The following is a 225,212-nucleotide window of genomic DNA, read 5'->3' as shown; positions in this document are numbered from 1 at the left end:
GCGGCAGCGCGCCGCAACAGCTGATGGTACGCCCGGGCATCGCCGTACCGGCGGTGGCCGAAGGCCATGGCTACAACCTGTCGTTCGACTTGCCCCTGCGCGAGGCGCGCGACGCGTTCGAGCGCATGTATTTCGAACACCACCTGGGGCGCGAAGGCGGCAGCATGACCCGCGTGGCGGAAAAAACGGGCCTCGAACGCACCCATTTGTACCGCAAGCTGAAACAGCTGGGCGTCGAACCGGGCAAGCTGGCCAAGAAAAGCCTGTGACGGCAGCCGTGCGGCGTCCGACGCCGCTGACCCTGGTCAGCGGTGGACGCGCCGCCGGGCGCGAGGCGGCCATCGCGCAAGCCTTGCCGCCGGACCAGCCGGCCGCCGTGATCCTTGAAGGATTGGCTGACGGTAACGGCATCCTGGCCGACCTGGCCGAGCAAGTTTCTCCATCCCCATCATTTCCATTGCAACTGTTGCGCATCGCGCCCGGTTGCCTGTGCTGCAGCGGCAATCTCGTATTGCGTGTAACATTGAATCGTCTGCTGCGCCATCCACCCGCGCGCTTGTTCATCAGCCTGGCCGACGCCTCGCACATCGAACAATTGCGCACCTGGCTCAATGCCAGTCCCTACGATGCCCTGCTGGCGCTGCAAGCAGACATGGTGGTTTCCTGACGATTTCCTGATCGACTTACCGCAAGCGCAGTTTGCATCTCGTTACAACTCTGTAGCCCGCAGGGTGGCATGGCCGCTTGAAATGGCGCCGTGTAACCCCACCTCTGTTCTGACACCGCAGGAGCTTCTCCTGCTTGAGCGAAGGATGCAAAATGAACCTGATCTATAACAGCGAACAATATAGCGTCGTGGAATTCGGCGTCGATGGCAACCTGGAAGCCTTGCGCTTTGGCGGCTATGAAATCGTCGACAAGGGGGGCAAGCGGGAAACGTTTATCGCCGGCATCCTTGCGCAAAACTTCCGCCGCGACGTGACGGAGCTGATCGCCAGCGAACCCAGCATGGAAGAGATCGATGAATTTTTGGGCAGCTATGATTCCCTCATGAGCCAGCCCGTGCTGTTGCATTAGGGTGATGGCTATCGCCGCCATACCAATCCGCCAGGCGGCGTGGTATGGTGGCCGTGTTATCCCGCTGCAAACAGACCATGTGCCAACTTCTTGGAATGAATTGCAATGTCCCTACGGACATTGTCTTTAGTTTTACCGGCTTCGCCATGCGTGGCGGCCATACCGATACCCACCATGATGGCTGGGGCATCGCCTTTTTCGAGGGTGCCGGCGTGCGCCATTTCGTCGACCACCAGGCGGCCATCGCCTCGCCCGTGGCCGAACTGATCAAACGCTACCCCATCAAGTCGCGCAATGTCATCGCGCATATCCGCAAGGCCACGCAAGGCCAGGTGGCGCTGGAAAACTGCCACCCCTTCGTGCGCGAACTGTGGGGCCGCTACTGGGTCTTTGCCCACAATGGCGATTTGAAGGATTTCCACCCCGTGCTGACGGGCAGTTACCGCCCCGTCGGCTGCACGGACAGCGAGCTGGCTTTCTGCTATCTGCTGCAGGAGTTGCATGCGCGCTTTGGCGATGCCCCGCCGGCGTTGCCGCAACTGCATGCCGCCCTGGCGGAGTTGTTGCCTGGCATCGCCGCCCACGGCACCTTCAACATGATGCTGTCGAGCGGCGAGGCGCTGTTTGCCCATTGCTCGACCAGCTTGCACTATCTGGTGCGACAACATCCGTTTCCAACTGCTAAACTCTCCGATGAAGACCTGAGCGTGGACTTTTCCCAGGTGACGACCCCCCAGGACAGAGTGGCCGTGATCGTTACCCAGCCGCTGACGACGAATGAGCAATGGACGGCGTTTGCGCCGGGCGAATTGAAATTATTTGTCGACGGGATGGTGCAAGAAACCCCTGCGCCCTAATTTGTTGACGACAATAAACTGGATTGCTGCCAAAATACCCACAGCGCGGGCGGAATTCAGCTAAAGTATTGTCAATAGTGAACCTTGATGCGGGCGCGGCGCGGCCGGTGTCACTCGACGTGATTGATGAAGAGTTAATGATCGATATTTCCAGCAACGACATCACCCCGAAACCCTTGCGCGTGCGCGAGTTCTATCTGGGGCGACAACCTATCCTTGACCGCAATCAAGCCTTGTTTGGCTATGAGTTGCTTTTCCGCAACGCTCCGGTCGGTCCCGCCAACATCACCAGCGACCTGTCCGCCACGGCATCCGTCATCGCCCACGCTTCCCAGCTGGGCATGGAAAAGGTCATCGGCGACGCGCTCGGTTTCGTCAACGTCGATGCCGACGTGATCATGAGCGACATCTTCGTGTTTCTGCCGCGTGAAAAAGTCGTGCTGGAAATCGTCGAATCGATGCCCGTCACGCCGGAAGTGCGCGCGCGCATCAGCGAACTGGTGGGCCATGGCTTCACCTTCGCGCTGGAAAACGTCGTATCCGATACGTCGCAAGTGCAGGAACTGCTGCCACTGGTGCAGTACGTCAAGATGGACATGAGCACGGTCGATCCGAAAGTGCTGGCAGCGCTGGCGCCCCGTTTCAAGCAGGAAAACAAGAAACTGGTGGCGGAGAAGGTCGAGACGCGCGAAGAATTCAAGTCGGGCCTGGATCTGGGCTTCGATTACTTCCAGGGCTATTACTTTGCCAAGCCGGCCATCATGACGGGCAAGAAGCTGTCGCCGTCGCAACTGGCCGTCATGGAACTGATGACCTTGGTCACGTCGGACGCCGACAACATGGATATCGAGCGCGCCATCAAGCGCGACGTGTCGCTGGCCCTGAACCTGCTGCGCCTGGTCAATACGCCGGCCGTGGGTGCGCGCCAGCGCATCGATTCGCTGAGCCAGGCCGTGACCGTGCTGGGCCGCCGCCAATTGCAGCGCTGGCTGCAAATCATGCTGTACGCGGAACCAAGCAAGCGCGGCCATAGCATGACGCCGCTGCTGATGCTGGCCACCACGCGTGGCCGCCTGCTGGAATTGCTGGCGCATAAACTGCGCCCGAACCACGCCCATTCGGCCGATATCGCCTTTACGGTCGGCATCATGTCCCTGATGGATACCCTGTTCGGCGTGCCGATGTCGGAAATCCTCAGCCAGATCGAAGTGATCGACGAAGTGGCCGAAGCGCTGCTGTCGCGCGAAGGCTTCTACGGCGACCTGCTGCGCCTGGCCGAATGCATCGAGCGCATCGAAGACATGGAAGGCGAGATCGTGCCAACCTTGCGCGACCTGGCCATGTCGCCGGACGACTTGGTGGAGCTGGAAATGGCCGCCTACGAATGGAGCGATAACGTAGTCCGCTACGCGCTGTAGGTCGGATTAGCGCGGCCGCCAGGCCACGCGTCATCCGACGACATTGTTGACGCTGATCGTAGTGATGTCGGATTACGGCCTGCGGCCTAATCCGACCTACCCGATTTATCTAAAAGAGCCCTGCACGGCGTCGCCGTGACAGGGCTTTTTTACGCCGCTACGCGGCAGCACCGGGCCAGTGCTTGTGCAGCTCGGGGTCGGTGCGCAATTCCCACAGTGCCAGCACGACGACGGCAATACCGACGAGCAACTCGTTCCACATGACGACGCGCTGATCGGCCAGCCGCAGCACCCATGGCGAGGCCGCCACCCAGACGCCCACCAGCAGGTTGACGACGACGGCCCAGAAATAGGTCTTGTACAGGTCGAAGGCGGCCAGCAAGGCGATCACCAGGCCCGAGACAAAGGCGTTGATCATCTGCGGTGAACCCTGGGGATAGGAAAAGGCCCAGGGCGAAACGACCAGCCACAGGCCCAGCAACAGGATCACCTGATCCTGCCAGCGTTTCAGTTTGAAGTTGGTTGCCATATTACCTCCTTGCCAATTGAGAACGGGCCGGAGCGGGCATGCAGCATGCCGGCCGGCATACTGCGTTAGTGCGCTGCGGCGCGCGAAAAGTTCCGCGCGCCTTCTCAGCGCTTATGACAGGTTTGGCGCCAGCCAGCGTTCCACGTCCTCGATATTGGCGCCACGGCGCTTGGCCATGTCTTCCACCTGGTCCATGCCGATCTTGCCGACGACGAAGTATTTCGACTCCGGGTGGGCAAAATAGAAGCCGGAGACGGCCGCGCCGGGGAACATGGCATACGATTCCGTCAGCTGCATGCCGATTTCCTCTGCCTGCATGACCTCGAACATCTCCTTCTTGACTGTGTGCTCGGGGCAAGCGGGGTAGCCGGGCGCGGGGCGGATGCCGACATACTTCTCCGCGATCATGTCGTCGTTGCCCAGGTGTTCATCCGGCACATAGCCCCACAAATCCTTGCGCACGCGCTCGTGCAGGTATTCGGCAAATGCCTCGGCCAGGCGGTCGGCCAGCGATTTGAGCATGATGGACGAGTAATCGTCATGCGCATCCTCGAAGCGTTTCTCGTACTTTTCAATGCCCAGGCCGGACGTGACGGCGAACATGCCGATGTAATCCTTGACGCCCGATGCCTTCGGCGCAATGAAGTCGGCCAGGCACTGGTTCGGACGCTGCACGCCGTCGACCACGGGTTTGACGCCCTGCTGGCGCATGCCATAGTAGGTGAACGCCACGGTACTGCGCGTATCGTCCGTGTACACCTCGATATCGTCGTCATTGACGCTGTTGGCCGGCAGCAAGGACACGACGCCATTGGCCGTCAGCCAGCGCCCGTCGATGAGTTTTTTCAGCAAGGCCTGGCCTTCCGCGTACACCTTGGTGGCCGCGTCGCCCACCACTTCATCCGTCAAAATGGCGGGGAAGGGACCGGCCAGGTCCCAGGTCTGGAAGAACGGGCCCCAGTCGATATAGTTGGCCAGGGTGGCCAAGTCGACATTTTTAAACAGGCGGCGGCCGATGAACTTCGGTTTCACAGGCGTACAGGCGCCGTCGAAAGGCACGACCATGCGGTTGGCGCGCGCTTGCGCCAGCGGCAGAATGGGCAGGGCCTTCTTGTTGGCGTGCTGCTCGCGGATGCGCGCGTAATCGATTTCGATGTCTTCCACGTACTTGTCGCGCTGCTCCGGCGTCAACAGCGACTGCGCCACGGACACGGAACGCGAGGCGTCCGGCACGTAGATCACGGGCCCTTCATAGTTGTGGGCGATTTTCACGGCCGTGTGGGCGCGGCTGGTGGTGGCACCGCCGATCAGCAGGGGAATCTTGAGCATGCGGAAATGTTCGTCGCGCTGCATTTCCTTGGCGACATACGCCATTTCCTCCAGCGACGGCGTGATCAGGCCAGAGAGACCAATGATGTCGGCGTTTTCCACCTTGGCGCGGGCGAGGATTTCCGAGCACGGCACCATCACGCCCATATTGACCACTTCGAAGTTATTGCATTGCAGAACGACGGTGACGATATTCTTGCCGATGTCATGCACGTCGCCTTTCACGGTCGCCATGATGATCTTGCCTTTCGGCTTGGCGACGATGCCCGTGCGCTTTTCTTCCAGCAGCTTTTCTTCCTCGATGAACGGAATCAGGTGGGCCACCGCCTGTTTCATCACGCGCGCCGATTTCACCACTTGCGGCAGGAACATTTTGCCTTGGCCAAACAGGTCGCCGACCACGTCCATGCCCGCCATCAAGGGGCCCTCGATCACGTGGATCGGGCGCCCGCCATTGTGCAGCAGCTCCTGGCGCGCTTCTTCCGTGTCTTCCACGATGAACTGCGTGATGCCGTGCACCAGCGCATGCGACAGGCGCGCCTGCACCGTGCCTTCGCGCCAGGCCAGGGTTTGCGCCTCGGCCTTGCCGCCCGCCTTCAGGGTGCCGGCAAATTCGATCATGCGCTCGGTCGAGTCTTCGCGGCGGTTCAGCACCACGTCTTCCACGCGCTCGCGCAATTCCGGGTCCAGGTTGTCGTACACGCCCACCATGCCGGCGTTGACGATGCCCATGGTCATGCCGGCCTTGATGGCGTGGTACAGGAAGACGGTATGGATGGCTTCGCGGGCTGGATCGTTGCCGCGGAAACTGAAGGACACGTTCGACACGCCGCCCGAGATCTTCGCGTATGGCAAGTTTTCCTTGATCCAGCGCGTGGCGTTGATGAAGTCGACGGCGTAGTTGTTGTGCTCTTCGATGCCGGTGGCGACGGCAAAGATGTTCGGATCGAAAATGATGTCTTCCGGCGGGAAGTCCAGCGCATCGATCAGCAGGTGATACGCGCGCGCGCAAATCTCGATCTTGCGCTCGAAGGTATCGGCTTGCCCTTTTTCATCGAAGGCCATGACGATCACGGCGGCGCCGTAGCGGCGGCACAGTTTTGCCTGGCGCAGGAATTCCTCTTCGCCTTCCTTCATGGAAATCGAGTTGACGATGGCCTTGCCCTGCACGCATTTCAGGCCCGCCTCGATGACCGACCATTTCGACGAGTCGACCATGATGGGCACGCGCGAAATATCGGGTTCCGAGGCGATCAGGTTCAAAAAGCGCGTCATGGCGGCGAGCGAATCGAGCATCGCTTCATCCATGTTGATGTCGATCACTTGCGCGCCGTTCTCCACTTGCTGGCGCGCCACGGACAGGGCTTCGTCGTATTGCTCGTTGAGAATCATGCGCGCGAACGCTTTCGAACCCGTGACGTTGGTGCGCTCGCCCACGTTGACGAACAGCGATTCGTCATTGACGACGAACGGTTCCAGGCCCGCCAGGCGCAAGTCGTGCGATGGCGCCGGCACGCTGCGCGGCGTGTTTTTCGACAGCAATTGGCCGATGGCGGCGATGTGCTCGGGCGTGGTGCCGCAGCAGCCGCCCGCCATGTTCAAAAAGCCCGCGTCGGCGAATTCGCGCAGCAGGGCGGACGTGTCGGCTGGCAACTCGTCAAAGCCCGTGTCGCTCATGGGGTTGGGCAAGCCCGCGTTCGGGTAGATACACACGAAGGTGTCGGCGATCTTGGCCAGCTCTTCCGCGTACGGACGCATCAGGGCGGCGCCCAGCGCACAGTTCAGGCCGATGGTCAGCGGTTTTGCGTGGCGCACGGAATTCCAGAAGGCGGGCACGGTCTGGCCCGACAAGATGCGTCCCGAGGCATCCGTGACGGTGCCGGAAATCATCAAGGGCAGGCGCACGACGCCAGGATTCTGCTCGTAGAACAGGTCGATGGCGAACAGGGCCGCCTTGCAGTTCAAGGTATCGAAAATGGTTTCCACCAGCAGCACGTCGGCGCCGCCTTCCACCAGGCCCTGCGTCTGCTGCAGGTAGGCGGCTACCAACTGGTCGAAGGTAACGTTGCGCGCGGCCGGGTCGTTCACGTCCGGCGAGATCGACGCCGTCTTCGGCGTGGGGCCCAGGGCGCCGGCGACGAAGCGCGGCTTGTCCGGGGTGGAATACTTGTCGCAGGCGGCGCGCGCCAGCTTGGCCGCCTGCACGTTCATTTCATAGGCCAGGTGGGCCATGTGGTAATCGTCTTGCGCGATGGTCGTGGCGCCAAAGGTATTCGTTTCGATCAGGTCGGCGCCGGCCGCCAGGTAGCGCTCGTGGATTTCCTGGATGATGTGCGGCTGCGTCAGGGTCAGCAGCTCGTTATTGCCCTTGACGAACAATTCGCGCGCGCCACTGTCTGCCGGCGCGGCGAAATCGATGAAACGGCCGGCGGGGCCGCCGCGGTAGGCTTCTTCGTCGAGCTTGTATTGCTGGATGATCGTGCCCATCGCGCCGTCGAGGATCATGATCCGCTGCGCCAGAATGGCGCGCAAGGTGGCTTCGGTCGGGGACATGGCGGGGATCACGGTATCGTTCATTTCATGCTTTCAATAGGCAAACGGGCGGCGGCGCGGCGACAGGACAGGCAAGAGGCGGATGCGGGCCAGCAGGATCAGCTGACGGAGAGTGCCGGCCGGGTAGGGCAGGCAGAAGGTGGCAATCGCCTGATTTCACCGGGTCTAAAATTATACGGCATCAGGCTGCTTTGGTTTTAAGCAAAAGCGGCCGTTCGCCCCACGGCTGGCCTTCTTGCAACACATCGCCTCTTGCCACGCCTGCTGTTGAAAATTACATTCCTGAAAATCTTACTCAAAACGTTAATTCTTCCGCCAAAGTTGACAGAAAAATACCGCCCTCTAGGCTGTGGAAAAATTTCCACATTATTTGTGCCGCCTCAGCATATTTTTAATGAATTGAATGGCAATAGCTGCAAAGGAAATTAATTTTGATTTAAGCCAATACAGAGTGAGGGAAATAATGCTCAGAATAAATTTTGCCAAGCAGATATTTTAACTATTATCAAAACCAATTGAATCAAAAGCATTAATAGTTGTCTTTGGGAATCGAATTAACCCATAATATTGGTTCTTAGAAATTAAATTCTCACCAAAAGTCACCAATATGTCACATTTATCTCGTGTCCTCCCCGGCATCGCGCTGCACAAACATGGTTGCCAGCCATGAAAAACCATCTGCTCGTAGCATTGTTTGTCGTGCTGGGCCTGTCCGCCTGCGGTGGCGGTGGTGGCGGTGGTGGCGACACGGTGGTGGCGACCACCTCGGGTACGCCCGTCCTGATTCCTGCCGTGACGGCCGTCTCGGCGGCGAATGTTGCCGTGGGCGGCAGCCTGGTGGTCACGGGCACGAATCTGAGTCGCGTGACGGCCTTCCAGGTGGGCGGCGTGACCGTTGCCACCAGTGCCGCCAGCGAGACCAGCGTGACCCTGGCCATGCCTGGCGTGCCCGTCACGGGTGCCTTGAGCCTGGTCAGCGCCAGCGGTACGGCGGCCACCAGCTATAACGTCAATGTGTACCTGCCGTTGAGCGTGGGCAGCGTCGCGCCGGCGACGGGCGGTGTCGGTTCCAGCGTGACGATCACGGGCGGCGGCATGGGCGCCGTGACGGCGGTACAGTTTGGCAATGGCGCGGCAGCAACGCCGCAAAGCCAGACGGCCAGCAGCGTGACAGTGGTGGTGCCTGCGGGCGCAGCGACAGGCGCGCTGACGGTGCGCGGTCCCTACAACGATGTGATCAGCAGCGACGCGTACACGGTCCTGGCCAGCGTGGCAGTGACGTCGATCACGTCGGCCGTCAACGGCGCGACCTTGTCGGTGACGGTGCAGGGCAGCAATCTCGACCAGGTCAGCTCAGCTTCGGTGGGCAATACGCCGGCCGTCATCGTCAGCGCCAGCGCCAGCCAGCTGCTGCTGTCCGCGCCAGCCTCGGCAACGGGCAATGTGATGCTGTCGGCCGCTTCGCGCATCGCCGTGAATGCGGGCACGGTGTCGGCCTTTACTTTGGGCAGCATTGATTTCGCGCAAGTACTGAATTTGAACGCCAGCAATACGGCCTTGCGCCTGACGCGCGGCAAGCCAGCCGCCGTGCGCGTGTCCGTGCTGGCCACGCAGGCGGGCCAGGCCAGCCCGGCCGTGACCTTGAATGCGACCGCCGCCAATGGCAGCAACCTGGGCAGCATCGCGATGACGGGGCCGGCGCTCTTGCCGACGACGAAGAACGATGACAGTTTCAATGGCAATTTCAGTGCCGTCCTGCCCTCCGGCTGGATCTTGCCCGGCGTGCGCGTGCGCGTGACGGCCGTCGGCAATGACGGCGTGCAAGTGAGCCAGGAAGCGGCACCCATGGTGGCCAGCCTGGCCAGGATCCGTTTGGTACTCGTCCCCTTGAGCACCGACGATGGCGTGGCGCAACTGCCGGACGCCGAGGTGGTCCGCGCTGCGCTGTTGCGCGTGTATCCGTATGCGACGGAAAATATCAGCATCACCACGCGCGCCGCGCTGAGCATGCCAGGCAGCAGCACGGCCGACAGCTGGTGGAGCGATACCCTGGGCAAGCTGGAAAACAAGCGCGCGCTGGAAGACAGCGGCGCCTATTACTATGGTTTCGTGCCGAGAATGTCCTCCACCCGCGCCGCCGGCCTGGCCTACATCAACCAGCGCAGCAGCGGCAGCGACTTCACGTCGGCCATCGGCCTGGATGCCCGCTTCAACAGCATCGCATCGGTCGATCCATTCGGCAATCAATGGCCTGAATGGCTGACCACGCTCGTGCACGAGCTGGGCCACAACCACTCGCTGCAGCACGTTGCCTGCGGCGGCCCGGCCGGCGCCGCTGCCGACTACCCGTATGCGGATGGCAATCTGGGCCCGCAACCCCTGTATAACAGCAACTATGCGGGCAGCATCGGCCAGCTGAGCAAGGCAGTCTATGGCAGCACGCCGATGAAAGACGTGATGAGCTATTGCAGCGGCGCCTGGTTCTCCGACTACAGCTATGCGCGGGTGCAGCAATTCCTGGAAAAACGCAGCACGCAGGTGACGGGCAGCAATGTGCTGGCCGCCAGCATGTCCGTGGCCGAGAACGGCTACCTGACCATTTCCGGCCGCATCACGCCAGCCGGCGTGGCCTTGCGCCCAGCCGTTGCCTCGTCGGCGCGCATCGGCGCCGCTGCCAGCGGCAGTGGCCATGCTTATACCTTGCGCGTGTTGACGGCGTCCGGACAGACTATCGACTTGCCCTTCGATGGCGTCTCCGTGGCCGACCATGGCGGCAACGCCATGAGCCACTTCCGCGTCAGCTTCGCCAATCCGGGCGAAATCAGCGATGTGCAAGTGCTGGCAAATGGCAAGGCTTTGGCCAAGCTGGAACGCCCGGCGCGCCGCAGCAAGGCTGCCGCCAACGATGCCACGTTTGATGCGACGCAAAGCGGCGGCCAACTGGCGCTGGTTTGGAATGCCGAGGCGGAACCGTATGCCGCTGTCATGTACGTGGCTGCCGATGGCCGCAAGACGGTGGTTGCCAGTGACTTGACGGGTGGCAAAGCCAATGTCGACGTGAGCGCCGTGCCGGCCGGTGGCCGTTTCGAAGTCAGCCTGTCGTCGTCCGTGGGCGCACGCCTGATGAAGGTGCAGCGCCGCTAAGCGCTGTGGCTGGATACAAAAAAGGCTTGCTGCGGCAAGCCTTTTTTTATGGCCATCGGCATGATGGCGCGGTGCAACCCGGTGAAGTCAGGCGAAGCGTTTGCCTTCGAGGGGGAAGCCCTTGATGAATTCGGCCGCGGGCAGGCGCTTGCCGCCCGGTTTTTGCAGTTCCGTCAGGCGCAGCGAGCCATTGCCGCAGGCCACGACGATGCCGTGCTGGGCGTCGGCTGCCAGCACCTGGCCGGGCGCTTCCTTGCTATCCGCTTCAAGCACGTCGGCGGCCCAGATCTTGATGGTGGTGCCATCGACCTGGCCGCAGGCGCCGGGAAACGGATTGAAGGCGCGGATCTTCAGGCCCAGTTCCAGTGCCGGCAGGCTGAAATCGAGCGCCGCTTCTTCCTTGGCGATCTTTGCCGCGTAGGTGACGCCCGCTTCCGGCTGCGGCACGGCTTCCAGCGGCTGCTGCTGCATCTTGCGCAGGGTTTCGACGATCATCTTGCCGCCCAGGGTGGCCAGCTTGTCGTGCAGGGTGGCGGTGGAATCGCCCGCTTCGATGGGCGTGCGCTCGATGGCCAGCATCGGGCCCGTATCGAGGCCTTCTTCCATCTGCATGATGGTCACGCCCGTTTCATCGTCGCCGGCTTCGATGGCGCGGTGGATGGGCGCCGCGCCGCGCCAGCGCGGCAGCAAGGAACCGTGGATATTGATGCAGGGTTTGATGTCGAGCGTGCTGCGCGGCAAGATCAAGCCGTAGGCCGCCACCACCATCACGTCGTAGTCGGTGGCCAGCAGGCGCGCGTGGGCTGCCTTGGCTTCGGCGGCGCGCTGCGGGTCCTTGCTGTCCATGCGCAGCGACAAGGGCTGCAGCACCTCGATGCCATGCTGCTGCGCATATTGCTTGACAGCCGAGGCGTGCAATTGCATGCCGCGTCCGGCAGGGCGGTCGGGCTGGGTCAGCACCAGCGGAATCTCGAATCCCGCTTCGTGCAAGTCTTTCAGGGCCGTGGCGGCAAATTCAGGCGTGCCTGCGAAGATCACTTTCATATGGTTCCTTGACGTGAGGTGTACAGGCCCGCGCAAAAATGCGCCAGGCTGGCGTGGTGTGACGACTTCTGTTGCGGCTTAGTCTATCAGCAGTGGCTTAGAAGCGGCGGTTCTGAGCGCGCAGGCTCGCTTCGCGCTCGAGACCACGGATTTCCTTGATCATCTTGGTCTTGATGCGGTTGCGCTTGAGCGGCGACAGGTATTCGACGAATACCTTGCCCAGCAAGTGATCCATCTCATGCTGGATGCAGACGGCCAGCAAGCCATCGGCTTCCAGTTCGAACTGCTTGCCGTGGCGGTCCAGGGCGCGCACCTTGATGCGGGCCGGGCGCTCGACGCCATCGTAGACGCCAGGCACGGACAGGCAGCCTTCATCGTAGACCTGCTTTTCTTCGCTGGCCCAGGTGATTTCCGGGTTGATGAACACTTGCAGCTGGTTTTTCTCTTCGGTGATGTCGATCACCATCATCTGGATATGCTCGTCCACTTGCGACGCGGCCAGGCCGACGCCCGGGGCGTCGTACATGGTTTCGGCCATGTCGTCGATCAGGGTTTGCAGGCGCGCGTCAAATTCGGTGACGGGCTTGGCGATCGTGTGCAGGCGAGGATCGGGGTAACGCAGGATATTTAATATGGACATACAGATTCGACTGGTTAAGGTGGGCGCCGGTGCGCCGGATTATTCATGCCTGGGCCATGCGAACGATGGCAGGGCTATTTTATTTGAGTACGCTACGGTTGGGCGCGTATGGCACAACGGCGCTGCAGATGCGTTTGCCAGTGCGCTATTCGTCTGCTGCAAAGGGAAATTTTATCACAGACGCCCATGCTCCTGTGGATGACGGGCCGTTTTGCCCGGCCATCGCACGCATTGTTGCGCGCGTCGGTATCGCGTGCGCGCCATGGCGCCTAGCATGGGATGGCACAGTACACAGCGAGGTTGTCATGCATGCAATTGCCACGACGGCAGACGCGGCCACGGAACTGGCGGGCTGGCTGCGCCTGCAGCATCTGCCAGGCGTGGGGCCGGTGGCGGCGCGTGCCTTGCTGGTCAGCTTCGGCTTGCCGCCGGCCATCTTCAGCGCGTCATTCGAGGCCTTGCGCGAAGTGGTGCCGGCCAGCGTGGCGCGCGCCATCGTGCAGCCGCCCAGGCCGGTGGCCAACAGCCAGCTCGAGCTTACTCTGCAGTGGCTGCAAGGCCCCGGCAATGCCGTGCTGACCCTGGCCGATGCCGCGTATCCGCCCCTGCTGCTGGAAATCGCCGATCCGCCGCTCTTGTTATATGTACGGGGGCGGGTGGAACTGCTGTCGCGTCCCGGCGTGGCCATCATCGGCAGCCGCAATGCCAGCGCGCAAGGCATGCAGAATGCGGCCGCCTTTGCGCAAGCCCTCAGCACGGCAGGCCTGACCATCATTTCCGGGCTGGCGCTGGGCATCGATACGCACGCGCACGAGGGCGGCTTGCGCGGCGCGGGGGCAACCGTCGCCGTGATCGGCACGGGCGCCGATCTGGTGTATCCGCGACGTAACCTTGATCTGGCGCAAAGAATTGCCGAACAGGGTTGCATCGTCAGCGAGTATGCACTGGGGCTGCCCGCCATGCCCGGTAACTTTCCGCGCCGCAACCGCCTGATCAGCGGCCTGGCGCGCGGCGTGCTGGTGGTCGAGGCGGCTGCGCAATCGGGCTCCCTGATCACCGCGCGCCTGGCCGGCGAGCAGGGACGCGATGTGTATGCCTTGCCCGGTTCCATCCATGCCACCCTGGCCAAGGGTTGCCATGCGCTCATCAAGCAGGGCGCCAAGCTGGTCGAGTCAGCCGATGACGTGCTGCAAGAGCTGCAGTGGCTGGGCGGCATCCCCGGCGCGCCGGCCGTGGTGGAAGACGAACCGCCGCTGCTGGCCGCGCTGGGCCATGATCCCCTCGATGCCGATACCCTGGCCGCGCGCAGCGGTCTGGCCATGGGCGCGCTGATGGGCGAACTGCTGGCGCTGGAGCTGGCGGGCCGGGTGGAGCGCTTGCCAGGAGGACTGTTTCAACGCTGTAAATGACAGCTTGTCACTTGTGTGGCGGCCTTGCCGCACGGCGGCGCTTTGTCGGCGCGCACCCTTGTGTCGCAGCGAACTTAGCTGATAGAGTAGAGCCATGTTCGATATCCTGGTGTACCTCTACGAGACTTACTATCGCCCCGATGCCTGCCCCGAGCCGGCAGTCCTGGCGCGCAAACTGTCGGCCGTCGGTTTCGACGACGTGGAGATTTCCGAAGCGCTTGTCTGGCTGACGGATTTGAATGCCATGGCTGGCGTCGAGCAAACCCTGACGGCCACTTCCACGGGCACGCGCTTCTATGTACAGCAGGAAAGCGACGTGCTGGGCACGGCCGCCATCGGCTTCATCCAGTTCCTGGAAAGCGCCAAGGTACTCTCGCCGCTGCAGCGCGAAATCGTCATCGAACGGGCGCTGGCGCTCGACGAGGCACCCGTGTCGCTGGGCAAGCTGAAAGTCATCGTGCTGATGCTGCTGTGGAGCCAGGGCAAGGAACCGGATGCCCTGATGTTCGACGACTTGTTCGTCGACGATGAAGACCTCCCGCCGCGCTTATTGCACTAATATATAGCCGTATTCTTCGCTGTCTGCCCGACCCTGGCGCCGCTGCCGCGCCATCCCCTTTACCATGTGTTGCACCAGCGCGCCCGCCAGCCTGTTGTGTTTGCGCTTGCGCATTCTTGCTTGCAGATAACTTGCCGAATTCTTCAATAGGCGCTTATCATTGGCCGCTTGACAAGACCACAAGTCACACGGCCTTGCGCAGACAAAAGCGTCGGCGCCTGGCAATGCACTGTATGATGCGCATGCTGAAACTATCCTAGAGCATTTTTCGAGACTAAAAAATATGACAAAAACCCTCATCATCGCCGAGAAGCCTTCTGTCGCGAACGATATCGCGAAGACGCTTGGCGGCTTTACCAAGCACGATGAGTACTTTGAATCGGATGAATACGTCCTGTCGTCGGCGGTCGGCCACTTGCTGGAGATCGCCGTACCGGAAGAATTCGACGTGAAGCGCGGCAAATGGAGTTTCGCGCACTTGCCGATGATTCCACCGTATTTCGCGCTGAACCCGATCGCCAAGACGGAAGCGCGCCTCAAAGTATTAAACAAGCTGATCAAACGCAAAGACGTCACCACCCTCATCAACGCATGCGATGCGGGGCGCGAAGGCGAGCTGATTTTCCGCCTGATCGCGCAGAACGCGAAAGCCAAGCAACCGGTCAAGCGCCTGTGGCTGCAGTCGATGACGCCGGGCGCCATCCGCGACGGTTTTTCGCACCTGCGCAGCGACGAAGAAATGCTGCCGCTGGCCGATGCGGCCCGCTGCCGTTCGGAAGCCGATTGGTTGATCGGTATCAATGGCACGCGTGCCATGACGGCGTTTAATTCGAAAGAAGGCGGCTTTTACCTGACCACCGTGGGCCGCGTGCAGACGCCGACCCTTTCGATCGTGGTCGAACGCGAAGATAAAATTAAAAAATTCGTGCCGCGCGACTTCTGGGAAGTGCGCGCTGAATTCGTCTGCGCGGCCGGTATCTATGAAGGCCGCTGGCTCGACACGAAGTTCAAGAAGGACGAGAACGATCCCGAGAAGCGCGCCGAGCGCCTGTGGAGCAAGACGGCTGCCGATTCGATCGCCACCGCCTGCCGCGGCCGCCAAGGCATCGTCACGGAAGAGTCGAAGCCGACCACTTCGATGGCGCCGGGCCTGTTCGACCTGACCAGCCTGCAGCGCGAAGCGAACTCGCGTTTCGGCTTCTCCGCCAAGAACACCCTGGGCCTGGCCCAGGCGCTGTATGAAAAGCACAAGGTATTGACGTATCCGCGTACCGATTCGCGCCACCTGCCGGAAGACTACATGCCGACCGTGCTGCAGGCGCTGGAAACGGTCAAGGACAACAGCAACTACCACCAGTTCGCCAAGCAGATCATCGACAAGGGCTGGGTCAAGCCGAACAAGCGCATCTTCGACAATACCAAGATCTCGGATCACTTCGCGATCATCCCGACGACGATCGCGCCAAAGAACTTGTCCGAGCCGGAACAGAAGCTGTACGACCTGGTCACGCGCCGTTTCATGGCCGTGTTCTTCCCGCCTGCGGAATTCCAAGTCACCACGCGCTACACGGAAGTGTCCGGCCATCAGTTCAAGACTGAAGGCAAGGTCATGACCAATCCGGGCTGGCTGGCCATCTACGGCAAGGAAGCATCGACGGACGCGGACAAGGAAAGCAATGGCAACGGCAACCTGGTGCCGGTCGCCAAGGGCGAGAAAGTGCAGACGGAAAGCGTCAACGCCAACGGCCTGGTCACCAAGCCGCCTGCGCGCTTCACGGAGGCAACGTTGCTGTCGGCCATGGAAGGCGCCGGCAAGCTGATCGACGACGACGAGCTGCGCGATGCGATGGCCGGCAAGGGCCTCGGCACGCCAGCGACGCGCGCGGCCACCATCGAGGGCTTGCTGACGGAACGCTATCTGATCCGCGAAGGCCGCGAACTGATTCCGACGGCCAAGGCGTCGCAGCTGATGACCTTGCTCAAGGGCCTGGGCGTCAACGAATTGACGGCGCCGGAGCTGACGGGCGAGTGGGAATACAAGCTGTCGCAGATGGAAAAAGGCAAGATTTCGCGCGAAGAATTCATGCGCGAAATCGCGCAGATGACGCAAATCATCGTCAAGCGCGCCAAGGAATACGATAACGACACGATCCCCGGCGACTACGCGACCTTGGAAACGCCGTGCCCGAATTGCAGCGGCGTGGTAAAGGAAAACTACCGTCGTTTCGCCTGCACCAAGTGCGAATTCTCGATGAGCAAGACGCCGGGTTCGCGCCAGTTCGAAATCGCCGAAGTGGAGCAATTGCTGAAGGACCGCACCATCGGCCCGCTGCAAGGCTTCCGCTCGAAGATGGGCCGTCCGTTCGCCGCCATCCTGCGCATCGTGCGCGATGAAGAGATCAAGAATTTCAAGCTGGAATTCGATTTCGGCCAGAACGACGAGAGCGAAGATGGCGAAGGCGTCGATTTCACGGGCCAGACGCCTGTGGGACCGTGCCCCAAGTGCAATGCCGGCGTGTACGAAATGGGCCTGGCCTATGTGTGCGAACACAGCGTAGCCAAGCCGAAGACGTGCGATTTCCGCAGCGGCCGCATCATCTTGCAGCAGGAAATCTTGCCGGAACAAATGGCAAAACTGCTCAACGATGGCAAGACGGACTTGCTGCCGGGCTTTGTTTCGCAGCGTACCCGCCGTCCGTTCAAGGCCTTCCTCGTGCGCGGCAAGGATGGCAAGGTGAGCTTCGAGTTTGAAGAGCGCAAGGCCAAGCCGGGCGCGAAGACCAAGGCGGCAGCGACCGAGGCCGAAGGCGAAGAAGGCGCGGCGCCAGCGAAGAAGACGGCCGTCAAGAAAGCGGCAGCCGTCAAAAAGGCGCCGGCCAAGAAAGCCACGGCCGTGAAAAAGCCGGCCGCCAAGAAGGCGCCGGCGAAGAAGGCGGCAGCGGCGGAGTAATCCGGCGCCAGCCAAAAAAAAAGCCAGGGATGTCCCTGGCTTTTTTTACGTCCCGAGGATAGCTAAGAGCCTGTCCCAGTAGATGAATACATCCCCCGCTGGCGCGCCTCAGAAGCGGGGACTGCGTTGCTCGTCGTCGCGTGGCTCGCCACGCGTCCTCCTCACGCCTTGTCCGCGCTCCTGATGTGCTGCCAGCAGAAGACGCTCCCTACTGGGAGAGGCTCTTAGTCCAGATAGTCGGAATACTCGCGCTGCGCGTAATTCTGCAAATTCGCCCACGGCTGCGCCTTGCTGACGGTCGGCTGCAGCTTGACGTCGACCCGGCGATAGAAGGTATTTGCGCGGTCGCCGCTTTCGATGATCAGCGGAATCTGCTTTTGTTCATCCCACAGGATGCGCTGGAACACGCCATTTTTTTCCACTTCGCGCCAGCGCGCGCCCGTCACGTTCGATGCCTGTTTCGACAGCGGCATGGCGGCCACTAGTTTCGGGTCCAGCAGATAGAAACTGTTTTCCCAGGAGCCGTCGAAATTGACGTTTTCGTATTCCGCTTTCGGGATCGCCACCACCACCTTGTCATGCGCATCGATGTATTCCACGCGCACGGTGTTCTTTTCCAGCATCACGTGGCGCGGTATCAGCACGGGATTGAAGTGCTTGTGTTCATGCTGCGTGGCCTTCAGCGCCACTTTGGTGTTGTCTCCGTGCTTGTGGCCTGCATGCGCGTCCGTTGACGGCGCCAGCACGCGCTCGACCCACACGTGGCCGGGGCGGCGCAGCATCTTTTCTTCGTAACGGCTCTCGCGCGTCACGCCTTCCGGCGTCAGGACGCGGCTGTAATAGGTAATGCCCAGGTCCAGGTCGGCAGGAGCGGACGGCGTGGCAGGAGCGGCTTGCGCGCTGGCGGCAAAGCCGGCGGCGAGGAGGACGGCGATCAGGGACGATTTCATGGTGTTGCCTTTACGTGCAGAGGGGCGGAGGGCATACGCCATCCGCCCCGGTGGGGTTGCCGTGTTGATGTGGATCAGAAGCCGAAGGCGGCCTTCAGCAAGTCAAACACCTTGGTATTGTCCAGGGTGCCCTTGAAGGTCTTGGAGCCGGCGCCCGTGGCCAGCAGCTTGACGTCGCCGCCGCCGTGGGTTTCGCTGGCCAGGCGCACGCCTGTTTCCTGCAGGTAGTTGTCTTTCAGGGCCGTGGCGCTGTCGACATTGCTGCGCAGGGCAGGGCGGTTCGGGCCGTTGCCGAACACCAGGGTGGTGTAGGTATTGCCATCGGCATCCTTGCTCGGCTGGTTATCCTTGTAGCCGCGGTTGATGTCGAGGATATGGTTGCCGCGCTTGCCGTAACCGTTGAAGGCCAGGGTATGGTCATGGTCGGCCGTGACGACGATCAGGGTATTTTCCAGTTTCGGATCGGTTTCCCGGATCTTGCCGATGGCTGCCTTGATGGCGTCGTCGAAGGCGATGGTGTCCGTCAGCGCGCGCTTGGCGTTGATGCCGTGCAAGGCGTGGTCGATGCGGCCACCTTCGACCATCAGGAAGTAGCCGTTCGCATTTTTCGACAGCAAGTCGATGGCTTTCAGCGTCATTTCCGACAGGCTAGGCTGGGTCGCGCCTTCGCCCAGCGGTGGCGTTGCCGTGCGGTCCAGTTCATATTCCAGGTGGCTGCGGGTGCTGTACAGGCCGATGAATTTCTTGCCGCTCGGCGCTGCCGCCATTTCCGCTTTCGTCGCGGCCACGGTGTAGCCCTTGGCGGCAAATTCCGTCAACAGGTTGCGGCCATCGGCGCGGCCATACTTGTTGCTTGCCGACCAAGGCGTAAAGTGGTTGCGGCCGCCACCCATCAGCACGTCGACGCCATCGCCCAGGGCCGCGTTGTAGCCCGCGCCGCCTGGCGCCGTTTGCGCGGCGATCGCGTATTGCGCATTGCGGTTGCAGATGTGCGAGAAGGTCGTCGCCGGCGTGGCGTGCGTCAGTTCCGTGGTGGTGATGGCGCCCACGGCCTTGCCCTTGGCTTTTGCCAGTTCCAGGATGGTCGGCGCGCTCTTGCCGCCGGCCGGGCAATTGTCCACACCCAGATTGCCGTTGGCATCGCGGCTGGGTTCCTTGGCGATCGTGTCCTGCGCCATCGAGATGACTTCATTGTTCATCTTGACGCCGGTCATGTAGGCGGCCATCGATGGCGCGCTGTCCGTCGTTTGCGCATCGTTCGAGAACGTCTTGATGCGCGCCGTGCGTTCCAGCGTGTCCATCGTCAGGCTGCCATCTTCCTTGTACTGGTAGATGCGCGCCGCCGTCACGACGGACGGGCCCATGCCGTCGCCGAGGAAGAAGATGACGTTCTTGGCGTCGGCGGCGTAGGCGCTGGCAACGCTGGCGGCCACGAGCGTGGTCAGCAAGGAGAGTTTCAGGGCCGATTTCAGTACGGCGGGTGTCGATGCAAGTTTCATGTGCTTGTCCAATTCTTGTCTCTTGGGGATTACAGACCGCCGGCGGTCTTGACCAGGCCGAATACTTTGGTGTTGTCGATGGTGCCGAGGAAGGTTTCCGAACCCTTGCCGATGGCGCCCAGGAAGACGTCGGTGCCGCCGTGGGTTTCATTGCCCGCCGTGGTGCGGATCACCGCTTCCTGGTGGTAAGTATTGGCGCTGGTGACGGTTTCATCGAGGCTGGCCATGGCGGCGCGGCTCGACTGGGTGCGGTTTTCGCCATTGCCGAAGCCGATGATCGAATACGGTGCGCCGTCGAGGTCTTTCTCGACCGCGCCGGTCACGTAGTTCTTCACCACGCCCAGCACGCCAGGGTTGCCGGCAGCCGTCTTGCCCGTGCGCTTGGCGTAGCCGTTCAGCACCAGGGTGTGGTCATGGTCGGCCGTGACGACGATCAGGGTATTGGCCAGGGTCGGGTCGGTGAGCTTGGCTTTGTCGATGGCCGCCTTGATGGCGTTATCGAATGCGACGGTATCTTGCAGCGCTTTCTTGGCCGTGGTTTCGTGCAGCGCATGGTCGATGCGGCCGCCTTCGACCATCAGGAAATAACCCTTCTTGTTCTTGGCCAATACGTCCATGGCCTTGGTGGTCATTTCCGCCAGGCTAGGCTCTTTGGCTGCATCGCGGTCCAGATCGTAGCTCATGTGGCTGGACGTGAACACGCCGAACAGCCGCTCCGTCTTGGCCGCATCGACGGCCTTGAAGTCGGCGCCCGTGTTAGCGACCGTGTAGCTCTTCGCTTTCAGTTCGGCGAGCAGGTCGCGTCCGTCGGAACGCTTGCCGCCATCCTTGAACGGCTTGAAGAATTGCGCGCCGCCACCGAGGACCACGTCCAGGCCGGCAGTGCCCAGCGCGCTGTTGTAGCCCGTGCCGCCAGGCACCAGGGCCGCGGCGATATCGTTTTCCAGGTCGCGGTGGCAGATGTGCGAATAGGTCGCCGCCGGCGTGGCGTGCGTCACGCGCGCCGTGCTGACGACGCCGGCGGCAAAGCCCTTGGCCTTGGCCAGTTCCAGCAGGGTGGTAGCGGGCGTGCCGTTGCCGGTGCCGCATTTGTTGACCAGCTTGTTGCCGTTCGCATCCGTGCCCGGATCGATGGCGACCGTGTTGGCCGACATCGAGATGACTTCATTGTTCATCTTGACGCCCGTCATGTAGGCGGCCATCGATGGCGCGCTGTCCGTCACTTGCGCATCGTTCGAGAACGTCTTGACGAAGGCCGTTTCCGGCAGGGTGTCCATGGTCAGCGCACCCTCTTCGCCCACCGAATAGATGCGCGCGGCCGTCATGGTGGTCAGGCCCATGCCGTCGCCGAGGAAGAAGATGACGTTTTTCGGCGGTGCTTCAGCCACTACCTCTTCTTTTTTGGCGTCGCTGCCGCAGGCGGCCAGCATCAGGGTGATGGCGACGCTGCAGCCAGCGACGGAAATTTTTCTGCGTGTCATGTGGTTCATCCGGCTAGGTTTGAAAGAGCTAGCAAGATAACAATCCAATGTGACGCCCTCATGACGCTGTGACACATTTGGCCACGCCGGTGCGCGTCCGCCTGGCGTGTTGTTTTAGCGCACGTCCTCGGTGGAAAAGTACACCGTGCCGCGCAAGCGGGCCGTTGTTCCCAGCTGCGCGCGCAAGGCCGCTTGCAAGCTGGCGGCCGGGGTTTCCTGCACGCCCCGCTTGGCTGCCACGATGTCGCCATGCGGCGCCTGCGCAGGGCTGGTCCAGGCGACGATATGTTCGAAATCGGGGCGGCTGTCGATGCGCTTGACGAGGAAGCGCTGCGTGCCGTCGCCCACCTGCAGATAGCGTGCGCTGGCGTGCGCGGCGGGTGCCGGCGACAACTGGCGCATCAGCAGGACGCGCTCGACGATGATGGCGGCAGCGCCGTAGCCGGGTTCGGCTTTTCCAGCCTTCTCGAAGTGCCCGCGCACCACCGTCGCGCGGAACTGGCGCAGCGGCAGCGGCGCGGCGGGCAGCAAGCGCGCCAGCTCGAAATGTTCCGGTTCGAGGGTCCACAGCGCCGTACGGCCATCGAGCTGCTGGCGCAGCCGCGCATCGAGGGCGGCGTCGGCCAGCCGTAGTTGCAGCACCACCTGGTAATCGTGCGGCGCATGGAACATCGGCAGGTGCGAGGCATACAGCCCTTGCTTGCCGCCAAACAGCACCATGCCGTGCAGGCCCCAGGTCGGGGGCGCGGCGTGGGCGAGGCTGGACAGCATCAGGAGCAGGGCGGGAAGGAAGAAACGTAGCATGTGAGGACGTGATGAGTTTTAATACCAGGATGATAGGGGCGGTATCATGGACGGTACAGCAACCATTTTTCACCTTTTGTGTCCCATTTGGAAATCATCATGCACATGAGCCTTGCCGACCTGCGCGTGTTTTGCAGCGCCGCGCGCCAGCCGACCCTGGGCGCGGCGGCGCTGGAATTGCACCTGACGCCATCGGCCGTGTCGAAAGCCTTGCGCCGCCTGGAGGGGGACATGGGCGCACCCCTGTTTGACCGGAGCGGCAAGCAATTGCTGCTCAACGACAGCGGCCGTTTGCTGCTCGAGCGTGCGCGCACCTTGCTGGCGCTGGCCGAACAGGCGCGCCTGGACGTGATGGGCGAACGGGGCGCCATCGATGGCCGCATCGCCGGCCCTGCCTTGCTGCTGTGGCGCCACGCGGAGACCCTGGCGGCGGCGCTGGACGCCTATCCGCAGGCCAGCGTGCGTTTGCAACCGGCTTTCGAGGATGCGGCGCTGGCGGCCCTGGCGCGCGGCGATTGCCATGCGGCACTGGTGACGCAGGACGCCATCGCCCAGCGCGGCGCCGACTGGCCTGTCACCTGGCACAGCACGGCGCTGGGCAGCATGCGCATGCTGCTGGCGGCCGGGCGCGGCCATGTGCTGGCGCGCGGCGTGCCGGCAGCCTGCGCATCCGTGCGCTGCGCCATGCAGGACGTCTTGCCGCACGCGTTTGCCAGCCCTGCCCACTCCCTGCTGTGCGGCGAGGAGCGGGGCCGCCATGCCGATGGCTGGCGCGGGGTGGCAGGGCGCACCATCCGCTACTGGAGCGACGACGTGCAGCTGCTGCTGGGCTATGTGCAGTCCGGCCGGGCGCTGGCCTACCTGCCCGACTTCGCCGTGCGCGCGCACGATTTGCTGCAGGTCGAGTTGGCCGGCAGTGTCGATTGCAGCGAACAGGTGCTGCTCGTGTGGGATGGCGCGCTGGCGGGGCAATGGCTGCATGCGTTGGCGCGGCAGCTGTCTATTCATCCGAAATAAGCAACAAACTATTGCGCTTTAATGGGTTTTTCTGCCGGATTGAGCAACGTAAGATGCATGCATCCCAATCATTTTGTGAAGGCACAGCATGTTCTCCAAATCCATCAGCAGCGTTCTTGTTTCCACCCTGTTTGCCGCCGGCGCCGCGTCGGCCGCTGCCAGCGCTCCCTTGACCCTGGAAGTCTTCAATCCGGGCGAAGCGGCGATCTTCCCTGTCGCTTCCGTGCTGGTTGCGGGCAAGCATGACGCCGTGCTGATCGATGCGCAATTCTCGCGCGCCGAAGCGCAAAAGCTGGTGGAGAAGATACACGCCAGCGGCAAGAAACTGACGACCGTGTATATCAGCCACAGCGATCCCGATTTTTACTTTGGCCTCGACGTGATCAAGGCCGCTTTCCCGCAGGCGAAAATCGTTGCCACGCCGGAAACAGTCGCGGAAATCCGCCGCAAGGCCGACGCCAAGGTCGGCTACTGGGGGCCTATCCTGAAAGACAATGCGCCGAAAAGCATCGTCATTCCCGAAGCGTTGCAAGGCAAGCGCATCAGCCTGGAAGGCCAGTCGCTGGATATCGCCGGCCCGACGCCAGCGCGCACCTATGTGTGGATTCCATCGATCAAGGCCGTCGTCGGCGGCGTGGTACTGTTTGGCAACTTGCACGTGTGGACGGCCGATACGCAAAGCCTGCAATCGCGCCAGGACTGGCTCAAGACACTGGACGGCATCGCCGCCCTGAAACCCGTCACCGTCGTGCCCGGTCACTTCAAGGTGGGTTCGCCCCTGACGCCGGACAGCATCAGTTTTACGCGCGACTATCTGGTGACGTTTGAAGCGGAAACGGCCAAAGCCGCCAATTCGGCCGCCCTGATCGAAGCGATGAAAATGCGCTATCCGAAGTTGGGCCTCGATGGCGCCCTGGAAACCAGCGCCAAGGTGGCCAAGGGCGAAATGAAATGGTAAGCGGCAACAAGGAGCCAAGCATGCCCACACTGCACTACATTTTCGACCCCCTGTGCGGCTGGTGCTACGGTGCCGCGCCGCTGGTCGAGGCGGCGCGCGCCGTGCCCGGACTGACGCTGGCGTTTCACGGCGGCGGCATGATGACGGGCAGTAATCGCCGCCAGATCACGTCCGCCTGGCGCGGCTATGTGCTGCCGCATGACCGGCGCATCGAGCAATTGTCGGGCCAGCCCTTCGGCGACGCCTACGTCAACGGCTTGCTGAACGACACGACGGCCATGCTGGATTCCGAACCGCCGATCACGGCCATCCTGGCGGCCGAATCGCTGGCCGGCAAGGGCCTGGACATGCTGCAGCGCGTGCAACGCGCTCACTACGTGGACGGCTTGCGCATCGCCGACCTGCCCGTGCTGGTGACCTTGGCGCAAGAGCTGGGCATCGATGGGACGGCATTCCAGGCCGCGTATGCGCAACAGGCGGGCGCTGCCACGCAACGGCATATCGATGCCAGCCGCGCCTTGCTGGCGCAGATGGGCGGGCAGGGCTTTCCCACGTTCGTGCTCGACGATGGCAGCGGCACGCTGTCCGTGATCGATATCGGCGGCTTCCTGGGGCAGCCCGCGAAGTTGCAGGCGCAACTGGGTGGCGTGTGCGATGCGCAAGGGTGCGCATTGTAAATAGCTATCGATTCGATAAAATCAATTAACTTTTCCTTTGTTGTTGACCTCGTTACACTGCTTCCATTAGTCAACAACGAAGGAAAAGCAGCATGAGCCAACAGCCGCCATTCAGTACCGCCTCGGGCATCCCCGTCGCCGACAACCAGAATTCCATCAGCGCCGGTCCCCGTGGCCCGCTGCTGCTGCAAGACTTCCACCTGATCGAAAAACTCCAGCATTTCAACCGCGAGCGCATCCCCGAGCGCGTCGTCCACGCAAAAGGTTCGGGCGCCTACGGCACCTTTACCGTCACGCACGACATTTCGCGTTACACCAAGGCCAAGCTGTTCAGTGAAGTGGGCAAGCAGACGGCAACCTTTGCGCGCTTTTCCACCGTCGGAGGCGAACGCGGCAGTGCAGACACGGAACGCGACCCGCGCGGCTTCGCCGTGCGCTTCTATACGGAAGAGGGCAACTGGGATTTGGTTGGCAACAACACGCCCATGTTCTTCATCAAGGATCCGATCAAGTTCCCCGATTTCGTCCACACGCAAAAGCGCGATCCGCAAAGCAACCTGAAATCGGCCGAGATGATGTTCGATTTCTGGAGCCATGCGCCGGAAAGCCTGCACCAGGTCACCATGCTGTTCTCGGACCGCGGCACGCCGGACGGCTACCGCCACATGGATGGCTTCGGCAGCCACACGTATAGCCTGATCAATGCCGACGGCCAGCGCGTGTATGTGAAATGGCACTTCAAGACGCGCCAGGGCATCAGGAATCTGCCTGCCGCGGAAGCGGGCCGCCTGGCCGGCGCCGACCCCGATTACGCCCAGCGCGACCTGTTCGGCGCCATCGAACGCGGTGACTTCCCCCAGTGGGAAGTCAAGCTGCAGGTGGCCACGCAGGAGCAGCTCGATGCATGGGAGCAGCGCACGGGCTGGAACCCGTTCGACCTGACGAAAGTATGGCCGCATGCGGACTTCCCGCTGCTGCCGGTAGGCATCTTCGAGTTGAACCGCAACCCGGACAATTACCACGCGGAAGTCGAGCAGGCGGCCTTTTCGCCGGCCAACGCCGTGCCGGGCATGGGCTATTCGCCGGACAAGATGCTGCAAGGCCGGCTGTTCGCCTACCACGACGCCCAGCTGTACCGGGTCGGCACGAACCACCAGCATCTGCCCGTGAATGCGGCCCGCTGCCCCTTCCATAACCAGCAGCGCGACGGCGGCATGGCGATCCACAATGGCGGCGCGGCGCGCAACTATGCGAACGTGGCGGCGGCGGGCACGCAACCGCAAGGCCTGGGCCATGGCGAGGGGGCGCTGGCGCTCGATGGCGGCGCGGCGCGCTACGATGGCCGCGGCGTGGAAGACGACTTTACGCAGGCCGGCAATCTGTTCCGTTTGATGTCGGCACAGGCCAAGCAGAACCTGTTCGATAACCTGGCCGGTCCCTTGAGCCAGGTGCGGCCGGAAACCTTGCAGCGTCAGCTGGGGCACTTCGACCGGGCCGATGCCGCCTACGGCGCCGGCGTGCGCGCCGCCCTGCAGGCGCGTGGCGTGACCCTGTAAGCGTGTATTGCAGGCGGAACAAGCTGGTTCCGCCTGTTGTTGATCCAGCACAAATTAGAGATGAATACCAAATATTGCCGTATGGACATATTTGCCGCCCATGCGTAGACTTGTCGGTCTGATGATCGCGCCGTCTTCCTGGCGGCGCCCTGACTAGAAAGTCTTGCAATATGAATATGGCGAAGCTGTCGGTGCATGGGGATGACCCCACGCTCAAATCCATCCTTGAAGTCTTGCCCACCGATCCGGAACGGCAATGGCGCAAGGGCGAGGCGAAGGGCGCGGGCCGCGTGCATCTCGATTCCGGCTTCGAGGTGCTGATCGCGCAGGCATCCAAATCGCAAGTGTTGCCCTCGCGCATACGCAGCTACCTGGCCGAATGCCGCTCGCGCGGCGTCAGCTTCAGCATGCCGCGCGTCGTGGCCGAACTGCAACTGGAGTTGAATGGCGACGATACGCTCGATGCGCCGCTCGACCTCTCGCTGGCCGACATGCAGCACCTGACGGAAATGGGCATCAGCCTGAGCCTGGTAACGCGTTCCGCCGCAGCCTGATGAGCGCCTGACACTTAAAAAATGGCCACCTGTTCAGGGTGGCCATTTTTTGTCATGCTTCGGCGATGTCGACGGTGACCATATTGTCGTCCGGCTTGCGGTCGATCAGCTTGTTGTCGGGATCGATGCCCGCCTTGTCGGGGCGGCTGCCGACGATGACGGTATAGCTCGCTTCGCGCTTCGTCATGCGCAGGCGTTCGCGCAGCAGCGGATGGCCATTCGCGTCGTCGACGCCGATCTCGATCCAGTCGTGCAGGGGCGCGTCATGTTCCTCGCCCTGTTCGCCGGCCGTCAATTTGCTCGCCTGCACCTTGATGGTGACGGCGTACTTGCCGTCGCTGCGTTTCGTGGCCGTGGCCGACAGGGCGCGGTTGTCGAACAGCACGATTTTCTCGAACAGGTCGTCGATCAGGTAAGCCTGCTCGGGCGGCGCGACCTGGCGCAAGCCGGCAATCAGGGCTGTCACGCTCGCATACGGTGGGCCTTTCTGGCCATAGGTCTTGAGCAAGTCGCGCAGCACGCCGTTGACCTTGTCTTCGCCGATGATGTCTTGCAGCAAGTACATGGCCAGGCTACCCTTGTTGTAGTGGATATAGGCCTGGTTTTCATTCTCGGCCAGCGGCAATTCCTTCTTGCGCTCTTCGCTGCGCCCCATCAGGTATTGATTCAGGTCATAGCGCAGGAAGCGGCGCATCTTGGCCGGCCCCACGGTTTTCTTCATCACCATCAGGGCCGAATATTCGGCCAGGGTTTCGCTGAGCACGGTAGCGCCGCGCGTATTGCCGCCCACCAATTGATGCGCCCACCACTGATGCGCCACTTCATGCGCCGTGACGTAGAACGGATAATCGATGTCTTTCGGGTTCTTGTCATCCACCTTGGCGATGAAGCCCAGCCCTTCCGAGTACGGTATCGTGTTCGGGAACGATTGCGCAAACGTGGCGTAGCGGGGGAACTCGACGATGCGCAGGATCTTGTGCTGGTAAGGGCCGAAGTTTTTCGTGTAGTACTCGAGCGCTTCCTTGCTGCCGCGCACGAAGCGGTCCAGATTGTATTCATGGCCCGGGTGGTAATACACGTCGATGGCCACGTCTTGCCAGCGCTCGTGCCTGACGGCGTAGCGGGCTGACTGGAACGCGTAGAAATTCAGGATCGGCTGCTCCATCGTGTAGTGGAAGTAATGGCGGCCCTTGGCGATCCAGTCGTTGTCCAGCATGCCAGGCGCGATGGCCGTCTGGCCATCGACGGTGCTGACGGTGGCGTCGAAGTTGATGCGGTCGGCGTCGTTGCTGACGTAATTGTCGGCCAATCCCTTCGCATCGTCGCGCGGCAAGGCCCGTTCGCGCGCGGGCAAGCCGTGTTTCTTGCGGTCGCGCGGGTCCGTCAATTCCTGCTGCGCCTGGTAGCCGATGTGCGGCAGCACGGCATTCGTGAAGAAGGTGCCGTTGGCGACCACGGGCGTGTCCTGGCCCAGGCCGAAGATGCCGCGCGGCGCATAGCGGACGTCGAAATCGAGGCCCAGGGTGGCGCCCGGCGCCAGTGGCGCGGCCAGGCGGTAGCTGTAGAAGCCCAGCTTGCCATCATCGAGGCCGGGATGCACGCGCGCGTCAAAACGCAGGCGCATGGTGGAGGTCGGGTCTTGCTGCACAAAAATGTGGCTGATCGGCAGGCTGGTCTTGTTTTGCAGCACATAGCGGCCCGTGACGGCGAGGGTGCGCTGCGCCGGATAGATGGCCACGTCGAGTTTCACGTCGGTGATTCTCGGCTGCGGCGTGGCGGCAAACTTGCGGTACTGGCGCTCGACACTGGCGCGGTCCGCATCGCGGGCGAATTCGGACTTGTAATCGTTGGCCACGTGGAAGACGTAGAACAGCACCGTGCCGGTGCCGAGGAAGAGCAGGGCGCCGCCGGCAAAGCTGGCCAGTACGCCGTGCGTCAGGCCATGGCGCGCCAGGCGCAGACGGATGCGCCAGCTATCCTGCGCGCCGCGGGGCCAGAACAGCAGGGACAGCACCGTCAGCATGACGGCCGCACCGCTCCAATACAGCAAGTACCAGCGCTCGCGCAACAGATAGTGGCCGGCGCCGTTCATGGCCGAATACACGAGGTCTGGTGTGTTGCCATACAGCAGCAGCGGGTCGCCCAGGCCCAGCGAGGAAAAGCTGATGCTGGCGATGTGGTACAGGATCATGGCGAAATACGCCAGGTACTTGTGGTTGATCAATACCTGCAAAAAGATGGCCAGCACGGCGATCAGCGCGTAGGACGGCAAGTGCGACAGGAACAGCGATTCCAGGTACAGGCCGGGGTCGAGGCGGTAATAGCCCTTGAAGACCTGAATCGACATGCCGCACAGCATGATGACCAGGCTCAGCAGTGCTTGCAGGCCGACCAGCGCAAACAGTTTCGACAGCAGGGGCAGCCAGTTCGGCACGGGCAGGGCGTCGAGCATCTGATACGTGCCCGCTTCCCGTTCGCGCCACACCAGCTCGCCCGCGTAGAAGGTGGTAATGATCAGCATGAACAGGGCGAACGAAGCGTTGACCATGTCCAGCACCTTTTCCGTCACCGGATAGGTATTCGTCCCGTAGATGGAGCCCATGTCCAGCGCGCCCGCATACATGGTCAGCACGCCGGCCAGCACGATGACGACAAAATAGATGTTCTTGATGGTTTCGCGCAAGTTCAGCCAGCTCATCTTGACGAGCAGGGCGGCCAGGCTGCGCTGCGCGAAGTCTGGTGTTTCCTGCGTGGACAGCGAAGCGTTTGACAGGCGCAGCGGGACGTCGCCCTCGCTGCGGCGCTTGCCGGCGCCCGCGTCCGTCGTGGCGTGGAACTGGAAGCGCCAGTAGCCGAGCAGCAATGCCACCAGGGCGAGGCCGGACCAGATGGCGCGGTTCAGCAGGTACACGCCTTCCAAGGTCACCAGGCGCGTGTTGCGCTCCGCGTTTGGCCAGTATTCCGTCAGGCGTATCAGCGCCGTCGTGCCGAAAGGATCGATCAGGGCGGCCAGGGTCTTGTAGTCGAGGTCGCGTGCCAGCGACGGGGCCACCAGGTAGCCGATCAGCATGACCACCGAGCTGATGTATACAGGCAGCATGCGCCGCGTCAGGGCCGCGATGACGAAGAAGATGGCGCCGAAGATGAACAGGTTGGGCAGCAGCGTAAACACATACGGCATCAGGTAGGCCAGCGCCCGTTGTGGCCCCAGCCGTTCCGGATCGATGCCGGGCAGCCAGGCGCCCAGCCAGGCACCGATGACGATGCTGGAAAACACCACGGCCAGCACCAGGTAGGCGCCGAGGAAGCGGCCGAAAACATACTGGTATTTCCTGATCGGCGCGCTGAAGAAGAAATGCTGCATGCCGTATTCGAAATCCTGCTGCACCGAGCGGCCCATCATGGCGGCCACCACCACGGCGCCGAAGCAGCCCAGCAGGCTGCACGTGAACGCCAGCGAGCGGGGCGCGTTGATCAGGAACTTGCCGCCGAAACTGATGCTCGCTTCCTTGAAGACGCCGCCGGCGGCAGCCATCCACAGCATGGCCAGCGCCAGAAACATGGCGAAATACACCCAGGTGGACAGCAGCTTGAGCCGCTGTCGCGCTTCAAAGCGGGCGATGGCAAGCATGGCCGTCCCCTCAGTCGCACTGCGGGGCGACGCGGTGGCGCCCGGCAATGGTGGCGAAATACAGGTCTTCCAGGTCGCCGATGGCTTCCTCGAAGCCGTCGCCCGGGTCGTCGTCGCTGTAGACGTGGATCAAGGTGCGGCCCGACAGCAAGCGCGTGGAAATGACGGCGTGACGCTGCTGGAAGCTGGCCAGCTCCTTCTTCTCGACGAAACGCGCCCAGATCTTGCAGCTGACTTCGTCGATCAGTTCCTGGGTCTTGCCGCACAGTAGCAAATGGCCCTTGTTGATGATGGCCATGTTGGCGCACAGGTCGGCCACGTCGGACACGATGTGAGTCGACAGGATCACCGTCTTGTCTTCGCCGATGTCGGACAGCAGATTATGGAAGCGCACCCGCTCCTGCGGGTCGAGGCCGGCCGTCGGCTCGTCGACGATGATCAGTTTCGGGTCGCCCAGCAGGGCTTGCGCGATGCCGAAGCGCTGGCGCATGCCGCCGGAAAAGCTGCCCAGGCGCTGGTGGCGCACGTCGAACAGATTGGTTTGCTGCAACAGGCCATCGACGACCTCGCGCCGGCGCGCCCGCTGCGACAAGCCTTTCAAGGTGGCGAAGTGATCGAGCAGTTCGTAGGCCGTCACTTTCGGGTACAGGCCGAAGTCTTGCGGCAGGTAGCCCAGCATGCGGCGGATCTCGTCCTTGTCGTCGAGCACGTCGTAGTCGCCGAAGAAGATGGAGCCGGAATCGCATTCCTGCAAGGTGGCCAGGGTGCGCATCAGGGTCGACTTGCCGGCGCCATTCGGGCCCAGCAAGCCAAACATCCCGGGCGGTATCGTCAGCGACACGTTATCCAGCGCCGCCACGCCATTCGCGTAGGTCTTCGACAATTTGCGAATCTGCAATTCCATACAACTCCTAACTCATGCGTTGCAGCCCGATGGTGCAGGGCTTCTCTATGCTGGCATTGTATTGAATTTAAGACGTACTGGGCAGTTACATGCGATACACGGCATTTTCGCGTGGCCAGAGTGCAGATGGGCGGGGTGGACGGCACCCCGCTTCACCCTGGCTGGCGTGTCTAGTTGCGGAACAATACGGATTCCCGGTTGAACCACCAGCGGCACAGCATCAGCAGGGCGCCCGCGATCACCGTGGTCGAGGCCAGGATCACGCCGAACATGCGGTAATCCATGGTGCCCTTGACCAGTTCCTTCATGGCCAGCGACACGTTGGTCAGCGGCACCATGGCCCACATCCAGTTCAGCTCGACGCCGGGCAGCATGGCCGCCACCGTGGGCAGGATGACGAACAGCATCAATGGCGTGATCATGCCGGCCGCTTCCTTGTAGCTTTTCGCGTAGATCGAGATCGACAGCAGCAGCGAGGCGAAGATGGCGGCTGTCGGCACCAGCATCAGGGTCACCATGGCCAGGTCGGGCAAGCCGATGCTGCGCACCATGACGGCCATGTTGCCTTCCAGCGAACTGCCGAAGATGGCCAGCAGGGCGCCCATGCTGCCCACCATCAGCACGGCCGAGGTCATGCCGACCGTAAACAGCACGAGGAACTTGGCCAGCACGATGGCGCTGCGCGGCACGGGCGCCAGCAGCAGGGTTTCCAGCGTGCCCCGCTCCTTTTCGCCGGCGCCCAGGTCGATGGCCGGGTACATGGCCGCCGTCAGGCACACCATCAGCAGCAGATAGGGCAGCATGCCGCCGACGATGGCGCCCATCTGCTCGCGTTCGTTGGCCGTCGATTGCTTGTCGAGCACGATAGGATTGAGGGCAAAGGCCAGCTGGGCAGGACTCAGGTTCAGGGCCGACAGCGTCCCTTCGCGCAGGCTGGCGTTATAGGTTTCGACGATCTCGCGCACCCGCTGCTGGGTCACGTCGACGGTGCTGGCGCTGTTGTAGTGCAGCACCACCTTGGCTTGTTGCTGTTGCTGCAGCGCCTCTTCGAACCGGGGCGGAATGACGACGGCAAACTTGATGGTGTCGTCGCCGATGGCGCGGCGGATATCGCCCTCGCTGGCCAGCGGCACTTCGCGCAGGTTGTGCTGCTGGGTAAAACGCGCGCTCAAGCCCGGCGAATGGTCCTTGCCGAACAGCGTGTAGCGCATTTCCGCCGTCTTGGCATTCTTGAACATATTGTTCGAGACATAGGCGAAGCCGCCAAAGATCAGCGGCATGGCAAAGATGGGGATGAGGATGGTGAAGATCAGCGTCTTGCGGTCGCGCGTGAGTTCCAGCAACTCTTTCAGATAAATGGTCCACATGGCTCAGGCTCCCTGGTTGATGACGCTGACAAAGGCGTCGTACAAGTCCGCGCTGCCGCCCAGGTGGCGCAGTTCGTTGACCGTGCCATTGAAGGCGGTGGTGCCGCGGTTGATGATGCAGACGCGGTCGCACAGCTTTTCCACCTCGTGCAGGTGGTGCGTGGAAAAGATCAGCGGCACGCGCAGCGCCTTGTAGCTGGCGATGAAGTCGAGCAGGATCTTGGCCGACATCACGTCCAGGCCCGTCGTCGGTTCGTCGAGGATCACCACCTGCGGCTCGTGCACGACGGTGCGGGCGATCGCGCACTTCTGTTTCATGCCTGTCGACAACTGATCGGCCCGCTTGCCGCCGTATTCCTCCATCTGCAGAAGTGCAAACAGTTCGTCGCAGCGGCGTTTCAGCTTGTCGGCCGGCATGCCATGCAGGCGGCCGAAATATTCCACGTTCTCGCGCGCCGTCAGGCGGCCGTACAGCCCCGTCGAGCCGGACAGGAAACCGATGCTCTGGCGCGCCACCAGCGGCTGGCGCAGCACATCGACGCCGTTGACGAGGGCGCTGCCCGCGTCCGCTTGCAAGGCCGTCGACAGCAGGCGCAGGGTGGTGGTCTTGCCGGCGCCATTCGGGCCCAGCAGGCCCAGTACTTCGCCGGGGGCGCAGCTGAAACTGACGTCGCGTACGGCGTGAAACCAGCCTTCATGTTCGCGCGGATCGCTGACGTGCACGCCCTTGCCCTTATGGGGCGGCAGGCGAAAACGTTTTGCCAGGTGCTTGACTTCAATCATGTGCTTCATCCATTCGACGGTGAAGAACGAGAGTAGCATGCAAAAAATGTAACTTGCAAGGTGGAAATATCGTTTGGTCTATTGAAAAAAACAGCATCTTCATGCAAGCTGGCCCGGTGGGCGCCGGCGGACGGCGCGGGAGAGCGCAATGCAAACGATCGATCAGGCGATGCAGGACAAGGTACTGGCCGTGGCGCGCGCCGGCATGACCAGTGCCGAAGCCATCGGTTTCTTCCGCGTCAGCCTGGGGCTGTACTACCTGGCCGGCCTGATGACGGAGGAAACCCTCGATTTCAAGCAGATCGACGCGAAGTACAACCGGTTTATCTACCACTCGATAGGTGGCGGGCACAGCATCGCCAGCGTGCTGCAATTCATGAGCGGCGAGAAAGTCTTGCGCGTGCTGCAATCGGAGCGTTTTCGCGCCGCGTTTGCCGAATACTGCCCGGACATCCCCGTCGACAGCATTTCTTTCCTGATTTCACTGAACCTGGGCGTGGCGAAAAGCCTGTCCGGCCTGGACGCCGTCGGCCCCGTGGTGGACTGGATCGAGCAGGAAAAAGCGCGCACAAGTCAATAAAGCCCCGTTCACCCTGCGCGCAGCGTGGGGACGGCTGGCCCTGATCGTCCTATAATCCATGTTTTCCCTTACATGAATAGCCACGATGACCGCGAACCGCCATTTTGACCCCCTGGATCGTTTGATTGTTGGCGCCGACAAAGCCCTGCGCGTCATGGCGGGCGTAGCCTCGGCCTCGCGCCCCACGCCGGCCGCGCATGCGCCCGATGCGGAGCTGAGCCCGGCCGAGCAGCGTCACAGTGCCGGCTTGATGCGCGTCAACCATGTGGGCGAAGTGTGCGCACAAGCCCTGTACAACTCGCAGGCGCGCTATGCGCACAGCCCGGCCATCCGCGCCCAGTTCGACGAAGCGGGACGCGAAGAGGAAGACCACCTGGCCTGGACGGCGCAGCGCCTGACGGAGCTGGGCTCGCGTCTGAGCCTGCTCAATCCCCTGTGGTATGCGGGTTCGTTTGCGCTGGGCACCATCGCCGCGCGCATGGGCGACGGCCGCAGCCTGGGTTTTGTGGTGGAAACGGAACGCCAGGTGGAAGCGCACCTGGCCAGTCACCTGGAAGAATTGCCGCCGCAGGACGCCAAGTCGCGCGCCATTGTGAAACAGATGGCCATCGACGAAGTGGAGCACGGCGCCGCCGCCCAGCGGCTGGGCGCCATCGATACCCCGGCGCCAGTGAAGGCGCTGATGGGCATCATGGGGAAGGTCATGACGAAGACGGCGTATTACTTGTAGGTCGGATTAGCGCGGCAATGCCGCGCGTAATCCGACATATTGTTGACGTTACTGGTGTTGTCGGATTACGCGCTGGCGCGCTAATCCGACCTACTCTTCGATAATCTCGAAGGAATGGGTAATCTCGGCCGTTTTCGCAAGCATGATCGACGCCGAGCAGTATTTGTCATGCGACAAGGCCACGGCCCGTTCCACGGCCGTCGGTTTCAGGGCCTTGCCCCGCACGGTGAAGTGGAAGTGGATCTTGGTAAATACTTTCGGGTCGGTGTCGGCGCGGTCGGCCTTCAGGGTCACTTCGCAGCCGCTGACGGCTTCGCGCCCGCGTTTCAGGATCAGCACCACGTCATAGGCGGTGCAGCCGCCCGTGCCCAGCAAGACCATTTCCATGGGGCGTGGCGCCAGGTTGTGGCCGCCGCCATCGGGCGCGCCATCCATGGTCACCAGGTGGCCGGAACCCGTTTCTGCCCGAAAACTCATGCCCGACGGGCCATTCCAGCTGACTTTGCATTCCATCGTACTCTCCGAAAATTGTAAGCGTTTTGTATTGTAATAGAGGAATGCCTGTCCATGTGCCGCCCGCCGGCCCGCAGCCGGCCTCGATTGCGGCTTGACGCGGCAAGGCAAAGCCGCTTATACTTGTCGGCTTTCCGTTCGCTCAGGAAAAGTAAATAAGGCAGAGTCCGCACGGCAGCATAGTCGGAACCACCATTTGAGCGTGTAATCTATTAGGAAGTCAACATGAAAACATTTTCCGCTAAAGGACATGAAGTCCAGCGCGATTGGTTCGTGGTTGACGCGACGGACAAAGTCCTCGGACGTGTTGCCAGCGAAGTGGCACTCCGACTGCGCGGCAAACACAAACCAGAATTTACTCCTCACGTCGATACCGGCGACTTCATCGTCGTCATCAACGCAGGCAAACTGCGTGTGACCGGTACCAAAGCTACTGAGAAAATTTACTACCGTCACTCTGGCTATCCAGGCGGCATCTACGAAACCAACTTCCAGAAAATGCAACAGCGTTTTCCAGGTCGCGCGCTTGAGAAAGCGGTCAAAGGCATGCTGCCTAAAGGCCCACTCGGCTACGCAATGATCAAGAAGCTGAAAGTGTACGCGGAAGGTTCCCATCCGCACGCTGCTCAGCAACCTAAAGCACTTGTTCTCTAAGGAACTGACATGATCGGTAATTACAATTATGGAACCGGCCGTCGCAAAAGTGCAGTGGCTCGGGTTTTTATCAAAGTTGGCACAGGCTTGATCGTTGTTAACGGCAAACCAGCAAACGAATACTTTTCGCGCGAAACGGGTCTGATGGTCATCCGTCAACCACTGGAACTGACCGGCAATGTCGAGCGTTTCGACATCAAAGTCAACGTCCATGGCGGCGGTGAGTCGGGCCAGGCTGGTGCAGTTCGTCACGGCATCACCCGCGCTCTGATCGACTACGATGCAGCGTTGAAACCGGAACTGGCCAAAGCCGGCTTCGTTACCCGCGATGCACGTGAAGTCGAGCGTAAAAAAGTTGGTCTGCGCAAAGCACGTCGCGCAAAGCAATTCTCGAAGCGTTAATTTCTACGCTACGGCACCTTCCGGGGTGCTGGTCGAAAAGCCGCTGGACTTCGGTCCCGCGGCTTTTTTGCATTTCAGCGGGATGCGCCGTTGCGCTGTAAAATACGCGAAAACCCGCAGGGGGAGCGTTTCCCCTCTTCTTTATGCAATCTTATGCAATCTATACACAAGGAAAGAACATGATCAAAGTTGGCATCGTCGGCGGCACTGGATACACGGGCGTGGAGTTGCTGCGCTTGCTCGCTACCCATCCAGATGTCGAGTTGACGGCGATTACTTCGCGCAAGGAAGATGGCTTGCCCGTTGCTGACATGTATCCTTCCCTGCGCGGCCATGTGAAACTGGCGTTTTCCTCGCCGGACAAGGCGAATCTGGAACAGTGCGACGTGGTCTTCTTTGCCACTCCGCATGGTGTTGCTATGGCGCAAGCGCCAGCCTTGCTGGCCGCCGGCGTGAAAGTCATCGACCTGGCTGCCGATTTCCGCCTGAAAGACCAGGCCAAGTTCGAGCAGTGGTACAAGATTCCCCATACGGCTCCCGAGCTGATCGAACAGGCCGTGTATGGCTTGCCGGAACTGAACCGGGAAGACATCAAGCAAGCCAAGCTGATCGCCAACCCCGGTTGCTACCCGACCACCATGCAGCTGGGCTTTTACCCGCTGCTCAAGGCGGGCCTGGTCAACGCGGGCGGCTTGATCGCCGACTGCAAGTCGGGCGTGTCGGGCGCCGGCCGCAAGGCGGAAATCGGCATCCTGTTCTCGGAAAGCAGCGACAGTTTCAAGGCCTACGGCGTGGCCGGCCACCGCCACCTGCCGGAAACGACGGCGCAATTGCAGCGTTTCACGGATGAGAAAGTGGCGCTGACCTTCACGCCGCACCTGGTGCCGATGATCCGCGGCATGCATTCGACCCTGTACGCGCAGCTGAACAAGGATGTCAGCAATGAAGAATTGCAATCCTTGTTTGAAGAGCAATACAAGGATGAGCCTTTCGTCGACGTGATGCCGTTCGGCGCGCACCCGGAAACCCGCTCCACGCGCGGCTCGAACATGCTGCGCCTGGCCTTGCACCGTCCCGAAGGCGGCAATACCGTCATCGTGCTGGTGGTGCAGGACAATCTGGTCAAGGGCGCGTCGGGCCAGGCCGTGCAGTGCATGAACTTGATGTTTGGCTTGAAAGAAACGGCCGGTTTGCAACACATCGCCCTGCTGCCGTAATTATCGGCGCCGCTGCTTGCGCGGGTCCGGCGCCTTTTTGCCGGACCTGTGATAAATTGGACTGCCACGTACCCCGACAGGATGACGTTCATGTTCGAGCGCAATGCGAAAAACCCCATCGACACCCTGATCGGCGCTTCCACGCGGATCGAGGGCGACTTGCTGTTTTGCGGCGGCTTGCGCATCGATGGCCATGTGCGCGGCAACGTCACGGGCGAGCCGGGCGAGCCCACGTATGTGGTGCTGGGCGAGGCGGGCCGCATCGATGGCGAAGTGCGCTGTTCGAGCCTGGTCGTCAGCGGCGAGATCAATGGCCCCGTGTATGTGTCGGAAATGCTTGAAATCCAGCCAAAAGCCCGCATTGTAGGAGAGGTCTATTACAAAGTGCTGGAAATGCACAGCGGCGCATTGGTGCAAGGCAAGCTGAGTCGCCACGACAGCGCCGACCCCGTGCTGCACCTGGCCGTATCGGAAATGTGAGCAGGAACAACACCGTCCAGCCGCATCAGCGGCGGCCGCAGCGCGAGTTGCGCCAACAGTCTATAATGACTTAATGTTTTCTAGTAGGAGTGCCTGATATGAATGCCGTCGCTGAAATGCAAGATGTGATCCCTTCCCCTATTATCTTTACCGATAGCGCCGCCGAAAAAGTCGCGCAGCTGATCGAAGAAGAAGGCAATCCCGACCTGAAATTGCGCGTATTCGTGCAGGGTGGCGGCTGCTCCGGTTTCCAGTATGGCTTCACCTTCGATGAAATCGTCAACGAAGATGACACCACCATGGTCAAGAACGGCGTCCAGCTGTTGATCGACTCCATGAGCTACCAGTACCTGGTCGGCGCGGAAATCGACTACAAGGATGACCTGGAAGGCGCGCAGTTCGTGATCAAAAACCCAACTGCGACCTCCACCTGCGGTTGCGGTTCCTCGTTCTCCGTTTAAGCGCACCTGAGAAAACGTCCATGGCGGCGTTGCATGGGCTTGCCGTACTAGTCGTACTGTCTGCGCCCATGCGCCTTGCCCTGAACATTTTTCAGGCACGCTTGTAAAAATGTTGGGCAAGCAAGACAATAGCGGATCTTCGATCCGCTATTTGTGTTTCTACGCCGGCTCAGCGCGGATACAGCGCGCCCAGTACGCGTAAGCCCTGCGCACCCGTCACGGCCGGCAAGTTGCCCGGCTTGCGCTGGTTAAAACGCCAGGCCAGCCAGGCGAACGCCAAGGCCTCGACCTGGCTGGGCGCCACGCCCAATGCTGCCGTCGATTCCACCGCCATGCCCGGCAATTCACGGGCCAGCGCCGCCATCAGGCTGGCGTTCTGCGCGCCGCCGCCACACACATACACGGTTTCCGCCCGTGCGCCGTCGCGCAGGATGGCGTGCGCCAGGCTGGCCGCCGTCAGCTGGGTCAGGGTCGCCTGCACGTCGGCTGGCCTGGCTTGCGGATAGCTGGCCAGCTTGGCGCCCAGCCAGTCGGCATGGAACAGGTCGCGTCCCGTGCTTTTCGGCGCAGGCAAGTCAAAATAGGGATCGTTGAGCAAATCCGCCAGCAGGGCAGGGATGACCTGGCCCGTGGCGGCCCAGGCGCCGTCGGCGTCGTAGGGCTGGCCCAGGTGCTGCAAGACCCAGCCATCCATCAATGCATTGCCGGGACCCGTGTCGTAGCCCGTCACCGTGCCATCCGCGTGCAGCACGCTGATATTGCTGATGCCGCCGATATTGGCCAGCACGCGCGTGTGGCCCGGCAGATTGAAGATGGCCTGGTGGAAGGCGGGCACCAGCGGCGCGCCCTGGCCGCCGGCCGCCACGTCGCGGCTGCGCAAGTCGGCGATGACGTCGATGCCCGTCAGTTCGGCCAGCAGGGCCGGGTTGTTCAGCTGACGCGTAAAGCCCAGCTCCGGGCGGTGGCGGATGGTCTGGCCATGCGCACCGATGGCGGCGATGGCGTCCGGGCCGATACCCGCGTTGCTCAGAAGCATGGCGACGCAATCGGCGTAATGGCGCACGAGTCCGTTTGCCGCCAGCGCTTCGCGTTCGATTTCATTCTGGCCCGCACTTTGCAGCGCCATCAGGTCGGCGCGCAGGCTGGCGGGAAAGGGAATGTACGCGTCGCCCAGGCTGCGCGTGCCCTCGTCGGAAAAGTCGACCAGCGCACCGTCGACGCCATCGAGACTGGTGCCTGACATTAAACCGATATACAGCATGGGGTATTCCTTGAATGCGTAAGTGGTGAGGTGCATTGTGCCGCATTTGTGCCGGCCGCAGAAGCGCACGGGGAAAAACAAAGGCACCGGCCATTTGCATGGGCGGTGCCTTTCTTTATATGTTGCCCGAAGGCAGTGTTGCTTAGCGCGCAGCCAGTGCCGTGTCGTTCGGACGCAGCAGGGTGAAGCGGTGCATCATGTCGGCCGACACCATGCGGAAACGGCTCAGCTCGGCGGCCGTCAACGGCGCCTGGGCTTGTACGTTCAGCTTGCTTGGATCCTGTGCCACGCCGCCGACGCGGAATTCATAGTGCAAATGGGCGCCGGTCGACCAGCCGGTGGTGCCGACGTAGCCGATCACATCGCCCTGGCTGACTTTTTGACCTTTTTTCAGGCCCGAAGCGAAGCGGCTCATGTGCGCGTAGGCGGTGGAATAGTTGGCCCAGTGTTTCAGGACAACAACATTGCCATAGCCGTTTTGGCTGCCGACGGAATCGACCACGCCATCGCCCGAAGCGCGGATAGGGGTGCCGGTTGCTGCAGCGAAATCGATGCCCTTGTGCGCTTTCCAGTTGCCGGAAATCGGGTGCACGCGCATGGAGAAGCCGGACGAGATGCGGGAGAATTCGAGGGGGGATTTCAGGAAGGCTTTTTTGAGGGACTTGCCGTCGAAACTGTAGTAACCGCCGCCTTGCTTGCTGGCTGGGTCTTCGAACCAAACGGACTGGTAAGTCGTGCCGCGGTTGGTGAATTCACCGGCCAGGATGCGGCCCGCTCGGACAAATTCGCCATCTTGCCAGAATGTTTCGTAGACAACATTAAACGAGTCGCCGCGTTTCAGGTCGGAGCGGAAGTCGATATTGGTGGAGAACATTTCCACGATTTGCGCGGAAATCGAATCTGGCAGGCGGGTGCCGTCCAGGCTGGAGTCGGTGGCGGCGAACAGGGTGGAAGTAATCTTGCGCGCGTGCATTTCAACGCGGCGTTCCAGCTGGGCAGCTACTTCCGTGGCCACGAACTTGTCGCCCTTGCGGGTGATCAGGATGTTCTTGACCGATTTGTCCGTGCCGTCGACGAGCGTGGCGCGCATCCAGTTGAGGTCGCCGTTTTCGGACGTTTGCGCTTGCACGCGCTTGCCCGATTTCAGCAACATCACGCCGCGCGCGATCTTGTCGGTTTTGATGAAATTGGCGGCCGCCGCATCATCCACGCCGAGACGGGTCAGCAGGGTGGCGAGGGTATCGCCAGCGCGGACTTTTTCTTCGTGGGTGAAATTCTGGTCTACCTGTTCCATCGCGGAAATTTGCGAGGCGAGATCAGGCATTTCCAGGTTCTGGGCGATGGACGTGACCGGTAAGTCCGATGCGTCGGGCGCCATGGGCGACACAGCGACCGCGCCGAAGGCGGCCACGGCGAGCAGCACTGCGGAGGCACCGATAATACGTGCCTTGCGTGTCGTCGTCAGCTGTGTGTACAAGCGTGAGCCTGTGATTTTATGTATAGGGTTCATGCAATCAGTTAAAATTTGCCCTTGAACGTGACCTGAACTAATGCTCTTTGTTATTGTTATTTTGGTTCGTTTTCATACGGCAAGATTGATGGGATCGAGCATTATAGCAAACTCCGCAAACCTACTACCATTTTGAGATCTACAGTCAAATTTTATGGAAATCAACACCACCGCATCGCCTACAAAGGCTAACGCCGCTCAGACCGCGCTTCCGCTGTCGGACAGAGTACAAGAAGCCCTCGCGATTACCAAGCGTGGCGTCGACGAACTCTTGATCGAAAGCGAATTTGCGCAAAAATTAGCCCGCTCCGAGAAAACCGGTGTTCCGCTGCGCATCAAACTGGGCCTGGACCCGACTGCACCCGACTTGCATCTGGGCCACACTGTCGTGCTGAACAAGATGCGCCAGCTGCAAAACCTCGGCCATCAAGTCATTTTCCTCATCGGCGACTTCACGTCCATGATCGGCGACCCTTCGGGCCGCAACGTCACGCGCCCGCCGTTGACCAAGGAACAGATCGAGATTAACGCGATGACGTATTTCGCGCAAGCATCTTTGGTGCTGGACGCCAGCAAGACCGAAATCCGCTATAACTCCGAGTGGTGCGATCCGCTGGGCGCGCGCGGCATCATCCAGCTCGCTTCCCACTACACGGTGGCGCGCATGATCGAGCGCGACGATTTCACCAAGCGCTTCCAGGGTGGCATTCCTATTTCCGTGCATGAATTCCTGTACCCGCTGATGCAGGGCTACGATTCGGTGGCCCTGAAGTCGGACCTGGAACTGGGCGGCACGGACCAGAAGTTCAACCTGCTGGTGGGCCGCGAACTGCAAAAGCAGTACGGACAGGAGCAGCAGTGTATTTTGACCATGCCTCTGCTGGAAGGTTTGGACGGCGTGGAAAAAATGTCCAAGTCGAAGAATAACTACATCGGCATCACGGAACCGGGCAACACCATGTTCGCCAAGCTGATGAGCATTTCCGACGTCATGATGTGGCGCTACTACGAGTTGCTGTCGTGGCGCTCGATCGCCGAACTGGCCCAGCTGAAGCGCGAAGTCGAGGAAGGCCGCAATCCGCGCGATGCCAAAGTTGCGTTGGCGCAAGAGATCGTTGCCCGCTTCCACTCGCAGCAGGCGGCGGAAGAGGCGCTGGCCGACTTCGTCAACCGCTCGAAGGGCGGCATCCCCGACGATATCCCGGAAGTGACGCTGGCTGGCGCACCGCTGGGCATCCCGCAATTGCTGAAACAGGCGGGCCTGTGCCCATCGGCGTCGGAAGCCATGCGCAAGATCGACCAGGGCGGCGTGCGCATCGACGGCACCGTCATCAGCGACAAGGGCTTGCAAGTGGCGGCTGGCCAGTTCGTGTTGCAAGTTGGCAAGCGCAGCTTTGCGCGCGTCACCTTGACGGCATGATCGCGCTGCTGCAGCGCGTTACGCAGGCCAAGGTCGACGTGGCCGGCGCCACTATCGGCGCCATCGATGCCGGCCTGATGGTGCTCGTGTGCGCGGAGCGGGGCGATACGGAGAAGGAAGCGGACGCCCTGCTTATAAAACTGCTGGGCTATCGCGTGTTTGCCGACGAGGCGGGCAAGATGAACCGCAGCGTGACGGACGTGGCCGGCGGCTTGCTGCTGGTGCCGCAGTTTACGCTGGCTGCCGACACCAAGTCCGGCACGCGCCCGTCGTTTACGCCGGCGGCCGCGCCGCAGGATGGCTTGCGCCTGTTCACGCATTTCGTGGACCAGGCGCGCAGCCGCCACGCGACCGTGCAAACGGGACAGTTCGGCGCCGACATGCAGGTGTCGCTGACGAACGACGGGCCCGTCACCTTCTGGCTGCAAGTAAACGCAAAGCAATAACTAAAAAATATAAAGAGGAGCAAGCGATGAAATTGTGGAGCGAGACGTTTCGTGATGGCGGCCTGATGCCGGCCGACCATGCCTTTGCCGAGATCGATCCGGCCAGCCGCGTGCGGCTGGCCGGCAACCGCAATCCTCATCTGGCCTGGGACGAGGTGCCCAACGGCACCGAGTCGCTGGCCCTGTTCTGCATCGACCCCGATGCGCCGCAAGACGCCAGCCTGGCCAACCGCGATGACCAATCGCTGCCGCTGACGGCGCCGCGCGGCGACTTTTATCACTGGAGCTTGCTTGATATTCCCCTGGCCATGCGGGTTATTGCCGCCGGTGAGTTTTCCAGCGGCATCACGCCGCGCGGCAAGCCTGCCGCCAGCGGCGGTGCGTTGCCACTGCGCCAGGGCCTCAACGACTATACGGCCTGGTTTGCCGGCGACGCCGCCATGGCCGGGGACTATTACGGCTATGATGGCCCGTGCCCGCCGTGGAATGACGAGCGCATCCACCATTATATTTTTCGCCTGTACGCGCTCGACGTGCCGCGCCTGGCGCTGCCCGAGCGTTTCACGGGGCAGCAAGCCCACGCCGCCCTGTACGGCCACATCCTCGACGAAGCCCAGCTCGTCGTCGCCTACTCGCTCCATCCCGAGTTGGCACTTACCCTGAAGAAATAAAGCATGAGCACCACGATTTTACTGATACGCCATGGCGAGACGGCCTGGAATGCGGGCCGCCGCCTGCAGGGCCATATCGACATCGCCCTGAACGAGGCGGGCCTGGCGCAAGCGGGGGCGCTGGGGCAGGCGTTGGCGGACGAACCGCTGGCCGCCATCATCGCCAGCGATCTGCAGCGCGCGCAGCAGACGGCGCAAGCCGTGGCCGACGTGAAGGATTTACCTGTGCAAACGGATTCCTTGCTGCGCGAGCGCTGCTATGGCGCCTTCGAAGGCTTGCTGTATGCGGACATCGCCGCGCGCTATCCGCACGAATATGCACAGTGGCAATCGCGCCAGATCGATGCCGTGATGCCGTCGGGCGAGCGCCAGGCCGAAAGTTTCCGCCAGTTCTATGCGCGCGCGAACGGCGCCATCGCCCGCTGGGCCGGGAAATATGACGGCCAGACGATCGCCATCGTCGCCCACGGCGGCGTGCTCGAATGCGCCTACCGCGAGGCGGTCGGCATGACGCTCGACAGTCCGCGCGACTTCCAGGTCAAAAATGCCAGCGTCAACCGCTTTTCTTACGCGGACGGCAAGCTGCATTTGGTGCATTGGGGAAATATCGAACACTTGAGCGCGCCCGCGATGGACGAGCTGGGCTAAGAGCCGGGCGAACCGACGGACGGGCTCGCCGAGCCCCTGTTTTGCTGTACTGCACAAGCGCGGCGCCCGCCCAAGCGCACTGAAGCAAAAAAATAGTGCTTATTAATTAGGCAGGGAATCGGTTAAAATAGCAGGTTCCTCCGTCCATTCCAGGTTCTTCAGTGCAAATCGGCCCTCACATTCTGCGCAACAACGTTTTCGTCGCTCCCATGGCGGGTGTGACGGATCGGCCTTTCCGCCAGTTGTGCAAGCAGTTGGGTGCCGGCTACGCCGTGTCGGAAATGGCGGCGTCGAATCCGCGCCTGTGGGCGACGGAAAAAAGCTCGCGCCGCACGGACCACGAAGGCGAAATGGAGCCGAAGGCCGTGCAGATCGCCGGCGCCGATCCGCAAGACCTGGCCGACTGCGCCAAGTTCAATGTGGACCGGGGCGCGCAGATCATCGACATCAACATGGGTTGCCCCGTCAAAAAAGTGTGCAACAGCTGGTGCGGTTCGGCTCTGTTGCAAGATGAAAGCCTCGTCGAAAAGATCTTGCACGCCGTCGTCAATGCCGTCGATGTGCCCGTCACCCTGAAATTCCGCACGGGCTGGAACCGTTCCAACAAGAATGCCCTGACCATCGCCCGCATCGCCGAGCAAGCCGGCATCCAGATGCTGACTTTGCACGGCCGCACGCGCGCCGATGGCTACAAGGGCGATGCCGAATATGAAACGATTGCCGCCGTGAAAGCATCGGTGGGCATCCCCGTGGTGGCTAACGGCGACATTACCAGTCCTGAAAAGGCCCGCTTTGTGCTGGATCAAACGGGCGCCGATGCCGTCATGATCGGCCGTGCGGCGCAGGGTCGGCCGTGGATTTGCCGTGAAATCGACCATTTCCTGCGCACGGGCACCTTGCTGCCGGCGCCGTACGTGGATGAAGTGCGCACCCTGATGGACGAGCATTTGCGCGCCCATTACGCGTTTTATGGCGAATTCCTCGGCGTGCGCACGGCACGCAAGCACATCGGCTGGTATGTCAAGGATCTGGAAGGCGGCGAAGCGTTCCGCCAGCAAATGAACTTGCTGGAATCGACGGATGCGCAATTGCTGGCCGTCGATCAATTTTTTGAGTCGCAATGGAAATTTGGCGAACGGTTACAATACCGCCTCTCCGAATCCAGTGAAAGTGGCCTGATCGATGTGATCAAACCTGTGGCCACGGCAGCATGAGTAGATAGCAAGGCAGTGATATAAGTTATAAGCAATAGTGACAAGCAAGAGTGATAAGCAGTACAAGGGCGAGCGCCTATACAGAGCGTCATGCAATATTAATTACAACACCGAGGCAAGAGGGCAGCACGCGGACCGCATGGGCGGCGCGGCGCCGGATTGCCAGGTGTTCAGCCGGTTGAAGCATAAAAATGAGCAAAGAAAGCATTCAGGAAGTCGTACAGAAAAGTCTAGAAGATTACTTCAATGACCTGGGCGAACAGCAAGCATCGAATATCTATGACATGGTCGTGCTGACCGTGGAAAAGCCCATCCTGGAAGTCGTGATGACACGCGCCGATGGCAACCAGTCGCACGCCGCGCAGATGCTGGGCATCAACCGCAATACCCTGCGTAAGAAATTGCAGGAGCACGGTTTGCTGTAATGCCGGCATGCAAGTGACGCCAAGATTTGAATCCGCCGCAGCCCGGCACCGGGCCTGCGCCATTCGCCAAGAACACTTAACCACCTAGCCACAGCCATGATCAAACAAGCTCTCCTCTCCGTTTCCGACAAGACCGGCGTTCTCGAATTCGCCCGCGCCCTGTCCGCCCTCGGTGTCAACCTCCTGTCCACGGGCGGCACTGCCAAATTGCTGGCTGACAACGGTGTTCCTGTCACGGAAGTTGCCGATTACACGGGTTTCCCGGAGATGCTCGATGGCCGTGTGAAGACCCTGCACCCGAAAGTGCACGGCGGGATCCTGGCGCGCCGCGATTTCCCTGAGCACATGTCGAAACTGGTCGAGCACGACATGCCGACCATCGACATGGTGGTGGTCAACCTGTACCCGTTCCAGGGCACGGTCGCCAAGGCCGATTGCACCCTGGAAGATGCGATCGAAAATATCGATATCGGTGGCCCGACCATGCTGCGTTCGGCAGCCAAGAACCACAAGGACGTGGTTGTCATCTGCGACCCGACCGACTATGACGTGGTGCTGGCGGAAATGCGTGCGGCCGACGGCAAGGCAGGCGACGTCAGCTACGATACCAAGTTCATGCTGGCGAAAAAAGTCTTTGCGCACACGGCGCAATACGATGGCGCCATCACCAACTACCTGACCAGCCTGGGCCCGACGAAAGTGCACGCCGAGCGCGGCGCTTACCCTCAAATCCTCAACGTTGCATTTGAGAAAGTGCAAGACATGCGCTACGGTGAAAACCCGCACCAGAGTGCCGCCTTCTACCGCGACCTGGTCACCACCGATGGCGCGCTGGCCAACTACCGCCAGCTGCAAGGCAAGGAATTGTCGTATAACAACATCGCCGACGCCGATGCTGCCTGGGAATGTGTGAAGAGCATGGGCGGTTTCGAGCAAAGCGCCGCCTGCGTCATCGTCAAGCACGCGAATCCATGCGGCGTCGCCCTGGGCAAGAATGCGGCGGAAGCGTATGCGCGCGCCCTGCAGACGGACCCGACCTCGGCATTCGGCGGCATCATCGCGTTTAATACCGAACTGGATGGCGCCACGGCCGGCGAAATCGCCAAGCTGTTCGTCGAAGTGCTGATCGCCCCGTCGTTCTCCGCAGAAGCGAAACAGATTCTGTCGAGCAAGCAAAACGTGCGCATGCTGGAAATCCCGCTGGGCAGCGGCGTGCACGCCATGGACTTCAAGCGCGTCGGTGGCGGCTTGCTGGTGCAATCGCCGGACGCGAAAAACGTCGGTATCGGCGACTTGCGCGTGGTCAGCAAGCTGCAGCCTACGCCGCAGCAACTGGCCGACCTGATGTTCGCCTGGAAAGTGGCGAAATTCGTCAAGTCGAACGCCATCGTCTTCTGCGGCAATAACATGACCCTGGGCGTGGGCGCTGGCCAGATGAGCCGTATCGACTCGGCCCGCATCGCTTCCATCAAGGCGCACAACGCCGGCCTGTCGCTGACGGGTTCCGTCGTGGCGTCGGACGCCTTCTTCCCGTTCCGCGACGGCCTCGACGTTGTCGTCGACGCGGGCGCAACCTGCGTCATCCACCCGGGCGGCTCCATGCGCGACCAGGAAGTGATCGATGCGGCGGACGAGCGCGGCGTCGTGATGCTTTACACGGGCACGCGTCACTTCCGTCATTAAGAAGGCGGTCTAAACCTACTGCGCGGCGCGCGGCGCGGCCTGCGATGCTCACTGTGCTACAGCACAGTTGCGCTTCTCGGCCACGCCGCATCGCCGCTCGCTACGGTTTATCCCACCTTCTTTGAAGGTGGTTAAACGGCAGGCACCGGTTATTCACCGGTGCCTGCCGTATTCATTATAGAATCTGGCGATGATTATTCTTGGCATCGATCCTGGCCTGCGCACGACCGGCTTTGGGGTCATTGAAAAACACGGCAACAAGCTGCGCTATATCGCGTCGGGTACCGTCAAGACAGGTTCCGAAGGGGAATTGCCGCCGCGCCTGAAGGTCATCCTGCAGGGCGTGAGCGAAATCGTCGGCACCTACCAGCCCGATTGCGCGGCCATCGAGAAAGTGTTTGTCAACGTCAATCCCCAATCGACCTTGCTGCTGGGCCAGGCGCGCGGCGCGGCCATTTGCGCGCTCGTCCATGCCGACCTGTCGGTGGCCGAGTACACGGCGCTGCAAGTGAAGCAGGCTGTCACGGGCCACGGCAAGGCGGCCAAGGAGCAGGTGCAGGAAATGGTGTCGCGGCTGCTGTCCTTGCCCGGCTTGCCCGGCACGGATGCGGCCGATGCCCTGGGCGTGGCCATTTGCCACGCCAACAGCATCGATGCGCTGGCCATGATCGGCGCGCTGGCGCCCCAGCTGCAGGGGCTGCGCATGAAGCGCGGCCGTTTAGTGGGATAGCTGCATGGCCCTCATATATATACACAACATTAGGAACACGCGATGATAGGCCGTCTCTCCGGTATTTTGCTTGAAAAGAATCCACCACAATTGCTGGTCGATTGCCAGGGCGTCGGCTATGAAGTCGACGTGCCGATGAGCACCTTTTACAACCTGCCCCACGTGGGCGAAAAAGTCGTGCTGTTCACGCACCAGGCCATCCGCGAAGATGCGCATCTGCTGTTTGGCTTCGGCAATGCGGCCGAGCGTGCCGTGTTCCGCCAGTTGATCAAGATCACGGGCGTGGGCGCGCGCATGGCCTTGTCGATCCTCTCGGGCATGACGATAGCCGACCTGGCGCAAGCCATCACCCTGCAGGATTCCGGCCGCCTCGTGAAAGTGCCGGGCATCGGCAAGAAAACGGCCGAGCGCCTGCTGCTGGAATTGAAGGACAAGCTGGGTGCCGATATCGGCGCCGGCGGCGCGCATGCGGCGCCGGACGCCCAATCGGACATTTTGAACGCACTGGTGGCGCTCGGCTATTCGGACAAGGAAGCGCTGGCCGCCGTGAAAAACGTGCCGGCTGGCAGCGGCGTGTCGGAAGGCATCAAACTGGCGCTGAAAGCGCTGTCGAAAGGCTGATAAGGCATGAGCATCCAGACCGACAGCTTCACGGAACAGCGCATCATCGACGCGGCGCCCATCTCGCACAACGAAGAGGCCATCGAACGGGCCTTGCGCCCCAAACAGCTCGACGAGTATGTGGGGCAGGAAAAGATCCGCGACCAGCTGGAAATTTTTATTACGGCCGCACGCCAGCGCAAGGAAGCGCTCGACCACACCTTGCTGTTCGGCCCGCCGGGCCTGGGCAAGACGACCCTGGCACACATCATCGCGCGCGAAATGGGCGTCAATCTGCGCCAGACCTCCGGCCCCGTGCTGGAGCGCCCGGGCGACCTGGCGGCGATCCTGACGAACCTGGAAGCGAACGACGTCCTGTTCATCGATGAAATCCACCGGCTGTCGCCCGTCGTGGAAGAGATTTTGTATCCGGCGCTTGAGGATTATCAGATCGATATCATGATCGGCGAAGGCCCGGCCGCCCGCTCCGTGAAACTCGACCTGCAACCGTTTACATTGGTGGGCGCCACCACGCGCGCGGGCATGCTGACCAATCCGCTGCGCGACCGCTTCGGCATCGTCGCGCGCCTGGAGTTTTATAACACGGGCGAATTGACGAAGATCGTCACGCGCAGCGCGGCCTTGCTGAAAGCGCCGATCGACCCGGAAGGCGCGCACGAGATCGCCCAGCGCGCGCGCGGCACGCCCCGCATCGCCAACCGCCTGCTGCGCCGCGTGCGCGATTTCGCGGAAGTCAAAAGCAATGGCGAGATCACCAAGGTGGTGGCCGACCGCGCGCTGGCCATGCTCGATGTCGATTCCGCCGGTTTCGACGTGATGGACCGCAAGCTGCTCGAAGCCGTGCTGTTCAAGTTCGGCGGCGGCCCCGTCGGCATTGGGAATCTGGCGGCAGCCATCGGCGAAGCGGCCGATACCATCGAAGATGTGCTGGAACCGTATCTGATACAGCAAGGTTTCCTGCAGCGCACGCCCCGTGGCCGCGTCGCCACGCCGGCCGCGTACCTGCACTTTGGCGTCAGCGCCCCGCGCATGGGCCCGGGCGGCGAAGCGTGGGAACTGTGATGGCGGAAGGCAGCCAGCAGACCACGCCGGGCATGCAGATATGGATCGACGCTGATGCGTGTCCCGTTGTCATCAAGGAAATCCTGTATCGCGTGGCCGACCGCCTGGAATTGCCGCTCACCCTGGTCGCCAACCAGGGTTTGCGCGTGCCGCCCTCGCGTTTCATCCGCACCGTGCAAGTGCCGTCCGGCGCGGACGTGGCCGACCAGGAAATCGTGCGCCTGTTGAATCCCGGCGATCTCGTCATCACGGGTGACATCCCGCTGGCTGCCGACGTGCTGAGCAAGGGCGGTTTTGCGCTGAACCCGCGCGGCGAGTTTTACACGAAGGACAATATCGCCCAGCAACTGACGATGCGCGCTTTCATGGAAGAATTGCGCAGCGGCGGCGTCGACACGGGCGGTCCGGCCGCCTTCAGCCAGTCCGACCGGCAACAGTTTGCCAATAGCCTGGACCGGCATCTGAGCAAGCATCACCGCAAGCCGGCCCCGGCGCAGTAAGCGGTGGACGAAAAAAACGTGGACGAAAAAAAACCGGCGCAAGCCGGTTTTTTTATGTGCATGCAACTTAGCGTGCAACTTTGCGCGTGCCTACCACTTCCACCGTCACGCGGCGGTTCTTGGCGCGGCCGGCGGCACTCGTGTTGTCGGCCACCGGTTGCGTTTCTCCCTTGCCTTCCGTGTAGACGCGGCTCGTTTCCACGCCTTGCGCCACCAGATAGGCTTTGACGGCTTCGGCGCGGCGCTGCGACAGTTTCTGGTTGTAGGCGTCGGAACCGACGGCATCCGTATGGCCGACCGTGACGATGACTTCCAGATCCATGCCCGTCAATTGACCGAGCAGCTGGTCCAGTGCCGCCTTGCCTTGCGGCTTGAGTGTCGATTGATCGAAATCAAACAGCGCTTCGGAGGCAAACGACACTTTTTCCGCTACAGGGACAGGCGCCGGTGCGGCCACGATGACAGGTGCCGGCATGGCGACGACAGGCGCGACTTCGGGCGCCGGCTGGTAGGCGGGCGTGGCGCTGGCCGGGCGGCCCAGTTTATACACGAGGCTGACGGAATACAGGTCCGCATCGCCGCGGTTGCCGACGGCATCGTTCAAGCGATAACGCTCGAGTTCGCCGCGCAGGGCCAGCGCTTCGCTGAACTTGTATTCCAGGCCGAGGCCCAGCTTGGCATTGAGTTTGCGCTCGCTGGCATGGGTATTGGTCGAACCGAGCAGGCGGTTACCGCTGAACTCCGTGTTGGTCTTGGTGTAGTGCATGCCGACACGGCCCAGCAACGACAGGCGCTGCGACAGCGGCAGCTGGCCCAGCAGGTCCAGGTTCACGCCGCGAAACGCCGCTTGTCCGTTGAGCACGCCGTTGCCGCTGGTGGTCGACTTGAAATCGAACTTGCCCAGGTCAAAGTAGCCCGCTTCCACGGCGACATACTGGTTCAGTTGGCGGCCGACAAACAGCTTATAGCCGGTGTCGCGCTGGTCCTTGCTGAAGCCGGTGACGGTTTCGCCGTTGGCGGCCAGGCTGGCGCGCAGGCGCGGTTCGTCGATGGTGGCGCGCGACTGGCCCACGCCCGCGCCGATGTACCAGGCGCTGTTGGCCCAGTCCGGGTTGATGAAAGTGTTGTCCTGCGCCTGCGCCGATTGCGCCGCCAGCAAGGCGCCGGCCATGACGCTCAGGGCGCCCAGTGTGTGTGCGATAGTCATCGTCATGTCCCGATTATTTGGTGATCTGGTTGTTGCGCAGGGTAACGGCGGCAGCCGTCAGCACGCGGCCATTGAGCAGGGTCGTGTTGTCGCCCACCGTGATGGCAGCCGACTGGCCCAGGATATTGCCCTTGAAGACGCTGTTCGCGGCCAGGGTGGTCGGGCCGACAGGCAGCCAGCTGACGTTGTCGGCCGTGGCGCCGTTATTCAGGGCAACTACCGAATTGACGGTCGAGTCCAGGGTCAGCGCCGTGCGGAAGATGTACACGCCGGGACCGTTCAGTGTCAGCGTACCGGTAATGCTGATGGCACCGGCATAGCAATACACGCCGGGGCCGAAGGTCTGGCCACCGAGGTCGATGCCGCCGGCAAAGGTGACGTCGCAAGTCCGGCTATTGCCGTCCGTGATCGCCGCTTGCAAATCCGTCATGGCGCCGGCCAGGATGGCGCCCGACTTGTAGTTGGTAAAGCCGGCCGCCTGGGTCGGATCGGTGGTCTGCGAAGGCGCGCCGACGTCGCCCGTGATCAGGGTGGTGCCGCCCGAGTTGTTCGTGATCGAGGTGCCGGCCAGTACGCCGAACGGCGCCGCGCGGCCCAGGATGATCGGATTGAGGACGGGCGGGATGGCGACGGCCGTGACCGTCAGCAATGCGCTGCCCGACTGGCCGCCGGCCGTGGCCGTGATGCTGCTGGTGCCGGCGGCGATGCCGGTGGCGACGCCCGTGTTCAGTACGCTGGCGTTGGCAACGGTGCCCGACGTCCAGGCGGCGCTGTTGGTGACGATGGCGTTCGAGCTGTCCGAATACGTTGCGGTGGCAATGAATTGCTGTTGGGCACCAACAGCGATGCTGGCTGTGGCTGGCGTGACGGCGATGCTGACCAGGGTGAGGGCAGGTACGGTCACGGTGGTGCTGGCCGTCTTGCCGTTGAAGCTGGCATTCATGACGCTGGTACCAAAGGCAACGCCGGTGACGAGGCCGCCGCTGGCGACGGTGGCCGAGGCGGGCGTGACCGAAACGAAGGTGCTGCCGGTCGTGACGTCCACGCTGCTGCCATCCGAATACGTGGCAAGGACGGCCAGCTGGCGCGTCGCGGCGGCCGGGATGACGGGGTTTTGCGGCGTGACGGCGATAGCCAGCAGGGTCGCTGGCGTGACGGTCAGCACGGTGCTGGCTGTCAAGGTGCCCGTGGTAGCCGTGATCTGTGTCGTGCCGGCAACCTTACCCAGCGCCAAGCCGCCAGCGGCGATGCTGGCCGTGGTAGGGCTGGCCGAAGCAAAGGTCGACACGGCCGTGACGTCGCGCGTGGCGCCGTCGCTGAAGCTGCCGCTCACCGTGAATTGCTGTGTTGCGGCGATGGCGATGGATGGCGTGAGCGGCGTGATGGCGATCGCCGTCAAGGTGGCCGGCGAGACGGTCAGCTGGGCCGCCGCGCTCTTGCCGCCGAACGCGGCGCTGATGCTGCTGCCGCCGGCAGCGATGCCGGTGCTCAAGCCTGTGGCGCCATTGACTGTCGCACTGGCTGGCGTGGCCGACGTCCAGGCCGACTTGGCGCTGACGTCTTGCGAAGAGCCGTCGCTATACGTGGCGATGGCCGTGAATTGCTGGCCCGCGCCGATCGCGACCGTGGCCGTGGCTGGCGTGACGACCAGGCTGGACAAGGTGGCAGCCGGCAAGCCGAGGATGGGATCGCGTCCCTGGTCGCCGCCGCCACAGCCGGCCAGGGCGGCCATGGCCAGCAGACCTGCCGAGACGAGCAGCGGGTTCAGATATCGCTTGAAGAGATTCATATAATTCCTTTGTGCATGGCAGTCATTGCCGGGCATCCGCGGATGAGGTCATCCGGCAGAGCCATGCCGCCTTTCGCTACAGGGCGATGGCGTCACAGGCATGCACTATTTCATTTAGGAAACTGAAGGTATGTGCGCTGGCGCGCTTAGCTTGTCTTTGACGGGGAATGGGTTCAAAAGGGAACGATTCGGCCTGAAAAACAACGGCCGTGTGCGGAAAGCAGGCACAAAAAAGCCGGCGCAGGGCCGGCTTCGACAGGACGGGGCGGTTGCTTACTCTTCGCGCACCCACGTTTGCGAGCGGCCAAACATCGGCACGCCGACATAGCCGCGCACTTGCAGCTTGGTGCCGCCTTCCGTCAATTCTGCCTTGCTCTTGTAGACCTTGCCGCTGGCCGGGTCCGTGATTTCGCCGCCTGTCCATTCCTTGCCGTCATATTTCAGGCCGGACAGGATCACCAGGCCGATGATGGGCTGGTCCTTGTTGGCGCCCGTGCACTTGTCGCACTTGGGATTTTGATCTTCATTCGGGCCACGGAACAGCTTTTCGATCTTGCCTTGCAAGACACCATTGTTTTCCGTGATGACAACGAGGGATTTCGGCTTGCCGCTGGCGTCATCGATGGTTTTCCACGTGCCGACGGGGGTGTAGTTGCCGTCGCGCGCGGTGGCGCTGCCGGCGATGGCCAGGGCGGCCACCAGTACGCTTGCTTTGAATAGTTTATGCATCGCTAGTCTCCTGTGGTTTTTTTGATCTGTTACGAAACAGTATAGATACCAAGGCAAGACCAGCAGTGCTGCGCGGCGTCAGGAGATGACGCCGCGCAATCCTTCCAAACTTGCCTTATGCGCTGGCTAGTTTAGCAAACTGTTCGCGCAGTTTTTCAATTGTCGCCGAAAAACTGAGCAAACGCTCGTTTTCTTGCGCAACGATGGCGGCAGGGGCGCGCGCAACAAAGCTTTCATTGCCCAACTTGCTGTTGACCTTGGCAATTTCCGCTTCGATGCGGGCGATTTCCTTGCCCAGGCGCTCGCGCTCGGCGGCCACGTCGATTTCCACTTTCAGCATCAGCTTGGTGGTGCCGACGATGGCGACGGCCGCTGGCGAGTCCGGCAGCGCATCGACGATCTGCACTTCAGCCAGCTTGCCCAGCGACTGGATGTACGGTGCGTACGACACCAGCGCGGCTTTTTCCGTGGCATTGCCCGCTTCGACGATCAGCGGCACGCGTACGGAAGGCGAGATCTGCATTTCGCCGCGCAGGTTGCGCGTTGCGTCCGTCAAGGCTTTCAGCTGCTGCATCCACGCTTCCGCGCTTTCATCGATCTTGTCGGTGTTGGCGATCGGATACGGCTGCATCATGATGGAATCACCCTCTGGCTTGAGCGTCTTGCCGGCCAGCGGCGCCACCGTCTGCCACAACGCTTCCGTGACGAACGGGATGATCGGATGGGCCAGGCGCAGCACGACTTCCAGCACGCGCAGCAGGGTGTGGCGGGTGGCACGCTGCTGGCCTTCCGTGCCCTGTTGCACTTGGACTTTCGCGACTTCCAAGTACCAGTCGCAATACTCGTCCCACACGAATTTGTAGATGGTGGCGGCGATATTGTCGAAACGGAAATCTTCAAAGCCCTTGGCCACGTCCAGTTCCGCTTTTTGCAGCAGCGAGATGATCCACTTGTCCGCTTGCGACAGGTCGGCGTCATTCGGCGTGCAGTCCTTGCCTTCCGTATTCATCATGACGAAACGGGTGGCGTTCCACATCTTGTTGCAGAAGTTGCGGTAGCCTTCGCAGCGGCCCAGGTCGAAATTGATGTTGCGGCCCAGCGATGCATAGCTGGCCATGGTGAAGCGCACGGCGTCCGTGCCGTAGGCGGAAATGCCTTCCGGGAATTCCTTGCGCGTTGCCTTGGTGATCTTTTCCGCGTCGCGCGGGTTCATCAAGCCCGTGGTGCGCTTGACGATCAAGCCTTCCAGGTCGATGCCGTCGATCAGGTCGATCGGGTCCAGGGTGTTGCCCTTCGATTTGGACATCTTCTGGCCCGTCGAATCGCGCACGAGGCCGTGCACGTAGACGGTTTCAAACGGCACCTTGCCCGTGAAGTGCGCCGTCATCATGACCATGCGCGCGACCCAGAAGAAGATGATGTCGAAACCCGTCACCAGCACGGACGATGGCAGGAAGGCTTTCATGTCCGGCGTTTCTTCCGGCCAACCCATGGTCGAGAACGGTACGAGCGCCGACGAGAACCACGTGTCGAGCACGTCGTCGTCGCGCTTCAAGGGGCCCGTGCTGCCGGCGACCTGCGCCTTGGCGATGGCTTCCGCTTCCGTCTTGGCAACGAAGATATTGCCGGCATCGTCGTACCACGCCGGGATTTGATGGCCCCACCACAGCTGGCGCGAGATGCACCAGTCCTGGATGTTGTTGAGCCATTGGTTGTAGGTGGTGCTCCAGTTTTCCGGCACAAACTTGATTTCGCCGCTGGCGACCTTGTCCAGCGCCGTTTCCGCGATCGACTTGCCTGGGAAGAAGGTGCCTTCCGGGGCCGGCTTGCTCATGGCAACGAACCACTGGTCCGTCAGCATCGGCTCGATGACGACGCCCGTGCGGTCGCCGCGCGGCACCATCAGCTTGTGCGGCTTGACTTGTTCCAGCAAGCCTTGCGCGTCGAGGTCGGCGACGATCTGCTTGCGCGCGGCGAAGCGGTCCATGCCGCGGTAGGCTGCCGGCGCGTCGTCGGTGATCTTCGCGTCCAGGGTCAGGATGACGATCTGCGCCAGCTTGTGGCGCTGGCCCACGGCGTAATCGTTCATGTCGTGCGCCGGGGTAATCTTCACGCAGCCGGTGCCGAATTCCTTGTCGACGTATTCGTCGGCGATGATGGGGATTTCGCGGTCCGTCAGCGGCAGTTTCAGCATCTTGCCCACCAGCGCCGTGTAGCGCTCGTCCGTCGGATCGACGGCCACGGCCACGTCGCCCAGCATGGTTTCAGGACGGGTCGTGGCCACCGTCAGGAAACCGCTGCCGTCGGCCAGCGGGTACTTGATGTACCACATGGAACCGTCTTCTTCCTCGGACACCACTTCCAGGTCGGACACAGCCGTGCCCAGCACGGGGTCCCAGTTGACGAGGCGCTTGCCGCGGTAGATCAGGCCTTGCTCGAACAGGCGCACGAAGACGTCGGTGACGACTTTCGAGCGCGGCTCGTCCATCGTGAAGTATTCGCGCTGCCAGTCGGCCGAGGCGCCCAGGCGGCGCATCTGGCCGGTGATGATGGAACCGGATTTTTCTTTCCATTCCCACACTTTTTCCACGAATTTCTCGCGGCCCAGGTCATGGCGCGAAATCTTTTGCGCGTCCAGCTGGCGTTGCACGACGATCTGCGTGGCGATGCCCGCGTGGTCGGTGCCGGGTATCCAGGCCGTGTTGTGGCCCAGCATGCGGTGGTAGCGGGTCAGGCCATCCATGATGGTCTGGTTGAACGCATGGCCCATGTGCAGGGTGCCGGTGACGTTCGGCGGCGGCAACTGGATGCTGAAGGAAGGTTTTCCCGCATCGAGGGTGGCGGTAAAGTAACCGCGCTGCTCCCACTCGGTGCGCCAGAATTGTTCAATGTCGGCGGGCTCGAAAGACTTGGCTAATTCCATGATTTGGCGTGTGATTGGCAAAAGGAACCATTATAGATGACGCGGCATCGCCTGCAGCGTGGCAAGCCGCCTTTTTCAGTGTTTTGGCGGCTTTGCGGGCCGTTGACGGGCAACAGAACGGGGATAAAAGCGCTGCCGATGTTATAATGCCGGCCTTGGCGCCTCCTGCCCTATCTTTGCGGACGGCGCCAGCGGGCGCAGTTGTATCAAAGTTTCACTCCAACTCTCGTCCGCGTCACTCGGCCAGCGCATCTGCGATGCCAGCCACTTTCAGAGCGTCCCCTGCGGGCTGGGCGCCTGAGCCACGCGCACCGCCAGCGGTGCACCATTCACGGCGGAATCAAGGCGGCTCGTCATTGCACGCCGCTGCCGCCACAGCTTAGCCAGGAATGTTGTTATCTGGCCCGTCGTCTTTCGATACGGCATGTTCCACAGCGCCTGGCCGCTGTGGCGATGCCATGGCCGCGCGCTTTCCCGGTTTTGCCTGCATAAGGAAACCAGCATGAAAAAACTCTCGATCAGTGTCGGCCTTGTTTCGACCATCGCCACCCTGGGCGCCTTGCCTGCCGCCCATGCCCAGTCCTCCGTCAACGTGTATGGCTTGATGGATGCGGGCCTGGTGCAGGAAGGCGGCGTCAGCAAGCTCACCAGCGGCGTGTCGGCCGGCTCGCGTCTGGGCTTGCGCGGCACGGAATCCCTGGGTAACGGCTTGCAAGCCGTGTTCACGCTGGAAGCGGGCGTCCTGAGCGACACGGGCCGCTCGGACCAGGCAGGCCAGTTGTTTGGCCGCCAGGCGTTTGTCGGCATCGACAGTCCGCTGGGCATGCTGACCGTGGGTCGCCAGTACAACCTGCAGAGCCAGGCGCTGACCGACGTGGCCGATCCATTCGAGGGCGGCATGGCGGGCGCGTCGACCAACCTGGCCGGCTATTCGGCCACGCGCATCGACAATACCGTGCGCTACACCTCGCCCGAGCTGCGCGGCGTCACGGCCACGGTCATGGTCGGTTTTGGCGAACACACGGGGATTGCGGCGGACCAGCGTTCGCTGGGCCTGGCCCTCGGCTATGTCAACGGTCCATTGACCTTGCGCCTGGCGCGCCAGAGCCGTGCCGGCGAGCCGGGCAAGGCCGACGTGAACAACACGATATTGGCCGGTAACTACAACTTCGGCGTGGCCACGGCGTTTGCCGGCTATGGCCGCAATACGGGCGATGGCAGCAGCATGTTCTTTGCCGAGAATCCATACGGTGCGGCGCAGGCGCCGGCCCAGTCCACCGACAGCCGCGACGCCATCGTCGGCGTGTCCGTGCCGCTCGGCGCGACTACCCTGCTGGCCTCGTATGTGCGCAAGGATGACCGCGACGCGGCCAACCGCGATGCGCAGCAGCTGGCCATCGGCGCCACGTATGCCTTGTCCAAGCGCAGCAAGGTGTATGTTGCCTACGCGCACATCCGTAACCGCAACGACGCCGCTTACATGGTGGGCAATGCCACCGAAGTGGGCAGCGGCAACCGCGCCTTCAACGTCGGCCTGCGCCACGCGTTCTAAACCGTCACGCTAGGCGGGCAGCATGCTGCCTTCGTGCAGCAGCGCTTCGAAGGCGGGGGCGGCCAGGGGGCGGCTGAACAAATAGCCCTGCATCTGGTCGCAGCCTTGCTGGCGCAGGAAGGCCAGCTGCTGCTCCGTTTCCACGCCTTCGGCGATGACTTTCAGGCGCAAGCTGTGCGCCAGCGAAATGATGGCGCGCACGATGGCGGCGTCGTCGTCGCTGTGCGTGATGTCGCTGACGAAGGTTTTGTCGATTTTCAGCACGTCGATAGGGAAGTGGCGCAGGTAGGCCAGGCTGGAATAGCCGGTGCCGAAGTCGTCGATGGACAATTGCACGCCCAGCGCCTTCAGGTTGGCCATGATGGCCGTGGCTTGCTCCACGTTATGCATGACCATGCTTTCCGTCAATTCCAGTTCCAGATGGGCCGCATCGAGGCCTGTCTCGGCCAGTGCCTGCGCCACCGCGTGCAGCAGATTCCTTTGCTTGAATTGTCGCGCCGACAGGTTGACGGCCAGGCGCAGCGGGCCATGGCCGGCCAGTTGCCAGGCACGCGTCTGGGCGCACGCCGTGCGCAGCACCCAGTCGCCAATGGGGGTGATCAAGCCCATTTCCTCGGCCAGGCCGATGAAGCTGGCAGGTGGAATACGTCCCAGTTGCGGATGTTGCCAGCGCAGCAGCGCTTCCATGCCCACCACGGCGCCGCTGGCCAGATCCAGCTGGGGCTGGTATTCGAGGTGGAATTGCCCGCGTTCCAGGGCGTGGCGCAACTCGCTCTCCAGCCCAAGGCGCTCCAGGGTGCCCGCATTCATGCCCGAGGCATAGAATTGCCAGTTGCCCCGTCCCTGTTCCTTGGCGCGGTACATGGCGATGTCGGCGTGCTTGATCAGGGTGTCGGCATCGTCGCCATCGTCGGGATACACGGCCACGCCCATGCAGCAGCTGAGAAAAAATTCATATTCGCCCAGTTGCAGCGGCTGCGCCACGGCGTCCTGGATGCGCTGCAGAATGGTCGCGCCCGGTTCGCCATTGCCATGCTGGGGCAGCAGCAGCACGAATTCGTCGCCGCCCAGGCGCGCCACCGTGTCGACTTCGCGCGTGGCGTCGCGCAGGCGTTCGGCCACGCTTTTCAGCACCAGGTCGCCGGCATCATGGCCCAGGGTATCGTTGACGAATTTAAAGCGGTCGAGGTCGATGAAAACCACCCACAGGGGAAGGCCGCTGCGCCGCGTCACGGCCATCGCCTGCTCCAGCCGTTCGCGCAGCAGTGCCCGGTTGGCCAGGCCCGTCAGGATATCGTGCCTGGCCTGAAATTCCATTTCCTGTTCGAAACGCATGACGGTGCTGATGTCGTATTGCGCCACGACAAAGTGACTGAGCGCGCCATCGCCATCGTCGCGCACGGGCGCGACGAACAGCTCGCTCCAGTAGCTGCTGCCATCCTTGCGGAAATTGCGCACGATGGCCTTGCCTTCGCGCTGTTCGCGCAGGGCCGCCGTAATGGCGTGCATGTCTTGCCGCCCCTGCTCGGGACCCTGCAAGTCTTCCAGGCGCTGGCCGATGACTTCGCCGGCCGTATAGCCGGTGATGCGCTCGAAGGCAGGGTTGACGTATTCGATCAGGTAGCCCGGTGCGTCGGCGCTGCACAGGATGATGGCATTGGCCGACACTTCGATGATGCGTTCGCGCAGCCGCAGCGACTTTTCATTGTGCATGCGCGCGGCGATGTCTTCGGACAGACGCAAATTGGCAAACTGCAGCGCCGCCGTGCGCTCGCCCGTGATGCGGGCAATGACCGAATTGCGCGAGACCAGCTGATACACATACGCGGCCGCCAGCAGGCTCGACAGCACACCACCGAGCAGTACATACAGCGAGCCGCGATGGCTGGCGTCCAGGCCCATGCCTTTGGCCGGCAGCAGGGCGGCGCCCAGCGTGTGCCCGCTGGCATGGTACTGCAGCAGCAGCCGGGCACTTTCCGCTTCGATCTGGCGTGCCGAGACGTAGCACAGCGCCGTCAGGCACAGCCCGAACGCCAGGGTGAGCAGGGCCGAGGTAGAAACAGATATGGAGATGCGCTTGAAGAATGATTGCATGGTGGCCCCGTGGCAGCGCCGGTGCCGATCCATGATCAGGCAGGCCGGGCAGTGACTGACTGTAGGGCGGGCGGCGAAATGTCGTCCGTTCGGTAGCGAACGGACGGGCATGCCGACAATAAATATAGTCGGGTCACTGTGCAAGCGCTGTGTTACGCTGCACTACATGGCGACCCTCGTTCGGACGCCTTTCAACTATCCCCTAGCTGACGACTGGAAAACAGGAAACCTGCCCATGTCGAGTCTGCATGCCCAGCTACACAACCCGAATCAAAACCATTTGCTCGCCGCCATGCTCGACGCCGATTTCGCGCGCCTGGCCCCCCACCTGGAGCAAGTATCCATGTTGCTCGGTGACGTGATCTACGATTCGGGCGACAAGCTGCAGCATGTGTATTTCCCCACCACGGCCATCGTTTCCATTCACTACCTGCTGGAAAACGGCGGCTCGTCGGAAATTGCCGGCGTCGGCAATGAAGGCGTCGTGGGCGTGTCGCTGTTCATGGGCGGCAATTCGACGCCGAGCCGCGCCGTCGTGCAGACAGGCGGCGTCGGCTACCGGCTGAAGGCGCATTTGCTGATGGAAGAGTTCGACCGCGCCGGTCCCGTCATGCGCTTGCTGCTGCGCTATACGCAAGCGCTGATCACGCAAATGTCGCAAACGGCCGTCTGCAACCGCCACCATACGGTGGAGCAGCAGCTGTGCCGCTGGCTGCTGCTGACCATGGACCGCCTGCCGAACCGCGAGCTGACGATGACGCAGGAGTTGATTGCCAACATGCTGGGCGTACGCCGCGAAGGCGTGACGGAGGCGGCCGGGCGCCTGCAGGCGCGCGGCTTCATCAGTTACCGGCGCGGCCATATCTCCGTGCTGGACCGTGCCGGCCTCGAAGGCCACGTGTGCGAATGCTATGGCGTGGTCAAAAAGGAATTCACGCGCCTGTTGTCGGATGTGCGCCAGCGCCAGGCGCACTGAACACCGCATCTTTTTTTTATCGTTGTTACAGCTCAGGCTACCCCATGCAATCTGTTGAAAATATTCCCCCGCGCGCACCGTCGCGCTGGCCCATGGCGCTGGCGTTTTCGTTCAGCGCCATCGTGCTGCTGGCCATCGGCCTGCTGGCCTGGCGCGCGCCGTTCGAGACGGCATGCGTCATCGACGCGCTGGTCTTCTTGCTGCTGATGCTGCTTGTCGCGCTGTACCGGCGCACCTTGGCGGCCAGCCTGCCGCGCCAGCTGCTCAAGGCGGGCGCCTTGCAGGATGCGATTTTCAACAGCGCCAATTTCTCGTGCATCGCCACCGATGCGCAGGGCGTGATCCAGATCTTCAACGTGGGCGCCGAACGCATGCTGGGCTATGAAGCGAGCGACGTGGTGGACAAGCTGACGCCGGCCGGTATTTCCGATGCGCAAGAAATCGTCGCGCGCGCGGCCGCCCTCAGTGCCGAACTCGACAGGGTCATCACGCCCGGCGTGGAAGCGCTCGTGTTCAAGGCCACGCGCGGCATCGAAGACATTTATGAACTGACCTACATCCGCAAGGATGGCAGCCGTTTCCCGGCCATCGTCTCCGTGACGGCCTTGCGCGACGTGCAGAACAAGGTCATCGGTTACTTGCTGATCGGCACGGACAATACGGCACGCAAGCAGGTCGAGGCGGAACAGGCGCTGCTGGACCAGCGCCTGCGCGAACAGCAGGCATATACGCGCTCGCTGGTCGAGACCAACAATGCCGAACTGAAGAAGGCGCGCCTGGTGGCGGAAAAGGCCAACCGCGCCAAGTCCGAATTCCTGTCGAGCATGAGCCACGAATTGCGCACGCCCCTGAATGCCGTGCTGGGCTTTGCGCAGCTGATGGCGTCCGACGTGCCGCCGCCGAGTCCGCCGCAGCAGCGCTCGATCGAACAAATCCTCAAGGGCGGCTGGTATCTGTTACGCCTGATTAACGAGATCCTCGACCTGGCCATGATCGAATCGGGCAAGGTCACCTTGTCGCAGGAAGCCATGTCCCTGCTCGACGTGCTGCAGGATTGCCAGGCGATGATCGCGCCACAGGCGGAAAAGCGCGGCATCCGCATGCACTTCCCCCGCTGCGGCCAGGCATTCTATGTGCATGCGGACCGCACGCGCGTGAAACAGGTGATGGTCAACCTGCTGTCGAACGCCATCAAGTACAACCAGGGCGGCGGCACCGTTACCGTCGATTGCAGCCAGCGCGGCGCCAAGGTGCGGGTCAGCGTGCGCGACAGCGGCGTCGGCCTCGATGCGGGCCAGGTGGCACAGTTGTTCCAGCCCTTCAACCGCCTGGGACAGGAAAACAGCACGGAAGAGGGCACGGGCATCGGTCTCGTCGTCACCAAGCAATTGATCGAATTGATGGGCGGCACCATCGGCGTCGACAGCACGGTGGGCGTGGGCACCACGTTCTGGTTCGAGCTCGCTTCGAGCAGCGCGCCGGCATTGGTGCTGGGCGATGGCGACGCGCTGCCGCAGGTGCAGGTGCCGCAGGAAAGCCAGCGCACCTTGCTGTACGTGGAAGACAATCCCGCCAACCTGGCGCTGGTGGAGCAACTGATTGCCCGCCGCAGCGATTTGAAGTTGCTCACAGCCATCGATGCGCACCTGGGCATCGACCTGGCGCGCACGTATCAGCCGGACGTGATCTTGATGGATATCAACCTGCCCGGCATCAGCGGCTTCGGCGCACTGCATATCCTGCACGACGACCCGCTCACCAGCCACATTCCCGTGATGGCCCTGTCGGCCAACGCCGTGCCGCGCGACATCGAGAAAGGCCTGGAAGCGGGTTTCTTCCGCTATTTGACCAAGCCGATCAAGGTCGTCGAGTTCATGGATGCGCTCGACGTGGCCCTGCACCATGCGGCCGCGCACGGCCTGGCCGACGACACTCACGCAGTACGCTAATTCAGCACTTAATTTTAGGAATACCGCCATGCTTCAAGCCACCGAGATCCTGAACGCCAGCATCCTCATCGTTGATGACCAGGAGGCCAACGTCATGCTGCTGGAACAGGTGCTGCGCAATGCCGGCTATACGCGCATCACCTCCACCATGGATCCGCAAGCCGTGCATGCGCTGCACCAGCAGCACCGTTACGACCTGATCCTGCTCGACTTGCAAATGCCGGAAATGGATGGCTTCGAGGTGATGGAAGGCTTGCGCGACATCGAGGCGGGCAGCTATCTGCCCGTGCTGGTGATCACGGCCCAGCCCGGCCACAAGCTGCGCGCGCTGCAAGCGGGCGCCAAGGATTTCGTCAGCAAGCCCTTCGACCTGGTGGAAGTGAAAACGCGCATCCACAACATGCTGGAAGTGCGCTTGCTGTACCAGAAACTGGCCGAATACAACAAGTCGCTGGAACAGATGGTGGAAGCGCGCACGGCGGAGCTGCGCGAAAGCGAAGCGCGCTTCCAGCGCTTCACGGAACTGTCGTCCGACTGGTACTGGGAACAGGATGCGCAAGGCAATCTGACGCGCTTTTCCGGCCCCGTGGCCGAAATGCTGGGCATTGGCAGCGAGGAAGAGCCACAGCGCTGGAACGCCACCGAACGCGCGCTGCTCGACGCAAAAATTGCCGCACGCGAACCGTTCCTTGATTTCATCTACAGCCGCGCCAACCTCGACGGCAGCACGCAGTATCTGCAAGTGAGCGGCGAACCGATGTTCGACAATGGCAGCCGCTTCATCGGCTACCGCGGCATCGGCCTCGATGTCACGGAGCGCTTGCGCATCGCCTGATTTATACTTGCTGCCATCCACATCCACAAGGAAAGCATCATGGCTGACAAATCTCCCTCCTATTGGTTCCCCGCCAAGACCTATGGCTGGGGCTGGGGCTTGCCCATCACCTGGCAAGGCTGGCTGGTGTTCCTGGCCGCGCTGGCGCTGTTCGCCTGCGGCGCTTTCCTGTTTCCGCCGCAAACCATGCTGGTCGGCTATATCGTCTATGAAGTGGCCATCGTTGCCGTGCTCATTTTTATCTGCCAGCTGAAGGGCGAACCGACCAGCTGGCGCTGGGGCAAGAAGAAATAAGCGCGATGGCGCCTGTTGCAATGCAGCAGATGCGCAAAGACGACACCTGCAAGAAATCATCTGGCCACGCGGCGTGAACCGCGTATAATTGGCTCGCTGCCGCAAGGCGGCAAACGCTAGGGGTCCTGCCTTTCGCTGTGGAAACACGGTGCAAGCGCGGGTGAGAAATACCCTCCGAACCTGATCTGGATAATGCCAGCGAAGGGAAGCTTTAGGATGAACGCACCCCGCTTTTCCGCGTGCGCGCAGCCGAACCTCCTTAGCTGGCTCCAGGCTTAAAAACAGTCTAGCCAAGGAGCCAAAATGAACGCCAACCCGAAATTCCTCTCCGCCACCGCCACGGTCGACGAAGCCGCCATCGCGCCGCTGCCCAATTCGCGCAAGATCTACGTGCAAGGCAGCCGGCCCGACATCCGCGTGCCCATGCGCGAGATCAGCCAGTCCGACACGGAAGCGTCGTTCGGCGGCGAAAAGAATCCGCCGATCTACGTCTACGATACGTCCGGCCCCTACACGGACCCGGACGTGCAGATCGACATCCGCTCGGGCCTGGACACGCCGCGCCTGCCGTGGATCATGGAGCGGGCCGACACGGAAGAATTGCCCGGTCCGACCTCCGATTACGGCATCGCCCGCCTGGCGGACCCGAAACTGGCCGAGCTGCGTTTCAACTTGCACCGCAAGCCGCGCCGCGCCATTGCCGGCAAGAACGTGACGCAAATGCATTACGCGCGCCAAGGCATCATCACGCCGGAAATGGAATTCGTTGCCATCCGCGAAAACATGCGCCGGCAGGAATATTTGCGCGAGCTGAAAGCTTCCGGTCCCATGGGCGAACGCCTGGCCGACCTGATGGGCCGCCAGCACCCTGGCCAGTCGTTCGGCGCCAGCATCCCGGCGGAAATCACGCCCGAATTCGTGCGCGAGGAAATCGCCCGCGGCCGCGCCATCATTCCCGCCAACATCAACCACCCGGAAGTGGAACCGATGATCATCGGCCGCAATTTCCTCGTGAAAATCAACGCGAATATCGGCAATTCGGCCGTCACCTCTTCCATCGGCGAGGAAGTGGAAAAGATGACCTGGGCCATCCGCTGGGGCGGCGACAATGTGATGGACCTGTCCACAGGTAAACATATCCACGAGACGCGCGAATGGATCGTGCGCAACAGCCCCGTCCCCATCGGCACCGTGCCCATCTACCAGGCGCTGGAAAAGGTCAATGGCAAGGCCGAAGATCTGACGTGGGAAATTTTCCGCGACACCCTGATCGAGCAGGCCGAGCAGGGCGTCGACTACTTCACCATCCACGCGGGCGTGCTGCTGCGCTATGTGCCGATGACGGCCAAGCGCTTGACGGGCATCGTCTCGCGCGGCGGCTCCATCATGGCGAAATGGTGTCTGGCGCACCACCAGGAATCGTTCCTGTACACGCATTTCGAAGAAATCTGCGAAATCATGAAGGCGTATGACGTGTCGTTCTCGCTGGGCGACGGTTTGCGTCCCGGTTCCATCTACGACGCCAACGACGAGGCGCAGCTGGGCGAACTGAAAACCCTGGGCGAACTGACGCAGGTTGCGTGGAAGCACGACGTGCAGGTGATGATCGAAGGTCCGGGCCACGTACCGATGCAGCTCATCAAGGAAAACATGGACCTGCAGCTGGAGCAGTGCGGCGAAGCGCCGTTCTACACCTTGGGACCGTTGACGACGGATATCGCGCCCGGCTACGACCACATCACCTCGGGCATCGGCGCGGCCATGATCGGCTGGTATGGCACGGCCATGCTGTGCTATGTGACGCCGAAGGAACACCTGGGCCTGCCCAACAAGGCGGACGTCAAGGACGGCATCATCACGTACAAGATCGCGGCGCATGCGGCCGACCTGGCCAAGGGCCATCCGGGCGCGCAAATCCGCGACAACGCGCTGTCGAAAGCCCGCTTCGAATTCCGCTGGGACGACCAGTTCAACATCGGCCTGGACCCGGACAAGGCGCGCGAATTCCACGATGAAACCCTGCCCAAGGATTCGGCCAAGGTGGCGCATTTCTGCTCCATGTGCGGCCCCCATTTCTGCTCGATGAAGATCACGCAGGAGGTGCGCGAATACGCGGCCGGCATGGGTATCGCGGAAGACAAGGCGCTCAAGCAGGGCATGGAAATCAAGGCCATCGAATTCATCAAGAACGGCGCCGAGCTGTACCGCAAGGTCTGAAGGAGAGCGTGATGCCTGCATTGATATCCATCACGCTCAACGGCGCACCGCACCAGGTGCCGCCGGGGCAAACCCTCGATCAATTGATCGCCGCCCTGTCGCTGGAAAACCAGGCGCTGGCGCTGGCCGTCAACCGCAACGTCGTGCCGCGCAAGGCGTGGCAGGACCGGGTCCTGGAAACGCAGGATCACGTGGAAATCGTACGCGCGATTGGCGGCGGTTAAATTGAGAATAGACAAGGAAACGCACATGAACACCGCAACAAACAACGACCTGCTGACCATTGCGGGAAAACAGTATCCATCGCGCCTGCTGGTGGGCAGCGGCAAGTACAGGGATTTGCCGCAGACGCGCGAAGCAACGGATGCGGCCGAGGCGCAGATCATCACGGTGGCGATTCGCAGGGTCAACATTGGTCAGGACCCGAACGCGCCCAGCCTGCTCGATTTCGTGCCACCGGACCAGTACACGATTTTGCCGAACACGGCCGGCTGCTACAACGCAAAAGATGCCATCTACACCCTGCAACTGGCGCGCGAGCTATTGGGCGGGCGCAATCTGGTGAAGCTGGAAGTGCTGGGCGACGAAAAAACCTTGTTTCCGCATATGCCGGAAACCCTGGTCGCGGCAGAAGCGCTGGTCAAGGATGGCTTTGACGTGATGGTCTATTGCAGCGACGACCCCATCCAGGCGAAGATTCTGGAAGACATCGGCTGCGTGGCCGTCATGCCGCTGGCGTCGCTGATCGGCTCGGGCATGGGCATCCTGAATCCGTGGAACTTGTCGCTGATCATCGATCAGGCGAAAGTACCCGTGCTGGTGGACGCAGGCGTGGGCACGGCGTCGGATGCGGCCATTGCCATGGAACTTGGCTGCGATGGCGTGCTGATGAATACAGCCATTGCCGGCGCGCGCGACCCCGTGCGCATGGCGCATGCCATGAAGCTGGCCGTGCGGGCCGGGCGCGAAGCATTCCTGGCGGGACGCATGCCGCGCAAATTTGCTGCTTCGCCATCGTCGCCGATGGCGGGCCGCCTGGCGTGACGATGTCCGGGCGTCTGCCGTGTCGTTCGGTTGTGCTGGTGTTTGCCGGCGCCGATCCGTCGGGCGGCGCCGGCATCGCCGCCGATATCGTGGCGATTGCCGCGCAGGGCGCGCATGCCTTGCCTGTCATCACGGCGCTGACGGTGCAGGACAACGACCGCGTGTTTGCTGTCGAGCCTGTGGCCCCGGAATTGCTGCGCCGACAGGCGCAGACGCTGATCGACAAGATCGCCATCGATGCCGTGAAGATCGGCATTCCCGGCAGCGCCGCGAATGCGGCCGTCATTGCGCAACTGATCGCGCAATTGCGGCTGGTCCGGCCGGATTTGCCTGTCGTGCTTGATCCCGTGCTGGCCAGCGGCCATGGCGACGTGCTCAGCCGGGACGACGCCGTGCTGGCGCTGGCGCCCTTGCTGCCGGTGACTACCGTCATCGTACCGAACGGGCCGGAAGCGGCGGCCCTCGGTGGCGAGAAAAACCTGCGCGCGCAAGGCTGCAAGAACGTGCTGGTGACGGGCGGCCATGGCGAAGGCGAGGTGATCGTCAACCGCTGGCACGATGGTGAGGACAGGGCGCGCGAGTGGTGCTGGCCGCGCCTGCCCGGCGAATTCCACGGCAGCGGCTGTACCCTGGCGTCCGCCATCGCGGCGCGCCTGGCACTGGGCCAGGCATTGCCCGAAGCGCTTGATGGCGCGCAAAGCTATTGCCATGCGACCCTGGCCGGCGCGTATGCGGTTGCGCCAGGCCAGCTGATGCCGCAACGATTCATTCAATAAGGAAAACATCATGCGTGGACTGTATCTGGTTACCCCGAACTGGGATGACACCGACCGCCTGCTCGATATCACGGAACAGGCTTTGCACGGTGGCGTGGCCCTGCTGCAATACCGCCACAAGAGCGCCGACGCGGAACAGCGGCGCGAGCAGGCGGGCGCCTTGCTGGTCCTGGCCCGCAAATATGGCGTGCCTTTCATCATCAACGATTTTATCGAGCTGTGCGAAGAGCTCGACGCGGACGGCGTGCACGTGGGTGGCACGGATGCGTCCGTCGCGCAGGTGCGCGCGCGCCTGGGCAAGGACAAGCTCGTCGGCGCCTCGTGCTATGGCGACATGGCCCTGGCGCGGACGGCAGACGCTGGCGGTGCCAGCTATGTGGCCTTCGGCGGCTTCTATCCCTCGCTGGTGAAAAAGTATCCGGTCACGACACCATTGGATATCGTGCTGCAGGCCAAGCGCGAGATCGCCTTGCCGTGCGTGGTGATCGGCGGCATGACGCCGGAGAACGCGGCGCCGCTGGTCGCGCGCGGCGCCGACATGGTGGCGGCCATCAGCAGCGTCTTTGGCAAAGAATACCAGGCGGACGATGTGAATATTGTGGTGCAGCAATTCAATCACTTGTTTGCGGCATGAGCATGCGGGTGCAGGGCTGGTTTGGGCGGATAATCGGCATATAATAAGAGCATCATTCATTACCGAGGTCCCTTTGCCCATGAGTCAGCCAGCCGCCGCGAAACGCCTTATCCTGATCGTTGACGATGACCAACTCCTGTTGGAATTCCTCGGCGAAGTCCTGCGCCATGCCGGCTACGAGACGGCCCTGGCCCATTCGGCCGAAGTGGCGCTGCAGCTGATCGCCCAGCGCGAGCCCGACCTGGCCTTGCTCGACATCCACATGCCGGGCATGTCCGGCCTGGAGCTGGCCAAGCGTCTGCATGGCGAAACGGCCGTGCCGTTCATGTTCCTGTCCGGCAGCGGCGACAGCGAATCGGGCAAGCAGGCGGCCGCCTATGGCGCCGTCGGCTATGTCGTCAAACCCGTCGATGAAGGCCGCTTGATGCCCGCGTTTGAAGCGGGTCTGGCGCGCGCCGATGAAATCCGCCAACTCCGGCGCACCGAACTGAACCTGAATGCGGCGCTGGCCGCCGGCCGCGAAACCAGCCTAGCTGTCGGTTTGCTGATGGGCAAGTTCCAGACGGACCGCAACACGGCGTTCGAAGTGCTGCGTGACCACGCCCGTTCCAGCCGCCGCAAGATCAATGAAATCGCCAGCCAGCTGCTGCTGGCCGAAGAAACCCTGAACGGCCTGCACGGCGCCTTTTTGAACCGGGCGAAAACCAAGTAAGTGTTTCAAGTAAGCGTTGCACCGGCGCCGGCGTGGCATGTCGGCGCCTGCCTTGTTATGATGTGGCCATACGGCGCGCTGGCGCGCCTGGTTCAACCATAGACAGGACACACATGAAAACCAAAGCAGCGATTGCATGGAAGGCGGGCGCTCCGCTGACGATCGAAGAAGTCGACCTGGCCGGCCCGCGCGAGGGCGAAGTACTGGTCGAGATCAAGGCCACCGGCATTTGCCATACCGATTACTACACCCTGTCGGGCGCCGATCCGGAAGGCATCTTCCCGTCGATCCTCGGCCATGAAGGCGCCGGCATCGTCGTCGACGTGGGCCCGGGCGTGAAAAGCCTGAAGAAGGATGACCACGTCATCCCCCTGTACACGCCGGAATGCCGCCAGTGCAAATTCTGCCTGTCGCAAAAAACCAACCTGTGCCAGTCGATCCGCTCGACCCAGGGCCGCGGCCTGATGCCGGACGCGACTTCGCGCTTTTCCATCGACGGCAAGCCCATCTTCCACTACATGGGCACATCCACCTTCTCGAACTACATCGTCGTGCCGGAAATCGCCCTGGCGAAGATCCGCGAAGATGCGCCATTCGACAAAGTCTGCTACATCGGCTGCGGCGTGACGACGGGCGTGGGCGCCGTGCTGTTTACGGCCAAGGTGGAAGCGGGCGCCAATGTGGTCGTGTTCGGCCTGGGCGGCATCGGCTTGAACGTGATCCAGGCGGCGAAAATGGTTGGCGCCGACAAGATCATCGGCGTGGACATCAACCCGGCGCGCCAGGCCATCGCGCGCAAGTTCGGCATGACGCATTTCGTCAACGCCAACGAGGTGGAAAACGTTGTCGACACTATCGTGCAGCTGACGGACGGCGGCGCCGACTATTCATTCGAATGCATCGGCAACACCACCACCATGCGCCAGTCGCTTGAGTGCTGCCACAAGGGCTGGGGCCAGTCCATCATCATCGGCGTGGCGGCGGCCGGCCAGGAAATTTCCACCCGTCCATTCCAGCTGGTGACGGGACGCGTGTGGAAAGGTTCCGCCTTCGGCGGCGCGCGCGGCCGCACGGACGTGCCGAGGATCGTCGACTGGTATATGGAAGGCAAGCTCAATATCGACGATTTGATCACGCACCGTTTGAAACTGGAAGATATCAACCAGGGTTTCGACCTGATGAAGAGCGGTGAATCGATCCGCTCCGTCGTGCTGTATTAATTGAAATACGCCGTACCACGGCGTTTTTGCGGAGGCTGCGGCCTCCGTTTTTTTGCCGCCGCGTTTGCCATCCATCGGGCCAGGCTGTCGCCTAACCCTTCATCCCGGCACTTCATCGCACGGCGCTGGCGGTGCCGGCCGCCAGCGCTTATCGTGATTCTCGTCGCTGTACCACAGCGGCTTTACGGAGGCCCCTGGCCTCCTTTTTTTTACCCGTGCTTTGCCACTCATCGCGCAAGCCTGCCGTCCAGGTGCGCCTTTTTGCAGCCTGTCGCACCGCGCTGGAGCCGTGAGCTTTCCGTCGTTAAAGTCAATGCTCCACTACTTTTGCGACGAGGCAGCCATGTCCACTTCCCACCGTTTGATCCTCAGCCTGGCCGGTATCCTGCTTGGCGGCAGCGCGCTGGCCGTGCAGCCGCCGCAACCGCCCGCGCCACCGGCCGCACCAGCCGCGCCCAGCGTGCAGGTCAGCCGCTCGCTCGACAAGGGCGAAAGCTATGCGCTGGTCGATGGCACGAGGGATGGCGAGGGCGTCATCGTTGTCGACAGCGATATTCATTCGCAGCAGGTGGAAAAGCTCAAGCGCTCGATCAAGGGCCCCTTCCTGTGGTTCCGCGACCAGGGACAGGCTTACGTGCTGCAGGATACGGCCTTGCTGGGCAAGGTGCGCACGGCATGGCTGCCCTCGAAACAGCTGGGCAAGGAGATGAGCGCGCTTGGCGATCAAATGGGCGCGCACGGCAAGGCCATGGGTGACATGGGCCGCAAGATGGGCGCCCGCAGCCTGGAAAAAGGCAGCGCGCGCGAGTCGGAACAGCTGCGCGCGCTGGGCCGCCAGCAGCAGGAGCTGGGCCGCAAGCTCGGCGACGCCTCGCGCCGCCAGGCGCTGGCAACGAGCGGCACGGCGCGCCGCGCGGCCGAGCGCGACGTGGAACGCCTGCAGCAGCAGATGGAAGATGCGCAGGAAGAAATGGAAGAGATCAACGACCGCATCGCCGACGTGCACGAGCGCGAGGCCGAGAAAATGGAGCAGATGTCGCGCCAGATGGAGCAGCGCAGCAAGCCGATGGAAGCGCTGGGCAAGCAAATGGACGACCTGGGCCGCCAGCAGGAAAAAGTCGTCAAGATCGCCGACAAGACCACGCGCCAGGTGATCGCCCAGGCGCTCAGCGAAGGCAAGGCAAAGCTGGTGCGCTGAATGTTGTGCTGAATCAGCGGGCCAGTGGCTTGCGCATCAGGCAGCGCAGCGCCGGATCGTGCCCGTCCTGCGCTTCGCGCGCCAGCTTGAGCGCGTGACCCGCGCCCAGCGCCGCGGCCTCGATTGCGCTGAAACCGTGGCGCGCATAGTAGGGCGCGTTCCATGGCAGGTGCCGATACGTGCTCAGTGTCAGGCATGCGCAGCCCAGCGCCCGGGCATGGGCCGCCGCCGCGTCGAGCAGGCGCGCCCCCAGGCCCTGCCGTTGATGCGGCAGGGCAACGGACAATTCCACGATGAACCACTGGCCGTCGAGCGGCTGGGCGGCCAGGAAACCCGATGGCCGGTCCAGGCCATCGGCGGCCACCCATACGCCGCCATGCTGCTGCAGCATCTGCAAGGTGCTCAGTGGCAAGGGTTCTCCCTGCGCCAGCCACGCCAGTTCGGGGCCTGCGTGGGCAAACAGGGTTGCGGCGCTGCGCTCGACCTGGGCCAGCAGGGGCAGGTCGGCGCCGGTGGCTGCGCGGATGGCGTAACTCACGGTGTGTTCCACACGGCGGCCACGGCGCGGTATTGCGCCGGCAGCTGCTCTCTGGCGTCGTGCTCGCTGGCATACACCTCATCCTGTACCGTGTCCCAGTGCGCGTCGCAGCTGAAACGGTAGACTTGCGCCTCGTCCCCGTAGCGGCACACGGCCAGGCCGTGAACGGCGATGGGGGCGGCGCCGTCTTCACTGGTGACGTGGCCGAAGGGCAGGCCGGACCAGGCCCAGGCCAGTACGCGGGCGCCATCGAGGTGGCTGGGAGGTGTCATGGGCATGTTTTCGTCAGCTGTGCAGTGATGCCGATTGTAGCGCGCACGCGGCGAATGCGGCGCGACCGCTGGACAAATGCACAGTATTTTTAGCCATGCCGGTATAATCACGGGATGCAAAATCTTCTTCACAATCTCAATCCCGAACAATTGGCTGCCGTCACCTTGCCGGCGCAGCACGCGCTGATCCTGGCAGGCGCCGGTTCGGGCAAGACCCGCGTGCTGACCACCCGCATCGCGTGGCTGATCCAGACCCAGCAGGTATCGCCGCCTGGCATCCTGGCCGTGACGTTTACCAATAAAGCCGCCAAGGAAATGCTCACGCGCCTGTCGGCCATGCTGCCGATCAACACGCGCGGCATGTGGATTGGCACCTTCCACGGCCTGTGCAACCGCTTGCTGCGCACGCACTACCGCGACGCGGCCTTGCCACAGACGTTCCAGATCCTCGATTCCCAGGATCAATTGTCGGTGATCAAGCGTTTGTTGAAGGCAAACAATATCGATGATGAAAAATTCCCGCCGAAGACGGTGATGTATTTCATCAACAATGCCAAGGACCAGGGTTTGCGCGCCACGGACGTGGAAGCGTACGACGCGCACGAGCGCAAGATGGTCGAACTGTATCAGCTGTACGACGACCAGTGCCAGCGCGAAGGCGTCGTCGATTTCGCGGAATTGCTGTTGCGCACGTATGAATTGCTGAGCCGTAACCAGCCCCTGCGTGAACACTACCAGGCCCGTTTCCGCCACATCCTCGTGGACGAGTTCCAGGATACGAATAACCTGCAATACAACTGGCTCAAATTGCTGGCCGGCCACGGCAGCCGCGATGGCGGCGCCCTGTTTGCCGTCGGCGACGATGACCAGAGCATCTATGCGTTCCGCGGCGCCAACGTGGGCAACATGAGCGCCTTCGAGCACGAGTTCCAGGTCAAGAACTTGATCAAGCTGGAGCAGAACTACCGCTCGCACGGCCACATCCTCGACAGCGCCAACGTGCTGATTGCGAACAACAGCAAGCGCCTGGGCAAGAATCTGCGCACGGACGCGGGCCATGGCGAGCAGGTGCGCGTGTATGAAGCCAGTTCCGATCTGCAGGAAGCGCAGTGGATCATCGAAGAGGCGAAAAGCCTGATCGCCGATGGCGCTTCGCGCAGTGAAATCGCCATCTTGTACCGCTCGAATGCGCAGTCGCGCGTGATCGAGCATGCGCTGTTCTCGGCCGCGATTCCGTATCACGTGTATGGCGGCCAGCGCTATTTCCAGCGCGCCGAGGTCAAGCACGCGATTGCCTATTTGCAATTGATGGACAATCCGCACAACGATTCGGCCTTCCTGCGCGTGGTCAATTTCCCCACGCGGGGCATCGGCATGCGCTCGATCGAGCAATTGCAGGCCGCGTCGGAACAGTACGGCATTTCGCTGTATGCGGCCGTGCCGTATGTGGCGGGCAAGGCGGGCAGCGTGCTGGCCGGTTTCGTCAAGCTGATCGAGGGCGTGCGTTTCGAAACGCAGCAATTGTCCTTGCCGGAAATGGTCAGAGTGGTGCTGGAAGCGAGTACCTTGCTGCAACATTATCAAAATGAAAAAGAGGGCGCCGACCGCATCGAGAACTTGGAGCAGATGGTCAGCGCGGCCAGCCAGTTCATTTCCGAAGAAGGTTTCGGCCAGAGCGCGCCGGCCCATCTGGGCCCTGCCGCCCAGGCGCAATCGGGCGCGCCCGTCGTCAACCAGGACGGCATCGAAATCCTCGATGCCGACGCGCCGCTGCCGGCCGTGATGTCGCCGCTGTCCGCCTTCCTGTCGCACGCATCGCTGGAAGCGGGCGACAACCAGGCGCAGGCGGGCCAGGATGCGCTGCAGATGATGACCGTGCACTCGGCCAAGGGCCTGGAATTCGACAATGTCTTCATCACGGGCCTGGAAGAGGGCCTGTTCCCGCACGAAAGCAGCTCGAAGGAAGACAACGGCGTGGAAGAGGAACGCCGGCTGATGTACGTGGCCATCACGCGCGCGCGCAAGCGGCTGTACATGAGCTTTTCGCAGACGCGCATGCTGCATGGCCAGACGCGCTACAACATGAAATCGCGCTTCTTCGACGAATTGCCGGAAGAATCCTTGAAATGGCTGTCGCCGAAGGTGCAGGCGAACTGGTTCGGCAACCGCAAGTCGGCCTGGGACGAGGCGCCCAAGGTGGCTAGCCTGGGTTCGGACAATGCGATTGCACAAAAGATCGCGCAAAAAGCCACGGGCGGCGGCTGGCGCATCGGCGAATCCGTGGCACACGCCAAGTTCGGCGAAGGCGTGATCGTCAATATCGAAGGCGGCGGCGGCAATGCGCGCGCGCAAATCAATTTCGGACAGCACGGCATGAAGGTGCTGGACCTGGGTATCGCGAAACTGGAACGCCTGGGGCGGTAATGGGCGTAGGTCGGATTAGCGGCGGAACGCCGCGTAATCCGACGCTGCGAGGCCAGCAATGGTGTCGGATGACGCCTTCGGCTAATCCGGCCTGTGTGTGGCATTGCAAGGCATTCGGCAAATAAAAAAAGGGCAGCCTGCGCAGGCTGCCCTTTTCTTATGCGGCGTAGCAATCAGTCGTTCGGCTTGTCCAGCGACACCGTCTTGCTCTCATCGACGGGCAAGCCGAAGATCTGGCGGTAGGCGGCGTAGAACGAGCAATGCATGATGATGGTGAGAATCATCGACAGCGGCATCATCAGCTGCATCATCAGCGGCGTGCGGCCAAAGATGACGGCCAGCAACTGGCTGGTGACGACGCTGATGGCGAACCAGGTGGCGGCGAAGACGATGAAGGCCGACAGCGAACGCCAGACGGCGAAAAAGCTGAAGAACAGCGCCTTGCCCAGCCCGGTTTGTTTCCAGTAGATCAGCGGTGCGGCAAAGCAGAAGGCCATGGCGGCCGGCACGTACAGCACGATGGCCAGCAGGATGCCGAGGCCCAGGCGCGATTCGGGGATGGCGGTGCGCGCCGCTTCTTCCGTCAATTGCCCCGTGACCAGTTGCCACAGCAAGCCGTCGTCCACCAGAGTCGAGGCGCCGATGGCCACGATGGCCATCAGGATGTACAGCACGCCCAGGCCGAACAGGGAAGGAAACGCGGGCTTGCGGAAGCCCGAGATCAAGAGGCTGGGCAATACGCGCTTGCCCTGGTCGATGTTCAGGCAGCCTTGCACGAAGGCGACGGAAAAGACGGGGACCAGGATGACGGGCAGCATCTGGCCGAGCACGGGCACGATGCTGACGGCCAGCATGCAGAACATATAGCCGAGAAACAGCATCGACATGCCGCCAGGTTGCTTGCGAAACAGAGCGAAGCCTTGTTTCACCCATTGCCAACCTGTACTTGCAGGTAATTTTTCCATGTTTAAAACAGTTCCGGAGCAGGTGTGGCGATACGTTCGCGCAGAATGCGTTCGAAATGCGTGGGATCGTGCGGGGTCAGCATTTCCGCTTCGCGCGGCTGGTAATAATCGTACAGGCGCGACAGCCAGAAGCGCAGCGCGGCGGCGCGCAGCATCGGTTGCCATGCCGTCTGTTCTTCATGCGTAAACGGACGCACGGCCTGGTAGGCGTCGAGCAGGGCCCGCACGCGCACCGTGTCGAGCACGCCCGTGTCCAGGTCCACGCACCAGTCGTTGACGGTGACGGCCACGTCGAACAGCCAGGTGTCGCAGCCGGCAAAGTAAAAGTCGAAAAAGCCCGTCAGTTGTTCGCCGTCAAACATGACATTGTTGCGGAACAGGTCGGCATGCACGGGACCGCGCGGGATGGCTTTATACGTATCGCAGGCAGCAAAGGCGTCCTGGAAATGGATTTCCGCGCGCAGCAAGTGCGCCTTGGCATCGTCGAGGTGGTGCAGGACGAGGGGCGTGGTGGTGTTCCACCAGTCCAGTCCCCGCAAATTCGGCTGTTGCAGGGGGAAGTCCTGCGCCGCCAGGTGCATCTTCGCCAGCATCGCGCCGACCGCTGCGCAATGCACGGCTTGCGGCGCCATCTGCGAGCTGCCGTCGAGTTTGCTGACGATGGCGGCCGGCTTGCCTTGCAGGGCCGTCACCAGTTCGCCGTCCGCATTGGCGATCGGCGCCGGCACCAGTACGCCCCGGTCCGCCAAATGGCGCATCAGTTGCAGATAAAACGGCAATTGCGCGAAGCTGAGGTTTTCAAAGATCGTCAGCACGTACTCGCCGCGCTCCGTGCTCAGGAAGAAATTGCTGTTTTCGATGCCGGACGCGATGCCCTTGAGCGCCAGAGGTTTGCCGAGTGGAAACTGCGTGATCCACTGGCCGATATCGTCCAGGTGTAGCGCGGTAAAAACTGCCATGGGAAAGAGAGGATTGGTCTAAAAGGTCAAAAAAAGCCGGCTGCCCCGCAGGTGGCCGGGGCAGGGCAGAAGAGAGTGGCTGCTTACTTCGCTGGTGCGGGCGGCGCTGGAGCGTCCGCTGCCTCTTCGTCGCGTTGTTTCTGTTTCTTCTTGCCCAGGTCAAATTCCAGTACTTTCCATTGCGGGCCGCGCAGGGCGCCGCTATGGGCCTGGTCGCCGCCGGCGGCCGGCTTCATGTAATAGGTGCTGCCGCCGCTCGTGACTTTCACTTCGGACGTCACGCCCGCTTCGCGTTTCTCGGTAATCTGCTGCTTGGCCGCGGCCGGTGCCACGGTGATGGGCGCTTCGCCCATTTCCTCGATACGTTCGAGCTGTGGCGGCGCGTCGCTCGGTTTGGCCGGCGTCTGGGCGCTGGCGATGGCCGAACATGCCAGCAGGGGCAGGGCGAGGAATGTCCAGAGTGTCGATGTACGCATCATGATGGGTTCGCTTCCATGTGAGGGACTGCAGCGCGTGCAGTGGTGTAATGCCGTCAATTTATCTATAAGGCATTGTAACAAACTGGTAGGCAATGCTGCTTAATACGGCTGATTAATGCGCCGAAATGGCCCGCAGCGGCCGCCCGCGCGCCCGCACGGGGCTGCCGGGGTGATAAAAACGCCAGGAACGGCACGTGTTGCGGCCGGTGGCGTGGCCCTAAACTCTGCGATAATTGTGCGATATTCCGCCCGTCCGCCGCTGTTTCTTCCCGGCTGGCGCGGCTCACCTTATTTTATTGGCATTATGCAAAACACCCTGCTGTTAGTCGACGGTTCCAGTTACCTTTATCGTGCCTTCCATGCGCTGCCCGACCTGCGCAGCCCGGATGGCTATCCCACGGGCGCCATGCACGGCATGGTCAACATGCTGCGCCGCCTGCGCGCCGATTACCCGGCCGCCTACATCGCCTGCGTGTTCGATGCCAAAGGTAAAACGTTCCGTGACGACATGTATCCGGAATACAAGGCCACGCGCGCCTCGATGCCGGACGACCTGCGCCTGCAGATCGAGCCGATCCACGAAGCCGTGCGCGCCATGGGCTGGCCGATATTGATGGTCGACGGCGTGGAGGCGGACGACGTGATCGGCACGCTGGCCGTGCAGGCGGCCGCCGCCGGCATGAACGTGGTGGTGTCGACTGGCGACAAGGACCTGGCGCAGCTGGTCAACAGCCAGGTGACCCTGATCAATACCATGAGCAACGAAAAGCTCGATGAAGCGGCCGTGCTGGTCAAATTCGGCGTGCCGCCGAACCGCATCATCGATTATCTGTCGCTGATCGGCGATACCGTGGACAACGTGCCGGGCGTATCGAAATGCGGCCCGAAGACGGCCGTCAAATGGCTGACCTTGTACGACAGCCTGGAAGGCGTCATGGAAAACGCGGCCAAGGTGGGCGGCGCCGTGGGGGAAAACCTGCGCACGGCCTTGCCATGGCTGCCACAGGCGCGCGCCTTGATCACCGTCAAGACCGATTGCGACTTGTCCGAACACATGACGACCATCGCCGACTCGCTGGTGGCGAAACACGAAGACAGGGAAGCGCTGCTGGCCTTCTTCCAGCGCTACGGCTTCAAGGCACTGCTGCGCGAACTGGGCGCGGTGCCGCCGCCGATGTCGCCTGTTGGCGCACCGGCAACTGCCGGTGCCGCTGCTGCCAACACGACGGGCGACATGTTCGCCGATGCCGCGCCAGCGGTGGAAGCCGCCTATGAAACCGTGCTGACGGACGAGCAGCTGGACAAATGGATTGCCCTCATCGATGCGGCGCCCCTGACGGCAGTCGACACGGAAACCACCTCGCTGGAGCCGATGACGGCGCAAATGGTCGGCATTTCCCTCTCCGTGGCCGAGCACGCTACCTGCTACATCCCGCTGGCCCACGACTACGCGGGCGCGCCCGAGCAATTAACGCGTGAACACGTGCTGGCGAAATTGCGCCCGTGGCTGGAAGATGCGAACAAGCCCAAGCTGGGGCAGAACCTGAAATACGACAGCCACATCTTCGCCAACCACGGCGTGACGTTGCGCGGCATCGCCCACGATACCCTGCTTGAATCGTATGTGTTTGAATCGCACAAGAAGCACGACATGGACAGCCTGGCCCTGCGCCACCTGAACTACACGACGATCCCGTTCGAGGACGTGTGCGGCAAGGGCGCCAAGCAGATCACGTTCAATCAAGTCGAGGTGGAGCAGGCGGCGAAATACGCGGCCGAGGATGCGGACGTCACCTTGCGCTTGCACAATGCCATGTGGGGCAACGTGGCGAATGATGAAAAGCTGACCTTCATCTATGAAAAGATCGAGATGCCGACGGCCGTGGTCTTGCAAAAAATCGAGCGCAACGGCGTGCTGATCGATGACGAATTGCTCAACATCCAGTCGGCCGAGCTGGCCGTGAAAATCCTCGAACTGGAAAAGAAGGCGTATGAACTGGCCGAGCAGCCATTCAACCTGGGTTCGCCCAAGCAGATCGGCGAAATCTTCTTTGAAAAGCTGAAACTGCCGGTGGTCAAGAAAACCCCGACGGGCGCGCCATCGACGGATGAAGAAGTGCTGCAAAAGCTGGCCGAGGATTATCCATTGCCCAAAGTGCTGCTCGAATACCGCGGCATGGCCAAGCTGAAGTCGACGTACACGGATAAATTGCCGAAAATGATCAACGTCACCACGGGACGCGTGCACACGAACTATGCGCAAGCCGTGGCCGTGACGGGACGATTGGCGTCGAACGACCCGAACTTGCAGAATATCCCCATCCGCAGCGCGGAAGGCCGGCGTATCCGCGAAGCCTTTATTGCGCCGCCGGGCAGCCACATCGTCTCGGCCGACTATTCGCAGATCGAATTGCGCATCATGGCGCACATCTCGGGCGACGAAGCCATGCTGCGCGCATTTGCCGACGGCATCGACATTCACCGCGCCACGGCCGCTGAAATCTTCGGCGTGCCGGCCGCGGAAGTACAAAGCGAACAGCGCCGCTACGCCAAGGTCATCAACTTTGGTTTGATCTACGGCATGAGCGCGTTTGGCCTGGCCGGTAACCTGGGCGTGGACCGCACAGCCGCGCAAAGCTATATCGACCGCTACTTTGCTCGCTTCTCCGGCGTGAAACAGTATATGGAAGACACGCGCCAGCAAGCCAAGGCGCGCGGCTACGTGGAAACCGTGTTCGGCCGCCGTTTGTGGTTACCGGAAATCAATTCGCCGAACGGCCCGCGCCGCCAGGGCGCGGAACGGGCGGCGATCAACGCGCCGATGCAGGGCACGGCCGCCGACCTGATCAAGCTGGCCATGATCGCCGTGCAAGGCTGGCTGGAAGCGGACAACTTGCAAACGAAGATGATCATGCAAGTGCACGATGAACTGGTGCTGGAAGTGCCGGACGCCGAGCTCGAATTGGTCAAGCGCAAGCTGCCGGAACTGATGGCGGGCGTGGCCGCGCTGAAAGTGCCGCTGACGGCCGAGGTGGGCGTCGGCAGGAACTGGGACGAAGCGCATTGATGCTGCGTCGGCTTACGCGGGGCATGCCCCGCTAAGCCGACCTACATGTTTACTTGAGCAATGACCGTAGGTCGGCTTAGCGCAGCGTCAGCCGACATTTCCAAACGCAATACCTTCAGGAGAAACGCATGAGCGACATGATCACCGATTGTGAAAGTTTGCTGGGCCAGAGCAGCTTGTCCGGGCCGGATGGCCGGCGTGGTTTCCTGAAGGTGGCGCTGGGCACTGGCTTTGCCGTGGCCGTCTTGCCCGTGGCGGCGCAAAACGTCATCAAGACGGATTCCGCCGGGCTCGTCACGGGCCACATGTCGGTGATGGTCGATGGCCAGGCCGTGCCCGTGTACGCAGCGCAGCCGGAAGGCAAGACGGGTTTGCCCGTGGTATTGGTCATTTCGGAAATATTTGGCGTGCATGAACATATCGCCGACATGGCGCGCCGTTTTGCCAAGCAGGGTTATCTGGCGCTGGCGCCCGATTTGTTCGTGCGCCAGGGCGATCCCACCAAGGTGGCCAGCATCCCGGAGTTGATGAAAGGCATCATCGCCAAGACGCCGGACGCGCAAGTGATGGCGGACCTCGATGCGGTGGTGGCATGGGCGAAACAGAATGGCGGCGATACGAGCCGTTTGGGCATCACGGGCTTTTGCTGGGGCGGGCGCATCACGTGGCTGTACGCGGCGCACAATCCGGCCGTCAAGGCGGGCGTGGCCTGGTATGGCCGCCTCGTCGGTGAACCGACTGCCTTGCAGCCGAGCAACCCCATCGACATCGCCGCTACCTTGAAGGTTCCCGTACTGGGCTTGTATGGCGGCAAGGATACGGGCATCAGCCAGGAATCGATCGGCAAGATGAAGGACGCGTTGGCCAAGGGTGGCAACCCATCCGAGTTTGTCGTGTATCCCGATGCGGGCCACGCCTTCAACGCCGATTACCGCCCCAGCTATGTGGCGGCCGATGCGAAAGACGGTTATGCGCGCTGCCTGGCCTGGTTCAAAAGCCACGGCGTGGCGTGATCTGCAACAGAAACATACCGCATCTTCCATAAATTGACGCGAAAGCCGCACCGGGCTGTAAAATGCCCGGTGCGCGCCAATGCAGTACAATTGCATCTTCATCGCGCGACGTTGCCGCCAAACGCGCAAAAAATTAGACAATAGATAACAACGCATTCATCAGGCCAGACGCTAGCATCGCGGGCGCCAGTGACCCGGCGCCATTTTGAGGTAAGAAAATCATCGATCCCGTCCTTATATCCATTTTGCTCGCGACCACGATCGCGGGCGTGTTCAGCATTACTGCGGCGGCGATCTTTTCGTTTGCATTCTTGTCCAAAGTGGTCGAGCGCATGGTCAGCTTGTCCGTCGGCATCATGTTGTCGACGTCCCTGCTGCACGCCTTGCCCGAAGCGTTCGAGTCGCAGGCGGACCCGCGCAGCCTGTTCGCCACCCTGCTGGCCGGTTTGCTGGCCTTCTTCATGCTGGAAAAATTCGCCATCCTGCGCCATTCGCACCACCATGAAGGCGACGGCCACCACCATGCGCACGGCCACGACAAGCACGAGGCGGGCAAGGCCGGCTGGATGATTTTAGTGGGCGACGGCATGCACAACTTTACGGACGGCATCCTGATCGCCGCCGCTTTCCTGGCCGACCCGAAACTGGGCCTGGTGACGGGCCTGGCCATCATCGCGCATGAAATCCCGCAGGAAATCGGCGACTTCATCGTGCTGCTCAATGCCGGCTTCTCGCGCCTGCGCGCGTATATCTTCAATCTGCTGTGCAGCCTGATGGCGGTGGCGGGCGGCTTGCTCGGCTATTTCACCCTGGACCGCGCCAGCAATCTGATTCCTTACGTGCTCGTGTTCGCCTCGTCCGGCTTTATCTATATTGCCTTGAGCGACCTGATGCCGCAGATGCAGCGCCGCGCCACCTTGCGCGAAACCATTCCGCAAGTGCTGTTGATCGCACTGGGCGTGTGCATCGTGCTGTTCCTGACGCATAAGCGTCACGGTGGTTGATGCCTGGCGCTGTCGGCGCAGTGCTACCTATGCTATATTGCCTTTCTGACTAACTTGCACAGAAAGGAGGAAAATATCATGGAAGAAAACTTGTTGCTCGCCTTGTGGCGCGCACGCTCTTTAAGCGCATTTGCCAGCTCTTGCCCACGTTCTATCGCGCTGCGATAACCTGGCCAGAGCAAAGTCACCCTCCCAGACGAGTCCTTTCCTGGTACTCCGTTGTCGTTAGCGCTCCTGTTAACGCGGATGCTTGCATCCCGAGCAAAGACAAGAGCCATGACTACCCTTATCTCGACACAAGCTTTGCAACTGGATACCCACGACGGTTTCCTCTTCAACGAACTCGCCTTTACCTTGCGCCAGGGCGACCGCATCGGCCTGATCGGCCACAATGGCTGCGGCAAATCCACCTTGCTGGGATTGCTCAGCGGCACGCGAGAAGCCACTGCCGGCACCATCCACTATGCTCGTGCCTGCCGCTTGCAGCACGTGGAGCAGCACTTGCCGCCAGAACTTGCCAAGCTGAGCCTGTACGACGCCTTGCTGGCCCCCGTACTGGAGCAGCCGGAATTGCATTGGCGGGTCGACAGCCTGCTGGCCGAACTGGGTTTTGACCAAGAAACGGCGCAAGTGCCCGTGCATTCGCTGTCCGGCGGCCAGCACACGAGACTATTGCTGGGGCGTGCCCTGCTGCAGGAGCCGAACGTGCTGCTGCTCGACGAACCGAGCAATCACCTGGACTTGCCATCGCTGCTGTGGCTGGAGCAATTCCTGCTGGCCTGGCGCGGCGCCTTCATCCTCGTCTCGCACGACCAGCGCCTGCTCGACAACGTGGCCACGCGCAGCTGGATCTTGCGCGATAGCCGCCTGTACGATTTCGATTTGCCGTGCGGCCCCGCGCTGGCGGCGCTGGCCGAGGCGGACGTAGCCGCTGCCGCCCGGCATGCGGCCGAACAGAAGGAAATCGACCGCCTGTCGGCCAGCAGCGCCCGCCTGGCCTTGTGGGGCCGCACCTATGACAATGAAGACCTGGCGCGCAAGGCCAAGACCATGCAGCGGCGCATCGACAAGCTGAAGGATGTGCAATCGTTCGTCAGCGACGGCGCGCCCTGGCGCTTGAGTCTGCGCGGCAAGGCGCTGGCAGCCGACCAGCTGCTGGCGCTCGACGGCCTGCAGGTACGCGCCGTGCCCGCGTCTCCCGTGCTGTTCCAGGTCGGCCAGCTGTGGCTGAAACCGGGCGACCGGGTCGCCTTGCTGGGCGCCAATGGCAGCGGCAAATCGTCGCTGCTGCGCCTGTGCTGGCAAGCGATCCAGGCACAGGAGGAGCGCAGCGACTTGCGCTATCACAAGGCGGCGAACATCGGCTATTACGACCAGTCGCTCAAACAACTGGCCGATACGGCCGACCTGTCCGACGCCCTGTACCCGTTCGCCGTGCAAAACGAGGCTGCGCGCAGCCAGGTGGCGCGCAAGCAGGCGCTGATCGCGGCCGGTTTCCCGTATGCGCGCCATGGCCAGACGGTGGCGACCCTGAGCGGCGGTGAGCGGGCGCGGCTGCTGTTCCTGGGGCTGTCGCTGGCCAGCTACCACCTGCTGCTGCTGGACGAGCCCAGCAATCACCTGGACATGCAGGGCAAGGCGGAACTGGGGCAAGCGCTGCTCAGCTTTGCGGGTGGCTGCCTGCTGGTGTCGCACGACCGCGACCTGATCGAGACGGCCTGCAACCGCTACTGGGTGGTGGCCGATGGCGGGCTGGAAGAGTGGCCGGATGCGGCCAGCGCGTATGCACGCCTGCGCCTTGAAGATGGGCAGGCTCCGCCGTCCCCGGCGCGAATGGAAACGGCTGCGCTGGCGCTAGCGCACAGTGACGTGGATCAACAGCTGGAACGCTTGTGCGAACTGGAGCAATTGCTGGCGCAAGACCTGGCGAGAAAACCGCGCCACCAGAAGCCGGCCAGCCAGCAGGCGTGGCAGGACGAGATCGCTTGCCTGAACCGCGCTTTGGGCATCACGGCCTAGATGGCGCTATCCGGGCGATGGTCGCCGTCGCCCATGGACGCTTGCTGGCGATGGCGTCCGCAAGCGGCGGCAGCGCCTTGCGCGTGGTGCATGTCGTCGGCCAGGGCCGCCTTTCCCGTGATGAAACGCAAGGGCGGCAGGTATCAGGACGGCGTTTGCGCCAGCCGTTGCAGTTCAAACAGTGCGTTGCCGTATTCGGCATACATCACCATGCCGGTGGCAACCGTCTTTTCAAAATACTCCCTGGCTTTGCGCCGGTCCTGTTTCAGCAGATAGTATTGGCCGATATTAAAATACGCTTCGCATAAGGACAGCAGGCGCTCGTCGCCCTGCATTGTGTCGGCCGCCGCCAGCACCTGTTCCGGCGTCGAGATGCCGGTGAACAGCCCATAGGCGGGACGCGGCCAGGCGCCGCTGGCGTCGGCGTTCAATTCCTGCCTGAGCGCGTCCGGCAAGGCTAGCCCGGCAGGTCCCAGCGTCCACAGATACCACAGCCTGGCATACGGCTGTGCCTCCATGTTTACCGCCGAGATGGTCAGCGGTTCCAGCTCGTCGAGCGCGCGCCGGTATTGGCCCATCTGGTAATAAGTCTGGCCGCGTTGGTAGGCGACTTCGTAGGCATCGTAGCCCAGCAGCCGCGCCTGTTCCAGCTGCTCGATGGCGGCCTGGAACTGTCCGCGCCGGACCTGGATCGATGCCAGCGTCATATGGTAGACAGCCGTCGATGGTTGCAGCGCCAGCGCCTGCGTCAGGTCGGCCCATGCCAGTTCGGCTTGCTGCAGATCCGCATGGGCCGAGCCGCGCAACCAGTAGGCCTGGGCCAGCTCCTGCTTGTCTTCCTGCTTGCGTGCGATGGTCGCGCTGTGCTCGGCGATGTCTTTTTCCAGGCTGCTGCGCATGCGCTGGCCCGGAGTATTGGCCGCCGTGCCCGGTTTGTTGCTGTTGATCCACATTTCCGGGACACTGAAGGAGCCGCCCATCATCTGGCTGATGTGTTGCAGTTGCGCGAGGAATTTGTCGAGCTCGCGTACCGGCACCGAATCGGCCCGGAAAGAGAGTTCCAGCGTGATCCGCGCCACATTCCCGCGAAATTGCTGGGACTGTTTGTAGGTGAAGAAATCGCCGTTGTAGCGCGTGGTGGTGGGGTCGAGCAAGCCGTTGACGTTGTCAGGCAGGTTGATCTGAAAGGTATAGTTCAGTGTCTTGTCGGTGCCCGGCAAGACAAATGGGACGCCGCGTGCGGACTCGTCCTTGATACGCGTCGCTTGAATGAAATTCACCGGCATGAATGCGAAGATCCAGCCTTTGCCCAAGGCGCTCGCGGCGTGTTCGATCATGTAGCGGTCGACCATCGTGATGTGCGCGCCGGGCCGGTAGTCGGCCAGTTCCGCGACCCCAAGGCGTTGCGCGCCCGGATAGCGCGCCTGGGTCATGGCCTGGTCCGCCTGCGCATAGCCGGCCATGCGCGTCGCTGCGCCTTCCTGCACTTTGTCCGCCAGCAGGCCATCGTAGCTGGTGCGTTTTTCAAGCAGTACCGGCTGGTCGAACGCCCTGACGGTCATGATTTCCTTCAAGTCATACGCGGCGGGTGGTTTTTGCGCGGCGGCAGGCAGGCAAAATGCCAGGCACAAGCCTGCCAGTACGCTCAAGAGGGATCGTTGCATCGGTAATTCCTGATAATGACAAAGGTCGGCGACGGGACGCCGTGCCAGCTGCTTATGCTGTCCCGGTCGCCACGGGCCGCGCCGGATCGGCGCACCATTCGCTCCACGAGCCCGGATACAGGGCCGCGCCAGGCAAACCTGCCACTTCCAGTGCCAGCAGGTTGTGGCAAGCCGTCACGCCGGAACCGCACTGCAGGATGGCTGCCTGCGGCGAGGCGACCAAGGCACTGAAGTCCTGCCTGAGTTCTTCCGCGCTTTTAAAACGGCCGTCTGGCAGCAGGTTGTCCTTGAAGAAACGGTTTTTCGCGCCGGGGATATGGCCACCCACGGGGTCGATGGTTTCGTTTTCGCCGCGATAACGGTCGGGCGCGCGCGCGTCGATCACCGTCAACGCCTGGGTTTCCAGGTTGGCAACGACGTCCTGCACGCTGGCCGTGCGCGTCAGGCTGGCTTTTTCCACCAGGTTGCCGGCAGGGCGGGGCGCCACCGGTGTGACCAGCGGCAAGCCTTGCGCCTGCCAGCCGGCCAGGCCGCCGTCGAGCACGGCCACGGCTGGATGGCCGACCCAGCGCAGCAGCCACCACAAACGGGCGGCGAACATGCCGCCTTGCCCGTCATAGGCGACCACTTGCGTATCGTCATTGATGCCCCAGCCGCGCAGGGTGGCCAGCAGGGCGTTGCGGTCGGGCAGCGGATGGCGTCCGGTAAAGTCCGCGCCGCGCGCCGTCTTGGGGCCGGACAGGGCCGTGTCGATATCGGCGAACTGGGCGTTCTGGATGTGGCCGGCGGCAAACGCATCGCTGCCGGCCGTCGGGTTGAGCAAGTCGTGGCGGCAATCGAGGATGACCCAGTTGCTGTCATTCAGGTGGCTGGACAAATCATTGCTGTTGATCAAGGTCGTATACAAGGTCATGACTCCTTACACTTCGCTGGCGATGGGATCCGTGCGCGCGATCGCTGCGCCACGGGCCGTGTTGCGGGTATTGTAATAGGTTGCCGCGATGCCGGAAGCGAGAATGATGCCGATGCCGGCCCAGCCATGCCAGTCGAACAGGTCGCCAAAGATCACCACGCCCCAGAAGCTGGAAAAGACGATGCCCGTGTATTGCAGGTTTGCCACCACGAGGGTCTTGCCCAGGCGATAGGCGCGCGTCATGGCCATCTGCGCCATGGTGGCGCACAGGCCGATGGCGGCCAGCAAGCCGATGCCGTAGCCGCTCGTGTGCGCGTGCCAGACGACGGGGCCGCCGCCGGCGCTGGCCACGTGGCCGATCACGCCAGCGAGGAAATTGACGACCGAGAAATAAAACACGACCCGGTATTCGGGTTCGCCCAGCAGGCCCAGCTTGCGCACCTGCAGGTAGGCGAGGGCCGACAGCATGCCGGAAATCAAGGCCGTGATGGCGCCAGCCGCCTGGTCCGTCTCGAACACGGGCTGCAGCAGCAGGGTCACGCCGACAAAGCTCATGGCAATGGCCGCCACCAGCGGCCACTCGACTTGCTTCGTCGCTTTCCACCAGCCGCCGGCCAGCAGGATCACGGCGATCCAGATGGGCGCCATATAGTTCAGGGTCATGGCGGTGGCCAGCGGCAGGATGGCGATGGCATAAAACCACAGCCACAGGGCGATCACGCCCACCACGCCACGCCACAGATGCTGGCCCGGCATCGTGGTTTTAAAGCTGCCACCCTGATAGAGGATGGTGCAGCTCATGACGGTCATGCCGATGATGCCGCGGTACATGACGATTTCGGACGTCGAATACATATCCGACGCCAGCTTGACGCACACGCCCATGATGGCGAACATGAAACTTGCAAACAGCATCCAAAGAGATTGCATCTGATTCCTGAAAAACGCGGGGATAAAAAAAGGCCGCACGAGGCGGCCCTTGAGGGACTACAGTTCGATATTGTTGCGGTACCACTCGTGGAAATGCTGCATGCCATCTTCCATCGGCGACTGGTAAGGGCCCACTTCGCTGACGCCGCGCGCCATCAGGGCCTTGCGGCCCGCGTCCATGCGTTGGGCGATTTCATCGTCCTCGACACAGGTTTCCATGTAGGCAGCCCGTTCCGCTTCGACGAAGTCGCGCTCGAACAACACAATTTCTTCCGGGTAATAAAACTCCACCACGTTGCGCGTCTTTTGCGGGCCGTCGGGCCACAGGGTCGAGACGACCAGCACGTGCGGATACCATTCGACCATGATGTTCGGATACAGGGTCAGCCAGATGGCGCCATACGGCGGCGCTTCGCCGCCGCGGAATTGCAGCACCTGCTCCTGCCATTTCTTGTAGGCAGGCGAGCCGGCTTGCTGCAAGCCGCGGTGCACGCCCACCGTTTGCACGCTGTAATCCTTGCCGAATTCCCAGCGCAGGTCGTCGCAGCTGACGAAGCTGCCCAGGCCCGGGTGGAACGGTTCCACGTGATAGTCTTCCAGATAGACTTCGATGAAGGTCTTCCAGTTGTAGTCGCACTCGTGGATTTCCACGTGGTCGAACATATAGCCGGAAAAATCGAGGTCTTTCGAGACGGACAAATCTTTCAATTTTTCCATCACGTTGTAGCCATTTTGCTCGAACAGCAAGCCGTTCCAGCTTTGCAGCGGCGTTTTCGACAGGTTCAGGCAGGGCGTCTCGGGGAAATGCGGCGCGCCGATCAATTCACCCTTGAGATCGTAGGTCCAGCGGTGCAGCGGGCAGACGATATGATTCGCATTGCCGCGGCCATTGAACATCAGCGCCTGCCGGTGACGGCACACGTTGGACAGCACTTCGATGCCATTGGCGTTGCGCACGAGCATGCGCCCTTCGTTCTCAGACGCCAGGGTCGCAAAATCGCCGGTTTCCGGCACCATCAGCTCATGCCCGACATAGCGCGGGCCGGCTTGGAACAATTGCTGCATTTCACGCTGCAACAGCGTTTCGTCAAAATAGACGTGGACCGGAAGTTGCGCGTTTGAACGCGCCAGCTTGGCGTGAGTAGCCAGATCGGACATCCCAACCCCCCATAAATGTACAACGGTCAGCAGTGCCCCAGGCCATTCCCTGGGCAACCGCTACAGAGAGAAAGAATCCGCAAAGACCTGAATTCAAATTTGTTGAAACGGTATTTCGGACAGAACCGGCGATTATAGCGCGGATCGGCCTCGGCATTATCAAACTCCCCCGCGATATAGCCTATTAATGAGAAACATTGTCATTTGGCGCGCAATTTTCGGCAGAGAGGGGGGATTCGGCTAAAATTCACTGACAAGCTGGCAACGCTATTGACTTTGAGCGCGTCGATTGCGCTTTAGTTTTCACTTAATAGTGTGGTTTGTTCTAAAATAACGCTTCTATGCTGGCCGGGAATCCCCGGCGTCTCCCTACAAGCCCCTCGTGCCACGAAGAGATCTGAGTCTATGTCGAAGAAATTAACTGCCGCTGCCGCAGCGCCGGCCTCGTTTGAAGAGGCAATGGCGGAACTGGCGCAGCTGGTAACGCAAATGGAAGCGGGCCAGTTGCCGCTGGAAGCATCGGTCGCGGCGTATCAGCGCGGCTCGGAACTGGTCAAGTATTGCGCAAGCCAGCTCGACAGCGTTGAAGCGCAGGTGAAAGTACTCGAAGGCGACATGTTGAAACCGTTCGTGGATGCCGGCGAGGCCGCCCAATGATGGCCAGCATGCAACAAGATGGCGTGACCTTCGGCGACTGGATGCAAGCCACCCAGTCCGGCGTGGAAGCCCGGCTCGACCAGTTCCTGCCGGCGGCCGATACCGTGCCGCACAAGCTGCACGCTGCCATGCGCTATGCGCTGCTGGGCGGCGGCAAGCGCGTGCGCCCGCTGCTGGTGATGGCGGCTGGCGAACTGTTTGATGCCGATCAGGATACCCTCGCCCGTGCTGCTTGCGCGCTGGAAATGATTCACGTGTATTCGCTCGTGCATGACGACATGCCGTGCATGGATGACGATGCCTTGCGCCGTGGCAAGCCCACCGTGCACATCGCCTACGATGAAGCGACGGCCCTGCTGGTCGGCGACGCGCTGCAATCGCAAGCGTTCATGCTGCTGGCCGATGGCGCTGCCATTCCTCCTGCGCGGCAAATGGCGATGATCAAGCTGCTGGCGCACGCCTCCGGTTCGGCCGGCATGTGCGGCGGCCAGGCGATCGACCTCGACAGCGTCGGCCTGGCCTTGACCTTGCCGCAGCTGGAACAGATGCATCAACTGAAAACGGGCGCCTTGCTGCGCGCGGCCGTGATTCTCGGCGCGCTGGCCGGCAAGGACTTGACGGCGGACGAGATGACGGCGCTGAACGCGTATGCGCGCGCCGTCGGACTGGCGTTCCAGGTGGTCGACGATGTGCTCGACGCAACGGCCGATTCGGCCACCCTGGGCAAGACGGCAGGCAAGGATGCGGCCGCCAACAAGCCCACTTACGTATCGATACTGGGGCTGGAACCATCGCGAGCCCTGGCAGAACAATTGCGGTGCGACGCCCATGCGGCGCTGGCGCCATTCGGGGACAAGGCACGCCGTTTGCGCGAGCTGGCGGACCTGGTCGTGCAGCGGAAGGCATAAATGAAACTGTTAGAAACCATCAATGAACCAGCGCAAGTGCGCAAGCTGGCCCGCTCGCAACTGGTGCCGCTGGCCCAGGAACTGCGCAGCTTCCTGCTCGACTCCGTTTCCAAGACGGGTGGCCACTTGTCGTCCAACCTGGGCACGGTCGAGCTGACTGTCGCGCTGCATTACGTGTTCAACACGCCGCACGACCGCATCGTGTGGGACGTGGGCCACCAGACCTATTCGCACAAGATCCTCACGGGCCGCCGCGAGCGCATGCATACCCTGCGCCAGAAGGATGGCATTTCCGGCTTCCCGAAGCGCGACGAAAGCGAATACGACACCTTCGGCACGGCGCACTCGTCGACGTCGATTTCGGCCGCGCTGGGCATGGCGCAGGCCGCCAAGATCAAGGGTGACCCGCTGCATGCGATCGCCGTGATCGGCGACGGCTCGATGACGGCCGGCATGGCTTTCGAGGCGATGAACAATGCGGGCGTGCAGGAAGACGTCAACTTGCTGGTGATCCTGAACGACAACGACATGTCGATCTCGCCGCCCGTGGGCGCCCTGAACCGCCACCTGGCGCGCCTGATGTCGGGCCAGTTCTACGCGGCAGCGAAAAATGTCGGCAAGTCCGTCTTGCCCGGCCCCGTGCTGGAACTGGCGAAGCGCTTTGAAGAGCACGCCAAAGGCATGGTCGTGCCCGCCACCATGTTCGAAGAGTTCGGTTTTAACTATATCGGTCCCATCGACGGCCACGACCTCGATTCGCTGATCCCGACCTTGCAAAATATCAAGCAATTGAAGGGCCCGCAATTCCTGCACGTGGTCACCAAGAAGGGGCAAGGCTACAAGCTGGCCGAGGCGGAGCCGATCCTGTATCACGGCACGCCGAAGTTCAATCCGCTGGAAGGCATCAAGCCGGCCACGGCGCCGGGCAAGATGACGTACACGGAAGTGTTCGGCAACTGGCTGTGCGACATGGCCGCCCACGACAAGCGCCTGGTGGGCATCACGCCGGCCATGCGCGAAGGTTCGGGCATGGTCAAGTTCGAACAGCAATATCCGAACCGTTACTTTGACGTCGGCATTGCCGAGCAGCATTCCGTGACGTTTGGCGCGGGCCTGGCCTGCGAAGGCCTCAAACCCGTCGTGGCCATCTATTCGACCTTCCTGCAGCGCGCCTACGACCAGCTGATCCACGACGTGGCCCTGCAAAACCTGGACGTGACGTTCGCGCTGGACCGCGCCGGCCTGGTGGGCGCCGATGGCGCCACACACGCGGGCAATTACGACATGGCGTTCCTGCGCTGCATCCCGAACATGGTCATCATGGCCGCGTCCGACGAAAACGAATGCCGGCAAATGCTGACGACGGGCTATCATTATCCTGGCCCGGCCGCGATCCGCTATCCGCGCGGCGCCGGCGCTGGCGTGGCCATCGTGCCGGAACTGACGAGCATTGAAATCGGCAAGGGCGAGATCAAGCGCCAGGGCAAGCGCATCGCCATCCTGGCCTTCGGTTCCATGGTGGCGCCTAGCGTGGCGGCGGGCGAGAAGCTCGACGCGACGGTGGTGAACATGCGCTTCGTCAAGCCGCTCGACGTGGCACTGGTGAAACAGCTGGCCGCCGAGCACGATTACCTGGTGACGGTGGAAGAGGGCTGCATCATGGGCGGCGCTGGCTCGGCCGTGGCCGAGGCGCTGGCAGCGGAAGGCATCGTCAAGCCGATCCTGATGCTGGGCTTGCCCGACACCTTCATCGACCATGGCGACCCCGTGCAGCTGCTGAAAAGCGTGGGCCTGGATGCCACCGGCATCGCCGCGTCGATCGAGCAGCGCTTTGGCGGCACGCAGCCGCCGCGCCTGGCAGCTGTCAGCTAAGCTGGCTTGCATACGGAAAAGCGACATCGCGGTGTCGCTTTTTTTTCGTCTGCTGTCATTTACGTTGCACTGCAACATTTTTCGCCGGGGAATGCTACGATGACGCTTTGATACCTTTCAAAGTCGATATTGCATTTCAGGAAACTTCACCGCCGTTCGCGCGCGCTGGCCAGCCGCTGGCTGACGGGCATGCACGCCTATACCGATACCCTGGCGCAGCGCCGCCCCCTGTGGATGGTCAGCCTGGCCATCGACGAAACGAACCTGTCCGAAGGCTTGCGGGCCGCCTGCGCCTCGAGCGCCATGCTGCTGCTGGGCCTGCTGTTCGACCACCCCGATTTTTCCTGGGCCGCCATCGGCGCCTTCTGGACTTGCCTGGCCGACGCGGCGGGCACGCGGCGCATGCGCTTCGTCTCGATGGTGGGCTTCGGCTTGCTGTCGACCGTGGCCGGCGGCCTGACGGCGCTGGCGGCCGGCCATGGCGTGGCGGCGGCGGCCATCGCCGTGCTGCTGTTTTCCTGGGCCGGCGCGCTGGCGCGCATCTGGGGCGCGGCCACGGCGCAGGTGGCCATCCTGGCCGCCACGGCGTGCGTGGTGATGGTCACGCATCCGCTGGAATCGATGACGCAGACGGCGCCTTTCCTGGGCCTGTACATGTTCGGCTGCCTGTTCGCCACCGTGCTCAGCTTTACCGTCTGGCGCATCCACCCGTTCAGCCCTGCCAGGCGCGCCATTCGCGCCGCGTATTCGCGCCTGGCCGGCATCGCGCGCGACAATGCGCGCTTTCTCGCACATGATGCCGCGCAGGCGGACGCGGCAGCACATGGCGCCAGCTACCGTTCGCAGGCGCGCGCCGCGCTGGAAGCGGCGCGGGTGGCGCTGGCCGCCGTGCCGCCTGCGCGCGCGGGCCGCAGCGCCCTGTACGACAACCTGCTGCTGGCGCTCAGCGACGCCGAGCGCATCTTCGCCTATCTGATCGCCGTCACGCATACGTGCGAGCGCGAGCAGCAGCGCCTGCGCCGGGACCCGCGCGCGCGGCGCAGCCTGGAAGTGATGGCCGTGCTGCTGCGCCGCCTGGGGCAAGCCGTGCAGCGCCAGCCGGAAACGCCGCCGCTGGCCTTGCAGCGCCGCCTGGCCGGCTGCGGACGGCGCCTGGAAGCGGCGCTGGGCGCCTTGCTGCCGCTGCGCCTGAACGTGGACTTCATGGAGCTGGGCTTGCCGCGCGCGGCGCAGCTGCCGTGGCGCGAAGCGGCCTTCCTGGCGCTGGGGCAGGCGTGGCAGACGGCGAAAGTCAACGCCACGCCGCAGTCGCTGAGCTGGCGCCATGCGGCGCGCGTGTCGCTGGCGACGACGGCCGGCTTCCTGCTGGTCGAGGCCTTGCATATACCGTTCGGCTACTGGGCCACCATGGCGACCTTGCTGATATTGCAGCCATCCGTGTCGACCACGTGGCCGCGCGGCATCGAGCGGGTCGCGGGCAGCGTGCTGGGCGCCGTGCTGGCCGTGCTGATCGGCCTGGTCATTTACACGCCGCTCGGTATTTCGCTGGTGGTGTTTCCCCTGATCGTCGCCACCATGGCCTTGCGCCGTGTCAGCTACAGCCTGCACGTGCTGTTCATGACGCCGGCCTTTGTGCTGGTGGCCGATTATGCGGCGCCCGCCAGCGAGATGGTGTATGCGATGAGCCGCCTGGGCAACAATGTGCTGGGCTGCGTGCTGGCCCTGCTGGCCACGTTTTTCCTGTGGCCGGACCGCGAGGCGGACGACCTGGACCAGCGCCTGGCGAAAGCCGTGTCGGCCAACCTGAAATACCTGCTGGCCGTGCTGGCGGCGGGTGGACGCTGGGATAGCGCCATCGCGCGCCTGCGCCGCGAGGCGGGACTGGCCAGCAATAACGCGGAACAGGTCTTGCAGCGCTTGCGCATCGAGCGCCGCCTGGACCGCAGTAGCGGCGTGGGTCTGGCGGCGCTGCGCACCCTGCCGCTGCTGCGCCGCGTGGCGGGCAGCACGGCGCGCATCAGTCTGAGTCCCCAGGCCGAGCCTGCGCCGCCCGAATTGCAACAGTGGATTGCCGCCGTCAGCGGGGAAATCGATGCCTTGCTGCGTGGTGAAGCCGATGCCGGCGCGCCTGCTCCGTGCATTGCCGAGGGATTGACGGCTCTGCAGGCCGATGCCGTGGCCCAGGTGCAGCTGCTGCGCGGCTTGCTGCGCGAGCATGTGCAGGCGCTGGCTGGCGGCGCGCGGTGACGCCATCGTGCTGACGCGTTTTTTCGGCGTCGTGTAGCCGCTCGGCCGGCTGCGCCCGCAACCGGCCTTTACTGATTGCGGCGCCAATATTGTATAGACGTTTGGCGCCTTCCAATCTCTCCAAATTCCACATTTCATGGGCTGTCCCGATATATTTTCCAAACTGGAAATTTATCGAAAGGAAACGTTGACTCTAAAATAAGTGCGGTCTATATTCGATTTTGTAGCAAGCAAAGATGAAATTTCTTACGACTGGTCTGACGCGATTGCCTGGTGCAATAGCTCACATGGAGAGTAGTAAATGAAAAAGATTGCCGCATTTATTTTTACCGTGGGATTGAGTGCTTCCTATGCCATTGCTTCGGATATCGGCTGCTCCAGCTGCGAAGAGGAATTGCGGGAATGCACGATGATGAATGGCGACAGATCCCCCTTTTGCATAGGCAGTTACAAAGCCTGCCTGAAAGTCTGCCAAATCGGCGCCTGATATCCATGTTGCATTGCGAGGCGGCCGGCAAGCGCACGCTGCGCCGGCCGCCCTCGATCATTGACGCCTCTGACAATACTTATGATGCAGAAAAAAATTAAAACCATCGCCATGTATGGCTTGATCCTGGCCGCCGGCCTGGGCAGCGGGTATGGCCTGTCCTTGTTGCCCGGTTTGCTCAAGCCGAATTACACCGAGGGTAACTACGCCGCATATTTCCCGAATGCCCAGGCGAAGGTGGTGCTGTACGGTACGGATTGGTGCGGCTATTGCGCCAAGACGCGCGCGTATTTCAAGGAAAACAAGATCGAATTCGTCGATCTCGATATCGAGAAATCACCGGAAGCGAGAAAAGCCCATGAAGAACTCGGCGGCGGCGGCGTACCCGTGGTCTTGATCGGCAACCGCAAGATCCAGGGTTTCAATACTGGCGCGCTGGAAGCGGCGCTGAAGAAAATCTGACGTTTCAACTTGTCAACTTGAAAGGCTCACCATGTTCAAAAAGATTGCCGCTTTCCTGTTTTCCGCCGGCGCTGCGCTGTCCTTCAGTGTCCATGCCGGTGGCCCTGACTGCACCTTTGTCTGCGAACGCAACCTGCTCGATTGCGTGGAATTCGGCCAGCCGGCCTGCATGGAAAATTATCAGGCTTGCCAGAAGGAATGCCTGCGCCCGCCGCATAACTGACGCGCGGAGGCACTTATGGATGACGCGTAAGGGACGGCGCGCCATGGATGTTGCTCATCGTCTGATATTTCCACAAAGGAGTACCAATGTTTAAAAAACTGGGTTTCTTTTTGTTTGCCATGGGCGTGAGCGCCTCGTATGCCATCGCTGGCGGCGGCGAGCCGGAATGCTACGCGCAGTGTGAGGACGATCTGGCGCAGTGCATGACGGATCATCCGAGGGCGCCAGGCGCTTGCTTCAAGATTCACCAGATGTGCAATAAGAGCTGCGATCCATACTTGCCGTAAATAATGATTGCCGGTCTGCGTCTGCCAGTCTCCTGGCCAGGCCGGCCGAATCAACTCATCCGTCCTGCAGTCTCTCATTTCCAAAAAGGAGTGTGTATGTTCAAAAAGCTGGGTTTCTTTTTGTTTGCCATGGGCGTCAGCGCCTCGTATGCGATGGCCAGTAGTACCGCCGACATTTCCGAATGCCAGTCCGAGTGCTATATGGCGCTCGATGCCTGTGTCATGGAGTTCAGTGTTCCTTCATGCGTCCGCGCCAATAAAGTGTGTCTTCAGGCCTGCGGCTGAGTAACACCCTGCCAGCTGGTAAAGCACGGCGATGCGGTTTGACAGGCATCGCCGTTTTTTATGTCATCCCCGCGTGCGGTCATGCCGCCACAGCACGTCGCTGCCGCCGGCAAAGCGGTTGAGTACGCGCGACAGCACGAACAGCAGGTCCGACAGACGGTTTACGTATTGGCGCGGATGTTCGTGGAGGGGTTCCGCATTGGCCAGCGCGACGATGCTGCGTTCGGCGCGGCGGCACACGGTGCGGCACACATGCGCCAGCGAAGCGGCGCGCGAGCCGGCCGGCAGGATGAATTCACTCAAGGCCGGCAAGTCCGCGTTGTATTTCGCCAGCAGGTCGTCGAGGCGCAGCACATGCTCTTCCTTGATCAACTGGTAGCCGGGGATGCAGATTTCGCCGCCCAGGTCGAACAGGTCGTGCTGGATGGCCACCAGTTCGTCGCGCAAGGCGTCGGGCATGGCTTCGCACAGCAGCAGTCCCAGGTTCGAATTGAGTTCGTCCACGTCGCCCATGGCGTGGATGCGGGCGCTGTCCTTGCTGGTGCGGCTGCCGTCGCCCAGGCCAGTGCTGCCATTGTCGCCCGTGCGCGTGGCGATTTTCGAAAGTCGGTTGCCCATGATGTCGATCCTGTAAAGAAGAATGGGGGCAGCATACGACACCGCGCGCCGCCTGGCCCCGGATTTGCGGGCAAATCGGACAAAAAATGCGGCGCGCGCCACTTTTGTGCTTACAATCGTTGCACGCCCATGCCCATTTGCCCTCCATCTTATGCTCAATGCTGCCCCTGAATCCGGATTGACCGCCGCGCGCCAGCAAGCCGTCGTCGCGGCCCTGCTGGCCGTGCTGCCGGCACGCTGCGTGCTGTCGGACGCGGAAGATACGCGCCCGTATGAATGCGATGGCCTGGCCGCCTACCGCCAGCTGCCGATGGTGGTCACCTTGCCAGACACGGAAGAACAGGTCATCGCCATCCTCGGCGTCTGCCGCGCGTTGAAGGTGCCGATCGTGCCGCGCGGCGCCGGCACGGGCTTGTCGGGCGGCGCCTTGCCGATCGCCGATGGCGTGGTGCTGTCGACGGCGCGTTTGAACCGCATCGTGCGCGTCGATGCGTATGCGCGCACGGCCGTGGTGCAGCCGGGCGTGCGCAACCTGGCCATTTCCGAAGCGGCGGCGCCCCACGCGCTGTATTACGCGCCCGATCCTTCTTCGCAGATCGCCTGCAGCATCGGCGGCAACGTAGCGGAAAACTCGGGCGGCGTGCATTGCCTCAAGTACGGCTTGACCGTGCACAATGTGCTGCGCGTACGCATCGTCACCATCGATGGCGACGTGCTGGAACTGGGCGGCGAATGCCTGGACGCTCCGGGCCTCGACCTGCTGGCCGTCTTCATCGGCTCCGAAGGCATGCTGGGCATCGTCACGGAAGTGACCGTGAAACTGATACCGAAACCGGCCACGGCCAGGGTCATCATGGCATCGTTCGACGACGTCGTCACGGGCGGCAATGCGGTTGCCAACGTGATCGCGGCCGGCATTATCCCGGCCGGGCTGGAAATGATGGACCGGACTTCTTCGCGTATGGTCGAACCATTCGTCAAGGCCGGCTACGACATCGACGCGGCCGCCATTTTGCTGTGCGAAGCGGACGGCACGCACGAGGAAGTGGAAGAGGAAATCGCCCGCATGACGGCCGTGCTGGAAGGGGCGGGCGCCAGCGCCATCGCCGTCTCGCAGTCGGAAGCGGAGCGCATGAAATTCTGGTCCGGCCGCAAGAACGCCTTTCCCGCCGCCGGGCGCATCTCGCCCGACTACTATTGCATGGACGGCACCATCCCGCGCAAGCGCCTGGCGGAAGTGCTGACGGGTATCGCCGGCATGGAAGCGACGCATGGCTTGCGCTGCGCGAACGTGTTCCACGCGGGCGACGGCAATCTGCATCCCCTGATCCTGTTCGACGCCAACATGCCCGGCGAATTCGAGCGCGCCGAAGCGTTTGGCGCGGACATCCTGGCCCTGTGCGTGGCCGTGGGCGGCACCATCACGGGCGAACATGGCGTGGGCATGGAAAAGATCAATTCCATGTGCGTGCAGTTTACGCGCGCCGAACTCGATGCCTTCTTTGCCGTCAAGCGCGCCTTCGATCCCCATACCTTGCTGAACCCGGACAAGGCGATTCCCACCTTGAACCGCTGCGCCGAATTCGGCAAGATGCATGTGACGGCGGGGCGGCTGCCGTTCGCCAACCTGCCCCGTTTTTAATTTTCCGGAGACTCCTTTGCAAGCGATAGCGGAACAATTCAGGCAGCGGATCCTGGCGGCCAGCGCGGCGGGCAGTCCCTTGCGCCTGCGCGGCGGCGGCACGAAAGACTGGTATGGCCAGCAGTTCGATGGCGAGGTGCTCGATACGCGCGCGTATGCGGGCATCATCGACTATGAACCGACGGAGCTGGTGATCACGGCCCGCTGCGGCACGCCGCTGGCGGAAATCGAGGCGGCGCTGGCTGCGCGCAACCAGATGCTGGCATTCGAGCCGCCGCATTTCGGCCAGGACGCCACGGTGGGCGGCGTCGTCGCCAGCGCCTTGTCCGGCCCGCGCCGGGCCAGCGCAGGAGCCTTGCGTGACTTTGTGCTGGGCGCCGTGCTGATGGATGGCCATGGCGAGCGCCTGGCGTTTGGCGGGCAAGTCATGAAGAACGTGGCCGGCTACGATGTCTCGCGTCTGCTGGCGGGGTCCCTGGGCACCCTGGGCCTGATCCTGGAAGTATCGCTGAAAGTGCTGCCCTTGCCGCTGCGCGAAGCGACGTTTCGCGTGGCCTGTGCGGAAATCGCCGCCTTGCGCATGCTCAATGAATGGGCTGGCAAGCCGCTGCCGATATCGGCCAGCTGCTGGCATGACGGCGTGTTGACGGTGCGCCTGTCCGGCGCCGAGGCGGCCGTGTCGGCGGCCCTGCAAGCCTTGAAAGGCGAGCTGCTGGCAGCCGATGACGCGGCCGCCTTCTGGCTGTCCGTGCGCGAGCAAACGCACGATTTCTTTACTGGCGCGGGCAGCCTGTGGCGCTTGTCGTTGCCGCCGCACGCCAGCGCCATGATTCTAAAGGGGCGCCAGCTGATCGAGTGGGGCGGGGCGCAGCGCTGGCTGAAGCTCGATGGCGGCGCCGATGCCGATGGCGCCCGGCACATCCGCCAGGCCGTGGCGGCCGCCGGCGGCCACGCCACCTTGTTCCGCGGCGGCGACAAGGCCGTGGGCGTGTTCCACCCGCTGGCGCCGGCCGTGGCCACCATCCACCAGCGCCTGCGGCAGGCTTTCGACCCGGCCGGCATCTTCAACCCGCACAGAATGTATTGAGCGCGCATGCAAACCAATCTCGCCGATTTCATCAAGAATACGCCGGCAGGCGACGAAGCCGAAGCCATCCTGCGCGCCTGCGTGCATTGCGGCTTTTGCACGGCCACCTGTCCCACCTACCAGCTGCTGGGCGACGAACTCGATGGCCCGCGCGGGCGCATCTATCTGATCAAGCAAGTGCTCGAAGGCGCGCCCGTCACCGCCAAGACGCAGACGCACCTGGACCGCTGCCTGACCTGCCGCAACTGCGAGTCCACCTGTCCGTCCGGGGTGCAGTACGGTCGCCTGGTCGACATCGGGCGCAGCGTCGTCGAGCAGCGCGTGCAGCGGCCCTTGCGCGAACGGGCCTTGCGCTTCGCCCTGAAGGAAGCCTTGCCGCGCCGCTGGCTGTTTACGCCCGTGTACAAGGCGGGGCAGGCGCTGCGGCCGCTGCTGTCGAAAAGCTTGCAGGATAAATTGCGACCCGGCGTCGCCGCTGGCGCATGGCCGGCGCGCCAGCACGCGCGCACCATGCTGCTGCTCGACGGCTGCGTGCAGCCGGCCATGTCGCCGAACATCAACGCGGCCACGGCGCGCGTGCTCGACGCGCTTGGCGTGCAGCTGATCGTCGCGCCGAAGGCGGGCTGCTGCGGCGCGCTGCGCCATCACCTGAACGACCAGGAGGCGGCGCTGGACGACATGCGCCGCAATATCGACGCCTGGTGGCCCTATGTAGACTGCGTGGACAGCGCGGAAGCCATCGTCATGACGGCGTCCGGCTGCGGCGCCACGGTGAAGGAATATGGCCACCTGCTGGCGCACGACGCCCGCTATGCGGAGAAGGCGCGGCGCATCGCCGCACTGACGCGCGATTTGTCCGAGATCATGCCGGCCTTTGAAGCGGAGCTGGTGGCGCTGCTGAAAGGACGCATCGGGAAACGCGTGGCGTACCACCCGCCATGCACCCTGCAGCATGGCCAGCAGGTGCGCGGCAAGGTGGAGCAGGTCTTGCGCGCCGTCGGCGTCGACGTGCGCCTGTGCGCCGACAGCCATCTGTGCTGCGGTTCGGCGGGTACGTATTCGATCTTGCAGCCGGCACTGTCGCAGCAGCTGCGCGACAACAAGGTGGCGAACCTGGAAGCGTGCGAGCCGGAGATGATCGTGTCGGCGAATATCGGTTGCCTGAGCCACCTGCAGTCGGGCACGGAGACCCCCGTGCGGCACTGGATCGAATTGATCGACTCCGCCTTGACCCCGGTCAAATAGGCACTTCGTTGTATTGCGCGATGCGCCATTGCGGCGCAGGGATGAAATTGTTGGCCCACTCCAGCACGGCGTCGGCCGGCATGGGGCGGGCGATGCCGTAGCCTTGCGCCAGGTCGCAGCCCAGCTGGATCAGGCGCGCGCCATGCTCGACGCTTTCCACGCCTTCGGCGATCACCGTCAAGCTGAAGGAACGGGCCAGGCCGATGACGGCGCGCACCAGGTGCAGGTCGTCGCGGTCGTTGAGCATGTTGCGCACGAAGCTCTGGTCGATCTTGACGATATTCGCCGGCAGGCGTTTCAGATACGACATCGACGAGTAGCCGGTGCCGAAATCGTCGAGCGCGAACGTGATGCCCAGCGCCTGGCAGGCGCGGATGATGCGGCGCACGTCTTCGATGTCGTGCAGGGCCGACGATTCGAGGATTTCCAGTTCCAGCATGCTGGCGCGTACGCCGGGAAATTCGCCGAGGATGGTTTCCAGGCGCGAGACGAAGTCAGGTTGCTGGAAGTGGCGCGCCGCGATATTCACGCTGACCACCCAGTGCTTGCCGCAAGCGACCCAGCGCTGCATCTGCCACAGGGCCTGGCGCAGCACCCATTCGCCGATGTCGATGATCAGATCCGTCTGTTCCACCAGCGGCAGGAATTGCGCGGGCGCCAGCACGCCGCGGCGCGGATGCTGCCAGCGCAGCAGCGCTTCCATGCCCACCACCGTGCCGGCCCGCATATTCACCTTGGGCTGGTAGTACAGCCGCAGTTCGCCATTGATCAGGGCCTGGCGCACTTCCGTGCGCTGGTTGTGGTGGGTGCGCACTTCCTCATCGAGATTGGTATCGAAGAAGTGATACTGGTTGCGCCCCGTCAGCTTGGCCTGGTAGACGGCGTGGTCGGCGTGGCGCAGCAGGCTTTCCGTATTCAGGTCCTTGCCCGCGTAGACGGCGATGCCGACGCTGGCCGTCATGTGCAGCGCCTGCTGGTCGCAATGATAGGGGCGGCTCAGTTCCTGCATCAATTGGGTGATGTTCTGTTCGATGCTGGCGATGCTGGCCTGGCCGCACAGCAGCAGGACGAATTCATCGCCGCCCAGGCGCGCCGCGTAATGGATCTGGCCCGTAAAGGCGTGCAGGCGGCCGGCCACCTGCTTGAGGATTTCATCGCCCGCTTCTGCGCCGTAGCGGTCGTTGATGGCCTGGAAATGGTCGAGGTCGAACAGGCAGACGGCCAGCAGGCGCTGGCGTTCGCGCGCCAGGAACAGTTCCTGCTCGAAGCGGGCGGCCAGCGCGGCACGGTTGGGGAGACCCGTCAGCACGTCATTGTAGTTTTGCCAGGACAGCTTTTGCAGCGCCTGCTGCATGTGCACGGTTTCGTTCAGCTGTTCGCCCAGCTGGCGCTGGCTGGTTTTCAGCGAGGTCAGCAGTTCTTCGATATCGCCGGCCATGCCGTTGAACGACTGCGACACGGCTTGCGCCTCGGGCGTGGCGCCAGCCGCCAGGCGCACGGCGAAGTTGCCATCGCGAAAGCGGTCCGTCGCTTGCACGAGCCGCGCCAGCAGCTTGCGGTGCGACGCCAGGATCAAGCCCAGCAGGAGGAAGACGAGGACGATATTGATGGTGCTGAGCACGGCCTGCTCGCGCACCCTTTGCCACACCTGGGCCAGGGGCCGGCCGGGCGTGTAGTGCAGGTCGAGGATGCCGTCGCCGCCGTCCGGCAGCGCCACCGTCAGGCGGCTGCGGATGGCCGCCATGCCTGCCAGGCGCGCAAACCACGCCGGCACGCCGTCGGCCAGCGTATCGCTCAGCTTGTTGTCAGCCAGCACTTCGACATGCGCGCCAGCCGTATCCCAGCGCACGGAGGCGAGGCTGCGGTTCAGTGGCAGGGCGCTGCGCAGCGCTTGCTGCACGCTGTCGTGCATCGCATGCCGGTCCGTATGCACGGCCAGCGGCAGCACGCTATTGGCCAGGAACAGGTCGAGTTGCCGGGCGTCGCTCTGGTAGCGCGCATTGGCCAGCGCCGTTTCCGTACCCAGCAGGGCGTGATAGCGAACAGCGGAAACGGCGAGTATCAGGAAGGTAATAGGGATGAAGAGGCGGGAATAACTACCCATCCGCATCCATGAAGATAATATTTTCCCAAAGACTGGCATCGTTTTATGATCGATATCTGCGAATAATTATGTAAACATTATCACCGATATTTGCTATTTGAAACACAATATTGATATCAGGCATGAAATAAATGCAGTTTTATAGATTTCGCATGATTGTTGTCTTAAATCAAAGTATTGCATTTTTCACTCCTGTAGCAATTGCCGTATGTCGGCTGCCAGACTGGCCGGTTTGCTGGCCGTCGCATAGCGGCGAAAGACGCTGCCATCCTTGCGCACCAAAAACTTGGTGAAATTCCATTTGATCGACTGCGTGCCCAATATGCCGGGCGCCGCCTGTTTTAATTGCGCAAACAGGGGATGGGTATGCGGGCCATTCACGTCGACCTTGCCAAACAGGGGGAAGCTGACGCCGAAGTTTTTCTCGCAAAAGGCGCCGATCTCCGCATTCGAGCCCGGTTCCTGCTGGCGGAATTGATTACAGGGAAAACCCAGCACGACCAGGCCCTGGTCGTGAAATTCGCGGTACAGCGCTTCGAGCCCCTGGTACTGCGGCGTGAAGCCGCAGGCGCTGGCCGTATTGACGATCAGCAGCACCTTGCCCTTGTATTGCGCCAGGTCGATCGGCGTGCCGTCCAGCGCCTCGGCCTGGAAATCGTGGATGCTGGTCATGTCAGAGGAGTCCCAGTTTGGTGGCGCCCGTTTGCGGGGGCGGTTCCGGCGCCGTTGCGCCCTTGAGTTTGATTGTCAGGCGCAGGTCGTTGACGGAGTCCGCATTGCGCAGCGCGTCTTCATAGCTGATGGCGCCCCCTTCGTGCAGGTCGAACAGGGCCTGGTCGAAGGTTTGCATGCCATGCTCGCGCGATTTTTTCATCAGTTCCTTGATCTCGTGCACCTGGCCCTTGAAGATCAGGTCGCTCATCAGCGGCGAATTGAGCAGGATTTCCAGCGCCGCCTTGCGCCCGCCGCCTTCCTTGCTGGGGATCAAGCGCTGCGAAATCATGCCCTTCAAATTGAGCGACAGGTCCATCAGCAATTGCTGGCGCCGCTCTTCGGGGAAGAAATTGATGATGCGGTCCAGCGCCTGGTTGGCGTTGTTCGCGTGCAAGGTCGCCAGGCACAGATGGCCCGTCTCGGCAAACGCGATGGCGTGGTCCATGGTGTCGCGGTCGCGTATTTCTCCGATCTGTATCACGTCGGGCGCCTGGCGCAGGGTGTTTTTCAGGGCCGTGGCCCAGTCGTCCGTATCGACGCCCACTTCGCGCTGGGTGACGATGCAGTTGCCGTGCGGATGGATGAATTCCACGGGGTCTTCGATGGTGATGATGTGGCCGTGGCTGTGCGCGTTGCGGTGGCCCACCATGGCCGCCAGCGTGGTCGACTTGCCGCAGCCCGTGGCGCCCACCATGATGACGAGGCCCCGCTTGCTCATCACGATGTCTTGCAGGATGGGGGGCAAACCCAGTCCATCGAGCGTGGGGATGGCGGTATTGATCAAGCGCAAGACCATGCCTGCCTGGCCCATCTGCACGAAGGCGGATACGCGGAAACGTCCTAGCCCCTCCGGGCTGATGGCGAAATTGGCTTCGCGGCTGGACGCGAACTCGGCCGCCTGGCGTTCGTTCATGACGGCGCGCACGTAGCCGGCCGATTGCTGCGCGTCGAGCGCGCCTTCCGCCAGCGGCGTCAGCTTGCCGTCGAGCTTGATGGCGGGCGGAAAGCCGGCCGTGATGAACAGGTCCGAGCCGCCTCGTGCGCGCATCTGCGCCAGCAGCGCGTGCATGGCGCCATAGTGTTCGTGCGTCGTCTGCATGGCTTATCCGGGGAAGTTTTCAGGCGCCTTGGCGGCCGAGCGGGCCGTTTCCGCCGAGATCGTGCCGCGCCGCACCAGGTCGGTGAGGCACTGGTCCAGGGTCTGCATGCCCACATTGCTGCCCGTCTGGATGGCCGAATACATTTGCGCCACTTTCGCTTCGCGGATCAGGTTGCGCACGGCCGGCGTGGCCAGCATGATTTCATGCGCGGCCACGCGGCCCGCGCCATCCTTGGTTTTCAGCAAGTTCTGCGAAATGACGGCTTGCAAGGATTCGGACAGCATGGCGCGCACCATTTCCTTTTCCTCGGCGGGGAAGACGTCGATGATGCGGTCGATGGATTTCGCCGCCGACGAGGTATGCAGGGTGCCGAACACGAGGTGGCCCGTCTCGGCCGCCGTCAGCGCCAGTCGGATGGTTTCCAGGTCGCGCAACTCGCCCACCAAAATCACGTCGGGGTCTTCGCGCAGGGCCGAGCGCAGCGCATTGCTGAACGAATGCGTGTGCGAGCCCACTTCGCGCTGGTTGATCAGGCATTTCTTCGGTTCATGCACGAATTCGATCGGGTCTTCGATGGTCAATATATGGTGGTTCAGGCGCTCGTTGACGTGGTTCACCATGGCCGCCAGGGTGGTCGACTTGCCGGAGCCCGTCGGCCCCGTCACCAGCACGAGGCCCCGCGGACGCATGGCCAGTTCGCCGAAGATCCGCGGGGCGTTGAGTTCTTCCAGGGTCAGCACCTTCGACGGAATCGTGCGCAGCACGGCCGAGGCACCGCGTTCCTGGTTGTAGGCGTTGACGCGGAAGCGGGCCAGGCCGGGAATCTCGAACGAGAAATCGCATTCCAGCGCTTCTTCATACGCCTTGCGCTGGCTGTCGTTCATGATGTCGTAGATCATGCTGTGCACTTCCTTGTGCTCGAGCGGCGCCACGTTCAGGCGGCGCACGTCGCCGTTGACCCGTATCATCGGCGGCAGGCCGGAAGACAGGTGCAAGTCGGAAGCCTTGTTGCTGACGGAGAAAGCGAGTAGTTCGGAGATGTCCATTTATAATCCCTGTGCCTGCATTGATGGGCTGGCGCACTGTGCCGCCGCCCCTATACACTAGAAAATGATTATGTCCACAATCGAACAGAACTTGCAAGCCGTGCGCGACAGTATTGCGCAGGCCGCCGCTGACGCGCAGCGCGCGCCGGCTGACGTGACCCTGCTGGCCGTGTCAAAAACCTTCGGCGCGGATGCCGTGCTGGCAGCCATGCGCGCGGGCCAGGCGGCGTTTGGCGAAAACTATCTGCAGGAAGCGCTCGACAAGATTGCCTTTGTGAAGGAAGCCGCACCGCAGCAAGCGCCGGCCTGGCATTTCATCGGCCCCATCCAGAGCAACAAGACGCGCCCCATCGCCGAGCATTTCGACTGGGTGCACACGGTGGAACGGGAAAAGATCGCCGCGCGCCTGTCCGAACAGCGCCCGGCTGGCTTGCCGGACCTGAATATCTGCCTGCAAGTCAATATCAGCGGCGAGGCCAGCAAGAGCGGCGTGACGCCGGCCGAATTGCCGGCGCTGGCGCGCGCCGTGGCGCAGCTGCCGCGCTTGCGTTTGCGCGGCCTGATGGCCATCCCTGAGCCGGAAACGGAGCTCCAGCTTCAGCGCGCTGCCTTTGCGCAATTGCGCGCGCTGTACGAACAATTGAATGCCGAAGGGCTGGCGCTCGATACCTTGTCGATGGGCATGTCGGCCGACTTGCGCGCGGCCGTGCTCGAGGGCGCCACCATCGTGCGCGTGGGCAGCGCCATCTTCGGCTCCCGCAACTATTCCTAACTGATTGACAGAAAGCATAACCATGACGACAGAATTGAATATCGCCTTTGTAGGCGGCGGCAACATGGCGGCGGCCCTGATCGCGGGTCTGGCGGGCAAATTGACCCTGGGCGGCAATATCCACGTGATCGACCCGCACGCGCCGGCGCTGGAAAAACTGCAGGCGCAATTCGGCGTCACGACGGCGGCTTCCGCCGGCGAGGCATTGCGCGGCGTGGATGTGATCGTGCTGGCCGTGAAACCGCAAAGCATGCGCGAAGTGGCGGCCCAGTTGCTGCCTTTCCTCGACGGGGATAGGGTGCCGTTGATCCTGTCGATCGCGGCCGGCATCCGCGCGCAGGACCTGTCGCGCTGGCTCGGCGACTACCCCGCCATCGTGCGCTGCATGCCGAACACGCCGGCCCTGATCGGCATGGGCATCACGGGCATGGTGGCCAGCAGCGGCGTCAGCGAGGAACAGAAGAAGATGGCGGACGCCATCCTGCGCGCCGTCGGCCAGACCGTCTGGCTCGATGACGAAGCCAAGATCGACCCCGTCACGGCCGTGTCGGGCAGCGGTCCCGCCTATGTGTTTTACTTTATCGAAGCGATGCAGCAGGCGGCCGCCGAACTGGGCTTGACGCCCGAGCAGGGCACGCAGCTGGCGATTGCCACCTTTACGGGCGCCGCGCAGCTGGCGGCCAATTCCAGCGAGCCCGTGTCCTTGCTGCGCGAGCGGGTCACGTCGAAAGGCGGCACGACGTATGCGGCGCTCACCAGCATGGAAGAGAGCGGCGTGAAAGCGGCCATCGTCAAGGGCATCAAGGCGGCCGCGCAACGGGGGCGCGAGATGGGTGATGAGCTGTCGAAGTAATTAGATCACCTTGACGGCGCGGCCTATGTATAAAATCGGTCCTGTCGGCCGGCCCGTCGGCGAGCCCGCTTCCGGCTCCAGGGTGATTTCAAACAGTTGATCGGCTTGCAGCGGCGGCAGCTTATCCAGGGTCAACTTGAGGCTTTTCCCCGGCTTGACGAGGCCCAGCGAGACGGGCGCGCCCCAATCCTTGCCCTTGGTCCAGAATTGCAGGGCTTTTTGCTGCGGCACGTTTGTCGGACCCAGCGGGATCAGGCTCAGGTCGCGGTTCTTGCCGCCGCGTCCGCCCGCCTGCACGATCCAGCCCGGCGATTTATCCTGCGGCGCCACCAGCACCACCAGATAACCGGGTCCGCCTGGCGCTTGCAGTTGCACGCTGATCAGCACGGCCAGCACGGCTGTCGCCACCAGGCCGCCGCCGGCCAGCAGTCTCCAGAAGGCCAGGCTGTTCCACCACGCTTGCCAGCCGCCCGCCTGCCGCACGGCTTTCGGCGTGAACAGGCTGGCGCTGATGCGCGGCCACAGTTGCGCCGAGGGCGTTTCGGGCGGCGCCAGGGTGGTCAATGGCAGCAAGCGCTGTTCCCAGGCATCGACGGCGTCGCGCAAGGCGGCATCGCGCGGCAAGCGCTGTTCCACTTCCGCCCGTTCGGCCAGCGCCAATGTGCCCAGCACATATTCGCTGGCCAGCCTGTGCAATTCCTCGTCGCTGTTGATCATCCCATGCACTCCCGCAAGGCGGCCAGGCCCCGCTTGACCCAGGCTTTGACGGTCCCCAGCGGCGCTTGCAGGCGCTGCGCGATTTCGCTGTGGGAACAGCCATCGACGTAGGCGTACAGGATGCTATTGCGCTTGGCTTCATCCAGGTGGCCGAGGCAATCGTGCAGCTTGCCCAGGTCCGCCTGGTCGGCATAGGCCTCGCCCGCGTCGTGGCCTTGGCGTTGGTGCAGCAGGGTTTCCACGGTATCCTCGTCGGCTGACAGTTCATGGGCACGGGCGCGCGCCATGTCCAGCGCCTGGTGCCGCACCACCACATAGATCCAGCCCTTGCCGCTGCCGCGCGTGGCGTCGAAGCTGCCGGCGCGGCGCCAGATATTCAGGAAGGCGTCGTGCAGCACGTCTTCGGCCAGGGCCCGCTGGCGCACGATGCGCAGGGCCACGCCCAGAAGGTAGCGGCTTTCCTGCTGGTACAGGCCGTGCAATGCCTGCTGCTCGCCCCTGGCGCAGGCGCGCAGGGCGGCATCGTAATCGTAAGGGGCGGCTAGCGTTGGCAAGGTTGGCGCAATCGTCAAGAGTAAACGGTTAGCAAGTTTTCAAGGCCGAGTATAGGCCAGAAACCCGCTTGCCAACCGTCGCTTTCACTGATTTATGCGGCCTTCCAGAAAATGTAGTCGGCTTGATAGGGCACCCATTGCTTGGTGCCGACGGATTCCATGCCGCAGGGGCTGCTTGGCGCCACGCCGCCGCTGGTGGCCACGCGCTGGATGTAGCTGACGCCCTGCATGGCGCCGCTGCCCGTGGCCGGGTTGGCTTTCACCAGCTGATACGGGATGTTGCCGGCGCCGGCTGGCGCCACGGCCACTTGCGTCGCCGTCACTTTCGAGCCATCCAGGTTGGCCCAGGTGGCGGGTGGGCCGACATACGTGCCGACCTGCATCCCGCTGCGGTCGTTCAGGGCCGCGTCCGGGCCCACGAAGACCCATTCATGGCCCGTCATGTCTTTCTTGGCCTTGCATTCGTAGGCGATCTTGCCCACGCCCACCGTTTGCATGGCCACCTGGTGGCCATCGGGCACCTTGACGGCATTCGGTAATTGTTCCTGCGAATAGCGGGCACTCATGGGGGCACAGGCGGCCACGAGCAGGGCGGCGCACAGCACGGTGAGCGAAGGGGCGGTATGGCGTGGGGCGATGGTGGCAAGCATGGCGAACTCCTGGTAGTTGGCTCAACCGGCTGGTTGATACCATTACTACGCATGGGATTGCCATTTGGATGCAGCCAGGAAAAAATATTCTAGAACGCCTATCAAAACCTACTGCGCGTCGTAATTTGCGGCCTGCGATGCTCACTGTACCTTCGTACAGTTGCGCTTCTCGACCACAACTTCCTTCCGCTCGCTACGGTTTTGTTAGGCGTTGTTAGTCTGGCGTGTCTTTCTTGCTGAACCGCCGCGCCAGGGCCAGCACGACGGGCATGGCGGTGGTGGCGTGCTTGAGCAGCGCGCCGCTCGCCCGCAGCAGCGGCAGGAAACGGCGCGGGCGCACGAGCAGCAAACCCAGCACGGCGCCCCCTATCATCAGGGGAATTTTAAAGCGCGTGGCCAGGGTGTGGCGCAGATTGCCGCCCGTTAAAGGCTCCAGCAATTGGCGCGTCTGCACGCCCAGGGCCAGGCGCTGCAGCGCACATTCGGCCAGCAGCGCGTCGCGCCGCTGTGCCAGGCTGGCGGCCGTGTGCACATGCGATAACTTGGTGGGATGCGTGGTCATGGCCGCTCCGATCCCCGGCGCGCCAGCAGTTGCAGCTCGTCCAGGTCTTTGTTCAGTTCGGAAAGTGTGAAGGACAGCAGTTTCGGCTTGCTGCGGAAACTGGCGCGCACGCCCAGCAGTGTGGCGATGGCGGCGCCGATGAAGACGGCGGCCGTGATGGCGATGGCGGCGATGCGGTGCGTATCCCAGAACAGCACGATGACGAGGAACACGATCAAGACCAGGCCGACAAACAGGCACAGCAGTGCCAGCATGGCCAGCGCCAGATAGGACAGGAAGCGCAGCGACTCTTCTTCCATTTCCACGGCCGCCAGGGCCAGACGGGTCTGGACGATGGCGGCGAGGGTCGCTGCGACTTGGGCGACATGGTGCAAGATAGCCATATGCTGCCTTTCGCGTCAGGAGACGGCCTGCGCCGTCGGTACTGCGTCGTTACTATCTAGCGGCGTGACGAGGAAAGCAGCAGGCCGAACAGCACGCCGATGACGGCGCCCGCGCCCACGGCTTTCCATGGATTGTCCTGCACGTATTCATCGGTGGCCTTGGCCGCCTGCTTGGTACGTTCGAGCAAATCTTCTTCCAGCTTGATCAAGTCTTTCTTGGCCGTTTCCAGGGTGGCGATGAACTTGTCCTTGACGGCTTTGACATTCTCGCCCGTCTGATCCTTGGCGCCATCGAGCCAGCCTTCCGCTTCATTGATGACGGTTTTCAGGTCGCCGACCAGTTTGTCGCGGGCCTTGTCGGCGTCGGCGAGGATGCTGTCGCTGCTGGATTTTCCGGTATGTATCGAGCTCATGTATTACCTCATGGAAGTGAAACTGCACAGTGAAATACCAGTGTAGGCAGCTGCGGCCAGGCCTGTCTTGCGCCGCCTCAAGGGCTGCCGCGGCGCAAGGATCATTGATTAACGGAAAGCAAAGTCCAGTACCACGCCCGCAAACACCGCCGCTCCTAGCCAGTTATTATGCCGGAATGCCGCAAAACACGGCATACGCTCGCGTGCGCGTATCAGGGTGTAGTGGTAAACGGCGCAGCCGGCCGCCACCAGCAAGCCCGCCACGAACCAGTAACGCAAGCCCAGGTACCAGCCGCATGCCAGCCACAGCAGCAGGAAAACGGCATAGCAGGCCATGACGATGGCCACGTCGTAGCGGCCAAAGGTGATGGCCGAGGTCTTGATGCCGATCTTCAGATCGTCGTCGCGGTCGACCATCGCGTATTCCGTATCGTAGGCCACGGCCCAGAAGACATTGCCCAGCAGCAGCAGCCAGGCGACGGCGGGCACGGCATCCGTGATGGCGGCAAAGCCCATGGGGATGCCGAAGCCGAAGGCGATGCCCAGGTACGCTTGCGGGATGGCAAAGAAACGCTTGAAGTAGGGGTAGGTGCCGGCGATGATGACGGCGGCCACCGACAACTGCTTGGTCAGCGCGTTGAGGGGCAGGATCAGGCAAAAGGCCAGCACGGTGAGCACGCCAGCCACGGCCAGCGCTTCCTTGCCGCTGATGCGGCCGCTGGTGATGGGACGCTCGGCCGTGCGCTTGACGAATTTGTCGATATCCTGGTCGGCGTAGTCATTGATGGCGCAGCCTGCCGAGCGCATCAGGAAAGTGCCGAGGGTAAAGATCAGCAGCAGCCGCCAGTCCGGCACGCCCTGCTGCGCCAGCCACAGCGCGCACAGGGTAGGCCACAGCAGCAATACGGTACCGATAGGCTTGTCCAGCCGTATCAGGCGGAAATACAGCGCCAGCTTGTTCATGGAAGACTCGATCTTGTTGAAGAGAAAGGTCGATTATCGCAAATAGTATGTAAATGTACTATTTTGCGCCTGGGGCGCTAGTCTTCGTCCTCGCAGAGCGGCGTAATGCCCGGCAAGTTGCAGCTGGCGATGGCTGCGCACAGGGCGTCGATGGCGGCCTTGCGCGTAAAGCTCTTGCGCCACAGCATCACCACGCGGCGCGATGGCACGGGGGCGGCGAAGGGCCGGTATTCGAGCATGCCGTCGGTGGCGTGCATATTCGCAACGGAGGCGCGCGGCAAGACCGTCAGGCCGATGCCGCTGGCCACCATGTGGCGGATGGTTTCCAGTGAGGAACCTTCGAACGTGCGCTGCATGCCGTTGCCGGGCGAGGAAAAACGCGCCATTTCGGGGCACACTTCCAGTACCTGGTCGCGGAAACAGTGGCCATTGCCCAGCAGCAGCATGGTTTCCGATTTCAAGTCCTGCGCGGCGATTTTGTCGCGCGCCGTCCATGGATGCTGGCGCGGCATGGCGACGACGAACGGTTCGTCATACAGTTCCTGCATGGCCATGCCGTGGTCGGGCAGGGGCAGGGCCATGATGGCTACGTCCAGTTCGCCCTGGCGCAGCAATTCGAGCAGGCGAACCGTGAAGTTTTCCTGCAAGATCAAGGGCATCTGCGGTACCTGGTCTATCATGGCCTTGACCAGCGGCGGCAGCAGGTAGGGGCCGATCGTGTAGATCACGCCCAGGCGCAGGGGGCCGGCCAGCGGATCCTTGTTTTGCTTGGCGAGTTCCTTGATGGCGGCCGTCTGTTCCAGCACGCGCTCGGCTTGCGCAATGATCTGCGCGCCCAGTGGCGTGACGGAGATTTCCGCGCCGCCCCGTTCGAACAGGACCACGCCCAATTCGTCTTCGAGTTTCTTGATGGCCACTGACAGGGTGGGCTGGGCAACGAAGCAAGCTTCGGCGGCATGGCCGAAGTGCTTCGCTCGCGCGACTGCAACGATATATTTCAGTTCAGTCAGTGTCATAGGTTGATTGAAACACAGGAAGTGCTTACTTGCAATGAATGAAAGGTGGCGCAAACGTGAAACTGTGGCGCCGATGGCGTATTGTAGCGGATCGCCCCCTATAATGCGGGACCGGGCAGCGAAGGGAGATGGCGATGGAATTGCACCTGCAGGCGCTGGAAGCGGCAATTAATTACTGGCGTGCCAGGCAACCGGCGCGCGGCAATGAATATGCGCTGTCGCCGTCCGTCAGCCGCCTGGCCGGCGTGTATGCGCTGATGATTTACTACCGGCAAGATTGCATCGCCGAAGAAGGGCTGGACCCGGCAGTCGTGGCCTTGATCGATGCCTGGCGCCGGGATGCCGGCGGCATCCAAGGCGATAGTCACGCCTGAACGTGACCGTATCGTCACCCTATTTAACCCAACAAGAGATATCCATGCCTGATTTTGAAAACAAACTGTGCGGCCGTGACGAACTGCGCGCCCGCGCCGCGGCCCTGCCGAAACCGGTGGTGGTGACGAACGGCGTGTTCGACATTTTGCACCGTGGCCACGTAACGTATCTGGCACAGGCGCGCGCGCTGGGCGCCTCGCTGATCGTTGCCGTGAATACCGATGCTTCAGTGAAACGCCTGGGCAAGGGCGATGACCGCCCCCTGAACAGCTGCGAAGACCGCATGGCCGTGCTGGCTGCCCTGGAAGCGGTGAGCCTGGTCGTGCCGTTCTCGGAAGACAGCGCCCTGGAAGTGGTGCTGGACATCGAACCGGAAATCTATGCCAAGGGCGGCGACTACGACATGGCGGCCATTCCGGAAGGCAAGGCCGTACTGGCGTATGGCGGCCAGGCCGTGGCCATCGATTTCGAGCACGACCGTTCGACCACCAAGCTGTTGACGAAAGTGCGGACGCAGCAGGGCTGAGGAAGCTCGTCAATGTTTCCATACAGATAAAAAGACGTTACTATGAGAACTGCTAGGGCTGCGACCTCGTTTCGTCAGCCCCAGCACGTTCCACCGTCTGAATGCATTGCTTGTCATAGAAAATAAATGGATCATAAAACTTCTGGGGATTGGCCACTGCCCTCCGGCGCCTGGCACGTGGATGACGATGGCGCGTGGAGCATGCAGCGCAGCGCGGACGGCCAGAACGTCTCGCCCTTGGTGAGCCATGCCGATATCGGCAAGCTGATGCTCGCGCGGCGCCTGCCCGCAGCCGCCGGCGCGCCCGTGCGGCAGTTTCCGCCTGAATTTTCGTTCGATCCCGCCTCGGGCGCGGCCTTGCAAGTGCCGCCCGACACGGCCGCCACGCCGCCCTGGGTGCCGCCCTACGGCGCATATCCCGTCAGCGACGTGCCGCCAGCTGGCCCGGCCGGCTTGCGCCAGGCCAGCGTGCCCCTGAAACTGGCCGACCAGCGCGCCCGCGAAGAGCATGCGCAAGCCGATGCCTCGCTGCCCATGCCGCCGCCCGGCGAATACGAATTCTTTTCCGCGCAGTTTGGCACCAGCGCGCCTGCGCTGCTGGCGCTCGACCCGCGCAAGGCCGTCCTGCACGCCTGGCTGCCCGCCTCGAAACGCTGGCTGGCGCTGGACCCCGACTATGGCAGCTTGCTGGCCGAATCGGACCTGGCCCACGGCGCCTGGCGCGCCGAGCTGGTACCGGAGTTCAACAGCGTGCTGGTCTTGCCGACCAGCCATGGCCTGGCTTGCATCCGCCCCGACGTGCCTTCGCTCACCTATGTGGTCGAGCATGTGGGCGGCGCACCTTGCGCGGCCGCGCCCGTCTGGTTCCAGAACCGTTTGTGGGCGCCGCTGCGCGACGACGATGGCCGTATCCGCTTTGTCAACCTTGATGCGGCGCAAAAGCCGGGCAGCGACGTGCTGCTCGACGGCGTGGTTGAGCTGGGTACCGTCAGCGCGCCCGTCGCCTACAACCGCATGGCCGTGTGGCCCTGCGCCAATGGCCAGCTGCGCCTGCAATTGCAGCCGGACGGCAACGTGGCCGCTTCGTTTACGCCTTGGCCCGAAGGGCTGGTGCCGCATTTCGAATTCGGCAGCCCGTACGTGTCGCGCGATGGCGGCCTGTGGCAGCTGTGCTTCGAGCGTGGCCGCGGCACCTATGTCTACGTGAAACTGGGTGCGCAGTCCGAACGGGCCGATGCGCTGGCGCCGCGCCTGTGTTCGGGCAGCTTCAATTACCGCTTCGCCACCAAGCTGAAAACGGCGCCGTGGGAAGAGCCGGAACATGGCGACGATGGCGGCAAGAACCAGGCTGTCATGCCCTTGCTGGAATCGGGTGCCGGCAGCAGCGTCTTTGGCGTGAAGTTTGCCACCAGCGCCGGCCTGTCGAGCGTGCTGCGTTCGAACGAGCGCCTGGCGGCCCAGCTGGTACAGGACGACGAGTTGCGCGAAACCGTGTTTCATACCTTTGCCGTCAGCGAGCCGTGGCGCGTGCGCCTGTTTGTCCATGAAGGCACCTTGTGGGCGTATCACCCGCTGCTGTCGCGCATCGATGGCTGGGCCTTGCAGGCATGAAGGCGCGCGTCCTGATCGCGGCCGGCGCCGCCTTCCTCTCGTTCGCCACCGCCAGCGTGCAGGCGGCCGGCATCCAGCAAGCGTTTCTCGTGCAAAATTCGGGCTGGATGGAGCCGTTTTACACGGATGAGCATTCGCAACTGAAAGCCCTGGTGGGCGCTGTGGCGCAGGCCGCGACGAGCTCGTCCGACAAGGTCTACACGCTGGCCTTCAGCCAGAGCAGCGGCGCGCACGTGTCGCCGTCACTGCTGGGGCAAGGGCAGGGCGGCGCCGGCGTGGCGGGCCAGCTGGCCAATCTCGGCCTGGCGCGCAAGAGCGCCGGCGGCGCGCTGGCCGACACGGATTTCCAGGAAGCCGTGACAAAAACCATCACAGGGCCGTTCCAGTCCGCGTCCGGCATCGTGTGGATATTTACGAATAACAAGAACAGCCCGAACAACGACAGCCAGACGGCCGAGCGCAACCGCGACTTTTACCGCTTGCTGCATCTGGAGCCGTCGATCACCAAGACGGTGGTGTTTCCACTGCGCATGCCCGTGCAGGGCAAGCTGTACAGCGCCAGGGGCTTGATGGTGTATGCGCTGGCGTATGGCCAGCCGGCGTCCGAGGCTTTGACCCGCATCCTGGCCGAAGGGCGGCTGTCGCAAGTGCTGACGCGCCCGCCCGCGCGCCTGAAACCGGTGGACCAGGATGCCGTGCGCATCGTGCCCCAGTCCGTCAAGAACAGCGCCAATGTACACGCCAGCCTGGGCCGCGACGGGCGCACCATCGTGCTCGACGTCGATGCGGCGAACCTGGTGCCGCAAGTGGTGCTGCAGGCGTCCTTGCAAAACATGTTTTTCCCGTACGTGATCGACAGCGCCAGGGTGCACGCCAGCCTGGCCGGGCAGAACGCGCCCTTGCACGTTGCGCCAGATCAAATCCGCCAGTTGCAGCCGGGCGCCAGCCAGTCCGTGCAGGTACAGTTTGCGCTGCCGATGGCGCAAATTCCGTCGCCGTGGTCGGCGCAGGCGATCGCCGCCATGGGCAAGCAGGTGATGCTGCCCATGCAGGCCCAGGTGGGCCTGTCGGAACAGCGGCTGGCGCTGGCGTCCAGCTTTGGCAAGGATTTGCAGGAATTGTTCCCTGGCGACCCGATATCCAGCATGTTCACGCCGCCCGACAGCGTGCGCGCCTCGCAGGCAACGATACCGTTGCTGGTGCGCATACAGTATCCGCTGCTGCCCGTGCTGGTGATACTGGGCGGCGTGCTGGCGCTCGTGCTGGGCTTGCTGGCGCTGGGCCTGGTCGGTACGCGCGCCACGCGCTACAAGGTGCTGGCCGACGGCGTGCAGCGGCAAGTGTTATTAAAACCGTTCAAGAGCGTGCAGATCCGCGATGATGACGGCCGCGACATTGGCGAACTCAAACGGGGCCTCGGCAAGCCGGCCGTCGTGCGCGTGGCCGAAGGCCATACCTTGACCCTGGCCTGAACACAGATTCCTTAAAAATTCCTTCCATTTAACAGAGGCATACCATGGCGCAAGACACTCCAAAAGACAACGCAGGTTTTACCTTGCCGGCCCCGGTAACGGCCCCGGCCTCGGCGCCACCGGCCGCCGACGCACCCGCGGCCAGCGCCGCCACCACCACGGCCACCACGGAACCGGCGCCCGCGTTCGATGCGGCCGGGACGACCGATACCTCGTCGCGCGACACCCTGGTCGGCGGCGTGGTGCTGTTGCTGCTGTTTATCGCCTTTTTCTTTGCCAAGAATGCCTATGCGAATGGCCTGGTGGCCAAGCGCGTGCCGCCGAACAAGGCCAATGCCTCGGGCTGGTGGCTGTTCATCTTCCTGGCCAGTCTGGCGACCGGTGTCGTGTTGGCCGCCGTGAACGCGCATAAATTCCTTGCGCCACTGTTCATGGGACCGCTGGTGCTGGTGGGCCTGGTTGCCCTGTTGCTGACATTTACCTCCAGCCGCCGCTAAGAACACGCCGTTGCACGCATCATCGAAGGAATCACCATGGCAGAGAACCTGAACCAAACCATCACCGGCGGCGCCAGCGAGCGCAAGCAGGACAAGATCATCGAACTGCGCCCGACCCTGTTCATCGGCATCGGCGGCACGGGCATGCAGGTGCTGATGCGCGTGCGCCGGCGTATCCTCAACACCTTGTGGGGCGGCGCGGGCAACCGCACGCGCATCGAGGGGCTGGCCGACTTTCCCATTGCGCAATTCATCCATTTCGACCTCGACAATGGCGCCGTGATCGAAAGCGGCGAGTCGCAGGCGAAGGACTTGCAGTTCGACCAGGTGAAGTTCACGGACGACGACAAGGTGGTCGAATCGTTCGACATGGACAAGTACAGCCGCGATGAAGATTCCCTGGAGAAGTATCCGCACATTAAGGAATGGCTGCCGCTGACGCCGCAGCGCATCCGCGAACTGCGTTTCGACATGAGCAGCGGCGCGGGGCAGATCCGCGCCGTGTCGCGCCTGTATTTCTTCGACAAGTATGCCAAGATCCGCGACAAGATCCGTTTGAAGCTGAAAGCCCTGAAAGCGGGCCTGTCGCACGAGCGCCAGCTGGCCGAACTGGGTTTGCGCATGGAAACGAACCGTTTCCGCATCGTCATCGTCGGTTCCGTGGCGGGCGGCACGGGTTCCGGTTCCTTCCTGGACATGGGCTTGCTGGCGCGCTGGCTGGCGCGCAGCGAAGTGGGTGCGGCCGACGTCGAGCTGATGCTGTTCTTGCCGACCGGCTACACCAAGGCCAACAAGGACCGGGTCGAGGCCAACGGCTACGCGGCGCTGATGGAACTGGAATCGGCCATGATGGGCAACAAGGGCTATGTGGGCCGCTGGGATGCGTATGACCGCCCGGAATTGACGCGCGAGCCGTACAGCGAGGTTTACCTGATCGATTCGGGCAACCTGGCCCAGCAGCACACCAAGGATGTCAGCGACGTCTACCATATGGTGGCCGATTCGCTGTTCGAGGATTTCGCCTCGGCCGACTTCGCGCGCGCCAAGCGCTCGATCGCCGTCAACCAGGCGCAGCACAAGAACTCGCTGTACAACGCGCCCGTGCCGCAAGACCGCTTCGGCGACATGCGCCTGTATTTCTCGAAGCGCTTTTCCTCGTTCGGCATGGCCGTGCTCGATACGCGCCAGGAAGCGGCGCGCGACGAGCGGGCCCACCGCTGGGCCGGCGCCATGCTGCAGGCGTTCTTTGGCGTGGGCGGTACGGATGCGGGCGCCAACCGCGCCACGGATACGCAGCGCGATAATTTCCTCGCAGCCAACATGTTCCTGAAGGGCACGCCGTTCAGCGATTTCCCCGAGTTTTCCGACAAGAGTATCGAACTGAAGCGCTCCAGCGGCGACTTCATCGATTTCCGCGTCGTCGACGAATTGCTGGAAGACCGCCATGGCCACTTGCTGGCCGGCGTGGAAAACCGCGTCAATACGCGCATCAACGATATCCGCACGGGCTTTGACCGCAGCGAATGGCCGGCGCAGGTGCGCGACGCCATGAAGCACCTGGAACGCGACGCCGTGCGCGACCAGGATTCCACGGCCGACACGACGGAAGACCGCATCAGCAAGCGCCGCCGCGAAGTGCTGGAAGACGTCAAGAAAGTCGTGCGCGACCAGCTGTATGGCTACCTGGACAACAAGGAATTCGGCGGCCTCGAATACGTGCTGTCGCTGGTGGAACAGATCAAGGACCGCATCGAGGCGCCGGGCAGCGGCTTGACGGCGCAGATCGGCAACAATGCCGAGCGTTACCGTGAAATCAAGGAAGCCGTGCGCTCGCGCGAATACGAGCGCCTGCTGAACAACCTGGAGCAGACGCGCAGCACCTTCGGCTTCCTCAGCAATGGCGAAAAGCAGGCGGGCGTGGTGATGGACCATCTGCGCACGGAAATGGCGAATGCGCTGAAATTCCATCTGCGCGCCAAGGCGGCGGACGAGTCCGTGCTGCTGCTGGGCGAACTGTCGCGCTGGCTGGGCAACCGTATCGGCGTCGACGCACAAGGCCGCGCGCAGTGGAATGGCCTCGTGGGCGAGCTGCAAACGGGCCGCGAAGGCGTGCTGGCCATGCTGGCGGAATTGAAGACGGCCAATACCATCCTGCAAAAGGACCTGGACAAGGAACACGCGACCCTGATCGTCATTCCCGTCACGGAAAAAGACATCGCGCTGCCATCGGCGGCCACCTTGCGCCAGTGGGCCGATGAAGCGTTCAAGGACATGGGCGGCTCGAAAGCGCTGTTCCCCATGCTGGGCGAACCGGCGCAGCGGGGCTTGATCCTGGCCAAGGTCACGCGCATGGCCGAGAACATGATCGCCACGGCTGGCCTGGCCGAAGGGGCGACGAGCACGCCCGACCCGCTGTTCGAAGCGCTGGAACAGATGGATGTGTCCGAACGCCTGGACCGTTTCCGCAAGCTGCTGGCCTGCTCCATGCCGTGGATCGACGCCAACATGGCGGGCGATTTCACGGTCGTGTCGGACCAGTTCAAGTGCGTGATCGGCGTGGCCAACGCGGCCGCCTTCAAGGCAAAGTTCGGCGCCGAGCTCGAATCGTGCGTGCCGACCCAGGTGGGCATCACGGTGAGCCAGCTGGAAATCGTCGAGACGGGCATTCGCGGGCGCGCCGTCTGCTATTGCGAACTGGCCGGCGTGCCGATGACGGTGCTGCGCGGCCTGGAAGGCTGGCGCACCAGTTACCGCAAGGAAGGCGACAACGACAAGGCGCCGACCCATACGCACATCGATCCGACGCAATTCACGCACCCGATCGCGCCGAACACGGACGAGATGAAGCGCCTGGCGGAAGACTTCGGTGAATTCCTGCAAGCGATCATGCTGGGCGTGCTGACACGCCACACGGGCCGGGTCGTGCCGCCGGGCCAGTACCAGTTTGCCGTCGAACCGGGCGACTTGCGCCGCATCGGCAATGAACGGGCCATTCGCCAGAACGGCATGCCTGCCTCGTACGAGAAGAATATCGCCCTGCGCATCGAAGAAAAATTGACGGCGCTTGATGCCGTGCAGACGGCGGCCATGGCTGCGCTGGCAAAATACTACGAGCGGGGCGTGTATGCGCCCAAGCTGGTGGCGCAAGCCGATGGCTCGCAGCTGCCGTACATCGGCTTTGGCAGCGCCATTTCCGCCGAAGTGGGCGCGCGCCTGCGCGAGTCGGCGCGCCGCAAGGGCATGGCCAGCGACGAGCTAGACCACACGGTGCAAGCCTTGCTGGGACGCCTGAAGGAGTGGGCGAATGTCATCGGCGACTCCGACAGCGATGCCTACGACTGGGAAGTGCGCGAGCCGGAAGCGGACGGCCAGCCCCGCCTGAAATATGCGATCAAGGCGGAAATGCTGGAAGCGGGGCGCCTCGAGCAATTGCTGCGCCCGGCAGGTGCGGCCGCTGCCCCGGCGGCAATCGCGTTCGGCATGCCACCACCGCTGGGCGGCATGCCGCCGCCGCTGGTGGAATACCAGTATTTCCTGGGTATAAACGGCCAGCAGCAGGGACCGTTCACGGCCCAGCAGATCGTGCAGTACGTGCAGGCGGGACAGGTCGTGCCAGCCACCACCAAGGTGTGGCGCGCCGGCTTGCCGGCCTGGGCCGACCTGGCCCAGTTCCCCGAACTGGCGCCTTTGTTCCTCGGCGCGCCGCCACCGTTGATGCCGCCGCCTCTGTGAACGCTGGAATGACGTTGGAATGAAGGATTAGTTTTGGATATCTGCAACAAATGCAAGACGGGCCTGTGGACCGTTGTCAGCCATTGCCCGTACTGTGGTCACGCGGTGGCTGGCGCTGTCCGGGCAGCTGCGGCCGTGCCGCCGCCGCTGCCTGGGCCAGTGCCGGTACCAGCGCCCCCGCCGGTAGCGCCCAAGCCGCCGCCCGTGCCCGTGCCTGTGGCGCCTGTGCCGACGCCGAAACCGCCGCCGGTGTCCGCGCCGGCTGCCGTGCCGCCGCCAGCGCCGCCGAAGCCGGCCCAGCCGAAAGCCGTGCCGAAGCCCGTGCCGGCAGCTCCACCTGCATCAACCGAAGCACCGCCACCGCCACGCAAGTGGCTGCGCTGGCTGGGCGGTATTGCCGTGCTGGCAGCCGTCATCGTCTACATGAATGGCAAGCCGGGCGGAAAGAATGAGTCGGCCTGCAATGACGCCATCGACAGTGGCTTGCAACTGGTGGCGAATGGCAGCCTGGACGGCGCCCGCCAGAAGCTGGCGACGGCGAAGAATGTGTGTACGGGCAAGTCCAGCGCCAAGGCGGACGACTTGCAGGCGGCCATCGGTAAGGCGGGCGCCGCATCGGGCAGCTGCCAGCGGGGCGTGCGCGCCATCGAGCGCCATATTGATGGCCATCAATTGCAAAGCGCGGCCAGGGGCATAGCCGCGCTCGACGCCGATTGCGCGGGCGCTGCCAGCGTGGATTCCCTGCGCAAACAGCTGGCGCGCCAGCAGGCGGCAGCCGCGTCCGTGCTGGTGGGAGTGCGCCAGGCGCTGGACGGCAAGGATGCGGTGGCGGCAAGGAATGGCATCGCCAGGCTGGAAGCGATCGACCGCGAAGCGCTGGAATTGCCGCAGTTGAAGGCCGATGTGCAGGCGCTGTCGGCGGTCGCGGAGCCTGCCCCGGCGCCGGTGGAAACAGCACCCGCCCGCGCCGTGCCAGCGGAACCTGCACCCGCGCGCGCGGTCGAACGTTCAGCGGTGGCCGAACGCCGTCCACCGGAAACGTCGCCCGTCGATAGCGGCGCAGCCATGCGCAACGAGATGGCGCAATCGTTCTTGCGCGATGCCGAGCGTTCTTTGCTGGAAGGGAAGTTCGATGCGGCCAAGACGTATCTGGAAAGCGCGCGCCGCGTCGATCCGGGCAATGCGCGCATCGACAATCTGTCGCGCCGCATCCGCGAGCGCGAACGGCAAGTGCTGCAGACGGAAACAACGATCAATTAGCTATCTGGGGAATCACCATGCTGAACCACACCACCTTGCGCGCAGCCGCTGCGCTGACCATTGCGGCCATGCTGGCCGGCTGCGCCACGGCGCCGATGAACCCGAACGGCGTGCGCCAGGATAGTTCCTATCCGCAGGGTGGAAGCCAGGCGGCCACGGATGAGGACCCGTGCAGCATGGGCGCGACGGCGGCTGCCGGCGCGGCCGTGGGAGCGCTGCTGGGCGCGCTGGCGGGCGGCAAGAATAGCGCGCTGAAGGGCGCGGCCATCGGCGGCGGCCTGGCGGCGGCCGGTTGCCTGGCCATCAATGTCAATTCGCGCCAGACCAAGACGGCGGCGCAGGCGGACCGCGACTACATCCGCACACGCGGCGCGCTGCCGCGCGAACCGCAAGTGGTGTCGTACACGCCGCAGCTGAGCGCATCGACCGTCAAGCGCGGCCAGCCGTTCAAGGTCAATTCGGTGGTGGAGCTGGTCAACGGCAGCGCGCAAAGCGTCAACGACGTGCGCGAAGAGCTGGTGGTGCTCGACCCGCAAGGCCAGCCATTCAAGTCCGGCTCGAAAGCCCTGGCCAGCAACAACAAGTCGGGCGGGCGCTTTGAAAACTCGTTCGAGCTGACCTTGCCGGCCGGCGTGTCGCAGGGCGTGTATGGCGTCAAGACGAATCTGTACGTGAACGGCAAGCTGGCCGCGACGCGCGACCTGCGCACGCAGCTGGTGATGCTGGACGTGGATACGGGCGTTGACGCGCAGCTGGCGCTGCGCTGATTGCCGTATGCAAACGCGTAGGTCGGATTAGCGGGGTAAAGCCCCGCGTAATCCGACAACGCCACTAACGCCAACAATGTTGTCGGATTACGGCCCCTTGGGCCTAATCCGACCTACGCGCCGCCCTGGTACCCATGCTGGCGCCAGGCTTCGTAAACGACGACGGCCACCGTATTCGACAGATTCAAGCTGCGGTTGTCCGGGCGCATCGGCAGGCGGATGCGTTGCTCTGCAGGAAAGCCGTCGCGCAGGGCCGGATCGAGGCCTTTCGTCTCGGAACCAAACACGAACACGTCGCCCGGCAGGAAGGCCACGTCGCCGAACGGGCGCGAGCCGCGCGTCGTCATGGCGAACATGCGGGCCGGGTCGGGCTGGGTGTCGGCCAGGAACGCTGCCCAGTTCTTGTGCACCTTCATCTTGGCGTAATCGTGGTAATCGAGGCCGGCGCGCTTCATCTTGGCATCGTCGAGCGGAAAACCCAGCGGTTCGATCAGGTGCAGCTGCGCGCCCGTGTTGGCGCACAGGCGAATGACGTTGCCCGTATTGGGCGGGATTTCAGGTTCTACCAAAACAACGTGAAACAAAATGCTCTCCTTGGGTCTGTCTGTATCTAATATATAGCGAATTCAATGCGGCGGCGTGCGCGCCACCACCAGTATGCTGACCCTGGCCGCGCCTTCGCTCTTGCAGGCGGCGGCCAGCGCGTTGACGGTGTGGCCGCTGCTCATCACGTCGTCGACGATGCCGACATGGCATCCTTGCAATAATGGCGCGTGTTCCGGCGCGATGGCGAACGCGTGCGCCAGGTTGGCTTGCCGTTCCTGCGGCGCCACGCCGCTTTGCGCCCGGGTTTCGCGCACCCGCAGCGCCAGGCGGGGCTGTAAATGCACGTGCAGCAGGCGCGCCAGCGGGCGGGCAATTTCCAGCGCCTGGTTAAAGCCCCGTTCGGCCAGCCGGGCCGGGCCCAGCGGCACCGGGCACAGCAACTGCGGCGCCTCCCAATCTGGCTGTTGCTGAATGGCAACATGCAGCAATTCTGCCAACAGGGGCGCCAGCGCCAGGCGCGCGCCGAATTTCAGCTGCAGCAGCAACTGGTCGACGGGCGCCGCATAATCAAACGCCGTGACGGTGGCGTCATACGCGGGCCGCTGGCGCAAACAGCGTCCGCACAGCGTTGCCACATCGTCGAGCGGATTGGCGCACTGGCGGCAGCGGTGCCGCAGCAGTCCCAGGTACTGTGCGCGGCAGGGCGGGCACAGCACTTCCGGGCAGCCGATGCCGCACAGCGCGCACTGGGCCGGCAGCAAAGTGGCGCCCAGCCACAGCCGCAGCGCCTGCCACGCGGCATCAAGGCGGTGCTGGGTGGCGGTCCGCATCGCGATGGCGTCGTTCCATGTACACTGCCGACATTATCTCACCTCACCCGATTCAACATGCCAGTTCCCACCAGTCCGCCCAAAATGAGTGCGCCCATCGATGCGGTGCAAGTACGCGATTTCTTTTCCCGTCCGGCGCGCATCGCGCCGTCGGACTTCCTGCGCCGCGAAGTGTCGGCTCGCATGCACGAGCGCCTGGAGCTGGTGAAAATCACGCCGCACCGTGTGCTCGACGCCGGCTGCGGCCCCGGTGCGGACCTGGCGCAGTTGCAAAAGGATTATCCCGCCGCGCAGATTATCGGTCTCGATGCAGCGCAAGCGATGATGCAGGCGGCGCGCGCGCCCGCGTCGAAACTGGCCAGCCTGAACCAGTTCCTCAGCAAACTGCTGCCGGCCAAGGCGGGCGTGGATCTGCTGTGCGGCGACCTCGGCGACCTGCCGCTGGCGCAGGGCAGCATCGACCTCGTGTGGTCCAACCTGGCGCTGCACTGGCATGCCCAGCCCGACCGCGTGTTTGCCGAATGGCGGCGCGCGCTGCGCCTCGATGGCTTGCTGATGTTTTCCTGTTTCGGTCCCGACACCTTCCGCGAAGTGCGCGACGCCTTTGCCGAGGCCGATTTATATCCGCACGCCTTGCCCTTTGTCGACATGCACGACTTTGGCGACATGCTGGTCGAGACGGGTTTTTCCACGCCGGTGCTGGACATGGAAATCATCACCGTCACCTACGATACGGCGGAAAAACTGCTGGCGGACGTGCGCGCCTTCGGCGGCAATCCGCTGACCACGCGCCGGCGCGGCCTGATGGGCAAGGCGGCCTGGCAGCGCATGCTGGCCGCGCTGGAAAAGATGCGCCGTCCCGACGGCAAGCTGGGCCTGAGTTTCGAGGTGATCTATGGCCACGCCTTCCGTCCCGCGCCGCGCGTGACGCGCAATGGCGAGGCGATCATCCGTTTTGATTTGCCGAGAAAGCCCAAATAAAAGGCTAAAGAAACCGACACTTGGTCGCATTCGCGCATGGATGCAGCAGCAAGCGTTGCAAAGCGCGCGGCGGCCAGGAGAAGGGCGCGCACAAAGCCGATTATTGCTTGATGGATTCAAGTTTACTTGATTATAATCGTTGATTGTTTGTCAGCTTGCTAAGTAGAAAAAACAAGGGCTGCATACAAAATAAAAAAAACAAAGCAAGACTAATTCGAAGTTACTGCATTAGTATAGTAACCATCTTCCACACAAGGCCATTTCAGTGTGGGGAAGAAAAACAGGGTTCCAGCATGGTTGCGCGCCGCCGTTTTTGCTGCGGCAGCCAGCATGGAATTCGCTGGTGCTTGACGCACATGGCCGTATTCTGGCCATGTTGCTTTCATGGAGGAGCGGCAGCGGTCCAGTACGGAGAAGTCCGCAGCCGTTTAAAATATCATTATTTTTGGGTGGTTGGGGAAAACATGACACATGCAAAGCGACTTCAATCGTTGCTGCTCGGGCTGTCTTTGACAGCGTTTGGCATCGGGCGATGGGCCACGGCGGCACCGGCTGCCGGCACCTATCCCGGCACCGGCGGTCCCGTGCCGTTCGAAATGAATCTGCAACCGCCGGCGACACAGATCGCCCATGAAATCTACGATTTGCACACCCTGATGATGATCATCTGCCTGGTGATCTTCGTAGCCGTGTTCGGCGTCATGTTTTATTCCATCTTCAAGCACCGCAAGTCCCTGGGCCACAAGCCGGCCACTTTCCACGAAAGCACCACCGTCGAGATCGCCTGGACCGTCGTGCCTTTCCTGATCGTCATCGGCATGGCCCTGCCTGCCACGCGCACCGTCGTCGGCATGAAGGACACCTCGAACGCCGACATCACCATCAAGGCCACCGGCATGCAGTGGAAATGGGGCTATGACTACCTGAAAGGCGAGGGCGAAGGCATTTCCTTCCTCTCCAACCTGGCCACGCCGCGCTCGCAAGTGGGCGCGCCAGGCGTGCCGCCGACGGAAAAGCGGGGCGAAAACTACCTGATCGAGGTCGATAACGAAGTTGTCGTGCCGGTCAACAAGAAGATCCGCGTGGTGCTGACGGCCAACGACGTCATCCACGCCTGGTCCGTGCCCGCCTTCGGCGTCAAGCAGGATGCGATTCCCGGCTTCGTGCGCGACACCTGGTTCAAGGCCGACCATATCGGCACCTTCCGCGGCAATTGCGCCGAGCTGTGCGGCAAGGAACACGCGTTCATGCCCATCGTCGTCAAGGTCGTCTCGGCCGATGACTACAAGGCCTGGGTTGATGTAAAACAAAAGGAAATGGCCGCATTGGCTGATGATCCAAGCAAGGTGTGGACCATCGACGAGTTGAAGGTCAAGGGCGAGAAAGTGTATGCGGCCAACTGCGTGGTCTGCCACCAGGCGACAGGCAAGGGCGTGCCCGGTGCATTCGCGCCGCTGGACGGCTCGGCCGTGGTGAACGGTCCGAAAGCGGAACAGATCCATGTCTTGCTGAACGGGCAAAAGAGCGGCAAGTATCCGGCGGAAATGCCAGCCTGGAAACAGCTGTCCGACACGGAAATTGCCGCAGTGATCACTTACACGCGCAATACCTGGTCGAACAAGGCCGAAGAGAACATCGTTCAACCAGCCGAAATCGTGGCTGCACGCAAGTAATTAGGAGTCGCATATGAGTACTAGCACGAGCACTAGCACCTTGGACCACGCCGGTCACGATCACGACCATGCCCACGATCATCCCACTGGCTACCGCCGCTGGCTGTTTGCCACCAACCACAAGGATATCGGTACTTTGTACCTGTGGTTCTCGTTCATCATGCTGCTGTCGGGCGGCGTGCTGGCCCTGATGATCCGGACGGAACTGTTTCACCCAGGCTTGCAATTCTTTCACCCGGAATTTTTCAATCAACTGACCACCATGCACGGCCTGGTGATGGTGTTTGGTGCCATCATGCCGGCCTTCGTCGGCTACGCCAACTGGATGATCCCGCTGCAAGTGGGCGCGTCCGACATGGCCTTTGCCCGCATGAACAACTTCTCGTTCTGGCTGCTGCCGCCGGCCGCCATCCTGCTGGCCACGTCCTTCCTCGTGCCGGGCGGCGCCACGGCTGCCGGCTGGACCCTGTATGCGCCGCTGTCGACGCAGATGGGCCCCGGCATGGACATGGCGATTTTTGCCATGCACCTGATGGGCGCCTCGTCCATCATGGGTTCGATCAACATCATCGTCACCATCCTGAACATGCGCGCACCAGGCATGACCCTGATGAAAATGCCGATGTTCTGCTGGACCTGGCTGATTACCGCCTATCTGTTGATCGCCGTCATGCCCGTGCTGGCCGGCGCCATCACCATGACCCTGACGGACCGCCATTTCGGCACCTCCTTCTTTAACGCGGCAGGCGGCGGCGACCCCGTCATGTACCAGCACATCTTCTGGTTCTTCGGCCACCCCGAGGTCTACATCATGATTCTGCCGGCTTTCGGCATCGTCTCGCAGATCCTGCCAGCGTTTGCCCGCAAGCCCCTGTTCGGCTACGCGTCGATGGTCTACGCTACCGCTTCCATCGCGATTCTGTCGTTTATCGTCTGGGCGCACCACATGTTTACCACCGGCATGCCGGTGACCAGCCAGCTGTTCTTCATGTACGCGACCATGCTGATCGCCGTGCCGACGGGCGTGAAAGTGTTCAACTGGATCGCCACGATGTGGAAAGGTTCCATGACGTTCGAAACGCCGATGCTGTTCTCGGTCGGCTTCATCTTCGTGTTTACCATGGGCGGCTTCACGGGCCTGATCCTGGCCGTCACGCCGATCGACATCCAGCTGCAGGATACCTATTATGTGGTGGCGCATTTCCACTACGTGCTGGTGGCCGGTTCGCTGTTTGCCCTGTTCGCCGGCTTCTACTACTGGTCGCCGAAATGGACGGGCCACATGTACAACGAGACGCGCGGCAAGATCCACTTCTGGCTGTCCCTGATCACGTTCAACGTGACCTTCTTCCCGATGCACTTCCTGGGCCTGGCCGGCATGCCGCGCCGCTACGCCGACTATCCGGCGCAGTTCACCGACTTCAACATGATCGCCTCGATCGGCGGCTTCGGTTTTGGCCTGATGCAGGTGTACTTCCTGTTCTTCGTGGTCTTGCCGACCATCCGCGGCGGCAAGGCTGCGCCAGCGAAACCATGGGAAGGCGCGGAAGGCCTGGAATGGACCGTGCCGAGCCCGGCGCCTTTCCACACGTTTGAAACGCCGCCGACAGTGAAATAAGGTATCCCGGGCCGGCGTGTTCCGCGGCCCGTCTTGAATAAAGTGCCTGTCATGACCGAACGTAAAAAACCGAACAACCTGCGTACCGGGCTGATACTGGGGGCTCTGGCGGCCTTCTTCTTCCTGTCCGTATTCGTCAAGCGCATGTGGCTCTGACGTGACGACGCCCGACCAACAGGAAACACGCGGCCTGAACCGCAAGATGCTGGGCAAGCTGCTCGTCATTGCCGTGCTGATGTTCGGCTTTGGCTATGCCCTGATTCCCGTCTACAAGCAGATTTGCGAAGTGATGGGCATCAACGTGCTGACGCAAAAAGATGGCACGGTGGCCTATGACAACAATACGCAGGTCGACACGACGCGCAGCATCACCGTCGAGTTCGACGGCAATGCACAGGGGCCATGGCGCTTCCGCCCGACCGTGTCGAGCATGCAGGTGCATCCGGGCGAACTGGTGACCGTCATGTATGAAGTGGTCAACACGCAAAACCGCGTCGTCAACGCGCAAGCCATCCCCAGCTACGCGCCGCAGAGCGCCACGCCGCATTTCAAGAAGGTCGAGTGCTTCTGTTTCAAGCAGCAGACCTTGAAACCGAACGAAGCGCGGCAGATGCCGGTGGTGTTCTTCCTCGATCCGGCCCTGCCGAAAGAGGTGAAAACCATCACCCTGTCGTACACGTTTTTCGAGATAGCCGGTCTGAGCCAGGCTCAGACGCCGGCCGTCCAATAGGAGAGTGGCATGGGCGAATCCAAGCAGCCTGAAAAAGCGTCGTTCCTGTATTCGCTGCGGGCCGTCGTGTGGTCATTCACGGGACTGCGCCGCAAGAGCGATTTCGACACGGATTCGGCCAAGCTCAACCCCGTGCACATCGTCATCGCCGGTTTCCTGGTGGTGGCTTGCCTGATCGGCATATTGATTTCGATTGTCAAATTCGTCGTTTTATAAATTATAAAAAACCACCCTATAAGTTTTTGAGGAGATGATGATGAGTTCCAACCACGCCGCCGTACCTTATTATTTTGTGCCCGGCCCGTCGCGCTGGCCCATGCTGGGCGGCGCCAGCCTGCTGCTGACCATGATCGGCGCCTCGGCCTGGGTCAACGACGTTTCCTGGGGCCCGTACCTGAATTACCTGGGCCTGGCCGGCATCCTGCTGGTGCTGTATTTCTGGTTCGGCGACGCCATCAGCGAATCGGAACAGGGCCTGTACAGCGAGCGCATCGACCACTCCTTCCGCTGGAGCATGAGCTGGTTCATCTTTTCGGAAGTCATGTTCTTCGCCGCCTTCTTCGGCGCCCTGTTCTACGCGCGCAGCATCTCCATGCCGTGGCTGGCCGACCTTGACCACAAGGTGATCTGGCCCGATTTCGCCGCCCACTGGGGCAATACGGGCCCGGCTGGCACGGTGCAGGAATTCACCACCATGACGCCGTTCTGGATTCCGACCATCAACACGGCCTTGCTGCTGCTGTCGGGCGTGACCCTGACCATTTCGCACCATGCGCTGCGCGCCGGCCACCGCGGCATGACGGCCCTGTTCCTGTTCGCCACGATCTTGCTGGGCGCCATCTTCATGGGCTTCCAGGTGTATGAATACATCCACGCTTACAGCGAACTGAACTTGAAATTGACGTCGGGCATCTACGGCGCCACCTTCTTCATGCTGACGGGTTTCCACGGCTTCCACGTGACCCTGGGCGCCATCATGCTGTCCGTCATCCTGTACCGCGTGCTGAAAGGCCACTTCACGCCCGAGCACCACTTCGGCTTCGAAGGCGCCGCCTGGTACTGGCACTTCGTCGACGTCGTCTGGCTGGGCCTGTACGTGGTCGTGTATTGGTTATAATGGCGGGGCAGGGCGCGCGTTGTTGAGGGGCGCGCCGGCACCATAAAAAAAGCCGTACCGGGACATCCTGGGTACGGCTTTTTTCTTAGTCTGAAGAATTTGCCAATCAGGCAAGAAGCTTAGTGTATGCCCGTCGGCTGGATATAGCCGAGCTTGTGCGCCAGCAGGATCAGCAAAAACAGGGTGATCGACAAGCCCACGCGCAGGGCCAGCGCTTGCACGGTGCGGTTGCTCTTGCCCTTGTCGCGCATGAGGAAGAACAGGGCCGAGCCCAGGCTGCCCAGAATCAGGATGAAGGCAATGGCAACGAGGATTTTCATGGATGGTAGCGCCTGGCTTGAGGAGGTTTCATTGTAATGCGTATCCGCTTCCATTTTAGATGGATTCCATTTGTTGTAATGCTGCTACTGGTGGCCCTGGGGTGCTCTTTGGCGCAATGGCAGCAGCGCCGTGGCGACGAGAAAGTCGCCCGCGCCGCCCGGCTCGAGGCGGGCAACCTGGCCGCACCGCTGGCATTGACGGCCGCGCCCATGCTGCCGGCCGATGCGCACGCGATCGAATATCGCCGGATCACCGTCACCGGCCATTTCGTGCCCGCCTGGACCGTGTACCTGGACAACCGTCCCTACAAAGGGCAAGCGGGCTTCCACGTGCTCACGCCATTCCAGATCGACGGTTCTGCCATGCACGTGCTGGTGGCGCAGGGCTGGTTGCCGCGCAACAATGCCGAGCGCACGCGCATTCCCGACTACGCCACGCCGGCCGGAACGGTGACGATTTCCGGCATCGCGCGCTTGAACGCGGGCCATGTGATGGAACTGGGCACGGCACCGGCCCTGGCGCCGCACGCCATCGTGCAAAATGCCGATATCGCCCAGCTGGCCCAGGCGAGCGGCCTGGCCTTGCAGCCATTTATTCTCGAACAAACGGCTGATTCAGTGGATCCTTCAGCGACGGCGCCAGCATCCGGCCAGCTTCCCGTGCGCGACTGGCCGGCGCCGGACCTGGGCGCCGACAAGCACCGCGGCTATGCATTCCAGTGGTATGCACTGGCACTGATGGCCTTTCTATTTTTTGTCTTTACAGGATTTCGACGTGCAAACAAACAGCCCTGACACAACGCAAGACAGCAGCAATAAACAGGCACAAAATACGGGACGGTGGAAATTGCTGGCCGTCGTGGCCGTGTGCGCGTTTCCCATCATCGCCTCGTATTTCACGTATTACATCATCAAGCCCACGGGCCGCAACAATTACGGCGCCCTGATCGACCCGCGCTTGCACCCGATACCGGAAGCGCAATTGCAGGTGACGGAACTGGACGGCAAGGCGGCACCGTTGGCGCAATTCAAGGGCAAGTGGGTGCTGCTGCAAACGGGGCCATCCGATTGCCAGGAAGCATGCAAGAAGCAATTGTTTGACATGCAACAACTGCGCCTCATGCAGGGCAAGGAACGCGAACGCCTGGAACGGGTCTGGCTGGTGACGGATGCCCAGCCGCTCGACACCCTGGTGATGCGTGAATTCGACGGCACCAGCATGCTGCGCGTTAATAGCGACGCCTTGAAAGCGTGGCTGCCCGTGGAGCCGGGCGGCAAGACCAGCGACCATTTTTATTTGATCGATCCGCTGGGCAATCTGATGATGCGCTTCCCGAAAGATGCGGACCCGAACAAGATCAAGAAAGACATCGCCAAGCTGCTCAAAGCTTCGGCGATCGGTTGAGGAGTCTGCATGCCGACGATGCATCTCTCCGCGCTGGCCCAGCTGGGCTTGACGGGTCTGCTGGTGGCGCTGCTGCCGCTGACCATGGTCTGGGTGTCCGCGGACGCCAATAAATACCGCAAGCTCGTGTGGATCGCAGTCTTCCTGACGGTCGACCTGATCATGTTTGGCGGCTTTACGCGCCTGTCCGATTCCGGCCTGGGCTGCCCGGACTGGCCAGGCTGCTATGGCTCGGCCAATCCTTTCCTCGCGCATGAGCACATCGTGGCGGCGGAAACCCTGATGCCGACGGGGCCCGTCACGGTGGTCAAGGCGTGGATTGAAATGACGCACCGCTACCTGGCCATGGCCATCGGCGTCTTGATCGTGGCGATGATGGTGCAGGCGTGGCGCCAGTGGAAGAAAAGCAAACGCGAGGAATTCGCCCCCGCGCTGCCGACGGCGCTGTTTTTGTTCGTCTGCCTGCAGGGCGCGTTCGGCGCCTGGACCGTCACCCTGAAGCTGCAACCGGTGATCGTCACCATCCATTTGCTGCTGGGCATGGGCTTGCTGGCCATGCTGACGTGGCTGGGCGGACGCCAGGACCATGCCGTGGCACCAATCAAGCGCGCCGATGCGGACGAGTCCGTGCTGCGCCCCGTGCGTGCGCTGGCGATTTTTTCGCTGGTGCTGCTGACCGTGCAGATCGCGCTGGGCGGCTGGGTGAGCACCAACTACGCCACGCTGGCCTGCACGGATTTCCCCCTGTGCGGCGGCAAGGTGATTCCGGAGATGGATTTCGAGCATGGTTTTCATCTGTGGCGCGAACTGGGCAAGACGGCCGCCGGCCATTATTTGCCGTTTTCCGCGCTGACGGCCATCCACTGGGTGCATCGCAATTTCGCCTTCATCGTGCTCGCTGGCATCGGCTACACGGTGTTTCGCGCGTGGAAACTGCCGTCCTTGCGCGGCACGGCCCGCTGGGTGGCGCTGGTGCTGGCACTGCAGGCGGCCACGGGCCTGGCGACCATCTACCTGAGCTGGCCATTGTCGATTGCCGTCATGCATAACGGCGGGGCGGCGCTGCTCGTGTTATTGCTGACCATGTTAAACTACAAGGCTAAATTCCAACTCGATGTAGCGCGGAAATCTGCTTCCGCCGCCGCGCCAGTGCCCTCGGCACCAGCCAGTCCTTCCCGTATCGCATAAATGACTACTCAGACCATCAGCCGTAAACCATCCCCCCGCATCGCCCAGTATTGGGCGCTGACCAAGCCCCGCGTGACGCAACTGGCCGTGTTTTGCGCCGTCATCGGCATGTTCCTGGCCAGCGAGGAATTGCCTGACTGGCATGCGGTGGTGTTCGGCACCATCGGCATCTGGCTGCTGGCCGGCGCCGCGTTTGCCGTCAATTGCCTGGCCGAGCGCGAAATCGATGCGCGCATGGCCCGCACGGCGCGCCGACCGATGGCCATGGGCGACATCACCGTGAAACAGACGGTGGTATTCGCGCTGGTGATCGGTGGCCTGGGCATGGCGATCCTGTATCACCTCGTCAATCCGCTGACCATGTGGCTGACCTTTGTCACCTTTGTCGGCTATGCCTTGATCTATACGATGGTGCTCAAACCCGCCACGCCGCAAAACATCGTCATCGGCGGCCTGTCCGGCGCCATGCCGCCCGCGCTGGGCTGGGCCGCCGTCGCCAACGACGTGCCGATGCAGGCGTGGCTGCTGGTCCTGATCATCTTTGTCTGGACGCCGCCGCATTTCTGGGCCCTGGCCATGTACCGCCGCGACGATTACGCGCGCTCGGGCTTGCCCATGCTGCCCGTTACGCACGGCTTGAAGTTTACGCAATTCCACGTCTGGCTGTACTCGATCGCGCTGGCCGCCACCACCTTGCTGCCGTATGCCGTGCGCATGAGCGGCCTGATCTACCTGGCTTCGGCCGTGGTGCTGAACGCCGGCTTCCTGTACTACGCGTGGAAGATGTACCGCCACTACACGGACTTGATCGCGCGCAAGGCCTTTACGTTTTCCATCATCTACCTGGCCTTGCTGTTCGCGGCTTTGCTGGTTGACCACTACATTCCTCTCGGCACATGAAAAAATACCTGACTCTGTTGCTGGCGGCCGCGCTGGTCGCCGTCCTGGCCGGCTGCGGCAAGCCTGCCGCGCCGAAGCTGGCCTTCAAGAACACGGACGTGACGGGCCTCGGCTACGCGCGCGAGTTTGCGCTGACGGACCATACGGGCCATCCGCGCACCCTGGCCGACTACAAGGGCAAGCTGGTGCTGATGTTCTTCGGCTACACGCAATGCCCGGACGTGTGTCCCACCACCATGGCCGACATGGCGCAGGTGATGCAGGAAATGGGCCCGCAGGCGGACCAGGTGCAAGTGCTGTTCGTCACCGTCGACCCCGAGCGCGACACGCAAGCCTTGCTGGCCGAATACGTGCCGGCCTTCGACAAGCGCTTCGTGGGACTGTATGGCGATGCGGCCGCGACGGCCAAGGTAGCCAAGGAATTCAAGGTGTATTACGCCAAGGTCGAGGGCGAGACGGACGAGAGCTACACGGTCGACCACACGGCCGGCACCTATGTCTTCGATCGCGAAGGCAAGATCCGCCTGTTCGTGCGCCACGGCGAAAAGCCTGCCGCCATCGCGCACGATCTTAAACTTCTGCTATCCTGACCTGATCGCGCCCCCGGGCGCCATCTTCAGGATACGCAGTACATGGATAAACGTTTCGAGCCGCACGCCCGCCTGGCAGCCATCATCTTCCTGTTGATCGGCTGCTTTTTCGTCTTGCGGCCCTTCCTCGCCGCCATGCTGTTTGCCGCCTGCGTGGGCATTTCCAGCTGGCCCCTGTATCTGCTGCTGCTCGAACGCCTGAAAGGCCGGCGCAACTGGGCGGCCGCCATCATGACCCTGTCCTTGATCCTGGTCATCGTGCTGCCGCTGGCCCTCGTCACCTACAACCTGGCTGACAATGTGTCGCGCATCTATGAACAGTTGCGCACGGCGCTGGAGTCGGGCGGCCTGCATCCGCCGGCCTGGCTGGCCAGCATTCCCGTGGTGGGCGAAACCATCGCTGGCTACGTGGAGCGCCTGCTCGCCGACCGCGAGGAATTACTGAATTTGGGCAAGACGATGCTGGAACCGGCGCGCCATTTCCTCGCTTCCGGCGGCATCCTGCTGGGCACGGGCCTGGCGCAGACCAGCCTGGCCGTGTTCGTCAGCTTCTTCCTCTACCGCGATGGCCAGCAGCTGAGCCGTGCCCTGATGACGGGCGCCGGCCGCATCATCGGCGACAGCGCGCCTGGCGTGGGCCTGACCATCAGCCGCACCGTGCGCGGCGTCATGTACGGCTTGCTGGGCACGGCGCTGGCGCAAGCCCTGGTGGCCGTGGTGGGTTTCCTGATTGCCGGCGTGCCGGCCGTGGCGCTGCTGGGCGTGGCCACCTTCATCTTTTCGCTGATTCCCGTGGGCCCGCCCTTGATCTGGGGCGGCGCCGCCATCTGGCTGTTCAATGACGGCCAGACGGGCTGGGGCATCTTCATGCTGGTGTGGGGCGGTTTGCTGATCAGCGGCGTGGACAATGTGGTCAAGCCCATGCTGATCAGCCGCGGCAGCAGCCTGCCGTTCCTGCTGGTGCTGCTCGGCGTGCTGGGCGGCGTGCTGGCCTTCGGCTTCGTCGGCATTTTCATCGGGCCGACCCTGCTGGCGGTACTGTACAGCTTGCTGCAAACGTGGACGGTGGGCGAGACCACCGTGCCGCAGGGCAAAGATACGATTACCTTGAAAAAAGATTAATCGCGCAAGTCCGCATCCAGGTCGCGTTCCTGCTTGGGAATCACCTTGATCAGCACGATGCGGGGGCCGTTCATCTTCTTGACGACGATGTCGAAGTCGACAAAGGTGATGCGCTGGCCCTGCTTCGGAATGTCGCCCAGCTTGACCATGATCAAGCCGCCCACCGATTCCACGTCGTCCAGCCCCAGTTCCTCGTTTTCGATATCGATGCCGAGGATGCGTTCGAGCGAGAAGATGGGCAGGCTGGCCTTGCCGATCAGGGTACCGTCGCTTTGCTTGAGCCAGTCGTTTTCATTGCGGCGGAATTCATCGCGGATTTCGCCGACCATGGCGCCGAGCAAGTTATCCAGAGTGATGAACCCCAGCGGGCGCTTGCCCTTTTCGCCGATCAGGGCGAAGTGGGGCGCGCCATCGCGGAAGCGGCGGAACAGTTCCAGCGCCGGCGTGCGCGCGGAAATGATGTCGACGGGACGCAGAAACGGCGTGAGCGAGGTGATTGGTTTGCCTGCCTGCTGGGCAAAGAACAGGTCTTTCAAGTGCACCACGCCCAGCACGTCGTCTTCATTCATGTCGAAATACGGGTAGCGGCTGAAGCGGTTGCGCAGCACCGTGTCGAGGTTTTCTTCCAAGGTGTTGGAAGCGTGCAGGGCGATCACTTCATTGATCGGGCGCATCAGGTCCGACACCGTCATCTGTTCGAAATCAAGCGATTGCGCCAGGATGTTGCGCTCGTCGCGCGTGAATTTCTCGCCCGGCTGGCTGGTGCGCAGGATCAGTTTCAGCTCTTCGGACGAATAATGGGCGTCGTGGCCGCCCTTGCCGGACAGGCCCGCCATGCGCAGCACCCAGTTGGCGCTGGCGTTGAGCAGGTAGATGGCCGGATACATGGCCCAGTAGAAACCGTACAGGGGAATCGCGCTCCACAGGCCGACGGCTTCCGGGTTGCGGATGGCCATCGATTTGGGCGCCAGTTCGCCCACGACGATATGCAGGAAGGAAATCACGCTGAAGGCAACGACAAACGAGACGCCGTGGATCAGCTCTTGCGAGGTGACGCCGATGGCGCCGAACAGCGGTTCGAGCAAGCCGGCAAACGCCGGTTCGCCGACCCAGCCCAGGCCCAGAGAAGCGAGGGTGATGCCCAGCTGGCAGGCCGACAGGTAGGCGTCCAGCTGGCCATGCACCTTGGCCAGGATGCGGCCCCGCAATCCCTGTGTCTTGGCGATGGCGCGGATGCGTGTGCGCCGCAAGGTGACGATGCCAAATTCGGCGGCAACAAAAAAACCGTTCAGCGCGACCAGGAAGAGGGCGAGCAGGACTAGCAAGACATTGTGCATGGGGGCGCTGAAGATGGGCTGTAAAAACGACATCTTAAACGACGAAGGGCGCCATAGCCTAATTTAGCCGCGCTCGCCGCCCGTGCAGGCGGGCGGGCGCGGCAGGTTTTTCACGCTTGTTCAGCCTTTGGCCGCCGTTTGCGGCCCGCCGCGCATGGCAAAGACCATGACGGCCGAGACGATGGCGGGAATGGCGACGACGAGGAAAATCGTGCTGTTGGGCCAGTTCAGGCGGATCAGCTCGCCACCGAGCACGGGGCCGATGATGGAGCCGATGCGCCCGATGCCCAGGCTCCAGCCGATGCCCGTCGAACGCAGGGTGGTCGGATAGTAGCTGGCCGCCAGGGCGTTCACGGCCGGCTGGCCGCCCACTACGCAAAAACCGGCGATGAAGATCGTGATGAACAGGAAAGCGAGCGAGACGTCCGGACGGCCGATCAGGGCAATCGCCACGGCGGCGACGAGGAAGCATGGCAGCAGGATGCGGCGGAAGCTGGAGCGGTCGATCAGCTGGCCCATGACCAGGGTGCCGATGGTGCCGCCCACTTGCAGGGCCGTGCCGGCCAGCACGGCGTTGGCCGTGGACAAGCCCGCTTCCTTGGCAATCGTCGGCAACCAGTTGGACAGGAAATACAAGTTGAGCAAGTTCATGAAGTTGATGACCCACAGCAGGATCGTCATCTTTGCGCGGCCGCCCGTAAACAATTGCAGCACGGGCGCACCCTTGTGCTCTTTCTCGTGCACGAGGTATTGCGTGTCGGCCGTGATGGTGACCGTCGGGTCGATGCGTTTCAGCCACTTGGCCACTTTATCGAGCTTGCGTTTCTTGAGCACCAGGAATTGCATCGATTCCGGCAGCAGGAAGAACATCAGCACGCCAATGGCGAGCGGCACCACGCCGCCCACGTAAAACACGGATTGCCAGCCGAATGCGGGAATCAGCGCGGCGGACAATAAACCGCCCAGCACGGCGCCCAGGGTAAAGCCGCACGAGACCAGCATCATCAGGGTGACTTTCTTGCGCAGGGGGCTGTATTCGCCGGCCAGCGCCATGGCGTTCGGCATCACGGCGCCCAGGCCCAGGCCCGTGATGAAACGGATCAGCTGCAATTGCTCGATGGTGGTGGCCAGCGGCGTGACCAGCATGCACAGCGAAAAGAAGATGGTCGAGCCGATCAGCACGGGGCGGCGGCCGAACTTGTCGGCCGTGATGCTGAAGACGAGCGAGCCGACCAGCATGCCCAGGAGACCCGCGCCGAACACGGGGCCCAGGTTGGCCTTGCTCACATGCCAGTCGGCAATGATGGCAGGCGCCACATAGCCCATCGCCTGCACGTCGAAGCCATCCATGATGACGCACAGCCCGCACAGGATCAGCATGCCGATCTGGAAGGAGCCGATCTTGTTGTTATTGATGAGATCGGGAATATCGATCGTCTTGCCTGCCGTGGACATGGTGCCGCTCCTGTTTTTATGGTGATCGCGCCCTGCCGGCGAGGGACGGGCGCGTGTTTGTCTCAGGCTTTATTACAATCGCTTTTGATTGATTATTCAAACGTTATTTTCGAATGGATTTATCGGATTAGCTAATGAATATGGTGCAAAAGTAATCTTGCCTGCATGCCAAGATCGCGCCATGAAAAATCTGCTCAGCCACTTTCTTGCCTTGCAAGCCAGCCTGCCGGCGCACGGTCCCGGTTTCAGCGCGCTGATCCAGCGCGACGGCGAGACCTTATTGGAACTGCATCATGGCCTGGCGTGCCTGGAACTGGGCGTGCCCCTGACGGCGCAATCGCGCTACTACCTGGCGTCGGAATCGAAGCAATTCACGGCCGCCTGCGTGCTCGACCTGGTGCGCCAGGGCGCCATCGGCCTCGACGACGACGTGGCGCCCCATCTGCCCGAAGTGCGCCAGTTCGGCGCCGCCATCACGGTGCGTCAATTGTTGAATCACACCAGCGGCATTCCCGATTATTTCGACTACCTGGCATGCCAACTGGGCCGCCACGACAGCGATTATTTTGACAATGCGCTGCTGCTGCGCCTGATCGCGCGGATGGAGGATCTGACATTTCCGCCCGGTAGCGCGCATGCCTACAGCAATTGCAATTACATCTTGCTGGCCAAGCTGGTGGAAGCGCTCGCCGGCCAGCCGCTGGCGGCGCAGGCGCGCGAACGCCTGTTCGCGCCGCTGGGCATGCACGCCACGGCTTTCGATGTCGACCGGCAAGCTGTCATGCCCCAGCGCGTGCGCAGTTATAGCGTTGATCCCACGCAGGCGGACGGTTATCGCCAGCACCTGGGCAATGCGAATACGGTCGGTGACGGCGGCGTGTATGCCTCGCTGCACGACCTGGCCCTGTGGGAGCGCGACTGGCAGCGCCAGTACCGCGATTCGTCCAGCCTGGTGCGCGCGCAGCTGGCGGAAACGCCGGGCCCCGATGGCCTGAGCTGGTCCTACCGCTACGGGCTGGAGCAAATCGGGCATGGCGGACGCACGGTGGTGTTCCATGACGGCGGACTGTGGGGTTTCCGGGCCTTGCTGCTGCGCGTGCCCGAGGCGGGCCTGTCCGTGATCCAGCTGGCGAATGTGGACAGTTGCGAGCCGGACCAGGCGGCCTGGCTGGCGGCCATCGCTGCCGACCTGGACGACTGATCAGTGCCGGCTCGGCACGGCTGCCAAAATGACATCGAGTGCCGGGTGCATGATCTTGCGCTCGTTCGAGATGACGTAAAACTGCTCGCGCAGGGACGAGGCGTCGCCGACCAGCACGGCGCCAAATTGCTCCTCGATGTCGGCCGCCAGGCTGGCGGACGCGAAGAACAGGCCCAGGCCCTTGCGGCCGAACGCGTTGAGCATGGCGTTATCCTCGAATTCGCCGACCACGTCGGGGCGCACGCCTTGCTGCACCATCCACTCGTCGATGCGCCCGCGCAGGGCGTTATTGCGCGCGGGCAGCAGGAAGGGGGCGCCACTCAGGCGGTGCGGGAAATCTTCGCGGTAGCGCTCGGCCAGCGCGGGGATGGCGAACAGCTTCATGGCACTCTCTCCCCACAGGTGGCTGGACACGCGCAGGCTGGCGCCGGCCGGCACGGCACGGTCCGTCAAGACCAGGTCCAGCTTGTGCAGGGCCAGGTCGGCCAGCAGGGATTCGAATTCGTCTTCCAAGCACACGAGCTTGACGGGCTTGTCCAGGCTGCGCGTGGCGTCGAGCATGCGATACGCCATCAGTTTCGGCAGCGAGTCGGAAATGCCTACCGTCAGGCGCATCTTTTCCGCGTCGGTGTCGGCCAGCGCTTCCTGCATCTGTTCGCCCAGCAGGAAAATCTGGTCCGCGTAGCCGAGCGCCAGGCGGCCCGCTTCCGTCGGCACCAGGCGCCGTCCCTGCGGCTGCAGCAGGGATCTGCCCAGTTCCTTTTCCAGCAAGGCCAGCTGCGTGCTGATGGTTTGCACGGCCAGTCCCAGCCGTTCGGCCGCGCGCGTCACGCCGCCTTCCTTGGCGACCACCCAAAAGAAGTACAAATGGCGGTAATTGAAGCCCGTGGTTTTCATCGCTTGGTCCTATCTTCTGTTTTTACGAAGTAATACTTCCATTATCTTCTATTTTTAAATGTGTCACACGTCCCTATACTACGTTCCATTGAATTTGGATAAAGGGGAACTATCGATGAAACATTTCAGAGTGTCATTTTTAGTGACATTTATCTGTCTGGGCATTTCCGCCTGGTGGGGTTACACGCACGGTGGCGTGCAGACGATGCTGGCGGCGCTCGGTATCGCGGTGATCCTGGGCGTGATGGAAGTCTCGCTGTCGTTCGACAACGCGGTGGTCAATGCTTCGGTGCTGAAGAATTGGGACAAGTTCTGGCAGGGCCTGTTCCTGGGCGTCGGTATCATCATCGCCGTCTTCGGCATGCGTCTGGTATTCCCGCTGGTTATCGTGGCGCAAGCGGCGGACCTGGGTTTGATGGAAGTATGGAATCTGGCACTGAGCAATCCTGAGCAGTACTCGATGCACTTGACGAATCACCATGCGGAAGTGGCGGCCTTCGGCGGCATCTTCCTGCTACTGGTGTTCCTGAACTTCCTGCTGGACTCGGAAAAAGAAACGCACTGGCTGGGCCGTATTGAAGAAAAACTGGGCGCGCTGGGCAAGATCTCCTCGATTTCCGTGATGATCGCGCTGGGCACCCTGATGGCCAGCCTGTCGATGATCGAAGAAGGCCAGAAACTGGTGGTGCTGACGGCCGGCCTGTGGGGTATCTTGACCTACGTGGGCGTCGATGTGGTCAGCGGCTTGCTGGAAGGCGATAACGGCGACGGCAACGTGGGCGACATCGTCAAGCGCGGCGGTATTGGCGGCTTCCTGTACCTGGAAGTGCTCGATGCTTCGTTCAGCTTTGACGGCGTGATCGGCGCGTTTGCCATCACCAAGGATGTCGTGATCATCATGCTGGGCCTGGCGATTGGCGCGATGTTCGTGCGCTCGATGACGGTGTTCCTGGTCCGCAAGGGCACGCTCGACGAGTTCGTTTATCTGGAGCACGGCGCGCACTATGCGATCGGTATCCTGGCCGTGATCATGTTGGTCAGCATGAAGTTCCACATTCCCGAGATCTTCACGGGTCTGATCGGGGTGGCCTTCATTCTCGCCTCGCTGTGGTCGTCGATCCGCTACAAGCGCAGGATGGCGCTTGAAGAAGGCCAGGCGGAAGTGCTGGAACCGGCCAAGACAGCAGCAGTGTAAAGAATGCGCGGCAAACGACTACACCGGTTTGTCGGCAAGTTGTAGCAAGCGTCGCCGCCGGCCTGGGGAGTCAGGCCGGTGGAGGACGCCAGGTGTTTGGTCATATACAACCCACATAGGAGAAATACATCATGGCAATCAGTCTGCAAAAAGGCGGCAACGTCAACCTGAGCAAGGAAGCCCCTGGCATTTCGAAGATGATCATCGGCCTGGGCTGGGATGCCCGCGCCACCGATGGCGCCGCGTTCGACATCGACGGTTCCGTGTTCCTGTTGAAGGCCGACGGCAAGGTTCGCGCCGACGTCGACATGATTTTCTACAACAACCTGAAATCGAGCGACGGTTCCGTCACCCACTCGGGCGACAACACCACCGGCGCCGGCGATGGCGATGATGAAACCGTCATCGTCGACCTGGCCACGGTGCCAGCCGAGATCGACAAGATCGCCGTCTGCGTCACGATTCACGATGCCGAAGCGCGCAAGCAAAACTTTGGTATGGTATCGAAGGCGTATGTACGCTGCGTGAATGCCAATGGCAACACGGAAATCGCCCGCTTCGACCTGTCGGAAGACGGTTCGGCGGAAACGGCCATGGTCTTCGGTGAAATCTACCGCAATGGCGCCGATTGGAAATTCAAGGCCATCGGCCAGGGCTACAAGGGCGGTCTGGGTCCGCTCGCAGCATCGTTCGGCGTCGGCGTGTAAGGTAGCCACACCAAACCTACTGCGCGGTGCGCTTTGCGGCCGGCGATGCTCACCGGCTCGGCGCCCCCGTACTAAAGTACGGTTGCGCTTCTCGGCCACAAATCACATCCGCTCGCTACGGTTTTGTGCGGCACCGTTATTCTGTAGTAAGGGCGGTTTAGCCCGACCATCATCATCGTTGAGGAAGGAACAGTCAGATGCCAGTTTTTAGTATTACCGGGGACGTCGATCCGTTCCTGCATGTGTCGCTTGCCAAGGGCGAGAAGATTTATTGCGAATCCAACGCGATGGTGATGATGGAAACCAATCTTGAGCTGAAAGGCAAGATGACCGGCGGCATAGGCGCCGCGCTGATGCGCACCTTTGCCAACGGGGAATCGTTCTTTCAGCAGCATATCGAGGCCATGCGGGGCGACGGCGATTGCTTGCTGTCGCCCACCTTGCCTGGCGCGATGCGGGTGCTCGAGGTTGGCGCCCAACAATACATGATCAGCGACGGCGCTTTCGTGGCGGCCACGTCTGGCGTGGAATTGAAGGTGCGCACGCAAAGCCTTGGCAATGCGCTGTTTGCCCAGAGCGGTGGTTTTTTCATCACCGAGACGGCAGGCAGCGGCCAGTTGGCGGTGTCCGGTTTTGGCGCGATGTCGATACTGGAAGTGACGCCTGGCAAGGACGTGGTGATCGATAACTCGCACGTCGTATGCTGGGACAACCGCCTGCAATACGAAATTTCCATGACGACCGGCAGCAGCGGCGGCTTTCTGGGTAACCTGATCAATAGCCAGACCAGCGGCGAGGGCATGGTACTGAAGTTTTCAGGCACGGGAAAAATCCTCGTGTGTTCGCGCAACCGCGCGGCCTTCCTCGCCTGGACCCAAAGCAAGCCGGCGTAAGAGCAGTTGATGCAACCAACCAAACAGGAGCAATGCGTATGTCTGTCAATTTGAGCAAAGGCCAGAAGATTTCTTTGGACAAAGAAGCTGGTACCACCCTGACCCGTATCACCATGGGCCTGGGCTGGGATGCGGCCAAGACCAAGGGTTTCCTCGGTTTCGGTTCGAAGACGGAAGCCGTCGACCTGGACGCGTCGTGCGTCATGTTCGATGAGAACAAGAGCACGTCCGACATCGTCTGGTTCCGCCAGTTGAAAAGCAAGGACGGCAGCATCGTCCACACGGGCGACAACCGCACGGGCGCGGGCGATGGCGACGACGAACAGATCAATGTCGATCTGTCGAAAGTGCCGGCGAACGTGAAAAGCCTGGTCTTCACCGTCAACAGCTTTACTGGCCAGAACTTCTCGCAGGTGGAAAACGCTTATTGCCGCATCTTGAATGCCAGCAATAACCAGGAAGTCGCGCGTTTCAACCTGTCTGTGCAAGGTTCCCACACGGCGCAGATCATGGCCAAGCTGTACCGCCATAACGGCGAATGGAAGATGCACGCCATCGGAGAAAACGGCAACGGTCGCACGTTTGACGACTTAATGCCCCAGATTTCCGTGCATCTATAAAGGTCTGGCCAAATCTGCTGCGCGCCGCGATTTGCGGCCTGTGATGCTCACTGTGCATTCGCACAGCTGCGCTTCTCGGCTGCAACTCGCATTCGCTCGCGACGATTTTGCCAGACTTTATTAAGGAGCAGTACGCAGCGGGCGGGGGACGGACCGGATACCGGCCCTTGTCCGCTGCTCTATATTGAAGGAGAGTATGTCGTGATGCGATTGCTGATAGCCTTGCTACTTCCGTGTCTCACGTTTTTCATGCTGGGGCGCCCGCTGGCCGGTGCCGCCGCCTTGATCTTGCAGTGCACTGTGATCGGCTGGGCGCCGGCGGCCCTGTGGGCCCTGTACACGGTGAACCAGCATAAAACGGAGCAGGAACTGGAAGGTGCGTTAAGCCGCAGCTACATGCGCAGGCGTAGTCGGTTGATCTAGATCAGCCGGGCGCTTGGAATCCTTGCGCTAAAGCCCGCACGAGCGATCGTGCGGGCTTTTTTGTGGGCGCTCACTTCTTGCAGCGGATTGGCACGTTCACGGAATTACCGTCCGAACTCAGGTTGCGGTACTGCAAATCTTCGCTTTCGATGGCAAAGCGGGGCACGGCGTGCACATAGCGCTGCTTGCAGACGGTGTCGTCATTGATCAGCTGGCCCGCCAGCATGTAGTCGCACAGGGCAAAGCGCGATTCTTCGTCGTCGAGGATCAGCACGCGCGCGGCGCTGTACAGGGCCGATTGCAGTACTTCCGGGCTGCAATTTTCCGGACCCGTCAGCTTCAGATGGGTTTTCGTTTGCGTGGCCAGGCGTTGCAGCTTGACGAGGGCGGCGCGCTCTTCCTTGCGCGCACCGTCGACGTGCACGTCCTCGCTGGCCAGGCGCAGCGCCAATGAGGCGATCTGGTCGATGGAAATATGCCAGGCAAAGCCTTCCAGCCGCGTGCGGATCTGGCCGGGCAAGGGATCGGCCGCATCGACTTCGCAGCGGTACTGGCCCAGGTGGGGGCGGCACAGCACGGGAATGGCAAAGGCCGAGGTGCGCTTGCCCTTCACGAATTTCTGGCTCAGGTCGCCAAAGTTTTCATGCGTGATGGTATCGAAGCGGGCTTGGCCAAAGCCCATCTTGACGAGGTTTTCCTTGCGCTGGCGCGAGAACAGGGCGTCGACGGCATCGTAGATATTCTTGTTGAAGATGCGGTCCAGCGGCTGGCGCTCGTCCGACATCTTTTCAAACACGGCGCTGGAATTGGGCGCGTTGGCATCGATGGAAATGAGGATGAATGGCTTGCTGTTCAGGCGCGGCGGCACGACGGCCATGTCGTTGCCGTACAGCTGCGTCAGGGCCACGTCCCACAGGGTTTCCACGCCCAGGTTGTCGGCCGCGCCGCCATCGAACAAATGCACGTACGACGGCGATTCGCGCGATTCGGAGCCGAGTTCCGGCACGAAACTGTTTTTCGGGCGGAAGCGCTCGAAGGTGACGGAATCGAACACGCCGGGAAACGCGGCCGAGGTGGCTACGGCCGTGGCCAGGCGGATATCCTGGATCGGCGAATGCAGGGTGCTGTAAAAATACTCGTAGGAAAACACCACGCGCTTGCCGCCATCGGTGGCGTCCGTTGCGTTGGCCAGGAAGATGGGGCCGTCGTGCGGCAAGTCCTGGTAGGTTTTCTTGTCGTACAGCACATCGTCCAGCACGTCGGACAGGAACGAGGTGCGCGTCTTGTTCGTCAACAACATCGTCGTCAGGTTGGCAGGTTTCAAGATGGTCTGCCCAAAGAAATCCGTTTTCAGCTTGCTGCGCAGCAAGGGCCAGTCCGTCTGCTTGCCATGCAGCGCATAGTAGCCGCCCGCGATGGCGCCGCCCGACACGCCGGAAATGGCCGAGGCGCCGCTGACGAGGCCGAACTGTTCCAGCTGTTCCAGCGAGGCGGCCGAGAAATTGGCTGCGCGGCTGCCCCCGCCGGACAGGGCGATGCCGATGAAGTGGTCATTCGGCATGGGATTCTGGATGCGCGCCTTGGGCGCGTCGATGCGCAGGCGCGGGGTTTCCTGCACGGTAAACGTGCGGTTTTCGACGCCGCGGTTGGGGCGCAGGGCGAGTACCGTGCAGCCGCTCAGCAGCGCAACGAGGATAAATGGGACGAACAAGCGTGGATTCATGCGTGATCTGTGCGTAGTCATTGGTTGGGATACGGACGGAAACGTGTGGGATTCTAGCAAACCCGGCAACAATCAGCTATTCATCTGATAGCCGAGCATGGCGGCATTGTAGAGCGCGTGCACGAGCATGGGCGCCAGCAGCGCGCCGCTGCGCTCGTATGCGATGCCCGTGCACAGGCCCAGCACGAAGACGGGCAGCATGGCGGCCGGTGGATGCACGATGGCAAACAGCGCGGCGGCGAGGCCGATCGCTTGCCAAGCGGGCAGAGAACGGCGCAAGCCGCCCTGCAGCAAGCCGCGGAAGATGAATTCCTCGCACAGGGGCGCGGCCAGCACGCCCGCGGCCAGCAGCCACAGTCCGTCGCTATTGATCTGCATCAATGGTGCAGCGGGCGGCGGCAACAGGGCCGCGTAGCCGATGCCGAACAGCGCCGCGCCACAGGCGCCCGCGACTCCCCGGCGCCACGGCTGGCGGCCCTGTCCGATGCGCGGCACGCCGGCCGTCCTGGCGCGCCAGTAGACGAGGCGCAGCAGCGCATACGTGAGCGCACCGGCCGCGCCGAAGGCGATGGCCAGCTGCGCCAGCGGCGTCGTACTGCTCCCTTTGAGCAAGATCAAGGAAAGTGTTTGCAAGATGAAAAACAGCATGGCCGCGATCAGGCCGTCGGCCGCCCCTACCGTGGCTGGCGGCGAAGCGACCGGATCGAGCAGGCAGGGCAGCGCGTCGCGCGCCTTTTGCCACAGGGCCACGGCCAGCGCGCCCGTGAACACGACAAACACCAGTTGCTGCACCAGGCTGCCGGCGGCCAGCGCGGCGATGTACAGGCCGGTGAGCAGCAAATACAGGTACATATACGTGGGGCGCACCTTTGCCGTGGTTTCCGTGGCCAGCGGGTCGCTGGCAAACACGCCCAGCGCCACGGCGATCAGCGCATACAAGGGGATGCCGGCCAGGGCCAGCAGCATCAGGCCCGCCGTTTGCCACGACCACGCGGGTAGCCAGGCCAGCGCCGCACCGAACAGTATCAATGGATACAGCAGGGCCAGCAGGGCCCACAGCTGCGCCTTTTGCCGCAGCGCCTGTTCGATGGAGACGGGAAACGTGTACAGCAGCCACAGCGCGCCGCCTTCCTTGTTCAGCGTCTGGAAGGCCGACATCAGCAGCACATACGTGCCGAGGAAAAAGCCGGTGGAGGCCAGCAAGACGGGGCTGGCCAGCAGCGCGTGCACGTCGCGCACCTGGCCCGTAAACAGGGCCTGCCCGCCGAGGATCAGCAAGGGCATCAGCAGGGCTTGCACGAGAAAATTGCGGTCGCGCAAGAGCAACGTCAGCTCGCGCCGCTGGATCGCCGTGCCAATGCGCGGGCGCCACCGCTGCGTGGGCGATGGCGCCGCTGCCGGCTTGCGCGCGGCTTCGCGCTGGCCCGCGCCCACGACGCCATGGCGCAACTGGCGGCGCAGGATGGCCATGCCCAGCAGCATCAAGCACAGGCATTGCGCCAGCAGCACGATGGCGGGCAGCAAGGCGGCCACGCCATCGGCATTGAGCAGGCGCAGCAGCAGGCCCGGCGGCGTCCAGCCGCTCCAGGCGGGCATGGCCGCCGCCCAGGCATACGCGAAGCCGCCCGTGCCCATGCCGAACGACATGCCCATATACATGGGCAACAGCCCGGCCAGGGAAATCACTGCCTGCAGGTTGCCCAGCCGGGATGGCGTGAGCGACAGGCGCAAGCCCGTGTCGACCAGGGTGCGCAGCATGGCGGCCAGGGCCAGCAGGACGAGGCTGGCGAGCAGGCCGGACAGTGGCGAAAACCAGCCCTGGCCCGAATACCAGGCGATGACGGTCGTGCTGGGCCACAGGGCCAGCAAGCCGGCCGGATTGACGAGCGTGCGTTCGAGCACGCGCACCCATAGCAGGGTGCTTTTCCTGACGGGCAGGGTGACCAGCCATTCCAGGTCCCAGTCCGGCTTCGATAGTTCCCCCATGCCCAGCGGCAGCAGGACGCTGACCAGCCACAACAGCGTTAGTTGCAGGGTCAGCCCGCCGATCAGCGTCGCGCTGAACGGCGTGGCCATCAGTTGCGTGATGACGGGGTCGAGCAGGCCGCTGTCCGTGTGCAGGCTGCCGCGCGCCTGGCAGGCGGCGACCTGGTCCAGCAAGCAATGCATGTTCAGCACGCTGTGGCGGGCGATGCTGCCAAAGGAAAACAGCATGGGCAGCAATAGCAGCGCCCCCAGCAGCCAGCGTCCGCCGCGCTTGCCCGGCGTGGCGGGGCGGCTTTTACTGTTTTTCTTGAAGGAAAGCCCCCGGCCGCTGATGTTGAGCAGGCGCTGCAGGCGCAAGCGGGTCAGCAGCCAGACGGCGCGCCAGGCGGTGGGCGGCGCCGGTGTCATGCCGTCGACGTTTCATCGGTGAGCTGCAAGAAGAGCTCTTCCAGGCTGCCATCGCTGGACAACTGCTGGCGGATATCGTCCAGGCTGCCCGTGGCGACGAGGGCGCCCCGGTGGATGATGGCGACCCGGCTGCACAGCTTTTGCGCCATATCGAGCAAATGCGTGGACACGAAGATGGTGGCGCCGGCGGCGGCGCGGCGCAGCAGGCGTTCCTGCACGTCGCGCGAGGCACGCGGGTCGAGGCCGTTGATCGGTTCATCGAGGATCAGCACGGCCGGATCGTGGATCAGCGCGCAGGCCAGGCCCAGTTTTTTCTTCATGCCCAGCGAGTAATTGACGGCGAAATCCTCGCTCGCTTCGTCCAGGCCGAATTCCGTCAGCAGGCGCGCCGCGCGGGCGGCCGCTTCCGCGCGCGAAAAACCATGCATTTCAGCCACGAATTGCAGGATTTCACGGCCGCGCAAATAATCGTAAAAGATGGGATTGTCGGGCAGGTAGCCCACCTTGCGCTTGACGGCGGCGCCATCGCGGTGGCAATCGAGGCCATCGACCAGCACGCGCCCGGCGCTGGGCACGAGGATGCCCATCAGCATGCGGATGGTGGTGGTTTTTCCCGCCCCGTTCGGGCCCAGGAAGCCGAAGACCTCTCCTTTTCCTACCTGCAAGGTCAGCGGCTTGACGGCCTCGAACGTGCCGTACTGTTTGGACAAACCTTCGAAGCTGATCATCATGCATCCCAAAAAAGATAGCGTGCAGGATGATAGCCTGATAAGGCGCCGCCAGAGCGCCCCTTAGTGGCGTAACTTAATGCCGCAGCATCACGCCGATGGCGATGCAGGCCAGGATCGCCAGGCTCATGGCGAGGCTGTAGGCGACCATCAATAACAGCCAGCGGCAGACGGTGGCGAGTTTGCCGCTTGGATACACGCGCCACATGGCCCAGGGCAGATAGGCCAGCAGCCAGGCGCCGAGCACGAGGCGGACAAGGTCGACGGGGATCAGGATCATCAGCGCCATCGTGATGAAGGCGAAGGCATTCGTATGCAAGGCGAACAGGAAATGCTCGCCATAGCGGCGTCCGCTGCCCAGGTAAAGGATTTTCAGGAACAGGGCGAACAGCGGCATCAGGCAAAACATGGCGTACGGCGCGTAATGGAAAAAGCTTTCCACCACGAGTTTTTGTTTCTCGGCCGTGGGAAGTTGCTCAAAGTCTTGCCATTGGTGCGGCAGCGTGGGCGTCTGGCCCAGAATGCTGACCTGCATGGTCGATGTCTTGTTTTCCGCAATGTGGCGGGGACCATGGGCGCCTACCTGGGCTTGCTGGTCGTGGACGGTGAGGAACACGCCGGGGCTGCTGAACTTGAGGATGGCAAAGAACAGGATGCTGAAGGTCAGGTAGACGCGCAGCGGCTCGACGTAGCGCACGCGGCGTCCCGCGAGGTATTCATTACTGAGTGCGCCTGGGTGGAACAGCAGCAGGGCCAGGGTACGCCAGAGCTTGCCTTCGAGCGCCACATAATGGGCGACGAATTCATGCAGGAATTCGCGCGCGCTGGGCATGTGCAGGGTAGTCGTTTGGCCGCAGGCGCTGCAGAAGTTGCCTGGCGCATCGGTATTGCAGTTATGGCAGGTGCTGGCGGGACGCGTGCTGGATGACACTGTTTTCAAGATAGACTCTTTCCATGGCCGAAAGGTAAAGATGATCGCTCAAGGGCGCAGCATATGATGAATGAAAAGAATGATAAAAGCACATTTTTTTGCGTTCTAGTTGCTTCCGAGATACAAAATCCTGCGCCGGTCAAGCGCCACCGAAGGCGGCCAGCAGGCGGCGTTCACCGGCCGGCGTGAGGCGCAGGGCGCGGCTGTCGAGTTCGCGCTCGGCCCAGCGCTGGCGCAGGGCCAGCTGCAGGATGGCCGCCCCCAGCGCGCCGCCCAGGTGGGCGCGCCGTTCGCTCCAGTCCAGGCAGGCGCAGGCGAAGCGGCGGCGCTGGCGCTGCAATTGCGGCACGTCGATGCCCAGGGCCGCCATGCCGGCCGCACCCGATGCCGACAGCCGATACTCGCCTTCGCCGCCATCGGCCAGCAGCCAGCCTTGCGCTTGCAACTGGTCATGCAGGGCGACGGCCACCGTGCCGGCCATGTGGTCGTAGCAGGTGCGCGCATGGCGCAAGCGGTCCGGCGTGGTGGGCGTAAACGGCGTTGCCGCCACGCCGGCCACCACCAGCAGCGCTTCGAGGGCCTGGCCCACTTCCGCGCTGGCCAGGCGGTAATAGCGGTGCTTGCCCTGTGCCAACATCGACAGCAAGCCATCGTCGCGCAAGCGCGCCAGATGGGCGCTGGCCGTCGAGGCGCCCACCTCGGCCAGCGCCGCCAATTCCGTGGCCGTGCGCGCATGGCCGTCGAGCAGGCTGCACAGCATGCGCGCGCGGGCCGGTTCGGCGATGGCGCCGGCCAGTTGCGCCAGTCCCATGTCGGCCGAGCGAAGTTTGTCATCCATGATTCGTTCCAGGGCGAAGTGTAGTGGTGGAAGGGGCAGCATACTCGTGTCCCCACCTCACTGCAATGGAATGCGCATGCCGCTCGCCGACTTTGTTATCGACCCCGCCGACCCTTTTTCAGCCCTTACCCACGCGGCGCCGTATGACTACTATCGCCGCCTGGCGGACGGCCCGCCGCTGCGTTTCGATGCGCGGCTCGACTGCTGGCTGGCGACGGGCGCGGCCGGCGTGCGCGCCGTGCTCGAGCATCCCGATTGCCGCGTGCGCCCGACCGGCCAGCCGGTGCCGGATACCCTGGCGGGCACGCCGTGCGGTGCGATTTTTGCGGAATTGGTGCGCATGAATGAAGGCGAACGGCATGCCGTGCCGAAGCAGGTGCTGGCGCGTTCGCTGGGACAGGTGGACCTGGCGCACCTGCAGGCGCGGACGTGGCGCATGGCCAGCGACCGCGTGCCCGACAGCGCCGTGCAATTGAACGGCGCGCTGTTCGAACTGCCCCTGTTTGCCATGGCGGACTTGCTGGGTTTTGCGCCAGCGCAATGGCCGGCGCTGGCCGCCTGGACGCGCGATTTCGTCGCCTGCCTGTCACCGTTGAGTAATGGAGAACAACTGGCTGGCGCGCAAGTGGCTGCAGACGCCTTGCTGCAAGGTTTTACCGTGTTGCTGCGCGAGGCGGATGCATTGCCCGGCAGCTTGCTGGCCAAGGTCGTGTCCGAGGCGGAAGCGCTGGGCTGGCGAGCCTCGGGCGGCGTGCTGGCCAACCTCGTGGGTCTGCTGTCGCAGACCTGCGATGCCACGGCCGGCTTGCTGGGCAATGCCATAGTTGCCTTGCGCACGCAACCGCAGTGGTCCACGCAAGTGCGTGCCGCCCCCCGGCTGTGGCCAGCCCTGCTGCGCGAGGTCAGCCGGCATGACCCCTCCATCCACAACACGCGCCGCTACACGGCGCAAGACGTGGAATTCGATGGCGTGCGCGTGCCGGCCGGGCAGATGATCGTCGTCGTGCTGGCCAGCGCCGGCCATGCGGAGTGCGGCTTTGGCCATGGCCGCCACATTTGTCCGGGCCAGTCCATCGCGCAGGCCATAGCCACGGCTTGCCTGCAGGCGTGGGCCGACGGGCTGGACCGCATGCCGCTGGCGTGGCGTTATCTGCCGTCGCTGAACGCGCGCATTCCTGTTTTTAGCCTGGGAGAAATGAAATGATTGCCGTGATTTTCGAAGTCTGGCCCAGCGTGGAAGGGCGCCAGCAGTATCTGGACCTGGCCGCCGCGCTGCGTCCCTTGCTCGATGAAGTGGACGGTTTCATTTCCATCGAGCGCTTCAGCAGCCTGAGCGAGCCAGGCAAATTGCTGTCGCTATCCTTCTTTCGCGACGAGGCTGCGCTGGCGCAATGGCGGCAGCTGGAAGCGCACCGCGCGGCGCAAACAGCCGGCCGGCAGGGCGTGTTTGACGACTACCGGCTGCGCATTGCCGCCGTCGTACGCGATTACGGCATGCTGGACCGGCAGCAGGCGCCGGCCGACAGCCGGCGGCGTCACAGCGTTTAGCGTGGCAGTGCGCCCTGCGTGATTTTCACTTTGACCCGGTACGTGGGCTCGGCCGCATTCAGGGCGGGCGGCGTGGCCGGATCGACATCGAGCAGGGTAAACGTCAGGTGGTTGACGGTGACGGAACTGGCGGCGCCGGGCATGGAGTCGGACAAGACGATGTCCGTGGCGCCTGCGCTGTTGAGCAAACTGAAACTGTAGCTGACGTAGCCTTTCCACACGCACACGGCGCCCTTGCGGCAGCGACTGTCGTTGACACGTTCGAGTTTCAGGGTGTCGGTGGCCGTGATGGCCACCTGTTCGCCCGGCGAGAGCACGTGGGTGACGCTGCGCGGCGTGTTTTCCGCGTCGCCGGCGCTGCCGGCCGCGCCGCAGCCAGCCAGCACGGCCAGGCAGGCGAAGAACAGGGGAAGCAACACGGTGCGGTAAGAGCGGGTCAGATAATGCATGTTTTTCCTTTCAGGTGGAGCGTCCCCGGCGTGCTTGTTCACGCGTGGGATGAAAATGATAGTAACAAAATGATATTTTTACGGCGCACTATTGGCGTGCTGCCGGTGAATTGATGCGCCAGCCACGCGGCGCGCCGATTACTGCGTAGAATGGCTGTTTTGAAAATCAGGAAACAACCATGAAAAAAACCGACCTGGCCAAAAGCGATGCCAAGAAACTGATGGGAAAGATGAATGTTCCCGGCGCCGGTGCATTCGGTAAGGAAGCGGTGGTCATCGACCGCCGCGAGCAGCGCAAGCGCGATCAGGCCCTGGGCCTGGTGCCATTCGCCGTCAAGCTGAACAGCGATCTGGTCTTGCAATTGCAGACCCTGGCCAAGGAACGCGGCGCGGATCTGAATGAATTGGTCGCCGAGCTGATCACCAAGGGCTTGGCTGCAGCGTAAGGGCTGACAATGTTCATCTGTTGATAAATATCAAGTTGTAAAACTAAAAGGCGCCTTGCGGCGCCTTTTGCATTGCGGCATTGCTTGCGATTACACGTAGGCGGCCAGGGCGCCCTTCATTTTTTTCAGCGCCGCCACTTCGATCTGGCGGATGCGTTCGGCCGATACGCCGAACTCTTCTGCCAGCGCGTGCAGGGTGGCGCCGGAGCCGTCGTCGTTGGCCAGCCAGCGCGCTTCGATGATGCGGCGCGAACGGGCGTCCAGCTTCGACAGTGCCGTTTCCAGGCCTTCCGATTGCAGACGCGTCACTTGTTCCGCTTCCAGTACCTTGGTCGGCTCGCTTTGCTCCGACGACAGATAGGCGATCGGCGAAAACTTGTCGTCCTCATCGTCGGTCGGCGATTCCAGCGCGATGTCGCGGCCGCTCAAGCGGGTTTCCATCTCGATCACTTCTTCGCGCTTCACGTCGAGCAGCTTGGCCAGCGCATCGATCTGCTTTGGCGTCATCGCGTCCAGGCCCGTCTTGTGGCTGCGCAGGTTGAAGAACAGCTTGCGCTGCGCCTTCGTCGTCGCGACCTTGACCAGGCGCCAGTTTTTCAGGATGTACTCGTGCATCTCGGCTTTCACCCAGTGCATGGCGTACGACACCAGGCGCACGCCCTGGTCCGGATCGAAACGCTTCACGGCTTTCATCAAGCCGATATTGCCTTCCTGAATCAGGTCGGCGTGCGGCAAGCCATAGCCCAGGTAGCCGCGGGCAATCGAGACCACCAGGCGCAGGTGCGACAGCACCAGTTCTTGCGCGGCGGCCAGGTCATTTTTTTCACGCAGGCGTGTCGCCAGCGAAATTTCTTCGTCATGGGTCAACATGGGCAGGCGGTTCACGGCCGAAATATAGGCGTCGATATTGCCCAGATTGCCAGTGAACCCGAGGCCCAGCGCATTACTTTTGGTCGGAACCAATGCGGACGTTGCGGACATCATAGTCATGTTTTCTCCCTCGTAGTCTTGCTTTGTTCCAGTTGGCCACGTCACGCGACGTGGCAGCTCGTATCTTCGTTTTTGCGTATTCGGTCTTGCACTTTGCAGATCGCGGCACCATCTTGATCTGGCGTCCATGGCGGTTCTGCTGTTGGTATGTCCCTATATTAGCACTCTCTGCTTGAGAGTGCCAATCAGCACATTTAATCGACCTGATAGCCTAAATGCTATAGCGAATGAATGCTTGATATACATCTTTAAAAAGCGATCTGAACAGCGCTGCAGGCCGCTTTACGACAACATGGCCAGTCTACGGCCTCTGGCTGAAGCGAGCCTTAAGAATACTTGCTTAATGTCAATATAACAGCAATATGGAGATGGCGAGACGCATGGCGGCGCGGGAGCGCCGCCATGGAAAGGAAGGTCAGTTCAGGCGCGCCAGGTGGCGCTGCACGCAGAGGAAGGCGCCGATCAGACCCAGGCCGGCGCTGAGGGCCAGCAAGCCGGCCATCGGCAGCGGCGCCAGCGGCACCAGCTGGAATTCGGACGCATACAGGCGGGCAAACTCGGCAATCGCGGTATTCAGCGGCTGCAAGGCCAGCGCCACGGCGCCCAGGGCCAGCGCACCGGCGCACAGGCCCAGCAGGGCGCCCGTGTAATAGAAGGGACGGTGGATGAAGGTATCGGTGGCACCGATCAATTTCGAGATGCTGATTTCATCGCGCTGCTGCATCACCTGCAGGCGGATGGTGTTGAAGACCACGGCGATCACCGCCACGCCCAGCGTGATCGCCAGCAGCAGCAGCACCAGGCGCAGCACGCCCAGCAGGGCCGCCAGGCGCTTGACCCAGGCCGAATCGACTTGCGCCGATTCCACGAATGGCAGCTGGCGCAACTGTTCCGCCACCGCATCGACATCCTGCGCTTCGCTGGCGCTGCTGAAGGCATCGAGTTTCAGCACATAGCTGTCGGGCAGGGGATTGTCGCCCAGGGTGCTGAGCACATCGGCCAGGCCGCTCTTGTTTTTCAGCGAGTCCAGCGCCTGTTCGCGCGGGATGAAGACGATCTTTGCCTTTTGCGGGCCCACGATCTTGCGCATGGCGCTCGCCAGGGCCACGGCTTGCTCGCGCGGCGTGTCGATCTTCAGGAAGACGCTGATTTCCGGGTCGACCGACATCTGTTCCGACATGGGGCGGACATTGTCGAGCATGGTCAAGCCGGCGAACGGCAGCGACAGGGCGATGGCGACGACGAGCACGTTCAATAGAAAGCCGCCCGGCGACTTGCGCAAGTGAATCAGTGCCGAACCGAGGGCGAAGCGGTGTTGACGGAACCAGCCTCTCATGCCTGCTCTCCCTGCGCGTCGTCCTGGTCGGGAGAGGGCGCAAAATCGGGATCGGGCGGCGCGAAGACGGGCGCCTGCGTGGCCTTGTCGATGGCGACCAGCTGGCCGTTTTTCAGGTGGATCACGCGGGCGGCGGCGTCGAGCATCTGTTCGTCATGGCTGGAAATGAGGCAGGTCACGCCCACGGAGTGGAATGCTTTCAGGGCGTCGAGCACCTTGTTGGCGCTGGCGCGGTCCAGGTTGGCCGTCGGTTCGTCGGCCAGGATGATCTGCGGCCGGTTGACGATGGCGCGCGCGATCGACACGCGCTGCTGTTCCCCGCCCGACAGCGACAGCGGTCGCGCCATGGCGCGGTCCAGCAGTCCCACCTTGTCGAGCGCGGCGCGCGCGCGCTGTTCGGCGGCCGCCTTGTGGGCGCCGACGACGAGCAGCGGCAGCATGACGTTGGCCAGGATGGAGCGGTCGTTGAGCAATTTTTGCTGCTGGAAGATCAAGCCCATGTTACGGCGCAAAAACGGCACGCCGGCCGGCTTGATCTTCGCCATGTCCTGGCCATTGACGATCAGCTTGCCCGACGTGGGGCGTTCCATGGCGGCGATCATTTTCAGCAAGGTGGATTTGCCGGCGCCGGACGGGCCAGCCAGGAACACCAGCTCGCCCTTGGCAATACTGAGCGAAATGTCGCTGAGCGCCACGGCATCGGGGGAGTATTGCTTGGAGACGTGCTGAAATTCAATCATGTATGGGCTTATCCGAGCAGCGCTTCGACAAATTCGGCAGCCACGAAAGGCTGCAAGTCTTCAATTTTCTCACCGATGCCGATGAAATACACGGGCACGGGGCGTACGCGGGCAATTGCCGCCAGCACGCCGCCCTTGGCGGTGCCGTCCAGCTTGGTGATCACCAGGCCGCTCAACTGCAGGGCATCGTCGAAGGCCTTCACTTGCGTGAGGGCGTTCTGGCCCGTGTTGCCGTCGATGACGAGCAAGGTTTCATGCGGTGCGCCATCCATGCCCTTGCCGATCACGCGCTTGATTTTCTTCAATTCTTCCATCAGGTGCAACTGCGTCGGCAAGCGGCCTGCCGTGTCAACCATCACCACGTCGATGCCGCGCGCTTTTGCCGATTGCACGGAGTCGTAAGCCACGGCGGCCGGGTCGCCCGATTCCTGCGAAATCACGGTGACGTTGTTGCGCTCGCCCCAGACCATCAGCTGCTCGCGCGCGGCGGCACGGAAGGTGTCGCCCGCGGCCAGCAGCACGGACTGGTTATTCGACTGCATGTGCTTGGCCAGCTTGCCGATGGTGGTGGTCTTGCCGGCGCCATTCACGCCGGAAATCATCATCACCAGCGGCTTGTGGCGGCCCAGCTCGAAGCGCTTTTCCAGCGGCGAGAGCAGGTCGATCAGCAGCACTTTCAGGGCGGCCTTGACGGCGGCCGCGTCGAGCAGCTTGTCTTCCTTGACCCTCTTCTTCAGTTCCGTCAGCAGGAATTCCGTGGCGTCGATGCCGGCGTCGGACATCAGCAGCGCCGCTTCCAGCTCTTCGTACAGGGCGTCGTCGATCTTCGCGCCGACAAACAGCACGGACAGGGTGTTCGAGGTTTTCGACAGGCCTGCCTTGAGGCGCGTCATCCACGATTTTTTCTCGGGTTCGGCGGCCACGATCACGGGTACGAGCTCGGCCGGCGCACCGCTCAGGGGCGTAGCGGCAGGCTGCGGGGCAGGCGGCGTGGCGGCGGGAAGGACGAGAGGCTCGGCTGGTGCAGCCTCGGAAGCGATGGGTTTTTTCTTGAAGAAACTAAACATGGATGTGTGGTGGCGGGTGCTGACCTAAGGCCCGGCGGCGCCGGACACTGTGTTACGGGCTATTCTACCAGAGCGCGCCCGGCCCTTCATGCTTTACTGTTCGATTGGCAACATTGCGCCGCTATCCACGGAGATCGCCGCAGTTGCCGCGCTTTTCAGCCGGTTCAGTGGGTTTGCAGGGCCAGTGCCTGGTGGCGGCGGCGCCAGTCGGCGATGCTTTCGTCGACTTGCCGCAGGTCCAGCACATGCAAAAAGTGTGGCGGCTGCCTGGTCAGCACAGGACTGCGTCCGCCGGCCCACAATTCCATGTTGGGCGGCAAGCTTGCGTGCAGCTGCTGCAGGCTGTCGCGCGTCTGGCGTTGCTTGCTGGCGCTGGAAAACGACAGCGCCACGATGTCCGCCCGTTGCGCGCGGGCGGCCGCGACGATGTCCGTCAGCGGCGTTTCCACGCCCAGCGACATGCAATGGGCGCCGGCCGCCGCGCACAGCGCCTCGGCCATCAGCAGCCCCAGGCCATGACGCTCCTGCGGCAAGGTACTGAGGACGATGCGTGGAGAGCGCGTGGACGGGCTGCTTGCTTGTGGCAGGGAAAAGATGGCGTGGCGCATCACCGTTTGCAAGGTTTCGCTGTACAGATGCTCCTCATACACGGCCAGTTCGCCGCAAGCCCACGCTTCGCCCACCATGCCGGTGAGGGGGGCGATGACGTCGATGGTGAACGCTTTCAGGCCCAGCACGGCCAGCGCCTTGCGCAGGGCGTCGCCCAGTTCTGCCATCTGGTGGCCACGGCACAGGGACAGGTAGTGTTCGAGCTGGGGGGCTGGCGTTGACGGCGCCGCGCTGCTGGCGCTGGCCAGCTGCTGCAATTGCACGGTGCTGTGCTGCATGATTTTGCCCGGGCGGAATCCGAGGTCCAGCAAGCGCTTGACCATGCGCAACTTCTGCACTTGCTCGGCCGGGTAGCTGCGCTCGCCAAAGGCGTCGCGCTGGGGCTGGGGAAAGGCGTAGCGGCGCTCCCACACACGCAAGGTTTCCTTGGCCAGTCCGGTATCGCGTTCGACATCGCTGATGCTGAAGGCGGAAGTAGGTTGCAGGTCAGTATCCATACCAGAGTGGCTTTGCTCGCATGCGGAAGAACGTGGCATGCATTTTACGCCTTCCGCCGCCCCATACCAAATAGCTGAATCCGATTGGAAATCGCGGGCGTATGAGTTTTGGAGCGGCTCGCACACTCATTGACATGAATCAATATTTCATCGATTATCCATGAAGCTGATTTTGTCCAGGACAAACTTAATGCAGGTGTACTCATGAAAATTGCCGTCGTCGGAGCAGGAATCGCAGGTTTGTCGTGTGCCTATCGCCTGGCGCAATCGGGCCGGGACGTCACCTTGTACGAGGCGGGCGACTATTTTGGCGGCCACAGCCATACGGTGGATGTCACGCTCGATGGCATCACGCATGGCGTCGACACGGGTTTTCTCGTGTTTAACCACGCCACGTATCCGCACCTGGTGCAACTGTTCCAGGAACTGGGCGTCGAGGCGGCCGACAGCGATATGTCGTTTTCCGTGAAGATGCCGCTGGGCGCTGCGCCGGACGTCCGCGTGCTGGAATGGGCTGGCGCCAATCTGGACACCGTGTTTGCCCAGCGCAGCAATCTGCTGCGCCCCGCCTTTCTGCGCATGTTGCGCGACATTCTGCGCTTCAACCGCCAGGCCAGCGCCCTGGCCACGGCCGCCTTGCCGGCGCCGGCCGTGTCGCTGGGCGAGTTTCTCGACCTGCACGGCTATGGCGACGAGTTCCGCCACTGGTATCTGTTGCCGATGGCCGCCTGCATCTGGTCGTGTCCGGCGCGCCAGATGCTGGCCTTTCCCTTGGCCACCTTCATCCGTTTCTGCCACAACCATGGCTTGCTGCAAGTGAGCGACCGGCCGCAATGGCGCACGGTGCGGGGCGGCTCGCGCGTGTACGTGGAAAAATTGCTGGCAGGCATCCCACAGCAGCGCCTGGCTTGCCCCGTGCTGGCCGTGCGCCGCCAGCAGCACGGTGGCGCCCGCATGGTGGAACTGCAGACGGCCGCCGGCGTCGACCACGTCGACCACGTCGTGCTCGCTTGCCATAGCGACCAGTCGCTGGCCCTGCTGGGAGACATCCGCGACGACGAGCGCTCCGTGCTCGAAGCCGTGCGCTACCAGCCCAACCGCGCGGTACTGCATACGGATGCGTCCTGCCTGCCGCAGCGCCGCCGTGCCTGGTCGGCCTGGAATTACCAGGGCCGGCCGGCCGCGCACGGGGATGCGCCGCAAGTGTGCGTGCATTATTTACTGAACCAGTTGCAGCCTTTGCCCTTCACCACGCCTGTCATCGTTTCGCTCAATCCGCTCGACGAGCCCGATCCGGCGACCATCATCGACGAGTTTTCGTATGCCCATCCCGTGTTCGATGGCGCGGCCATTGCGGCCCAGGCGCGCCTGGCCAGCTTCCAGGGCGCGCAGCACACGTGGTTCGCGGGCGCCTGGACTGGCTACGGCTTCCATGAAGACGGCTTGAAGTCGGGCCTGGCCGTGGCCGAAGCACTCAATGGCCTGGCGTCGGCGGAGCTTGGCCATGCCGCGTGATCCCACGCAGCCGCTCCGGCCGCAGCCCCAGCTGTGCCTGGGACGGGTGCGCCATGCGCGGCTGCGTCCGCGCGCGCATGCCTTTGCTTACGGCATGTTTTATTTGCGTTTGCCCTTGCGCAGCCTGGGCGCGCACGATTTTGCTGCCCGTTTGATTTCGCGCAACGGCGCCAATGTGCTGTCCTTCCGCGACAGCGACCATGGCGATGGCACGACGCCGCTGCTGGACTGGATCGACGGCTTGCTGCGCCAGCATGGCGTGGTCGACGCGGGCGGCGAAATCTGGCTGCAAACGATGCCGCGCATGTTCGGCTATGTCTTCAATCCCGTCAGTTTCTGGTTTTGCCACGGGCTTGACGGCGCGCTGCGGGCCGTGCTCTGCGATGTGCGCAATACCTTTGGCGAGCGCCATTTGTACTTGCTCGAGCAGGGCGGCGCGATTGCCTTTGGCAGCGAACTGGTCGCCAAGAAAATTTTCCACGTGTCGCCGTTTTGCAAGGTGGAAGGCCAGTACCGCTTCCGTTTCCTGCGCAATCAGGCTCAGGGCGGCGAGCGCCACCTGGCCAGGGTCGATTACGACGACCTCGACGGCCCGCTGCTGCGGACGAGCTTGTCCGGCACGGCGCAGCCGCTGCGCGATGGCGCCATCGCCTGGGCCTTGCTGCGCTACCCCCTGATGACCTTTGGCGTGATGGCGCGCATCCATTGGCAGGCATTGCGCCTGTGGCTGCGCCGCGTGCCGTTTTTCAGCAAACCCCACCCTCCACAAGAAAAGGTGTCCCGATGAGCTCCGATTCCCTGCCGACCGGCCTGCATGCGCGCAGCAGTTCCACTCCCGTGCATGTGCATGACCATCGTGACATGCCCGCTGCCGGGCGCATGATTGTGCGCTTGCTGGAAAAATTGCAATATGGCGCTTTGCGCCTGCGCACGCCTGATGGCAGCATCTTGCTGTACGGCGATGGCAGCCACCCCGTCACCCTGGACTTGCACAACTGGCGCCTGTGCGCGGCCGTCCTGCGCTCGGGCGACATCGGCTTTGCCGAAACGTTTATCGCGGGGGACTGGCGCACGGATAATTTGCCGGGCTTGATCGAATTGATGATACGCAACCGTGCGCACATCGAATCCCTGATCTACGGCAACTGGTGGGGCAACCTGATCTATAAGGTGCGCCATCTGCTGCACCGCAATTCGCGTGCCGGCAGCAAGAAGAATATCCACGCCCATTACGACATCGGCAACGCCTTTTATCAGCTGTGGCTGGACCCGTCGATGACGTATTCGAGCGCGCTGTTTTCCGAAGGCGCCAGCCTGGAGCAGGCGCAAGGTGCCAAATACCGGCGCATCGCGGACCAGTTGCAACTGCAGCCGGGCCAGCGCGTGCTGGAAATCGGCTGCGGCTGGGGCGGCTTTGCGGAAACGGCGGCGCGCAGCTACGGCGCCCACGTGACGGGCCTGACCTTGTCGACCGAACAGCTCGCCTATGCGCGCCAGCGCCTGCACGATGCGGGGCTGGCAGGGCAGGCCGACCTGCAGCTGTGCGATTACCGCGACAGCCATGGCCAGTACGACGCCATCGCCTCGATCGAGATGTTCGAAGCCGTGGGACAAAGCTACTGGCCCGGCTATTTCGAGTGTGTGGCGCGCAACCTGAAGCCGGGCGGACGCGCCTGCATCCAGACCATCGTCATCGCCGACGAACTGTTCGAGCGCTACAGCAAGAGCACGGATTTCATTCAACAGTACATTTTCCCGGGCGGCATGCTGCCTTCGCCGGCCGGGTTTCGCCGCGCCGCCGAGGCGCAGGGCTTGCGCGTGGAAGACGCCTTCAGCTTTGGCCTCGATTACGCGGAAACCTTGCGCCAGTGGCGCGCCAGCTTCCTGGCCCAGCGCGCGGCGCTGGAAAAGCAGGGTTTCGATGGCCGTTTCCTGCTCACCTGGGAGTTTTACCTCGCGTATTGCGAGGCCGCCTTCCAGGCGCACAACACGGATGTGATGCAATTTACCCTGATCAAGGACTGACCATGCGCCGCCTGCTTGCCACTGTTGTGCTGTCATTGACCATGTTGGGCGCCGCTGCCGCGCCGCCAGCCTTTATCGTTGCCGACGTACCCGAGGCCCGCCTGGCGGGCGAGGGCGAATACACGTGGTTCGGCATGCGTATTTACCGCGCGCAACTTTGGGTGGGACCGCAAGGCTACCAGGGTACGGCATCCGAATCGGCGCCGTTTGTACTGGAACTGCGCTACGCGCGCGCGCTCGACGGCAAGAAAATCGCCGAAGCCAGCTACGAACAGATGCAGAAAATCGGCGCGGGTACGCCGGAGCAGCGCCTGGCCTGGCTGGCCACCATGCAGCGCATCTTTCCTGACGTCAAGGAAGACCAGCGCATCGCAGGCGCCTACCGGGCGGGCATCGCGCCCGGTGTGCGTTTTTATCTCGATGGCAAGGTGCTGGCCGACGTGACGGATGGCGACTTCGCGCGCGCCTTCTTTGCCATCTGGCTGTCGCCGTCGAGCACGGCGCCGAAGCTGCGCGCGGCCTTGCTGCAGAGTGCGGCGCCGCTGCCATGAACGCCGGGGCCAGCGCCTTGACCTTGCCTGCCTTGTTCAGTTATGGCCTGTTCGGCCTGCCGCTGGCCATGCTGGCGCTGCCCATCTATATATATGTGGCGCCGTTTTATGCGCAGCGCAGCAGTCTTGACCTGGCGCAAATCGGTGCCGTGCTGCTGGCGGCACGCATCGCCGCCGCCTTCATCGATCCTGCCCTCGGTGTCTGGATGGCGCGTGGCGGGCGAGGCTATGCAATATATGTTGGCGCCTCGCTGCCCTTGCTGCTGCTGGGCTTTGCTGCCCTGTTCCATCCGCCGGCCATGCGGGAAGCTGCCACCCTGGCCTGGTTCCTGGCCGCCTTGCTGCTCGTGTATGCCGCCTATGGCCTGGCCGGCATCGCGCACCAGAGCTGGGGCGCGGCCCTGAGCCAGCTGCGCGCGCAGCGGGCGCGGGTGACGGCCGTGCGCGAAGGCTGCGGCTTGCTCGGCGTGATCCTGGCAGCGGGGCTCACTTCCTTGCTCGGCTATGACGGCTTGTCGCTGGCCTTTGCCGTCTGCCTGCTGGCGGCGGGGGCGCTGCTGCTGGCGCGCGCGCCGCGTCCAGTGTTGCGCCAAGGCCCGCAGGCGCTGCCCGCTGGCGCCTGGCGCCTGCCGTTTCGCCAGCGCGCCTTTCGCTGGCTGTTTGCCGTCTTGCTCGTCAATGGCGTGGCGGCCGCCATTCCCGCCACCCTGTTCCTGTTCTTTGCCACTGACTACTTGCGCCTGGGCCATTACGCAGGGCCGTTCCTGATCGTCTACTTTTGCGCGGCGGCCGCCTCGATGCCCGTGTGGGTGACCCTGGCGCGACGCTTTGGCGAAGCCCGTGCCTGGTGTGGTGCCATGCTGCTGGCCGCAACCGTGTTTGTCTGGGCGTATGGCCTGGGCGCGGGTGCCGCCTGGGGTTTTGCCGCCATCTGTCTGCTGTCGGGCCTGGCACTGGGCGCCGACCTGGCCTTGCCGCCGGCCCTGCTGGCAGGGCTGATCGGCGCGGCCGGCCATGCCGGGCGGCACGAAGCGGCGTATTTCGGCTGGTGGAACTGGGGCGTGCAGATGAGTCTGGCGCTGGCGGCCGGTATCGCCTTGCCCCTGCTGGCCTGGCTCGGCTATGTGCCGGGCAGCAGCAAAGGCTTGCCGGCCCTGGCTGCCGCCTACGCCTTGCTGCCCTGCGCCTTGAAACTGCTGGCGGCGTTACTGTTGTGGCGTGCACCCTTGCAACATATATATAGTGACCACCTGGAGAATCGCGCATGCGCTTCATGAGTTATTGCAAACGCCGTTTGCCGCTGGCGGTCCTGATGCTGGCGCTGGCCGCCTGCTCCACGCCGCCCACGCCGGCCATGTATGCGCAGGAATTGCCCATACTGGATCTGCAACAGTATTTCAATGGCACGCTCGATGCCCACGGCATCTTCCAGGACCGCTCCGGCAAGGTGGTCAAGCGCTTCACCGTGGTGATGCGGGCCAGCTGGGTGGGCGAGACGGGCACCCTGGATGAAGACTTCACGTATTCGGATGGCAGCCGCCAACGGCGCGTGTGGACCTTGCGCAAGACGGCGCCCGGGCGCTTCATCGGCACGGCGCCCGACGTGATCGGGGAGGCCATCGGCGAAGTGGCCGGCAATGCGCTGCGCTGGCAATACGTGCTGGCGTTGCCCGTCGACGGCACGGTTTACCACGTCGACTTCGAGGACTGGATGTTCCTGATGGATGACAAGGTCATGCTGAACCGCGCCGCCATGAGCAAGTTCGGCTTCAGCCTGGGCGCCGTCACTTTATCGTTCAGCAAGCGTCCGCAGGCGGCCCCATGAATCGCAAGGTTACCAGCTGGGCCGGCAAGCGCGTATGGATCATCGGCGCTTCCAGCGGCATCGGTGCCGCGTGCGCCACCTTGTTGCTGGAGCAGGGCGCCAGCGTGGCCTTGTCAGCCCGCCATCGCGCCAGCCTTGAGCGGCTGTGCGAGGGACAGGCGCTGGCGCAGGCATTGCCGCTCGATATCACCCAGCACGCGCAGCTGCGGGCCGTCTGCGTAGAATTGCAGCAGCAGTGGACGCATATCGACCTGATACTGGTGGTCGCCGGCGGCTATCAGGCCATGCGCGCCGATAGCTTCGACCTCGAGGCGGCCCAGGGCTTGCTGGCCCTGAATGTGGGCGGCGTCTTCAATTGCCTGGAGCAGGCATTGCCGTGGCTATTGCGCCAGGGCAGTGGCGGCATCGGCATCGTCGCTTCGGTGGCCGGGTATGGCGGCTTGCCCAAGGCGCTCGCGTACGGCGCCAGCAAGGCGGCGCTGATCAACCTGACGGAGTCGCTGTACCTGGACTTGCATCCGCGCGGCATCGGCGTGTACCAGATCAATCCCGGTTTCGTCGCCACGCCCCTGACGGCGGACAATGATTTCACCATGCCGGCCCTGATGACGGCGCAGGATGCGGCGGCCGCCATGCTCGACGGTATCGAGCGGGGGCAGTTCCACGTCCACTTTCCGAAACGCTTTACCAATACCATGCGCCTGGCGCGGCTGTTGCCGTACCGCGCCTATTTTTGGCTGATCCGCAAGGTGACGGGCGTATGAGCACAAGCATGCTGGACACGGAAGGCATGGAAGAGGCGCTGGCGCGCCTGGTGGCGTTTTACGAACACCTGAGCCTGGAGGGCCTGGCCCAGCTGGGCGCCGTGTATGCGCCAGACGCCCATTTCAAGGACCCGTTCAACGAGGTGGTGGGGCATGCCGCCATCCTGGCCATCTTCGAGCATATGTTCGTGCAAGTCGATGCGCCACGGTTTGTCGTGCTGGAAAGCCTGGGGCAGGGAGAGCAAGCGTTCCTGACGTGGGAGTTTCGCTTCCGCATGAAACGCCTGGTATCTGGCGAACAATGTATTCGTGGCGCAACCCATGTGCGTTTCGATAGGCAGGGACGGGTGGTAGTGCACCGTGATTATTGGGATGTGGCGGAAGAATTGTATGAAAAACTGCCGGTGCTGGGCCCTTTCATGCGCATGCTCCGCCGCGCAAGCCAGCGTTAAGGCTGATTCTTGATGCTTATAAGCAAAAAATGCGAAAAAGAAAAAGTAAATTGTGTGGTATCGGGTCGGCGAAAACTTGATTTCGGTCAATGTGTCGTTTTTTAGACACAAATATGTCGAAATATTGAGAAGGCAACATTGTAAGAATTTGTTTCAACTGATGCGCAATTTGCAAGCAAGAGTCGTCCTCATCGGTTCTAGGAGGGGGGCTGAAGAGTTAGCCGGAAAACATGAAAAACATTTCTATGTGAGCAATTTAAATTACCGGAAAGTCAGTAATTGTGTTGATACTCTGCCTATTTTCCTGACGCGCGCGCCGACGTCAAAAATGGCGTCTACGCCCCTGAATAATGCGGCAACGCACCAAAACAGGGCGTGATATTTCCCGTTTTTGGGCATCCGGCAGCAAACATTGGCGATGCCGTGTATGCTTCTTTCCGTTTATCCATTATCGCCTGACAAATTGTGCGCTTTGTCGCGTAAATCATGCAGGGTAAATGATGGGTAAAGCATGTTGATGTTTTAATCACGCGCCTGATACTGTTGCACTAATACAACGGGTGTCGACAAGGCATGCGCTATGATGGAATGGTCAATCAGGCCAATGCATTGGTTGGCAAGGGGCACTGGCTCTGTCGCGTAGTACGGTTGGCGATGGTCGGGATGCCTGAAAAAGCCCTCGGCCTGGTACCGGAAGTAACATGTTGGAACTTGATGGAATGTGAAACGGTCGTTATAGTGCCGCTTCCGGTGCCCTTTGAGCACCGAACCGGCGCATCAAAATACGGTCGCTCTGCAGCCTTCAAGCTTATCGGTGCAATAGCGTGCCGATACCGATGTGAATTGTTCCCCTGACCGGAACAGCAATGTGGCAGGTGGAGACCTTGCCCTCACTCATAAAAAGCGCTCTGTTAGAGCGCAGCTCGAGATGCATAGGCTGTATTACTTTTTGCTTCAAAATTAAAGGAAATCGCAATGAAAAAAACTCTGATCACCCTGGCAGTTCTGGCAGCAGCCACTGGCGTAGCCCAAGCTCAATCGAGCGTTGTTATCTACGGTACCGTTGACGCTGGTTTCGTCAGCGAGCGCGGCGGCGCAGCCGGCACCACCAACAAAGTAGACAGCGGCATTGCTTCGGCTTCCCGTCTGGGCTTCAAAGGCACCGAAGATCTGGGCAACGGCCTGTCGGCTCTGTTCGTTCTGGAAGCTGGTTTCGGTGTTGACAGCGGCTCGCAAGGTAAAAACGAAGCCCTGTTCGGTCGTCAATCGTACGTAGGTCTGAGCAGCAAAACGACCGGTACCCTGACCCTGGGTCGTCAATACACGCCTTGGTACAACACCCTGTCGAAAGTTGCTGATCCATTCGCAGTGGGCTACGCTGGTTCCGCCAAGAACCTGTTCCCAGCGAACACCCGCACCAGCAACACCGTGCTGTACACCTCGCCAAACTTCAACGGCTTTGACGCTGATGTGGCTTACACCTTCGGCGAACAAGCTGATTCGAACAAATACGGCCGTCAAATCGGCGCGTCGGCTGGCTACTCGAACGGTCCTTTGAACGCACGTCTGGCTTACAACACCACCAGCAACGAATCCGCTATCAGCAACAAAGGTAGCGCACGTAACTGGTTGGCTGCAGCTAACTACGACTTCGCAGTTGCCAAGGCTTTCCTGGCATACGGCGTCAACAAAGGCGACAACAGCGCAACCTACAACTCGGGTCTGAGCAACACCAACGCAGTTGTTGCTGGTCAAGCTTTCGGCACCACCGGCAGCCTGAACGCCTACGGCTACCGCGCCGCTGCTCCTAGCACCGACAGCGCTAACCTGCTGGTCGGCGCAACCGTACCAGTTGGCCCAGCTGGCACCGTGATGGCTTCGTACATCAAGACCAACGACAAAGGTATCGCTAACGCTGATGCTGATCAATGGGCACTGGGTTACTCCTACGCTCTGTCGAAGCGCACGAGCACCTACGCTTCGTACGCCAAGATCAAGAACAAAAACGGCGCAGCTTACACCGTTGGTAACAACAGCAACATCGGTTCGGGCGACAAAGCCTTCAACGTTGGTGTTCGTCACTCGTTCTAATATTCGCGCAAGCGAAGCTTAGTACCGCTGCCAGCATCCCTTCGGGGATGCTGATAAGCAAGGAAACGCGCTGTCTGGCTTCGGCCTGGCGGCGCGTTTTTGCATGTGCGGCGCCAGTTATAATGACGCCGTTACTCAAGTAAAGGAATGCCATGTATTCATTCACCTCGCCGCGCCTGGCCGCCTTGCTGGCCGCGCTGCTGCTTGCTGGCGCCACGGGCGCCGCTGTCGCTGCCGTCAAGGGCAAGAAGCCGGCTGGACTGGAGCGCTACGGCGTGGCCGTCTACTCCGACCTGTGCCTGCAAAAGGATAGCGGCGAAATCGGCGGCCAGCGCGTGACGCTGCACCGCTTTGCCGAAGCCGATTCCGTCATCTATGAATTCACGGCCGGCGCCCTGAGCTGGCCCATCGTGGCCAACGACGTCAACCTGGACGCCGCCACGGGCGCCTTCGATTTCACTATCGCCGGCGCCGACAGCGAAGAGCGCACCATCGTCGGCAAGTTTTCCAAAGATGGCCAGACCCTGACCCTGGAAGGCGATTACTGCGGCGGCAACGTGCGCATGCCGATGAAACTGAGCCGCGTGCGCGATTTCGGCCGTCCCCTGAAGCATTGCACGCCATGCCCGCCGGTGCCGCAAGCGCCCGCCGAGGCAGCGCCTGCCGAGGAAAGCGCGCCCGTGCCCGCCGCCTGAGCGATTGCTGCGGTTAAAAAGAAAAAGGCCCGGTATCGACCGGGCCTTTGTTATTTCTCGCCTTGCAGGAGGCTTATTTGGCGGCCTGCGCCTTTTCCGCCGTGGCGCGGATGGTGGCCAGCGTCGCGTTCGGCGTGATCAGGTTGCCGTCGTAGCGCAGCTCGATCAAGGCCGGCAAGTTGTTGGCCTTGGCGTGCGCCAGCGCCCGTTGCAGGGCAGGGGCGAACTCTTCTGTCGTATTCACCACTTCGCCATGCGCGCCATACGCTTGCGCCAACGCCGCAAAATCCGGATTGTGCAGGGTCGTGCCCGACACGCGGCCCGGGTAGTCGCGCTCCTGGTGCATGCGGATGGTGCCGAACATCTGGTTATTGAAGACGATGATGATCACACCTGCCTGGTATTGCACGGCCGTGGCCAGCTCCTGGCCATTCATCATGTATTCGCCATCGCCGGCGAACGTGATCACGGTGCGCTCCGGGTGTACGATCTTCGCCGCCACGCCGGACGGCACGCCGTAGCCCATGGCGCCGTTGGTTGGTGCCAGCTGGGTGCGCATGCCGCCGTAGCGATAGAAGCGGTGCGCCCACGAGGCGTAATTGCCGGCGCCGTTCGTCAGGATGGTGTCAGCGGGGGCCTGCGCCATGATTTCTTGCGTGACTTGCCACAGGTCCAGCGGCGCCTGGCCATCCTGGAAGATGGGCGGGCGCTCCTGGTAGGCGGCCAGCTCGGCCTTGGCTTCGGCTGGCGTATGCTGCCAGGCGGACGCATCGACGGGCGCCATGGCGGCCAGCATGGCGCAGACTTGCGGCATGCCGCTGTTGATCATCAGCTCGGCCTGGTAAACGCTGCCCAGTTCCTCGGCATCCGTATGGATGTGCACCAGGCGCTGGCGCGGCACGGGCGAGTCGAGCAGGGTGTAACCGCCCGTCGTCATTTCGCCCAGGCGCGGGCCGATGGCGATGACCAGGTCGGCGTTTTTCACGCGCGCGGCCAGTTTCGGGTTGATGCCGATGCCGACGTCGCCGATGTAGTTCGGGTGGGCATTGTCGAGCAAGTCCTGGAAGCGGAAGGCGCAGGCGACGGGCAGGTGGTTGGCTTCAGCGAACTGCTGCAGGTCGGCGCACGCTTGCGGCGTCCAGGTGGTACCGCCCAGCAAGACCAGCGGCTGCTTCGCGGTCGCCAGCATGCCGCGCAACTGCTGCAGCTGGGCGTCCGATGGCGCCGCCTGCACGGGCTGGTAGGCGCGCGTGTCGGCCACCGTGGCTAGCGCAATGAGCATGTCTTCCGGCAGGGCCAGCACGACGGGGCCGGGACGGCCGCTGGTGGCAACCTGGAAGGCGCGCGCCAGGTATTCGGGAATGCGCTCGGCGCGGTCGATCTGCGCCACCCACTTGGCCATCTGGCCGTACATGCGACGGTAGTCGATTTCCTGGAATGCTTCGCGGTCGACGAAATCATTGCCCACCTGGCCGATGAACAGGATCATCGGCGTGGAATCCTGGTAGGCCGTGTGCACGCCGATCGAGGCGTTGGTGGCGCCCGGTCCCCGCGTGACGAAGCAGATGCCCGGCTTGCCCGTCAGCTTGCCGTAGGCTTCGGCCATGAAGGCGGCGCCGCCTTCCTGGCGGTTGATGATGAAGCGGATGCCCGAATCGTGCAGGGCGTCGAGTACGTCGAGGTAGCTTTCGCCAGGCACGCCAAAGGCGGTGTCGACGCCGTGGATCTGCAGGGCATCGACCAGGATCTGGCCGCCGGTACGGGGTTGTTGCGTCATGTTCGGCTCTTTATATTCTAGTGGGTGGCAAAGAAATGGGGCAAGCGGTGCGCATGCGCCTGCATGCAAGCAGCTTGCCTCATTCTATGTGAGCCGATTTGGCCCGGCTTTTGAAATGGCGACACCGAATTACACAATCCCCCGGGCCGGGACCCGACGAGGGGCCCGGAGAGCGGTGTCGCGCGTGCACAGGCCTTTTTGCAGAAACATGCTGCGGCGCGGTACAATGGCGGGTGAAGCAGGCCAGACAGTCGCTGGCCGGCGCAGCAATGCGCTGGCGGGAGGAAGGTCCGGACTCCATAGAGCGGGGTGACGGTTAACGGCCGTCCGTCGAAAGCCGCAAGGTATAAGGCGAGGAATAGGGCCACAGAGACGAGCGTATTAAGTTACGGTGAAACGCGGTAACCTCCACCTGGTGCAATTTCAAATAGGCACGCGATGATGCTGCTCGCGGAGCGTGCGGGTAGAAAGCTTGAGCGCCCGAGTAATCTGGCGCCTAGAGGAATGACTGTCATAGCGCCAACCTGCAAGGGAAGGCGCCGTAACAAAATCCGGCCTACCGGCCTGCTTCACTTGAATTCCTGTTTCCTGGCTTGCCAGGGAGCGTATCGCCCGCAGCGTTTTTCATGCTGTGCGCCGCCCAAAAAGCCCCCGCAACGGGGCTTTTTTTGTATCTAAAAATATAGCATCCGCGATAAAGTTGTATAGACAACTAAAAATGAACAATTGGTTAAAGTTTCCTGGTTACAATTAATTGCTGCGTTGCAAAAATAGTTTTCCTGCGACAGGCCAGGCCCGGAAAACAGGGGCGATACGCGCCAAGGATGATTTTCTTTTGCTTTAAACCAAGTCTTTTCCGATGCTTGATTGCTGTTGTGTCCGGATGACGAAACTATTGTCATGCGTCAACTAACTGTAAAAAATTCAATTTTTTGATTTCGTTTTTTTCGATGTTTACGGTAGGAAAACACATGTGTGCAGATGAGGTAGCACATTCACTATCTTTCATAAGTATCTAATTTATCGATATATTTTTATTTGAGACTCCTTCAACGATATGCGCTAAGTCCTTAATTTCATTAATAAAATTCCTGTTTTGCCAATCGGAAACCGCTTGACCACTATCTTTGCTTCCTCTAAAGTGGGCAACTGTGTGAAAAAGTGTGTTTTTGTGGGAAATTTTCCCTTTTTATCGCGATGCGCAAGTATCGCAACCCAAGCTCAAAAAGGTCTTCCGTGTTTCAAGGCGCGTCCGCAATCAATCTCGATGCCAAAGGCAGGATGTCTATCCCTGCCAAGCACCGTGACGCGCTGGCGATTCAATGCGAAGGCCGCTTGACACTCACCAAACACCCCGATGGCTGCCTGCTGTTTTTTCCCCGTCCCGTGTGGGAAAGCCACCGCCAGCAAATCGCCGCCTGGCCCATGTCGGCGCGCGCCTGGCAGCGCATCTTCCTCGGCAACGCCGTCGACGTCGAGCTGGACTCGGCCGGCCGCGTGCTGATCTCGCCCGAATTGCGCAACGCCGTCGGACTGGCGCGCGAAGTGATGATGATCGGCATGGGCAGCCACTTTGAAATATGGGATGCCGCCAAGTTGGCCGACAAAGAACAGCAGGCGATCGATGCCGGCACCCCCGATGTACTTTCCAATTTTTCTTTCTAAGGCTCCGTAATGACACAACTCACGGTGCCGGAATTTCAGCATCGCACGGTGCTGCTCGATGAAGCGGTCGATGCGCTCGACCTGTCGGGCGACCGTGCGCACGGCATTTATGTCGATGGCACGTTTGGCCGCGGCGGCCATAGCCGATTGATCTTGTCGCGCCTGGCGCCCGACGCGCGCCTGATCGGCTTCGACAAGGATTTGCAAGCCATCGCCACGGCCGAACAGATCGGCGACCCCCGCTTTGAAATCGTCCACGACAGTTTTGCCACCATGACGGCCAGCCTGGCCGAACGCGGCGTGCAGCAGGTCGATGGCATCCTGCTTGACCTGGGCATCTCGTCGCCGCAAGTCGACGACGCGGCGCGCGGTTTCAGCTTCCGCAACGACGGACCGCTGGACATGCGCATGGATACCACGCGCGGCATCTCCGCGGCCGAATGGCTGGCGGTGGAAACCGAGCAGAATTTAGAGAAAGTGATACGCGATTATGGGGAAGAACGGTTTGCTTTTCAGATTGCAAAGGCGATTGTTGCTGGCCGGGCAGTCCAGCCAATTTCAAGCACACGACAGCTTGCCGGCATCGTGGCAGGCGCCGTCAAGACCCGCGAGAAGGGTAAGGACCCCGCTACCCGCACCTTTCAGGCCATACGCATTTTCATTAACAAAGAGCTCGAGGATCTCGAGATCGGTCTGAGCCAGGCGTATGCCTGCCTGGCGCCCGGCGCGCGCATGGCCGTGATCAGTTTTCACTCGCTGGAAGACCGCATGGTCAAGCGCTTCTTCGCCTCGAAGGCGAACGTGGAGCAGCCTGACCGCCGTCTGCCGATCCGCGCGGTCGATTTGCCGCAGCCGGAAATGAAGCTGATTTCGAAGATGAAGCCGTCCGACGCCGAGATCGAGGGCAATCCGCGCTCGCGTTCGGCCGTGATGCGCGTGGCGCAGCGTTTGCCCATTCCAGTTCGTGGCGGCGCCCGATGACTGGCAAGCTGTGTGTCGTGCTGTCGGCCCTGCTGGTGTGCTGCGGCCTGTCGCTGGTGAATGCGCAGTATCAGTCGCGCCACTTGCTGATCGACCTGGAGCGCGCGCAAGCGCTGTCGCGCCAGCTCGACATCGACTGGGCGCAACTGCAGCTGGACCAGTCCACTTTGGGCAAGCATGAACGCATCGAATCGATCGCGCGGCGCGACCTGAGCATGACGCCGCTGACGGCGGCGCGTACGCAATACCTGACGGAGGGCGAATAATGAAGTTGGGCGGTAATAGCAACGGCCGGGTGGCGGCATCGAAAGGCGTGCCATTCTCGAAGAACCCCGTACTGGCGGTGCGTCTGCCCGTCTGGCGTTCGCGCGTCGTGCTGTTCCTGCTGTTCTTCGCTTTCGCCGGCCTGGGCGCGCGCGCCCTGTGGCTGCAGGGCGTATCGACGCAGTTCCTGCAAAAGCAGGGCAAGGCGCGCTATGAGCGCACCCTGGAATTGCCGGCCACGCGCGGCAAGATCACCGACCGCAATGGCCAGGTGCTCGCTTCGTCCGTTCCCGTGAAAGCCATCTGGGCCATTCCCGACGACGTGCTGCAGGCATCGCCGGAAAAAATCAATGCGCTGGCCGGCCTGCTGGAAATGAATGTCAACGAATTGCGCAAGAAACTCGATTCGGACCGCAGCTTCGTCTACCTGAAACGCCAGGTCGAGATGGACGTGGCCGACAAGATTTCCAAGCTGGGCATCGACGGCATCGACGAGCGCAAGGAATACAAGCGCTTCTATCCACAGGGCGAAGTGATGACCCACGTGGTGGGCTTTACCAACGTGGAAGACGTGGGCCAGGAAAGCATGGAACTGGCGCAGCAGAAAACCCTCGTCGGCACCACCGGCAGCCGCCGTGTGATCAAAGACCGCCTGGGCCACATCGTCGAAGACATCGGCTTCATCCACGAACCGCATGACGGCAAGGACCTGACCCTGTCCGTCGACAGCAAAATCCAGTACATCGCCTTCACGCAGCTGAAGGAAGCGGTGGAGAAATTCAACGCCAAGGCTGGCGGCGCCGTGGTGCTCGACGTGCACACGGGCGAAGTGCTGGCCCTGGCCAATTACCCGAGCTACGACCCGAACGACCGCCGCAAGCTGACGGGCCAGCAGCTGCGCAACCGCGTCATGACCGATACTTTTGAGCCCGGTTCGACCCTGAAGCCGATCACGGTGTCACTGGCGCTCGATACGGGCCGCGTCAAGCCGGGCACCCTGATCGACACGGGCCCGGGGCGCTATACCATCGCCGATCGCACGATCACGGACACCAAGCCGCACGGCGTGATCAATGTCTCGGAAATCATCGAGATGTCGTCGAACATCGGCACCTCGAAAATCGCGCTGGGCATGCCGTCGCAGGAAATGTGGGAAATGTTTACCAAGGTCGGCTTCGGCCAGCAGCCGAAATGGGGCTTCCCTGGCGCCGTGGCCGGCCGCGTGCGTCCGTATAAATCGTGGCGCCCGGTGGAGCAGGCCACCATGAGCTACGGTAACGGCATTTCCGTGTCGCTGATCCAGCTGGCACGCTCTTATATGATGTTCGCGCGTGATGGCGACACGATTCCCCTGTCATTCCAGAAGGTCAATGAACTGCCCGTGGGCCAGCAAGTGATCAAGCCGAAGACGGCCGCCGAAATGCGCGCCATGCTGGAACTCGTGGTCTCCGGCGCGCACGGCTCGGCCAAGCGCGCCCAGGTTGCCGGCTACCGCGTGGGCGGCAAGACGGGTACCGCCTATAAAGTGGAAAACGGCCGCTACGCGATGCCGCGCAAATACATCGGCTCGTTCGTGGGCATGGTGCCGATGTCGGCGCCGCGCTTCATCATTGCCGTAATGATCGATGAACCGACCGGCCCCGCCCACTATGGTGGCCAGGTTGCCGCTCCCGCTTTCGCGGCGATTGCGACCAACGCGCTGCGCGCGATGAACGTACCGCCCGATTCCTCCGTTACCGAAATCGTGGTCCCGGCCAATGCCGGCCCGGAGGCCATGTGAAGTCACTCATGACCATACAAGACATCAGTTTGTGGATCAAAGCGGCTGCCCCGTCCGGGCAGCTGACGTCCGATTCGCGCCGCGTGCAGCGCGGCGACGTGTTTTTCGCCTACGCGGGCGCCACCCATTTCATCGACGCCGCCATCGAGCAGGGCGCCGCCGCCATCGTGCATGATGCCGTCGAGTGGAACGCCGCATGGGCCGTGCCGCACCTGCTGGTCAGCGACCTGAAACGCCTGGCCGGTCCCGTGGCGCATGCTTTCTACGACATGCCCGACAGCGCCATGTTCAGCGCCGGCGTGACGGGCACGAATGGCAAGACATCGTGCGCGCTGTGGCTGGCGCAAGCCCTGGCGCGCCTGGGCGAAACCTCGTCCGTCATCGGGACCCTGGGCGTGGGCTTGTGCAAGCCGCGCGGCGCCATCGAATTCGACGTCACCGGCTACACCACGCCGGACGCCGTGCTGCTGGCGCGCAAACTGGCCGCCATGCGCGACGCTGGCGCCAAGGCTGTTGCCATCGAAGTGTCGTCGATCGGTCTGGACCAGGACCGCGCGGCCGGCATGCATTTTGATGTCGCCATGTTTACCAATCTGACGCGCGACCACCTCGACTACCATGGCGACATGGCGGCCTACGAGGCGGCCAAGGTCAAACTGTTCGACTGGCCCGGCCTGAAAACGGCCGTCATCAATCTGGATGACGCCATGGGCTTGCGCCTGGCGCGCCACGTGGATGGCAGGCTGGCCGGTGATTACCCGGTCATCGGCTACACCTTGCAGGACGCGGCCAGCTTGCCCGATCTGCCTGGCGTGCTGATGCTGCGCGCCAGCCAGTTCCGCAGCCGCCATGCCGGCACCGACTTCCACCTGGAATGCGCGCTGGGCGTGGCGCTGGTCAAGACGCAGCTGGTGGGCCACTTCAATATCAGCAACGCGCTGGCCGTGCTGGGCGCCTTGCTGGCGCACGGCACCGGCCTGCGCGCCGCCATCGACGGCATCGAATCCCTGCAGCCGGCCCCCGGCCGCATGCAGCAGGTGGGCGGCCAGGAAGCGCCGATGGTCGTCATCGATTACGCGCATACGCCGGACGCGCTGGAAAAGACCCTGGCTGCCTTGCGCCAGGTGGCGCAGGAGCGGGGCGGCCAGCTGTGGTGCGTGTTCGGTTGCGGCGGCGACCGCGATCCGGGCAAGCGTCCGCAGATGGGCGCCATCGCGCAGCTGGCCGATCACGTGCTGGTCACCAGCGACAATCCGCGCAGCGAAGATCCGCACGCCATCATCGCGCAGATCGTCGCCGGCATGCGTGCCGACGGTCCGCAGCCGCAAGCCATCGAAGACCGTGCCGGCGCCATTTTGTCGGCCATCAAGCACGCGGCCAAGCCGGACGTGATCCTGTTGGCGGGCAAGGGGCATGAGCCATACCAGGAAATCAAGGGCAAGAAACTGCCGTTCTCCGATGCCGACCATGCGCAGCTGGCCTTGTCCGCGCGCCTGACGATGATGAGGACGAACTGATGGATAGCCTGATGCACGCAAGCCTGCTTGAACTGATGCCGTCGCTGGACGGCGCGCAGCTGACGGGCGATGCATCCTTTGATGGCGTCTCCACCGACAGCCGCAGCGCCCAGGCCGGCTCGCTCTTCGTTGCCCTGCGCGGCGAGAGTTTTGATGCCCACGATTTTCTCGATCAGGTGGCTGCGCGCGGCGTCGCCGCCGTGGTGGTCGAGCGCCTGCCCGAAGGCTGGGACAGCGCCACGGTGCCCGCCATCGTGGTGGCCGATACCTTGGTTGCGCTGGGCCGCATCGCCAACCATTGGCGCGGTCGCTTCAATTTACCCGTCATCGGCGTCACCGGCAGCAATGGCAAGACCACTGTCAAGGAAATGATTGCGGCCATCCTGGCGGCGGCCTTTGGCGAAGAAGGCCGTTTGGCCACGCGCGGCAACCTGAATAATGAAATCGGCGTGCCATTGACGCTGTTCCGCCTGAGCGCCGCGCACAAGGCGGCCGTCATCGAGATGGGCATGAACCATCCGGGAGAAATCGCCCGCCTGGCCGCGATTGCCGCGCCTACCCTGGCGATGGTCAACAACGCGCAGCGCGAGCACCAGGAATTCATGCATACGGTGGAAGCGGTGGCGCGCGAGAACGGCGCCGCGCTGGCGGCCCTGGCGCAGGACGGCGTGGCCGTCTTCCCGCATGATGATGAATTCACGCCCGTGTGGCGCGAATTGGCCGGCGCGCGCGCCGTCATCACCTTCGGCCTGTCGAAAGAGGCGGACGTGAGTTGCACGCACCGCGCGGCCGAGGATTTTGGCAGCGACCTGTTCGTCAGCGTGCGGGCGCAGGATGGCAGCTTGCGTCAGTTTTTTGTCGGCTTGCCGGCGGCGGGCGAACACAATGTGCGCAATGCGCTGGCGGCCGTGGCATGCGCGATTGGCGCCGGCATCGCGCCAGAACATATCAAGCAGGGCCTGGAGGCGTTTTCTCCCGTGAATGGCCGGCTGCAGAAAAAACGGGCCGCCAATGGCGCCACCATCATCGACGACACGTATAACGCCAATCCGGATTCGGCGCGCGCGGCCATCGATGTGCTGGCGCAGGCCGCGGCACCGCGCATCCTGGTGCTGGGCGAGATGGGCGAAGTCGGCACGCAGGGGCAGCAGTTCCACGAAGAGATCGGCGCCTACGCCGCCGCCAAAGGCATTGAACACGTGCTGGCGACGGGCGGACTGGCGCGCCATCTGGTGAATCCGGCGCAGGAAGCCGCCAGCCAGGAATCAGGCACGGTCGTGGAGTATTTCGAACAGTTCGACGGTTTGCTGGCGGCGCTCGATGCGCATTTGTCCGGCCGTTCGGATGCAACAGTATTGATCAAGGGCTCCCGTTTCATGAAGATGGAACGGGCCGTGCAGCATTTGATTGGTTCAAACAACAATAACAAGGAAGCTCACTAATCATGCTGCTCTGGCTCGCTCATTATTTCCAGGACGACATTGGCCCACTGCGGGTCTTTAACTTCATCACGTTCCGCGCCGTCTTCGCCACCCTGACGGCGATTTTGATCGGCCTGTGCGCCGGTCCCGCCGTGATCCGCATGCTTACGCGCATGAAGGTCGGCCAGGCCGTGCGTACGGACGGCCCGCAAACGCACCTGAAAAAACACGGCACTCCCACCATGGGCGGTGTGCTGATCCTCATCGCCATCGGCATTTCCACCTTGCTGTGGGCTGACCTGTCGAACCGCTTCATCTGGCCCGTGCTGATCGTCACCTTGGGTTTTGGTGCAGTCGGCTGGGCCGACGACTACCGCAAGGTGGTGCACCAGGATCCGGAAGGCATGCGCTCGCGCGAGAAATACTTCTGGCAGTCGCTGATCGGCATCGCCGCCGCGTTTTACCTGGCGTTTTCCGTCTCCATCTCCGAGCCCAATGCTGGCCAGGTATGGAATCTGATCTACGCCTGGGTGCAATCGGGCTTCGCCATGGACTTGCCGCCGAAGGCCGACCTGATCGTCCCGTTCTTCAAGACCATCAGCTATCCGCTGGGCGTATGGGGCTTTATCGCGCTGACCTATTGCGTCATCGTCGGCACCAGCAACGCCGTCAATTTCACCGATGGCCTTGACGGCCTGGCCATCATGCCCACCGTGATGGTGGGCACGGCCCTGGGCCTGTTCGCCTACCTGACGGGTAACGCCACGTATGCGCGCTACCTGTTCATCCCGCACATCCCGGGCGCCGGCGAACTGGTGATCTTCTGCGGCGCGCTGGCCGGTTCCGGCCTGGCCTTCCTCTGGTATAACACGCACCCCGCGAAAGTGTTCATGGGCGACGTGGGCGCGCTGGCACTGGGCGGTGCACTGGGCACCATCGCCGTCATCGTGCGCCAGGAAATCGTCCTGTTCATCATGGGCGGCATCTTCGTCGTCGAAACGCTGTCCGTGATCATCCAGGTCGTCTGGTTCAAGTACACCAAGAAGCGCTATGGCGCGGGCCGCCGCGTCTTCCTGATGGCGCCGTTGCATCACCATTTTGAACAAAAAGGCTGGAAGGAGACGCAGGTTGTCGTGCGTTTCTGGATCATCACCATGATGCTGGTGCTGCTCGGCCTGACCACCTTGAAGCTGCGCTGATGATGTACGACGCTAAAACCGCACTGGTACTGGGCCTCGGCGAGTCGGGGCTGGCCATGGCCCTGTGGCTGGCCCGCAGCGGTGCCTGCGTGCGCGTGGCCGATACGCGCCAGGCGCCCGAGCGCCTGGCAGCGTTGCAGGCCGCCGTGCCGCAGGCGCAGTTCATCGCCGGCGCCTTCACGGCCGAATTGCTCGATGGCGTCGATTTCGTCGCCGTCAGCCCTGGCCTGGCGCCGGGCCGCGAACTGGCGCAGATTGCGCCTGCCGCACTTGAGAAAAATATCCCCGTGTGGGGCGAGATCGAACTGTTCGCGCAGGCCCTGGCCGCGCTCAAGGCGGAACGCGGCTATGCGCCGAAAGTCATCGCCATCACGGGCACGAATGGCAAAACGACCGTCACCAGCCTGGTAGGTTTGCTGTGCGAACGCGCGGGCCTGGCTACGCGCGTGGCTGGCAATATCAGTCCCGCTGCGCTGGACGTGCTGCGCGAAGTGCTCGATGCGGAGCCTGCGCCGCAGCCTGTGGATGCGGAAGCTGAAGTGGCGGAACCCGTCGCCAGCACCTTGCCGCAGGCGTGGATCCTGGAATTGTCCAGCTTCCAGCTGCACACGACGTTCAGCCTGCAGGCCGACGCGGCCACGGTCCTGAATCTGTCGCAGGATCACCTGGACTGGCATGGCGACATGGCTGCCTATGCTGCCGACAAGGCGCGCATCTTCGGCGAGCAGACCGTGCGCATATTGAACCGCGACGACGCGGCCGTGATGCACATGGCCGACCCGCTGACCGAAACGATCACCTTCGGCACGGGCGAACCCGTGGAAGTGGACAGCTTTGGCCTAGTGAATGAACGGGGCATCTTCTGGCTGGCGCAAGCCGTGCCCAGCGAAGAAGTGGTCGAGAAAAAACGCAGGAAGAATGATCCGGCGCCGGAACCGGTGCCGACGATGGCGAAGAAACTGATGCCGGCCGACGCGCTGAAAATCCGCGGCCAGCACAATGCCTCGAATGCGCTGGCGGCGCTGGCCCTGTGCCGCGCCATCGGCTTGCCGTTCGCGCCGCTGCTGCATGGCCTGCGCGAATACCAGGGCGAGCCGCACCGCGTGGAACTGATCACGGCCGTCAATGAAGTCGAATACTACGACGACAGCAAGGGCACGAATGTGGGTGCGACGGTAGCCGCCCTGTTCGGCCTGGGCAAGGCGTTTGGCGGCGCGGAACAGCGCCTGGTGCTGATCGCCGGCGGCGATGGCAAGGGGCAGGATTTCTCGCCGCTGGCCGAACCCGTGTCGCGCTATGTGCGCGCCGTGGTGCTGATCGGCCGCGATGCGCCGGCCTTGCGCGCGGCGCTCGAGCCGGCGGGCGTGGACATCATCGATTGCGTCACCTTGCCGGAAGCCGTCAAGCGCGCCAGCGGCCTGGCGCTGGCCGGCGATGCCGTGCTGCTGTCGCCCGCCTGCGCGAGCCTGGACATGTTCAAGAACTATGCGCACCGCGCGCAGGTGTTTGTCGGCGCCGTGCGCGACATCGCCCTGGAAAACGGACAGGATATCTGATGGCCTTCCAACTGCCCTTCAGCTTTGGTTCCGGCTCGGCTGCCAAGCCGCTGGATAGCCGCGCGCGGCAGTCGAAGATGATGGACTATGACAAGCCGCTGGTGTGGGTCGTCCTGCTGCTCATGTTGCTGGGCATGGTGATGGTGTATTCGGCGTCGATCTCGCTGTCGGATGCGCGCAAGTTCGCCGCCTACACGAACAATTACTTTGTCGTGCGCCAGGCGCTGTTCATCGGTATTTCGATCGTCGTTGGCGCGCTGGTATTTCGCATCCCCGTCGCCACCTGGCAAAAGATGGCGCCGTGGTTGTTCATCGGCACCCTGGTGCTGCTGGTGATGGTCTTGATACCGGGCTTGGGCGTGTCGGTCAATGGCGGCCGCCGCTGGCTGAACCTGCCGGGCCTGCGGCCGCAGCCGTCCGAGCTGATGAAGGTGGTGATGGTGCTGTACGCGGCCGATTACACGGTGCGCAAGCAGGAGTACATGCACAAGCTGACCAAGGGCTTCATGCCGATGGCGCTGGCTGTCAGCTTCGTCGGCTTGCTGCTGCTGATGGAGCCCGATCTTGGCGCCTTCGGCGTGATCGTCTGCATCGCCATGGGCATCCTGTTTTTGGGCGGCGTGAACGCCATCTGGTTCGGCGGCATCGGCGCCATGCTGACGGCGATCTTCGTCACCATCATCGCCTTGTCGAAATTCCGCCGCGAGCGGTTTTTTGCGTATCTCGATCCGTGGCAGGAAGACAATGCGCTGAACAAGGCTTACCAGCTGACGCATTCGCTGATCGCCTTCGGACGCGGTGAATTGTTTGGCGTGGGACTGGGCGGCAGCGTGGAAAAACTGCATTATCTGCCCGAAGCGCATACGGACTTTTTGCTGGCCGTGATCGGCGAGGAGCTGGGCCTGGTGGGCGTGCTGATCGTGATCGGCATGTTCTACTGGATTATCAAGCGGGCGTTCGATATCGGCCGCCAGGCGATCGCCATCGACCAGACCTTTGCCGGCCTGACGGCGAAAGGCATCGCCATCTGGATCGGCGTGCAGACCTTCATCAACATGGGCGTGAACCTGGGCCTGCTGCCGACCAAGGGCCTGACCTTGCCCTTGATGAGTTATGGCGGCACGGGCGTACTGATTAACTGTATCGGCCTGGCGATTTTGCTGCGCATCGATTATGAAAACCGGATCCTGATGCGGGGAGGCCGGCTATGAACAGCGTGACGAACTTGAAAACGACGAAAAGACTGATGATCATGGCGGCCGGCACCGGCGGCCATATTTTCCCTGGCCTGGCGATTGCGCAGACCATGCGCGCGCGCGGCTGGGAAGTGAGCTGGCTGGGCACGACCCACGGCATGGAGCAGGAACTGGTGCCGAAAAGCGGCATTCCCATGGATGCCATCGCGTTCTCCGGCATGCGCGGCAAGGGCCTGGCGCACACGGTCAAAGGCGGCTTCAAGATGCTGGCCAGCTTTTTTGCCATCCGCCGTTTCATCGCCAGCCGAAAGCCGGACGTGGTGATGGGCATGGGCGGCTACGTCACCGTGCCGGGCGGCCTGATGGCGCGCCTGAAGGGCGTGCCGCTGGTGCTGGTCAATGCCGACGCGGCGCTGCTGCTGTCGAACAAGACCCTGGTGCCGCTGGCGCAGCAGGTGTGCTTCGGCTTTCCCGCCGATTTCGGCAGCGCCGCCGGCAAGGCCGTCGTCACCGGCAATCCCGTGCGCGCCGAGATCCTCGCCATGGCGCCGCCGGCCACGCGTTTCGCGGGCCGCAGCGGACCGTTGCGCATCCTCGTGGTGGGCGGCAGCCTGGGAGCGAAAGCGCTGAACGACAATCTGCCCGCCGCGCTGGCGCTGATGCCGGAGGGCGAACGCCCGCTGGTGACGCACCAGTCGGGCAAGAAGAATATCGACGCCCTGCATGCCGCATATGCGCAGGCGGGCGTGCAAGCCAATGTGGTCGACTTCATCGACGACATGGCCAGGGCATATACCGAGGCCGATCTGGTGATTTGCCGTGCGGGCGCCATCACCCTGTCGGAATTGACGGCGGCCGGCGTGGCCAGCGTGCTCGTGCCGCTGGTGGCGTCGACCACCAGCCATCAGCGCGACAACGCGCAATGGATGGCAAAACAAGGCGCGGCGATTCATCTGCCGCAGACGGAAATGAGTGCGGCGTCGCTGAGCACCCTGCTGGCATCGCTGAGCCGCGATACCTGCCAGCATATGGCGCAAGCGGCACTGGCAGCAGGCAAGCGCGACGCCAATGAGGCGATCGCACACGTATTGGAAAAACTGGCATGAGGTTAGCTCTGTGAAGCATAAAGTAAACAATATCCACTTTGTCGGCATTGGCGGCAGCGGCATGAGCGGCATCGCCGAAGTGCTGGTCAACCTCGGCTACAAGGTGTCGGGCTCCGACCTGGGCAGCAATGCGGCGACGCAGCGCCTGGCGAGCCTGGGCGCGACCGTCATGCTGGGCCACGCGGCCGAGAACATCGGCGACGCCGATGCGGTGGTGACGTCGGGCGCCGTCCCGCAAGACAATCCTGAAGTGGCGGCCGCGCGCGCGCGCAAGATTCCGCTGGTGCCGCGCGCCGTGATGCTCGGTGAATTGATGCGCCTGAAGCGCGGTATCGCCATCGCCGGCACGCACGGCAAGACGACGACCACCAGCCTGGTCGCTTCCGTGCTGGCGCAGGGCGGTCTCGATCCGACTTTCGTCATCGGCGGCCGCCTGACCAGCGCCGGCGCGAACGCCAAGCTGGGCTCGGGCGACTACCTGGTAGCCGAAGCCGATGAATCGGATGCCTCGTTCCTGAACCTGACGCCGATGATCGAAGTGATCACGAATATCGACGCCGATCACATGGACACCTACGAGCACGATTTCGAAAAGCTCAAGCAGGCTTTCGTGCAGTTCACGCACCGCTTGCCTTTCTATGGCCGCGCCATGCTGTGCATCGACGATCCGCACGTGCGCGCCATCATCCCGTCCGTCACCAAGCCCGTGACCACCTACGGTTTCGCGGAAGACGCGCAGGTGCGCGCCATCAACGCGCGTGCCGTGGGCCTGGAAATGCATTTCACCGTGCTGCAGGAAGGCTATCCGGACCTCGACGTGGTGCTGAACCAGCCCGGCATGCACAATGTGCAGAATGCCTGCTCGGCGATCGCCATCGCGCGCGAAATCGGCATCGCCGACAGCGCCACGCAGCAGGGCCTGGCCGAGTTTTCCGGCGTGGGCCGGCGCTTCACGCGTTACGGCGACGTGGCGCTGCCGAACGGCGGCACTTTTGCGCTGGTCGACGATTTCGGCCACCATCCGGTGGAAACGGAAGTGACCCTGGCCGCCGCGCGCGCCGCCTATCCTGGCCGCCGCCTGGTGCTGGCGTTCCAGCCGCACCGCTACAGCCGCACGCGCGACCTGTTCGAGGATTTCGTGAAAGTGTTGGGCGCGCCCGATGTGCTGCTGCTGTCCGAAGTGTATGCGGCGGGCGAAGCGCCTATCGTCGCCGCCGACGGCCGCGCACTGGCGCATGCGCTGCGCGCGCGCGGCAAGATCGAACCGATTTTCGTCGAGTCCATGAAGGACATGGCCGACACCATCATGAGCGTGGCGCGCGACGGCGACGTCGTGCTGACCATGGGTGCCGGCTCGATCAGCGGCATCCCGCAACAACTGACAACGTATCCATCCAACACTGTAAAGGCCTGATGTGAACCAAGCTTCAGCTATCGACGTAAAACAATTGGGCAAGGTCGGCGTCCTGTTCGGCGGCAGCTCGGCCGAGCGCGAAGTGTCGCTGATGTCCGGCACGGGCGTGCTGGCCGCTTTGACAAGCCGCGGCGTGGACGCGCACGCGTTCGACACGGGCGAACGCAGCCTGGCCGAACTGGCCGCTGAACAATTCGACCGCGTCTTCATCGCGCTGCACGGCCGCTTCGGCGAAGACGGCAGCCTGCAGGGCGCGCTGGAGCAGCTGGGCATTCCCTACACGGGCAGCGGCGTGATGGCCTGCGCGGTGGGCATGGACAAGGTTTACACCAAGATGATCTGGCTGATGCACCAGCTGCCAACGCCAAAGTACGCGGTGCTCGATGACAGCTCCGACCTGGCCAAGGTCGCCGCGGAACTGGGCTTGCCGCTGATCGTCAAGCCGCCGCATGAAGGTTCGAGCATCGGCATCACGACGGTCAACCAAGCATCGGCCTTCCAGGCGGCCTACGACATCGCCGCCGGCCTCGATGATTCGGTGCTGGCCGAGGAGTTCATCAAGGGCCGCGAGTTCACCGTCGCGATCCTGGGCAAGGGCGCCACTGCGCGCGCGCTGCCGCCGATCGAGATCGTCGCGCCGCAAGGCAATTACGATTACCAGAACAAGTATTTCACGGACGATACGCAGTATTTCTGCCCGCCGCAGCTGGACCCGGCGATCGTGGCGGAGATGGAGCGCATCGCCGTGGCAGCCTACCGCGCCCTCGGCTGCGAAGGCTGGGGACGTGTGGACGTGCTGATGCGCGCGGCCGACAGCAAGCTGTTTTTGCTGGAAGTGAATACCTCGCCCGGCATGACGGGCCACTCGCTCGTGCCGATGGCGGCGCGCGCGGTGGGCATCAGCTATGAAGACCTGTGCCTGGAAATCGTCGCTGGCGCGCGTCTGAAAATGCACAAGGGACAGCGCTGATATGTGGCATGACGCTAAAAGCCTCAATACGACTGCCAACGGCTTGCTGGCCGCGGTTCTGGTCGTGTGCGTGGCCGCCGGCGTCTGGTGGGTGTCGCAGCGTCCCATGTTCGACCTGCGCACGATCAAGGTGGAAAGCGCGGACGACAAAGGCCTGCGCCACGTGAATTACCTGACCCTGCGTAGCGGCACTTTGGGCCGCATCAAGGGCAATTTCTTCACGACCAACCTGGAAAGCGTGCGCGGCGTGTTCGAATCGGTGCCCTGGGTACGCCGTGCCAGCGTGCGGCGCGAGTGGCCGAACCAGCTGATCGTGGCGCTGGAAGAACACGAAGCGCTGGGCACCTGGGGCGAGGATGGACGCCTGCTGTCGGTCAAGGGCGACGTGTTTACGGCGAATGTGGCCGAAGCCGAAGACGACCATGAGTTGCCTGCGTTTGCCGGCCCCGATGGCAGCGAAAAGGAAGTACTGGCTACCTACGTGCAGCTGGCAAAGTGGTTTGCGCCGCTGAAGATGGTGCCGGAAACCCTGTCGCTGTCGAGCCGCTATGCGTGGACCGTGAAACTGGATAACGGCATGAGCGTGGCGCTGGGGCGCGAGCAGAATCACACGACCCTGAAAGCGCGGGTCGACCGGCTGGTGGGTATTTATCCGCAGCTGGCGAGCCGGCTGGAAAATATCGACACGATCGATATGCGCTACCAGAATGGCCTGGCGCTCAGTTCCGCCGGCCTGGTGATACCGGCCGAAGGCAAGGATGGAAAGCCAGTCATGAAGAAGAAAAACAGCAGTCCGATTAAAAAACCGACGTAACCCAATAATTTTAATTTATAGCCCATACAGTAGGCGACAGAAATGACAAAAGACGCGAAAAACCTGATCGTCGGCCTCGACATCGGCACCTCGAAAGTGGTGGCGGTGGTAGCCGAAGTGATGTCCGACGGGCGCCACGAAGTGATCGGGCTGGGCCAGCACGAATCGAAGGGCCTGAAAAAAGGCGTGGTGGTCAATATCGAGGCCACGGTGGAGTCCATCCAGCGCGCGCTGGAAGAGGCCGAGCTGATGGCCGACTGCAAGATCCGCAATGTGTACGCGGGCATTGCGGGCAGCCATATCCGCAGCTTCAATTCCAGCGGCATGGTGGCCATCAAGGACAAGGAAGTGACGGCGACCGACGTGGCGCGCGTCATCGAGACGGCAAAAGCGGTTAACATTCCGACCGATCAGCAATTGCTGCACACGGTGCCGCAAGAGTTCATCGTCGACAGCCAGGAAGATGTGCGCGAGCCTATCGGCATGAGCGGCATCCGCCTGGAGGTGAAGGTGCATATCGTCACCGGCGCCGTGTCGGCGGTGCAGAACATCGTCAAGTGCGTGCGCCGCTGCGGCCTGGAAGTGTCGGACCTGATCCTGCAGCCGATGGCGTCCGCCGATGCGGTGCTTACGCCCGACGAGAAGGAACTGGGCGTGGTACTGATCGACATCGGTGGCGGCACGACCGATGTGGCGGTATTTTCCGATGGCGCGATCCGCCATACGGCAGTCATCCCCATCGCCGGCGACCAGATCACCAACGACATCGCCATGGCCTTGCGCACCCCGACCGCGGAAGCGGAAGAAATCAAGATCCGCTATGGCGTGGCCAAGCAGGTCCTGGCCGACCCCGGCGAATCGCTGGAAGTGCCTGGCCTGGGAGACCGCGGCCCGCGCAACCTGTCGCGCCAGGCGCTGGCGGCAGTGATCGAGCCGCGCGTCGAGGAGCTGTTCGCCATGGTGCACCAGGTGGTGCGCGAATCCGGTTATGAAGGCGTGCTGTCGTCGGGCATCGTGCTCACGGGCGGCACCTCCATCATGCCCGGCATGGTGGAAATGGCGGAAGATATTTTCCTGAAACCGGCGCGTCTGGGCACGCCCGAGTATCGGGGACAGCTGGCCGACGTGGTGCGCAGTCCGCGCTATGCCACGGTATTGGGCCTGCTGCTGGAAGCGAAGAAGCAATACCTGCGCGGCCACATCGTGACGCGTCAGGACGGCTCGGTGAAGGCAGTCTGGCAGCGCATGAAGGAATGGTTTTTAGGGAATTTTTAAGGGCATGATTTTCGCCCGGCAGGACAGGTTTTTTGGCAGCATCGCAGGTACACACACATAACTTTATTTTATATTTAACCGCAGTTTTCAATCTCCAGTTCTCCTACCAATATGAGGCCTGGCGCTTGGAAACCGCATCTGATAGGAGCACATCATGGAGTTCGATATGGTCGATAACACAGCTTTAGGTACCGTCATCAAGGTCGTCGGCGTCGGCGGTGCGGGTGGCAATGCAGTCCAACACATGATCAACAAAGGCATGTCGGGCGTGGAGTTCATTGCCGCCAACACCGACGCACAGGCCCTGTCGACATCGAAGGCCCACAACATCATCCAGATCGGCGATACCGGTCTGGGCGCCGGCATGAAGCCTGCCGTCGGCCGCCAGCTGGCCGAAGAATCGCGCGCGCGCATCGCCGATTCGCTGCGCGGCGCGCACATGGTCTTCATCGCTGCCGGCATGGGCGGCGGTACGGGCACGGGCGCCGCTCCTATCGTGGCCGAAGTGGCCAAGGAACTGGGCGCGCTGACGGTGGCCGTGGTCTCCAAGCCATTCTCGTACGAAGGCCAGAAGTGCATGGACATCGCAGACGAAGGCCTGGAGCAGCTGTCCCTGCACGTCGATTCGCTGATCATCATCCTGAACGAAAAGCTGGAAGAGATCTACGAAGACGAAAGCATGCTGGAATGGATGCAGCACGCCGATGATGTGCTCAACAACGCGGTGGCCGGCATTGCCGAGATCATCAACGTGCCTGGCCATATCAACGTCGACTTCAACGACGTGAAAACCATCATGGGCGAGCAGGGCAAGGCCATGATGGGCACGGCGACGGCTTCCGGCGTCGACCGCGCGCGCATCGCCGCCGAACAGGCTGTCGCTTCGCCGCTGTTGGATGGCATCGACCTGTCCGGCGCGCGCGGCGTGCTGGTCAACGTCACGGCCAGCCGTGGCTTGAAAGGTAAAGAGATCAAGGAAGTCATGGCTGCCGTGCGCGCGTTTGCCGCGCCGGACGCGTCGATCGCGCAAGGTATCGCCTACGACGACGCCATGGGCGACGACATCCGCGTTACCGTGGTGGCCACGGGCCTGGGCCGCGCCAAGAAAAACATCCAGCTGGTACCGCAGCAAGTGCTGCGCACCGGCACCCACAACAGCCCGTTGACCCCGTCGGCTGCCATGGGTAGCGCGCAAGCGGCGACGACGACGGTTGGCGTGGCTACGCCGGCAGCCGGTTTCGACGGCATGAAGGCGCCGGCGGTATGGCGTCGCGAATCGGCTTCCGAGCAAGTACGCGCGATGGAAAAGAATGGCATGGAGACGTATGACATTCCTGCCTTCCTGCGTAAACAGGCCGACTAAGGTGATGTGATGCATGCAACGATGACGGCGGCCTGAGGGCCGCCGTTTTTTTTTGCCGGTTTTTGACTTTTGACTTTGCCTTTCCGGCCATTTTCTGCACAAATACGGCAAGTCAGGCATACTATCGCGCTGAGCCAGCATCATGCTAGCCGAACCAGAATACACGCGTTTTCCGCCCGGCCGGGCGGCGAGCGTTTTCCACCGACAGCACACAAGGAGTCAACATGACCATCAAGATCGGCGACACCCTGCCAGAAGGCACCCTGGCCGAATTCATCGAAAGCGAAACCGAAGGTTGCGCACTGGGCCCGAACACGTTCAACGTGCAAGACCTGGTCAAGGGCAAGAAGATCGCCATCTTCGGCCTGCCAGGCGCGTACACCCCGACCTGCTCCGCACAGCACGTGCCAGGCTACGTCAAGCACGCCGCCGACCTGAAAGCCAAGGGCGTCGATGAAATCTGGTGCATCTCCGTCAACGACGCGTTCGTGATGGGTGCCTGGGGCCGTGACCAGAAAGCCACCGGCGTGGTGCGCATGATGGCTGACGGCAACGCCGCCTACAGCAAGGCCCTGGGCCTGGACGCCGATTTTTCCAAGCATGGCATGGGCACGCGCTCGCAGCGCTACTCGATGCTGGTCGACAATGGCGTCGTGACGCAATTGAACATCGAGCAAGGCGGCAAGTTTGAAGTGTCGAATGCCGAGACGCTGTTGGGCCAACTGGCTTAAGCGCTTCCTGTCCGCATGAAAACGGCGCCATCGGCGCCGTTTTTACGTTTACTGTACTGAGGGTTTCGTCGCCTCGAACATGGCCGCATCGATGCTGAACGAATAATCGTCCTGCAGCGCGAAATACCGGCGCGCTTCCTCGGGCGCGCCATCGAACAGGTTGCGGATGGCCGCCACTCTTTCGATCGGCGTGCGCATGCGCGCCACCCACTCGTCGAACTGCATCGTCAGTTTCCACACGCTGCGCAAGCTGTGCGTAAAGCCCGCGTTATCGAACTTGGCGCCCCATTCGCAGGTGCGGTAGTCGCGCACGTGCGAAGCGTCGCGCAGCATTTCCACCGTCTGCAGCGTGCTGTCGTACAGGGCCGTTTTCGGCGCGACGATGTCGACCACTAATAAGGTGCCGTTCGGGCGCAGCACGCGCCACGCTTCGGCCAGGGCTCCCGCCACATCGTTCCAGTGATGCGCGGAAAAGCGGGTGACGACCATGTCGAAGCTGGCGTCGGCAAACGGCAGGCGGGCCACATCGCCCTGCTGCGTGCTGATGTTGTGCAAGCCGCGCTGCGCCCTGGCGTGGTCGACCACGTCGAGCATGGGTTGCGCCAGATCGTAGGCGACGACGGAAGCTGCCACGGGGGCGACGGCAAAGCTGGCATGGCCTGCGCCGCAGCCCAGGTCCAGGACGACGGGCTTGCCGTGGCGGCGCGCGCATTCCTGCATCAGCACCAGGTCGGCGCCTTGCGCATGTACGGCGCTGCTCAGGTAGGCATTCGCCGTCTTGCCAAACTGTTCGGTAACGACATCGTGCTGCTGCATGGTTTTCTCCTGTGGATGGGTGAGTTCCTGCAGAATAGGGATAAAATTATCCTGTAACAAGACCATAACTTATACTGGTATATCTACTACCATGCACCGCTGTCATGTCGAACAAACTCGCTGAATTCATCCGCGCCCGGCGCGAAGCCGTCACCCCCGCCATGGCTGGCTTGCCCGGCGGCGGGCGGCGGCGCACGCCGGGCTTGCGGCGCGAAGAGCTGGCACAGCTGTGCGATGTCAGTCCCACCTGGCTGACGTGGCTGGAGCAGGGGCGGCCCGTGTCGGCATCGGCCAGGATGCTGGCCCGCCTGGCGCAGGTGCTGCAGCTGAGCACGGCCGAGCGCGCCTATCTGTTCGAGGTGGCCGACAAGCATGACCCCAGCCACGGGACGGGCGAGGGCAGTGGTCCTGCTGCCGCCGAGCTGGCCGCCATCGTTGCCGCCATCGACGCGCCCGCGTACATCCTCGACCGCGCATGGAATGCCGTGGCGTGGAACGGGGCGGCATCCACCTTGTTTGCCGGCTGGCTGCATGACGATGCGGCCGCACCGAACCAGCTGCGCTTCATGTTCCTGGACGCGGGGGCGCGCGACCTGGTCATCGGCTGGCCTGAACGGGCGCAGCGCCTGGTGGCGGAGTTCCGCGCCGATATCGGCCGGCAGGCGGACCAGGCGCCGCTGGCCGGCCTGATCGCGGAACTGGCTGACGCCAGCTTTGAATTTCGCCTATGGTGGGGCGCGCAGCAGGTGCAGGGCCGCGATGGCGGCTTGCGCCAGTTCCAGCATGCGCAACAGGGACTGCTGGCGTTCAATCAGGTGACCCTGCACCTGGCGCGCCAGCATGAACTGAAACTGGTGATGCTGTTGCCTGTGTCATAAGGTAAAACGGCCGCGCTTGTTATAATCTGGCTGACCGCCTGGCCCTGCCTTTCCAGACCATGCGGTCCTGGCTCCGGCCGTCGCCATGATGACGGTCCCGCTCTTTCGCCAGGAGTCTGTCCTGATATCCCGCAATCCCAACCTGCGCAGCATCTATGTGATGCTGATCGCCGTCGCCATGTTTTCCCTGATGGACACGGCCATGAAGCTGTTGTCCGCCCATTATCCTCCCATGCAGGTGACGGCCTTGCGCGCCCTGTCGTCGTTGCCGCTCGTCTGCCTGTACCTGCTGTACCGCGGCGCCTTCAAGAACGTGCTGAAGGTGCGCTGGCCGCTGCACTTGCTGCGCGGCGCCCTGGGCGTGCTGATGATCACGCTGTTCGCCTACGGCTTGAAGCGCATGTCGCTGGCCGAGACATATGCGCTGTTCTTTGTTGCCCCCTTGTTCATCACGGTCCTGTCGGTGTTTATCCTCAAGGAAAAAGTCGACTTCGCGCGCTGGTGCGCCATCGCCGTGGGCCTGCTGGGCGTGCTGGTGGCGCTGCGCCCCGACGGCTCGGGATTCTTTTCGCTGGCCGGGCTGGCCGTACTGGGCTCGGCTGCCTGTTACGCCATTTCCGCCGTGACGGGACGCATCCTGAGCCGCACGGACGCCAGCGAAAGCATGGTCTTCTGGCTGATGGTGATGATGGCCCTCGGCGGCGTGGCCCTGTCGGCGCATGAGTGGGTGGGTATCCGCCGCGAAGACTGGTGGCTGCTGGCGGGCTTGTCACTGAGTGGCTTCCTGGGCCAGCTGGCCATCACGGAAGCATTTCGCCATGGCAAGGCGTCCAGCGTGGCGCCGTTCGAATACTCGGCCCTGGCATGGGGCATGGCCCTGGACTGGATGCTGTGGCGTGCCTTGCCCGACGAATACACCTTGATCGGCGCGGCCATCATCATCGGCAGCGGCATTTATCTGGTGCGCCGCGAAGCCGTGCATGCGGAAAGCGAACATCCGTGATGAGCCGTTGTGGTATTTCTGGCGTGGGCGATGCCGCGCCGCAACGAAAATCCGGCAAATAGATATAATCGACAGATGTTAAAACAACGCACTATCAAACAACAGGTCCGCACCATCGGTGTCGGTTTGCACTCTGGCACCAAGGTCGAGCTGATCTTGCGTCCTGCCGCGATCGATGCGGGCATCGTATTTCGCCGCATCGACCTCGATCCCATCGTCGAGTTTCCCGCCAGCGCCATGGCCGTGGGCGATACGCGCATGGCTTCCGTGCTGATCAAGGATGGCGCCAGGGTTTCCACCGTGGAACATCTGATGTCGGCGGCGGCCGGCCTGGGTGTCGACAATATGTACATCGACGTGAATGCGGAAGAAATTCCCATCATGGACGGTTCCGCCTCGTCCTTCGTCTACCTGCTGCAGCAGGCGGGCGTGGAAGAGCAGCAGGCGCCAAAGAAATTCATCAAGGTCATCAAGCCCGTGGAAGTGCGTCACGGCAAGGGTGACGCGGAGAAATGGGCGCGCTTGTCGCCGTACGACGGCTTCAAGCTCGATTTCTTCATCGAATTCAACCATCCTGCCGTCGATGGCACGATGCAGCGCGCTTCCGTGGATTTTGGCGACGTGTCGTATGTGCACGACGTGGCGCGCGCGCGCACCTTCGGTTTCATGCAGGACGTGGAAAGCTTGCGCGGCATGGGCCTGGCCCGTGGCGGTTCGCTGGAAAACGCCATCGTCATGGACGAGTACCGCATCCTCAACGCCGATGGCTTGCGCTATGAAGACGAGTTCGTGCGCCACAAGATCCTCGACGCCATCGGCGACCTGTACCTGGTGGGCCATCCCCTGCTCGCGTACTACACGGCGCACAAGTCAGGCCACGCGCTGAACAACCAGCTGCTGCTGGCGTTGCTGGAGCAGCCGGAATCCTATGAAATCGTGTCGTTCGCCACGAACGAGGCGGCGCCGCAATCCTACCTGCGCCAGATGGAACGCGAGTGGTCCTTGACTTGACGGCCGTTGCTGTTTTTAAATAATTTTAGGACTAGGGAGCACCTGAAAAATGTTCAGGGCAAGGCGCATTGCCGCAGGCAGTACGAATAGTACGGCCAGGCAATGCAACGCCGCCATGGACTTTTTCTCAGGTGTTCCCAGGTTCGCGGTGGTGGCGGACCATATTGCGCAGCGCCGCGATCAATTGCTCGTTCTGCTTCGACGCGGGCAGTGCCGTGCTCAGCTCTTCCAGGGCCGACATGGCTTTTTCCGGCAAGACCAGCGCCCGCGTATGCACGATGGGCGCGATGCTCTTGATGACTTGCACTTTCAGCTTGATGCCTGAAATCTGCCAGCCCTTTCTTTCCAGTTCCCCTTGCAGTTTCGGCAATTGCTGCTTGAGCTTGGCCGCCAGCGCCGCGTTCGGCGTGGCCAGCACGAGCAGGCCGCCCTCGAATTGCAGGATGTCGCAATGCTCGAACATGGCCGGCAAGGCCTTGGCGCAATCTTTTTGCAGGGCGGCCAGGCGCGTGACGGTGGGCATCAGGGAGGCCATCGTCGCATTGCCGCGCAGAAAATCGGTTGCGCCCGTGACGGCCGGGCCTGAACGGGCAAAGCCGTAGCCGCGGCGCGGTGCCGGAGAATAAGTGGGAGTTCGCATGGCCGAAACATAGCACACTCGCCCGCGCATGACGAGTGCGGCGGCGGGTGCGGCGCAGGCGGGCGGGCCGTATTGCCTTACAGTATGGAAAATGTCCGCAATTTCTGCCATTTGTTTGTCATTAAGCTATTGTTATATGGCGCATTACCCCAACCATGTCGGGAACGCATGATAAAATCATCGTCTTTTGCCATAGTCGAACTCCGTGCGGTGACGCGATTACTACCTCGTTGTTCCCTACCGAGCTTTTTTTAACGGCGTTTTTTCAAGAATTCAAGCATGTCATTACTGACCCAGATTTTCGGTAGCCGCAACCAGCGGCTGCTCAAGCAATACCAAAAAACGGTACGCGAGATCAATGCGCTCGAGCCGGCCATCGAAAAGCTGTCGGATGCCGAGCTGCAAGCGAAGACGCCTGCCTTCAAGGAACGCATCGCCGCTGGCGAATCGCTCGATGCCTTGTTGCCGGAAGCATTTGCCGTCTGCCGCGAGGCCAGCAAGCGCGTCCTGCGCATGCGCCATTTCGATGTGCAGATGATCGGCGGCATGGTCTTGCATTTCGGTAAGATCGCGGAGATGGGCACGGGCGAGGGCAAGACCCTGATGGCAACCTTGCCAGCCTACCTGAATGCCTTGTCGGGCAAGGGCGTGCATATCGTCACCGTCAATGATTACCTGGCGCAGCGCGATGCCGAGACCATGGGTCGCCTGTATGCATGGCTGGGCCTGTCGACTGGCGTGAACATGTCGCAGATGGAGCACAGCGCCAAGCAGCAGGCGTACAACTCCGACATCACGTATGGCACCAACAATGAATTCGGTTTCGACTTCTTGCGCGACAACATGGTCTACGAAGCGCGCGAGCGCGTGCAGCGCAGCCTGAACTTCGGCATCGTCGATGAAGTCGACTCGATCCTGATCGATGAAGCGCGTACGCCGCTGATCATTTCGGGTCAGGCCGAGAACCATACGGACCTGTATCACAAGATCAATGAAGTGCCTGCGCGCCTGACTTTGCAGATCGGCGAAGAAACACCGGACGGCAAGGGCAAGGTTGACGTGCCGGGCGACTATACCAAGGATGAAAAGGCGCACCAGGTGCTGCTGACGGAAGCCGGCCATGAAAAGGCCGAAGGCATCCTGATGGAAATGGGCCTGCTGCCGGAAGGCGCTTCGCTGTACGATTCGGCCAACATCACCCTCGTGCACCACCTGTATGCGGCCCTGCGCGCGCATGCGCTGTACTTCAAGGATCAGCACTATGTGGTGCAGAACAATGAAGTGGTGATCGTCGATGAATTCACGGGCCGTCTGATGACGGGCCGCCGCTGGTCCGATGGCTTGCACCAGGCCGTCGAAGCGAAAGAAGGCGTCAAGATCCAGAACGAGAACCAGACCCTGGCCTCGATCACCTTCCAGAACTACTTCCGCATGTACGCCAAGCTGGCCGGCATGACCGGCACGGCCGATACCGAAGCATACGAATTCCAGGAAATCTACGGCCTGGAAACGGTCGTGATCCCGCAAAACCGTCCGCTGCAGCGCAAGGACCGCCAGGATCAGGTCTACAAATCGTCGGCGGAAAAATACAACGCGATGTTGAACGACATCCGCGACTGCTACGAGCGCGGCCAGCCCGTGCTGGTGGGTACCACCTCGATCGAGAACTCGGAACTGCTGTCGGGCATCCTGACCAAGGCCGGTTTGCCGCACAACGTGCTGAACGCGAAGCAGCATGCCCGCGAAGCGGAAATCATCGCCCAGGCAGGCCGTCCGAAAGCCATCACCATCGCCACCAACATGGCAGGTCGCGGTACCGATATCGTGTTGGGCGGTAACGTCGAAAACCAGATCAAGTTCATCGAAGCCAATGCTGAACTGAGCGATGCCGACAAGGCAGCCCAGTCGCAGACCTTGCGCGATGAATGGCAATCCCTGCACGACCACGTGGTCAATGCGGGCGGCTTGCACATCATCGGCACCGAACGCCACGAATCGCGCCGCGTCGACAATCAGCTGCGTGGCCGTGCTGGCCGCCAGGGCGATCCGGGTTCGTCGCGCTTCTACCTGTCGCTCGACGACGCGCTGCTGCGCATCTTCGCCGGCGACCGCGTGCGCGCCGTGATGGACCGTTTGAAAATGCCGGAAGGCGAACCGATCGAGGCAGGCATCGTCTCGCGTTCGATCGAATCGGCCCAGCGCAAGGTGGAAGCGCGCAACTTCGACATCCGCAAGCAATTGCTGGAATACGATGACGTCGCCAACGACCAGCGTAAGGTCATCTACCAGCAGCGTAACGAGCTGCTGGAAACGACCGACATCTCGGAAATGATCGGCTCGCTGCGCCACGGCGTGTTCACCGACCTCGTGCACGAGTACGTGCCGCACGAATCGGTGGAAGAGCAGTGGGATATCAAGGGCCTGGAAAACACCCTGGCCAGCGAATGGCAGCTCGACTTGCCGCTGCAGCAAATGCTGGAAGCCGATTCGACCCTGACGGACGACGAGATCCTGGAAAAAGTGCTGGCCGCGGCCGATGCCGTGTACCAGTCGAAGATCGATATCGTCGGCAAGGAATCGTTTGGCGGCTTCGAACGCAATGTCATGCTGCAAAGCGTGGACAGCCACTGGCGCGAACACCTGGCGGCGCTCGATCACCTGCGCCAGGGTATTCACCTGCGCGGTTATGCGCAGAAGAACCCGAAACAGGAATACAAGCGCGAAGCGTTTGAACTGTTTGGCCAGATGCTCGACATGATCAAGAACGACGTCACGAAACACGTGATGACGGTACGCATCCAGTCGCGCGAAGAAGTCGATGCAGCCGAACAGGCAATGCAACAGTCGCACGTGGAAAACGTGCACTACCAGCACGCTGAATTCGACCCGAACGCTGCGCCGGAAGAGCTGCTGGCGCCTGTGGCCGGCGGCAACATGGACAACGTCGACGACATGAGCGTGAGCATGGGCGTCAAGGTTGGCCGTAACGACCCATGCCCTTGCGGCAGCGGCAAGAAGTACAAAGCCTGTCATGGAAAATTGGCGTAAAGCCGGTTTGACAGCTTGAACAAGAACGGAGACCACGGTCTCCGTTTTTTTTATGCCCGGATGTCTTGCGCGGTCCCGGCTCAGGGAAAGGCCCAGTATTGCGGCGCCTGCGACGGAATGCCCTTCAAGCCGCCGCGATTTTTTGCCCGTTGCCCCGTCTTGATCATGGTGGCGATATCGGTCAGCAAGACGCGGTTGCTGGCGAAGTAGTCGTGCCCCATGAAGTTCATGATGACGGCCGAGGCATCGACGAGCTCCATGCCGGGGATGCTGACGACGGGGCCGCGGATGTCGCCTATCCTGTCCCAGTCGGCAAAATTGTAGGAAGCGCGGATGGCCTTGTCGTTCGCGGAAGCGTACAGGGTGGCGGGGAGCTTGAGGCTGGCAAAACGGGGGGCGATCTGGTCGCGGAAGACATCGGCATTGATGTCAGGCGCTGCCAGCACCACCTGCTTGAACAGGGGCAGCAGTTCGGGGCGTTTTTCCAGCAGGTTGGCCAGGGCCACGGTCATCGGGCGGTTGCCCATGCTGTGGGCGATGAGGTAGATATCGGTGGCGGACGAGTGCGCCGCGAAGTCGGCCAGGAAGGCTTGCAGGTGCGCCTGCGTCCATTCGGCGGAATTCTGGTCGAATTCATAGCCGGCCAGGGTGCCTTTCGATGGCCAGCTGTAGAACACGGGCAGGGCGCCGATATCGAGGTCGACCGCCATCTGCGCCGTGCGCCGCGCGGCGTCGTCAAAGGAATTGCTGTAGCCATGGATGTAGATGAAGGCGGCGTGCCGTTCCGGGGCGGCCTGTATCCTGGCCTTGACGGTGGCGAGAAAATCCTCGCGCGACAGGCGCGTGGCTTCCTTGATCAGCACATATTTTTGCGCATTGTCGCTGGACAGGATGGCGTACCAGGGCGGCAACGGCAGTTCGCCCGGCGCTCTTTTTTCAGGGATGCTGACGAGGACGCTGCCGTAGCTCAGGTGGGGCGCGGCGCGGTTGGGCTGCCAGCCATAGCTGCGGCTGCTGGCCTGGTATTGCCTGTCTGTGGCGTAATACACCGTGACGTGCACTGCGCCGGCCGGCGGTGGATCGTTGCCAGGCTTGGCCATGCCGCTGCTGCCCGTGAGCATGCCGCTGCTGCCGGCCAGGTTGCCCAGATTGCCGACCAGGCCGCCGATGCCTGACCATGAGCTGCTCCATGGGAAGGTTGGCGGTGGCCGTCCCACCCCGCTCGCGGGTGGAAATTCTGCGGCTGGCGGCGTTTCAGCGGCCGGCGGCGCTGTGGATGCCAGATCGGTGACGTGGCCAATGGCATGACCGGCCGCTTCACCTGGCAGCGTACAGGCCGTCAACGAGGCCAGCAGGCAAAACAGGCAGCATAAACACCATAGACGTAACGGGCGTGCCGAGCCTGAATCGCTGCGATGCATGCGGTAGGGTTTTCCGTGCGCCATGACTCCCCTCCCCGGGCGCTTGTGCGAGACGCGTGATCGTCGGTTCTTACACCTTAGCCCCGCCAGGCGGCGGCGTTCTGATAAATCGCAAGCCTGGTCATGTTGCCGACCGGCTTCGCGACTGCCCTGGCCGCCGCGACGATTCCCTTGCCGCATGTTCACCCGAGCCGCGAAGGCGCTACAATAGCGCTTCCCTTTTCCCTCGCAGAAGAAATCACCATGGCCGTCAATTCTCCCAAGCCCGTCGCCGCCGACTTGAAAGCCGTCGCCGGCATTGAAATCGGTGTTGCCGAAGCCGGCATCAAGAAACCCAACCGCAAGGATTTGCTGGTATTGAAACTGGCGCCGACGGCCACCGTGGCTGGCGTGTTCACCTTGAACCGCTTCTGCGCCGCGCCCGTGCAAATCTCGAAAGCCAACCTGGCCGCCGTGACGGCTGGCGCCGCGCCGATCCGCGCGCTGCTGGTCAACACGGGCAACGCGAATGCGGGCACGGGCGAATCGGGCCTGGCCGACGCGCAGGCCAGCTGCGCCGCGCTGGCCGAGCTGCTGGGCTGCACGCCGCAGCAAATCCTGCCGTTTTCCACCGGCGTGATCCTCGAACCCTTGCCTGTGCAGCGCCTGGTCGCCGGCTTGCCGCAAGCCGTCGCCGCGCTGACATCGGATAACTGGTTCTCGGCCGCCGAAGCCATCATGACCACCGACACGCAGCCGAAAGCCGGTTCGCGCACGGTCACCATCGGTGGCCACGCGGTCACCCTGACGGGCATCAGCAAGGGCGCCGGCATGATCAAGCCGAATATGGCCACCATGCTGGGTTTTCTTGCATTTGACGCCACCGTGGCGCAACCGGTGCTGGACCAGCTGGTGAAACAGGCGGCCGACAAATCGTTCAACTGTATCACCATCGACGGCGACACGTCCACCAATGACTCGTTCATGCTGGTCGCCACGGGCGCCGGCAGCCTGGTGATCGATTCCATCGATTCGCCGCACTATGCTGAACTGGCCGCCGCCGTGACCGAACTGTCTACTTTTCTCGCGCAAGCCATCGTGCGCGACGGCGAAGGCGCCACCAAGTTCATGACCGTGACCGTGGAAGACGGCCGCAACGTGGAAGAGTGCCGCAAGATCGCCTATTCCATTGCTCATTCGCCGCTGGTGAAAACGGCCTTCTTCGCCTCCGACCCTAACCTGGGCCGCATCCTGGCCGCCATCGGCTATGCGGGCGTGGACGACCTGGACGTGGGCCAATTGAACCTGTACCTGGACGACGTGTGGGTGGCCAAGAATGGCGGCCGCAACCCGGACTACCAGGAGCAGGATGGCCAGCGCGTGATGCAGCAAAGCGAAATCACCATCCGCGTGAAGCTGGCGCGCGGCGACGCCACGGCCACCCTGTGGACGTGCGACCTGTCGCATGATTACGTGTCGATCAACGCCGACTACCGCTCATGACCAGCCTCGATCAATTCCTGATCCGCGCCGAGCGGGTGCTGGCGCGCCTCGAGTCGATCTTGCCGCCGGCCTTGCCGGCCACCGACTGGAACAGCTTTGCCTTCCGCTGGCGCCGGCGCCAGGGAGCGGCAAGCCATCTGCAGGCAGTGGAGCACGTATCGTCCATCGCTCTGGATGACTTGCACAATATCGGCACGCAAAAGGCGCAGATCGAGCAGAACACGCGCCAGTTCGTGGCCAGCCGTCCGGCCAACAACGTGCTGCTGACGGGCGCGCGCGGAACGGGCAAGTCGTCGCTGATCAAGGCTTGTCTGAACCAGTTCGCTGACCAGGGCCTGCGGCTGATCGAAGTGGACAAGGCGGACCTGGCCGACCTGCCCGACATCGTCGACCTGGTGGCGGCGCGCCCCGAGCGCTTCATCATCTTTTGCGACGACCTGTCGTTCGAAGAGGGCGAGAGCGGCTACAAGGCGCTGAAAGTGGCGCTCGACGGCAGCATCGCCGCGCAATCGGACAATGTGCTGATCTACGCCACCTCGAACCGCCGTCACCTGATGCCGGAACGGATGTCGGACAACACCAGCTACAAGACGGACGACGATGGCGACCTGCATCCGGGCGAGACGGTGGAAGAGAAAATCTCGCTGTCCGAACGCTTCGGCCTGTGGCTGTCGTTCTACCCGTTCAAGCAGGACGATTACCTCGATATCACGGCGCACTGGCTCGCTTCGTTCGGCTGCACGCCGGAGCAGATCGCCGCGGCGCGCGGCGACGCCCTGCGCTGGGCACTGCAGCGCGGTTCCCGTTCAGGCCGGGTGGCGTGGCAATTCGCGCGCGACTATGCTGGGAAACTACCTGCGGGAAAGTTGCCGCAATGAGCGAAGCGAAAGTCACACCGGTGGACGTCGCCGTCGGTATCCTGATGAAGCCGAATGGCGACGTGCTGCTGGGCCAACGCCCGGCCGGCAAGCCGTATGACGGCTATTGGGAATTTCCTGGCGGTAAAGTGGAGCCGGGCGAAGCCATTTTTGACGCCTTGAAACGCGAGTTTGTCGAGGAGCTGGGCTTGCATATCGATACTGCCGAAGCCTGGTGCGGCGTCGAATATGTGTATCCGCACGCCCATGTGCGCCTGCATTTCTATATCAGCCGCGAGTGGCGGGGCGAGCCGCAAAGCCTGGAAGGACAGGCGTTCGCCTGGCAAGGCACGGTCGGCGTGGAACCCTTGCTGCCGGCCACCATTCCCCTGCTGGAATGGCTGGACGAGGTACGTCGCGAATCGCTGGCGCCTGCCTGATCCCAACTTGTGCCAGCAGGCAGCAGCATGCTGCGTGCTGCGTGCTGGCGCAAGCTTTCCTGTTACTTTCCTTGTATCGCGCGCGCTTTGCGCTACAGTGCTTTCATCACGCATTGGGGAGTCTCGCATGCCGCTGACACTGACCTTTACCGATACCGATGAATTGCTGATTGCCGCCTTGCACAAGCGTGCCCGCGCGCATGGACGCAGCATCGAGGACGAGCATCGCGACATCCTGCGCAGCGCCTTGCGGCCGCTGCCGAAGCGTCCGCTCGACGATATTCTGCGCGGCATGCCCGACGTGGGGCACGATGCGGATTTCGAGCGCCGCCCTTGAACCATGCCCGCCTACCTGGTCGATACGGATGTGATCGTTGCAGGGCGCAAGGGCGGCGCTGCACCGGCGGGCGTGCTCGATTTTTTTGAACGGGTGGCGCCGGAAATGCGCTATGTACCGGTGCAGGTGATTGCGCAACTGCGCGCAGGCATACAGCGGAGCTGGCGGCGCGAGGCGGCGCTGGAAGCACTGGCGCTGGAAGGCTGGCTGGAAGCCGTGCTGTCAGAATATGCGCCGCGGCTGCTGGAATTCGACCTCGATTGCGCGCTCGTGTGCGCGCGCCTGCATGCGCGCGGCCACGCGCACGGCGTCGATGGGCAGATCGCGGCGATGGGCATCGCCTATGGCTTGACGGTGGTCAGTGGCAGACTCGACAGTTTCGCGGCGCAGGGGCTGCGTCTGGAAAATCCGTTTAGTTGAGGCTTATTGCGGCTTGTTGTCTTCGTCCGCGAGCGGATCTTCAAACGGGTCGGCGGCGGGGATGGTGTATTTCTCTTCGGCCCAGGCGCCCAGGTCGATCTGCTTGCAGCGTTCCGAGCAGAAGGGGCGGTATTTGTTGGCTTCAGTCCATTCGACTTTGGCGGCACAGGTGGGGCAATTAACGACGGTCATGATGGGGTAAATAAGTAACAATTAAAAATTACAGAGCGTGAGCTCGAACGGAACATCTTCTTCCAGCGGCTTGGGTTTCAAGTCGCCGCCCTGGGTGGTAAAGCGCACCCACAGCATATATTTGTTGGCGGAAATTTCCGGGATGGCGCCGCTGTTTTCATCCAGGCTCAAGCGCAGCATCTGGTACACCTTGCCTTGCAGCATTTGCTGGTAGCTGCCGCCATTGGCGATCAGTTTAACGGGTCCGCCGGAATCGCGCAGCAGGCGCAATACGAGGGCCAGCGCGTCGAACAGGGGCGCCAGCGGGGCAAACCACGCGTGGATATCGGTCAGGCGCTGCTCGGAGCTGCGTTTTTGCCAGGCAAAGTAGGACGGCAAGTCGAATTCGCAGGCGCCGCCCGGAATGATGGTGCGGCCGCGGATGCTCATCAGCCATTCATTGTCGCGGATATTCTGGCCCGTCTTGCCTTGCGCCGCCACCAGGGCGCCGCTGACGCTGTCGAGTTCGCCCAAGATGGCATCGAGGGTTTCCGGTTCCACATTTGGATTGCTGCGGTAGCCGAGCAGGCTTTGGCGCTGGCGCTCGAGTTCCTGCAGCAGGTCGGACTTCAGGTCGGCGCGGCCGGCCACTTCGAGCATATCGAAAATAGTTGCCAAGGCAACATGATGCTGCATTGCATGCTCTTGCTGGATGAAGAACTTGAATTTGTCGTACAGGTCTTCCAGCCGCAACAAGGTACGTATGCGTTCGTTGAAAGGGTATTCGTAGACAATCAAAATAATTCCCTTAAGTAAGGACCTGCAAACAATCCCGTGATTTTGAACCAAGCGTCGACAAATTACAAACGTTGCGGCCCGATTCCGGCCATTCTTTTTGAAAATGCCAGATATAAATCGTGCAACTGGGCAATCTGCGGCGCCAGGGCGGCCAAATCGCCATTATTGTCGATCACATCGTCCGCCGCCGCCAGGCGCATGGCGCGCGTCGCCTGCGTGGCCATGATGGATTTGACTTGTTCTTCCGATAAGCCATTGCGCGCCATCACGCGCGACACTTGCAGGCTTTCCAGGCAATCGATGACGAGAACCCGGTTGACCCGCTCCACCCATCCGCCGGACTCGACGAGCAGGGGCACGGCAAAGATCACGTAGCTGCCTGTCGCTTCGGCGGCCGCCGCCAGGGTCGCCTGGCGGATGCGCGGATGCAGGATGGCTTCCAGTTTCGCCTTGGCGGCGGCATCGGAAAACACGAGGTTGCGCATTCTGGTGCGGTCGAGGGCGCCGCGCGCATCGGCGTAGTCGGGGCCAAATTCCGCCACCAGGGCTGGCATGGCTGCGCCATTTGGCGCCGTCAGGCTGTGCGCGATCTGGTCGGTATCGACGATGGAGGCGCCGTGCGCGGCGAACAGGTCGGCCACCGTGCTCTTGCCGCAACCGATGCCGCCGGTGAGACCCACGCTGAAATAAGGGACGTTTTGTCTTTGCATGTATTTATCCATAGGGGGCAGTGCTGCGCCGGTCAGCCAATCAGGCCTAGCGTGAGGCGGGACAGGGGCGTGCCGTACAGCAAGGCGATCAAGCCCGCCGCAGCCAGGTAGGGACCGAACGGAATCGGTTTGTCGCGCCCGCGCTTGGCAAACACGATCAGCCCGATGCCGACCACGGCGCCGACCAGCGATGACAATAAGATGATCGTCGGCAGCATCGTCCAGCCCAGCCACGCACCGAGCGCCGCCAGCAATTTGAAGTCACCATAGCCCATTCCCTCCTTGCCTGTCGCCAGCTTGAAGGCCCAGTACACGCTCCACAGGGCCAGGTAGCCGGCGGCCGCGCCGATGACGGCGTCTTGCAGGGGCACGAAGGTGCCATTGATATTGACCAGCAAACCGGCCCACAGCAGGGGGAAGGTGAGGTCGTCCGGCAGCATTTGCGTATCGGCGTCGATGAAGGTCATGGCGATCAGCAGCCAGGCAAACACGAGGGTGGCGAGACCCGTCCAGCCGCTGCCGAAGTGCCAGACCAGGAGGGCCGACAGGGCGCCCGTCAGCAGTTCGACCAGCGGATAGCGCACGGAGATCGGCGCTTGGCAGGCGCTGCATTTGCCGCGCAGCAGCAGGTAACTGATGACGGGGATGTTTTCCATGGCCGTGATGCGGTGGCCGCAAGCGGTGCAGTTCGAGTGCGGCAGCATCAGGTTGTAGCGGTCCGTGTGCGGCAAGGGCAAGCCGCTTTCTTCCGCCACGTAATTATCGGATTCGCGCTGCATCATTTTCGGCACGCGGTGGATCACCACGTTGAGGAAGCTGCCGACGATCAGGCCGAACAGGGCGGCGACGAGGGCGACGGGCAGGTTGCCGGGCGCGGCGAACAGCAGGGTATCTGGAGGCATTATCTTTATCGCCAATGTGGCGTGGGCAAGCACAGGTTTATGGCTCGCGACGCTGGCCATGGCGGGGCCGGTGTCGCGAGCCAGGAGAGTATAGTGTATCTGCCATCTTACGCTGGACGAGCATGTCGGCGGCGCGGTTGACTACTCTTTCGTGACGGCGGCGGCATGGCTTTCCTGTTCGCGCGGCCGCGGTTTTTGCTGTTCGACCAGCAGTGCCAGCAGTTTGTTGCGCATGGATTCCGAAAGCATTTTTTCCAGGTAGCGATGTACTACGGCCGCGACCGAAATCGCCGTTACGGTGGTCATGAAGATATAGCCCCATGAGTGCGTATGTGCTTCCATGTCCAGCTTGAGCATGGCCAGGCCGAAATAGTGATGGGTAATCGTATGGCTGAGGTACAGCGAGAAGGAAATCGAACCCAGCCACACCAGCCAGCGGGGGGCGGGGATCTTGACGGTCTTGCTGGCGATGGCCATGACGAGTACGGTCAATGCCAGCGGGCCACCCCATTTGCTAGGGCCGTGGAAATCCACTACGCGCGAGTAGCCGAGCCAGATGGTCAACGCGATGCTCAGTCCGAGTAGGTGATAGGCGATGGCGGGATTCCTGATCCTGGCCCAGTCCTGCAGGTACAACAATCCGATGGCGGCGCCTGCCAGGAACTCGAAAATAATCGGATTGCTCATCAAATTGAAATAGACAAAGGAATAAGACAGGTTTCTGGTGGCATCATAGGCTGACAAGGCCGGATTGTGCAGCATGGGAATCAGCAATACGGTGGCGATCATCCAGGCGAACAGCGCGAGCCAGCGCCATTGTTTGAAACAGAGCGAGGCGCAGAAGATGGCATAAAAATACATCTCGAATTCCAGGGTCCAGCCCAAGGGCAATGCCGCGCCAAAATAGGGAGGATTGTCGATAGTGACAGGAATGAAGAAGATGCTTTTTAAAAATAGAATGACATTGTCATAGGAACTGAAATATGCGGTGACGTCTTGCGTTGCCGCTATCCACCAGAAGGTGATGATGGCGTAGACTGGCCACACGCGCGCAAAGCGCTTGATGGCGAAGGTTTTGGCGTAGGCCAGGCTGCCATCCGAATTGCGCGTTGAATACGCCATGATGAAGCCGCTGATGATGAAGAACAGGTCGACGCCCATCGCGCCCGGCCTGAGTATTTCATCGGCCTTTTCCCAATTGGCCGTGTTGAGCATGAAGTAGCGGGCATGCGTCAGGACCACCAGAGTGGCAGCAATTCCCCTGAGCGCTTCAAGCCAGTCCAGTTTATTGTGATTTTTCATGAATTAAGACATGGCTCGTTCATTAACGGTGTGAGGTTGCGACGAAGTCTGACCCGGCAGGCAATACCTGTCAACGCGGTAATTTCTTTTTTCTGGCTAATGGGCGTTTTAAGGGAGGTGCTGGCTGTTGCCTAGATCACCGCGCCCAGCTTGAAAATCGGCAAATACAGGGCGATCACGAGCGAGCCGACGAGCACGCCCAGCACCACCATCAGCGCCGGCTCCAGCAGCGTGGAAAGGGTGGCCACCGTGGCGTCGATATCGGCCTCGATGATATCGGCCGCGCGCGACAGCATGGCGTCGAGCGCGCCCGATTCCTCGCCGATCAGGGCCAGCTGCGTCAGCAAGGGTGGAAATACGCCGCTGTGTTCCATGGCCAGGGCCAGGCTGCCGCCGGCGCGGATTTCGCGTTCGATGCGTGCCGTCGCTTCCTGGTACAGCGTGTGGCCGGAGGCGGCGCCCACCAGGCTGAGCGAGTCGAGCAGCGGCACGCCGGCGGCGAACATGGCAGCCAAGGTGCGCGTCCAGCGGGCGATTGCCGCCTTGCGCAGGAGGGGACCGAACACGGGCAGGCGCAAGGCCTGCAGTTGGATGTTGCGCCGCCACGCGGGATAGCGGCGCCAGGCCAGGTGCAGCAGCAGGCAGGCCAGCAGCAGCGCCGCCAGCAAGGCCAGCCAGTAGCGGACAACAAAGGCGGACAAGCCCATGACGACCAGGGTGGGCAGCGGCAAGGGCGCACCAAAGCTGTCGAAGACCTGGCGGAAAGCGGGGACGACCACGCTCATGATGATGGCCGTGACGACGATGGCGACGAGCACGATGACCAGCGGATACATCAGTGCGCCGCGCACCTGCCGCCGCAGGGCGATGGCCTTTTCCTCGTGCGTGGCCAGGCGCGCCAGCAAATCCTGCACGATGCCGGCCTGTTCGCCTGCCGCCAGCAGGTTGCAGTACAGCTCGTCAAACAGCAGCGGGAACTGGCGGAATGCCTGCTGCAGGCTGCTGCCCGCTTCGATGTCGTGGCGCAAGTCGCGCATCAGCTCCGTGATCGCAGGTTTGGCGTGCCCCTTGCCGGCGATATCGAAGGCGTGCAGCAGCGGCACGCCGGCGGCCATCATGGTCGACAACTGGCGCGTGAACAGGGCGATATCCTTGCGCGTGATGGCCTTGCCGGGCGCGGCGCGTTCCGCCTGCACCCGGGTGGCCAGGATACCCTCGCGTCTCAGCGCGACCTTGGCGGCGCTGGCGTCGGCAGCGCGCAAGACGCCATCGACCGCCCTGCCATGGCGGTCCGTGCCCTTCCACGCAAAGCGCCGCTCGGCCGCCATGTGCACCTCCTGCCGTCACGGTAGCAGGGCCGGGCAAAAGCACCAGCGGCGCTGGCGGCAAGCTTGATGTGGCTCAGCCTTTTGTGGTTTGCACTTCCGTCTGCACAACGGCCTGGGCCGTCACGTCGGCCGCATCCTCCTCGTCGCTGTCCGTGCCCTTGCTGATGCTTTCGCCATCGTCGCGGCGCAAGGTCCAGAAGGTGAGCGAGGACAGCACCGTCAGGGCCGCCAGGGTCAGGAAGGCATGGTGCAGGGCCGTGCTGAGCATGGCGCGGTCCGACTGCGGCATGTCGCCCAGGTACCAGCCCGTGATCAGGGAACCGAAGGCGAGGCCAAAGCTCATCGACAGTTGCTGCATCGAACTGGCGATGGTGCTGGCCATGCTGGAATCGGCCTTGTCGACATCGGCATACGCGATGGTGTTCATGCTGGAAAATTGCAGCGAATTGAAAAAGCCCATGCACAGGCTGATGGCGACGATCACGTACAGGGGCGTGCCCACGCCCACCAGCGAAAACATGGCGATGGTGACGCCGATCAGCACGGTGTTGACGATCAGTACCTGGCGGTAGCCGAAGCGGGCCAGCACGCGCGCGGAAATGAATTTCATGCCCATGGCGGCGGCGGCCGACGGCATCATCAGCAAGCCCGATTGCCAGGCGGGCAAGCCCAGGCCCAGCTGGTACAGCAGCGGCAGCAGGAAGGGCAGGCCGCCCACGCCCAGGCGCGTGACGAAGCCGCCCACCACGGAGACGCGGAAGGTGCGGATCTTGAACAGGGTCAGGCGCAGCAGCGGGTGCAGCACTTCGTTCGAATGCCAGACATACGCGGCCAGCAGGCTGATGGAAATGAACAGCAGCACGGCAAACGAGGTGCCATCGATGCGGTGTTCGCCGAAGATTTCCAGCAGCCACGACAGCAGCGCGATGCCCGTGCCGAACAGCACCAGGCCGATCAGGTCCAGCGGACGGGGCTTGTCGCCATAGTAATCGGGCATGTAGCGGTGCGCCAGGTACAGCGCCACCAGGCCGACAGGCACGTTGACGAAGAAAATCTCGCGCCACGACAGCCAGTGCACGATCAGCCCGCCCACCGTGGGCCCCAGCAGGGGACCGATCAGGGCGGGGATGATGACGAAATTCATGGCCGCCAGCAATTGCGACTTGGGAAAGGTGCGGATGATGGTGAGCCTGCCCACCGGCATCATCATGGCCGCGCCCACCCCTTGCAGCAGGCGCGCAGCCACCAGCATGGGCGCATTCACGGACAGGCCGCACAGGATGGAGGCGAGGGTAAAGATGGCGACAGCGGCGGAAAACACGCGCCGCGTGCCGAAACGGTCGGCCATCCAGCCGCTGATGGGAATGCACACGGCCAGGCTCAGGATGTAGCTGGTGACGACGGCCTTCAGGCTCAGCGGCGTCACGTTGAGGCTGGCGGCCATGGAAGGGATGGCGGTGTTGACGATGGTGGAGTCGAGTTGCTCCATGAACAGGGCGGTGGCGACCACCCAGGGAAGGTAGCTTTTGATCGGGGAACTGGTCATGGATACGAGCCTGAGGAGGAAAAACGGAGCCGACAGTACGGTGAATTGTCACATAAATGGCGCAGGCGTGCCGCCCGCGCCGTGCATTTTGGCAGCGTGCCGGTGGCAGAGTCCATGGAACATTTGTTCTATGGCAATAGACAGCGGGCAAGGCTAGCATGTGTTTTCTGGCAGTTCCGGCCTCTTTTCCTTGAAAGTCACATCACATGAAAAATGCACTTACGTTCCTCGTCCTGGGCGCGGCACTGTCCGCATGCGGTGGCGGCAGTGATGGCGGCGCGCCGGAAGCGCCCATCACGCCGCCTGTCGTCGTCACGCCCGCCGTCCCCCCCGCCGACAGCGTGACGGTGGCGTCCGCCGCCGTGGCCAGGGAGGCGGGATTGAGCGTCATTGCGGGCGCCAGCGCCGATGAAAGCGTGTATGACGTGGCTGCCGATATCGGCGACACCTGGCGCATCACGTTTGACCATGTCAAGAAAACCTACGCCATCCGCGTGCTGTCGACGCAGTTCGGCTTGAGTGACCGCAGCGGCACGTTTACCGCATCCAGCAGCGGCAATTTCACTATTTACACGGCAACGGATTTCAGCGTCGCCGTCGATGCGCGCACGCGTCTTCTGTCGGGCAATATCAAATTGGGTAATATGGTCTCGACCGTCAGCGGCACCGGCTATGCGGTGGGTGACGTGGCCAAACTGGCCGGCAGCTATATTTTCCTGGGCGCCATGCGCAATGCCTCGAACGGCGGTGACCGTTTCAATCCGAAAGGCAGTCTCAAGATCTCCGCCGACGGCGCGGCCCAGCTGTGCAATGGCGGCGTGTTCAGTGCGCAAGGCGTGTGCTCTGCGGTATCGCCGCAGCTGGAAGCGGAAAACGCCAGCCTGACCCTGGTCAAGGATGCGAAGAACGGCTTGATCGTCGCCCGCCAGGGTGGCCAGGACTTCGGCATTGTGCACGTGCATGCGGGGGACCGGGGGCTGGCGCTGTTCATCGACCGCTACAGCCGCAACCAGGAAAACGTGCTGCGCGTGGGTACCATCGTGGCCGCCAGACAGCAAAAGATCGGCACGGAAATCAACGGCAGCTACGCCTGTGCGGCGCAGGGCATCAGCGCCAAGATCGAGGTTGCCGGCAGCACCGCCACCCTGACGAATGACACGACCGGCAAGACGCATGCGGAAACCATCACCGTCAACAGGCTGGGCCTGGGCGCGCAGGCCGTCGATTTCGATGGCATCGCCGTGCTCAAGGACCCGGCCGACGTGCCGGCCGACTATTCGATGTTCATGCCGGTGTCGTCGAGCATGGCGGTCGAGTTTTCGACCGACCGCTCGTACATGGGCATGTGTCTGAAAAAATAGCCGCTAGCGTTTGAGGTCATCCAGTGCAGCCAGCAGCGGCATGGCGGCATCGGCGATGCGATCCAGGCTGGCCTCGCGCAGGGCGGCGGTGTCCACCGTGTGGCCGGAGTCCAGCCCCGCCCAGCGCAGCAGCGCCGAACATGCGGCGGGTGTGTCGAACATGCCGTGCAAATAGCTGCCGAGGATTTGACCGTCGCCCGACACGGCCCCTTCCGGCCGCCCATCGATGACAAAGGCCGGCTGTGCCAGCGCCGCGCCATGCGAGACACCCATGTGGATTTCATAGCCTGCCACGGGCGCATCGGCCGCGCCGGCAAACGCGCAGCGGCCGCGCACCTGTTCCAGCCGCTTGTCGCTTGTCAGCTCCGTCACCATGTCGAGCAGGCCCAGTGCCTTTGACTCTCCCGCCGCGCCTTCCACACCCAGCGGATCGCACACGCTTTGTCCCAGCATCTGGAAGCCGCCGCAGATGCCGAGCACCTTGCCGCCATAGCGCAGGTGTTTCGCCAGGTAGGCGGGCCAGCCTTGCTGCCGCAGCCAGGCCAGGTCGCCACGCGTGTTCTTGCTGCCCGGCAGGATCACCAGGTCGGCCGCCGGAATCGGCTGCCCATGCTGGACGAATTGCAGGTCGATATCGGGGTGGACGCGCAGCGCGTCAAAGTCCGTGTGGTTGCTGATGCGCGGCAGTTGCGGCACCACCACCTTGAAGGCGCCGCGTTCCGCCTGCATCGCTTCGACGGCGTCTTCCGCATCGAGGAACAGGCCTTGCAGGTAGGGCAGCACGGCCAGCACGGGCTTGCCCGTCTGCTGTTCCAGCCATTCGATGCCGGGCGTGAGCAGTGAAATGTCGCCGCGGAAGCGGTTGATGACGAAGCCGATGATGCGTGCCCGTTCGCTGTCGGACAGGCAGGCCAGGGTGCCGATGATGTGGGCGAAGACGCCGCCCCGGTCGATGTCGGCCACCAGGATCACGGGGCAGTCGACGGCTTCCGCAAAGCCCATGTTGGCGATGTCGCGCGCGCGCAGGTTGACTTCGGCGGGGCTGCCCGCGCCTTCGACGACGACGGTGTCGTATTGCTGGCGCAAGCGCGTGTAGGATTCCAGCACGGCGCCCATGGCGATGGTTTTATATTGCTGGTAGTCGCGCGCATCCATTTCGGCGCGCACTTTGCCGTGGATGATCACTTGCGCGCCCGTGTTCGATGACGGTTTCAAGAGCACCGGGTTCATGTCCGTGTGCGGCGCGATGCCGCAGGCCAGCGCCTGCAGGGCTTGCGCACGGCCGATCTCGCCGCCGTCGCTGGTCACGGCGCTGTTCAAGGCCATGTTTTGCGGCTTGAACGGGGCCACCGTCACGCCACGGCGTTTCAATAATCGGCACAGGGCCGCGACGACGGTGCTCTTGCCCGCGTCGGACGTCGTGCCCTGCACCATCAGGGCGGGGAAGGGACTCTTCATGCCTGCTGCTCTTTCTGATTCTCCTGCCATTGCGCGATGATGTCGCTGATCTGGCGCAATCCCTGCGTGATGGCGGCCGGACCGGGAGAAAGTATGTCGGGCGATTTGATCTCGAACAGCATGTCATTGCGTACTGCGGGAATCGCATCCCAGCCCGGACGTGCCGTCAGCTGCGCCGGCTGGAACTTCTTGCCGCACCAGGTGGCGATGATGATGTCGGGAGCGCGCCTCACCACGGTCAAAGGATCGGCGATGATGCGCTCTTTTGCACCCGGATGCGCGGACAACTCCGGGAAGGGGTCCGTGCCGCCGGCGATGCCGATCAATTCGGCCGCCCAGCCGATGCCGCTCATCAGGGGATCGTTCCACTCTTCAAAGTAGATCACGGGCTTGCGTGTCCAGGCGGCGGCGCGGGCCCGGGCGGCGGCGATGTCCGCGCGCAGGCTGGCGATCAGTGCGCGTCCCGCTTCCTCGCGCCGCACCAGTGCGGCCAGCACGGCGATCATGCGCAGGATGCCTTCCACCGTGCGCTGGTTAAACTGGTGCACTTCGATGCCGGCCTTGACCAGGTCGCGGCAGATATCGGCCTGCATGTCGCAAAAACCGATCACGAGGTCGGGCTGGACGGCCAGGATGCGCTCCAGGCTCGAGGAGGAAAAGCCGCTGATTTTGGTTTTTTCCTCGCGCGCTCGTGGTGGACGCACGGTAAAGCCGGAGATGCCCGCGATGACGTCTTCCGCGCCCAGCGCGTACAGTGTCTCCACGGCTTCCGTCGACAGGCACGCGATGCGCTGGTAGTGGCTCATTGAGCCGCCTTGCTGGTGCGGCGCTGGCGGGCCGCTTCCAGCTGTTCGCACATGGCGGCCGTGCCTTCGATCATGCGCGGGCCGGCGCGGTTCAGCAGGTCGCCATTCAGGCGGAACAGGTTATTCCGGCGCACGGCCGTCATCGACGGGAAGGCGCGCCACATGGCCAGGCCGCCTTCGCTGCGCGGATCGCTTTTTTCGCTGGTGCCGAAGATGACTTCCGGATCTTCCTGCAGCACGCCTTCCGGCGTGACGACGGGTGCCACCACCTTCATCGCGGCAAAGACATTCTGGCCGCCGCACACGCGCATGGAATCGCTGATGATGCTCGCGCCGCTCAAGGTATACAAGGGTTTGTCCCACACCTGGTAAAACACGCGCACTGGCGGGCGCTGCGCATACCGGGCCGTCAGGCTGGCCAGTTTGGCGCGCAGCTGCGCGGCGGCCGGTTTGGCGGTTTTTTCCGTGCCCATTAATTGCCCCAGGCGCTCCATGCTGTCGGGGATATCGGCCAGCTTGCGCGGTTCGCTGTGATAGATCGGCACCTTCAGCTGGCGCAGCATGGCGATCTGGCGCTCGGCGCTGCCATGCATCCACACGACGATCAGGTCCGGCTTCATGGCGATGATGCGCTCCATGTCGTACTGGCGGTTGTCGCCCACTTGCGTGATCTTCTTTGCCGCTTCCGGGTAGTCGCTATAGCTGACGACACCGGCAATCTTCTCGCCGCCGCCGGCTGCGAACAGCAGTTCCGTCACGTGCGGCGCCAGCGCCAGGATGCGCTGTGCCGGTCTTTCCACGGTGACGGTATTCCCGTCATCGTCGCGCACGGTGATGGCGGCATGCGCCTGCAGCGAAACCAGTCCAGCCAGCAGCAGCGATATTTTCAGGATTTTCATGTGTGCTTCCATGCGGTGAGGGCCTGCTGCAGGCGCAGCCAGGCGTGTTCGTCGGGGGGCAGGCCCAGGCGGATGCCGTGGGCCGCGTGGCGGAACAGGCGTACCCAGATGCCTGATTCTGCCATGTGCTGCCAGAACGCTTCGGCGCGCGTGTCCGGCCACCATTGAAACAGCGCCGTGCCGCTGCTGGCGATGCCGTGCGCGGCCAATAGCTGTTGCAAACGGGCGCCTTCGCCGCGCAGACGCTCGCGCATCGCTTCCTGCCAGTGCGTGTCGTTCAAGGCGGCCAGTGCCACTTGCTGCGCCGGGCCGCTGACGGTCCACGGGCCCAGCATATCGGCCAGTTGTACCAGTAGTGCGGGATGGGCGGCGACAAAGCCCAGGCGCAGTCCCGCCAGGCCAAAGAATTTGCCCACCGAGCGCAGCACGATCAGGCCAGGCTGGCCCGAATGCGGCCCCAGGCTGGCGTGCGTTTCCGTGTCGCCAAACGCTTCATCGACCACCAGCCAGCCGCCGCGCGCGGCCAATTTGCCAGCCCATTCCAGCAGCAGTGCGGGGGAGATACGTTCGCCCGTGGGATTGTTCGGGTTGCAGATGACCAGCACGTCGCAGTGGTCGACGGCATCGGCCAGTTGCGCATATGGCACTTGGTGTAATGCGTGGCCGTGCTGGCGCCAGTGGTGCGCATGTTCCGCATATGACGGCGCGGCCACCACCACGCGCGACGGTGCGCGTAGCCGGGGCAGGACCTGGATGGCGGCCTGCGTGCCGGCAACCGGCAGCATGGCGGGTGCGTTGTAATACGCGCAGGCGGCAGCGGCCAGCGCGGGATCGGCTTCCGGCAGCCGGTGCCAGGCGTTGGCGCTGGGTGCCGGCGCTGCATACCAGTGCGGATTGATGCCGGTCGACAGGTCTATCCAGTCGGCGATGGGCCGTCCATATTCGCGCGCGGCGTCGCGCAGGTTGCCGCCATGTTCAAGCAAGGTATTTCCCCTTCAGGTAGAACAGGCCCGCCAGCAGCGCCACCCAGATCAGCCACAACACGGCCGTCTCGGCCACCAGGCGCCAGGCGCGGTCGATGTCGCGCGCTTCGGCGGGACGGCCGGCGCCCAGCGGCGGGCGGCGTTCCAGTTCGCCATCGTAGATGGCGTCGCCGCCGAGGGCCAGGCCCAGGGCGCCGGCGCCGCTTGCCATCACGGGACCCGCGTTCGGACTGCCCCAGTTTGGGGCCTGCGTGCGCCAGCACTGCCAGGCGCGCTTCTTGTCCGCCATGCTCTTGCCCAGCAATACATAGGATAGGGCCGTCAGGCGCGCCGGCAGATAATTGAGGATGTCGTCGATGCGCGCGGCGCAGCAGCCGAACCAGTCGTAGCGTTCGTTGCGGTAGCCCCACATGGCGTCGAGGGTATTGGCCAGCCTGAATAGGACTGCGCCGGGGCCGCCCGCCACGGCAAACCAGAACAGGGTGCCGAAGACGGCATCGTTGCCGTTTTCCAGCAAGGATTCCGTGCTGGCCTTGGCCAGGCTGGCCGCATCGGCGTCTGCCGTGTCGCGGCTGACGATGCGCGCCGTCAGCAGGCGCGCATTGTCCATGTCATCGATGAGCAGGGCATCGGCAATCGGTTGATTGTGGTCGCGCAGGCTGCGCAGGCCCAGACATAGATACAGCAGGAAGACGTGGAGGGCGGCACCCGCCAAGCCGCACAACCAGTAGGCGGCATAGCTGATGGGCAGCACGGCCAGCCACCATGCCAGCATGCCGCGCATAAAACGTGCGCGTCCCCGGTTCAGCAGGCGTTCCAGTGTGCTGGCGATGCGGCCAAAGCCGACCAGCGGATGCCAGCGGCGCGTTTCTCCCAGCAGCATGTCGAGCAGCACGCCGGCCGTCATCAAGGCGGCCAGCATGGGCAGCGACAAGCCGCTCAGCATGGGCCGCCTTTCAGGTACAGCGGCAGGCCGGCGGCGACAAAGACAGCCTTGTCGCACACGGCCGCCACGGCCTGGTTCAAGCGGCCCGCCTCGTCGGTGAAGCAGCGCGAGATGGCGCCATACGGCACGATGCCCATGCCCACTTCGTTTGATACGAGAACGAGGTCGCAGTCGGTGTCGCCGATTTCGGCCAGCGCATACAGCAGGTGCGCGCGCTCGCTGTGGAACAGTTCAGGCAGGATGATATCGCCCACGTCCGGATACGTCTCGCCGCTGGAAAACATCAGATTCGTCAGCCACAGGGTCAGGCAGTCGACCAGCAGCAGACGGCCGGACCGTGCTTCCCGCAGGATGGCATCGCCCAGGCGCAGCGGTTCTTCCAGGGTTGTCCACTCGGCCGGGCGCTGTGCGCGGTGATGCCTGACGCGCGTGGCCATTTCAGCATCGCCCGCCTGCGCGGTGGCGAGGTAGATCACTTCCTTGCAGGACTCGCGGGCCAGCATTTCCGCATGGGCGCTCTTGCCGGAGCGGGCGCCGCCGAAGACCAGGGTGCGCGTCATGGCGCTGTTACCACTCGGTGCCGATTTGTGCGCCGATACCGGCCGCATAAGCATGCTTGACGACGGCCATTTCGGTGACGGTGTCGGCGATCGCGATCAGTTCGTCCGGTGCGCCGCGGCCCGTGATGACCACGTGCTGCATCTGCGGACGTTCCAGCAGATCGGCGATGATCTTGTGTACGTCGAGGTAGTTGTACTTGAGGGCGATATTGAGTTCGTCGAACAGCACCAGGCCATAGCTGGGGTCGGCCAGGAAGGTCTTCGCCTGCTCCCATGCCAGTTCGGCCTTTTCGATGTCGCGCTCGCGGTTCTGCGTTTCCCAGGTATAGCCTTCGCCCATCGCATGAAAACTGATTTCATCGGGGAAGCGGCGCAGGAATTTTTCTTCGCCCGTCGACATGGCGCCCTTGATGAACTGCACCACGCCTACCTTCATGCCGTGGCCCATGGCGCGGATGGCCATGCCGAAGCCGCTCGAGCTCTTGCCCTTGCCGTTGCCCGTGTTGACGATGATGATGCCGATTTCCTTGTCGGCCTTGGCGATGGCCGCGTCGATGATGGCCTTTTTTCGCTCCATGCGTACGCGGTGGCGTTCGTTGATTGCGGCTGTTTCTACGTCGCTAGGTTTGTTGTCGCTCATGTCTGATCCTCTTTCGGTATGAATATCTTGCGTTTGCCGTGATCGATGATCTCGATCGGGTGGCCCAGGTAGTCGCTCAGGATGGATGCCTGCATCACATCGGCCACGGGACCGGCCAGCCAGCCGCCGTCGCCCATCAGCAGCAGCACATGGGTCGAGACGCTGTGCGCCAGGTTCAGGTCATGCCCCACCATCACCACGGTTTTATTCTGTTCGCGGCACAGTTTTGACAGCAGGCCCATGACGCTGACCTGGTGCGCCAGGTCCAGCGCATTGGCCGGTTCGTCCAGCAGCAGCAAGGGCGTATCCTGCGCCAGCATGGCGGCAATCGCCACGCGCTGGCGCTCGCCTCCGGACAGGCTGCGCACGTCGCGTTCGGCCAGGTGCTCCACTTCCATCGAGGCCAACGCCGCCAGGGCGATGCGCTGGTCGTCGCTGCCTTCCCAGTAATGGTTGTCGTGGTACGGGTGGCGCGCCGACAGCACCGTTTCGATGACGCGGTAAGAGAACGCGTCGTGGCGCGCCTGCGCCAGGAAAGCCCGTTCGCGCGCCAGTTCGTCGAGCGGCCAGTCGATCAGGGCGCGGCCCTGTATCGTCACGTGGCCAGTATCCGGTTCGCGCAAGCCGGCCAGGGTGCGCAGCAAGGTGCTCTTGCCCGCGCCATTGCGGCCGATCACGCTCCAGCATTCGCCATCCCTGATGTGCCAGATGAGGTTTTCCAGCAGGGAGCGCGTGCCTGCTTTCAGGCCGAGTTGGTAGGTGCGGATCATGTTCGGCGCAAGCGGTGCAATTGGTACAGGAAGACGGGCGCGCCGATCATGGCTGTCACCACGCCGACGGGCAGCTGCAATGGCGCCAGCACGGTGCGCGCCAAGGTATCGGCCAATACGAGGAAGGTGCCGCCGGCCAGCGCGGCGGCGGGAATCAACAGGCGATGATCGGGACCGCAGGCAAAGCGCAGCGCATGCGGCACGATCAGGCCCACAAAACCCACGCTGCCGGCGCTGGTGACGGCGCTGGCCGTGAGCAGGCCGGAGCAGAAGAACAGGCCCTTGCGCAGGGCGCCCACGCGTACGCCCAGGGTGCTGGCCGCTTCCGCGTGCAGCGCCATGACGTTCAGCGAACGCGCGCAGCGCAGCGCGAAGACCATGGCGCCGGCCAGAACCAGCCACGGCATCAGCCGCGCGGGCGCGCCAGACAGGTCGCCTATCATCCAGAACACCATGCTGCGCAAGCGGCTTTCCGGGGCGATGGAGAGCATCAGGGTAACGATGGCCATGCAGGCCGAAGCCAGTATCACGCCCGTCAGCAGCAAGAGCGAGGCGCCGCCTTCGGCGGCCGTGCCGCCGCGCAGGTCACGGCGGGCAAAAAAATACAGCAGCATGGACACGCCGACGGCACCTGCAAAGGCGGCCGCGTCGACCACCCACAGCGCGCACATGAACAGCAGCGCGGCCAGCGCGCCGACGGAAGCGCCGGCGGAAATGCCCAGTACATACGGGTCCGCCAGGGGATTGCGCAGCAGCGCCTGCATCATGACGCCGGCCAGCGACAACGCCGCGCCGGTGACAAACGCGGTCAGCGCGCGGCCCAGGCGCAGGTCGAGCAGGGTGGCGGCGAGGGTATCGGTCTTGCCCTGCACGACATGGAACAGGGCGGAAGGCAGGTCGGCGAGCGGGATCGCGATCGAACCGATCATGCCGGAGAAAATCAGGCTGGCAACCGCGCACACGATCAGCACCGTGAGGATCACGGTGGCGCGGTGGCGCATGTTGCGGAAAAATGGGTGCATGCATACCTTTAAAACGGGGACCACAGAACTGCACTGCGGGCGATGACGGATAGCGCCACCGCCCGCAGCTTACATCATGTTTTATTTCATGCCGTAGCGTACGCCAACGAAGAGGTTCGAACCTGGCGTCGCATAGAAACGGCCCAGTTCATAGTCTTTATTGGTGATGTTGTTCCAGCGAGCCAGCACCGACCAGTCGCGTGCGAATTGGTAGGTGGTGTACAGGTTCAGCAAGCCATAGCCGCCGAGGGTGGTTTTGTTGGCGGTATCTTCAAAACGCTTGCCCGACAATTGCCACTCCGTACCAGCGGTCAAAGGACCGGTCGTGTAATCGACGGCGAAATTGGCGTGCTTTTTCGCGCGGCGTGTCAATTGTTTGTCCATCGATTCATTGCGCGGATCTTGCAGGTCGATATTGCCACTGACGTTGAAGGCGCCGAACTTGTGTCCACCAGCCAGCGTCACGCCTTCGAGCACGGCTTTGTCGACATTCATGCTGCAGCCATAGCCTGGTTTCCAGCCAATGACTGGACACGCCGATACGTAGTTGATCAAATCGGTAATCTTGTTATGGTAGTAGATCGCGCTCAGTTGCGACTGGCCGTCGTTGTAATGCAAGCCGATTTCAGCGTTGCGGCCCTTTTCTGGTTTGTTCGTGGGGAGGCCGGAATCAGGGTAGTAAAGATCGTTGAAGGTCGGGGCGCGGAAACTGGTGCCATAACTGGCGTTGGCGCGCAAGGCATTGTTGAAACGATAGCCATAGGCGACGCTACCCGTGTTGTGCGTGCCAAACGCCGAGCTGTCGTCGCGACGGCCGCTGATGCTGGCCAGGTGAGCGCCGCGTACCAGGTTGTACGATGCTGCGAACGATTTTGTATTGCGTCCGCCGGACAGGCCTTTGGCGGAGCTCACGACATCTTCGTCACGGTATTCACCCAGCAATTGCAAGTTGTCGCGGCCAATGAGAATATCGTTTTGCCAGCTGATGTCCGTTTGCTTGGTGTCGAACTGGCTTCTGCCGAAGGCGCCAACTGCGGAAACAGAGGTTTGTTTGTCCTTGGCTTGTGCGTAGCGCAGTTCGCTGGTCCAGTTCGGCAAGAACTGGTTCTTCGTGAAGACCGAGATGTTTTCCAGCTTATTGTGATTGCGTGCGTCGAAGTTCAAGCCCGAATCGTACTGCGCATCCAGTTTGCTGTTCAGGAAAGTCAGGCCGACATCATGGCCTTTGGCCATCTGGTAGCCAAACTGGCCACTGACGCTTTCCTTGTCGTAGCCGTCTTTGTCCGGATTGTAGGTGTACGTCGAGGCGCCCAGTTTGGAGGCGGAAAAGCCATCCGATTTTTCCTTGCCCGCGGTCAGCGCGTAGCTGAAGCTGTTGTTGCCACCGGTAGAGCCGGCAACGCTGGCTTCTGCCTGGCGCGTGTTGTAGCGGCCGTAGCCAGCGAAGGTGGAGAAGCGCGTCGCGCCATCGCCTTTCTTGGTAAAGATCTGGATCACGCCGCCGACGGCATCGGCACCATACATGGTGCTCAGAGGACCGTAGACGATTTCAACGTGGTCGATGCTCGACAGGGGCAGGGCGCTCCAGTTGGCAGCGCCCGATGTGGCGGAACCAATGCGTACGCCGTCGACCAGCACGATATTCTGGTTGCTGTTCGCGCCGCGAATGAATACGCTCGAATTGGTGCCTGGGCCGCCACTGCGATTGACTTCAATGCCGCGCTGCTTTTGCAGCAGGTCGATCAGCGTACCGGCGCCCGAGCGTGCGATGTCTTCCGAGCTGATGGTCTGCGTATCGCTCAACACTTCGCTCAGGTGTTGCGGGTAGCGGCTGGCGGTGACGACGACGGGATCAAATGTATCTGGCGTGGTCTGGGCGAAAGCGGCAGGCGCGGCAATGGCTAGCGCGAGCGACGTGAGCGCCGCGTGGCGGGAAACAGCATGGGTCATGATAATTTTCAGTAAGTAATATGCAACCAGCCGACGTCCCCGTAGGCCAGATTGAACAGAAGTGGGAACTGAAGATGACGATCGAAGATGGCCATGGGCCATTCGGATCGCGAACATCCCCGTTCGCACACTTCCACCTGTCCTGGCCGGTATCCGGGCTGGCAAGTAGGGCTATCCCACCTTCCCATGCTCGATGATTGCAAGCACAGTGGTTGTCAGAGATAGCTTGTCGCCCGCTTCCTGTAGAGAGGGGCGACACTTGCTTACCGTTGCGGGGGCAGCACACGTTCGCCGCAGTCGCGGCATCGTGTTTCCCGTTTAACTGCGCTCATGGACATGAGCGCGGGCACCAAAACCCCGCCATTATACGTGCAGCAGGCGTGGACTGAAATGGCTGGCTGGGCGATTCGATATCAGAAATCGACGACGACCGTCGCACCATAGGCGATTTTATGGGCGGAATGGGCGGCCAGCAGGGCGGTTTCTTCCAATGGCAGCCGGGCTTGCAGTGCCGACAGCAGGCGGATGGTGCCCGCATGGCAGATGATGACGACCGTTTCGTGTTGTTCGCGCAACAGATCGCCTAAAAACGCATCGACGCGGGCAGCCATCGCCAGCACATTCTCGCCCCCGCCGGGGCGGTACCAGGCCAGGTCGGCCGCCCAGGCATCGATTTCCGCGCGCGCAATCGCGTGCCAGGGCTGCATTTCCCATGCTCCGAAATCCATCTCCGCCAGCCGCGCGTCAAGGCGCAGGGCGCTGGCAGGCAGGTCTTGCGCCAATGCCGCCGCCAGGCCGGCGCAGCGGCGCAGCGGACTGGAATAGAGCGGCACGCCGGCTGGCAAAGTCGCTCGCAGGCTGGCGCGCACCGTGGCCAGTTCGTGCGGCGCCACCACCACGTCGCTGCGGCCATAGCAGGTGCCGCTGGTTACCTGCGGCGTGGGGTGGCGAACGAGGATCAGGCGCATGCTTGTTTAATAGAAGCGCAGGGGAGGCTGGAAGCTGGAGAGGATGGCCAGATAGACCGCCACTTCCGCCACTTGCTGCACTGCGCCCAGGCAGTCGCCCGTGTAGCCTTGCAGGCGGCGCTGGCACTTGCGGCCCAGCCAGAATGCAGCCGCGGCCACCGCCACGACGGCGAAGACCAGCGTGGCCCAGTAAAAGATTCCCAGGGTGCCGCACACGACGACCGGCAGCAGGCCGCAGATGGCTGCGATGAGGAACTCAGCGGTACTCATCTCCTGCGCCATCGGCTTGGCCTTGCCTTCGTCGCGCGCATAGTCCATGAACCGGATCAGCGAAACGGCCGCCAGGCGCGAAAGCGGGTGGGCGATGAACAGTGTCGCCACGACGATGTGTGGCGGCAGCGAGGCCAGCGCCGTGCATTTGATGGCCAGCAGACAGACGATGCCGATGGCGCCATACGCGCCGATGCGCGAATCCTTCATGATTTCCAGCACACGCTCGCGCGTCAAGCCGCCGCCAAAGCCGTCGCACATGTCGGCGAAACCGTCTTCATGGAAGGCGCCCGTCAGATAGATGCCGGCAGCGACGGCCAGCAGCACGGCTACCGTCGACGGCAGGAGCCAGCTGGCCAGCAGATACACGGCGCCACTGATGGCCGCCACGACCACGCCGACTAGCGGGAAGTAGCGCGAGGCATGCTGCAGCCAGGCCGGCTCGAAACCCACCCAGCGGGGGATGGGCAGGCGCGTGAAAAACTGCAGCGCGATGAAGAAGAGGCGGCACTGATGGACTGCGGCGGTGACGGGATTGGCCATGGTCTTAATCTGGCGTGGATTTTTCGCTGACCTGAGCCGAGGCAAACGTCGCCATCTCGCGCATGAAATTGACGGCTGCGTGCAGCAGCGGCAAGGCCAGCGCCGAACCCGTCCCTTCACCCAGGCGCAAATCGAGGTGCAGCAGCGGACGCGCACCCAGGCTGGCCAGCAGCTGGCGATGACCGTTTTCATCGGAGCAGTGCGAAAACACGCAGTAATCGAGGATGGCCGGCTGCAGACGGGCCGCCACCAGCAGGGCGCCGCTGACGATGAATCCATCGATCAGCAGAATCATGCGCCGTTCGGCCGCCTTGAGCATGGCGCCGGCCATCATGGCGATTTCGAAGCCGCCGAAGGTGGCCAGCGCGTCGAGCGGCGTGGTGACTGCCGCATGATGGGCGACGGCCGCTTCGATGACCTGCTGTTTGTGCAAGATGCCTTCCTTCGACAGGCCGGTGCCGGCGCCCACGCAATCGGCGACCGGTGTTTGCGTCAGCTTGTGCATCAAGGCAGCGGCAGCGGTGGTGTTGCCGATGCCCATTTCGCCAAAGCCCAACACATTGCCGTCCAATGCGGAGACCAGGTCCATCCCCGCCTGCATGGCGGCCAAGCATTGTTGCTCGCTCATGGCGGGTTCCTTGGCGAAGTTGCGGGTGCCGGGACCCTGCTTGCAGTCAAGCAAGCCGTTGCGCGGTCCGAAGTCGTGGTTCACGCCGGCGTCTACTATATAGAGGGCGCAATCTGCCTGGCGGGCGAAAACGTTGATGGCGGCGCCGTTGCCGAGGAAATTCTCCACCATTTGCCAGGTCACGCTTTGTGGATAGGCGGAAATGCCTTCGGCGACGACCCCATGGTCAGCCGCAAAAACGATGATGGCCGGCTGGTGCAATGCCAGCTGCGTGCTTTGCTGGATCAGGCCAATCTGGCGGGCCAGGGTTTCCAGCATGCCGAGGCTGCCCAGCGGCTTGGTCTTGCTGTTGATGGCATGTTCGAGTGCGCTGGACAGGGCGGAATTGGCGGTGGAGCAGATGTGTGGGATAGGCATGGGAATCTATATGGATGAGGCAAGGTATGGTCGGCGCTACGATATCACACAGCAATATTTGCCCAGCTGCAAAATAGCGCTTGCGGGGCTTGCGGGGCAAGGCTATAATTCGCCCCCTCGCTGAACGACGCATGCAAATGCTGAGTGCGGTGAGAAAAAGAAGGAGTTGACGGACGTAGCAAATTGCTTCATACTCTTCCTTCTTCGCAGCTGACAAACACAACGCTTTGTCGATAGCGCGAAAGCAGTAACCGAATACAGTTCTTTAACAATTAACAGTCGATAAGTGTGGGCATTTGATGTAAGTGCAG

General features: G+C 62.5%; 214 protein-coding genes, 1 other RNA gene and 2 riboswitches (1 of these 217 running past the window's edge). Of the genes, 131 read left to right on the top strand and 84 right to left on the bottom strand.

Annotation, left to right across the window (positions count from 1 at the left end; genetic code table 11):
• The 5 genes from CSQ92_RS25120 to CSQ92_RS25100 all read left to right on the top strand — a co-directional run.
• Window positions 1–269 carry the 3' portion of a response regulator gene (locus CSQ92_RS25120; RefSeq protein WP_099395694.1) on the top strand. The gene continues 451 nt to the left of window position 1, outside the view, so the window shows 269 of its 720 coding nt (coding positions 452–720); its start codon lies beyond the left edge, outside the window; the stop codon is at window positions 267–269.
• On the top strand, window positions 266–667 hold the full coding sequence (locus tag CSQ92_RS25115) for a GTPase (protein ID WP_099395693.1): 402 nt from the start codon (window positions 266–268) through the stop codon (window positions 665–667). Before CSQ92_RS25120 ends, CSQ92_RS25115 begins: the two co-directional genes overlap by 4 nt.
• Before the next feature lie 152 nt (window positions 668–819).
• The gene (locus CSQ92_RS25110) at window positions 820–1,077 is read left to right on the top strand and encodes a BTH_I0359 family protein (protein WP_070253841.1); all 258 of its coding nucleotides are present in this window, start codon (window positions 820–822) and stop codon (window positions 1,075–1,077) included.
• A gap of 77 nt (window positions 1,078–1,154) precedes the next feature.
• Entirely contained in the window at window positions 1,155–1,934 is a 780-nt protein-coding gene (locus CSQ92_RS25105) for a class II glutamine amidotransferase (RefSeq protein WP_099395729.1), read from the top strand.
• Between the two features lie 137 nt (window positions 1,935–2,071).
• Window positions 2,072–3,352 (top strand): EAL and HDOD domain-containing protein, encoded by a 1,281-nt coding sequence (locus CSQ92_RS25100; protein ID WP_034784728.1) that lies wholly within the window; start codon window positions 2,072–2,074, stop codon window positions 3,350–3,352.
• 157 nt (window positions 3,353–3,509) lie between these two features.
• On the opposite strand, the gene CSQ92_RS25095 is transcribed toward CSQ92_RS25100, so the two are convergent.
• On the bottom strand, window positions 3,510–3,881 hold the full coding sequence (locus CSQ92_RS25095; protein ID WP_099395692.1) for an SPW repeat protein: 372 nt from the start codon (window positions 3,879–3,881) through the stop codon (window positions 3,510–3,512).
• Between the two features lie 111 nt (window positions 3,882–3,992).
• Window positions 3,993–7,787 carry a methionine synthase gene (gene metH / locus CSQ92_RS25090; RefSeq protein WP_180277109.1) on the bottom strand — a complete coding sequence of 1,265 codons (3,795 nt, stop codon included), beginning with the start codon at window positions 7,785–7,787 and terminating at the stop codon, window positions 3,993–3,995.
• Between the two features lie 642 nt (window positions 7,788–8,429).
• On the opposite strand from metH, the gene CSQ92_RS25085 reads away from it, so the two are divergent.
• The gene (locus tag CSQ92_RS25085) at window positions 8,430–10,907 is read left to right on the top strand and encodes an IPT/TIG domain-containing protein (protein ID WP_099395691.1); all 2,478 of its coding nucleotides are present in this window, start codon (window positions 8,430–8,432) and stop codon (window positions 10,905–10,907) included.
• An 87-nt stretch (window positions 10,908–10,994) separates the two neighbouring features.
• Here CSQ92_RS25085 and fmt read toward each other — a convergent pair whose 3' ends face one another.
• On the bottom strand, window positions 10,995–11,951 hold the full coding sequence (fmt, locus tag CSQ92_RS25080) for a methionyl-tRNA formyltransferase (protein WP_070278290.1): 957 nt from the start codon (window positions 11,949–11,951) through the stop codon (window positions 10,995–10,997).
• 97 nt (window positions 11,952–12,048) lie between these two features.
• Window positions 12,049–12,591 (bottom strand): peptide deformylase, encoded by a 543-nt coding sequence (def, locus tag CSQ92_RS25075; protein WP_034784735.1) that lies wholly within the window; start codon window positions 12,589–12,591, stop codon window positions 12,049–12,051.
• 305 nt (window positions 12,592–12,896) lie between these two features.
• On the opposite strand from def, the gene dprA reads away from it, so the two are divergent.
• The 3 genes from dprA (at window position 12,897) to CSQ92_RS25060 (ending at window position 17,509) form a co-directional block, all read left to right on the top strand.
• Window positions 12,897–14,000 carry a DNA-processing protein DprA gene (gene dprA / locus CSQ92_RS25070; protein WP_034784737.1) on the top strand — a complete coding sequence of 368 codons (1,104 nt, stop codon included), beginning with the start codon at window positions 12,897–12,899 and terminating at the stop codon, window positions 13,998–14,000.
• Between the two features lie 94 nt (window positions 14,001–14,094).
• Window positions 14,095–14,559 (top strand): DUF494 family protein, encoded by a 465-nt coding sequence (locus CSQ92_RS25065; protein WP_099395690.1) that lies wholly within the window; start codon window positions 14,095–14,097, stop codon window positions 14,557–14,559.
• A gap of 283 nt (window positions 14,560–14,842) precedes the next feature.
• Window positions 14,843–17,509, top strand: a complete 2,667-nt coding sequence (locus CSQ92_RS25060; protein ID WP_092612769.1) for a DNA topoisomerase III — start codon at window positions 14,843–14,845, stop codon at window positions 17,507–17,509.
• A gap of 224 nt (window positions 17,510–17,733) precedes the next feature.
• Here CSQ92_RS25060 and CSQ92_RS25055 read toward each other — a convergent pair whose 3' ends face one another.
• The 4 genes from CSQ92_RS25055 to CSQ92_RS25040 all read right to left on the bottom strand — a co-directional run bounded on the left by CSQ92_RS25055 (window position 17,734) and on the right by CSQ92_RS25040 (window position 22,243).
• Window positions 17,734–18,459: a hypothetical protein gene (locus CSQ92_RS25055; protein WP_099390060.1), complete on the bottom strand. Its 726-nt coding sequence runs from the start codon at window positions 18,457–18,459 to the stop codon at window positions 17,734–17,736.
• 74 nt (window positions 18,460–18,533) lie between these two features.
• Entirely contained in the window at window positions 18,534–19,919 is a 1,386-nt protein-coding gene (locus tag CSQ92_RS25050) for an alkaline phosphatase (protein ID WP_441326513.1), read from the bottom strand.
• A gap of 68 nt (window positions 19,920–19,987) precedes the next feature.
• Window positions 19,988–21,439, bottom strand: coding sequence for an alkaline phosphatase (locus tag CSQ92_RS25045; RefSeq protein WP_099395689.1), 1,452 nt, complete (start codon window positions 21,437–21,439; stop codon window positions 19,988–19,990).
• A gap of 114 nt (window positions 21,440–21,553) precedes the next feature.
• Window positions 21,554–22,243: a hypothetical protein gene (locus tag CSQ92_RS25040; RefSeq protein WP_257219347.1), complete on the bottom strand. Its 690-nt coding sequence runs from the start codon at window positions 22,241–22,243 to the stop codon at window positions 21,554–21,556.
• 99 nt (window positions 22,244–22,342) lie between these two features.
• On the opposite strand from CSQ92_RS25040, the gene CSQ92_RS25035 reads away from it, so the two are divergent.
• The 5 genes from CSQ92_RS25035 (at window position 22,343) to CSQ92_RS25015 (ending at window position 27,005) form a co-directional block, all read left to right on the top strand.
• On the top strand, window positions 22,343–23,260 hold the full coding sequence (locus CSQ92_RS25035) for a LysR family transcriptional regulator (protein ID WP_099395687.1): 918 nt from the start codon (window positions 22,343–22,345) through the stop codon (window positions 23,258–23,260).
• A gap of 88 nt (window positions 23,261–23,348) precedes the next feature.
• A complete protein-coding gene (locus CSQ92_RS25030) occupies window positions 23,349–24,218 on the top strand; it encodes an MBL fold metallo-hydrolase (RefSeq protein ID WP_099395686.1) in 870 nt (289 codons plus the stop codon).
• Window positions 24,219–24,238: 20 nt separating this feature from the next.
• Window positions 24,239–24,895 (top strand): DsbA family protein, encoded by a 657-nt coding sequence (locus CSQ92_RS25025; protein ID WP_099395685.1) that lies wholly within the window; start codon window positions 24,239–24,241, stop codon window positions 24,893–24,895.
• 92 nt (window positions 24,896–24,987) lie between these two features.
• Window positions 24,988–26,451: a catalase gene (locus CSQ92_RS25020; protein WP_099395684.1), complete on the top strand. Its 1,464-nt coding sequence runs from the start codon at window positions 24,988–24,990 to the stop codon at window positions 26,449–26,451.
• A gap of 170 nt (window positions 26,452–26,621) precedes the next feature.
• Window positions 26,622–27,005: a hypothetical protein gene (locus CSQ92_RS25015; RefSeq protein ID WP_099395683.1), complete on the top strand. Its 384-nt coding sequence runs from the start codon at window positions 26,622–26,624 to the stop codon at window positions 27,003–27,005.
• A 52-nt stretch (window positions 27,006–27,057) separates the two neighbouring features.
• Here the strand turns inward: CSQ92_RS25015 and CSQ92_RS25010 are convergent, their stop codons facing one another.
• The 4 genes from CSQ92_RS25010 to CSQ92_RS24995 all read right to left on the bottom strand — a co-directional run bounded on the left by CSQ92_RS25010 (window position 27,058) and on the right by CSQ92_RS24995 (window position 33,690).
• Window positions 27,058–30,636, bottom strand: a complete 3,579-nt coding sequence (locus tag CSQ92_RS25010) for an ABC transporter permease/M1 family aminopeptidase (RefSeq protein WP_099395727.1) — start codon at window positions 30,634–30,636, stop codon at window positions 27,058–27,060.
• 10 nt (window positions 30,637–30,646) lie between these two features.
• Window positions 30,647–31,540: an ABC transporter ATP-binding protein gene (locus CSQ92_RS25005; protein WP_034784750.1), complete on the bottom strand. Its 894-nt coding sequence runs from the start codon at window positions 31,538–31,540 to the stop codon at window positions 30,647–30,649.
• A gap of 170 nt (window positions 31,541–31,710) precedes the next feature.
• Entirely contained in the window at window positions 31,711–32,907 is a 1,197-nt protein-coding gene (locus CSQ92_RS25000; RefSeq protein WP_034784752.1) for an ABC transporter permease, read from the bottom strand.
• A gap of 3 nt (window positions 32,908–32,910) precedes the next feature.
• The gene (locus tag CSQ92_RS24995; RefSeq protein ID WP_070253857.1) at window positions 32,911–33,690 is read right to left on the bottom strand and encodes an ABC transporter ATP-binding protein; all 780 of its coding nucleotides are present in this window, start codon (window positions 33,688–33,690) and stop codon (window positions 32,911–32,913) included.
• 148 nt (window positions 33,691–33,838) lie between these two features.
• Here CSQ92_RS24995 and CSQ92_RS24990 point away from each other — a divergent pair, with 148 nt between their 5' ends.
• Together CSQ92_RS24990 and coq7 are read left to right on the top strand one after the other, a co-directional pair.
• Complete coding sequence (locus tag CSQ92_RS24990; RefSeq protein ID WP_034784755.1) at window positions 33,839–34,270, top strand: hypothetical protein; 432 nt, start codon at window positions 33,839–33,841, stop codon at window positions 34,268–34,270.
• A gap of 85 nt (window positions 34,271–34,355) precedes the next feature.
• Window positions 34,356–35,000: a 2-polyprenyl-3-methyl-6-methoxy-1,4-benzoquinone monooxygenase gene (gene coq7, locus CSQ92_RS24985; protein ID WP_070253827.1), complete on the top strand. Its 645-nt coding sequence runs from the start codon at window positions 34,356–34,358 to the stop codon at window positions 34,998–35,000.
• A 90-nt stretch (window positions 35,001–35,090) separates the two neighbouring features.
• On the opposite strand, the gene CSQ92_RS24980 is transcribed toward coq7, so the two are convergent.
• The gene (locus CSQ92_RS24980) at window positions 35,091–35,513 is read right to left on the bottom strand and encodes an OsmC family protein (RefSeq protein WP_034749235.1); all 423 of its coding nucleotides are present in this window, start codon (window positions 35,511–35,513) and stop codon (window positions 35,091–35,093) included.
• 225 nt (window positions 35,514–35,738) lie between these two features.
• On the opposite strand from CSQ92_RS24980, the gene rplM reads away from it, so the two are divergent.
• The 5 genes from rplM (at window position 35,739) to erpA (ending at window position 38,727) form a co-directional block, all read left to right on the top strand.
• The gene (gene rplM / locus CSQ92_RS24975; RefSeq protein ID WP_010393282.1) at window positions 35,739–36,167 is read left to right on the top strand and encodes a 50S ribosomal protein L13; all 429 of its coding nucleotides are present in this window, start codon (window positions 35,739–35,741) and stop codon (window positions 36,165–36,167) included.
• A gap of 9 nt (window positions 36,168–36,176) precedes the next feature.
• A complete protein-coding gene (gene rpsI, locus CSQ92_RS24970) occupies window positions 36,177–36,569 on the top strand; it encodes a 30S ribosomal protein S9 (RefSeq protein WP_010393285.1) in 393 nt (130 codons plus the stop codon).
• A 179-nt stretch (window positions 36,570–36,748) separates the two neighbouring features.
• Complete coding sequence (gene argC / locus CSQ92_RS24965) at window positions 36,749–37,786, top strand: N-acetyl-gamma-glutamyl-phosphate reductase (RefSeq protein WP_034784759.1); 1,038 nt, start codon at window positions 36,749–36,751, stop codon at window positions 37,784–37,786.
• 90 nt (window positions 37,787–37,876) lie between these two features.
• Window positions 37,877–38,266, top strand: a complete 390-nt coding sequence (locus tag CSQ92_RS24960; RefSeq protein WP_034785332.1) for a bactofilin family protein — start codon at window positions 37,877–37,879, stop codon at window positions 38,264–38,266.
• Between the two features lie 98 nt (window positions 38,267–38,364).
• Window positions 38,365–38,727: an iron-sulfur cluster insertion protein ErpA gene (gene erpA, locus CSQ92_RS24955; RefSeq protein ID WP_029496047.1), complete on the top strand. Its 363-nt coding sequence runs from the start codon at window positions 38,365–38,367 to the stop codon at window positions 38,725–38,727.
• Window positions 38,728–38,896: 169 nt separating this feature from the next.
• On the opposite strand, the gene CSQ92_RS24950 is transcribed toward erpA, so the two are convergent.
• On the bottom strand, window positions 38,897–39,988 hold the full coding sequence (locus CSQ92_RS24950; protein WP_099395726.1) for an anhydro-N-acetylmuramic acid kinase: 1,092 nt from the start codon (window positions 39,986–39,988) through the stop codon (window positions 38,897–38,899).
• A gap of 142 nt (window positions 39,989–40,130) precedes the next feature.
• Complete coding sequence (locus tag CSQ92_RS24945; protein WP_034784764.1) at window positions 40,131–41,498, bottom strand: M23 family metallopeptidase; 1,368 nt, start codon at window positions 41,496–41,498, stop codon at window positions 40,131–40,133.
• Between the two features lie 154 nt (window positions 41,499–41,652).
• On the opposite strand from CSQ92_RS24945, the gene tyrS reads away from it, so the two are divergent.
• From tyrS to CSQ92_RS24890, 11 genes are all read left to right on the top strand, one after another.
• Complete coding sequence (gene tyrS, locus CSQ92_RS24940; RefSeq protein ID WP_070253823.1) at window positions 41,653–42,918, top strand: tyrosine--tRNA ligase; 1,266 nt, start codon at window positions 41,653–41,655, stop codon at window positions 42,916–42,918.
• The gene (dtd, locus tag CSQ92_RS24935) at window positions 42,915–43,364 is read left to right on the top strand and encodes a D-aminoacyl-tRNA deacylase (RefSeq protein WP_070253822.1); all 450 of its coding nucleotides are present in this window, start codon (window positions 42,915–42,917) and stop codon (window positions 43,362–43,364) included. Before tyrS ends, dtd begins: the two co-directional genes overlap by 4 nt.
• A 26-nt stretch (window positions 43,365–43,390) precedes the next feature.
• Window positions 43,391–44,035, top strand: coding sequence for a YbhB/YbcL family Raf kinase inhibitor-like protein (locus tag CSQ92_RS24930; RefSeq protein WP_099395682.1), 645 nt, complete (start codon window positions 43,391–43,393; stop codon window positions 44,033–44,035).
• Window positions 44,036–44,038: 3 nt separating this feature from the next.
• A complete protein-coding gene (locus CSQ92_RS24925; protein ID WP_034784771.1) occupies window positions 44,039–44,683 on the top strand; it encodes a histidine phosphatase family protein in 645 nt (214 codons plus the stop codon).
• A 161-nt stretch (window positions 44,684–44,844) separates the two neighbouring features.
• On the top strand, window positions 44,845–45,897 hold the full coding sequence (gene dusB / locus CSQ92_RS24920; protein ID WP_071653278.1) for a tRNA dihydrouridine synthase DusB: 1,053 nt from the start codon (window positions 44,845–44,847) through the stop codon (window positions 45,895–45,897).
• 191 nt (window positions 45,898–46,088) lie between these two features.
• Window positions 46,089–46,322 carry a helix-turn-helix domain-containing protein gene (locus CSQ92_RS24915; RefSeq protein ID WP_008445162.1) on the top strand — a complete coding sequence of 78 codons (234 nt, stop codon included), beginning with the start codon at window positions 46,089–46,091 and terminating at the stop codon, window positions 46,320–46,322.
• A gap of 96 nt (window positions 46,323–46,418) precedes the next feature.
• Entirely contained in the window at window positions 46,419–48,005 is a 1,587-nt protein-coding gene (gene purH / locus CSQ92_RS24910) for a bifunctional phosphoribosylaminoimidazolecarboxamide formyltransferase/IMP cyclohydrolase (protein ID WP_034784775.1), read from the top strand.
• 190 nt (window positions 48,006–48,195) lie between these two features.
• A complete protein-coding gene (ruvC, locus tag CSQ92_RS24905) occupies window positions 48,196–48,735 on the top strand; it encodes a crossover junction endodeoxyribonuclease RuvC (RefSeq protein WP_034784777.1) in 540 nt (179 codons plus the stop codon).
• Between the two features lie 42 nt (window positions 48,736–48,777).
• A complete protein-coding gene (ruvA, locus tag CSQ92_RS24900) occupies window positions 48,778–49,356 on the top strand; it encodes a Holliday junction branch migration protein RuvA (protein ID WP_099395681.1) in 579 nt (192 codons plus the stop codon).
• Between the two features lie 6 nt (window positions 49,357–49,362).
• Window positions 49,363–50,418 carry a Holliday junction branch migration DNA helicase RuvB gene (gene ruvB, locus CSQ92_RS24895; RefSeq protein WP_034749202.1) on the top strand — a complete coding sequence of 352 codons (1,056 nt, stop codon included), beginning with the start codon at window positions 49,363–49,365 and terminating at the stop codon, window positions 50,416–50,418.
• 32 nt (window positions 50,419–50,450) lie between these two features.
• Window positions 50,451–50,918: a YaiI/YqxD family protein gene (locus CSQ92_RS24890; protein WP_034785335.1), complete on the top strand. Its 468-nt coding sequence runs from the start codon at window positions 50,451–50,453 to the stop codon at window positions 50,916–50,918.
• A gap of 67 nt (window positions 50,919–50,985) precedes the next feature.
• Here CSQ92_RS24890 and CSQ92_RS24885 read toward each other — a convergent pair whose 3' ends face one another.
• The 4 genes from CSQ92_RS24885 to CSQ92_RS24870 form a co-directional block, all read right to left on the bottom strand.
• Window positions 50,986–52,125, bottom strand: a complete 1,140-nt coding sequence (locus CSQ92_RS24885) for an OmpA family protein (RefSeq protein ID WP_099395725.1) — start codon at window positions 52,123–52,125, stop codon at window positions 50,986–50,988.
• A 13-nt stretch (window positions 52,126–52,138) separates the two neighbouring features.
• A complete protein-coding gene (locus CSQ92_RS24880) occupies window positions 52,139–53,914 on the bottom strand; it encodes an ice-binding family protein (RefSeq protein ID WP_257219346.1) in 1,776 nt (591 codons plus the stop codon).
• 273 nt (window positions 53,915–54,187) lie between these two features.
• On the bottom strand, window positions 54,188–54,643 hold the full coding sequence (locus CSQ92_RS24875; RefSeq protein WP_034784781.1) for a DUF2147 domain-containing protein: 456 nt from the start codon (window positions 54,641–54,643) through the stop codon (window positions 54,188–54,190).
• Between the two features lie 115 nt (window positions 54,644–54,758).
• Window positions 54,759–57,566, bottom strand: a complete 2,808-nt coding sequence (locus CSQ92_RS24870) for a valine--tRNA ligase (protein WP_099395680.1) — start codon at window positions 57,564–57,566, stop codon at window positions 54,759–54,761.
• 502 nt (window positions 57,567–58,068) lie between these two features.
• Here CSQ92_RS24870 and CSQ92_RS24865 point away from each other — a divergent pair.
• Complete coding sequence (locus CSQ92_RS24865; protein ID WP_099395679.1) at window positions 58,069–59,118, top strand: porin; 1,050 nt, start codon at window positions 58,069–58,071, stop codon at window positions 59,116–59,118.
• Between the two features lie 9 nt (window positions 59,119–59,127).
• On the opposite strand, the gene CSQ92_RS24860 is transcribed toward CSQ92_RS24865, so the two are convergent.
• Window positions 59,128–61,212: a putative bifunctional diguanylate cyclase/phosphodiesterase gene (locus CSQ92_RS24860; protein WP_257219345.1), complete on the bottom strand. Its 2,085-nt coding sequence runs from the start codon at window positions 61,210–61,212 to the stop codon at window positions 59,128–59,130.
• A gap of 235 nt (window positions 61,213–61,447) precedes the next feature.
• On the opposite strand from CSQ92_RS24860, the gene CSQ92_RS24855 reads away from it, so the two are divergent.
• From CSQ92_RS24855 to CSQ92_RS24800, 12 genes are all read left to right on the top strand, one after another.
• Complete coding sequence (locus CSQ92_RS24855) at window positions 61,448–62,188, top strand: Crp/Fnr family transcriptional regulator (protein ID WP_034784790.1); 741 nt, start codon at window positions 61,448–61,450, stop codon at window positions 62,186–62,188.
• A gap of 44 nt (window positions 62,189–62,232) precedes the next feature.
• Window positions 62,233–64,137, top strand: coding sequence for a PAS domain-containing hybrid sensor histidine kinase/response regulator (locus CSQ92_RS24850; protein WP_240317681.1), 1,905 nt, complete (start codon window positions 62,233–62,235; stop codon window positions 64,135–64,137).
• Between the two features lie 28 nt (window positions 64,138–64,165).
• Window positions 64,166–64,972: a response regulator gene (locus CSQ92_RS24845; RefSeq protein ID WP_034784792.1), complete on the top strand. Its 807-nt coding sequence runs from the start codon at window positions 64,166–64,168 to the stop codon at window positions 64,970–64,972.
• A gap of 39 nt (window positions 64,973–65,011) precedes the next feature.
• Complete coding sequence (locus CSQ92_RS24840; RefSeq protein WP_034784794.1) at window positions 65,012–65,266, top strand: hypothetical protein; 255 nt, start codon at window positions 65,012–65,014, stop codon at window positions 65,264–65,266.
• Window positions 65,267–65,374: 108 nt separating this feature from the next.
• Window positions 65,375–65,490, top strand: a riboswitch (TPP riboswitch).
• Between the two features lie 79 nt (window positions 65,491–65,569).
• Entirely contained in the window at window positions 65,570–67,483 is a 1,914-nt protein-coding gene (gene thiC / locus CSQ92_RS24835; RefSeq protein WP_034784795.1) for a phosphomethylpyrimidine synthase ThiC, read from the top strand.
• Window positions 67,484–67,503: 20 nt separating this feature from the next.
• Complete coding sequence (gene thiS, locus CSQ92_RS24830; protein ID WP_099395723.1) at window positions 67,504–67,707, top strand: sulfur carrier protein ThiS; 204 nt, start codon at window positions 67,504–67,506, stop codon at window positions 67,705–67,707.
• A gap of 25 nt (window positions 67,708–67,732) precedes the next feature.
• A complete protein-coding gene (locus CSQ92_RS24825; RefSeq protein ID WP_099395677.1) occupies window positions 67,733–68,527 on the top strand; it encodes a thiazole synthase in 795 nt (264 codons plus the stop codon).
• Window positions 68,528–68,529: 2 nt separating this feature from the next.
• Window positions 68,530–69,303, top strand: coding sequence for a bifunctional hydroxymethylpyrimidine kinase/phosphomethylpyrimidine kinase (gene thiD / locus CSQ92_RS24820; protein ID WP_099395676.1), 774 nt, complete (start codon window positions 68,530–68,532; stop codon window positions 69,301–69,303).
• A gap of 10 nt (window positions 69,304–69,313) precedes the next feature.
• The gene (gene thiE, locus CSQ92_RS24815; protein WP_099395675.1) at window positions 69,314–69,937 is read left to right on the top strand and encodes a thiamine phosphate synthase; all 624 of its coding nucleotides are present in this window, start codon (window positions 69,314–69,316) and stop codon (window positions 69,935–69,937) included.
• A 79-nt stretch (window positions 69,938–70,016) separates the two neighbouring features.
• Complete coding sequence (locus CSQ92_RS24810; RefSeq protein WP_034749164.1) at window positions 70,017–70,649, top strand: ANTAR domain-containing response regulator; 633 nt, start codon at window positions 70,017–70,019, stop codon at window positions 70,647–70,649.
• Window positions 70,650–70,762: 113 nt separating this feature from the next.
• Window positions 70,763–71,869 (top strand): S-(hydroxymethyl)glutathione dehydrogenase/class III alcohol dehydrogenase, encoded by a 1,107-nt coding sequence (locus CSQ92_RS24805; protein WP_099395674.1) that lies wholly within the window; start codon window positions 70,763–70,765, stop codon window positions 71,867–71,869.
• A 343-nt stretch (window positions 71,870–72,212) separates the two neighbouring features.
• Window positions 72,213–73,067, top strand: a complete 855-nt coding sequence (locus CSQ92_RS24800) for a hypothetical protein (RefSeq protein WP_143450428.1) — start codon at window positions 72,213–72,215, stop codon at window positions 73,065–73,067.
• A gap of 13 nt (window positions 73,068–73,080) precedes the next feature.
• On the opposite strand, the gene CSQ92_RS24795 is transcribed toward CSQ92_RS24800, so the two are convergent.
• Both CSQ92_RS24795 and CSQ92_RS24790 read right to left on the bottom strand, forming a co-directional pair.
• Window positions 73,081–73,605 carry a GNAT family N-acetyltransferase gene (locus tag CSQ92_RS24795; RefSeq protein ID WP_099395672.1) on the bottom strand — a complete coding sequence of 175 codons (525 nt, stop codon included), beginning with the start codon at window positions 73,603–73,605 and terminating at the stop codon, window positions 73,081–73,083.
• Window positions 73,602–73,877 (bottom strand): hypothetical protein, encoded by a 276-nt coding sequence (locus CSQ92_RS24790; RefSeq protein WP_218964090.1) that lies wholly within the window; start codon window positions 73,875–73,877, stop codon window positions 73,602–73,604. Before CSQ92_RS24790 ends, CSQ92_RS24795 begins: the two co-directional genes overlap by 4 nt.
• Window positions 73,878–73,991: 114 nt before the next feature.
• Between CSQ92_RS24790 and CSQ92_RS24785 the strand changes: the two genes are divergently transcribed.
• Window positions 73,992–76,301 (top strand): UvrD-helicase domain-containing protein, encoded by a 2,310-nt coding sequence (locus CSQ92_RS24785; RefSeq protein ID WP_099395670.1) that lies wholly within the window; start codon window positions 73,992–73,994, stop codon window positions 76,299–76,301.
• Between the two features lie 173 nt (window positions 76,302–76,474).
• On the opposite strand, the gene CSQ92_RS24780 is transcribed toward CSQ92_RS24785, so the two are convergent.
• The 3 genes from CSQ92_RS24780 to CSQ92_RS24770 all read right to left on the bottom strand — a co-directional run bounded on the left by CSQ92_RS24780 (window position 76,475) and on the right by CSQ92_RS24770 (window position 78,704).
• Entirely contained in the window at window positions 76,475–77,266 is a 792-nt protein-coding gene (locus CSQ92_RS24780; protein WP_034784808.1) for a BPSS1780 family membrane protein, read from the bottom strand.
• Window positions 77,267–77,268: 2 nt separating this feature from the next.
• Entirely contained in the window at window positions 77,269–78,225 is a 957-nt protein-coding gene (locus tag CSQ92_RS24775; RefSeq protein WP_034784810.1) for a homoserine kinase, read from the bottom strand.
• Between the two features lie 83 nt (window positions 78,226–78,308).
• Window positions 78,309–78,704 carry a hypothetical protein gene (locus CSQ92_RS24770; RefSeq protein WP_070278239.1) on the bottom strand — a complete coding sequence of 132 codons (396 nt, stop codon included), beginning with the start codon at window positions 78,702–78,704 and terminating at the stop codon, window positions 78,309–78,311.
• A 304-nt stretch (window positions 78,705–79,008) separates the two neighbouring features.
• On the opposite strand from CSQ92_RS24770, the gene polA reads away from it, so the two are divergent.
• The 4 genes from polA (at window position 79,009) to CSQ92_RS24750 (ending at window position 85,807) form a co-directional block, all read left to right on the top strand.
• Window positions 79,009–81,771: a DNA polymerase I gene (gene polA / locus CSQ92_RS24765; protein ID WP_099395669.1), complete on the top strand. Its 2,763-nt coding sequence runs from the start codon at window positions 79,009–79,011 to the stop codon at window positions 81,769–81,771.
• A 128-nt stretch (window positions 81,772–81,899) separates the two neighbouring features.
• Entirely contained in the window at window positions 81,900–82,784 is an 885-nt protein-coding gene (locus CSQ92_RS24760) for a dienelactone hydrolase family protein (protein ID WP_099395668.1), read from the top strand.
• 245 nt (window positions 82,785–83,029) lie between these two features.
• The gene (locus CSQ92_RS24755) at window positions 83,030–83,788 is read left to right on the top strand and encodes a ZIP family metal transporter (protein WP_052140365.1); all 759 of its coding nucleotides are present in this window, start codon (window positions 83,030–83,032) and stop codon (window positions 83,786–83,788) included.
• A gap of 276 nt (window positions 83,789–84,064) precedes the next feature.
• A complete protein-coding gene (locus tag CSQ92_RS24750) occupies window positions 84,065–85,807 on the top strand; it encodes an ABC-F family ATP-binding cassette domain-containing protein (protein ID WP_099395667.1) in 1,743 nt (580 codons plus the stop codon).
• Here the strand turns inward: CSQ92_RS24750 and CSQ92_RS29510 are convergent.
• The 5 genes from CSQ92_RS29510 to CSQ92_RS24730 are packed head-to-tail and all read right to left on the bottom strand — an operon-like array spanning window position 85,804 to window position 90,472.
• Window positions 85,804–85,938, bottom strand: a complete 135-nt coding sequence (locus CSQ92_RS29510) for a hypothetical protein (RefSeq protein ID WP_257219344.1) — start codon at window positions 85,936–85,938, stop codon at window positions 85,804–85,806. The two genes, CSQ92_RS24750 and CSQ92_RS29510, sit on opposite strands and share 4 nt — an antisense overlap.
• A 12-nt stretch (window positions 85,939–85,950) precedes the next feature.
• The gene (locus CSQ92_RS24745) at window positions 85,951–87,471 is read right to left on the bottom strand and encodes a hypothetical protein (protein WP_143450427.1); all 1,521 of its coding nucleotides are present in this window, start codon (window positions 87,469–87,471) and stop codon (window positions 85,951–85,953) included.
• 52 nt (window positions 87,472–87,523) lie between these two features.
• A complete protein-coding gene (locus CSQ92_RS24740) occupies window positions 87,524–88,378 on the bottom strand; it encodes a sulfurtransferase (protein WP_099395722.1) in 855 nt (284 codons plus the stop codon).
• A 12-nt stretch (window positions 88,379–88,390) separates the two neighbouring features.
• Window positions 88,391–89,314 (bottom strand): DMT family transporter, encoded by a 924-nt coding sequence (locus CSQ92_RS29670; protein WP_035824654.1) that lies wholly within the window; start codon window positions 89,312–89,314, stop codon window positions 88,391–88,393.
• Between the two features lie 57 nt (window positions 89,315–89,371).
• A complete protein-coding gene (locus CSQ92_RS24730; RefSeq protein ID WP_092612841.1) occupies window positions 89,372–90,472 on the bottom strand; it encodes an aromatic ring-hydroxylating oxygenase subunit alpha in 1,101 nt (366 codons plus the stop codon).
• A 405-nt stretch (window positions 90,473–90,877) separates the two neighbouring features.
• On the opposite strand from CSQ92_RS24730, the gene CSQ92_RS24725 reads away from it, so the two are divergent.
• The 9 genes from CSQ92_RS24725 (at window position 90,878) to CSQ92_RS24685 (ending at window position 97,900) form a co-directional block, all read left to right on the top strand.
• Complete coding sequence (locus CSQ92_RS24725) at window positions 90,878–91,129, top strand: exodeoxyribonuclease VII small subunit (protein WP_034784821.1); 252 nt, start codon at window positions 90,878–90,880, stop codon at window positions 91,127–91,129.
• A gap of 8 nt (window positions 91,130–91,137) precedes the next feature.
• Window positions 91,138–92,037, top strand: coding sequence for a polyprenyl synthetase family protein (locus CSQ92_RS24720; protein WP_099395721.1), 900 nt, complete (start codon window positions 91,138–91,140; stop codon window positions 92,035–92,037).
• Entirely contained in the window at window positions 92,038–93,909 is a 1,872-nt protein-coding gene (gene dxs / locus CSQ92_RS24715; RefSeq protein WP_099395665.1) for a 1-deoxy-D-xylulose-5-phosphate synthase, read from the top strand. It abuts the gene before it with no gap.
• A 189-nt stretch (window positions 93,910–94,098) separates the two neighbouring features.
• On the top strand, window positions 94,099–96,156 hold the full coding sequence (locus CSQ92_RS24710; RefSeq protein WP_099395720.1) for an FUSC family protein: 2,058 nt from the start codon (window positions 94,099–94,101) through the stop codon (window positions 96,154–96,156).
• A 301-nt stretch (window positions 96,157–96,457) separates the two neighbouring features.
• Window positions 96,458–96,643 (top strand): hypothetical protein, encoded by a 186-nt coding sequence (locus CSQ92_RS24705; protein ID WP_034784824.1) that lies wholly within the window; start codon window positions 96,458–96,460, stop codon window positions 96,641–96,643.
• An 81-nt stretch (window positions 96,644–96,724) separates the two neighbouring features.
• Complete coding sequence (locus tag CSQ92_RS24700; protein ID WP_034784825.1) at window positions 96,725–97,105, top strand: glutaredoxin family protein; 381 nt, start codon at window positions 96,725–96,727, stop codon at window positions 97,103–97,105.
• A 31-nt stretch (window positions 97,106–97,136) separates the two neighbouring features.
• A complete protein-coding gene (locus CSQ92_RS24695; RefSeq protein WP_034784826.1) occupies window positions 97,137–97,328 on the top strand; it encodes a hypothetical protein in 192 nt (63 codons plus the stop codon).
• A gap of 86 nt (window positions 97,329–97,414) precedes the next feature.
• Complete coding sequence (locus CSQ92_RS24690; RefSeq protein WP_070258768.1) at window positions 97,415–97,615, top strand: hypothetical protein; 201 nt, start codon at window positions 97,415–97,417, stop codon at window positions 97,613–97,615.
• A gap of 96 nt (window positions 97,616–97,711) precedes the next feature.
• Window positions 97,712–97,900, top strand: coding sequence for a hypothetical protein (locus CSQ92_RS24685; RefSeq protein ID WP_034749095.1), 189 nt, complete (start codon window positions 97,712–97,714; stop codon window positions 97,898–97,900).
• A 63-nt stretch (window positions 97,901–97,963) separates the two neighbouring features.
• On the opposite strand, the gene CSQ92_RS24680 is transcribed toward CSQ92_RS24685, so the two are convergent.
• Window positions 97,964–98,518, bottom strand: coding sequence for a cob(I)yrinic acid a,c-diamide adenosyltransferase (locus tag CSQ92_RS24680; RefSeq protein ID WP_034784827.1), 555 nt, complete (start codon window positions 98,516–98,518; stop codon window positions 97,964–97,966).
• Between the two features lie 151 nt (window positions 98,519–98,669).
• Between CSQ92_RS24680 and CSQ92_RS24675 the strand changes: the two genes are divergently transcribed.
• Genes CSQ92_RS24675 through glcF form a run of 3 tightly spaced genes read left to right on the top strand, consistent with a single transcriptional unit; the run spans window position 98,670 to window position 102,492 of the window.
• On the top strand, window positions 98,670–100,160 hold the full coding sequence (locus tag CSQ92_RS24675) for an FAD-linked oxidase C-terminal domain-containing protein (RefSeq protein ID WP_092612847.1): 1,491 nt from the start codon (window positions 98,670–98,672) through the stop codon (window positions 100,158–100,160).
• 16 nt (window positions 100,161–100,176) lie between these two features.
• Window positions 100,177–101,247 (top strand): glycolate oxidase subunit GlcE, encoded by a 1,071-nt coding sequence (gene glcE, locus CSQ92_RS24670; protein WP_099395664.1) that lies wholly within the window; start codon window positions 100,177–100,179, stop codon window positions 101,245–101,247.
• A 6-nt stretch (window positions 101,248–101,253) separates the two neighbouring features.
• Complete coding sequence (gene glcF / locus CSQ92_RS24665; RefSeq protein ID WP_099395663.1) at window positions 101,254–102,492, top strand: glycolate oxidase subunit GlcF; 1,239 nt, start codon at window positions 101,254–101,256, stop codon at window positions 102,490–102,492.
• Here the strand turns inward: glcF and CSQ92_RS24660 are convergent.
• The 4 genes from CSQ92_RS24660 to CSQ92_RS24645 all read right to left on the bottom strand — a co-directional run bounded on the left by CSQ92_RS24660 (window position 102,485) and on the right by CSQ92_RS24645 (window position 107,456).
• Window positions 102,485–104,596, bottom strand: a complete 2,112-nt coding sequence (locus CSQ92_RS24660) for a putative bifunctional diguanylate cyclase/phosphodiesterase (RefSeq protein ID WP_099395662.1) — start codon at window positions 104,594–104,596, stop codon at window positions 102,485–102,487. The two genes, glcF and CSQ92_RS24660, sit on opposite strands and share 8 nt — an antisense overlap.
• 186 nt (window positions 104,597–104,782) lie before the next feature.
• Window positions 104,783–105,268: a glutathione peroxidase gene (locus tag CSQ92_RS24655; protein ID WP_099395661.1), complete on the bottom strand. Its 486-nt coding sequence runs from the start codon at window positions 105,266–105,268 to the stop codon at window positions 104,783–104,785.
• A gap of 1 nt (window position 105,269) precedes the next feature.
• Complete coding sequence (locus CSQ92_RS24650) at window positions 105,270–106,409, bottom strand: PilT/PilU family type 4a pilus ATPase (protein WP_180277108.1); 1,140 nt, start codon at window positions 106,407–106,409, stop codon at window positions 105,270–105,272.
• A 3-nt stretch (window positions 106,410–106,412) separates the two neighbouring features.
• Entirely contained in the window at window positions 106,413–107,456 is a 1,044-nt protein-coding gene (locus tag CSQ92_RS24645; protein WP_070258779.1) for a type IV pilus twitching motility protein PilT, read from the bottom strand.
• Window positions 107,457–107,526: 70 nt separating this feature from the next.
• On the opposite strand from CSQ92_RS24645, the gene CSQ92_RS24640 reads away from it, so the two are divergent.
• Complete coding sequence (locus CSQ92_RS24640; RefSeq protein ID WP_070278361.1) at window positions 107,527–108,228, top strand: YggS family pyridoxal phosphate-dependent enzyme; 702 nt, start codon at window positions 107,527–107,529, stop codon at window positions 108,226–108,228.
• 22 nt (window positions 108,229–108,250) lie between these two features.
• Complete coding sequence (gene proC, locus CSQ92_RS24635) at window positions 108,251–109,081, top strand: pyrroline-5-carboxylate reductase (protein WP_099395660.1); 831 nt, start codon at window positions 108,251–108,253, stop codon at window positions 109,079–109,081.
• On the opposite strand, the gene CSQ92_RS24630 is transcribed toward proC, so the two are convergent.
• From CSQ92_RS24630 to CSQ92_RS24595, 8 genes are all read right to left on the bottom strand, one after another.
• Window positions 109,082–109,798 (bottom strand): anti-sigma factor, encoded by a 717-nt coding sequence (locus CSQ92_RS24630; protein ID WP_099395659.1) that lies wholly within the window; start codon window positions 109,796–109,798, stop codon window positions 109,082–109,084.
• A complete protein-coding gene (locus CSQ92_RS24625) occupies window positions 109,795–110,352 on the bottom strand; it encodes a sigma-70 family RNA polymerase sigma factor (RefSeq protein WP_092613087.1) in 558 nt (185 codons plus the stop codon). Before CSQ92_RS24625 ends, CSQ92_RS24630 begins: the two co-directional genes overlap by 4 nt.
• Window positions 110,353–110,444: 92 nt before the next feature.
• Window positions 110,445–111,002, bottom strand: a complete 558-nt coding sequence (locus CSQ92_RS24620; RefSeq protein ID WP_092612870.1) for a DUF3455 domain-containing protein — start codon at window positions 111,000–111,002, stop codon at window positions 110,445–110,447.
• 214 nt (window positions 111,003–111,216) lie between these two features.
• Window positions 111,217–111,564 (bottom strand): hypothetical protein, encoded by a 348-nt coding sequence (locus tag CSQ92_RS24615; protein WP_099395658.1) that lies wholly within the window; start codon window positions 111,562–111,564, stop codon window positions 111,217–111,219.
• On the bottom strand, window positions 111,561–111,947 hold the full coding sequence (locus tag CSQ92_RS24610) for a phage holin family protein (RefSeq protein WP_034784855.1): 387 nt from the start codon (window positions 111,945–111,947) through the stop codon (window positions 111,561–111,563). The genes CSQ92_RS24615 and CSQ92_RS24610 overlap by 4 nt, the downstream gene beginning before the upstream one ends.
• 56 nt (window positions 111,948–112,003) lie before the next feature.
• A complete protein-coding gene (locus CSQ92_RS24605) occupies window positions 112,004–112,360 on the bottom strand; it encodes a DUF883 family protein (protein ID WP_034784857.1) in 357 nt (118 codons plus the stop codon).
• Window positions 112,361–112,468: 108 nt separating this feature from the next.
• A complete protein-coding gene (gene ubiA, locus CSQ92_RS24600) occupies window positions 112,469–113,323 on the bottom strand; it encodes a 4-hydroxybenzoate octaprenyltransferase (protein ID WP_034784859.1) in 855 nt (284 codons plus the stop codon).
• A gap of 77 nt (window positions 113,324–113,400) precedes the next feature.
• Entirely contained in the window at window positions 113,401–114,339 is a 939-nt protein-coding gene (locus tag CSQ92_RS24595; RefSeq protein WP_034784860.1) for a hydrogen peroxide-inducible genes activator, read from the bottom strand.
• Between the two features lie 134 nt (window positions 114,340–114,473).
• On the opposite strand from CSQ92_RS24595, the gene CSQ92_RS24590 reads away from it, so the two are divergent.
• The 8 genes from CSQ92_RS24590 (at window position 114,474) to CSQ92_RS29130 (ending at window position 124,579) form a co-directional block, all read left to right on the top strand.
• A complete protein-coding gene (locus CSQ92_RS24590) occupies window positions 114,474–114,713 on the top strand; it encodes a DUF3717 domain-containing protein (RefSeq protein ID WP_099395718.1) in 240 nt (79 codons plus the stop codon).
• 44 nt (window positions 114,714–114,757) lie between these two features.
• Window positions 114,758–115,240 carry an adenylyltransferase/cytidyltransferase family protein gene (locus CSQ92_RS24585; RefSeq protein ID WP_034784861.1) on the top strand — a complete coding sequence of 161 codons (483 nt, stop codon included), beginning with the start codon at window positions 114,758–114,760 and terminating at the stop codon, window positions 115,238–115,240.
• 126 nt (window positions 115,241–115,366) lie between these two features.
• Entirely contained in the window at window positions 115,367–116,851 is a 1,485-nt protein-coding gene (locus CSQ92_RS24580; protein WP_143450426.1) for a hypothetical protein, read from the top strand.
• Window positions 116,848–118,323 (top strand): hypothetical protein, encoded by a 1,476-nt coding sequence (locus CSQ92_RS24575; RefSeq protein ID WP_099395656.1) that lies wholly within the window; start codon window positions 116,848–116,850, stop codon window positions 118,321–118,323. Before CSQ92_RS24580 ends, CSQ92_RS24575 begins: the two co-directional genes overlap by 4 nt.
• Before the next feature lie 44 nt (window positions 118,324–118,367).
• On the top strand, window positions 118,368–118,820 hold the full coding sequence (locus tag CSQ92_RS24570) for a hypothetical protein (RefSeq protein ID WP_099395655.1): 453 nt from the start codon (window positions 118,368–118,370) through the stop codon (window positions 118,818–118,820).
• Between the two features lie 36 nt (window positions 118,821–118,856).
• The gene (locus tag CSQ92_RS24565) at window positions 118,857–122,552 is read left to right on the top strand and encodes a tubulin-like doman-containing protein (protein ID WP_099395654.1); all 3,696 of its coding nucleotides are present in this window, start codon (window positions 118,857–118,859) and stop codon (window positions 122,550–122,552) included.
• Window positions 122,553–122,585: 33 nt separating this feature from the next.
• Complete coding sequence (locus CSQ92_RS24555; protein WP_180277107.1) at window positions 122,586–123,812, top strand: hypothetical protein; 1,227 nt, start codon at window positions 122,586–122,588, stop codon at window positions 123,810–123,812.
• 17 nt (window positions 123,813–123,829) lie between these two features.
• Window positions 123,830–124,579, top strand: a complete 750-nt coding sequence (locus CSQ92_RS29130) for a hypothetical protein (protein WP_092612900.1) — start codon at window positions 123,830–123,832, stop codon at window positions 124,577–124,579.
• Window positions 124,580–124,692: 113 nt separating this feature from the next.
• On the opposite strand, the gene trmL is transcribed toward CSQ92_RS29130, so the two are convergent.
• A complete protein-coding gene (gene trmL, locus CSQ92_RS24540) occupies window positions 124,693–125,163 on the bottom strand; it encodes a tRNA (uridine(34)/cytosine(34)/5-carboxymethylaminomethyluridine(34)-2'-O)-methyltransferase TrmL (protein WP_099395651.1) in 471 nt (156 codons plus the stop codon).
• Between the two features lie 42 nt (window positions 125,164–125,205).
• Entirely contained in the window at window positions 125,206–125,955 is a 750-nt protein-coding gene (locus CSQ92_RS24535; protein ID WP_070258797.1) for a ComF family protein, read from the bottom strand.
• A gap of 84 nt (window positions 125,956–126,039) precedes the next feature.
• Between CSQ92_RS24535 and CSQ92_RS24530 the strand changes: the two genes are divergently transcribed.
• The 7 genes from CSQ92_RS24530 to CSQ92_RS24505 all read left to right on the top strand — a co-directional run bounded on the left by CSQ92_RS24530 (window position 126,040) and on the right by CSQ92_RS24505 (window position 132,074).
• Window positions 126,040–126,936 carry a methyltransferase domain-containing protein gene (locus CSQ92_RS24530; protein WP_052140371.1) on the top strand — a complete coding sequence of 299 codons (897 nt, stop codon included), beginning with the start codon at window positions 126,040–126,042 and terminating at the stop codon, window positions 126,934–126,936.
• A 464-nt stretch (window positions 126,937–127,400) separates the two neighbouring features.
• The gene (gene coxB / locus CSQ92_RS24525; protein ID WP_034784872.1) at window positions 127,401–128,609 is read left to right on the top strand and encodes a cytochrome c oxidase subunit II; all 1,209 of its coding nucleotides are present in this window, start codon (window positions 127,401–127,403) and stop codon (window positions 128,607–128,609) included.
• 13 nt (window positions 128,610–128,622) lie between these two features.
• Window positions 128,623–130,227, top strand: coding sequence for a cytochrome c oxidase subunit I (ctaD, locus tag CSQ92_RS24520; protein ID WP_034784874.1), 1,605 nt, complete (start codon window positions 128,623–128,625; stop codon window positions 130,225–130,227).
• Window positions 130,228–130,278: 51 nt separating this feature from the next.
• Window positions 130,279–130,383 (top strand): cytochrome oxidase small assembly protein, encoded by a 105-nt coding sequence (locus CSQ92_RS29235; protein ID WP_211551746.1) that lies wholly within the window; start codon window positions 130,279–130,281, stop codon window positions 130,381–130,383.
• A 1-nt stretch (window position 130,384) separates the two neighbouring features.
• The gene (locus tag CSQ92_RS24515) at window positions 130,385–130,957 is read left to right on the top strand and encodes a cytochrome c oxidase assembly protein (protein WP_071653728.1); all 573 of its coding nucleotides are present in this window, start codon (window positions 130,385–130,387) and stop codon (window positions 130,955–130,957) included.
• Window positions 130,958–130,966: 9 nt separating this feature from the next.
• The gene (locus CSQ92_RS24510; RefSeq protein ID WP_034749002.1) at window positions 130,967–131,173 is read left to right on the top strand and encodes a DUF2970 domain-containing protein; all 207 of its coding nucleotides are present in this window, start codon (window positions 130,967–130,969) and stop codon (window positions 131,171–131,173) included.
• A 40-nt stretch (window positions 131,174–131,213) separates the two neighbouring features.
• Window positions 131,214–132,074 carry a cytochrome c oxidase subunit 3 gene (locus CSQ92_RS24505; protein WP_034784877.1) on the top strand — a complete coding sequence of 287 codons (861 nt, stop codon included), beginning with the start codon at window positions 131,214–131,216 and terminating at the stop codon, window positions 132,072–132,074.
• A gap of 119 nt (window positions 132,075–132,193) precedes the next feature.
• Here CSQ92_RS24505 and CSQ92_RS24500 read toward each other — a convergent pair whose 3' ends face one another.
• Window positions 132,194–132,394 carry a twin transmembrane helix small protein gene (locus tag CSQ92_RS24500; protein ID WP_034748996.1) on the bottom strand — a complete coding sequence of 67 codons (201 nt, stop codon included), beginning with the start codon at window positions 132,392–132,394 and terminating at the stop codon, window positions 132,194–132,196.
• A gap of 36 nt (window positions 132,395–132,430) precedes the next feature.
• Between CSQ92_RS24500 and CSQ92_RS24495 the strand changes: the two genes are divergently transcribed.
• From CSQ92_RS24495 to CSQ92_RS24470, 6 genes are read left to right on the top strand one after another with little or no spacing between them, the layout of a single operon-like run.
• On the top strand, window positions 132,431–133,189 hold the full coding sequence (locus tag CSQ92_RS24495; RefSeq protein WP_099395650.1) for an SURF1 family protein: 759 nt from the start codon (window positions 132,431–132,433) through the stop codon (window positions 133,187–133,189).
• The gene (locus CSQ92_RS24490) at window positions 133,170–133,799 is read left to right on the top strand and encodes an SCO family protein (protein WP_099395649.1); all 630 of its coding nucleotides are present in this window, start codon (window positions 133,170–133,172) and stop codon (window positions 133,797–133,799) included. Before CSQ92_RS24495 ends, CSQ92_RS24490 begins: the two co-directional genes overlap by 20 nt.
• A gap of 18 nt (window positions 133,800–133,817) precedes the next feature.
• On the top strand, window positions 133,818–134,987 hold the full coding sequence (locus CSQ92_RS24485; RefSeq protein ID WP_099390086.1) for a COX15/CtaA family protein: 1,170 nt from the start codon (window positions 133,818–133,820) through the stop codon (window positions 134,985–134,987).
• A complete protein-coding gene (gene cyoE, locus CSQ92_RS24480; protein ID WP_070258805.1) occupies window positions 134,988–135,887 on the top strand; it encodes a heme o synthase in 900 nt (299 codons plus the stop codon).
• On the top strand, window positions 135,884–136,477 hold the full coding sequence (locus CSQ92_RS24475) for an SCO family protein (RefSeq protein ID WP_034784885.1): 594 nt from the start codon (window positions 135,884–135,886) through the stop codon (window positions 136,475–136,477). The genes cyoE and CSQ92_RS24475 overlap by 4 nt, the downstream gene beginning before the upstream one ends.
• A 42-nt stretch (window positions 136,478–136,519) precedes the next feature.
• Window positions 136,520–137,599, top strand: a complete 1,080-nt coding sequence (locus CSQ92_RS24470) for an AI-2E family transporter (RefSeq protein ID WP_070278192.1) — start codon at window positions 136,520–136,522, stop codon at window positions 137,597–137,599.
• Here CSQ92_RS24470 and CSQ92_RS24465 read toward each other — a convergent pair.
• The gene (locus CSQ92_RS24465) at window positions 137,596–138,936 is read right to left on the bottom strand and encodes a hemolysin family protein (RefSeq protein ID WP_034785374.1); all 1,341 of its coding nucleotides are present in this window, start codon (window positions 138,934–138,936) and stop codon (window positions 137,596–137,598) included. The genes CSQ92_RS24470 and CSQ92_RS24465 overlap by 4 nt on opposite strands.
• A gap of 120 nt (window positions 138,937–139,056) precedes the next feature.
• Entirely contained in the window at window positions 139,057–140,391 is a 1,335-nt protein-coding gene (locus CSQ92_RS24460) for an MFS transporter (protein ID WP_099395648.1), read from the bottom strand.
• A 181-nt stretch (window positions 140,392–140,572) separates the two neighbouring features.
• On the opposite strand from CSQ92_RS24460, the gene CSQ92_RS24455 reads away from it, so the two are divergent.
• On the top strand, window positions 140,573–141,592 hold the full coding sequence (locus CSQ92_RS24455; RefSeq protein WP_099395647.1) for a serine hydrolase domain-containing protein: 1,020 nt from the start codon (window positions 140,573–140,575) through the stop codon (window positions 141,590–141,592).
• On the opposite strand, the gene nhaR is transcribed toward CSQ92_RS24455, so the two are convergent.
• A complete protein-coding gene (nhaR, locus tag CSQ92_RS24450; RefSeq protein ID WP_034784893.1) occupies window positions 141,593–142,489 on the bottom strand; it encodes a transcriptional activator NhaR in 897 nt (298 codons plus the stop codon).
• Window positions 142,490–142,604: 115 nt separating this feature from the next.
• Here nhaR and CSQ92_RS24445 point away from each other — a divergent pair, with 115 nt between their 5' ends.
• The 5 genes from CSQ92_RS24445 (at window position 142,605) to CSQ92_RS24425 (ending at window position 146,327) form a co-directional block, all read left to right on the top strand.
• The gene (locus tag CSQ92_RS24445) at window positions 142,605–143,684 is read left to right on the top strand and encodes a DUF475 domain-containing protein (RefSeq protein ID WP_099390012.1); all 1,080 of its coding nucleotides are present in this window, start codon (window positions 142,605–142,607) and stop codon (window positions 143,682–143,684) included.
• 131 nt (window positions 143,685–143,815) lie between these two features.
• Window positions 143,816–144,391: a TerD family protein gene (locus tag CSQ92_RS24440; RefSeq protein ID WP_034784897.1), complete on the top strand. Its 576-nt coding sequence runs from the start codon at window positions 143,816–143,818 to the stop codon at window positions 144,389–144,391.
• Window positions 144,392–144,588: 197 nt separating this feature from the next.
• Entirely contained in the window at window positions 144,589–145,284 is a 696-nt protein-coding gene (locus CSQ92_RS24435; protein ID WP_070258816.1) for a TIGR00266 family protein, read from the top strand.
• 38 nt (window positions 145,285–145,322) lie between these two features.
• Complete coding sequence (locus tag CSQ92_RS24430; RefSeq protein WP_034784902.1) at window positions 145,323–145,904, top strand: TerD family protein; 582 nt, start codon at window positions 145,323–145,325, stop codon at window positions 145,902–145,904.
• Between the two features lie 204 nt (window positions 145,905–146,108).
• Complete coding sequence (locus CSQ92_RS24425) at window positions 146,109–146,327, top strand: hypothetical protein (RefSeq protein ID WP_034784905.1); 219 nt, start codon at window positions 146,109–146,111, stop codon at window positions 146,325–146,327.
• A 70-nt stretch (window positions 146,328–146,397) separates the two neighbouring features.
• Here CSQ92_RS24425 and CSQ92_RS24420 read toward each other — a convergent pair whose 3' ends face one another.
• The 5 genes from CSQ92_RS24420 to CSQ92_RS24400 all read right to left on the bottom strand — a co-directional run bounded on the left by CSQ92_RS24420 (window position 146,398) and on the right by CSQ92_RS24400 (window position 152,941).
• Complete coding sequence (locus tag CSQ92_RS24420; RefSeq protein WP_070258818.1) at window positions 146,398–148,050, bottom strand: patatin-like phospholipase family protein; 1,653 nt, start codon at window positions 148,048–148,050, stop codon at window positions 146,398–146,400.
• 72 nt (window positions 148,051–148,122) lie between these two features.
• A complete protein-coding gene (locus CSQ92_RS24415; protein WP_099395646.1) occupies window positions 148,123–150,444 on the bottom strand; it encodes a type II CAAX endopeptidase family protein in 2,322 nt (773 codons plus the stop codon).
• Window positions 150,441–151,175, bottom strand: coding sequence for an ABC transporter ATP-binding protein (locus tag CSQ92_RS24410; protein ID WP_257219342.1), 735 nt, complete (start codon window positions 151,173–151,175; stop codon window positions 150,441–150,443). Before CSQ92_RS24410 ends, CSQ92_RS24415 begins: the two co-directional genes overlap by 4 nt.
• A 73-nt stretch (window positions 151,176–151,248) precedes the next feature.
• On the bottom strand, window positions 151,249–152,103 hold the full coding sequence (locus CSQ92_RS24405; RefSeq protein ID WP_257219349.1) for a DUF3667 domain-containing protein: 855 nt from the start codon (window positions 152,101–152,103) through the stop codon (window positions 151,249–151,251).
• Window positions 152,104–152,242: 139 nt separating this feature from the next.
• Window positions 152,243–152,941: an ArsR/SmtB family transcription factor gene (locus CSQ92_RS24400; RefSeq protein ID WP_099395644.1), complete on the bottom strand. Its 699-nt coding sequence runs from the start codon at window positions 152,939–152,941 to the stop codon at window positions 152,243–152,245.
• 76 nt (window positions 152,942–153,017) lie between these two features.
• Between CSQ92_RS24400 and CSQ92_RS24395 the strand changes: the two genes are divergently transcribed.
• Both CSQ92_RS24395 and CSQ92_RS24390 read left to right on the top strand, forming a co-directional pair.
• Window positions 153,018–154,145, top strand: coding sequence for a cytochrome P450 (locus CSQ92_RS24395; RefSeq protein WP_099395716.1), 1,128 nt, complete (start codon window positions 153,018–153,020; stop codon window positions 154,143–154,145).
• The gene (locus CSQ92_RS24390) at window positions 154,142–154,489 is read left to right on the top strand and encodes an antibiotic biosynthesis monooxygenase family protein (RefSeq protein ID WP_099395643.1); all 348 of its coding nucleotides are present in this window, start codon (window positions 154,142–154,144) and stop codon (window positions 154,487–154,489) included. Before CSQ92_RS24395 ends, CSQ92_RS24390 begins: the two co-directional genes overlap by 4 nt.
• Here the strand turns inward: CSQ92_RS24390 and CSQ92_RS24385 are convergent.
• On the bottom strand, window positions 154,486–154,938 hold the full coding sequence (locus CSQ92_RS24385; protein ID WP_092612939.1) for a hypothetical protein: 453 nt from the start codon (window positions 154,936–154,938) through the stop codon (window positions 154,486–154,488). The two genes, CSQ92_RS24390 and CSQ92_RS24385, sit on opposite strands and share 4 nt — an antisense overlap.
• A 179-nt stretch (window positions 154,939–155,117) precedes the next feature.
• Here CSQ92_RS24385 and CSQ92_RS24380 point away from each other — a divergent pair, with 179 nt between their 5' ends.
• Window positions 155,118–155,384 carry a hypothetical protein gene (locus CSQ92_RS24380; RefSeq protein WP_034784922.1) on the top strand — a complete coding sequence of 89 codons (267 nt, stop codon included), beginning with the start codon at window positions 155,118–155,120 and terminating at the stop codon, window positions 155,382–155,384.
• Between the two features lie 90 nt (window positions 155,385–155,474).
• Here CSQ92_RS24380 and rpoH read toward each other — a convergent pair whose 3' ends face one another.
• The 5 genes from rpoH to CSQ92_RS24355 form a co-directional block, all read right to left on the bottom strand.
• The gene (rpoH, locus tag CSQ92_RS24375; protein ID WP_034784924.1) at window positions 155,475–156,368 is read right to left on the bottom strand and encodes an RNA polymerase sigma factor RpoH; all 894 of its coding nucleotides are present in this window, start codon (window positions 156,366–156,368) and stop codon (window positions 155,475–155,477) included.
• A gap of 421 nt (window positions 156,369–156,789) precedes the next feature.
• Complete coding sequence (ftsX, locus tag CSQ92_RS24370) at window positions 156,790–157,710, bottom strand: permease-like cell division protein FtsX (RefSeq protein ID WP_034784931.1); 921 nt, start codon at window positions 157,708–157,710, stop codon at window positions 156,790–156,792.
• Entirely contained in the window at window positions 157,707–158,450 is a 744-nt protein-coding gene (locus CSQ92_RS24365; RefSeq protein WP_034784934.1) for a cell division ATP-binding protein FtsE, read from the bottom strand. The genes ftsX and CSQ92_RS24365 overlap by 4 nt, the downstream gene beginning before the upstream one ends.
• A gap of 8 nt (window positions 158,451–158,458) precedes the next feature.
• The gene (ftsY, locus tag CSQ92_RS24360; RefSeq protein WP_099395642.1) at window positions 158,459–159,517 is read right to left on the bottom strand and encodes a signal recognition particle-docking protein FtsY; all 1,059 of its coding nucleotides are present in this window, start codon (window positions 159,515–159,517) and stop codon (window positions 158,459–158,461) included.
• A 164-nt stretch (window positions 159,518–159,681) separates the two neighbouring features.
• Window positions 159,682–160,623, bottom strand: a complete 942-nt coding sequence (locus CSQ92_RS24355; protein ID WP_092612944.1) for a MerR family transcriptional regulator — start codon at window positions 160,621–160,623, stop codon at window positions 159,682–159,684.
• 204 nt (window positions 160,624–160,827) lie between these two features.
• On the opposite strand from CSQ92_RS24355, the gene CSQ92_RS24350 reads away from it, so the two are divergent.
• The 10 genes from CSQ92_RS24350 (at window position 160,828) to CSQ92_RS24305 (ending at window position 170,541) form a co-directional block, all read left to right on the top strand.
• Window positions 160,828–162,138, top strand: a complete 1,311-nt coding sequence (locus tag CSQ92_RS24350) for an NAD(P)/FAD-dependent oxidoreductase (RefSeq protein WP_099390006.1) — start codon at window positions 160,828–160,830, stop codon at window positions 162,136–162,138.
• Window positions 162,128–162,925 (top strand): DUF1365 domain-containing protein, encoded by a 798-nt coding sequence (locus CSQ92_RS24345; RefSeq protein ID WP_099390083.1) that lies wholly within the window; start codon window positions 162,128–162,130, stop codon window positions 162,923–162,925. The genes CSQ92_RS24350 and CSQ92_RS24345 overlap by 11 nt, the downstream gene beginning before the upstream one ends.
• Entirely contained in the window at window positions 162,922–164,163 is a 1,242-nt protein-coding gene (locus CSQ92_RS24340; RefSeq protein WP_373606064.1) for a class I SAM-dependent methyltransferase, read from the top strand. The genes CSQ92_RS24345 and CSQ92_RS24340 overlap by 4 nt, the downstream gene beginning before the upstream one ends.
• Window positions 164,164–164,165: 2 nt before the next feature.
• Window positions 164,166–164,714 (top strand): chalcone isomerase family protein, encoded by a 549-nt coding sequence (locus tag CSQ92_RS24335; RefSeq protein ID WP_099395641.1) that lies wholly within the window; start codon window positions 164,166–164,168, stop codon window positions 164,712–164,714.
• Complete coding sequence (locus tag CSQ92_RS24330; protein ID WP_099395640.1) at window positions 164,711–165,991, top strand: MFS transporter; 1,281 nt, start codon at window positions 164,711–164,713, stop codon at window positions 165,989–165,991. Before CSQ92_RS24335 ends, CSQ92_RS24330 begins: the two co-directional genes overlap by 4 nt.
• Complete coding sequence (locus tag CSQ92_RS24325; protein ID WP_373606063.1) at window positions 165,979–166,539, top strand: DUF3833 domain-containing protein; 561 nt, start codon at window positions 165,979–165,981, stop codon at window positions 166,537–166,539. Before CSQ92_RS24330 ends, CSQ92_RS24325 begins: the two co-directional genes overlap by 13 nt.
• Window positions 166,536–167,303 (top strand): SDR family NAD(P)-dependent oxidoreductase, encoded by a 768-nt coding sequence (locus tag CSQ92_RS24320; protein WP_099395639.1) that lies wholly within the window; start codon window positions 166,536–166,538, stop codon window positions 167,301–167,303. The genes CSQ92_RS24325 and CSQ92_RS24320 overlap by 4 nt, the downstream gene beginning before the upstream one ends.
• Window positions 167,300–167,755 carry a nuclear transport factor 2 family protein gene (locus CSQ92_RS24315; protein ID WP_099395638.1) on the top strand — a complete coding sequence of 152 codons (456 nt, stop codon included), beginning with the start codon at window positions 167,300–167,302 and terminating at the stop codon, window positions 167,753–167,755. The genes CSQ92_RS24320 and CSQ92_RS24315 overlap by 4 nt, the downstream gene beginning before the upstream one ends.
• A 975-nt stretch (window positions 167,756–168,730) precedes the next feature.
• A complete protein-coding gene (locus CSQ92_RS24310; RefSeq protein WP_092612962.1) occupies window positions 168,731–169,846 on the top strand; it encodes a porin in 1,116 nt (371 codons plus the stop codon).
• 152 nt (window positions 169,847–169,998) lie between these two features.
• Window positions 169,999–170,541, top strand: a complete 543-nt coding sequence (locus CSQ92_RS24305) for a hypothetical protein (RefSeq protein ID WP_070258846.1) — start codon at window positions 169,999–170,001, stop codon at window positions 170,539–170,541.
• 73 nt (window positions 170,542–170,614) lie between these two features.
• Here the strand turns inward: CSQ92_RS24305 and CSQ92_RS24300 are convergent, their stop codons facing one another.
• Complete coding sequence (locus tag CSQ92_RS24300) at window positions 170,615–172,318, bottom strand: thiamine pyrophosphate-binding protein (RefSeq protein WP_099395637.1); 1,704 nt, start codon at window positions 172,316–172,318, stop codon at window positions 170,615–170,617.
• A gap of 235 nt (window positions 172,319–172,553) precedes the next feature.
• Here CSQ92_RS24300 and rnpB point away from each other — a divergent pair.
• The 17 genes from rnpB to CSQ92_RS24215 all read left to right on the top strand — a co-directional run bounded on the left by rnpB (window position 172,554) and on the right by CSQ92_RS24215 (window position 191,570).
• An RNA gene (gene rnpB, locus CSQ92_RS24295) (RNase P RNA component class A) lies at window positions 172,554–172,893 on the top strand.
• Window positions 172,894–173,554: 661 nt separating this feature from the next.
• The gene (gene mraZ / locus CSQ92_RS24290; RefSeq protein WP_034748899.1) at window positions 173,555–173,983 is read left to right on the top strand and encodes a division/cell wall cluster transcriptional repressor MraZ; all 429 of its coding nucleotides are present in this window, start codon (window positions 173,555–173,557) and stop codon (window positions 173,981–173,983) included.
• 9 nt (window positions 173,984–173,992) lie between these two features.
• A complete protein-coding gene (gene rsmH / locus CSQ92_RS24285; RefSeq protein WP_070258850.1) occupies window positions 173,993–174,964 on the top strand; it encodes a 16S rRNA (cytosine(1402)-N(4))-methyltransferase RsmH in 972 nt (323 codons plus the stop codon).
• Window positions 174,961–175,230 (top strand): cell division protein FtsL, encoded by a 270-nt coding sequence (gene ftsL, locus CSQ92_RS24280; protein ID WP_034748894.1) that lies wholly within the window; start codon window positions 174,961–174,963, stop codon window positions 175,228–175,230. The genes rsmH and ftsL overlap by 4 nt, the downstream gene beginning before the upstream one ends.
• Window positions 175,230–177,008 carry a peptidoglycan D,D-transpeptidase FtsI family protein gene (locus tag CSQ92_RS24275; RefSeq protein WP_034748891.1) on the top strand — a complete coding sequence of 593 codons (1,779 nt, stop codon included), beginning with the start codon at window positions 175,230–175,232 and terminating at the stop codon, window positions 177,006–177,008. The genes ftsL and CSQ92_RS24275 overlap by 1 nt, the downstream gene beginning before the upstream one ends.
• An 8-nt stretch (window positions 177,009–177,016) precedes the next feature.
• Window positions 177,017–178,525, top strand: coding sequence for a UDP-N-acetylmuramoyl-L-alanyl-D-glutamate--2,6-diaminopimelate ligase (locus CSQ92_RS24270; RefSeq protein WP_099395636.1), 1,509 nt, complete (start codon window positions 177,017–177,019; stop codon window positions 178,523–178,525).
• 11 nt (window positions 178,526–178,536) lie between these two features.
• Entirely contained in the window at window positions 178,537–179,967 is a 1,431-nt protein-coding gene (locus tag CSQ92_RS24265; protein WP_099395713.1) for a UDP-N-acetylmuramoyl-tripeptide--D-alanyl-D-alanine ligase, read from the top strand.
• Window positions 179,968–179,969: 2 nt separating this feature from the next.
• The gene (gene mraY / locus CSQ92_RS24260; protein WP_034784967.1) at window positions 179,970–181,145 is read left to right on the top strand and encodes a phospho-N-acetylmuramoyl-pentapeptide-transferase; all 1,176 of its coding nucleotides are present in this window, start codon (window positions 179,970–179,972) and stop codon (window positions 181,143–181,145) included.
• Window positions 181,145–182,701, top strand: a complete 1,557-nt coding sequence (murD, locus tag CSQ92_RS24255; RefSeq protein WP_099395635.1) for a UDP-N-acetylmuramoyl-L-alanine--D-glutamate ligase — start codon at window positions 181,145–181,147, stop codon at window positions 182,699–182,701. Before mraY ends, murD begins: the two co-directional genes overlap by 1 nt.
• The gene (gene ftsW / locus CSQ92_RS24250; RefSeq protein ID WP_034784970.1) at window positions 182,701–183,912 is read left to right on the top strand and encodes a putative lipid II flippase FtsW; all 1,212 of its coding nucleotides are present in this window, start codon (window positions 182,701–182,703) and stop codon (window positions 183,910–183,912) included. Before murD ends, ftsW begins: the two co-directional genes overlap by 1 nt.
• Window positions 183,909–185,003 (top strand): undecaprenyldiphospho-muramoylpentapeptide beta-N-acetylglucosaminyltransferase, encoded by a 1,095-nt coding sequence (gene murG, locus CSQ92_RS24245; RefSeq protein ID WP_071653277.1) that lies wholly within the window; start codon window positions 183,909–183,911, stop codon window positions 185,001–185,003. Before ftsW ends, murG begins: the two co-directional genes overlap by 4 nt.
• A 10-nt stretch (window positions 185,004–185,013) precedes the next feature.
• Window positions 185,014–186,417 carry a UDP-N-acetylmuramate--L-alanine ligase gene (murC, locus tag CSQ92_RS24240; RefSeq protein ID WP_034784971.1) on the top strand — a complete coding sequence of 468 codons (1,404 nt, stop codon included), beginning with the start codon at window positions 185,014–185,016 and terminating at the stop codon, window positions 186,415–186,417.
• Window position 186,418: 1 nt separating this feature from the next.
• Entirely contained in the window at window positions 186,419–187,387 is a 969-nt protein-coding gene (locus CSQ92_RS24235; RefSeq protein ID WP_052140373.1) for a D-alanine--D-alanine ligase, read from the top strand.
• 1 nt (window position 187,388) lies between these two features.
• Entirely contained in the window at window positions 187,389–188,201 is an 813-nt protein-coding gene (locus CSQ92_RS24230; protein WP_034784973.1) for a cell division protein FtsQ/DivIB, read from the top strand.
• Window positions 188,202–188,243: 42 nt separating this feature from the next.
• Window positions 188,244–189,476 (top strand): cell division protein FtsA, encoded by a 1,233-nt coding sequence (gene ftsA, locus CSQ92_RS24225; RefSeq protein WP_010394955.1) that lies wholly within the window; start codon window positions 188,244–188,246, stop codon window positions 189,474–189,476.
• Between the two features lie 154 nt (window positions 189,477–189,630).
• The gene (gene ftsZ, locus CSQ92_RS24220) at window positions 189,631–190,839 is read left to right on the top strand and encodes a cell division protein FtsZ (RefSeq protein ID WP_034784974.1); all 1,209 of its coding nucleotides are present in this window, start codon (window positions 189,631–189,633) and stop codon (window positions 190,837–190,839) included.
• Window positions 190,840–191,063: 224 nt separating this feature from the next.
• Entirely contained in the window at window positions 191,064–191,570 is a 507-nt protein-coding gene (locus CSQ92_RS24215) for a peroxiredoxin (RefSeq protein ID WP_070290164.1), read from the top strand.
• Between the two features lie 48 nt (window positions 191,571–191,618).
• On the opposite strand, the gene CSQ92_RS24210 is transcribed toward CSQ92_RS24215, so the two are convergent.
• On the bottom strand, window positions 191,619–192,386 hold the full coding sequence (locus CSQ92_RS24210; RefSeq protein ID WP_099395634.1) for a class I SAM-dependent methyltransferase: 768 nt from the start codon (window positions 192,384–192,386) through the stop codon (window positions 191,619–191,621).
• A 104-nt stretch (window positions 192,387–192,490) separates the two neighbouring features.
• On the opposite strand from CSQ92_RS24210, the gene CSQ92_RS24205 reads away from it, so the two are divergent.
• From CSQ92_RS24205 to lpxC, 3 genes are all read left to right on the top strand, one after another.
• Window positions 192,491–193,264: a helix-turn-helix transcriptional regulator gene (locus CSQ92_RS24205; RefSeq protein ID WP_099395633.1), complete on the top strand. Its 774-nt coding sequence runs from the start codon at window positions 192,491–192,493 to the stop codon at window positions 193,262–193,264.
• A 160-nt stretch (window positions 193,265–193,424) separates the two neighbouring features.
• Window positions 193,425–194,267, top strand: a complete 843-nt coding sequence (locus CSQ92_RS24200) for a DMT family transporter (RefSeq protein WP_092613109.1) — start codon at window positions 193,425–193,427, stop codon at window positions 194,265–194,267.
• A 75-nt stretch (window positions 194,268–194,342) separates the two neighbouring features.
• Window positions 194,343–195,278, top strand: a complete 936-nt coding sequence (lpxC, locus tag CSQ92_RS24195; protein WP_099395632.1) for a UDP-3-O-acyl-N-acetylglucosamine deacetylase — start codon at window positions 194,343–194,345, stop codon at window positions 195,276–195,278.
• Between the two features lie 127 nt (window positions 195,279–195,405).
• On the opposite strand, the gene CSQ92_RS24190 is transcribed toward lpxC, so the two are convergent.
• Complete coding sequence (locus tag CSQ92_RS24190; protein ID WP_099395631.1) at window positions 195,406–195,918, bottom strand: DciA family protein; 513 nt, start codon at window positions 195,916–195,918, stop codon at window positions 195,406–195,408.
• Between the two features lie 279 nt (window positions 195,919–196,197).
• Here CSQ92_RS24190 and secA point away from each other — a divergent pair, with 279 nt between their 5' ends.
• Window positions 196,198–198,966, top strand: a complete 2,769-nt coding sequence (gene secA, locus CSQ92_RS24185; RefSeq protein WP_092612985.1) for a preprotein translocase subunit SecA — start codon at window positions 196,198–196,200, stop codon at window positions 198,964–198,966.
• A gap of 80 nt (window positions 198,967–199,046) precedes the next feature.
• On the opposite strand, the gene CSQ92_RS24180 is transcribed toward secA, so the two are convergent.
• The gene (locus tag CSQ92_RS24180; RefSeq protein ID WP_180277106.1) at window positions 199,047–200,183 is read right to left on the bottom strand and encodes an alpha/beta hydrolase; all 1,137 of its coding nucleotides are present in this window, start codon (window positions 200,181–200,183) and stop codon (window positions 199,047–199,049) included.
• Between the two features lie 447 nt (window positions 200,184–200,630).
• Here CSQ92_RS24180 and argJ point away from each other — a divergent pair, with 447 nt between their 5' ends.
• The 5 genes from argJ (at window position 200,631) to CSQ92_RS24155 (ending at window position 203,923) form a co-directional block, all read left to right on the top strand.
• Window positions 200,631–201,869: a bifunctional glutamate N-acetyltransferase/amino-acid acetyltransferase ArgJ gene (gene argJ / locus CSQ92_RS24175; RefSeq protein WP_034784989.1), complete on the top strand. Its 1,239-nt coding sequence runs from the start codon at window positions 200,631–200,633 to the stop codon at window positions 201,867–201,869.
• Window positions 201,866–202,747, top strand: coding sequence for an ATP-binding protein (locus CSQ92_RS24170; protein ID WP_099395629.1), 882 nt, complete (start codon window positions 201,866–201,868; stop codon window positions 202,745–202,747). The genes argJ and CSQ92_RS24170 overlap by 4 nt, the downstream gene beginning before the upstream one ends.
• On the top strand, window positions 202,744–203,166 hold the full coding sequence (locus tag CSQ92_RS24165) for an NUDIX domain-containing protein (RefSeq protein ID WP_099395628.1): 423 nt from the start codon (window positions 202,744–202,746) through the stop codon (window positions 203,164–203,166). The genes CSQ92_RS24170 and CSQ92_RS24165 overlap by 4 nt, the downstream gene beginning before the upstream one ends.
• A gap of 127 nt (window positions 203,167–203,293) precedes the next feature.
• Entirely contained in the window at window positions 203,294–203,503 is a 210-nt protein-coding gene (locus CSQ92_RS24160) for a FitA-like ribbon-helix-helix domain-containing protein (protein WP_034784992.1), read from the top strand.
• A 3-nt stretch (window positions 203,504–203,506) separates the two neighbouring features.
• Window positions 203,507–203,923 (top strand): VapC toxin family PIN domain ribonuclease, encoded by a 417-nt coding sequence (locus tag CSQ92_RS24155; protein WP_099395627.1) that lies wholly within the window; start codon window positions 203,507–203,509, stop codon window positions 203,921–203,923.
• A 3-nt stretch (window positions 203,924–203,926) separates the two neighbouring features.
• On the opposite strand, the gene yacG is transcribed toward CSQ92_RS24155, so the two are convergent.
• From yacG to CSQ92_RS24120, 7 genes are all read right to left on the bottom strand, one after another.
• On the bottom strand, window positions 203,927–204,118 hold the full coding sequence (gene yacG, locus CSQ92_RS24150; protein WP_034785391.1) for a DNA gyrase inhibitor YacG: 192 nt from the start codon (window positions 204,116–204,118) through the stop codon (window positions 203,927–203,929).
• Window positions 204,119–204,136: 18 nt separating this feature from the next.
• Window positions 204,137–204,892, bottom strand: a complete 756-nt coding sequence (gene zapD / locus CSQ92_RS24145) for a cell division protein ZapD (protein ID WP_034748811.1) — start codon at window positions 204,890–204,892, stop codon at window positions 204,137–204,139.
• Window positions 204,893–204,954: 62 nt separating this feature from the next.
• On the bottom strand, window positions 204,955–205,602 hold the full coding sequence (coaE, locus tag CSQ92_RS24140; RefSeq protein ID WP_099395626.1) for a dephospho-CoA kinase: 648 nt from the start codon (window positions 205,600–205,602) through the stop codon (window positions 204,955–204,957).
• A 32-nt stretch (window positions 205,603–205,634) separates the two neighbouring features.
• Window positions 205,635–206,504 carry a prepilin peptidase gene (locus tag CSQ92_RS24135; RefSeq protein ID WP_099395625.1) on the bottom strand — a complete coding sequence of 290 codons (870 nt, stop codon included), beginning with the start codon at window positions 206,502–206,504 and terminating at the stop codon, window positions 205,635–205,637.
• 141 nt (window positions 206,505–206,645) lie between these two features.
• The gene (locus CSQ92_RS24130; protein WP_099395624.1) at window positions 206,646–207,806 is read right to left on the bottom strand and encodes an acyltransferase family protein; all 1,161 of its coding nucleotides are present in this window, start codon (window positions 207,804–207,806) and stop codon (window positions 206,646–206,648) included.
• Window positions 207,807–207,937: 131 nt separating this feature from the next.
• Entirely contained in the window at window positions 207,938–209,134 is a 1,197-nt protein-coding gene (locus CSQ92_RS24125) for a type II secretion system F family protein (RefSeq protein ID WP_099395623.1), read from the bottom strand.
• A gap of 73 nt (window positions 209,135–209,207) precedes the next feature.
• Window positions 209,208–210,680 (bottom strand): DHA2 family efflux MFS transporter permease subunit, encoded by a 1,473-nt coding sequence (locus CSQ92_RS24120; RefSeq protein WP_257219340.1) that lies wholly within the window; start codon window positions 210,678–210,680, stop codon window positions 209,208–209,210.
• A 206-nt stretch (window positions 210,681–210,886) separates the two neighbouring features.
• Here CSQ92_RS24120 and CSQ92_RS24115 point away from each other — a divergent pair, with 206 nt between their 5' ends.
• The gene (locus tag CSQ92_RS24115) at window positions 210,887–212,041 is read left to right on the top strand and encodes a hypothetical protein (RefSeq protein ID WP_099395622.1); all 1,155 of its coding nucleotides are present in this window, start codon (window positions 210,887–210,889) and stop codon (window positions 212,039–212,041) included.
• A 3-nt stretch (window positions 212,042–212,044) separates the two neighbouring features.
• Here CSQ92_RS24115 and CSQ92_RS24110 read toward each other — a convergent pair whose 3' ends face one another.
• The 13 genes from CSQ92_RS24110 to cobT form a co-directional block, all read right to left on the bottom strand.
• A complete protein-coding gene (locus tag CSQ92_RS24110; RefSeq protein ID WP_099395621.1) occupies window positions 212,045–213,499 on the bottom strand; it encodes a cobyric acid synthase in 1,455 nt (484 codons plus the stop codon).
• Complete coding sequence (locus tag CSQ92_RS24105) at window positions 213,496–214,305, bottom strand: ABC transporter substrate-binding protein (protein ID WP_099395620.1); 810 nt, start codon at window positions 214,303–214,305, stop codon at window positions 213,496–213,498. Before CSQ92_RS24105 ends, CSQ92_RS24110 begins: the two co-directional genes overlap by 4 nt.
• Complete coding sequence (locus tag CSQ92_RS24100; protein ID WP_099395619.1) at window positions 214,302–215,204, bottom strand: cobalamin-binding protein; 903 nt, start codon at window positions 215,202–215,204, stop codon at window positions 214,302–214,304. The genes CSQ92_RS24105 and CSQ92_RS24100 overlap by 4 nt, the downstream gene beginning before the upstream one ends.
• A complete protein-coding gene (gene cobD, locus CSQ92_RS24095) occupies window positions 215,201–216,187 on the bottom strand; it encodes a threonine-phosphate decarboxylase CobD (RefSeq protein WP_099395618.1) in 987 nt (328 codons plus the stop codon). Before cobD ends, CSQ92_RS24100 begins: the two co-directional genes overlap by 4 nt.
• Window positions 216,180–217,133, bottom strand: a complete 954-nt coding sequence (gene cbiB, locus CSQ92_RS24090) for an adenosylcobinamide-phosphate synthase CbiB (RefSeq protein WP_099395617.1) — start codon at window positions 217,131–217,133, stop codon at window positions 216,180–216,182. Before cbiB ends, cobD begins: the two co-directional genes overlap by 8 nt.
• Window positions 217,127–217,693, bottom strand: coding sequence for a bifunctional adenosylcobinamide kinase/adenosylcobinamide-phosphate guanylyltransferase (gene cobU / locus CSQ92_RS24085; RefSeq protein WP_099395616.1), 567 nt, complete (start codon window positions 217,691–217,693; stop codon window positions 217,127–217,129). Before cobU ends, cbiB begins: the two co-directional genes overlap by 7 nt.
• A gap of 7 nt (window positions 217,694–217,700) precedes the next feature.
• A complete protein-coding gene (gene cobO, locus CSQ92_RS24080; RefSeq protein WP_092613026.1) occupies window positions 217,701–218,333 on the bottom strand; it encodes a cob(I)yrinic acid a,c-diamide adenosyltransferase in 633 nt (210 codons plus the stop codon).
• Entirely contained in the window at window positions 218,330–219,103 is a 774-nt protein-coding gene (locus CSQ92_RS24075; RefSeq protein ID WP_099395615.1) for an ABC transporter ATP-binding protein, read from the bottom strand. Before CSQ92_RS24075 ends, cobO begins: the two co-directional genes overlap by 4 nt.
• Complete coding sequence (locus CSQ92_RS24070) at window positions 219,100–220,125, bottom strand: FecCD family ABC transporter permease (RefSeq protein ID WP_034785028.1); 1,026 nt, start codon at window positions 220,123–220,125, stop codon at window positions 219,100–219,102. Before CSQ92_RS24070 ends, CSQ92_RS24075 begins: the two co-directional genes overlap by 4 nt.
• A gap of 81 nt (window positions 220,126–220,206) precedes the next feature.
• Window positions 220,207–222,192: a TonB-dependent receptor domain-containing protein gene (locus tag CSQ92_RS24065; RefSeq protein WP_306532437.1), complete on the bottom strand. Its 1,986-nt coding sequence runs from the start codon at window positions 222,190–222,192 to the stop codon at window positions 220,207–220,209.
• Window positions 222,193–222,202: 10 nt separating this feature from the next.
• A riboswitch (cobalamin riboswitch) is annotated at window positions 222,203–222,444 on the bottom strand.
• A 44-nt stretch (window positions 222,445–222,488) separates the two neighbouring features.
• On the bottom strand, window positions 222,489–223,043 hold the full coding sequence (locus CSQ92_RS24060; protein WP_099395613.1) for a histidine phosphatase family protein: 555 nt from the start codon (window positions 223,041–223,043) through the stop codon (window positions 222,489–222,491).
• Window positions 223,044–223,049: 6 nt separating this feature from the next.
• Complete coding sequence (locus tag CSQ92_RS24055) at window positions 223,050–223,856, bottom strand: adenosylcobinamide-GDP ribazoletransferase (RefSeq protein WP_099395612.1); 807 nt, start codon at window positions 223,854–223,856, stop codon at window positions 223,050–223,052.
• 4 nt (window positions 223,857–223,860) lie between these two features.
• On the bottom strand, window positions 223,861–224,901 hold the full coding sequence (gene cobT / locus CSQ92_RS24050) for a nicotinate-nucleotide--dimethylbenzimidazole phosphoribosyltransferase (RefSeq protein WP_099395611.1): 1,041 nt from the start codon (window positions 224,899–224,901) through the stop codon (window positions 223,861–223,863).
• Between the last annotated feature and the right edge of the window lie 311 nt (window positions 224,902–225,212).

The organism is Janthinobacterium sp. BJB446 (genome assembly GCF_002735655.1).
GTDB classification, from domain to species: Bacteria; Pseudomonadota; Gammaproteobacteria; order Burkholderiales; family Burkholderiaceae_D; genus Janthinobacterium; species Janthinobacterium lividum.
Note: the sequence above shows the minus strand (reverse complement) of the source record. Positions and strands in the feature narration are given on the sequence as shown.

What these genes read in the sequence shown, in the direction of transcription:
- CSQ92_RS24340 (WP_373606064.1), top strand. Translation starts at nt 162,922, where the DNA reads ATGAGCTCCGATTCCCTGCCGACCGGCCTGCATGCGCGCAGCAGTTCC.
- argC (WP_034784759.1), top strand. Translation starts at nt 36,749, where the DNA reads ATGATCAAAGTTGGCATCGTCGGCGGCACTGGATACACGGGCGTGGAG.
- CSQ92_RS24115 (WP_099395622.1), top strand. Translation starts at nt 210,887, where the DNA reads ATGAAAAATGCACTTACGTTCCTCGTCCTGGGCGCGGCACTGTCCGCA.
- CSQ92_RS24165 (WP_099395628.1), top strand. Translation starts at nt 202,744, where the DNA reads ATGAGCGAAGCGAAAGTCACACCGGTGGACGTCGCCGTCGGTATCCTG.
- CSQ92_RS24110 (WP_099395621.1), bottom strand. Translation starts at nt 213,499, where the DNA reads ATGAAGAGTCCCTTCCCCGCCCTGATGGTGCAGGGCACGACGTCCGAC.
- polA (WP_099395669.1), top strand. Translation starts at nt 79,009, where the DNA reads ATGCAAAACACCCTGCTGTTAGTCGACGGTTCCAGTTACCTTTATCGT.
- CSQ92_RS24535 (WP_070258797.1), bottom strand. Translation starts at nt 125,955, where the DNA reads ATGCGGACCGCCACCCAGCACCGCCTTGATGCCGCGTGGCAGGCGCTG.
- cyoE (WP_070258805.1), top strand. Translation starts at nt 134,988, where the DNA reads ATGACTACTCAGACCATCAGCCGTAAACCATCCCCCCGCATCGCCCAG.
- ctaD (WP_034784874.1), top strand. Translation starts at nt 128,623, where the DNA reads ATGAGTACTAGCACGAGCACTAGCACCTTGGACCACGCCGGTCACGAT.
- CSQ92_RS24810 (WP_034749164.1), top strand. Translation starts at nt 70,017, where the DNA reads ATGAGTCAGCCAGCCGCCGCGAAACGCCTTATCCTGATCGTTGACGAT.
- CSQ92_RS24685 (WP_034749095.1), top strand. Translation starts at nt 97,712, where the DNA reads ATGTTCAAAAAGCTGGGTTTCTTTTTGTTTGCCATGGGCGTCAGCGCC.
- CSQ92_RS24300 (WP_099395637.1), bottom strand. Translation starts at nt 172,318, where the DNA reads ATGACGCAACAACCCCGTACCGGCGGCCAGATCCTGGTCGATGCCCTG.
- CSQ92_RS24390 (WP_099395643.1), top strand. Translation starts at nt 154,142, where the DNA reads ATGATTGCCGTGATTTTCGAAGTCTGGCCCAGCGTGGAAGGGCGCCAG.
- CSQ92_RS24475 (WP_034784885.1), top strand. Translation starts at nt 135,884, where the DNA reads ATGAAAAAATACCTGACTCTGTTGCTGGCGGCCGCGCTGGTCGCCGTC.
- CSQ92_RS24485 (WP_099390086.1), top strand. Translation starts at nt 133,818, where the DNA reads ATGCATCTCTCCGCGCTGGCCCAGCTGGGCTTGACGGGTCTGCTGGTG.
- CSQ92_RS25040 (WP_257219347.1), bottom strand. Translation starts at nt 22,243, where the DNA reads ATGCTACGTTTCTTCCTTCCCGCCCTGCTCCTGATGCTGTCCAGCCTC.
- CSQ92_RS24890 (WP_034785335.1), top strand. Translation starts at nt 50,451, where the DNA reads ATGCAGATATGGATCGACGCTGATGCGTGTCCCGTTGTCATCAAGGAA.
- CSQ92_RS24915 (WP_008445162.1), top strand. Translation starts at nt 46,089, where the DNA reads ATGAGCAAAGAAAGCATTCAGGAAGTCGTACAGAAAAGTCTAGAAGAT.
- CSQ92_RS24695 (WP_034784826.1), top strand. Translation starts at nt 97,137, where the DNA reads ATGTTCAAAAAGATTGCCGCTTTCCTGTTTTCCGCCGGCGCTGCGCTG.
- CSQ92_RS24355 (WP_092612944.1), bottom strand. Translation starts at nt 160,623, where the DNA reads ATGGATACTGACCTGCAACCTACTTCCGCCTTCAGCATCAGCGATGTC.
- CSQ92_RS24705 (WP_034784824.1), top strand. Translation starts at nt 96,458, where the DNA reads ATGAAAAAGATTGCCGCATTTATTTTTACCGTGGGATTGAGTGCTTCC.
- CSQ92_RS24070 (WP_034785028.1), bottom strand. Translation starts at nt 220,125, where the DNA reads ATGCACCCATTTTTCCGCAACATGCGCCACCGCGCCACCGTGATCCTC.
- CSQ92_RS24100 (WP_099395619.1), bottom strand. Translation starts at nt 215,204, where the DNA reads ATGAAAATCCTGAAAATATCGCTGCTGCTGGCTGGACTGGTTTCGCTG.
- glcF (WP_099395663.1), top strand. Translation starts at nt 101,254, where the DNA reads ATGCAAACCAATCTCGCCGATTTCATCAAGAATACGCCGGCAGGCGAC.
- coq7 (WP_070253827.1), top strand. Translation starts at nt 34,356, where the DNA reads ATGACCGCGAACCGCCATTTTGACCCCCTGGATCGTTTGATTGTTGGC.
- CSQ92_RS25010 (WP_099395727.1), bottom strand. Translation starts at nt 30,636, where the DNA reads ATGCTTGCCATCGCCCGCTTTGAAGCGCGACAGCGGCTCAAGCTGCTG.
- ftsX (WP_034784931.1), bottom strand. Translation starts at nt 157,710, where the DNA reads ATGAGAGGCTGGTTCCGTCAACACCGCTTCGCCCTCGGTTCGGCACTG.
- CSQ92_RS24680 (WP_034784827.1), bottom strand. Translation starts at nt 98,518, where the DNA reads ATGGGCAACCGACTTTCGAAAATCGCCACGCGCACGGGCGACAATGGC.
- CSQ92_RS24365 (WP_034784934.1), bottom strand. Translation starts at nt 158,450, where the DNA reads ATGATTGAATTTCAGCACGTCTCCAAGCAATACTCCCCCGATGCCGTG.
- CSQ92_RS24500 (WP_034748996.1), bottom strand. Translation starts at nt 132,394, where the DNA reads ATGAAAATCCTCGTTGCCATTGCCTTCATCCTGATTCTGGGCAGCCTG.
- CSQ92_RS24780 (WP_034784808.1), bottom strand. Translation starts at nt 77,266, where the DNA reads ATGGAAAAATTACCTGCAAGTACAGGTTGGCAATGGGTGAAACAAGGC.
- CSQ92_RS24925 (WP_034784771.1), top strand. Translation starts at nt 44,039, where the DNA reads ATGAGCACCACGATTTTACTGATACGCCATGGCGAGACGGCCTGGAAT.
- CSQ92_RS24125 (WP_099395623.1), bottom strand. Translation starts at nt 209,134, where the DNA reads ATGGCGGCCGAGCGGCGCTTTGCGTGGAAGGGCACGGACCGCCATGGC.
- CSQ92_RS24595 (WP_034784860.1), bottom strand. Translation starts at nt 114,339, where the DNA reads ATGACACTGACTGAACTGAAATATATCGTTGCAGTCGCGCGAGCGAAG.
- CSQ92_RS24865 (WP_099395679.1), top strand. Translation starts at nt 58,069, where the DNA reads ATGAAAAAACTCTCGATCAGTGTCGGCCTTGTTTCGACCATCGCCACC.
- CSQ92_RS24400 (WP_099395644.1), bottom strand. Translation starts at nt 152,941, where the DNA reads ATGGATGACAAACTTCGCTCGGCCGACATGGGACTGGCGCAACTGGCC.
- proC (WP_099395660.1), top strand. Translation starts at nt 108,251, where the DNA reads ATGACGACAGAATTGAATATCGCCTTTGTAGGCGGCGGCAACATGGCG.
- CSQ92_RS24155 (WP_099395627.1), top strand. Translation starts at nt 203,507, where the DNA reads ATGCCCGCCTACCTGGTCGATACGGATGTGATCGTTGCAGGGCGCAAG.
- ftsA (WP_010394955.1), top strand. Translation starts at nt 188,244, where the DNA reads ATGACAAAAGACGCGAAAAACCTGATCGTCGGCCTCGACATCGGCACC.
- ftsY (WP_099395642.1), bottom strand. Translation starts at nt 159,517, where the DNA reads ATGTTTAGTTTCTTCAAGAAAAAACCCATCGCTTCCGAGGCTGCACCA.
- CSQ92_RS24775 (WP_034784810.1), bottom strand. Translation starts at nt 78,225, where the DNA reads ATGGCAGTTTTTACCGCGCTACACCTGGACGATATCGGCCAGTGGATC.
- CSQ92_RS24590 (WP_099395718.1), top strand. Translation starts at nt 114,474, where the DNA reads ATGGAATTGCACCTGCAGGCGCTGGAAGCGGCAATTAATTACTGGCGT.
- CSQ92_RS25015 (WP_099395683.1), top strand. Translation starts at nt 26,622, where the DNA reads ATGAATATGGCGAAGCTGTCGGTGCATGGGGATGACCCCACGCTCAAA.
- CSQ92_RS24210 (WP_099395634.1), bottom strand. Translation starts at nt 192,386, where the DNA reads ATGCAGCAGCACGATGTCGTTACCGAACAGTTTGGCAAGACGGCGAAT.
- CSQ92_RS25060 (WP_092612769.1), top strand. Translation starts at nt 14,843, where the DNA reads ATGACAAAAACCCTCATCATCGCCGAGAAGCCTTCTGTCGCGAACGAT.
- CSQ92_RS29130 (WP_092612900.1), top strand. Translation starts at nt 123,830, where the DNA reads ATGCTGAACCACACCACCTTGCGCGCAGCCGCTGCGCTGACCATTGCG.
- CSQ92_RS24425 (WP_034784905.1), top strand. Translation starts at nt 146,109, where the DNA reads ATGCGATTGCTGATAGCCTTGCTACTTCCGTGTCTCACGTTTTTCATG.
- CSQ92_RS24455 (WP_099395647.1), top strand. Translation starts at nt 140,573, where the DNA reads ATGAAAAATCTGCTCAGCCACTTTCTTGCCTTGCAAGCCAGCCTGCCG.
- CSQ92_RS24275 (WP_034748891.1), top strand. Translation starts at nt 175,230, where the DNA reads ATGAAGTTGGGCGGTAATAGCAACGGCCGGGTGGCGGCATCGAAAGGC.
- CSQ92_RS24460 (WP_099395648.1), bottom strand. Translation starts at nt 140,391, where the DNA reads ATGTCCACGGCAGGCAAGACGATCGATATTCCCGATCTCATCAATAAC.
- CSQ92_RS24270 (WP_099395636.1), top strand. Translation starts at nt 177,017, where the DNA reads ATGACCATACAAGACATCAGTTTGTGGATCAAAGCGGCTGCCCCGTCC.
- CSQ92_RS24380 (WP_034784922.1), top strand. Translation starts at nt 155,118, where the DNA reads ATGAAAAAAACCGACCTGGCCAAAAGCGATGCCAAGAAACTGATGGGA.
- CSQ92_RS24190 (WP_099395631.1), bottom strand. Translation starts at nt 195,918, where the DNA reads ATGCGAACTCCCACTTATTCTCCGGCACCGCGCCGCGGCTACGGCTTT.
- def (WP_034784735.1), bottom strand. Translation starts at nt 12,591, where the DNA reads ATGTCCATATTAAATATCCTGCGTTACCCCGATCCTCGCCTGCACACG.
- CSQ92_RS24200 (WP_092613109.1), top strand. Translation starts at nt 193,425, where the DNA reads ATGCTGATCGCCGTCGCCATGTTTTCCCTGATGGACACGGCCATGAAG.
- CSQ92_RS25100 (WP_034784728.1), top strand. Translation starts at nt 2,072, where the DNA reads ATGATCGATATTTCCAGCAACGACATCACCCCGAAACCCTTGCGCGTG.
- CSQ92_RS24135 (WP_099395625.1), bottom strand. Translation starts at nt 206,504, where the DNA reads ATGCCTCCAGATACCCTGCTGTTCGCCGCGCCCGGCAACCTGCCCGTC.
- thiE (WP_099395675.1), top strand. Translation starts at nt 69,314, where the DNA reads ATGCGTGGACTGTATCTGGTTACCCCGAACTGGGATGACACCGACCGC.
- CSQ92_RS24650 (WP_180277108.1), bottom strand. Translation starts at nt 106,409, where the DNA reads ATGCAGACGACGCACGAACACTATGGCGCCATGCACGCGCTGCTGGCG.
- CSQ92_RS24265 (WP_099395713.1), top strand. Translation starts at nt 178,537, where the DNA reads ATGCACGCAAGCCTGCTTGAACTGATGCCGTCGCTGGACGGCGCGCAG.
- ftsW (WP_034784970.1), top strand. Translation starts at nt 182,701, where the DNA reads ATGGCCTTCCAACTGCCCTTCAGCTTTGGTTCCGGCTCGGCTGCCAAG.
- ruvA (WP_099395681.1), top strand. Translation starts at nt 48,778, where the DNA reads ATGATAGGCCGTCTCTCCGGTATTTTGCTTGAAAAGAATCCACCACAA.
- CSQ92_RS24950 (WP_099395726.1), bottom strand. Translation starts at nt 39,988, where the DNA reads ATGCTGTATATCGGTTTAATGTCAGGCACCAGTCTCGATGGCGTCGAC.
- CSQ92_RS24700 (WP_034784825.1), top strand. Translation starts at nt 96,725, where the DNA reads ATGATGCAGAAAAAAATTAAAACCATCGCCATGTATGGCTTGATCCTG.
- CSQ92_RS24655 (WP_099395661.1), bottom strand. Translation starts at nt 105,268, where the DNA reads ATGACCAGCATCCACGATTTCCAGGCCGAGGCGCTGGACGGCACGCCG.
- cbiB (WP_099395617.1), bottom strand. Translation starts at nt 217,133, where the DNA reads ATGCTGAGCGGCTTGTCGCTGCCCATGCTGGCCGCCTTGATGACGGCC.
- nhaR (WP_034784893.1), bottom strand. Translation starts at nt 142,489, where the DNA reads ATGAAAACCACGGGCTTCAATTACCGCCATTTGTACTTCTTTTGGGTG.
- CSQ92_RS24960 (WP_034785332.1), top strand. Translation starts at nt 37,877, where the DNA reads ATGTTCGAGCGCAATGCGAAAAACCCCATCGACACCCTGATCGGCGCT.
- CSQ92_RS24130 (WP_099395624.1), bottom strand. Translation starts at nt 207,806, where the DNA reads ATGAAAAATCACAATAAACTGGACTGGCTTGAAGCGCTCAGGGGAATT.
- CSQ92_RS25000 (WP_034784752.1), bottom strand. Translation starts at nt 32,907, where the DNA reads ATGTGGACCATTTATCTGAAAGAGTTGCTGGAACTCACGCGCGACCGC.
- CSQ92_RS24805 (WP_099395674.1), top strand. Translation starts at nt 70,763, where the DNA reads ATGAAAACCAAAGCAGCGATTGCATGGAAGGCGGGCGCTCCGCTGACG.
- CSQ92_RS24800 (WP_143450428.1), top strand. Translation starts at nt 72,213, where the DNA reads ATGTCCACTTCCCACCGTTTGATCCTCAGCCTGGCCGGTATCCTGCTT.
- CSQ92_RS24065 (WP_306532437.1), bottom strand. Translation starts at nt 222,192, where the DNA reads ATGTTCGCGATCCGAATGGCCCATGGCCATCTTCGATCGTCATCTTCA.
- CSQ92_RS24610 (WP_034784855.1), bottom strand. Translation starts at nt 111,947, where the DNA reads ATGGCTATCTTGCACCATGTCGCCCAAGTCGCAGCGACCCTCGCCGCC.
- CSQ92_RS24575 (WP_099395656.1), top strand. Translation starts at nt 116,848, where the DNA reads ATGAAGGCGCGCGTCCTGATCGCGGCCGGCGCCGCCTTCCTCTCGTTC.
- CSQ92_RS24875 (WP_034784781.1), bottom strand. Translation starts at nt 54,643, where the DNA reads ATGCATAAACTATTCAAAGCAAGCGTACTGGTGGCCGCCCTGGCCATC.
- CSQ92_RS24850 (WP_240317681.1), top strand. Translation starts at nt 62,233, where the DNA reads ATGCAATCTGTTGAAAATATTCCCCCGCGCGCACCGTCGCGCTGGCCC.
- murG (WP_071653277.1), top strand. Translation starts at nt 183,909, where the DNA reads ATGAACAGCGTGACGAACTTGAAAACGACGAAAAGACTGATGATCATG.
- CSQ92_RS24645 (WP_070258779.1), bottom strand. Translation starts at nt 107,456, where the DNA reads ATGGACATCTCCGAACTACTCGCTTTCTCCGTCAGCAACAAGGCTTCC.
- CSQ92_RS25020 (WP_099395684.1), top strand. Translation starts at nt 24,988, where the DNA reads ATGAGCCAACAGCCGCCATTCAGTACCGCCTCGGGCATCCCCGTCGCC.
- CSQ92_RS24980 (WP_034749235.1), bottom strand. Translation starts at nt 35,513, where the DNA reads ATGGAATGCAAAGTCAGCTGGAATGGCCCGTCGGGCATGAGTTTTCGG.
- CSQ92_RS24825 (WP_099395677.1), top strand. Translation starts at nt 67,733, where the DNA reads ATGAACACCGCAACAAACAACGACCTGCTGACCATTGCGGGAAAACAG.
- CSQ92_RS25045 (WP_099395689.1), bottom strand. Translation starts at nt 21,439, where the DNA reads ATGACACGCAGAAAAATTTCCGTCGCTGGCTGCAGCGTCGCCATCACC.
- metH (WP_180277109.1), bottom strand. Translation starts at nt 7,787, where the DNA reads ATGAACGATACCGTGATCCCCGCCATGTCCCCGACCGAAGCCACCTTG.
- coxB (WP_034784872.1), top strand. Translation starts at nt 127,401, where the DNA reads ATGACACATGCAAAGCGACTTCAATCGTTGCTGCTCGGGCTGTCTTTG.
- ftsL (WP_034748894.1), top strand. Translation starts at nt 174,961, where the DNA reads ATGACTGGCAAGCTGTGTGTCGTGCTGTCGGCCCTGCTGGTGTGCTGC.
- CSQ92_RS24860 (WP_257219345.1), bottom strand. Translation starts at nt 61,212, where the DNA reads ATGCAATCATTCTTCAAGCGCATCTCCATATCTGTTTCTACCTCGGCC.
- CSQ92_RS25105 (WP_099395729.1), top strand. Translation starts at nt 1,155, where the DNA reads ATGTGCCAACTTCTTGGAATGAATTGCAATGTCCCTACGGACATTGTC.
- coaE (WP_099395626.1), bottom strand. Translation starts at nt 205,602, where the DNA reads ATGCAAAGACAAAACGTCCCTTATTTCAGCGTGGGTCTCACCGGCGGC.
- CSQ92_RS24945 (WP_034784764.1), bottom strand. Translation starts at nt 41,498, where the DNA reads ATGAACCCTATACATAAAATCACAGGCTCACGCTTGTACACACAGCTG.
- tyrS (WP_070253823.1), top strand. Translation starts at nt 41,653, where the DNA reads ATGGAAATCAACACCACCGCATCGCCTACAAAGGCTAACGCCGCTCAG.
- CSQ92_RS25030 (WP_099395686.1), top strand. Translation starts at nt 23,349, where the DNA reads ATGTTCTCCAAATCCATCAGCAGCGTTCTTGTTTCCACCCTGTTTGCC.
- CSQ92_RS24325 (WP_373606063.1), top strand. Translation starts at nt 165,979, where the DNA reads ATGCGCTTCATGAGTTATTGCAAACGCCGTTTGCCGCTGGCGGTCCTG.
- CSQ92_RS25065 (WP_099395690.1), top strand. Translation starts at nt 14,095, where the DNA reads ATGTTCGATATCCTGGTGTACCTCTACGAGACTTACTATCGCCCCGAT.
- purH (WP_034784775.1), top strand. Translation starts at nt 46,419, where the DNA reads ATGATCAAACAAGCTCTCCTCTCCGTTTCCGACAAGACCGGCGTTCTC.
- ruvB (WP_034749202.1), top strand. Translation starts at nt 49,363, where the DNA reads ATGAGCATCCAGACCGACAGCTTCACGGAACAGCGCATCATCGACGCG.
- CSQ92_RS24495 (WP_099395650.1), top strand. Translation starts at nt 132,431, where the DNA reads ATGCGTATCCGCTTCCATTTTAGATGGATTCCATTTGTTGTAATGCTG.
- CSQ92_RS24420 (WP_070258818.1), bottom strand. Translation starts at nt 148,050, where the DNA reads ATGAATCCACGCTTGTTCGTCCCATTTATCCTCGTTGCGCTGCTGAGC.
- CSQ92_RS24840 (WP_034784794.1), top strand. Translation starts at nt 65,012, where the DNA reads ATGGCTGACAAATCTCCCTCCTATTGGTTCCCCGCCAAGACCTATGGC.
- CSQ92_RS24930 (WP_099395682.1), top strand. Translation starts at nt 43,391, where the DNA reads ATGAAATTGTGGAGCGAGACGTTTCGTGATGGCGGCCTGATGCCGGCC.
- dtd (WP_070253822.1), top strand. Translation starts at nt 42,915, where the DNA reads ATGATCGCGCTGCTGCAGCGCGTTACGCAGGCCAAGGTCGACGTGGCC.
- CSQ92_RS24315 (WP_099395638.1), top strand. Translation starts at nt 167,300, where the DNA reads ATGAGCACAAGCATGCTGGACACGGAAGGCATGGAAGAGGCGCTGGCG.
- CSQ92_RS25025 (WP_099395685.1), top strand. Translation starts at nt 24,239, where the DNA reads ATGCCCACACTGCACTACATTTTCGACCCCCTGTGCGGCTGGTGCTAC.
- CSQ92_RS24585 (WP_034784861.1), top strand. Translation starts at nt 114,758, where the DNA reads ATGCCTGATTTTGAAAACAAACTGTGCGGCCGTGACGAACTGCGCGCC.
- CSQ92_RS24855 (WP_034784790.1), top strand. Translation starts at nt 61,448, where the DNA reads ATGTCGAGTCTGCATGCCCAGCTACACAACCCGAATCAAAACCATTTG.
- CSQ92_RS24730 (WP_092612841.1), bottom strand. Translation starts at nt 90,472, where the DNA reads ATGTCCGATCTGGCTACTCACGCCAAGCTGGCGCGTTCAAACGCGCAA.
- CSQ92_RS24160 (WP_034784992.1), top strand. Translation starts at nt 203,294, where the DNA reads ATGCCGCTGACACTGACCTTTACCGATACCGATGAATTGCTGATTGCC.
- CSQ92_RS29670 (WP_035824654.1), bottom strand. Translation starts at nt 89,314, where the DNA reads ATGCAATCTCTTTGGATGCTGTTTGCAAGTTTCATGTTCGCCATCATG.
- CSQ92_RS24785 (WP_099395670.1), top strand. Translation starts at nt 73,992, where the DNA reads ATGCAAAATCTTCTTCACAATCTCAATCCCGAACAATTGGCTGCCGTC.
- CSQ92_RS24465 (WP_034785374.1), bottom strand. Translation starts at nt 138,936, where the DNA reads ATGCACAATGTCTTGCTAGTCCTGCTCGCCCTCTTCCTGGTCGCGCTG.
- CSQ92_RS24690 (WP_070258768.1), top strand. Translation starts at nt 97,415, where the DNA reads ATGTTTAAAAAACTGGGTTTCTTTTTGTTTGCCATGGGCGTGAGCGCC.
- CSQ92_RS24320 (WP_099395639.1), top strand. Translation starts at nt 166,536, where the DNA reads ATGAATCGCAAGGTTACCAGCTGGGCCGGCAAGCGCGTATGGATCATC.
- lpxC (WP_099395632.1), top strand. Translation starts at nt 194,343, where the DNA reads ATGTTAAAACAACGCACTATCAAACAACAGGTCCGCACCATCGGTGTC.
- CSQ92_RS24410 (WP_257219342.1), bottom strand. Translation starts at nt 151,175, where the DNA reads ATGATGATCAGCTTCGAAGGTTTGTCCAAACAGTACGGCACGTTCGAG.
- CSQ92_RS24760 (WP_099395668.1), top strand. Translation starts at nt 81,900, where the DNA reads ATGAGCGACATGATCACCGATTGTGAAAGTTTGCTGGGCCAGAGCAGC.
- CSQ92_RS24745 (WP_143450427.1), bottom strand. Translation starts at nt 87,471, where the DNA reads ATGCAACGATCCCTCTTGAGCGTACTGGCAGGCTTGTGCCTGGCATTT.
- CSQ92_RS24345 (WP_099390083.1), top strand. Translation starts at nt 162,128, where the DNA reads ATGCCGCGTGATCCCACGCAGCCGCTCCGGCCGCAGCCCCAGCTGTGC.
- CSQ92_RS25005 (WP_034784750.1), bottom strand. Translation starts at nt 31,540, where the DNA reads ATGGAATTGCAGATTCGCAAATTGTCGAAGACCTACGCGAATGGCGTG.
- CSQ92_RS24710 (WP_099395720.1), top strand. Translation starts at nt 94,099, where the DNA reads ATGCACGCCTATACCGATACCCTGGCGCAGCGCCGCCCCCTGTGGATG.
- CSQ92_RS24995 (WP_070253857.1), bottom strand. Translation starts at nt 33,690, where the DNA reads ATGATTGAAGTCAAGCACCTGGCAAAACGTTTTCGCCTGCCGCCCCAT.
- CSQ92_RS24055 (WP_099395612.1), bottom strand. Translation starts at nt 223,856, where the DNA reads ATGGCCAATCCCGTCACCGCCGCAGTCCATCAGTGCCGCCTCTTCTTC.
- CSQ92_RS24620 (WP_092612870.1), bottom strand. Translation starts at nt 111,002, where the DNA reads ATGCTTGCCACCATCGCCCCACGCCATACCGCCCCTTCGCTCACCGTG.
- CSQ92_RS24505 (WP_034784877.1), top strand. Translation starts at nt 131,214, where the DNA reads ATGAGTTCCAACCACGCCGCCGTACCTTATTATTTTGTGCCCGGCCCG.
- CSQ92_RS24430 (WP_034784902.1), top strand. Translation starts at nt 145,323, where the DNA reads ATGTCTGTCAATTTGAGCAAAGGCCAGAAGATTTCTTTGGACAAAGAA.
- mraY (WP_034784967.1), top strand. Translation starts at nt 179,970, where the DNA reads ATGCTGCTCTGGCTCGCTCATTATTTCCAGGACGACATTGGCCCACTG.
- CSQ92_RS24990 (WP_034784755.1), top strand. Translation starts at nt 33,839, where the DNA reads ATGCAAACGATCGATCAGGCGATGCAGGACAAGGTACTGGCCGTGGCG.
- CSQ92_RS24725 (WP_034784821.1), top strand. Translation starts at nt 90,878, where the DNA reads ATGTCGAAGAAATTAACTGCCGCTGCCGCAGCGCCGGCCTCGTTTGAA.
- cobT (WP_099395611.1), bottom strand. Translation starts at nt 224,901, where the DNA reads ATGCCTATCCCACACATCTGCTCCACCGCCAATTCCGCCCTGTCCAGC.
- CSQ92_RS24870 (WP_099395680.1), bottom strand. Translation starts at nt 57,566, where the DNA reads ATGGAATTAGCCAAGTCTTTCGAGCCCGCCGACATTGAACAATTCTGG.
- rplM (WP_010393282.1), top strand. Translation starts at nt 35,739, where the DNA reads ATGAAAACATTTTCCGCTAAAGGACATGAAGTCCAGCGCGATTGGTTC.
- CSQ92_RS24170 (WP_099395629.1), top strand. Translation starts at nt 201,866, where the DNA reads ATGACCAGCCTCGATCAATTCCTGATCCGCGCCGAGCGGGTGCTGGCG.
- CSQ92_RS25110 (WP_070253841.1), top strand. Translation starts at nt 820, where the DNA reads ATGAACCTGATCTATAACAGCGAACAATATAGCGTCGTGGAATTCGGC.
- rpoH (WP_034784924.1), bottom strand. Translation starts at nt 156,368, where the DNA reads ATGATGTCCGCAACGTCCGCATTGGTTCCGACCAAAAGTAATGCGCTG.
- CSQ92_RS24385 (WP_092612939.1), bottom strand. Translation starts at nt 154,938, where the DNA reads ATGCATTATCTGACCCGCTCTTACCGCACCGTGTTGCTTCCCCTGTTC.
- CSQ92_RS24880 (WP_257219346.1), bottom strand. Translation starts at nt 53,914, where the DNA reads ATGAATCTCTTCAAGCGATATCTGAACCCGCTGCTCGTCTCGGCAGGT.
- CSQ92_RS24790 (WP_218964090.1), bottom strand. Translation starts at nt 73,877, where the DNA reads ATGACACCTCCCAGCCACCTCGATGGCGCCCGCGTACTGGCCTGGGCC.
- CSQ92_RS24230 (WP_034784973.1), top strand. Translation starts at nt 187,389, where the DNA reads ATGTGGCATGACGCTAAAAGCCTCAATACGACTGCCAACGGCTTGCTG.
- erpA (WP_029496047.1), top strand. Translation starts at nt 38,365, where the DNA reads ATGAATGCCGTCGCTGAAATGCAAGATGTGATCCCTTCCCCTATTATC.
- CSQ92_RS24075 (WP_099395615.1), bottom strand. Translation starts at nt 219,103, where the DNA reads ATGATCCGCACCTACCAACTCGGCCTGAAAGCAGGCACGCGCTCCCTG.
- CSQ92_RS24350 (WP_099390006.1), top strand. Translation starts at nt 160,828, where the DNA reads ATGAAAATTGCCGTCGTCGGAGCAGGAATCGCAGGTTTGTCGTGTGCC.
- CSQ92_RS24630 (WP_099395659.1), bottom strand. Translation starts at nt 109,798, where the DNA reads ATGATCAACAGCGACGAGGAATTGCACAGGCTGGCCAGCGAATATGTG.
- CSQ92_RS24640 (WP_070278361.1), top strand. Translation starts at nt 107,527, where the DNA reads ATGTCCACAATCGAACAGAACTTGCAAGCCGTGCGCGACAGTATTGCG.
- CSQ92_RS24415 (WP_099395646.1), bottom strand. Translation starts at nt 150,444, where the DNA reads ATGACACCGGCGCCGCCCACCGCCTGGCGCGCCGTCTGGCTGCTGACC.
- CSQ92_RS24720 (WP_099395721.1), top strand. Translation starts at nt 91,138, where the DNA reads ATGCAACAAGATGGCGTGACCTTCGGCGACTGGATGCAAGCCACCCAG.
- CSQ92_RS24120 (WP_257219340.1), bottom strand. Translation starts at nt 210,680, where the DNA reads ATGACCAGTTCCCCGATCAAAAGCTACCTTCCCTGGGTGGTCGCCACC.
- ubiA (WP_034784859.1), bottom strand. Translation starts at nt 113,323, where the DNA reads ATGAACAAGCTGGCGCTGTATTTCCGCCTGATACGGCTGGACAAGCCT.
- CSQ92_RS24675 (WP_092612847.1), top strand. Translation starts at nt 98,670, where the DNA reads ATGCTCAATGCTGCCCCTGAATCCGGATTGACCGCCGCGCGCCAGCAA.
- CSQ92_RS24605 (WP_034784857.1), bottom strand. Translation starts at nt 112,360, where the DNA reads ATGAGCTCGATACATACCGGAAAATCCAGCAGCGACAGCATCCTCGCC.
- CSQ92_RS24580 (WP_143450426.1), top strand. Translation starts at nt 115,367, where the DNA reads ATGGATCATAAAACTTCTGGGGATTGGCCACTGCCCTCCGGCGCCTGG.
- CSQ92_RS25055 (WP_099390060.1), bottom strand. Translation starts at nt 18,459, where the DNA reads ATGAAATCGTCCCTGATCGCCGTCCTCCTCGCCGCCGGCTTTGCCGCC.
- rsmH (WP_070258850.1), top strand. Translation starts at nt 173,993, where the DNA reads ATGACACAACTCACGGTGCCGGAATTTCAGCATCGCACGGTGCTGCTC.
- CSQ92_RS24845 (WP_034784792.1), top strand. Translation starts at nt 64,166, where the DNA reads ATGCTTCAAGCCACCGAGATCCTGAACGCCAGCATCCTCATCGTTGAT.
- CSQ92_RS24615 (WP_099395658.1), bottom strand. Translation starts at nt 111,564, where the DNA reads ATGACCACGCATCCCACCAAGTTATCGCATGTGCACACGGCCGCCAGC.
- CSQ92_RS24885 (WP_099395725.1), bottom strand. Translation starts at nt 52,125, where the DNA reads ATGACTATCGCACACACACTGGGCGCCCTGAGCGTCATGGCCGGCGCC.
- argJ (WP_034784989.1), top strand. Translation starts at nt 200,631, where the DNA reads ATGGCCGTCAATTCTCCCAAGCCCGTCGCCGCCGACTTGAAAGCCGTC.
- CSQ92_RS24330 (WP_099395640.1), top strand. Translation starts at nt 164,711, where the DNA reads ATGAACGCCGGGGCCAGCGCCTTGACCTTGCCTGCCTTGTTCAGTTAT.
- CSQ92_RS29235 (WP_211551746.1), top strand. Translation starts at nt 130,279, where the DNA reads ATGACCGAACGTAAAAAACCGAACAACCTGCGTACCGGGCTGATACTG.
- cobO (WP_092613026.1), bottom strand. Translation starts at nt 218,333, where the DNA reads ATGAGCGACAACAAACCTAGCGACGTAGAAACAGCCGCAATCAACGAA.
- dxs (WP_099395665.1), top strand. Translation starts at nt 92,038, where the DNA reads ATGAAACTGTTAGAAACCATCAATGAACCAGCGCAAGTGCGCAAGCTG.
- CSQ92_RS24445 (WP_099390012.1), top strand. Translation starts at nt 142,605, where the DNA reads ATGAAACATTTCAGAGTGTCATTTTTAGTGACATTTATCTGTCTGGGC.
- dprA (WP_034784737.1), top strand. Translation starts at nt 12,897, where the DNA reads ATGCATGCAATTGCCACGACGGCAGACGCGGCCACGGAACTGGCGGGC.
- CSQ92_RS24395 (WP_099395716.1), top strand. Translation starts at nt 153,018, where the DNA reads ATGCCGCTCGCCGACTTTGTTATCGACCCCGCCGACCCTTTTTCAGCC.
- CSQ92_RS24305 (WP_070258846.1), top strand. Translation starts at nt 169,999, where the DNA reads ATGTATTCATTCACCTCGCCGCGCCTGGCCGCCTTGCTGGCCGCGCTG.
- CSQ92_RS24060 (WP_099395613.1), bottom strand. Translation starts at nt 223,043, where the DNA reads ATGCGCCTGATCCTCGTTCGCCACCCCACGCCGCAGGTAACCAGCGGC.
- CSQ92_RS25035 (WP_099395687.1), top strand. Translation starts at nt 22,343, where the DNA reads ATGCACATGAGCCTTGCCGACCTGCGCGTGTTTTGCAGCGCCGCGCGC.
- CSQ92_RS24565 (WP_099395654.1), top strand. Translation starts at nt 118,857, where the DNA reads ATGGCAGAGAACCTGAACCAAACCATCACCGGCGGCGCCAGCGAGCGC.
- ftsZ (WP_034784974.1), top strand. Translation starts at nt 189,631, where the DNA reads ATGGAGTTCGATATGGTCGATAACACAGCTTTAGGTACCGTCATCAAG.
- CSQ92_RS24205 (WP_099395633.1), top strand. Translation starts at nt 192,491, where the DNA reads ATGTCGAACAAACTCGCTGAATTCATCCGCGCCCGGCGCGAAGCCGTC.
- murD (WP_099395635.1), top strand. Translation starts at nt 181,145, where the DNA reads ATGATGTACGACGCTAAAACCGCACTGGTACTGGGCCTCGGCGAGTCG.
- CSQ92_RS24470 (WP_070278192.1), top strand. Translation starts at nt 136,520, where the DNA reads ATGGATAAACGTTTCGAGCCGCACGCCCGCCTGGCAGCCATCATCTTC.
- CSQ92_RS24215 (WP_070290164.1), top strand. Translation starts at nt 191,064, where the DNA reads ATGACCATCAAGATCGGCGACACCCTGCCAGAAGGCACCCTGGCCGAA.
- thiD (WP_099395676.1), top strand. Translation starts at nt 68,530, where the DNA reads ATGTCCGGGCGTCTGCCGTGTCGTTCGGTTGTGCTGGTGTTTGCCGGC.
- CSQ92_RS24530 (WP_052140371.1), top strand. Translation starts at nt 126,040, where the DNA reads ATGAGTGCGCCCATCGATGCGGTGCAAGTACGCGATTTCTTTTCCCGT.
- CSQ92_RS25085 (WP_099395691.1), top strand. Translation starts at nt 8,430, where the DNA reads ATGAAAAACCATCTGCTCGTAGCATTGTTTGTCGTGCTGGGCCTGTCC.
- CSQ92_RS24770 (WP_070278239.1), bottom strand. Translation starts at nt 78,704, where the DNA reads ATGATGCGTACATCGACACTCTGGACATTCCTCGCCCTGCCCCTGCTG.
- CSQ92_RS24660 (WP_099395662.1), bottom strand. Translation starts at nt 104,596, where the DNA reads ATGGGTAGTTATTCCCGCCTCTTCATCCCTATTACCTTCCTGATACTC.
- ruvC (WP_034784777.1), top strand. Translation starts at nt 48,196, where the DNA reads ATGATTATTCTTGGCATCGATCCTGGCCTGCGCACGACCGGCTTTGGG.
- CSQ92_RS24435 (WP_070258816.1), top strand. Translation starts at nt 144,589, where the DNA reads ATGCCAGTTTTTAGTATTACCGGGGACGTCGATCCGTTCCTGCATGTG.
- secA (WP_092612985.1), top strand. Translation starts at nt 196,198, where the DNA reads ATGTCATTACTGACCCAGATTTTCGGTAGCCGCAACCAGCGGCTGCTC.
- CSQ92_RS24750 (WP_099395667.1), top strand. Translation starts at nt 84,065, where the DNA reads ATGACTACCCTTATCTCGACACAAGCTTTGCAACTGGATACCCACGAC.
- cobU (WP_099395616.1), bottom strand. Translation starts at nt 217,693, where the DNA reads ATGACGCGCACCCTGGTCTTCGGCGGCGCCCGCTCCGGCAAGAGCGCC.
- thiC (WP_034784795.1), top strand. Translation starts at nt 65,570, where the DNA reads ATGAACGCCAACCCGAAATTCCTCTCCGCCACCGCCACGGTCGACGAA.
- CSQ92_RS24510 (WP_034749002.1), top strand. Translation starts at nt 130,967, where the DNA reads ATGGGCGAATCCAAGCAGCCTGAAAAAGCGTCGTTCCTGTATTCGCTG.
- CSQ92_RS24310 (WP_092612962.1), top strand. Translation starts at nt 168,731, where the DNA reads ATGAAAAAAACTCTGATCACCCTGGCAGTTCTGGCAGCAGCCACTGGC.
- rpsI (WP_010393285.1), top strand. Translation starts at nt 36,177, where the DNA reads ATGATCGGTAATTACAATTATGGAACCGGCCGTCGCAAAAGTGCAGTG.
- fmt (WP_070278290.1), bottom strand. Translation starts at nt 11,951, where the DNA reads ATGAAAGTGATCTTCGCAGGCACGCCTGAATTTGCCGCCACGGCCCTG.
- CSQ92_RS25095 (WP_099395692.1), bottom strand. Translation starts at nt 3,881, where the DNA reads ATGGCAACCAACTTCAAACTGAAACGCTGGCAGGATCAGGTGATCCTG.
- CSQ92_RS24570 (WP_099395655.1), top strand. Translation starts at nt 118,368, where the DNA reads ATGGCGCAAGACACTCCAAAAGACAACGCAGGTTTTACCTTGCCGGCC.
- CSQ92_RS24105 (WP_099395620.1), bottom strand. Translation starts at nt 214,305, where the DNA reads ATGAGCCACTACCAGCGCATCGCGTGCCTGTCGACGGAAGCCGTGGAG.
- CSQ92_RS24335 (WP_099395641.1), top strand. Translation starts at nt 164,166, where the DNA reads ATGCGCCGCCTGCTTGCCACTGTTGTGCTGTCATTGACCATGTTGGGC.
- CSQ92_RS24440 (WP_034784897.1), top strand. Translation starts at nt 143,816, where the DNA reads ATGGCAATCAGTCTGCAAAAAGGCGGCAACGTCAACCTGAGCAAGGAA.